Raw genomic sequence first — 230,686 nt, forward strand, 5'->3', positions numbered from 1 at the left:
AACAAAAACAATGTAAGGGTCTTTGCTCCATGTGCGCCGAGCACCAGTGACTGCTCAATGTCGGCCGTTTTCGAGGGGCCTGCTATGAAGGTTCCGAATTCATAAGGCGCCTCGCCGGCGATACGCTCGTAGGCATCGTGCATCGTGGGCACAATCGCGTCGGCGTGAACGATCAGGGCAAGGTGTTCGCAGATAAAGGGAAGCGCGCGATCGCCCAGGCGGGTGTCGGTAATCCATACCGCTCCATTTTCAGCTACGGCGAAATGCCCTTTTAGAAGGGCAAGCGTTACACTTTCCAATTGATGCGGATCGTTTTCCAGGACGGCAAGGGGATGATCGTTGGCCAACTCCTGAACGAGATTGATCGTTCGTGCGGGTGGTGGAAATTGCTTTGAAACGTATGCGGCAATAGCGTCCCAGCTGTTTACCGGCACAACCTGGCCCCCGATGGCTTGCAGCACGGTGACGAATTTGTGAACCCTTTCATCCGGTAGGCCTGACGTTGTGGATTGGGTTGCTGCCGGCAGCGACACCAGGGGCGGTTGATTTTTTTTGATGTTGGCCAATATCTGTTCGCGACTGCTCATGACTTCTTTTTGTTTTTGCGATACCATTCGCCAAATGATTCCTTGGGTGCCTGCGGCATTTCGCGTTGTTTATACCAAGGGTTTAACGAATTATTGACCATGAAGGGAAGGTATCGGGAGAACCAACGCCCGATGGCGCCGGAGAACCGGTATAGTCCGGGACTGGAAAGCACAAAGGCCATGCCCTTCATCCCGGTCTTCTTTGTTTCGCTGACGTAGCCATTCTTTGCCAGCACCTGGCGCCATTTATAGAGCTGGTCGTGGATGTCGATTTTTACGGGGCAGACGTTCGAGCACGATCCGCACAGCGTGGAGGCAAAGGGAAGATCTGCATTTTTTTTCATGTCCAAACCCGGTGCGAGGATAGAGCCAATGGGACCCGCGATGGCGTAGTGATAGCTGTGGCCACCACTGCGGCGATACACGGGGCACGTGTTCATGCAGGCGCCGCAGCGGATGCATTTCAGGGCGTTCCTGAAATCCTCGCTGCCCAGCCGCTCGCTACGACCATTGTCGACCAGCACGATATGCATGTGTTGGCCAGGTCTGGGTTTGCGGAAGTGACTGGAATAGGTGGTGATGGGTTGACCGGTGGCGCTGCGGGCCAACAGTCGGAGAAACACACCGAGGTGTTTTCGTTGCGGAATAATTTTTTCGATGCCCATACAGGCAATGTGCACATCGGCCAGTTGCACACCCAAGTCGGCGTTGCCTTCGTTTGTGCAGACTACGATCTCTCCGGTTTCGGCCACGGCGAAGTTCACCCCCGTGATGGCCACGGGGCTGGTCATGAAACGTTCGCGAAGATGCACACGCGCGGCGGCAGCAAGAAACTGCGGGTCGCTGTTACCTTCGGGGGTTCCCAGGTGTTTGTGAAAGAGTTGGCCGATCTCTTCTTTCTTCCAGTGGATACAAGGCAACACGATGTGGCTGGGGGGCTCGCCGGCCAATTGCACGATGCGCTCGCCTAGGTCGGTGTCTACCACGTCGATGCCTTGTGCGGCCAGGTAGTCATTGAGATGACATTCTTCGGTGAGCATGGATTTGCTCTTGACAACCCGCGTGATGCCGGTTTTCTGAATGATGCCGTGCACAATGCGGTTGTGTTCTTCGGCATCGGCTGCCCAATGCACCGTGACGCCGTTTTGTTGGGCTTGTTTCTCGAACGTCTCGAGGTAGTGGTGCAGGTTGCTCAGCACGTTGTGTTTGATCTGGGATGCGGTTTCGCGCAGGTGTTCCCAGTCGGGTATTTGCCATGCCGCCTTGTCGCGCTTTTGGCGGATGAACCAAAGGGTTTTGTCGTGCCAATCCACACGGGCTTCGTCTTTGTTGAAGGTGTCGGCCAGGGCGGCGTGGTCCTTTGTTTTGGGTTCCGCGGTTGCTTCCATCACTTATCCGGCGTTTAATATTTCGGCGATGTGTATCACTTTGGTGGTGCTGTGTTGACGGCGCAAGATGCCTTCCAGGTGCATGAGGCACGACATGTCGCCGCCGGTGATGTAGGCTGCGCCATGATGCAGGTGGTCGGCCACGCGGTCTTTTCCCATTTTTACCGACACCGCTTCTTCGCCCACACAGAACGTTCCTCCGAAACCACAACATTCGTCGGCGCGGTCGAGGGAAATGAGTTCCAGTCCTTGCACGAGACGAAGCAGGTGCTGTGGCTTGGAAAATCCCGGCGCGACGAGCTCCGACATTTGCGAAGTGTGCAGGCCGCGCTGTCCATGACAACTTTGGTGGAGGCCAACTTTGTGTGGGAAGCGGGCGGGCAATTTGTCGATCTTCAGCACGTCGGTCAAAAACTCTGTGAGCTCCAGGATGCGGCTGCGGATGTGCGCGGCTTCCGCTTCGTGTTTTTCGACGTGGAGATGATCTTTAATGTGGAGGGTGCAGCTGCCCGAAGGGGAGACGATATAATCGTAGCCGGAGAAATTTTCAACAAACAGATCGTTACAGTTTGCGGCGAGATCTTCGAAACCCGAATTGGCCATGGGCTGGCCGCAGCAGGTTTGTTTTTCAGGATAGTGAACTTCTACGCCGAGTTTTTCGAGTAACTGCAGCGTGGCAATGCCTACCTGCGGATAGAACTGGTCCACGTAGCACGGTATAAAAATGGCGACCTTCATTTCAGTTCGTATTTTTCAACGGTAGCGGTAAGGCTACCTTGGGGTAAGTATAGGAGTTATTTGCAAAGTTTGCATCCTTTACGATCCTTTTCTATGGCGTTTTGATAGTTTTTTTGAGATGTGTCTTCCCGGTGGGATTGTATTAAAAAATATTTAGGGATTCGGACACAACGGCGATGGTGAGTTGGATTGGGGTGAGGTGTTCGGCCAGGGATAGGAGTGGAAAGCCCGGAGTGCGGTGGGAATAGGACGTGTGATTTGTTGGCGGGACGCCAGCAAATGGATAGTCGGGTTTCAGTGTGGTTGGGAATAAGGGATGGGCGGACTTGTAACGGATAGCCCGGCCCGAGGCCTCCGAGGGGGCCGCCCGGTGATTTTAGTTTATGCTGTGATCCTGGTCGATGTGCAGGGCTACAGCAGCGGTTCCAATATTTTGAGTACGTTTTTGGCGACGATCTTGTGGCCTTCCACGTTGGGGTGGATGCCGTCGGGGTTGTTGAGCTTTTCGTTGCCCGCCACATCCTGCAGCAGGAAGGGGATGAGCGCTGCCTTGTTTTTCTTGGCCAGGTCGGGGAAGATCTTCTGGAATTTGGTGGTGTAGTCGGGGCCCATGTTGGGGGGCACCATCATGCCGGCCACGATGATCTTGACGGCGGGATTTTTCGCCTTCATTTTGTCGATGATGGCCTGCAGATTTTTTTCGGTTTGGTCCAGGGGCAGACCACGCAATCCATCGTTTGCACCAAGTTCCAGCACCAGGATGTCGACAGGTTGACGCAGCACCCAATCCAGGCGGGCCAGTCCACCGGCGGAGGTTTCGCCGCTGAGACCGGCGTTGATCACTTTTACGGCTTTGCCATCGGCGGTTAGTTTCCTTTGAATGAGGGCCGGGAAAGCGTCGTCGACGGACAATCCGTTACCAGCGGTAAGGCTGTCGCCATAAAAAAGAATTACTTTGGCGGGCGGAGGGGCCGTAAAGAAGGCCATCACTAAAATAATCAACATCTTTTTTACGACCATATCTTCGAACTCCGTTGTGTTTACGTTTAAACTGAAACAATTTTACGGTAATAACGCTTTAGTTTCATTATTGATACAACAAAAATCATGTCAACCATTCTTCAGGCAGAGCATTTAACAAAAACATACCGGTCGGCCGACAAGCAACTGACGGTGCTGGACGATGTGTCGTTTTCGGTGAACCAGGGAAATTCACTGGCCATTATCGGTCCCTCGGGGAGCGGCAAAACCACGTTGCTGGGATTGTGCGCAGGGCTGGACACACCTTCGTCGGGCGCGATTTCGGTGATGGGTTTCAAACTCAACGCCATGAGCGAGGACGACCGGGCCTATTTGAGGAACCAGTATGTGGGCTTTGTCTTCCAGAATTTTCAATTGCTGTCCACCCTGACGGCCCTGGAGAACGTGATGGTGCCGCTGGAACTCCGCGGCGTACGCGACGTGGCCTCCAAGGCCCGGGAGTTGTTGGGCAGGGTTGGGTTGGCCGACCGCTCGCATCACTATCCCTCGCAGCTTTCGGGTGGCGAGCAACAACGCGTGGCGATTGCCCGGGCATTTATTACCGACCCCAAGATTTTGTTTGCCGACGAGCCCACCGGCAACCTGGATGAAGAGAACGCCCATTCGGTGACGGAACTATTATTTGGCATGAACAAAGAGAACGCCACAACCTTGGTGCTGGTGACCCACAACCTCGAACTTGCCCAACGCACGCAGCGCATCTTGCGCATGCGGGGTGGAAAGTTGGTGGAGGAGATCCACCAAATGGAAACCGTCTGACTTCGCCGCTATGATCGAATATATTATCAAACTGAAACGCGAAACGCGTTCCATCTTTAAGGACCGCTGGGTTTGGCGGATGGCCTGGCGCGATGCCCGCCACAATTTTTCGCGGCTCATGCTCTTTGCTGCTTCATTAGTGACGGGTATCGCAGCCGTGGTGGCTTTGGATTCGTTCAACCACACCTTGCAAAGTGACATCGACCGCAATGCCAAAGAACTCGTCGGCGCCGACCTGGTTGTGAACGGCGACAAGAAATTTGACAGCAAGATCATCGCCGCGTTCGATTCTACAAAACTGGAACAAGCCAACGAAGCCGATATGGCGTCGATGGTTTTATTTTTGAACAACGGGCAGTCCCGGTTGATCCGGCTTGTGGCGTTGTCGGGACCCTTTCCTTTTTACGGTCAAATAAAAACCAAGCCGGCGAACATCTACGAGAAGATGAAGGAGGGTAACTTTGCCATGATGGACGAGACGCTGGCCAGTCAATATGAGGTGAGCTCGGGAGACTCGATCCGCATCGGTCAAAGTACATTGGAGGTAGCAGGCGTTGTAACGGAAATCCCCGGTGGAGGCGGCATCATGGCGTCGTTTACGCCGTCGGTGTATATCTCGATGAAGGCACTGGACTCTACCAAGCTGGTGCAATACGGCAGCCGTGTGAATTACAAACGCTTTTTCAAAACCGGCAGCGACGCACAGACGGAGGCCATGATAAAACAACTCGACCCCGTCATAAAACGGGCGGGCTATTCCTATGAGACTGTGGAGCGAAGAAAGGAGGGATTGGGCAGAGGTTTTCTTTCCATCTACCGTTTCTTTTCACTGCTGGCGTTTGTCGCGTTGGTGTTGGGCTGCATTGGGGTGGCCAGTTCGGTGCATATCTATGCGCGCGAGAAACGTGAGGAAGTGGCGGTGTTGCGTTGCGTGGGATCTTCGGGGTGGCAGGCATTCAATATTTATTTCATTCAGATCTTTGTGCTGGGCATTTTGGCCAGCATCGCCGGTGCGGCCATTGGGGTGGGTATTCAACAGGTGTTGCCGTATTTCCTAAAAGGATTTATTCCATTTGAGGTAGGCTTCTCGTTGTCGTGGTCTTCGTTGTTGATGGGGTTGGTCATTGGCACGTTGGTGTCGGTGTTGTTTTCGATCCTGCCGTTGATATCGGTGCGTTTTGTGCCACCCCTTACCGTGTTGCGTTCCGGACCGGAGACTGCGGGAAGATTTTCGAAGACACGCATTGTCACACTGATCCTCATCGCGCTCTTTCCCATGGGCTTTGCCGCCTATCAAACCAAAAACGTGTTGACTGGATTGTTCTTCTTTCTGGGACTTGTGTTGGCCTTGGCGTGTCTTGCCTTGGTGGCCGCCGGGTTGTTATATGCCGTGCGGAAATTTTTCCCTTCCCGCGCCGGGTTCATCGTGCGGCATTCTTTGTCGAGCTTATTCCGCCCCAACAACCAAACGCGCGTGCTGATGGTCACGATAGGGCTAGGCGCTTTTATCATTTCGATCCTTAATATTGTCGAGGAAAGTATGCTGGGGCAGGTGGAGTTTACGGGACAAGAAAATCAGTCAAACACCATTCTCTTTGATATACAACCCGCGCAAAAGGAAGGCGTGCTAAAATTGATGGAGGACAACAAGTTGAAAGTAAATCAAGTAGTTCCCATCATCACATGTCGCCTGAACGAATTGAAGGGCAAACCGACGGACATCCTGCAGACCGACACCACCGACAAAATCCCCAATTGGGCGCTGACGCGTGAATATCGTGTGACCTATCGCGATAGCCTGACCCATTCGGAAGAATTGCTGAAAGGAGAGCTGCAACACAAAAAAGATGGTAAAGACTCTGTTTGGGTAACCATTTCGGAAGGCATGGAAGAATCACTGGATGTGAAGTTGAACGATTCGCTGGTGTTCGACGTGCAGGGCGTGCTCGTGAAGGTGCGCATTGCCGGCATACGAAAAGTGGATTGGCCAAAAGATCCACCCAACTTCATTTTCGTGTTTCCCAAAGGCGTGTTGGAGAATGCGCCACAGATCTTTGTAACGGCGACGCGCATCGACGAACAACAGCAAGCTAACGCGTTTCAGCAGCAGTTGGTGACACAATATCCCAATGTTTCGTTGATCGATCTGCGGCTTATTCTGAGCACGGTGAATGGATTATTCGATAAGCTTGGGTTGGTCATTCGTTTCCTGGCATTGTTCAGCATCATCACCGGACTCATTGTGCTGGCCGGGGCCGTCATCAACAGCAAGTTTTTGCGCATCCGCGAAAATGTGTTGCTGCGCACCATTGGCGCGCGCACCTGGCAGATCACGAAGATCACCTTGATCGAATACGCCTGGCTCGGGTTGTTTTCTGCCCTGACGGGGATGATCTTGTCGTTGGGCGGCGGATGGCTGCTGACCAAATTCTTCTTCGAGATCACCTTTGCATTCGATGCCGCGGAGTTGGGGATCATTGCGTTTGGCGTGGTCGTGCTGACGGTGTTGATCGGGTGGTTCAATTCGCGGGAAGTGATCAGTACGCCTCCCTTGCAGGTCTTGCGGAAGGAAGGCTGATTTTAGCCACAAGCCGCTGAGATCCAAGGAGGACGTGAAGTTTTGGCCGGTCTTTGATGACGGGGCGGTTAGAATCTTCGGGTTTAACTGTTAGCTTTGTGGCCCTAAATTGTAATGTCTTGAACTACCTGTCTGCCGAGCAAATTGCCAAAACGTATAATGACCGTTGGTTATTTAAAGAAGTGACTTTGGGCATATCCCAGGGCGAAAAGCTGGCCCTGGTGGGGAATAACGGCGTTGGGAAATCCACTTTGTTGAAAATTCTGACCGGAGAGGTACAAACCGATGCCGGAAAAGTCGGCATTCGGGATGGCATACGCCTAGGGTTTCTCACCCAACAGCCCTCAGTTGACGGAAATCTTACCGTAAAAGACGTTCTCTTTAGCGACGACAACGAAGTTGCCAAGGTTGTAAAAGAATATGAAGATTGTCTTCACCACCCCGACACGTCAGGCGATCGCATGCAGGCCGTGTTGGAGCGAATGGAGGAGTTGAACGCTTGGGACTATGAAAACAAGGTCCACGAGATCATCGAGAAGTTGGGAGTGCCCGACATCGATAAAAAGTTTGGCGAACTTTCCGGTGGACAAAAGAAAAGAATATTTCTCGCCCAACTCCTGTTGCTGGAGCCTGACCTTATCATCATGGACGAGCCCACCAACCACCTTGACCTGACGGCCATTGAATGGTTGGAGAACTATTTGTCGGGTCAAAATATCACCCTCATCATGGTGACCCACGACCGCTACTTCCTCGACAACGTGGCCACGGAGATCATCGAACTGGACCGTGGACAACTTTTCCGCTATAAAGGCAAATACGCTTACTTCCTAGAGAAAAAAGCAGAACGCGAGGAGATCCTGAAAGTGGAGGTGACTAAAGCGCGAAACCTGTTGAAGAAAGAGTTGGAATGGATGCGCCGTCAACCGCGTGCCCGGGGTACGAAAGCAAAGTATCGCGTGGATGCGTATTATGAACTGGAGAAAAAAGCATCTCAAGACCTGAAGAAAGACAGGCTGGAGCTCGACATGAAGGAAGCCCGTCAGGGTGGAAAAATTCTCGAGGTAGAGCATATCTCTAAAAAATATGGCATGTTGCCGATCGTGAACGATTTCTCATATGTGTTCAAAAAGAACGATCGCATTGGTGTTGTGGGCAAGAATGGGATCGGCAAGTCGACATTTCTCGACATGCTCGTTGGCAAAGCGAAACCGGACACCGGCGAAGTAATGCCTGGTCTTACTACGAAATTTGGATATTTCACGCAGGAATCTATCGCACTCAATCCAGCCAATCGCTTGATCGAAGAGGTGAAAGAGATCGCGGAGTTCATTACGCTAGCCGATGGCTCGCAAGTGTCGGCCTCTAAATTCCTCGACATATTTTTGTTTCCTCCGGAAAAGCAATACAACTACATCAGCAAACTGAGCGGGGGAGAGAAGAAGCGGTTGCAATTGTTGAAATTGTTGGTGACCAATCCCAACTTCCTCATCCTCGATGAACCCACGAACGATTTTGACATCGACACCCTCAACGTGTTGGAAGATTTCCTAGAGAAATTTTCGGGATGCCTCTTGCTGGTGAGCCACGACCGTTATTTTATGGATCATCTCGTTGACCAGCTTTTTGTTTTTGAAGGCGACGGAAACATCCGCCTCTTCAATGGCAACTATTCCGACTATCGCGACTGGCTCGATGATCAACAGGCCGCCCCAGAAATGAAACCTGCAAAAGTCGCAGCGCCTGCGGAGCCCGTTTCTGCTCCGGTAAAAAAGAAACTCAGCTACAAGGAAAAGCAAGAGTTTGATGCCCTTCAGCAGGAGATCACCGCGTTGGAAAAAAGAAAAGCCGAATTGGACGGTCATCTCAACGCAGGCAGCAACGATCATCAGCAATTGATCATGTGGGGCGAGGAACTTCAAAAGACCATCGACAACCTGGAAGCTAAGACGCTGCGGTGGCTTGAGCTTTCTGAGCTGATGGAATAATCTCAGTCGGTAGTACTCAATACTAAAGACTCAGGACTCACGACGGTTTTTTGCGGTTAAGTTTTTCTGAATTAAGTTTACTTAACTGCCAAGACTATGAAAGCCTGCGCCACGACGTTCACTTTTATTCTTTGTGTTCTCCAAGCCGAAGCACAACCTGGTCCTTATACATATCCTGCTGCTGCGTTGAAGTTCACTAAAGTTCAGATCGCATCAGAGAGCTTTGAATCCGCGGAGGTATTCGATGTAAACGGAGATGCACACCCCGACATCGTCTCCGGAAGCTATTGGTACAAGGGGCCCGACTTTAAATTCAAATATTTTATTGGTGACGTTCGCCGGGAGGGAGAATACTACGACGACTTCTCCACCATTCCATACGACGTGAACGAGGACGGAAAAATAGATTTCATCACCGGCGGATGGTGGGGTAATAACATCCGTTGGCGGGAAAATCCGGGGAACGAGGGTCCCTGGCCTGAACACGTCATCGCCACAACGGGTAACGTGGAGACCACGCGCGCATGGGACGTAGATGGCGATGGCAAACTGGAGATTGTTCCCAACACACCCGGTAAGCCCCTGTTCTACTATCAGAAGGAAAGCGGACAACCTGCTTTCACGGCTCACAAAGTGATAGACCAACACGGTCATGGCCTCGGCTTTGGCGATGTGAATGGCGACGGGCACGGCGATTTTATTGTCAGCACCGGTTGGGTTGAAGCGCCGGCCACATCAGCGGGTAGCTGGACGTTTCATGCCGAGTTTGACATCGGCCAGGGCAGTGTGCCCATCATCGTCACCGACGTGAACAAAGATGGACTAACCGATTTTATTGTTGGCCACGCCCACGACTACGGGCTGGTTTGGTACGAACAGAAAATGGAGAAACGAGCCCGCCGATGGATCCGACACACCATTGATCTCCTGCACTCACAATTTCACGCGATGCTTTGGACAGACCTTGACAACGATGGCCGCAGCGAACTTATTACAGGTAAACGCTATCGCGCGCATAACGAAAAAGATCCCGGCTCTTTCGATGATATCGGATTGTACTACTTTACCTGGAATGGAGAAAGTTTCACCAAGCAAGTCGTCTCATACGGCCCATTGGGACAAGGAAAGGGAACCGGAATTTATTTTGCAGTGGCCGATGTGGATGGAAATGCCTGGAAAGATATTGTAGTGGCTGGTAAAGACGGGCTGTTTGTGTTTTACAATCATGGATGGGAATAATCTACATTACGGTTGGGCGTTCCTGATCTTACTATTCTTCTTGCCGTATAAAAAATAAATAGCCAACCCGATCAACAGCCAAACGACCAGCCTGATCCAGGTGTCACGGGGAAGGGATATCATCATGGCCACACATGTAATGATGCCCAATATCGGCACAACAGGAACCCAAGGGGTGCGGAACGCGCGGGGCAGGTCCGGCTGTCGGTATCGCAGGATGATCACCCCCAAACATACCATGATGAACGCCAGCAACGTTCCAATGCTCGTCATTTCACCCACGACACGGATGGGAACGAAGCCAGCAAACAGACTAATGAAAAGTCCAAGAAGCATGTTGCCCTTATAGGGCGTTTGAAATTTAGGATGAACATGCGAAAAAAGGTTGGGCAAAAGACCATCGCGGCTCATGGAAAAGAACACACGCGACTGCCCCAGGAGGTCGACAAGGATCACGGAAGTATACCCAATGATGATGGCCAGGATGATGGCCTGTGCCATCCACCCGTACGGCGTTTTTTCGATAGCGATGGCGACAGGCGCTGCGCTGTCTTTAAACTCGGTGTAGTGTGCGAGTCCCGTCATCACAAAGCTGAATACACCAAAGAGCAAAGTGCAGATGATCAGCGAGCCGATGATGCCGATGGGCATGTTACGTTGCGGATTTTTTGCTTCTTGCGCCATGGTGGCCACAATGTCGAAACCGATAAAAACAAAGAACACGACGCCGGCGCCCCGGAAGATGCCGCTCACCCCAAATTCGCCGAACGTGCCGGTGTTTGCCGGAATGTAAGGAACAAAATTGTTGGGGTTGATGTAGTTCCAACCCAGAGCGATAAAAACGATCACCACGCCGATCTTCAGGGAAACGACGATGATGTTATATAAAGCCGATCCTTTTGTACCCCGGATAATAAGCGCCGTGATGAAGACGACGATGAGCACGGCGGGAATATTGATCCACCCTGTAACGACACTCCCGTCCGGAAGGGTCACCGTTTCGAAGGGAGAATGGAGCAGTTGCGCGGGTAGATAGATGTTGTATTTGCTTAGAAACCGAACCAGGTATTGCGACCAACTGATGGCCACGGTCGCGGCACCCACGGAATATTCCAATACAAGGTCCCAGCCGATGATCCATGCGAAAAATTCTCCGAGCGTCGCATACGCATAGGTGTAGGCGCTTCCTGCCACGGGCACCATAGACGCAAACTCCGCGTAACACAAGGCGCTGAAAGCGCAACCTATAGCGGCAATGATGAATGATAGCGTAACGGCAGGTCCGGCGTGATTGGCAGCGGCAATGCCCGTGAGGGAGAAAAGACCAGCACCTATGATCACCCCAATCCCAATGGCGATGAGGTTGATGGCCCCCAGACTTCTTTTCAGGGTTTGTGTACCCGTTTCGGCGGCTTCACGCTGGAGGGCTTCTATGGATTTCCGGATCATGCTAAATGACGTTCGCGGCAAAAATAGTCTATAAAACCGATAGACTTATAATTTTTTTTCATTTTGAATGACAGCGTGCGCAAGTGACGGTGTATGGAAGAATGACAATATTTTGCCTGGCGTGGGGAGGACGGTACTATTTTTTGTTTTTTCTATATTACTCCCTAAATCCTTCTGAATCATGAAGCCTTACTTGTTAATTCTTTTTATGTCTATGACCCTTTATGCTTTCGGCCAGAAAACCATTTCCTTATACGAGGGCCAGATCCCCAACAGCAAACCCAGTGCAGACAAAGAAAAAACCTCGATCCATGACGGGATCACCGTGGTCGATCAGATATCCAAACCCACCCTCAGCATTTATCTGCCCAGTGAAAAATCCGCGACAGGTGCGGCCGTTATTATTTATCCAGGCGGCGGATACTGGGTCAACGCGATAGCCCATGAAGGCGTGGACGTAGCAAAGAAGTTGAATAACATGGGCATTGCTGCCTTCGTCCTTAAGTACAGAATCCCAAGCGATGAAACGATGGAGAATCGCGAAATCGGCCCACTGCAGGATGCACAGCAAGCCATCCTCACGGTTCGGCAGCGTGCACAGGAATGGAAGATCGACCCAAAGCGAATCGGCATCATGGGCTTTTCCGCCGGAGGTCACCTGGCGTCAACGGCAGGTACACACTATACGAGCCCTGTCATTGACAATCCAACCAAAACCAGCTTGCGGCCGGATTTTATGATCTTGGTTTACCCCGTGATCAGCTTCCAGGACAGCATTTGTCACAAGGGATCGCGGGAGCAGCTTATTGGAAAGACGCCTTCCCAGGAAAAAATCAATTGGTATTCCAACGAGTTGCAAGTGACCCCTGACACACCACCCACGTTCCTTGTTCACGCTAGTGACGATGACGTGGTGAAGCCGGAGAACAGCATTGTTTTCTATGAGCACCTTATTCGCCACAAAGTACCGGCCGAATTGCACGTCTACCAAAATGGTGGCCACGGCTTTGGACTCGTCAATAAGACCACCGACGATGTGTGGCTTGATCGCTGCAAAGCATGGCTGTCCGCCAACGGTTGGTTAAAGCAAGTATCTGCAAAATGAACATTCAACACCTGTTATGGAAATCGTAATTACAGACGGTTACACCCTCAATCCCGGTGATCTAGATTGGGGTGAGATACAAGCGTTGGGAAACGTGCACTATCACGACCGAACGGCACCAGAGGACATAACGGACCGATGCCGCCATGCCGAAATCATCGTAACGAATAAAACGCCGATAAACACCCAGATCGTTCAGCAAGCAACTAAACTGAAGCTGATCGCCGTAACGGCTACAGGGTACAACATAATTGACGTTGCCGCTGCACAGGCCAAAGGGATTGCCGTCTGCAACGTGCCAGCTTACGGTACTGATTCTGTGGCGCAACATGCCATAGCGTTAATGCTGGAGCTCACTAATCACGTTGGTGAGAACAGTCTCAGCGTACGCCAGGGCGAGTGGTCCATGGCGAAGGATTGGTGTTACTCGGTCAGTCCATTGATTGAACTCAGCGGGAAGGTTTTCGGGATAGTAGGCTTTGGAAGAATCGGTCAGCGCACGGCCGCTATAGCGGAGGCTTTTGGCATGAAGGTTATTTTCTACAGTCCATCAAAAAAATCATTACCTGTGAAGCAAGTATCACTGGAAGCGCTTTTCCGCGAAAGCGATTTCATATCCCTGCATTGCCCGCTAACGCCAGACAACGTTGGCTCTGTGAACAAGGGCTTGCTTTCGCTCATGAAACCGACGGCGTTTTTGATCAATACCTCACGCGGCCAACTCATCAATGAAATGGATCTGGCCGCAGCATTGACACAAGGAACGTTAAAAGGAGCGGCACTCGACGTACTGAGCCAGGAGCCTCCACCACCGGGTCATCCGCTGACGGGCTTGAAGCAATGTATCATCACACCGCATACGGCCTGGCTCAGTGTGGAGGCACGGAGGAGAATATTGACTACCACCATTGAAAATATAAAGAGCTTTCTCGCGGGCTCACCGAGAAACCTCGTGACCGGGCGATAAGACTACGCTTCAGATACAAGTTATCTTAAAGAACAAGAGACAAGAGGTATACCATAAGCAAAGTTGTAAGACCCATGCCAACCGTAGCCACCGTGTAAACTTTCAGCATGGGCTCCATCGCCACACCACCGAATCGCGAGATCACCCAGAAGTAGGCATCGTTGGCATGCGAGATCATCATAGACCCACCACCCATTGCCAGCACGCACAAGAGTTTACCGTTTTCGGTGTCCATGCCCAATGCCGGAAGCAGCGGAAAAATAAGAGAAGCCGCTGTAAGAATAGCCACCGTGGAGGAACCTTGTGCGGTCTTTAATAAAAATGTCAGCAAAAACGGAAACAAAATGCCGAGGTGCTGGAGCGGAAGTACGTCGCTGAAATGATCGCCGATCTTTGTGGCCGCGAGCACATGGCCAAAGGCTCCGCCAGCACCGATGATTACTAAAATGCCACCAGATTTCTCCACGGCTTCGCGCAGTATGACGGAAACAGTCTCCCGATCGCGATTTCCTTTTCCGATAAAACAAAGTACGATGCCAATGACCAGGGCGATAGAAGGATCACCAACAAACGCGAGGGCTTGAGCGAACGACGAAGTTTGGGTCGGCTTCACCAAAAAAGATTTCAAGCCGATCAGAAATATGGGGACCAGCAAGGGGAGAAGCGATGAAAGGACGTTGTAGTGCTTTGCCGGGATTTTGGCTTCAACGCTTTCAGTCTCTTCGGAAAATGCGGCTGACTTTCCTGCGTATACCGCCCATCCATAGCCAACAAGCATGGCGGGCAAGGCAACGAGGACTCCAAAAAGCAATACTCTCCCAAAATCGACGCCGATGATTCCGGCGGCGGCGGCCGCGCCAGGGTGAGGCGGGATGAGGCAATGCACAGCGTATAGTCCAGTGGCCAGACATACCGAGACCGACGCTGCAGCAAGGCCGGCTTTGCGTGCCAGTGAGTTGCCGAGACCGCTCAGCACGATGAATCCGGAATCGCAAAAGATGGGCATGCCCACAATGAACCCCGTTATGCTCATCGCGAATGCAGCATGACGAGCGCCGACCCTCTTCAAAATGAAGTTTGCTATGGCGGTGGTCCTCCCCGTGCGCTCCAGTATGATCCCCAGGGTGGTTCCCAGCACGATGATAAAGCCCAGCGATTTCATGACCTGGCCAAAACCATCTTTCATGATGCCGAGCACCTCCGTTGCGGGGAGTTGCGCGCCAATACCCAGGAGAACAGAAACCAGGGAAAGCGCAAAGAAAGGATGGACCTTAAGTCTGGTGGTGAGATATACAATAAGGGCAATACCACTCAGCAGGAGTGCGAGCTGAATGTAGAATGGATGGATCATAGCGGATGTACAGGTTACCTAAAAATAAGATTGAAACCGCACTTTTGCCTTATCCGCTGTTTTTTTTATCCTGGAAATAAAGAACTCCGGCTGGAATTTTCTGCCGGAGTTCTGGGAAGATCAGGCATATCGCCAGATATAGCCTTTGGTCTGGTGATGAATGCCACGCGCCACCAGGATGATCTCCTTCTGGCCGCAGCCTGTTTTCTGTGAAGCCTCACGGATGCTTTCGTAATGTCCCATTAGCTTGCCTTTTATGGAGTACTGCTTCACCGGCAGACGGCGCGTATAGCCACCGTAGTTTTTCCATTTCGAGCGGTCTGCCGTTTTTAGATAAGAATCGGCGCGCTCACGGATGAATACCCGCTGACTCTTCTCGCTTTTGGTGACCAGCTTCAGGTTCTTGACACAGTTGTTATAGCCGTCGCCATCTTTGTTGATGACGTACATGCCGTCGTCTTCGTAATTTATTTCACGTACAAAAGTGCTGTAAATCACGCGTCGGGTGTTGAAATAAAATTGATACCCTTCCTTGGATAACGACACGCGTAGATCGATCATGGGTTCGCCGGTCTTGATGTTTCGATTCTTGGCAATCGACTGGCTGAGGATTCTTCCGGCTACAAACTGTTGATTCAGCCGGGGATGTGGAATTACCCTATCGAGTGATTTGATTCTTCCCATATTGGATGCTTTATAAAAGCCTTCGAACCCGGGAATGTCTTTCCACCGTTCACCTTTAATGCTAACGAGGGATTTGTCTTGGAAGGAATACTTTAACTTTGCCATAATAAAATAATTGTTAAAACTGGTTATAGGAATGAATTGAGGCACTGAGGTTTCTAAATCCGCAGATGAAATAGCGAAGCCGATAGCCATCGCCTGCGGGGAAGGAGATAGTGGATTTTTCTCATAAGCAGGTTGGATTAGCGTCGGGACTTTCGGGCTCTATCGCTTGAGGTTCATCGTGGACGGCCAACGAATTGACCTGGCCGATCCATTGATAGTTTACGTCGCGCTGCTTTTTCTTTCTTCCCTGGAGAATTACTTCGGACATAATCTCGGATTCGATCTTGCTGACCAGACCCACCTTGCTGTATAAACTCAGGGTGCGTCGCGCGACGGATGTATTGATCTTTGTCTCCCACCGCAGGTCTGACACGAGTTGCTGAACGGTGAACGGCGCCTTAAATTGAATGATGCTCCGCAAACAAAGGAGACGTAGCGGCGTGATGGGGATGCCATTACTGTTTAGGATTTCTTTTACAATAAGCAGGTTTTTCATAGGTTGGTTATTAGGCATTTCTATTGGTTGTGCAGCGATTATTCTTGTTTATCCAGCCAAACCTCGGGGTAAAAGGCTTTAAGATCTTTGCATATTTTTTTCGCCAGCCACACATCGGTTGTACTTTCATAACTCACCAGGTAATAGCCGTTCCGTTTTCCAAGTTTCGACACGGCGTGTCCTCGAATCAGTTGCTCGGCGACCAGTTTGTCTGCATTGTTTTCGAATCGAAAGGCGCCGATAATGACGTGATAGACCGAGACGCCTTCAGTGCCTTTCCGGGCTTCCTCTATCGCAGAGGCGTCAGATAATCCCGAGACTGGGACGGATAGTGATGGCGAATTTTTTGAGGATGCCGATGTACTGCGGGAAACAGAATCGGCGCGGACGCGTCTTGCGCTATCGATGGCAACGCCGGTCGCTGGATGCCCTCCAGGAATGGGCAAACTCAATCGGATCAGGACTAGCCCCACGACAATGAGCGGAATGGCTACCCGAATAAATTTCAAGGGGCGAGAAGAATCTCTAAAATTCTTTTTTGCCCCCGCAAAAGCAGTTGAACCGTGAGGCGCTTCTTTTAACGTTTTAGAACCATCGTGAGTGATCTCAGAATGCTCCGTGCACGATGACGATGATAAAGCCTCATTGCTGTCATCACACTCGCTGGCTTCCTCAATATTCGCATTCAATTTCTCTTGTTCTTCTTCTTTCGGATCGCTTAAGTGGGGTACTTCACCATTGTCATCTCTCTTCTTAGGTTGTTCCGGCAGTTCGCTGAGGGCATGGGCGTTGGATAGGGCCAAAAAACGCGCATATTCTTTTTCGTTGAGCAGTTCCAATCGGTTATCCACATAGCAGAAAATACCCAACTCCTTTATTTCAAACCTTCCGCCGCTGCGAAGACCGTTTTGTATGTCTTCGATGAATCCATGAATCGTCGCTTGGGACTCCTCTTCCGACAACATTTCAATTTTTGTGAGATATGAGGAAAGTATACCATCGTCATATTTTATGAATTGATTGAAGAACAGAGATTGGGAAAAATCCTGTTGTTTGATGATTGCTCCCAACGTTGGCAGATTTACCCTGTTGTTATGCTTCAGCAGAGATAGAATAGCACGCGTAATCATTGAATATTTTTTTGTCAATCTTTCTCAAATCGAGCGCCAAAGAAAATCTTTGAATTTTCACTCTAATCGAATAGCCTTTTTGGGAAAACGACGAAATATCGTTGGCCCAACGAAATTGCTACCGGTCATAGCCGTTGTAATGGCGGCGCGAGTATGCTCTTGCGGGTCATGGAAATACCTCGTCGTCGAGCGTTGAATGAAGCCAATAACATTGTCATCTTAGTCTCGTGTGATTTCTATTTCGGTTCGCTCATTGCCTTTAAACTGCTCGCTTTGCTTTCCATAGATCGGTTTCTTGTCGCCCCATGGTTTTATTTGAATGCGCTGAGTGTCGATGCGCTGGCTGCGCAGGTATTCACGGATCAACTCCCCACGCATCTGCGATAGTTTCTTTCCCGAGCCGGACGTGGGCACTGCTTTTGATAAATCGAAAAAATCTCCCTTGTTTCCGCGTGCCATCAGCTTTCGCTTATCGCCGAAGTAGGTATGCACGTGGATGATGATCTTGTACTTTTTGTTTTCATTCATCATCTCCGTGAGCCGGTTCAATTCCTCTGCCGATTCTGGCGAGAAAATGGCGGCTTGATCAGGAAACGTCACGTTCAGATTAGCGATGTCGCCCTTCTTGAGCCGCTCCAATTCAAAAGATATTTCCTTAGGAGAGTTTTGCTTTTCAAGGTCAGACGCATCGAATTTCCGGATGACCTTGCGATAACCGAAAATGTCGGCGACAAACGTGATGTTGTCGATGTTGTGAATAATTTCTTTTAAACTCGACGGAGTGTTTGTTTGATAAACACCGACCATCGTTGCCGATTGCTTATCCAGAGCTCTGACCGTTCCGTTCACGGGTTTTTGATCGATCCAGCGAAAAGCTTTCAGAACGATGCTTGAGGCATCTTTCGACATTTGCAACGAAGAAGGATTTTTTAGGGAATCCTGCGCAGGCGTTGGCTTTGCCGCGATATTTAAGCGCTCTCGCGTACTGGGGTCGACGTCCTGAGCATGATCACGATCCTCCAAGGACGAGAGAGAGGGCACGCCGAATGTGCCGTGATATACCCAGGTCTTTCGCAGGTCCTGCCGGCTCTGCAGCTCCACCGCCATGCCATAGGCCTCTTCGCGTACCAATGTTTTTAGCACGTAGACATAAAATAGTTGTCGCTTGTAATTGAAGGCATACTGCGCAGTATAATGCCATTGAGCCGCGGCTTGTTCAATTAACCTATGGGCATTCGCTTCAACGGAAAACGCACCAATCACAACGTAGTAAGGCATATTGTCCTCGATGGGATCTTCGTGTGTGGCGGCTTTAACGGATGATGTGTGGCCCTCGAGTAGTGCGACAGAACACAAAAAGCTTGAAAGGAGCAGGTGCATAAAGACGGATATGCACTTTATTTTGTATTTCATGATATGGAAATTTGATTGCATTGAGGGATTTTGAACGACTGTGTAAGCGCGATGTGTAAGCTGCGTCCGCCACCAACGTCATTAAAGATGATTCTGAAGAGTTTTTGATCGATGAGCATAACTACAACGTTTGACGCGCATAACGCGGCCCGCCACGCAGAAACTCACTGTCTAGGAGAATAGAGAATAAATTTTTTGAGACGGGGTCAGTCTTTAAAATGACATTCTTTTTTGCGGAATGCTCTGCCGCCGACATGGGTGAGTCCTCGTTGCGGATGATCACAATCAAAACTTCGTCAGCTGGCAATTCTTTTACATTTATCTCAGGTTGATTTATAGCAGACTGATGCTTGTAAAAAAGACCGGTCATCAGGTCGCCATCGCGCCCCTGTTGGATGGATTGCGTAATCAGCGATTTTTTCAGTGCAAATTCACAATGTCTTTTTTGCGTGCAAAGAGTTTTGGATAAAGCAAAATAGATGGGTTGATTCGTGCGGGTATGAAGTAGGTAATAGAGCAGTTCGCGGCCGCGCGCATCGTGCGTTAGAAAGCCTCTCAAGTCCAATTGTTCTTCTGCGTTTGGGAGGTTGGATTGAATAAGAAAGGCTTTTCCTTCGATTACCTTTTCTGAATAGACGATAATTTTATGCTCCTTAGAAGAGGCTAATGATCCTCCGTCTTGGGTGCGTTTCTTTAACGGAGGATTTCCCTGGGCGAGGATCTGGCCCAGCAAACAAAAATAAAATAGCAGTGATCTCATTAATATTTTTTTGAAGTTTGAATCACTCCTGCCAACTACCGGGCCAATTTGAATCTTGAAATTTGAACTGATTTCGAAGGTTTAAAAACGAGAGCCGACGAAATTCCGAAAGACCGACGAAATATCGTCGGCAGGTAGCCGGCCAAGGAGGCGTCGGTAAAAAGTAGAGAAAGCCGTTTCGCTACATTTTGTATATTTTTAAGCGACCCTGTTATACATGTTTGTTGAACTTGACCTTTTCTTTCATGAAAAGCGGTATAAGACATATGATGAGGAGACCGGTGATGGCCATTATTTATTTTTGCACGCTCACCAACGTCCTTTATACAGTTTTAACAAGGGAAAGTCATTGGGTGCCGGTCATGGGGTTGTGGTTAATAGTGACCATCGCGCTTCTCTTCTTACTGTATCGCGGACTTCAGAAAAATGTGGGAATTCAAAGGACACTCGCGCGCCGCGACAGAACAATCATTCTGCAGAGAAATGAATTGGAAACACTTGCCAAAAGGGTGAGGAGGACCTTTATAGAATTGCGTGAAATGCAATCACAGCTCATACAGGCCGAAAAGATGGCCGCACTGGCGCAACTCACAGCGGGTATTGCACACGAGCTGAACAATCCCATCAATTTCATTATGGGCGGCGTGCAGGGATTGAAAACACAACTGGATTTTGTCAGCGCTAACGAGGAGATGAAACAAAAGCTGGAAAACATCCCTGCCATAGCCGAGATGCTGGGAGATATGGAGTTATTTGCCAATGCCATTGAAGCCGGCGCTGTTCGTTCGGCCAAGATCGTGGAAGAGTTGGTTAATTTCTCTTTTCAAGACAATCAATATCTGTCGTATGTGAATCTTCGTAGCTATCTCGATTCCGTGCTAATATTGTTAGGTGGCCACCTTGGCGATCGGATAAAAGTTTATAAGAATTTTGGGACAATTCCGATGGTTGAATGCAATATTGGCGAGATCAACCAGGTATTTGTGAACGTCCTTATGAATGCCATCCAGGCCATTCAAGACGTAGGCGATATCACTGTGACTACTTGCGTTCAAAAATCAGGTTTTGTCAACGTGATCATCCGCGACTCTGGTTGCGGAATCCCGGACGCTATAGCGGAAAGAATATTCGATCCGTTCTTTACTACCAGGGAAGTGGGCAAGGGTACGGGGCTCGGATTGTACATTTCCTACAAGATCATTCAAAACCATCACGGCCATATCTTCTTTAACAGCGAACCAGGCAAGGGAACGGAATTTACAATAAGCATTCCGGTCACCCGGGATGAAAGACATCCAGGAATTATCGATTCAGATAAAGATCTACGGAATCTTTTCCAATGCCCCCGCTGGCGTCCGAAATGCTGAGACGCACGCGGTACCAGTCTTGATGCCGCAGTTGTTCTTTTCTGGAAATCTCAAGTGTGAAGCTTTTTGTACCCTGAACCATTTTGGTTTGAATAATCTTTTTTCTGTGATGGAGTTCGATCTCCCAACAATACCATTGATTGGGCATGCTGCCTTCTTCTTCGTCCTCGCCATATCCAAACACTTCAATGCGCTTGTCCTTAACATCGGGAATGAAAATCCAGACAGCCGGTTTTTTGTCTTTGTGGATAGGCAGGGGTTTCGAAGGCTCGGGCCGCGGAGACGTTATCAACGGGACGGGGTTTTGCGAGGAACGGTGAATCGATTCTTTGCCATTCAGAACTAATCCTGGCAGAAGACTCACCATATAATAACAAATTGCTTTGAATTGCATCGGCAGAAGATTTAGTCGTCGCATGTTACAGGACGTTACTGCAAGAGAAATGCAGTCTCTTCAGGCTTTCGGTATTAACGGTGTAGCTGGATAATTTTTCGGTGAAACAAATCTAGTCTACCCGTTGACCGGCTGGAAAGAAAAATAAAAAATAATTGTATGAAAACTTAAACTGCAAAATCTTTTCAGTGAGGCATTTGATATTGCATAGAAATTACGGATTCCTCCACGGCATCTTATCATCCTAGCATAACAGGGAAGGGAGGAACCGTAATTTTTCTGCAAAAGGATACAGGCGCTTTAGCCGAGGTTAAACAGTCTAGCTCTAGAGGGTCAGCTAAACTGAGATCGAAGCTAAGCGCTTGTATTCTTTTTATATTTTCTACCCTTCATACTTTTCGATACTGTACTACCGCTCTTTTGCATAGCGGGAGACAGTGGTATGCCAACGCATAGCCACTCTTGTGGCCCAGCCGACTAAATATAGTCGGGCCAACGATATTTCGTTGGCTCATGGGGTGTCACACCCCGAATCCACGTTAATTTCGCGGTTTCTTTATGGCATGCAATTAGAACGGGGTTCAGAAAAATTTAAAACTTTATGACCATTGCAAAACACATCAACCTGCTGGAAAGACTCGACGATCTGATCCGTAAGAAAGCTACGGGGACTCCCGACGACCTGGCCAAAAGACTGAACGTCTCAACCCGTACCATCTACAATTATCTTCACGATCTGAGAAGCATGGGGGCGCCGGTGGCCTACGACTATCGTTTACAAAGCTACTATTATAAAGTGGATAGCTCGATTATTAAGGAGCGAATGAAATTTAGTTATTGACGCGTTAATGAAAGCTATGCCAAAGAAGATCATCATTCTTCTGGTGCTTATCATTTCTGCGCTTCTGATCTGTATGTTTCCCTGAACGTTTCCCAATAGCCTGAGGGCTGGGGAAACGTGCATGGGAAAAGGCCAGTGCGGAAACGTATTTCGTTATCCACGGAAGCAATCGTGCTGGTCCCTCTGGGAAAAACATTCCGTTCCCGTTATTGAAGCTGGAAAAGCAGATCATGCGTGTGCAGTCCCTACTTTCCTACGCGCTATCGTAAACATTTGTGTAATCAATTTATATGGTGCAAAGATGTCAATTGTTTCCGGTGACCTCCGTAGAGCATTGGGCCGGGCTGCGACAACAATTTCATCGATATCTCGCGCAGGAATTGGTGGCAACACGAACATTGCGCCTGGACTTGGAAGCCGAGAAAGCCTTTACATTTATTTCTGTCGCTCATCATTGGCCCGATTTCAAATTTCATGGGATTTGGCAATTAAGTCCATGTGGCGACCATCTAAAATTTCAGAGCAATTGCGGAAGCGGAACGTTAACTGTAGAAGTGAAAGAACAGGAGTTGCGGATCGACTACTCCATTTTTTTCGAGCACGAGGATCGCTACGAAGTTGGAATTCGATTTTTGACGATAAGCAAAGGGGCGTGCGATCTGGTGATGTCAATCACAAAACCCAGAAGAATGCCGATCAGTTATTTTGAAAATAAACTAACTCAGCTCGATGAAGGTCTGGAAAGATTGAGACGGATTTTAGAGGGTTAGTCGCGGTGACGAGGACTGGGCCCACGATACTTTAAATGTTTCCCAGCACTGCAAGAGCCTTGCAGTACGGAGAGATACTTTAGCCTAATGAAGAAAGTCATTTTGGTTTTTACGATCGCGCTTCTTTTTGTAGCGGTGGAATTGAAGGCCCAGCTCAACCAATATGCGCAATACTATGTTGCGCCGGTATGGCTCAATCCCGCACATGTTGGGCTTGTCGACGAGGTGGAGATTACGGCACAATACCGAGAATCAAAACTGAGTGGGTATCAATTTCCTTCCTTGTCTGCAGCATATCCGTTTTTTAATAAGACAACGCGTCTAAAACAAGGGGGATTCGGTATGGGATTGGCACAGGAGCAATTCGGACCGGATAAGATTTATGTCGTCACACAATGGGTAGGGGGTTTTTCTTACAATGTTCCCATCACCGCACATCATTTTATCAGCGCCGGCTTGCAAAGTGGATTGGTGAACCGGAAAGTAGATCCCACCAAAGTGACCACCGACAATCAATATCTTTTTGGATCGTTTGATCCGGGGCGGCCGCCCGGAGAAAACTTTGTGAATACCAGCACCAATATTGTAATAATCAACAGCGGCTTTTCGTGGTCTATGACCGACGAATTAGACAGACAAAAAGCCTATCTGGGCATAGCCTTTTTTGGAATGAATACACCGCGCGCTAAGCTTCTGCAAGACGCCGCGCGTGATCGCGTGCTCTATAGCGTCTCGGGCGCCGTCCAGGTTCCCGTGCGGGGTACGGCTTTCACATGGCTGCCGAATTTTCGTTGGATCATCCGGGGGAATTTGTCATTTGCCAACATCGGTCAGCGCTGGCATTACACGTTTGGGGCTGGCAGCCCGTCGTTCATCGGTCTCGGGCTTTGGTATAACACGAACAAAATTGCCGTTTCCAATCTTGAGTATGGAACAAACCGTTTCCTTCTGGCGCTGGCCTACAATGGCAGTCTCACGAAAAATGCGCCGATACCTGCCGTCAGTAGCGCTTGGGAGGTGGCATTTACCTGGAGGATCAAAAGAAATACATTGGGCAAACACACAACTATAGTAGAAACACCACCATTGCAAGACGTTCCGAGGCCGCAGGAGCCCGCAACGGTTCAAGCGAGCCCGAAAGAAGCCCCGCAAGCACCAGTCGTTCCGCGTGAAGAACCGATGCCGATTACACAGCCTAAGGAGCAAGATCTCTCGATGGCGGCCACTCCAATAGTAAAAGACAGTTCCCTGACAAAGGAAGAGAAAAATCTCTTAGAACGGAAAGTTGGATTTGCCTTGAACAGCTATGCTGTTGGCAAGGAGGGTCAGGAATTTTTGGACAGCCTGGCGCAAATCCTGAAAGCACATCCGGAAGTGCGCATTAGAATCACGGGGCATACGTGTACCATCGGATCAAGGAGAGCCAACTTCACAGTATCACACAAGCGGGCAGAAAGTGTCAAGGCAATTCTACTAAGGAAAGGAGTGCCTCCCGGTCAACTCGTGGCGGTTGGCATGGATTTCCAACGTCCCTTGAACGCGAATCAGACCGAAGCTCAGCGGGCTAAAAATCGCAGAGTGGAGTTTGAACTTCTGGAGAATTAGCGTGCAATATTTTGTGAGTTTTATGTTGCTAACGAGGAAAAAAATGATGTATATTCAGTGAGCCCGTTGAAAAGCATCCATAGGTTTTTTTGAAAAAATTGATCATGTATAAACCCTTATCTGAGCTAACGGGTGGAAACGTACACACCCAATTCACGGAGAAAGTAATACGGTCTCCCTTGCCCGTGGTCGTGGAATTTTTTAAGAACAATAGCGGGACATCCTTTTTAGTAGACTCCATCCTCGCCGAATTTGTAGAGCCCTTACAGGAGAAGGCGGTATTCTATAAAGTGAACATAGACAAACATCAGCTCTTTAACGAACTGTATCACCTCAATGATCTTCCATCCGTTTTGCTGTTTAGAAAAGGCTCTATACGCGGCTATCTGGCTGGGCCCTTTTCGCGGACCAAGTTCATCTCCAACATTATCAATAACCTGGATGAATAAGAAAAGGCCATGCGGCCGTGGCGAGCCGGTGTTACAGGAAGTAAGGCCTTTGAGTATAAACCTTGTTATTCAGAAAGTCAAAGAGTACAAATCCAATGGCAGCCTCATGTGTATTGCCCAATATGCTCGGGGATGTGCTGATTTCGTACGAATAGTTGACAAAAAATTTTGAGAACGTAAAACCCAGAAGCGCGGCGATCGATCCAGACGATCGGTACGTGCCGCCCAACCAAATCTCTTTATCGTAGCGAAATTTAGTCGAGGCATCCCAATAATAGGCGTCACCTTGCTTGCGCGCGAGTCCGGTGGCATAGAGCTGGAAACGCTGACTTAAATTCATGTTGAAACCTAGCTGGGCCGTCTGAATATTGCTGTAGGTTACGGGAAGTGTAGAGAGGTTCAGCTTTTGACCGGCCAACGAGAAATAAGCATAGCCAACGTAGAAGTGCTCTCCATACAAGGAAAAGCCTGCATTGAGATCAAGATTGTTTTGTTGCGACAGTCCACCGAGCAGGCCCTTGTAAACAGGGTCGTCAATGTTCCGTGGAATCAACTTGTTGGGATCTAATCGAAGCGCCTGATACATCACCTGCGTTCCAAGCGATGCATATAAGGATCTGCTGAGCGGCAGGTGGTAGGCATAGCCGGCGCTGGCGGATGTGCCGGAATAGGGTCCGTACGAATCCTGCATAACAAAAAGTGAAACCCCTTTTTTTGCATGACCGGCAAACGTAGCGTCATCGGTCTCGTAGAGCTTTGACTTGTTGCGCAGTGCGTCCAGGTTGATATTGAGCCCCGCGTAATTGCTTTTCGGACCGTCGGGTAATTTTGCCAAACTCTGACGTGTTCCGATCTTCAGGTCCAGGTAGTTTTCGATGCCGCTAAAGGCTGGATTGAATGTGTACGGTACCGTATAATTTTGCACAAGTTGAAAGGGCAATTGGGCGTGCACCATACAGGCGACACCGAGTAATGCCGATGTTAAAAGAATGGTTCTCATGAGAGGGTCATTGATGAAGCAGTGTTATAAAACCTTTATTTACTTGTTGTCCATTGTTTAATTTTATGATATAGATGTAGGTTCCTGAAGGAAGCAATTTGCCATTGCTGGATCCGTCCCATTCCGATTCGGGAGTGTAATGTGAGGAGGAGAAAACTTTTTTCCCAGACGTATCGAACACCTCTACAGAGTGGTTGGGATAGTTTTCCAAGTTGAGAATGTTCCAGGTTGGATTGTAGGTGTCACCATCGGGGGTAAAGAGTGTGGGGATATCCAGCGCGGGCCCTGGAGCTTCGTCAAATTTCACCTCGACAATGTTAGAGTAAGACCGGAGTGCTCCTTTGTATGAAAAGACCTTGTAGTAGTAGGTCGTTCCAAGGGTGACATTGCTATCGCTATAGCTGTTGCCGGTAACGCTGGAGATCGGTGTAAACGCATTCATGCCGTTTTCCGATCGCTCTATACCAAAGCCTTCTTCATCGTTCGAAACATCAGTCCACGTTAACACGATAGCGGTCTTTCCTTGTGCTTTGGCGACGAGATCCAGCGGGGCAATTGGAGGGATCATCGCGGGATCGATGGGTGGCGTTGCTGAAGCGATGTTGGAATTTTCGGAAGTTTCATCTGCACGAAAGGTGATAACGCGGTAATAGTAGATTTGCCCGGATGTCAATCCGCCTTCCTCGTATGTTTGGATGTTTGGCCCGGTGCGTATAAGCTCTGAAAAGTTGACTCCGTCTGTCGATCGTTCAATGATGTAACCCTCTTCGTTAATGCTGTTATCGTCCCAGGTAAGGTGAATGGAAGAGAATGAGGTTGCGGTAGCCGTTAAATTTGTAGGTGGGTCAGGATGTTTTGAAGCGGATTCGTAGAAAACGATATCGCCGTTCGTTCCATTGAAAACGAAAAGATCTTCATCGCCGTCGTCGTCGATGTCGACCAGGTCGAGACCAATATTTTTCAGCGTCTTTTGACCGTATGTGGTTGTGAAATGGAACGGATCGATAAGGGGATCTTTGAAATACGGTGTGATGCCTACCGGCGTATTTTCGAAGAAGAGCAAATGTCCGTCATCCAATCCAAAAAAGATATCTAAGTCGCCGTCAGCGTCGAAATCGGAAGATTCAATGAACGAGCGTTGAGCCGGCTTAGGCAGATATGAGAGGTGGAACGGATTGTAGGCACCGGTGGTGTATGCGGGGTTTTTGAGACCTGTGTTGATAAGGTCGTATACGATGTTGGAACCCGGGCTATAGGCGCTCACCAAGCAATCCAGATAGCTGTCCTTATTGAGATCCATCATTTCCGGTTTCATGAAATCTTGTGGCGACGGTGTGACGAGTCCAAAGGGACTATAGTCACTTGCCTGGATCGCGGACCTGAACTTAAATATCAGCGAGTTGCCTATGTTTTCACGCCACAGAAACTTTTTTTTCACGGGATCTCCACCGATCATATCCACATCACCATCATAGTCGATGTCGGCGAGGTCTAAATAAGGAACGGCATAGTTGTAGGTTTTTACACTCTTAAAAGCAGGAGCCTTTGCCGTTCCCTTGTTTTCAAGAACGTATGTGATGTTGCTGGTGAGGTCCGATACGATGGCATCCTGGTCGCCATCGGCGTCCATATCCGCAAAAGCGCCGCAAATCTGATCGCCGGCGAAAAGCTGGAGCCCATACGGATTGGCTACCGGTGTCTTGAACTGTGCAGCAACGGGCAAGGTCACGAAGAACAATCCGAATTCCAAAAAGTGAGTGAGTTTAAGGCGCATGGATTATTGTTTTAATTTTTCGAGATTCAGATCGTGGTTGTGATAGAAAGCGGGGCATGGTATGAAGCGTCCCTTTTTAGGCTGTCGCTTTAATCGGTTGATCTCGTATTTGATGGAGATCTCGTGCGCGCCGCCGGCGCCAGAACCGAGTTTCGAAACGGTGATATCGTAACTATACATAATATCGAACTTGGAAAGCTTGAACCCGAGATTGGCAATGATGGCATCCTGACTCACGTTGTCGGCAACATCTTGATGTATGGGAATGCCTCGATACCACAAGCCAAAGACAACGGGTTCGATCATGAGGTAGGTGCCGATATCGAGTTGATCAAATCGGCCTTGACTTCTGTAGTTGAAAGACGGCAGCAGGTCGGCTGTGCGTCCGCGCATTCCCAGGTTCTTGATGCGAAAGCTCATGCCACCGTGTATGCTCCATTTTAGCGGCAGCCGTGTCACACCGTCGACTAGCGAACGATTGGGATCGTTCAGATGGTTTGCCGAACCCCCAATCCACATTTTTGAATTATAAATGAGCAACCCAGCCCCAAAATCGAAATACGTTTTCGGGTCGGGCGTGAAGATGATACCGGACGGCGTCTGTGTGCCATCGAGATTGAGCTGATCGTAGAATAACAACTTGTTAAAATCGATAGACCGCCGTCCTAACCCGAAGCTAAGCCCCGGCGAGATCACCCATCCGCTTTTTGTGCTGATCTTATAAGAATACAGGAGGTTGATTACGTTCGATTTGAGGGAGGCTGTTCCTGCCTGATCGCTCATGAACAGAACGCCAACACCACTTCTTAACTCAGGCAACATCATGTCGAATGAGAATGCCGCTGTTTTGAAACCAGCACCCACACCGGGCCATTGGTTGCGATAGTTGCTAATGAACCGGTAGCTGGGAGTGGACCCCGCAAATGCCGGATTGAGAAACAGCGGTGCGGAATAATACTGTGAGAAAGCTGGGTCTTGCGCCCATACCCAACACGTTAGCAATGTACCAAAGATTAAAAGCCAAGTCTTTTTCATTATCGTATTAAATTAATGTCGCCTACCCGGGTCACCGTCTGCCCATTTTCTTGTCGCGTGGTAAGTTTATACACATAGACATCGGGTGGACAGGGCTGGCCGTTGTAGTAGCCATCCCATCCATGTGAAGTATCAGAAGTCTCAAAGACCAGTTGACCCCAGCGATTGAAAATTTGAAGATTGTAATCGCGCAAGCCGCGGGTAAGAGGTAAGAAAAGGCTGTTTTGATCGGCTCTGCCATTGCCGGGTCCGAGACCGCTAGGCACGAACGCATTTGGTAAGTAGATATCACCCCCGTAAAGGGCCTGTATGCCCGTAGCCAGTTTGAAGGTGTCGGCGCACGTGGTGTTGTTGGCATAGGCAATCAGGGATATTCCAAAAATCCCTTCTTTCGCATATTCATGCGTTGGCTGAAATTCGGTTGATGTCGTTTGGTCGCCGAAATCCCACAGATAGTCCGTGGCGCCGAGGCTTTGATTTATGAGATAGACTTTACCGGGAATGTACACCACCAGGGGCTTGGCCGAGAAGTATGCCAACGGCTTCTCTTTCACCTCGATAATGAGATTTTTCTGATTGACAGCGACCAGTCCGTCGGTGGCATCTTTGGCTGAAAGCTTTACTGTGTAAACGCCTGGTTTTTCGAACAAATGCGAGGGATTGATGGCATACGAAGGTGCTTCACCAACTCCGAAGTCCCATTCGTAGGATGAGGGATCGACGTATTGAGACTTGTTTGTGAAATTGACCAGCAGGGGAGCACAACCCATCGCGGGGTCGTAGTCAAAGTCTATAATGGGCTGGTGCGGCAGGACCGTGGCTTGTAGGGAATCCTTGAATACACAGGTTCCCTGCGCAGCCGTGAGCTTTGCCCAGAACGTTCCCGGCTTTGCGTAGTCGTGATGCACGGAGAGGTCCTGTAATGTTACTTCGCGCGAGCCATCGCCGAAGCTCCAGGTATAGGTCCAGTCGGGATCAAAATTCAAGTGTGTAAAGTCATACCCTGCATCCGGGAACTCCGGCGGCGTGCTGGGCGACACGCTGAAATTGGGATTGATGGATTTTTGCTGGGGCACCACTAGATTCTGCGTAACCACAGGACTTTGGCAGGTAGCAAAATTGACTGCCTGCAACGATACCTCTACCTGCTGATCGGCCCCAACCATTCGTGGATATTGAACCGATAGGGTTGCCAGACCGTTGTTTGGCACGGACTGTGAAACACCATTGAGCTTTATCGACCACTGGTAGTCGGCATAGCCTTTGTATACGGCTTCCAGTGTGAAACCTATGTCACTACAGGTGAGCAATGAAATGTCGCTGGAGAAATCACCAATTGGCTCGGGATTTACGCGTACTTTCATAGCCGTTTGATACTGACACCCGGTAAGTAGCATGACGGTGAGTGAAACATCATAATCCTCGTAAGTCGTGCCGGAATGGTTGCCGAGTGCCCCCGGTGTGGGGGTGTATAGACTTTGCGTTGGACCGTTAAGTTGATCAATGACATTGCCGTTCTTGTCGGTCAGTTCCCATAAATAATTTATAGGATGCAGCGCTTGCGTATTGGGTGCCGCCTGAAAGAATACCGAATTTAAGGGAGCACAATTGGGATCGAAAGGATTATAGTTGGAGTTGATGCTAACGACCGCTCCCCCTGGATATACTGTTATCGTTTGGTCGGCCGAAACAACGGAGCAATTGTCATCGCTGACGGCCGTGAGTCGAACCTTGAAATACCGGATGAGGGATGTCGTGTTATCGAATTGCAATGTGGCCGGCGGGTAGGGGAAAGGTGGGTTGACCTGATCGTTTTCTACGTGGTAACCCAGGCCATTTTGTTCATCCACTTCCCATACAAATTCCTTTATGCTGCTGCCGGCCGGTAATGCCGGGGTAGTATTTGCAAAATCGACCGAGGAACTTCCGCAGAGCAGACCCGAAGGATACGTAAAGGACGGTTGCGGCAACGGAGCTACTTTGATGTCTTTCGCGATCATGACCGGCTCGCATCCTCCGTTGGTTGATACGCGATATGCTACTGTGTGCGTCCCTACCGTGAAAAGCTTGTCGACCGGGTCGTTCGCAAAAAAAGCTTTGTCCTCCACGAACGTTACCCCATCGTAGTCAAAGTCCCAGGAATATTTGACCATGCTCACCGGAAATGATGTGGTTAGCGTGGCCGATGGCACAAGGTGTGTTTTTACTCCATTGCAAACCGTGGCCCCTGTAAAATCTATAACGGGCTGGTTGGCCATGGTGATCTTGATCTCGCTGCGCGATTCGCAAGTGGTCACTTGGTCTTTCAGGATGAGCCGTATCGTGTATTCACCCTCCGTCAAGGTTATTTGACTCAAGCCCGTTGCCGGATCCACGAAGTAGGGCAGTTGACTGGTCGAGAAATCACCTGGACTCCCCATCGGGACGTTCGGGTAGCTGGCAACCGTTGTGGTAACACCTCCTATTTTCTTATCCATTTCCCAACGCCAAAGCGGGATAGCTCCGACTGTGCCTGGCGGAGGCGTGGGGATGGTGGAGACATCCTCGAAGGTGAAGGTGCGCGGGTTGTTGTCGCAGAACTTGTTCAATTGAGCGGGATCCAAAACGTTCCCGTTGTCATCGGTTGTTTCCATTTCGGCAACCACCGGTTCGATCACTTCGATGATATCATCGTATGCGACAATACAATCCCCCAGTGCATTCACATCTTTGACGCGAAGGCGGACCAATTTCAACCCTGATTTCGGGAAGCTGAATTGTTGCTTTGTGAGACCTGCGGCGAATGCTGTGCCGTCGTTTTGAAAAGGGTAGCGATTGAGAATGGGGGACGAGTCTGTTGGACCGTCATAGATGACCCATTGATAGGCAAAATAAGAACCGCCATAACCCGGTGCCGGCGGGGGGATAGGTGGCGTGAGATCTTTGGCGTAAACATTTTCGCCAATACAAAACTGTCTTTGTAAGGGGCCGGTGAATCCCTGTCCGTGGATGTCGAAATCGGGATTGGGAGATGGCACAACGAACACGGGGGCATGCGTAATAACGGGCATGCTATCCCCAGTGGGGTTAACCGGATTAAGTGCGCCATCGGACAGTACGGCATCATAGGGATTACAAGTGTTCCAATTGCTCATCTTCATCCAGAACGTAGATCCAATGGGGGCGCCTTGCGTGATGGTGATCGGCAAACTGTTTGTGTAGGGACCGCTTACGGGATATTTTGGCTTGCCGCCAAGGCTGGGATTTTTATAAGGGAAGGTTACCGAACTGCCATTGACCTTTATTTTTGATGAAGGTATCGGGGCTGCAGGCGGAGCCCAGGGCGGAGGCGCAACGCCATAGTCAAATTCGACCCAGCGCGCCGGGAGGTTAGTGCGTGATAATATCGGATTAGGATTACAGTTAAATCGCGAGACATCAGAAAAAACAAATGTGCCGTTGAATGAGTCGCAAATCCGGATGTAGGCGAGGGTAATTTGGACGTTGTCCTTGTCCCAAACCTCGGCATCGAATGTTAATTTGGTCGAGCCGATCGGTGTGCAGGGATTGATTGCCTGCAACGTTACCGTGTAAGCACATTCGGGTACGGCCGTCCTATATCGGTGTGCAATGTCTTCGAAATACTCGAAGGCTCCGGTTGTTGGATTTGTGAAGTAAGACGTGGACGACTGCACGATATGTTCTCCCGGAGGAGGAAAACTGCCATCTCCCCAGTCTACATAATATTCCGTGTCGCCAGGAGTGGCATTGGTAAATTGTGCGCGAACAACGTATCGATAGGGAATACATTGGGGGACTGTGGTTATCCTTTGTCCCCCCGCGCCCAACGATTTACATTGTGACCATGCCTCTCCAGCGATGAGGGTCACCAGGCACAAGATCAAGCAGAGGCAATAGCTAATTTTTGCTTTCATACCGAAAAGGGTTCAATCATTGACAAAGCCCTTTGACAAACCCGGTGCCATTAAAAAATGCCCTTTAAGACTTAGAAACACACATTTTAAAACGGGTGCCAACGATATTTCGTCGGTTCGTCGTTTTTTCGTTGGCTAAGCGGTCGCATTCTTTTTGTCTGTAAAAAGTAACCAGACTCGTCACCCGGATTTTTTTTGGATCGCTTGTTGGTTTGGGAGGAGGTATAAAAGAAGGGAAGAGACAATAGTCCATAAACTGATGATCCTGGGCCATTGAACGCGGTGGTCAATGGACCTTTCACGAAGTCGATTGAATAAAAAAAATTAACCAGGTTGGAGGGCCTTGAGAGGATGAAGCGCAGGCTTGAAGGATTTGGTTGACATCGTGGTGCGTAGTGTTTGATGAGGCGCAGCACGATGTTGTAGATACTATGGGGTCATGAGCATTTTTTCGGCGACCCGGCAATGCGAGATCGGTTGCTATCTATTCGATCAATGGACAAGCATGGCAGGTTGACACCGAAATGACTCAAGCTTATCAACCAGGTTTGACCCTGGTTAAATCCTTTAGATTTGAGTTTTGTATGACCGATTTATGTCGACAGAATACTGCTTTTCGTCTTGTCTAAGAGTTCCGGCATCGTTATTTTTTGAATCTCCGTCAAAAAATGACAATCCTCCGGTAATTTGCGCCGTTAGAGTACATAAAATTAATTGGAGCCCTTATATTTTATGGAAAAGAATACGAAGCCTGCGGAGGAAGTGGTGCGCACGCACCGACCCGATGGCCGTCCAGGTGTGGTCTTGTTGAAGCAGGAGTATGATTTTTTATGTTCGTTCATCCTTTCCAGTGTCGAAAAATCGGATAACATTACGTTGAACGATTTGCTTGAAAAGGCCCGTGTCACCCTCGATGGAAAATGGAGCGGCGACCTGTCTTGGAAGATCCTCCAGGTAAAAATGGATCTGGAAGCCCACCGCCTCCTCGAAGTGATGGTGGCGACACGCAAGCGCCATGCCTACACCCTCAAATTGACCCGCCAGGGTCTTTCCAGAATCCGCTATGAGAATCAAGTGGCCGAGTGGGCCGAGAAAGATTGAGCGCATTACAAGTTCTCCAAGAACTTTTTAAATTTTGGAGTGTCGTAATTCGTCGTGCCTGTTTCCTTGCTCACAATTTTTCCTTCGCTGTTGATCACTAGCGTGGTCGGAATGGAGGGAACCTGCAGTTGTTCGGGAAGATATCCTGAGGGCACATACACGGGGAATGCATAGCCTTTTTCCTTTGTAAAGTTCACCACTTTTGTAAAGTTCTCCCTTTTGTCTAACGACAGCATAACAAAGACGATTTTATCGTTGTCCTTTACCTTTTTATAGAGCTCGTCAATGCCCGGCATCTCTACACGGCAGGGGCCGCACCACGTGGCCCACATGTTCAGAAAGATCGTCTTGCCTTTAAACTGATTGAAGTCGATCACATGACCTTCCAGGTCCTTTATGTTGAAATTATAATCGAAGGTTTTCATGACCGCTGGTGGGGCCGCTGCGGCGTCCAGGATGCCCGTTTTCATGAGGGCAGAGCTCGTAAAGTAGGAGACGCCGGAAAGAGCCCCCGTTATACGCAATACGACAAATACGATCGCAAACATGGCCCAGGGGCGCAAATGCCTCCAAATGGCGTGGATTAAGGCAGTGTTAAACGGGGTTTTCATCTTGCGCGCGCCAGGAAAGGGTTACCAAATCTCCATATTTTAATTAATTTCGAAAGATAATCTCGTTTAAGATCATGACAAAAACCGCTTTGGTCAAGTTTCTCATGTTGTTTCTTTTCGCTTCGTCGGCCTACGGACAAAAAGTGAAATACAAGGATATCTGGGGGCTTTTAAGCACCAAGCAGTATGAAGCAGCGGAACCGTTCCTGAAAAATTATCTAAAGGAGAACGCCGACAATCCCAATGCCCTGTTGTATATGGGTATTATTTTCCAGGAAAAATCAGGTAAAGACGATGTGCTGAAGCAAACGCGGCGAGCTATTTCGGACATGGATTCCGCTATCCTGTATTACGATAAGGCTTATAAAACCATCACGGAAAAAGAAGTAAAACGCAACGATGAATACTACCAGGCCTACAACCGGCGCGACTTGCGTACGGGCGAGTTTGGCGTGAAGCTTTCCGATATCCAGTTCGACCTGGAAAAGAAAATGGAAGGGCTGCGCGAACGCATCGATCGCGTGAAGATGGTCAAATACTATTTCAATCTGGCCGACAGTCTCTATAAAAAAACCAACGCGCTATACCGGACCCTCCAGGCCAGTGCGCCGGATGAAAAGGCGTTTTATCTGCGGGCAAACGAGAACACGGTGGCGAGTGTTGTTGCCCTGGGGGTTCGCTATGATTCCTGTCTGAAAGCGTTTAACAATTATAAGTCGAGTGCGGTCACCATCGGTCGAACAGGATACAATCAAACGCTATCCGAACGCGAAATCGTGGATATGAAAAAAGACGGGGCTTCGCCAGCTAATTTTTATCAGGACGATTTGCAGGTGTGGGACTATCGTAAATTTGCCGATAAGGCGAAACTCTCTATTGAGAAAGAGATCATTCCCATGCGCCAGCATTTGGTCTCCTATGATATCGAGATCAACAAACTTCGTGAAAAGCTCAACAAGGATTCTGTTTCCGTCCGAAGCGATCTCACATCTTTGATCGATAAGCTTTTGATGGAGCAACTTAAAAAATATGATCCGGAGCCTTTGCCGATGGAAGTATTCTCTCTGAAGATATCCGATCTCGAATACCGGTCGGCGTTGCTGGAGAATAAGACTGTTCGCGATTCCAGCGATCTCCAGTTTCGCCTGGCCTTGCTGACAAAGGAATTGAAATATGTTACGCGTCTGGATAGTATGGCGGCCAGGCTCTCCACAGAAGATGTCGATCAAAAAGCCGAGAACTATGAACTGTTTATAAAAAATACGTATAACAGCACCGTTGTGTTGAAGAGCTTTGTGAAAGCCTTGAAGGAGTATTCAGAGCGTGAGAAATTGAAAAAGCAAGCGCAGGTTACGCAGACAAAAGATGCGCTTCAATGGATCGTTATCGGCGCCGACTCTATCCCGGTCGTACCCGCGGTGGCGAATGCACGGTTCAAGCCCCTGATCATCCTGGAAGAAAAATTCACTTCGGGATTGCAGTACGCCGACTCGCTGAACCCAACCGGATATTTTTATACGATCCGTCCTTCGCGGATACCGGATGTGAAAGTGACATTTCCTGTGGACAAACCGAATTTTAAACTCTCACGGGTAAGCTCATCCAAAGCATTGACGTATTCGGATGCTGCCGGGCAGATTTATTTTGTGTTGATCTATACAGAGCGTCCGGCCAAGGATGGTAAACATGCGGCAACGCTGGCCAAGATCTATCGATCGGATGGATTGGCGTGGAGCATGAACTATCAGTTGGGGTATGTTCCCAAGGAAATTCAGTTTAAGCCCGATGGGGGTGAACTCACCATCAAAGGCGATACACAACAAAACACAATCGATAAGAATGGGAAGTTGGTGAAGTAGGCGTGATTAGCCTACTAGTTTTCTCCAGTCGGTGAAGCGCATGTCGATGCGTGTCTTCATCTTTTCGTAGTTCTCCCAACTGTCGGTCACGTGGTAAATGGAGGGCAGCGTTTTTACCAGGATCTCATCATAGTCGCTGCGGTACAGACCGCCGCCATAATAGTAGTAGGTGAACATGTTGCCCTGGCGATTGAAAAGTTCAAAGCCCAGATAGCCGTCCCAGATCTCGCTGAGGATGGTGCACGAAATTTCCCGGCGTTTGAAACGGAAGATCTGATTGGAGGCTTCATCTTCAAAATACTCTGAATAAAGTCCCGTGTCAATGATCCATCCTAAATACATGCCAATGTGAACATAGGCTTGTTCGATGGGTAATGAATCGGGGAAGTTTCCAAGAAAGTGACTCTTCGCGTTATCGTAGATGGTCTTTTGGATATCCGCTTTTCTTTCCATATAACAATGTTAAACCTCCAGGTGCAGTTAAACAAATAAAAGTATCATTTTATATCTCAATGAAAGAACAAGTAACCCACAAAAATAGCGGCTACTATCCCTCCCAGGTCAGCGATCAGACCGGCGGTTAACGCATAGCGTGTTTTTCGCACATTTACGGAGCCAAAATACACAGCCAGAATATAGAATGTGGTTTCGGCGCATCCCCGGAAAATGCTGCTCAGGTTGGCGACGAAAGAATCGGGGCCGAAGGTTTTGGATATTTCGATCATCATGCCCCGTGCGCTTTGACCGCTCATGGGTTTGAGGAACGCCACGGGCAATGCTTGCACAAAGTCGGTGTTTAATCCAACCGAACCGACCGTCCAGGCGATGCCTTTAATAATGTACTCCAGCGCACCCGATGTCCGGAAGATGCCGATCGCGACGAGCATAGCGATGAGAAAGGGAATGATCTTCACAGAAGTTTCAAAGCCTTCCTTCGCACCTTCTACAAAGGTTTCGAAAAGCGGTATTTTCCTCCGGATGCCAAGGGCCAGGAAGGATATGATCACCGTGATGATGATCACACTGGTGATGAGCGTGGACTGGCGTTGCAGCTCGTCTTGCGAGAGCGTTGTGAAGTACCATACAGAAAGTACAACCACGCTGCAAAGGCCGACGATGTAGCCGAGCAATACCTTGTCCAGCAGTTTTATTTTTTGACGTGCGCAGAGGTAAATCAATCCTACCAGTGTGGAGCAGAAGGTGGCGATCAGGGTTGGGATGAAGATGCTCGTCGGGTTGAGGGAACCCAGCGTAGTGCGATCGGCAATGATGGCGAGGGGGATGACCGTGAGTCCCGAAGTGTTGAGCACCAGGAACATGATCTGTGCATTGGAAGCGGTGTCTGGGCTCGGATTGATCTCTTGCAATTCCTTCATCGCCTTGAGTCCCAGCGGCGTAGCGGCGTTGTCGAGGCCGAGCATGTTGGCGCTGAAATTCATGATGATGGAACCGGTGGCTGGGTGATCTTTGGGGATTTCCGGAAATAGTCTTGAAAAGAATGGACCCACCACTCGGGATAGGATGGGCACTATGCCCCCGCGTTCGCCGATCTTCATCAGCCCAAGCCAAAGGGACATCACGCCGGTGAGTGAAATAGAAATCTCAAACCCGGTTTTTGCCATGGCGAAGGTCGATTGCAAAAGTGCGGGGAAGACCTCCACATCCTGGAAGACGATCAATTTGAAAACGGCCACAACAAAAGCTAAAAGGAAAAAAGAAACCCAGATGTAGTTTAAGATCATGGCGGCGTATTTTCAATTCAACAAGGTACGACGATCACACGGTGTTAAGCAAATGCAGGGTGTGGCAGGCTACCAGGCCTGCCGTTTCCGTACGAAGCCGGCTGGGGCCGAGGCTCGCTTTGCGGAAGCCTTGTTGCAGGGCAAGGGCCAATTCCTCCTTCGAAAAATCGCCCTCGGGGCCAATCAGTACCACATAGTCTTGATGGGGTGTGGCCATTTGGTACAGGTGTAGCGGATTGTCAGGGTCCACATAGGCGATGAACTTCCCAGTTGCCTTGACGTGGGCAATGAACTCGGGTAAAGGCACGACACCGGTGAGTTTGGGGAGTGTGGCCTTCACGGACTGCTTCATTGCGCTCACACAAAGTTTCTCGAGTCGTTCAAGTTTTATGTGTATGCGTTCGGTGTGGTCGCATTCAGTGATCGTGATGGCGTCGATGCCGATCTCGACGGACTTTTCCACGAACCACTCCAACCGGTCTGCATTCTTCGTTGGGGAGATGGCGATGTGGATGGAGAAGTCTCGCGTCGGTGCAGCTTGCTTTTCGGTGACTTCGAAGGTGCACCGCTGGGGATCGGGGTGCGTGATGACGGCAGTGTAGAAGAAGCCTTTGCCGTCGGTCAGGTGGAGCGTATCGCCCTGTTTTTTTCGCAGCACTTTTGTGCAGTGTCTGGACTCGTCGGGGTCGAGGTAATGGATACCCTCGGGGAGGCGTGGTTGGTAAAAGAGATTCAAGCGGTCACGCGTAGAGTTTGTGAAGGTCGTTCACCAGGTTCACGTATTCCGTCATCGCTTGCTCTTTGGACTTGCCCTTCAATTCTTCCCACGCATCGAATTTGGCAATGGCTTTGAAGTCAAACCCGCCGGGGCGGTCGCCAGTGGCGTCGCCCTCTGTGGCTTGTTTGAACAGTCCATAGAGCCGGAGCAACTCTTCGTTGGTGGGTCTTTTCGTGAACGTCTTAGAGCGCTCTACCGCGGCGTCGAATTGTTGTTGGTCCATGGATGATTTTTTTAAAGTGAACGTATTTAAAATGAAAAACCGCTACGGCCAAGGTATTCGTTGGCCGTAGCGGTTTGTATGGCGTGACTATCGTTTTGTAATCTCGGTATACGGCCGCAGCGTTGCGCCGGTATAGATCTGACGGGGTCTGCCGATAGGCTCTTTGTTCTCACGCATTTCCTTCCATTGGGCGATCCATCCGGGGAGGCGTCCCATGGCAAACATGACGGTGAACATATCCACCGGTATGCCAAGGGCGCGATAGATGATGCCCGAGTAGAAGTCTACGTTGGGATAGAGCTTTCTTTCTACGAAGTAAGGATCTTTCAGGGCGGCTTCTTCAAGCTTCTGAGCGATCTCCAACACGGGGTCGTTCACGCCGAGTTTTTTCAAAACATCGTCGGCGGCCTTCTTGATGATCTTGGCACGCGGATCGAAATTTTTATACACGCGGTGTCCGAAGCCCATAAGGCGGAAGCCGCTGTTTTTGTCTTTGGCTTTGTTGATCCACTTTTCCGTGTCGCCGCCGTCTTTCTTGATGTTTTCGAGCATGACGATCACTTCCTGGTTGGCGCCGCCGTGCAGGGGCCCCCACAGGGCGTTGATACCGGCGGAGATGGACGAATAAATGCTAGCTTTGGATGAGCCGACGATACGCACCGTAGAGGTAGAGCAGTTTTGCTCGTGGTCTGCGTGGAGGATCAGCAATTTATCCAGCGCGTCTGCTATGACGGGGTCCACTTCAAAGTCTTCGGCGGGAAGGGCGAACACCATTTTGAGGAAACGTGAGCAATAGTCCAGTTTGTTGTCGGGGTAATTCACCGGGTGACCGACGGCATTTTTATAGGCCCAGGCGGCAAAGGTGGGCATTTTGGCCAGGGACCGTACGATGCTCAGATAAACGCCTTCAGCGGAACGGTTGGGGTCCAGCGACTCGGGATAGAATGCGGTTTGTGAGCAAAACAGCGACGCCAGCACGCCCATGGGATGGGCTGTGGAGGGGAAGCCGTCGAGGATCTTCTTGATATCCTCGTGTACCAGGGTATGTGTTTTAATGTCGTGGCTGAATTTGTTGTACTGCTGTTGGTTGGGCAGCTCGCCAAAGATGAGCAAATGAGCTACCTCCAGGAAGTTGGATTTTTCGGCCAGCTCTTCGATGGAATATCCACGGTAGCGCAGTATCCCCTTGTCGCCGTCCAGGAAGGTGATGGCGCTCTTGGTGGCGCCTGTATTTTTGTAGCCCAGGTCCAGGGTGATAGTCCCCGTTTTCTCTAGCAGGTCGCTAATATCAATACCAACCTCGTTCTCCGTTCCCTCTACAAGGGGCAGCACATATGACTTTCCGTCAATGATCAATTCAGCAGTTTTAGACATGTTCTAATGGATTTTTAACACAAGTTTTAAATATACAGGGTTCGGTCATGTTTGGGAAAAGAATGCATTAAAAAATATCGATTTATCAATTATTGCCCAGGATCAAGGGCATCCCGTCGCCACCGGAACCGATGACGATCACCTTGGCGTTGGGCGATTTCGACAACTCCAAGGTGGCCTCGATGCCTCTCATTTTTAAGAGATTGTTTGTCAAGCTATTGTTAATGATGTTGTTGGCTCGCGATTCGCCCTCGGCCGCGATGCGTTTCCGTTCGGCCTCGCTTTTTTCTTTGTCGAGGCGGAACTGATAGGCCAGCGCTTCTTGTTCCTGCTGGAGTTTATTTTCGATGGCGCCCTTGATCTGCTCGGGCAGTAAGATGGAGCGGATCAGTACAGCCGGTGCATTCACAAAATTGAGCTGCAGGATCTTTTCCGTCTCCGTGCGGATGGCGGTCTCCACCTCGGCTCTTTTGGTGGAGTAAATCTCTTCGGCCGTGTAGCGGCCCATAACCTGGCGAACGGTGGAGCGCACCTCCGGAATGACCAATACATTCACATAGTTTTTGGTGAATTTCTCCTGGATAAAGCCTATTTTATCCGGCATAGGATTGTAGCGCACCGTGACGTCCACGTGGATAGACAAACCGCTCTTGTCCAGCACATCCATGTTCTCATCGGATGACATTTCGTTAACACTGTATACATACAGATCATTCCAGGGCGCCTTCGTGTGGAAACCCTGCTCGATCACATTGTCTTTGTCAAGACCTTTGCCGAACTTATAGAAGACGATGGCCCGTTCGGAGGGGCCGATCGTATAAAATATACTGGAGGAAATGCTCATCAGCACGATCAGTAAGATGACACCGATGACGATGTAAACGACGTTTTTTCGATTATTCATGGGGATAAAGGTTAAGGTTGGAGTCCTGTGGTTGGGGGGTATGGCAGTACTCAAAACTACGAATAAATTGTGCCATGACAGCATACAACGCCATCGCTAATTATTTTGACCGGATCGGAAAGAATGTAAAAGGAATGCATTAAATTAACTAGTTAACTTTGGTTATTTAGAAGACATGGTGAGGTTTTTTTTCATCCTGCTGATTTGCTTTTTATGCCAGGCCACCACGCTTCGTTCCCAGCCCGCCTTGGACAGCCTCAAACGAGCGTTGAAGGATGCAAAAAATGACAGCGATCGCGCGGATGTGCTGAACAGCCTTTCGGCCTATATCTATGACACCGACGTGAACGAAGGATTCCGCTATGCTTCCCAGGCCAATCACCTCGCACGCAACGCACACTACGACAACGGTCAAAAGCGGGCGCTCACGCTGATGGGCTATAAGTTTACCGTGTCCGGGCAATTTCAAACCGCCCTTCGTTTTTATAAGCAAGCCCAAAATGTCAATGAGGAAGAGGATAGCCAGTTGGCGTATAGCTTTGTGATGACGGGCAACGTTTACCGCTCCATTGCCCAATACGATTCAGCGCTTCTCCTTTACCAAAGAGCGCTCAACGTGCTCGACAAAAATTCAAACGACGTTTACCTGGCGTATACCTACAAGAGCATGGCCCGGCTGTTTGTTATCCAATGGAAAAATGCAGAGGCGGAAGAGTATTTCAAAAAAGCGATGGAGATCTACGAGCGTCGAAACGATGAACGCGGAAAGGCCGAGGTTTGGTTCGCTTTCGCGGATGTGTATAAGAACCAGAACCGCTATGACCTCGTCAATGAAAATCTTGAAAAAGGATGCGCATTGGCAAACAAAGCGAAAAGTGAATACCTGATGCTCTTTTGCTACAAGAGCCAGGGCGATGTCTTTTATCGCCGGGGTGAATATTTGAAGTCGTTGGAAGTATTGTTCAAGGCATTGGAGATCCTGAAAATAAAAGAGCAGCCACCTTTGCTGGCCTCTGTATACAATCAGTTGGGAGAGATCTATGAAGAATTAGGGCAACACGATGTGGCGTTGAAATATTATCTGGAAGCATTGCGCATCATGGAGCCCAGTGGAGTGAAATACGAAGTGGCAAAACTTTACAGTGAGATCGGGTGGATCTATAAAAACCAATTGAACTATGCACAAGCCCATGCCTACATGGACAAGTCGCTGAAAATGCGCGAGGAGATTCACGACGACCATGGCATCTCCAATAGCTATAATGTGCTGGGTGTATTGTATTACCAAGAAAAGAAATACGACAAAGCCCTGGAGCTCTTGCAAAAGTCGCTGGCCATTCGCGAGCGCATTCACCACGAGGAAGGCGTGTCGGCTTGCATTTTTAATATTGCGCTTGTCTATGAGGCACAGGGGCAATACGACCGTGCCCTGGCCTACCAGTTGCGGGCCTTGGTGATCGATGAGAAGGCAGGGAACAAACAAGGATTGAGCATCTCCTACAACCAGGTGGGCCAGCTCTACGGAAAAGCAGGCCGTTACAAGGAGGCGGAAGAATACCTGGAGAAGGCGCGGGTGCTGGCTACCAGCACCGGGTCAAAGATCCTGCTCATGAACAATCTTTTGTATTTCTCCGTGCTCTTTGAGTCCCGCAAGGACTATAAAAAGGCGCTCGACTATCAAAAGCGCTATCAGCAAATGCACGACTCGGTCTATAGCGAGAGCAATGCCCTGAAACTGGCCGAGATGCAGGCGCTCTACCAAACTGAGCAAAAGAACCAGGAGATCGCGTTCCTCAACCAGCATAAGGAAAATCAGAACAGTAAGATCGAGCTGCAGCGGTCGCACATCGAGCAGCAGAACATCATCATCTTTTCCGGCCTGGCGGGGGTTATCCTGATTTCCATATTGGCGTATAAATCTTATCAGTATGCCACCCGCATCCGCAAGGCAAACTTCGAAATGGTGGAGAAGAAGGAGGAGATCATGGCGCAGTCGGAAGAGTTGATCGAGGCCAATCAAACCATCGCGCAGATCAACCGAACCCTTGAGGGAAAAATCGAGGAGAGAACCTCGGCCTTGCGCCAGGCCTACAAAGAGCTGGACACGTTTTTTTACCGTTCGTCACACGATTTCCGGCGGCCGCTGACCACGTTCATGGGCTTGGCCGAGGTGGCCAAGATCACCGTAAAGGACACCAACGCCCTGGAGCTGTTTGCCAAGGTGAAAGAGACGGCCAGCAACCTCGATAAAATGCTGGTCAAACTGCAATCCATCAGCGATGTGGGCGCACAGCAATTGGTGTATAAGGAGGTCTTTATCAAAGAGATCGTCAACAATGTTTGCGATAGCTTTTCGGAGGAACTTCGCGGCCGGGGCATTCACGTGCAAACCGATGCCGAATTAAAACAATCGTTCTTTTCGTATCCGGCCATGGTAAAGATCATTGTCGAAAACCTCATCGAAAACGCCATCTTCTTTAGTGGCCTGGATCAACCGTTCATCTATGTGCGGGCGTTCGACGAGGGAGGGGAAGTTGTGTTGGAAGTGGAAGACAACGGTCAGGGCATCGAGAAACAATATGAGGAGCGCATTTTTGAAATGTATTTCCGTGGCAACGAGCGGTCAAAGGGCAATGGGCTCGGATTGTATATTGTAAAAAAGGCCGTGGAAAAACTCAATGGCAAGATCGAAGTTCGAAGCGGGTGGGGGCAAGGTTCCGTTTTTCGCGTCACTTTTCCGACCGATCAACAACACGCTGATATTCTCTCCTAGTTGCAAGGATTAGCGGGGAATTCTTTCTAGCTTTAAGAAGCCCATTTTTTAAGCATGCGTAGAGTGTCTGTCTGTGTTGTCTTAGGCTGGTTCATCCCTGTGTTGATCTATGCCCAAACCCCAAGGATAGACAGTCTCCAAAAAGTTCTCGAACAAACGCAAAGCCCCGCACAACGCTGTGATGCCCTGCATGCCCTTGCTGCTGAAAGCTGGGACTATGATTTTGAGAAAGCCTATGGCTACGCCCAGGAAGCATGGGTGCTGGCCCGTCAGAATCAATATGGTAAAGGAGAGGTTCAGGCACTTACCGACATTGGCCTGTATCATTACTTCACGGGTAACTACCCGCAGGCGACAGCGCGCTACCGGGAAGCACTTCGACGTTGTGGCACCCATCGCTACGGCGATTTTCCAGGCTATACCATGACGCGCCTGGCCAACCTCTACAGGGTGCAGGCCCAGTTCGATTCTGCTGACTATTATTACAAACGCGCAATGACAGCGTTGAAGGACCAGCCCGGCCCAGCGCGCTCTTCGGTGTATTATAACCGTGGCTTGATGGCATTGAATCTCTCCGAGTTCGATTCGGCCTTATTGTATTTCCGGCAATCGGCGAAGCTGCGGGGCAAAGACAAGGACATCTCAAATCTCATGGAGTCATGGCAGGGGATCGGTCAGGCTTACAAGGGCAGGACCCTGCTCGATTCGGCGCGGCTGTATTACGATAGCGCCTACAGCATGGCGCTGAAATATAAAAACCCCGAACAGCAGATGTTTTTTCACATCAACACAGGCGAGTTGTTGTTTGCACAAGGCGATTTCAATACAGCCATACGCCACTTTTCCCAGGCATTGGAAATGCTGAAGCGCCATCCTTTCCGGCGATACTATGCGCTGGTGTTAAGCCGCATCGCCCAGGTATATACCGCGCGGGGTGACTACAAGCACGCGATCGAACATTTGCTCGACGCCCTGCGCATACAAGAGAAATTGAATAACAAACAAGAAGTGGGTCGCTTGTACGGCTCCATGGCCTGGGTATACACCAACCAGAAGAACGATTCGTTGGGGAGCGACTATGCCCAACGCTCGCTCAAGATCATGGAGGATATCCACGACCGTGCAGGCATTGCCTACGCACACAACGCACTCGGCTATATACAGTTCACAAGATCCCGCTACCCGGAAGCCCTCCAACATTATGAAATTGCGCTGCAGTTGCGCAAGGAGATCAAATCACCACAGCTCTATTCTTCCACTACCTTTAACATTGCCAGGGTATATGAAAAGGAGGGTAACTATGCCAAGGCACGGGTCTATCTGGTACAGGCCCTGGCGTTGGATAAAGCAAACCGGGATCGCGACGCCCTGATCAGGACCTACAACACACTCGGCGAATTGTCTATCAAAACAAAGCAACAGGCCGACGCCGAGACCTATCTGAAGGAAGGCCGCGCCCTGGCCATAGAACTTGGTGCAGCGCTGGAGTTGAGAAACAATGATAAGCTCTTTGCGGACTATTACCGGTCCAGGGGCGACTATCCGCGAGCCCTGACTTACTACGATAGCTACATGTCACGCAATGATTCGATCTTCACACAGCAGGGCGCAGCCAAGATCGCGGAGATGAGTGCATTCTATGAGCTGGAGAAAAAGGAAAGCGAGATCCAACAACTGAATCAAAAAAATGAATTGAGCCAGAATGAGATCCAGCTTCAAAAAACACAGATCAGCTTGCAGCGGTCGTACCTCACGTTTTCCATTGGAGGGCTGTTGTTGCTGGGGCTCATGGCCTACATGTTCTATCTCAACGCGCAACTGAAGAGCAAGGCCAACAGGGACCTGAAGCGTCTCAACACCGAGATCAAAGAACAAAAGGAAGAAATACAAGCCCAGTCGGAGGAATTGACGGAGGCCAACAGCTCGCTGGTGATGCTCAACAACGAGTTGATCGAAAAAACGGAAGAAGTGCAGGCACAAGCCGAAGAGCTGCGCGAAACCAACGAGATGATCACGGAGATAAACCGTGACCTCGACGATATTGTGACCAAGCGCACCTCCCAGCTACAAGAAGCCTTCAAGGAGTTGGACACGTTCTTCTACCGTTCGTCGCACGACTTCCGGCGTCCGCTCACCACGTTTATGGGCCTGGCCGAAGTGGCCAAGATCACGTTAAAAGATCCCGCCGCTTTGGAGTTGTTTGCCAAAGTGAACGAAACCGCTTTTAGCCTCGACAAAATGCTGATCAAGCTCCAATCCATCAGTGACGTGGGCGCACAACAATTGATCTTTCGCGAAGTGTGGGTGAAGGAAATATTCGACAGCGTCTGCGATTCCTTCCGCGAAGATATTCAAAAGCATCGCATCAAAGTCCGGGCGCAAGTGGACTTGAAGACCCCGTTTATATCCTATCCCATCATGGTGCGCATCATCCTGGAAAACCTGGTGGAGAATGCCATTCATTTTTGCCTGACCGAAGATCCTTATATCTACTTGAGGGCGCGCCAGGAGGGTGAACATCTGATCATGGAACTGGAAGACAACGGCCAAGGCATACCGGCGGCCTATACGGAAAAAGTATTTGATATGTACTTCCGTGCCAATGAGCGATCGAAAGGCAACGGGCTGGGTTTGTACATTGTAAAGAAAGCCGTCGGCAAACTGAACGGCCACCTGGACTTGGTGACGCGGGTAGGGAAGGGGTCGCGTTTCATTATCACTCTTCCTATGAATCGCAGTGCGATCAATAATTATTAGTGCTCCGCCCTGACGTCGAAGCACTAATTATATCACACCAGTTTCGCCGTTTCGGGATCCCAGTTAACAATCTTCTTTTCAAAAACACTTTTGTTACACGCCAGTGCCGGCCCGGCGGCGCGCATGCCGAACAAGGCATCTTCCTTGATGGGCGCTTTCTCTCGGATACCTTTGTAGAAATTCATGTGATGGTCGTAGTTGGCGCTATAACGCTCGGGAGCCTTGTAGGTGGTGCCCGGGTTGATCATCTCGGGAGTGCCGGCGGGGTACTTGGCCTTGTACCATTTTTCATATTCTTTTTGCTGTGCCTCCGTGAAGGTGTTGAACGAATCCCATCCCCCATAGCCCGGGGCTTTTGGTGTCTTGTTCAACGTTACGGTCACTTCGCTCCAGCCCATGGTGATTACGCCGTCCGTGCCGATGATGCGGAGGCGTTCGCCGTCGCGGCTGCCATCGGCAAAGTTTACGCGGACCTGGAGGTTGAACGCGGGATGCTTGTCGCTGGCGGGATAATCGCACAGACCCAGGATCACATCGGGAACGTCGCGGCCGTCTTTCCAGTAGCGCAGGCCGCCGGTGGCATAGATGCGATTGGGGCCTTTGGAACTGGTAACGGTGTGGAGGCCGGAGAACAAATGCACGAACAGATCGCCCGCGATGCCGGTGCCATAGTCCTGATAATTTCTCCAGCGGAAAAAGCGCATGGGATCGTAGGGGACCTTGGGTGCGTCGCCTAGGAAGCGGTCCCAATCCACGGTTCCTGCGTTCGCGTCCGTGGGGATAGAGTACTGCCAGGCGCCGCCGCCGCCCTGGCGATCCATCCAGGTCTCCACCAGGACCAACTCGCCGATCACGCCGGATTCAAAGATCTCGCGTGTTTTTTGCGTGGCGATGGAGCTCACGCGTTGGCTTCCGATCTGCATCACCTTGCCGGTTTTCTTTTGGGTGGCGATCACTTCCGCGCCTTCTTCAAGCTTGTGCACCATCGGCTTTTCGCAATACACATGTTTGCCTTTGTTCATGGCATCGATGGAGATGTGATCATGCCAATGGTCTGACGTCGCGACGATCACCGCGTCAATGTCCTGGCGTTCCAGTATTTCTCTGTAGTCCTTGGTCGTGAAAAGGTCTTTCCCATAAAGCTCCTTGGCGCGGTCCAGCCGGCCGGTGTAAAGATCGCAGGCTGCGACCAGTTTCACGCCGGGTATCATTGACGACGTTTCCCAGTTGTTGAACCCCATGATGCCCATGCCGATCACCGCCACGTTGACCTGGTCGTTGGGAGAGAAATTTTTATTGTGTCGCTCCGGTGCCGCCAGGGGAATGACCTGGTTTGGCGATGCTTTCAACATAGAAGGTACACTCGTGACAATAGCTCCACCGATAGCCTTTTTAATAAAATTTCTTCTCGATTTTTGTAAGGGGGTAGACATACATTTTAAGATTGGTAAGACAGTGGGGAAGTTACACTTTTTGACAAAAAAAGGAACCCCAATTGCTGTGAGCGGATGAGCGGTGTGAATGGTTTTTAAACGCGTTAAACCCATCGTTCTCCAATTGAAAATCGAAATTATAAGCCATATCTTGCCCGCACACACAAGCACACTTTGTGTGGCACTGAACGGCGCTGGAACATCGTCCGGTTTCTTGAAGGGCAAGACAGGCAGGGTAAAAGAGATATAAAAAAACTAGACCATGAATTTTAATTTTTTCAGAAACAAGAGCGTCGCCATAGACCTCGGCAATAACAATACGGTAGTAAGCGATACCCAGAAAGTGCTTTTAGCGCAGCCATCTTACATCGTCTTCGACAACGAGACGAATGCCGTCAAAGCCGTCGGCAACAAGGCCTATAGCATGTTCGAAAAGAGCCATGAAGAACTGCGGCCCGTAAAACCTTTGCGCGGCGGTGTCATTGCCGACTATGACTCTGCCAGCAAAATGATCCGCGAGATGCTGGCCCAGGCCTCCATGCAATCTTCGTTTCTCGGCGGCTACGACCACATGATCGCCGGCATTCCCTATTACACTACCGAAGTAGAACGCCGCGCGCTCCGCGATGCGTTGGGACAATTCAATTCGCGACATTCCTACATGGTATACGAACCGCTGGCGGCCGCCCTGGGCATCGGCCTGAACATCCGTGAACCCGATGGGAAGATGCTCATCGACATCGGCGGGGGCATCACCGAGATCGTCGTGATCTCTTTGTCGGGAGTGGCTGCTTTCCAATCCCTCAAGGTGGCTGGCGATACGTTCGATGAACAGATCCAGGATCACTTCCGCAGGGCCTACAACATGGCCATTGGTCTCAAAACTGCCGAGCAGATCAAGATCAACGTGGGTGCGGCCATCGATAAAATTCCGGATGTGCCTCAACCCATGATGGTGCGTGGCAAAGACCTTATCGAGGGCCTTCCCGTAACCCGTGCCATCAACCACAGCGAAGTGGCGTTTGTGCTTGAAAAATCCGTGGGCGCCATCGAGCACTGTGTGGTGCAGACGCTGGAAACGTGTCCTCCCGAATTGGCTGCCGACATCTATCACAACGGCATCCATATTAGCGGCGGCAGCGCCATGTTGCGCGGCCTGAGAGAACGGTTCGAAGCCAAATTGAAGCTCCCGGTGCACGTCGATCCGCAAGCACTACTCTCCGTGAGCAAGGGGATCGCACAAACCTTGAAGGATACCAAAAAGTATCAAGGCATTTTGCTGCAATAAAAAATTCCGGTAGGGCGACCGATGGTCTCGCAAAAAAGCAGTCATCGGCCATAGACCAGCCTAAAAGGAGCGTTCTGCTAAAGAGCGCTCTTTTTTTGTGCGCTGCCGTTCTTTTAGTTTTTACTTCCGGTACACCGGGGAATAAGAGTATACGGTATAAGGAAGGATAAGCCGGGCCACGATCTTGGCCACCACCGAGGCGACAACGATCGGAACAAAGAGTGTATAATTTCCCGTCACGGCACACAGCAGAAAGATCGAGGTGAGGGGTGCGTGTATGCTTCCGCTCAGCAAGGCCGCCATGCCGATGACGATGAAATTGACAGGTACAACGCCGGCATGAAAATAGGTATTCAACAGGGAAGCCATCAAAAAGCCGAGGAAGGCGCCCATGAACAGGCTGGGAGCAAATACACCACCGTCACCGCCTGCGCTCAACGTAAGCGAGGTCACCACGGGTTTGATCATCAGCACCAAGGCAAGGCTTAGCAACGCCTGCGTGGTAACGGGTGAGTTCTCCATGGCATTGATGGAGGAGTATCCTTCACCATACAAATTGGGGAACATGAAAATAAAGACTGAAATGACCGCCGACACCAACAGGATCTTTACGAAGGTATTTTCAATGATCTGTGAAAAGTCTTTTACCCACACAATGGATCGCGTCAGCAACGTCGAAAAGACTCCCGCAAGTACACCGAGCAGGACAAAATAGGGCATAGCGAACGTATTCCAGTGCGTTACTGTCAAGCGGAACACAGGTTCGTCGCCTAAGCCAAGGTTCACAGCATAGGCCGTGAAGGCCGCCGCCCCAGTGCTCAGCAGGTGACGTTTGTTTATCTTCTGTGCGAACACTTCCATAGCAAACACAACGCCTGCCAGGGGCGCATTGAACAGCGCCGTGATCCCGGCGGCGATGCCCGCACAGATCAACTCGTTCTTATACCGTTTCAACCAGGTGGTTTTTTGACTGGATAGAGAACCAACGGTAGCGGTAGCCACCACGGTAGACACTTCGATGCCTGTAGAGCCTCCAAAGATCACCGTTAGAAAGCCATTAAAATAATGCGAAGGAATTTTGTACGCAGGTAAATATTTTGTCCGGGCCGATAAACAGTCCATGGCCTCGCGCATGCCTTTGTTGACCGTGTTCCGGAAAAGGAAGTGACGCAGGAGCAGAATGGCAATAAAGCCCGCAAAGGGCAAGGCAATGATCAGGGCGTTGTGTTCCAGGAAGCGGTCGTACAGTTGTCCCTCATAATGCTCCGTCACCAGCTTTAAGGTATCCGTGAGCAAGGCCGACAGCACGCCGATCGTCACCGACGCCAATACGAGGGCCGGGATACGCTTCAGTTTCTTAAATTTCAGGGAATACTCTCTTCGCATGCAATATTAAAAAATGGCTTTCAGCGCAAAGGCAGGGGTCGCAAAAATACAAAACGAAGCGCGTCCTGTCAGGATTTGCCGTCAGAAATTCAAAAAAAATAGGTGCGGAATGGGTCGCGGAGAGTGCTCGGGGCTTACCGGCTTCTTGGTCTGCGGTAATATGCCTTGCGTTTCCGGTTATAGAGCTTCCGGTCGGAGTTCTCGAACAGGGTCACAGGCAAATAATACTGCAAAGTGATGTTGGTGATAAAATAACCATCCTTTTTATCCGGATTTCCCCGGATGCCATCGGTGTCATTGGTGTTCACAGGGCCGAGCTCTCCCCGTCGATCAGACAACGCCCGCGAAAGGTCACTTTTCAAGGTGGCTGGGGCAGGGTATTTCCGCGCGCTTACGTCGTCCAGGTAATCGGTGAACGTGATGCGATATCCGGCTTCCACCAGGATATTGAAGAAGGGGTTCAACTTTACACGGGCTCCCAGGCCGAGGGGTATAACCGGCTGGATGCGGCTATACTTGACACCTTCCGTTTGCAAGGGCTGGAGTGCATAGGAATGGCCTTGGTAATTGGCCTTGGGGTTGAAGTATAGAAGGCCGATCCCGACGAAAGCATGAAAGTTAAGCGTAGACCGCTGATAGAAACGCAGGCCCATAGGGCTCAGGTTAATCGCCCCTAAGGCGCTGAATTCTATGCAATTGGCTGTGAACGAGAGGTTGCGCAGCTTCCGGCTGTCGTTTGCTTTTTTATCGTCGCCCGACAATTGGAACCAGGTGAGTTCTGCCCGCGCGCTGATACGGCTGTTGAGGTAGTACTCTGCGCCAAGGGCGATATTGGGCTTTAGTTTGCCAAATTCACCTGGGTTTACCATTTCCCCATAGTAGTTAGCAGTGCCCGAACCAATGCTCACCAGGAAGTTTCGATCCTGGCGCAGTAAGTTGAAGCTTTGGGAATACCCCAGTAAGGGCATTCCTATAACACTGATTAGGGTGAGGGTAGCTAACCTTTTCATAGGGGTATAAATGCAAAACGTAAGATAAGCAATTTTGTTTATTGGGCGAAGGTCATCAGGCCAAAACCTCCTTGACCCGCTGCGCCGCGTCTTTTAGAACAATGGCCGAAAACACTTTCAGGCCCGATTGTTCGATGATCTTTGCTCCTTCTTCGGCGTTCGTTCCCTGCAATCTTACGATAATAGGCACATGGATATCGCCTATCTTTTTATACGCTTCGACCACACCATTGGCAACCCGGTCGCAACGCACGATGCCGCCAAAGATGTTGATGAGGATAGCTTTCACATTGGGGTCTTTCAGGATGATCCGGAAGCCTGCTTCTACGGTTTCGGCGTTTGCTCCACCTCCCACGTCCAGGAAGTTAGCGGGCTCGCCGCCGGATAATTTGATGATGTCCATGGTCGCCATGGCCAGGCCGGCGCCGTTCACCATGCAGCCCACGTTACCGTCGAGCTTCACATAGTTGAGGCCGGCTTTGCCTGCTTCCACTTCCAACGGATCTTCTTCGGTGATATCTCTTAGTTCCGCCAGGTCCTTGTGACGATATAAGGCATTGTCGTCCAGGTTCACCTTGGCATCGACGGCCAGGATGCGGTTATCGGAGGTTTTCAAGAGGGGGTTGATCTCGAACATGGAGGCATCCAGGCCCAGGTAGGCGTTGTAGAGGGAGCCAATGAATTTCACACCCTCTTTGAAGGCATTGCCTTCCCAGCCCAGGGCAAAAGCGATCTTGCGGGCCTGGAAAGCCTGCAAGCCAATGGCCGGGTCAATCCATTCTTTGATGATCTTCTCCGGGTGGGTTTCGGCTACTTCCTCGATGTTCATACCCCCTTCGGTGGAGGCCATGATCACGGGACAAGCCTTGGAGCGATCCAGCAGGATGCTCATATAATATTCCTTTGGCTCGCTTTCGCCGGGGTAGTATACGTCTTCGGCGATGAGCACTTTATTTACTTTTTTGCCTTCCGGCCCGGTTTGATGGGTCACCAGGGTGCCGCCCAAAATGGCTTTTACTTTATCGGGCACTTCCGTGATGTTTTTGGCAAGCACCACGCCATGAGAACCCGTTTCCTTTACTTTTCCTTTTCCACGGCCACCGGCATGTATCTGGGACTTCACCACAAACCATTTCGTACCGGTTTCGGCCTGCAACTCTTTGGCTGCCTGAATAGCGCTATCCGGTGTGTCGGCCACGATGCCGCGTTGAATGGTTACCCCGTATTTCTTGAGAATCTCCTTGCCCTGATATTCGTGGATGTTCATGAATTTTTTGTTTTGGGCGAAACTAGCTTATTTACAGCTGTATTTCAAAACAAAAACATACAAATCGAGGATGCTTCGGGCCACGAATATTGAAAAGTCATATGGCGCCCTGCCGGTATTGAGGGGGATCGACCTGCAGATCGGCAAGGGAGAGGTGGTCACCATCGTTGGCGCTTCCGGCGCCGGCAAAAGCACCTTACTTCACATCCTCGGCACGTTGGACACACCCGACAAGGGCAAAGTGTTCATCCAGGACAAGGATGTCTTCAGCCAGTCGGCGCGGAACCTCGCAGCCTTTCGAAACAAGTCTATCGGCTTTGTGTTCCAATTTCACAACCTGCTACCGGAATTCACGGCACTGGAGAATGTGATCATTCCCGGCCTCATCGGTGGACGCTCCGATCGGGAAGTGAAAGAAAGGGGCCTGTCGCTCCTGGATCGGTTGGGCTTGCACGAACGCATGCATCACAAACCGTCGGAGCTCTCCGGAGGCGAACAACAACGCGTTGCTGTGGCCCGCGCCATGATCAATGCACCCGACCTCATCCTGGCCGACGAACCCAGCGGAAACCTCGACTCGCACAATGCTATCGAGTTGCATAATTTGTTTTTCAAGTTGAGGACGGAAATCGGGCAGACCTTTGTGATCGTTACCCACAACGAGTCGTTGGCTACTATGGCCGACCGGAAAATTGAATTAAAAGATGGCCGCATCAAGGCCGCGTGAAATAGAAAAAATAGAAAGAAAGAAGACCCCACTCATCTCTTCACCATTCGTGGTCTTCTTCCTGGCTCCCCTCAAAATCGTTCTGCAAGCCGTATAACACAATGACAATACAAAGGTAGGTGGGCGTGGCTCCACGCACCTGGCATTGTAGGGGCTTTTGGCAATCGTGTAAGAATGGGGGAGGTTACGATCGATATGGACTTCGCGTCAGAAATTTGCTGTTCGCAAGGGACTAATCTTACGCACCCCTTTCGAAAAAAAGAGCTTTGCAGACTGCAAGTGAATGTCATTCCTTAGATTGTCTGAAGGCTGATATTCAATGTCTTAGCAAGTAAAGAGCAAGATCGTGAGGGGGCACCGCGTCGGTTATTCTTACAACACAGCGGAAACCGGGAACTTCATAAAAGAATGCATTTTTAGCAGCGAATTCATCGATAATTGCAGGAAGGCAACATCAATGCAGGTGCACCTCAGACACGGCATCTTCCACTTCCACCAGTCCTTTCGCTTGTATCTGAAGGAGTTTTACTTTCCTCAACTCATTTACCAACACGGGATCATACTTGGCGACGACGCGGATATAGTTCTCCGTGAAGCCGTGCATCATGCCCTCTTCCACATCGTTCTCGAAAAGCACGGTGGCTTCGCGCTCCAGGTTTTCTTCATAGAATTTCCGGCGCTTTTTATCCGAAAGAATGTGCAACATCTTCGAGCGCTCTGCACGCACGTGGGCCGGCACTTTTCCAGACATGGAAGCTGCGGGTGTGTTTTCTCTTTCGGAGTACGTGAATACGTGGAGGTACGATATGTTCAGTTCGTTCAGGAATTGATAGGTCTCCAGAAAATCTTCGTCGGTCTCGCCGGGAAATCCAACGATCACGTCAACGCCGATGCAGCAGTGAGGCATGCGCGACTTGATGGTGTTCACGCGGTCGTGGTAAAGCTCGCGCAGGTAGCGGCGCTTCATCAACTTCAATACTTTATTGGAACCGGATTGCAACGGAATATGGAAGTGCGGAACAAATCGCTGCGACTGCGACACAAAAGCGATGATCTCGTCGGTGAGCAAATTCGGTTCAATGGAAGAGATCCGGAAGCGGTCGATGCCTTCTACCTGGTCCAGTGCTTTGATGAGATCAACAAATCGTTCCACACGTTTTCCTTCCTGGAGTCCGAAGTCGCCCGTGTTCACCCCGGTGAGTACGATCTCCCGCACTTCGGTGGTGGCGATCTCTTCGGCGGTTTTCACGATGTTAGCGATGCTGTCGCTGCGGCTGTTGCCGCGGGCCAGGGGGATGGTGCAAAAGGTGCACGAGTAGTCGCATCCGTCCTGTACTTTTAAGAAAGTGCGGGTACGGTCGTGGAGTGAGTAGGAGGTGTTGAACCGGTTGGCTTTTTCAATATCGGAAGCAAACACCTGGGCTTGTGGTTGACGGACAAAGCCGTCCAGCAATTCCACCAGCCTGAATTTTTCGGCGGCTCCCAGCACAGCATCCACGCCGGGTATTTCGGCAATTTCTTTGGGCTTCAATTGGGCATAGCACCCGATAATGGCCACATAGGCATCGGGCGATATGCTGCGGGCCTCGCGCACGATCTTATGGCATTTTTTGTCGGCGTTCTCTGTGACGGAGCAGGTGTTGATGATGAAAATGTCGGGCGTGTCGGTGAAATCGACCTTTTTATGGCCTTTTTCCTCAAATAAACGCGAGATCGTGGAGGTCTCCGAGTAGTTGAGTTTGCATCCCAGCGTGTAAAAAGCCACTTTTTTCATCGTGGGCGCAAATTTAACAAATCCATCCGTTTTGTGACGCATGCTCTGGCCTTAGGCCTCATCCTAAACCAACGAAAGTCAGCTTTTCACGAAGACGCAGCACAAAGCCGGCGGTGATAATTGATTTGTCCGAGGTGATAGCCCAAGTGCGCCGACAGGTGAATAAGGAAAAAGGACGTGGTCATGGCGTAGTCGAAAACGGGTGCGGGATAGTCTTTTTCAAGCAGGTTCGGATCCAGCCTTTCTAAGGTCGTGGCAACGGCCTGGCGGGTGCGTTGGATCTCGGCGAGCAGATCGTGGCGTGAGACATTTTTGGCGGAGAATTCAAGATCGCGGTTGCGTTTATAGTCCGTGCCGCCCAGCACGGCACCGATATAGTGTTGCAGGTTGCCACAAAGGTGGAGGCAAAGATTGCCACCGGGGTTTTTGATGGCGCCATCGATGTTCCAGATGGATTCTTCCGTGGGATATTGGCTTATCTCGGCTTCCATTTTGGCGATGTCGCGGTCGAAGATTTTGTGGAGGGATTGGAGAAAGGGAATCATAGGGGAGGTGATTAAATTCATTTTTAAACTGCAGAGACGCAAAGTTGACGCAGAGAGCTTAGCGTTTTTTCTTTGCGCCTTTGCGGTTTAAGTTATACGGAGAGCAAATAGGCTTCCAGTTGCTTTATCTTATTCTCAAGCACAGCGTCCACTTTCGCAAAGTCTTCCTTCGATTTCAGAGGAGCATGAACGCTGACATAGAATTTTATCTTCGGCTCCGTTCCCGAAGGCCGTACCGAAAGCTTGCTGCCATCTTGCAAATAGAATTGTAGTACATCCGATGCAGGGAAATCGAGTGTTGACGTTTGACCGCTGAGAAGATTTTTTTCTTTCAGCGTTTTGTAGTCCAGCAGGCGTTCCACTTTGCTGCCCGCAATTTCTGCAGGAGGGTTGCCCCTGAATTTTTCCATCATGGCCTTGATCTCCTGTTCGCCTTGCTGGCCTTTCTTTGTCACGTTCACGAGCGCTTCCTTGTAGTAGCCAAAGCTCACGTACATATCGATCAGCCAGTCATACACCGACTTGCCTTCGTCCGTTGCACTCGCCGCCATCGCAGCAAAAAAGGCGCAGGCCGATACGGCGTCTTTGTCGCGCACGAAGTCGCCCACCATGTAGCCATAGCTTTCTTCGCCGGCCGCAATAAAGCGTTGTTTTCCTTCCAGCTTGCCCATGAGCTCGGCGATGTATTTGAAACCGGTCAGTGTGTTGTAGCACGCGATGCCCAAGTCCTTCGCCATGGTGTCCACCAGTTCGCTGGTCACGATGGTCTTGGCGATGTAGGCGTTCTTTTTGTCTTTTTGATTTTTGAGGATGAAATACATCATGAGGCAGAACGCCTGGTTGCCGTTCAGCAAGATGAATTCGCCGTCGGTTTTGCGCACGCCGATGCCCACGCGGTCAGTGTCGGGGTCGGTGGCCATCACCATGGTGGCGTTGGCTGCCTTTCCTTTCTTGATGACCATTTCCATGGCTGATTTTTCTTCGGGGTTGGGCGAGGGCACCGTGGGGAAATTGCCGTCGGGCACTTTCTGCTCATCCACCAATTGAATGTTGGTGAAACCGATCTGGCGCAAACATTCCGGCACCATGGTGATGCCCGCACCGTGGAGGCTGGTGTACACCAACGGGATGTCGCGATGACGCGCAATGACCTCCGGGTTCGGGATAAGTTTTTTCACCTCTTCATAATAGGCCTTCTCCACTTCCGGTCCGATGGTATGGATGCGCGCGGCATCGGCTACAAAGCGCACTTGCCCGAAGGAGGTGATGGCATTGACTTCCTGGATGATGTTCTTGTCGTGGGGCGGCACAACCTGCGCGCCACCGGTCCAATAGGCTTTATAGCCGTTATATTCCTTCGGATTGTGTGAAGCCGTGATCACAATGCCCGACTGGCAATTCAAATACCGGATGGCAAACGACAGCAGCGGGGTAGGGCGCAATTCGGCAAACAAGTATACATCCACCCCGTTGGCGGAGAGTACGGCGGCGGCGGTTTCGGCAAAGAAACGGCTGTTGTTCCGGCTGTCGTGGGCGATGGCCACGGTGATCTTCTTGCCGGTGAAATTCTTGTTCAGGTAGTTGGCCAGGCCCTGGGTGGCGACACCTACCGTGTATTTGTTCATGCAGTTGGAACCTGCACCCATGATGCCACGCAGGCCGCCGGTACCAAATTCCAGGTCCTTATAAAAATTATCGATCAGCTCTTTCGGATCGGGCTTGGCGAGGAGGGCTTTCACTTCGGCCTTGGTGGCGTCGTCGATGGCGGGACTGTCCAGCCAGGTTTGTGCTTTCGCGCGCACGCGTTCAAGAAGGTCGTTCATGGTTGTGTTTTTGCTAAAGGGTAATACGCCCAAAAGTAGGTAAATTCTTAAACCCGCCCAGCGCTTTTAGGTTTAAGAATTCTACCACCACACCGAGATTTCTAGAGATTGCCGCGCAACGCCTGCTCGCGTTCGATGGCTTCAAAGAGGGCCTTGAAATTTCCCTTGCCAAACGATTTGGCCCCGTTGCGCTCAATGATCTCGAAGAACACCGTGGGCCGGTCTTGCAAAGGCTTGGTAAAGATCTGCAGCAGGTAGCCCTCCTCGTCGCGGTCGATGAGGATGTTGAGCTTTTTCAATTCGTCCAGGTCCTCCTGTATGGTGCCCACCCGCGCCATCACATCAGTATAATATTGCTCGGGCACATACAAAAATTCCACGCCCCGGCGTCGCAGTTCGCCGACGGTGTAGATGATGTCGTCGGTGGCGATGGCGATGTGTTGCACGCCCGCGCTGTTGTAGAAGTCGAGGTATTCTTCGATCTGCGATTTCTTCTTGCCTTGGGCGGGTTCGTTGATGGGAAATTTCACATAGCCGTTGCCGTTGGAGACCACCTTCGACATGAGGGCGCTGTATTCGGTGGAAATGTCTTCGTCATCGAATGTGATGAGCAGCTTGAAGCCCATCACGTCCTCATAGAATTTTACCCACTTGTTCATTTCGCCCAGCCCGACGTTGCCCACACAGTGGTCGATGTAGAGCAAGCCGATGGGCTCGGTCTGCACGAGATTTTTACGGGGCTTGTAACCCGGCAGGAACGGGCCTTTGTAATTTTTCCGTTCCACAAAAGTGTGCACGGTCTCCCCATAGGTTTTGATGGAGGAGATCACCACTTCACCAAACTCGTCTTTCAGCACCGTGGGTTCCCGGTCGGGTTGGGCGCCGCGTTGCGTGGTTTCATAAAACGATTTGCGCGCGTCGTCTACCCAGAGGGCCAGCACTTTCACGCCGTCGCCATGCGTGCGCACGTGATCGGAAATGTAGGAATCTTTTACCAGCGACGTGGTGAGCACGAGCCGGATCTTGTTTTGCTGCAGCACATAGGAGGCGCGGTCGCGGACGCCCGTCTCGGGGCCAGCATAGGCAACCAGTTGAAAGCCCATGCAGTGTTGGTAGAATAAGGTGGCTTGCTTGGCGTTGCCCACATACAGTTCGATATGGTCGGTGCCCAGCAGGGGAAGAAAGTCTTCGTTCATGGTTGTCTTTTTTAACGCCTGATTTTTTTCTTGGCCAATGCTTTCGCTCGCGCGGAATCTTCATCGACGGCCAATTTTTATCCTAAAGTTAGCGCATCGGGTGCAATCGTTTGGGATATGCGAAGGACATTCTGTGGTCCGTAGTTTTGAGAACGATTATTCGGCGACCGCCGCCGAAAAGGGCCAGGTGACCAAATTTTATGTGTGACCGTTGGAGCTGTCCCACAAGCTTTGTCAAAGATAGGACCGTTACTTCACTGGCAATCGCTTGGATGGGCGAGCGGCGAGGGACAACCCTTTTTCGGTTAACGCCGCAAAGCGCCGGGACCGCCGCGTTCGGTGCGGTGCAATATAACGTGAGCAGTCTGGTTAAAATCCATTTTTCTAATTCGCCGAATTCTGTAATCTTTGCCAAAAATAACCCTGGTATGAACACCACCGCACTCGATAAGGCCCTTCAGGAAATTGTAAAGAAAAGAGAAGAGCTGGCAAAGATCGACTACAACAATCCCAAATACGACGATCTGGAAGAACAGCTCCACGACCTGGAAGATGCCTTCCAGGACGAATACGGCGACTTCCTGGAAGACGCCCTCCAAACCGTGCACGATGAATATTGCCCCGACAACGATGTGCTGATGCCCATCGCCTACCTCGGCCAGGGTGTGCCTGTGGAGGTGGACAAGCTTCCCGGAAAAGACACGCGCCTCGTGCTGTCACCCGCACCCACGCGCATCATCCTGGCGCTTGGAAAAGACAAGCAACAAGTGGTTTGGACGGTCGATAAGAAATAGACTTGAAATGATCCGGCAGAACCGGTAAAGAAAATAGGAGAGGTTCCCGGCTTTTAGCGGGAACCTAATTTTTTGCGTACGCGATCCAGCACCTCAAAGGCGATCTTACGGGCCTTTGCCTCACCTTCCGACAGCTTGGCTTCCAGGGCATCGATGTTGCTCATATAGTAGTTGAATGCCTCACGTTCTTTCTTGAATTTCTCCACGATCAGCTCAAACAGCGCCTGCTTGGCGTGGCCATAACCAAAGTTGCCGGCCAGGTATTTTTGGCGCAGGTCTTCGGTTTGCTCGGGTGTGCCCAGCAATTTGTAGATGGCAAACACATTGTCGCCGTCGGGATTCTTGGGCGCTTCCATGGGCGTGCTGTCGGTCTTGATGGTCTTGATCACTTTGAGCAACTCTTTGTCGGGCAGAAAAATGTCGATGATGTTGCCATACGACTTGCTCATCTTCTGGCCATCCGTGCCGGGAATGGTCATCACGCTTTCCTCGATCTTGGCTTCGGGAAGCACAAAGGTTTCGCCAAAGGTGTTGTTGAAGTTGGAGGCCACGTCGCGCGCGATTTCCAGGTGCTGGCGTTGGTCCTTGCCCACGGGCACAAAGTTGGCATCATACAAAATAATGTCCGCCGCCATCAGCACAGGGTAGGTGAAGATCCCGGCGTTTACGTCCGAGAGTTTTTCGGCCTTGTCTTTAAACGATGTGGCATTGGCCAGCATCGGATAGGGCGTGAGACAGCTCAGGTACCACGTCAGTTCACACACTTCGGGAATGCGCGACTGGCGATACAGATAGTTCTTCTCCGTATCAAAACCAAAGGCCAGCCAAGCGGCCGCCACGGCGCGCACATTGGCCACGCGGGTTTCGGTGTCTTTGACGGTGGTGAGTGAATGCAGGTCCGCAATAAAGAAAAAGGAGTCGTTGCCGGGCTTTCGTGAAAGTTCAATGGCGGGAATGATGGCCCCCAATAAATTGCCTAAATGAGGACGTCCGCTGCTTTGAATACCCGTTAAAATTCTGGCCATAGTTTTGCAAAGAAAATAAAATAAAGCTGAACTGAATTAGTTTTAACTTTGCCCTTCTAAAAAATCGAAAACATGCGGGTATCCTTCGCCATTTTTTTCATGTTCCTCGCCGTCGCGGCTTCCGGTCAAATGGTCAAATTGGTCCAATTCCGCGAGGAAATCTTCGACTTTGGTGCTGTAAAAGAGGAGGGTGGTGAGGTCTCGCACGAGTTTTTGTTCACCAACGCCGCCGGCCGGCCCATCAAGATCCTGTCGGTGCAGGCTTCGTGTGGATGCACCACGCCGGCGTGGTCCAAAGAACCCGTTGCCCCCGGCAAAACCGGCTTCATCCAGGCCAGCTTCAACCCGAAGGGACGTCCCGGCTATTTCAATAAATCGCTCACCGTCACTACCGACGCCGATTCCAACCCCATCATCCTCCAGATCAAAGGACAGGTGGCCACCGAAGTGGGAGCACCCAACTCTGAGTTCCAGGCCGCCAACGGAAGCTGGAAACTGAAGTCGGGCTCGTTCAACATGGGTAAGGTATTCGTGAAGGACGAGTTCACTGTGCGCGACTTCCCGTTCATAAACGGAGGCACGAAAGACATCACTTACTCCGGCAAATATGTGGGACCAGCCTATATCAAGGTGGATGTTCAACCCAAAACCGTTGCTCCCGGTGGCAAAGGCAACGTAAAGATCAGCTATAACGGCAAAATGAAAGGCCAATACGGTTTTCAGTCCGACAACGTCGAGATATTCACCGACGACGAACAGAACATCACCAAATCGTTCTCCATCTACGCCACGCTCGAAGATGAGTTTGGCGAACTCAAACCCGAAGACCTGGCCAAAGCGCCTCAACTCCGACTGCAAACCACCAACCTCGACTTTGGTCGCGTGCAACCCAACGCCGCCACCGAGCGCGAAGTGCAGTTGTTCAATGCAGGCAAAAAGGAGCTGGCCATCAAGTCCGTGCAGGGCAACTGCACGTGCATCACCGCGTCGGCAAAAAAGACCACCCTCAAGCCCGGCGAGAGCAGCACGATACGCATATCGTTCAACCCCCTCGACCGCAAGGGCACGCAACAAAAGTCTGTGACCATCTATTCCAATGATCCACAGAATCCTGTACAGCGCATCCTTTTCTCGGCCTACGTCGAGGATTGATTGCTGGTCCTTAGTAGCCAGTAGTCAGTAGTCAATACTGACTACTAATAAAAAGCAGGAATGCCCGTGATCTGATTGCCCAAAATGAGCAGGTGAATATCATGCGTGCCTTCATAGGTCACCACCGATTCCAGGTTCATCATGTGGCGCATCATCGGGTACTCGCCCGTAATGCCCATACCACCGTGTATCTGACGCGCTTCGCGGGCGATTTCCAACGCGGTGTGCACGCTGTTGCGTTTGGCCATCGAGATCTGTGGTGTCGTAGCTTTGCCTTCGTTCATGAGCACACCCAACCGCCAGTTCAGCAACTGGGCCTTGGTGATCTCGGTCAACATCTCCGCTAACTTTTTCTGTACCAACTGGAAGGAAGCGATGGGCTTGCCAAACTGTATCCGTTCGGCGGCATAGCGCCGCGCCGATTCATAACAATCCATGGCTGCGCCAATCGCGCCCCACGCAATGCCAAAGCGCGCAGAGTCGAGGCACATCATCGGGGCGCCCAACCCATTCTTGCCGGGCAATAAGTTTTCTTTGGGCACCTTCACGTTGTCGAACACCAGCTCACCCGTTGTGCTGGCCCGCAGCGACCATTTGCCGTGGGTTTCGGGGGTTGTAAAGCCCGGCATGCCACGCTCCACAACAAGACCGTGTATTCTTCCTTCTTCATTCTTTGCCCACACCACGGCCACGTCGGCGCGCGGTGAGTTGGAGATCCACATCTTGGCGCCGTTCAGCAGGTAATGGTCACCCATGTCTTTAAAATTGGTCACCATGCCCGACGGGTTCGAGCCGTGATCGGGCTCGGTCAACCCAAAGCAGCCCAGCCACTCACCCGAAGCCAGCTTCGGCAGATATTTTTTGCGTTGCGCTTCCGATCCGAATTTGTAAATGGGATACATCACCAGCGACCCCTGAACAGAAGCGGTCGACCGCATGCCCGAATCGCCGCGCTCAATCTCCTGCATAATGATGCCATACGAAATATAGTCAAGACCACCTCCGCCATATTCGTGGGGTATGGTTGGGCCAAAGGCGCCGATCTCACCAAATTTGCGGACGATCTCGTAAGGAAAATGGGCACGCTGCGCCCAATCCTCGATGTAGGGGGAGATCTCCCGCTTCACAAAATCGCGGATGGAACTGCGGATCAGTTTGTGCTCTTCAGTCAATAGATCGTCAACCGCGTAAAAATCAGGGTGTTCATACAGATCCTGCTTCAACGACTTCTTGGTTTGGGATGCTTCAAGGGCGCTAATGGACATATACAGTGGCGTTTAGTGAAAGAATGAGTGCGCGGACACAAACGTTGATACGGCATAAACGATCGCGATGTTTGGCGGCCCCCTCGTCGCTTCGGTCGGGCCTGCCGGTACCGAAGCGGTGACCAGCCCTTTGTTGAGCGTACCCAAGGAGTACGTTCGGGTCGGGCTATCCGTTCCAAGTCCGTCCGGCGCCTAGGCCAACGCACTTCGGGCTTTCCACTACTATCCCTGGCCGGGACGCCTTAGGGTGAGATCGTTATCCCACAAAATGGTTTAAAGCCGCGAAGGGGTTCGCTCCGTATTACTTTGTGTTTTAACTTTCGGACAAATTTACACAAGTAATTTACATTCTTATCCTCTTGACCAATGGCCGATAACGCGGTGGACCCTACGCTCCTGGAACAATTGAAGAAACTACAGGCCAAATACAACGTCATGGGCCAGGACCTTTCGTCCTACCTCGACGGCCTCCTCTATTCCGACTACCTCACGTATTGGGACTATATTCACCTCGACACCCTCCTAAGCCTGCAATCCCCCAAAACCCACTTCCCCGACGAAAAAGTATTCATCGTCTACCACCAGATCACCGAACTCTATTTCAACCTGGTGCTGTGGGAACTGGAACAGATGGCCAATCATGAGCACCCCGACGAAGCCTTTTTTGTGGCCCGCCTCGGGCGCGTCAACCGCTATTTCCACCAGCTCAAAGATTCGTTTTCCATCATGGTGGAGGGCATGGAAAAAGACCAATTCCTGAAATTCCGCATGTCGTTGCTGCCCGCCAGCGGGTTTCAATCGGCCCAATACCGGCTCATCGAAATTTGCAGCACCGACATGATCAACCTCGTCAACATCGCCGAGCGCGAGGCCGTGAACGAATACAGCGACATCGACGTGCAGTTGGAAAAACTCTATTGGCGCAGCGGAGCCACGGAGCTGGCCACGGGCAAAAAAACGCTCACCCTCCAGCAGTTCGAAGAAAAATACATGGCCTGGTTCAAGGCCACCGGCATGCGCTACCGCGACAAGAACATCCGCAAACGCTACCTCAAATACTTCCCCCAAAGCGCGCCCGTCATCGCCGCCCTGCGCGAGTTCGACATGCTGGCCAATGTGCTCTGGCCCCTGGCCCACCTCAAGGCTGCCGGCCACTATCTCAACAAAAACGCCGAAGACATCAAGGCCACCGGGGGCACCAATTGGCAGAAATTCCTCCCCCCGCGTTTCCAAAAAATCATGTTTTTCCCCGAATTATGGTCGCCCACCGAAAAAGAAGAATGGGGAAAAGCCGCTTTCATGGCCAACCCCATGGAGCTCATCCATAAACACTGAAATTATTACTACCTTTGTCAGGGACTAACGTGCTGGCATTGAGAATTTTTACCTCCATAATCCTCCTCTTTGCGAGCGCGAGCTGCCTTTGCGCCCAAGGTGTCACGCGTCAGACCTATCACGACAAGGAGCGCCACCATCTCAAGGAAGTCTACCAGGTAAAAGATACCGTCCGCAACGTCCTCCACGGCCTGTACATTTCCTATTACCTCAACGGCAAGATCGAGTCTAAGGGACAGTTCGCTAACAACGAAACGTCTGGTGTCTGGGAGTTCTATTATGAGACCGGCAACCTGCGCATGCGCGGCATCCTCTTCAAAGGCGCCAACTACGGCTTGTGGGAATACTTCTTCGAAAGCGGCCACAAAAGCATGGAAGGCATCATCTATGGCAAAAACCGCGAAGGCGAATGGCGCACCTATTACGAGACCGGCCAGGCGAAAGACGTGGGCGAATACAAGGACGGCAAACACACGGGCCACTGGAAAACTTTTTTTGAAGACGGCTCCCTCAAAGGCGAGATCGACTACACCGAAGATTTTGGCCGCTACACCGAATACTACCACTCCGGCAAGATCTATGGCGAAGGCCCGCGCACGGGCACGAAAAACGTAGGACTCTGGCGCTACTACGCCGAAGACGGCACCTTGCAAAACGAGGGCGAATTCGAAAACGGCAAAAAAAGCGGAACCTGGACCAGTTATTATCCCTCCGGAAAAATAATGTCGCGTGGCGCCTTCCGCGCCGACGAACCCGACGGTGCCTGGGAATACCTGTATGAAGACGGCGCGGTGCGCTCGCAGGGTGAATTCGAGAACGGGAAAAAAGAAGGCTATTGGAAATCGCTCAACTCCACGGGCAAACTCAAAAGTGAAGTCACCTACAACGCCGGCACCGGCGAATACCGGGAATATTACCCCAGCGGCAAATTGAAAGTGAAGGGCAACATCGTCGAAGAAAAACGCCAGGGCAAATGGGAGTTCTTCTACGAAGACGGCAAGAAGGAGGGCCTCTGCGAATACGACAAAGGCAAAGGCACCTACTACGGCTATTACGCCAACGGCAACCTCCAAACCAAAGGCACCCTGGAAGAAGACCTGAAAACCGGAACCTGGGAGATCTACGAGAACGACGGCAAACTCTCGGGCTACTACCGCCCGTTCTACGACGACCGCAACCTCAGCAAAGAGATCACCACCCTGGCGAATAAGGGCACCCACACCAAGCGGGAAGCCTATGCGCCCCGTCGGTTCACCTATTTCGATTCACGTTTCAACGAGTTCCAAGGCGTCATCTTCGGCACCAACCCCGTGTGGTTGGCCACGGGACGGCTACCGCTCGGCATCGAATTTTATATCCAGGAACGCATCGGCCACGAGTTCGAGTTCATCGGCATTCGCAGTCCGTTCTTTGTGATGGACCAGAACATCACCCCGGGCAAGCGGTTCGAGCGGGGGTATAGCATTGCCATCAAACAGAAATTTTATAACGCGCTAAAGGCGGGCATGTGGTACTTCGGGCAGGAGATCCGGTTCACCAACCTGGGCCACTTTGTAAACCAAAAACAAGTGAACAGTCAAAACCCCGACGACATCTTCACCTTCAACGCCGTGGAGCAACGGATCGAGTGGGGGGCACTGCTGGGCTACCGGCTCATGAAGCGGAACAACGCCAAGGGATTTACCATCGATGCCTTCATCTCCGGCGACATCGGCTACCGGAGCTTTGATGTCGATCCTAATTTTGCGTCCTATTTCGAGGACCTGAAGCAATCGAAATTTTCACGTACGGTGCATGTGGGGTTGAATTTGGGGAATGTGTTTTCGTTTCGTTGAGGAGGAAATCATTTGAACCGCAGAGGAACCTCACCACTTCGGCCGTATCCCCGGAGCAAATGGAAACTCTAAACTCTCATAATATTTCAAAGTACCCTCCGGCTTCTCCAGTCCCACAGGCAACGGCATCTTCGAAAAACTTTGAAAATACAACACGCAAGCATTGCGCCACCACACGGCCTCCTGGTGCTGAATGGCCAGCAAGTTTTTTACATGCTGAAATTGCTCCTCATCAACCTGATGCTCCACGGCATTCCACTGCCGTTGCATCCACGCAGCAGAATCCGCGCCGTTATAATAGGCGTGACATAACGCATCCCACAATGACTCACCCGATCGCATTTTATAACTCCAGGGCAAATGATGAAACCACAAAAGGTATTTGTCCGGGCAATGGGCCAGCGGGCTGTACAGATCCTGTACCTCTTTTGCGTATTGTGAAAGCGCATCGCTGCCCGACGCGGTTCGGTCAAATCCAACGCCAAGGCTATCGGCCTGGTGGTAGTAAACGGAAGTCCAGTCGGCACGGGGTTTGTCTTTGATCCAGGGGCCCGGGCCATAGTGATGGCTATAGCCCATGATGTGATGCAGCCCCAGCGGCGTCATATACTGCACGACGATCTCACGCGAGGCCAGCATCATCGTTTTTATGGGCGCGATCACAGCCGGTTGATTTGAAAACGTCATCCGGATCCATTCGTCCGCCAGGGCTTCCGACGACAATTCATGATCCCAGGCCAGGCGTCCATAGACGTACCAATTGGCCTGTGCAAACGGATGGCCACACCAGTTGCGATCATTGCCGATGTTGGCCACGCCTGCAATAGCGGTGAGGTTGTGATGATCCAGAGAACCATCCACCACTTTTGAAACCAGCGAGCCCTTTCCTTTGGCATAGGTGTCGGCATCGAGGCATTCTTTGAACAGTGGTGCCATGTACACCAGGTGCGTGGCGAAGCCGAGGTATTCTTGTGTTAATTGAAACTCCACCATCAGCGGCGTGTTGGGCATGGCGCCAAAGAGCGGATGAAAAGGTTCGCGCGGTTGGAAGTCGATGGGACCATTCTTCACCTGGACCAGAGCATTGCTTTTGAATTTTCCATCGAGTGGTTTGAATTCCGTGTAGGCTTGCTTTGCGCGATCTTCAGCCACTTCATTGCTGTAGACAAAGGCGCGCCACATCACAATGCCCTCGTGTGGCGCGAGGATGTCGGCAAAGAGATTGGCACCGTCGGCGTGGGTGCGGTTGTAGTTCTGGGGACCGGGTTGGCCTTCCGAGTTCGCTTTGATACAGAAGCCGCCAAAGTCGGGGATGTAAGTGTAGATCTCGTCGATCTTTTTCTTCCACCAGTTTTTAACATCAGGGTCTAACGGGTCGGCTGTGCGCAATCCGCCGATCTCCACCGGGGCGCTGAAACGGGCGGTGAGATAGACCTTGATGCCATAGGGGCGGAACAAATTGGCCAACACAGCCACTTTCTTTAAATAGGGTTCCGTCAATATTTGAGCATTGGCATTGACGTTGGTGAGCACCGTTCCATTGATGCCGACAGAGGCATTGGCGCGGGCATAATCGCTGTAGCGCGGATCGATATAATCCGGAAGCTTGTGCCAATCCCAGAGCGAAAAACCCGCGTAGCCGCGTTCGACCGTGCGATCGAGATTATCCCAATGATTTAAAATACGCCGTTTGATCTTTGGTGCACTGACCACGGAAAGGGATTGAAGACTTTGTTGTGTCTGCAACAGGCGTATAAAGTGGAATGTGCCATAAAGAACACCTACATCCGTATTGGCCGCGATCACGATACCCGGCTTTCCTTTCACCGATGTGTTCGTGATCAGGAACCCTTCGTCGCCCAGTGTCTCCAGCGTTGTCTCCAGATGTAAAGCGGCAATGAGTGGTGAATGCTTTGGCGTTCCCAGAAGAAGGGTCCCTGGGCCTGGAGTTTTCCCGGCGATCAATTTTGTTCCCAACAATCCGGCCACGGCTTGTTCCAGTTCTTTTTGCGCTAAGGTCAGCGTGGGGGAATCTTTTTCAATCACCAAGGTCTGCAACGTGGCTTTGTATTTTTTTGCTACGGAAGCATCTTCGATCAATCGATAGGATAACCACAACCGATAGCCATCATCGGCCACCACGGGAGCGGCCGGGCCGGCGAATACGATCACCAAAAAACAAAGGCGTAAGAAAGCAGACCAGGAACGTGTCATAATGCAGGCTGGGGACGGGTTAGACTTTTTTTCGAAGCGACGACTCGCGCACGATCAGGTCGTGGCGCAGCACGATGGTGTTGAGGCTGCCGCCTTCTTTATTATCGAGTTTCCGGATCAACGTAGCGGCAGCCAGCTCGCCCATTTCCTGGCCGGGATAATTCAGCGTGGTAAGGTTCGGCTCGATCACTTTCGAGAGCGGGTCGTTGTTAAAACCCGTCACGGCGATCTGTTCCGGGATCTTTATGCCGGCTTGCTTCAACGTGGCGATGCAACTCACCGCCGTGGTGTCGTTGGCGCAGAAAATGCCGTCGGGCAGTTGGGGGAGTGCGAGTATGCGTTGCGTGATCTCTACACCGGCTTGCTCGGTTAGGCTAGAAAAGAAAACCAGTTGCTCGTCGTAGGGCAGCACGGCGTCCATGAGCGCGTGTTTGAAACCACGGAGGCGCTCGCTATACACGTTGCGCTTGATGTCGGCCGTGATGTGGGCCATGCGGCGGCATCCTTGCTGGATCATGTGTTGCGTCACTTCATAGGCCGCCTTGTAGTTGTCGATGATGATGCTGGTGCACTGCGGATGTTCGAACACGCGGTCGAAGAAAATGAGCGGTATGCCTTTGTTGAGAAAAAGATCGAAGTGTGAAATGGTTTCCGTGTCGTAGGCCAGCGACACCAACAAGCCGTCCACGCGGCTGTTGTAGAGGGTCTTCACGTTGGTCATCTCTTTGTCCTTGGATTCGATGGACTGGCTGATGATGAGGTTGTAGCCGGCAGCGTTAGCCACTTTTTCCATACCCGAGATCACCGACGCCATGAAGTAGCTGTTGAGCCGGGGCACGATCACACCAATGGTATTGCTGCGGCTGCGACGCAAGTTGCTGGCGAAATGGTTTTGCTGATACCCCATTTCCTTGGCCTTGTCGAAGATGCGCTTGCGGGTGTCTTTGCGGATGGCGGGATGATCTTTCAGCCCGCGGCTCACCGTGGCCGGCGACAGGTTCAAGGCCTCTGCAATGTCATATATCGTGATCTCCTTTTGGCTCATAGGGGGGTCTTCTTTCTCAAAGAAAGTTATGGAATGCAAAATACAATGCAACCGCCTTTTATATGACGCCTGATTTACCGGCTATCGTGTCGCAATACGCCAGGACAAATTTCTCCCACCATACCCAGCATGAAGTCTCCCAACGGTGCGAAAAAGAGTCATAAATATATAATCGGTTGCATTACAATAATGAGCAATTTACGGATAATTACAGCCATATGCATAATGAATTTGCAATCGGTTGCGTAATTTTGAAGCTTTCGCTGACCTTAGTCATCTCATTGTCCTTTTCGCTGCCGAATTAGTTGATACCACCATCGTGAGAAAGCGGGGCGGTTAAATGTATTTTACAATGCTACAGCCCGCGCCCTAAGCCGGGCGAGCATCCATATCAACCCCACGAGCGCATACGCTCCCCACACGATGATTAGTATAAAATTCACCGGCATAGTGCTGGTCTCTGATGGCCCGACCAATCCCAGTAACGACAATCCTATGCCGCCGCCCAGAAAGTAAGCCGTAGTGCTAAGACTGGAAGCCACGCCGTGATTTTCTTCTGCCACCTGTTGCACGGTCATCACCATCAGGCTGGGGATGCAGATGGCCATGCCAATGCCCGAGATGCAAAGCATGGAAAGCAACAGGAAGGGAAACGCACCGTTCCACCGGAAAAAGATAAACAACGCCACTGCGCCCATCACCATGCTCATCATACCCAGGATGCCGATGTGGTGGAGGCTTAGTTTGTTTAACAACAATCCCAGTACATATTTCGACACTATCATCGACAAGATGGTAAACGGGAAAAGCAACATGCCCGCGTGCGCAGCATTGTAATGCAGCGTGTCTTGCAATACCAATGAAATGATAAAAAGATAACTGTTAAAGAACGCACCCAACAGGGCAAACACACCCACTGCCAGCGCGGTGCTGCGATTCAATAAGATATCGAATGGAAGCAGGGGATTTTGAGAAGTGAGAGAACGCCGCATAAATCCATACGCAGTGGCCGCCAGCAGCACCACCAACCCAGCCGACCAAATGGGATGGGCAATGAATGAGGGTAAGGTATGGATCAGGTACGAGAGCAACAGGATCGCCCCGGTCAGTAACGACGCCGAGAGAATGTCGGGCGTGCGTTGTGTTTCGTGTTTTGAGTCGGGCTCGATGAAGCGATAGCCCAGCCACAGCGTGGACGCGATCACGGGCACATTAATGAAGAACACCCACTGCCAGCCCGCCCACGTGGCGACCATACCCCCGACGGACATTCCAAAGCCGGAGCCAATCGCGGCAAACGCACTGAAGATGCCCATGGCCCGGCCACGTTCCGAGGGCTCCCGGAACGTGAACGAAATGATCGACAACGCCGAGGGCATAATGAACGCCGCACCGATGCCTTGGATCATCCGGCACGTGATGAGCGCTGTAAAAGTCGTCGCACATCCGGCGCCCAGTGAAGTGAGCAGGAAAATCGCGGCGCCCAAGAGAAACATGCGTTTCCGTCCATAGCTATCCGCCAATTTTCCACCCAAGATCAGAAATCCTCCATACGGAATAAGATAAAGGGTTTGTAGCCATTGCGCGTTTTGCACCGAAAGCCCGAGTGCTTGCTGGATGATGGGCGCTGCCAGGTTGACGATAGCAATATCCAAGGCCTCGAAAAAAACAGCCGTAGAAGCCAGGGTAAGGATGAGAGTTTTACGCAGGAACATGGTAATTTTGTGTGATTTTGTTCCAACAAGATTAATGGGCTTTAAAATGAAATAATAGTAAACGTGAAAAATTGGAACAAGTGACTTAATATTTGTTATTTTATAGAACAAATGCACTTTTTAAATATGCCAACAGACCTCTCCAAAGAACAAACAGAAACCGTGCGTCTGGATAAAAAAGATTACGAGATCCTGCGCCTTCTCCAGGCCGACGCCAAGCTCACCGTACGCGAGATCGCCACGCGTGTGCATTTAAGTCCCACGCCCGTGCACGAACGGATCAAGCGCATGGAGAACCAGGGCGTGATCCGCCAGTATGTTACGTTGCTGGACAGTCATCTGGTGAACAAGGGTATCAAGGTCATTTGTTATGTGTCTCTCCGGGAACACACGCGTAGGGCGGGAAAGATCTTTATCGACTCTATTTTGAAATTCAAGGAAGTGATCGAGTGTTACAACGTCTCGGGCGAGTTTGATTTTCAGCTCAAGATCGTAGCCGAAAGCATGGCCAGCTATCATACTTTCTATGTAAACTCCCTTAGCGAAATCAAAGGAATAGGTCAAACGAAAAGTGTGTTCGTCATGGACACTATCAAGGAGACGCACCAGATCCTTTGAATTGATTTCGTCCACGCGAAGCTTGACATAGCTGAATTGTTGGTGAAGAACACCAACAAAGGCGATGAGTTCTTTGAATTTGAATTTCGCCCATGCAAGTTTGATGCGTGTTGGTGAGGAACACTAACAAAGGCGACGGATTTCTTTGCGTTGACTTTGCTTGCCTGCCCGCCGAAGCATTTTAAATTTCCTCTACTTATCTTTGTCACCAAATCAATGAAGGATAAATACCTTCCCTATGAAAACAGTAGAACTCTCCCTTCGCCCCGAAGAGGCCTTTGACGAAAATACTTTCCCCGGCATCCTGTACCAGAAGCTGGGCTTAAAAAATGACGGCAGCGTATTCGTAATTCCAACAAAGCGCTCTATCGACGCCCGGTCACGACAGGTCGTCGTCCGGTTTCAGTGCGATATTGTTTCCCCTGCGGAGTTTAAGCCCCCGGTCTCCTACGTGAAAGATTTGCCCGACGTGCGCGGGAAAGACACCGTTGTCGTCGTCGGGAGTGGCCCGGCGGGATTGTTTGCTGCTTTGCGGCTCGTGGAGTTGGGTATGCGACCCGTGGTGTTGGAGCGTGGAAAAGATGTGCAGGCCCGGCGTCGGGATCTGGCGGCGATCAACAAAGAACAAACGGTCAATCCGGAATCCAACTATTGTTTTGGCGAAGGAGGTGCGGGGACATACTCGGATGGCAAGTTGTACACGCGTTCAAAGAAGCGGGGAGATGTTCGAAGGATACTGGAGATCTTGGTCGCACACGGTGCAAAGGAAGAGATTTTATACGATGCCCATCCCCACATCGGCACCAACAAATTGCCGGTGTTGGTGGCCGCTTTGCGCGACAGCATTCGCGAGGCGGGTGGTGAAGTGTTGTTCAACACGCGAATGACCGACCTGATCCTGGAGGGCGACACAATTCGCGGCGTGATCACACAAACCGGCGAGGCTATAAAGGGCGCTGCGGTCATTCTCGCGACGGGTCACTCCGCACGCGACATCTTTGAATTGCTTCATCGCAAGAATATTCTCATCGAAGCAAAGCCTTTTGCCTTAGGCGTGCGGGTGGAGCATCAGCAGGATCTGATCGATCGCGTTCAGTACCATTGTGTGGATGATCGCGGACCCTATCTGCCGGCGTCGTCCTATGCCTTGGTGCACCAGGCTAACGTGGGTGGTCGCGAACGCGGTGTGTTCTCCTTCTGCATGTGCCCCGGGGGCTTCATCGTTCCGGCGGCGACGGCGCCTGGAGAGGTGGTGGTGAATGGCATGAGTCCCTCGCGACGCGACTCGAAATTTGCAAACTCGGGCATTGTGGTGGCCGTGGAGGAAGGTGACTTTCGTGAATTCCAACAACATGGGCCGTTGGCCGGGTTGTATTTTCAAGCTTCGGTGGAACGGCAGGCGTGCATTGCAGGAGGAAACACACAGCAAGCCCCGGCCCAACGGCTCGTGGACTTTGTGGAGGGGAAAGTGTCGGCATCGTTACTGGAAACGTCGTATCAACCGGGTCTGACCGCGGCCGACATGAGCGAAGTCTTGCCCTCTTTTATTTTTAAAGCGCTTCAGGATGGGTTCCGGAACTTTGGCGGTAAAATGAAGGGTTATCTCACTAACGACGCCCAGGTGGTGGGAGTGGAGAGCCGGACCTCGTCGCCGGTGAAGATTCCCCGCGACAAAGAAACGTTGGAACATCCGCAGGTGCAGGGACTTTTTCCCTGCGGCGAAGGAGCAGGCTATGCCGGCGGCATTGTGTCGGCTGCCATGGATGGCGAACGATGTGCCGAGGCCGTTGTTAGAAAAGTGAAGCGAACGTAAAATCTTCCAGAAAGTCATGAGCAAGAAAACTGTGATCATCGGCGCCACCCCAAACCAAGGACGATATGCCTACCTCGCCGCGGGCATGCTAACCGAATATGACCACGAGATCGTGCCGATGGGCATAAAAACGGGAGAGGTGTTCAACAAACCGATCCTCGATCTCCGGGCGAAACCAAATGTGGAAGGCGTGGATACGGTGACACTTTACATTGGCCCCCGTCACCAGCCGGAGTGGTACGACTACATCCTGAGCCTGAAACCCAAGCGCATCATTTTCAATCCCGGCACGGAGAACGAAGAATTCGAGCAACGCGCCGAGGCGGAGGGTGTGGAAGCCCTGCAGGCCTGCACGCTGGTATTGCTCCGGTCGCATCAATTCTGATAAGACAAAAAAAAGAAACCCCGGGCCCAAACTTCCGGGGTTCTTTCTAACCTAAAACAAGAATAACTCAATTTTTTAAAGGCCCCGCAAAAATACCCTTCCGCCCATGCTCAGGTGGGCAGAAGGGATAGAGGGGGCCTTATTCAGCCAACTATGAAAATGAGATAGACAAACAATAGACAAGATTAAGCCGCTCATTTACCTTGCTAAGATCGCATGATTCACACCCGATGGGGTATAAAGGATGTTTCAATGAATGACAGGAATGTTTCACACCTACGGGAATCAGGGATAAAAACTATCCTTTTGTGATCTCGGACGGTAGTTTTCCAAAATGTTCACGGAAAGTTTTGGTGAAATAGGATGGATTCTCAAAGCCCACCTGGAAGGCGACCTCCGAAACATTTCCCACGCCTTGCCGCAGCAAATCGGCCGCGCGCTCGAGGCGATAGGTGCGCAGGAATTCGTTGGCAGACTGATTCGTAAGGGCGGTGATCTTGCGATAGAGTTGCACACGACTCAAGCCCATCTCGCGCGACAAGTCCTCCACCCCAAACCTGGAGTTTGGTAAATGTTGCTCCACGGTGGCCCGCAAACGTTCGAGAAATTTTTCATCGGCCGACGTGGCCTTCACCGTCTTGTAGAGCGACCGTCCATTCTGGGTATATTTTTGACGGAGCACACGGCGTTGCTCGATGAGGTTGTTGGCGCGGATCGTCAGCTCTTTGAGATCGAAGGGTTTGGTGAGGTATTCGTCGGCGCCCGTCTCCAGGCCTTGAAGGCGGGAGTCGCTGCCGGCTTTGGCGGTCAATAGGATGATGGGAATGTGATTGGTCAGTTCCGAAGTTTTCAGGCGCCGGCACACTTCAAGACCGTCCATGCCGGGCATCATCCAGTCGCTGATGATGAGGTCTGGAATTTCGCTCATTGCTGTTTTTACTCCGGTTTCGCCATCGGCAGCATCCAGGATGCGAAAGCGGTCTGTGAAAGCGGAGCGGATAAAGGCGCGCAATTCCAGGTTGTCTTCGATGATGAGCAACAGCGGGTGGAGTTGGTTTGGGTCGGAGCCATTGCCGGAAGCGGACGGAACTTCGTGATGTTCTCTTTGCACGGGCTCCGCCTCGCCCGGCGCAGCCGTGATCTCCGCCGGGGAATAGAACGACTTGGTCACGGGCAACAGGATGGTAAATGTCGAGCCTTTGCCGGGGGTGCTTTCCACCCTGATCTCGCCTTTGTGTGTTTTCACCAGCTCGCGCGTCAACGCCAGGCCCAGGCCGGTGCCCTCTACCGACGACGTTTCGTGCACGCGGTAAAAGCGCTCGAAGATCCGGGTGAGTTGGTCCGGTGCAATGCCCTTGCCCGTGTCGGTCACCGACAACGCGATATACCCTCCTTTTGAAGTGACCGTCACCACAATTTTTCCGCCCTGTGCCGTGTACTTGATCGCATTGGAGAGCAGGTTGTTCACCATCTTTTCCAGGAACGAGACATCGGCATAACCGTGGAGGGGTTCGGGGGGAATGTCAACGGTCAGGTCCAAGTGCTGTTGCTGCGCCATGGAGTGAAAAGCTTCCGCAAATATTTTCAAGTAATAGGCGATGTCCACTTCGCTCACCTGCAAAGGCAGGTTGCCGGCTTCGATGCGCGACAAGTCCAGCATCTGGTTTACGAGGTTGAGCAGCGACTTTCCGTTGTTGCGGATCGTGACCAGGTCTTGCGTGGGCGTACCGTTGGATTCGGCGAGCAGTCTTTCCGTAGGACCGAGGATAAGGGAGAGGGGCGTGCGAAATTCGTGGGAGATGTTGGCGAAGAATTTCGACTTGAAGTCGTCCAGCTCTTTTAACTTCTGAACCTCGATATGACCCAGCTGCAGTTCGGTCTTCCAACGTTCGCGCTGGATAACAAATTTGCGGGCGAGCCACAACAGGAAGGCGGCTACCAGCACATAGAACGTGTAGGCATACCACGTTTTCCACCACGGTGGATGAATGATGAGGGTGAGCGCTCTGCCGGTCTCGTCCCACAGGCCATCATTGTTGGCGGCTTTTACACGCAGTGTGTAGGTGCCGGGATCCAGGTTGGTGTAGGTGGCCGAACGGTTGGTGGCCCCCGTCGTGATCCATTGGTTGTCGAGGCCCTCCAGCATATAGGCATAGACATTTTTGGAAGGATTGGTGAAGTCGAGCGCAGCAAATTCGAACGTGAGATAGTTTTGGTCGTGCTGAAAGGACAGCACCGTGGTTTCCGTCAGACTTTTCGCCAGAGTGAGCGTGTCTTTTCTCACAGCGCCGACGTGCACCTCTTTGTTGTCGAGTTTTAGAGAGGTGATCACGACCGGTGGCTTGGCCGGGTTCAGGGTGATCCGTTGGGGGTCGAGCAAGGTGAGTCCGTTCACGCCACCAAAGGCCAGGTGTCCGGTGCGGGTTTGGGTGGAGGCGTTGAAGTTGTATTCGTCGCTCTGCAGGCCGTCGCTCGAGCGAAATTGAATGATGGCCTGGGCGCCAGGGTCAAAACGGAAAAGGCCTTGGTTGGTCGTGATCCACAAACGTCCCTGTGTATCCTCGCCAATGGCATTGATCAGTTGCGCCGCCAGGAGTTTCTCTTCCCGGAACACAAAAGATCCGTCCGTAGCCTCGTTCACGTAGAGGCCATGCTCCGTGCCGACGTACAGCTTACCGTTGCGGCTTTGAAAAAGCGTGATGACCTTACCTTGCAGAAATCTTTTGAAGCCTTTGCCCTCCACGAGGTTGAGGCCGTTGGCCGTGGCCAGCCACAGGTTTTGTCCGCGGTCTTTGAAAATGGTGTTGACGCGGTTGTGGCTGAGCGATGTCGGGTCCTTTTCATCGTTCAGATAATGAATGACCGACCCAGGCTGACCAAATTTTTCGCGGGTGATGATCTTGTTCGCACCGCCGCCGACCGTGACCACCCAGAGGTCGCCGTTCTTTTCCTCCACGGCGGCTTTTACGGTCCCATTCGATAAGGTATTGGCATCGCCCCGGGAGTCATAGTGCACAATGTCGTTTGTTTTTTGCAGACACCCGGCGGCCTGGAGAGGAATGCCTACGAGGCCGTCGTGGTCGGTGCCGATCCACAGTCGTGTGGCGCCCGGGTAGAAACTATTGATGAGGTCTACTGATTTGCTTAATGTGGGCGGGAAAGGATCATACTTTTTGAACGCCAGGTTGCCAGCGTCGTTCAAGACGGCAGTGTGCATGCCCGCGCCATAGGCCCCGACGAAAAGTGTTTCGGTCTCCCCACACGGAAGGCTGGTGATGGCGGTGATGAAATTGGATGGCGTGCCGATGTCGTCGTTGGAATAGTTGATAAAGTTGTCGTGGCCTTTGCGCAGTTTGCTCATGCCACCAACCCACGTGCCCACCCAGAGATTTTGAGAGCGATCCAACAACAGTGAGAAGACCAGGTCGTTGGCCAGCGACGAAGCGTCGACCCCGGCGTGATTGGAAAATGAATAGCTGCCCGTCCGGGGATTGAAATGAACAAGCCCCGCGCCATAACAAGCAACCCAAACCGACTCATCCGACTCAAACAACAGCGACGATACGCGCTGCAGGGGTTGTTCGCCGCGTGCCAGAGGAACGTGGCGGACTTGGTTTAGGTTGGCGTCCAGCTCCACCAGGCCTTTCTGCGTCCCCAACCAATAGTGATCTTTCTGAGGCACAATCCTCCACACGTCGTTTGCCGTGAGCAACGTGGAATCGTTTTGGGCGAACGACGGGCGACGAAATTTTTTATCCGGGGAAAAGAGAAACAGCCCGCCGCCGCGTGTTCCCACCAGCAGGCCGTCGCCGTGTGGAATAATGTGCAGGATATTGTTATAACCAAGGTTCTGTTTCGTGCCGTTGATATAGGGGGTGAGCACGTGGGTGGTCATGTCGAAGTGAAAGATCCCCTGGCCCGAGGTCCCGAGCCAAAGCCCTTTGCCATCGGGCGCCAACACCAGTGTGCGCACCGTTGCCGATCCGTCGCCGACCTGGTAGGCTTCGAAGGCATCGAGCGTGGGGTTGTAGCAGGAGATACCGCCTTCATGGCCGATCCACAAGCGTCCGTCGGGTGCTTCTACGATGGTCCACACAAAATTGCCGCCGATGCTATGGAGGGTGTCTTGGGGATCTTTGCGAAAGATCTTGAACGTGTAGCCGTCAAATCGGTTGAGGCCGTCTTCGGTGCCGATCCACAGAAATCCCTGGCGGTCCTGTAACAGGCTTACTACGGTACTTTGGGAGAGTCCCTGGGGAAGGGAATAGTTGTCGAAGCGCAGCTTTTGGGCAAGCGTGGAAAAGGGAAGACTGAGCAGCAACATCAGCGTCCATACGCCTACGCGTCGTCCCGGTGCAACGAGCATCAACCTGGCAATCCGATCCATCATGGCTCCCAAAAAAAGTTAGTGCGGGCAGATCACGTAAGTTAATGAACATTGGCCAATGCGCAAGGCGTTGTGTGTGAAGGTTTCAGGGAGGACACGGGAGGGTGTTTTGAATTTTACTCGCTACCTTACGACCATGGACATCAAACAATTCAAAGTGAAACCCGGTAGCGAAGTGAACCTTAAAAGCTACCCCACCGGCTATGATGGCAAGGAATTGAACAAGGAGCGCGCCGGCGTGCTGCTGGAAGAGAGCCGCAAGCAATTGGCGGAAGTGCAGGATAAATTATATGCCCAGAATCGCTACAGCGTGCTGATCATTTTGCAGGCCATGGACGCCGCAGGCAAAGACAGCGCCGTGAAGCACATCATGTCGGGCTTCAATCCGTTGGGCGTGCAGGTGCACAGTTTCAAGACCCCTACAAAAACGGAGCTGGACCATAACTATTTGTGGCGCCACAACCTGGCTTTGCCGCCCCGGGGAGAAATTGCCATTCACAACCGCTCACATTATGAGAACGTGCTGGTCACGCGGGTACACCCGGAATATATCCTGAACGAAAATATCCCAGGCATCGACAGCGTGGACAAAATCAAGAAGTCGTTTTGGGAAGACCGCCTGGAACAGATCAATGCTTTTGAAAAAAGCCTGGCCGAGAACGGCACGGTGATCCTCAAGTTCTTCCTGCACCTCTCCAAGAAAGAACAAAGGAAGCGGTTCCTCGAACGCATCGACGATCCCTCCAAAAACTGGAAGTTTGAAATGGGCGATATCCGCGAACGCGGGTACTGGGATGACTATCAGCGTTATTACGAGGAAGCGATCGGTGCCACATCCAAAAAACATGCACCCTGGTTCATCATTCCGGCCGATGACAAATGGTATACACGACTGGCCATTGCCACGATCATCCACGATCAGTTCGAAGACCTCAGCATTCACTATCCGACCTTGACCGACACTGAAAAAGCAGACCTCCAAAAGGCGCGTGCCCAACTGGTTAACGAAGCTTGAAAAGGCGTGACCGAACGATCAAAATATAAGTGGATTTTGTTCTGGTTGCAGGAGGCAAAATGCATTGTTATCTGAGGTAAAAACGTTATTTTTGAAGGTTCTAATAATACATCATGAGTGAAGTAAAAGACAAAGTACCCGCTGATTACTCAGCCAATAATATTCAGGTTTTAGAAGGTTTGGAGGCGGTGCGAAAAAGACCCGCCATGTACATTGGAGATGTGGGCGTGAAAGGGCTTCATCACCTGGTTTGGGAGGTGGTAGACAACTCGATCGATGAAGCGCTGGGCGGCTATTGCGACGATATTAAAGTGTTCGTTCTGGAGGACAATTCCATACAGGTTGACGACAACGGCCGGGGCATTCCCACCGATATGCACGAGAAGGAGAAGCGTTCGGCCCTGGAAGTGGTTATGACGGTTCTTCACGCCGGTGGTAAATTCGATAAGAATACGTACAAGGTTTCTGGCGGTTTGCATGGCGTGGGTGTTTCCTGCGTGAACGCATTGTCCGAAATGCTGCACGTGACGGTATATCGCGACGGCAAGATGTTTGAGCAGGAATACGAGCGAGGCGGCCCCAAATACCCTGTGCGGGTAGTAAGTGATTCGGATCGCCGCGGCACTACGGTGCGTTTCTTGCCCGATAAACAGATCTTCCCCATCACGGAATACAACTACGAAACCATTGCCACCCGCTTGCGCGAGCTTTCGTTCCTCAACCCGGGTATCCGTATCACGCTGACCGATTTGCGTGATAAAGACGAACAAGGCGTGGCGAAGAACGATGTGTTCTTTTCTGAAGGTGGTCTGCGCGAGTTTGTGGAATACATTGACTCGACCCGCGAAAAGCTTATTGCCCAGCCCATTTACATCGAGAGCGATAAGGGCGAGATCCCCATTCAGGTGGCTATGAGCTATAACACCAGCTACACCGAAAACCTGGTGTCATATGTGAACAACATCAACACGCACGAGGGAGGTACCCACGTGGCCGGCTTCCGCCGTGCGCTTACCCGCACGTTGAAGGCCTATGCCGACAAGTCGGGTCTGCTGGAAAAAGTAAAGCTCGATATCAGCGGTGACGACTTCCGCGAGGGACTGACGTCCGTTATCTCGGTAAAAGTGGCTGAACCTCAATTCGAAGGCCAAACCAAGACCAAGCTCGGCAACTCCGACGTGATGGGCGCGGTAGACGCGGCGGTGGGAGAGGTGCTCCAGTATTATCTGGAAGAACATCCCCGCGAAGCCAAACTGATCGTCAACAAAGTAATTCTCGCAGCTCAGGCACGTCATGCGGCGCGCAAAGCCCGTGAAATGGTGCAGCGTAAGAACGTGTTATCTGGCACGGGCCTTCCCGGCAAGCTGGCCGACTGTTCCAGCACAGACCCCAGCATCTGCGAATTGTACCTCGTGGAGGGTGATTCCGCCGGCGGCTCGGCTAAGCAAGGCCGTAACCGGAATTATCAGGCCATCCTGCCCCTGCGCGGTAAGATCTTGAACGTGGAGAAGGCGCAAGAGCACCGCATCTACGACAATGAGGAAATCAAGAACATGATCACCGCCCTCGGCGTTACCTTCGGGACCCCCGAAGACGAGAAGGGCCTGAACATGAACAAGCTGCGCTACCACAAGATCATCATCATGACCGATGCTGACGTGGATGGCAGCCACATCCGGACCCTGATTCTGACGTTCTTTTTCCGGTATATGAAGGACCTGATCGAGAACGGCTACGTGTATATCGCATTACCCCCCCTGTACCTCGTCAAGAAAGGCCGCGAAGAACGGTATTGCTGGACCGAGGAAGAACGCGAGGCGATTGTGAAAGAGCTGGCCGCCGGCGGCAAAGAAGATTCCGTAGGCGTGCAACGCTACAAAGGTTTGGGTGAAATGAACCCCGAACAGTTGTGGAGCACCACGATGGACCCTTCCAAGCGGTCGCTCAAGCAAGTGAGCATTGAATCTGCCGCCGAAGCCGACCACTTATTCTCCATGCTCATGGGCGATGAAGTGGCACCGCGCAGAGAATTCATTGAGAAAAATGCGAAGTACGCCCGCGTTGATATTTAAGCAACACTTTTTTAGCGGAATTTGATTTTATGGAGGATTCGATCGTAACGACCGAAAGGATCGTACAGCAAATAGAGGAGAGTAACTACATCAGCCGCGACCTGAGCTGGCTGAAGTTCAACTATCGTGTGCTCGACCAGGCCAGGCACACCGACCGCAGCATTTTCGACCGGTTGAAGTTCCTGTCCATCACGGCCTCCAACCTCGATGAGTTTTGCACGATCCGCCTCGGAAGCCTTTACAACTACATTGATTATGGCAAAGAGCGTTTCGACTACAACGGCCTGCGGGAAGAGCCTTTCCGCAGACTGTTGTTGTTGGAAACACAGCGCTTTTATAAAGACCAGAATGAATACTACGTCGAACACCTGAAGCCATACTTTGCACAAAATGGTTTTGTGATCGCGCCCTACCGCGAATTGTCGGTGGAAGACACACAACGGGTGAACGACTATTTCAGCAAGACCATCTTTCCCATGCTCACGCCGATGGTCTTCGACAGCTACCACACCTTCCCGCTGCTGATGAACAACAGGCTGCTGTTTGGCGTGGTCACCAAAAGCCCCAACGAAAACCAGACCCAGCAACGGGTCTCGTTCATGCAGGTGCCCCAGAACCTCCCGCGCTTTTATGAGCTGGAAGGGGATGGGCTCATCAAGTTTGTACCCATCGAAGAGATCATCCGGAATAATGTTCACCACCTCTTCCGCAACGTAGAGATCGTGAGCACCAACCTGTTTCGTATCAATCGCAACGGCGACTTCACCTTGGAGGAAAGCGAAGACATCGAGTCCAATTTTCTCGAGGACCTGAAGCGCAAATTAAAAACCCGCCGCTCCGGCCGTGTCGTAAGACTGGAAGTGGAGGCGGGTGCCGACCCCTGGATGATCCGCATGCTGAAGATCCAGTGGGACCTCGACGAGCATAATATTTTCTATGCGCCACACGAAAGCATGGTCGAGTTCTCGGGATTGCTCCAGATCATCGGGCATAAAGAATTTAAAGCCAAGCGCGTCCATCCGCCGGACCCCATCAAGCCCCTGAACTTTCCCGAGCACGGCTCGCGCGATTTGTTCGAGGTATTGAAAGAGCGCGACATCCTGCTGCACCACCCCTACAACTCCATGGAGCCGGTGCTGGACCTGTTGGAGAAAGCCGCCGACGACCCGTATGTGCTCTCCATCAAAATTACGATTTACCGGGTGGCCCGCGATTCGCGGATCACATCGGCCCTGTTGCGCGCTGCTGAAAATGGCAAACACGTGGCCGTATTATTCGAAGTGAAAGCCCGCTTCGACGAGGAGAATAACCTGCGCGAAGCCCAACGCCTGCAAAAGGCCGGTTGCTTTGTGATCTATGGCGTGGGCAACCTGAAGACCCACACCAAGTTGTTGCTCATCGTCCGCAAAGAAGGTGAAGACAAGGTCTATCGCTATGTCCATCTCTCCAGCGGCAACTACAATGAAGCGACGTCGCGCTTTTATGTAGACATCGGCCTGCTCACCACCAAGGAGGTATACGCCAACGATGTGTCCGAATTCTTCAACGTTATCACCGGCCACTCACAGCCGTCGACCTACCGGAACCTTATCACCTCACCCCGCGATATGCGCATTCAATTGTGCAACCTGGTGAAGCGCGAGGCCGAGAATGCACGTAATGGCATTCAGTCGGGTATTGTCATCAAGCTGAACTCCTTCCAGGACAAAGAGCTTATCGATGAATTATACGAAGCGTCCAAGGCAGGCGTGCCGATTAAACTGATCGTACGCGGCATGTGCTGTCTTCGTCCTGGCCGCAAAGGGCTCAGCGAAAATATCCAGGTAGTCTCTATCGTAGGGGAATATCTCGAACATTCCCGCATCTATTATTTTCACAACGACAACAATCCCAAAGTCTACATCGGCAGTGCCGACGCCATGGTGCGCAGCTTTGACCGCCGGATCGAATCGCTGTTTTTACTGGATGAAGAAATCCTCAAAAAACAAGCCGTCAACAACCTGCGCTTCAACCTCAAGGACAACATCAACGCCTACGTCATGCAGGAAGACGGAACCTACGTGAAAAAAGAACTGGACGGCCAGCCGCCCTTTAATATTCACAAAGAATTCTATCACATCACGAAGGAAATTGTGATGGGAGCGAAGTTGTTTTAAAAATTCATGTTTTCTTTATCGACGCTGATCTGTTGATGGGATACCAACAAAGTGATGGTGTGCGCTTTGATTAAATATAACAATTGTCTGAGCAAGGCGCCGATGCCCTCATTAGACAAAGTGCCACGCTGATTTTCCTTGTGTAAATAAATTATTCGATGCTGATGGGTGTGATGGACGATCGGTCCCGCCGCCGACTGATTAGTCGATTCCTTAACACCACCCACTACTGACTACTGGCTCCTGGATTCTGACTCCTGACTACCTATCGATATTCATAATACTGCGGACACTCCGGATTCTTATGCACCCCCCGGATCCGCGTCCGATACGTGATCATAAATTCGTGTGTACCGTTGGAGAAATTGTTCAGGTCCGAGCGGGTCCAGTCATAAGAATAGCCGAAGTGAAATTTCTCGCTCAGCTTCAGGTCGATGAAGGTGATCAACGCGTCACCCAGGCGGTAAGAGACGCCGGCGCTGAAAACGTCATAGAAAATAAAGGCGTTGTTGATATCCAAACTGAGCGGCTGGTTTTCCTGCGCGCGTACGAGGATGGAGGGATTGATCTTTACTTTGTTGAAGCGATCGAGCGGCAATACAACGCCGCTTCGGATGTAGTAATAGCGCGCTTCTTTGATCTGTCCCAGGATTCCCTCTACGGAGTTGGCGATCTTGTTATTGAGGATGAACGGCACGGAAAAGCCGACAAAGAAATTCTTCTTGCTGTAGTAAAGCCCTGCGCCGAAGTTGGGTTTCACTACGTTCAAGATGTTGTAGAACGAGGCGTCGCCTGTGGTTTGCAGGTCGAGCTTGCTGTAGTCGGCGCCTAACAGGTTAATGCCGGCCTGCAATCCCATCGACAATGTGGCGTCGTGAAAATGGATCTTGTAGGCGTAGCTGGCGTAGATGTGCTCGTTCTTGTAGCTACCGATCTCGTCGTGATTCACCAACAGACCGACCCCCACCTTATTTTTCATCAGGGCCGTGTGGCCGCTGATGCTATAGGTTTTCGGGGCGCCGGGAAAGTTGACCCATTGGTTGCGGTACATCGCCGTAAGATTCAACTGCACCTGGGCACCGGCATAGGCCGGGTTGATCACCAGTTCGTTGAAATAATACTGCGTGAACACCGGGTATTGTTGCCCATAGGACCACGTTACCATGGCCAACGCAATGATAAAAGTTAAAAAAGTTCTCTTGAGAGAGGTGCTCATGAGTTCAAAAAGTTAATTAACAAGTTCTAAATATCCAGCCATAGGCTTCGAGCCATCGCGTTTGTCAATGATATAGTAATAGGTTCCACCGGGCAGGTTCGTGCCCATCAGGCTGATGCCTTTGTTGGACTGGCCGTCGAAGAAGATCTGTGAGTTGTCATAGCCTTCTGCTTCGTACACCAGCGTGCCGGCGCGGTTGAAGATCTTCACCAGGTTGTTCTCGAAATTGTCGATACAGCCGATGTAGAAGATGTCGTTGGCACCATCGCCGTTCCGCGACACACCGTTGAAGGGACGGATGTCGGTTTTCACCGATACGTCTTTGGTGGTGGCGCATCCCAGTAACGAAGTCACTGTAACGGAATAGGTCCCTGCATCCACGTTCGTCACGATCGGGCCGGTCTGGAATACCGTGTTGCCTTGGGTCCATTCGATCTTGTCGATTTCCACCGTGTTGGTGATAAAGAGCGACAAGCTACCGTCAGGTACGGGTTGTGTGCCGTCTATCGGGGCCGTACAGTGGGTGGCGACAATGCTGAAATCAAATTCAGGATACACAGGCAGGGCAATGATCTCCTCGCTCACGAGCGGCGATTTACAGCCGGTGACGCGGCTGGTAGCCGTCGCCGAATAAATGCCAACGGCAAGGCTGTCATACTCGTCGCCCACAAAATCAGGTGAGGCTTTCTCTGCCTGACCGATGTACCAGTCGAAGATATACTCACTGACGTTTTTGTTTACCGAGACCGATAACGCTCCATTCTCTTCCCCCACAACACAACTGGTCACCTGCGACAAGATTTCGATCTGAGGCATAGGAATGGCCACTGGGCTGTAGTTGATCTCGATGGTGGCGGTGTTTGTACAGCCGGTTATTCTGTCTTTTGCCAATACGGTGTAGACTGTATTATCAGGAGCGATCTTCGCCTTCAAGCCATCGACTTGGGCACCTTGATAGAAGCCACCGGGCAGGGCCACGGGAGGAAGACCTTCGAACCAATAGAAGTCGTAGTTGACGAAATCACCGTTCACGGAAGCAGATGCCACCCCGTTCGGAATGGTCGGATCACAGTTCGTTACCGGCATTAATGCTTCAGCCGAAACCGGAGGGTATACACGCTCATCGTTGAACGGTACATCTGTGCCAATCATACAAAGCGGTTGGTTTGTTGCAGGGTCGGTGGTTGGATCAAGGTTGTAAGTTGCTACCACCGATATTGGTTTGTTCAGGTCGAGAACGGTCAACGTGATTTCCTTTTTATTAAGAATCGTCACATTGTCGACTGTCCAGTTAAAGGTGAAGTCGTTTTGATTGATGGCAAGCGGAACGCCGGTGACGTCATCGTAGCCGCCAAATGTCACAGCCGCCAGCGCCTTGGGGTTGTCTGCAACCGGGTCGAGCGCGATGCAATTTACAAGCGGCGTGGAAGAAGCATCGATGTAGATTGGATTCTTCGACGACTGAACTACGTAAGTATCCTGCGCGACACAATCTGTGCTGCTGTTGGTCGCCACGACATGATAACCTTTTGGGGCAAGGGAAGCCGACGTTATACCCGTTACTTCGTCCGTGTTGGAAATGACGCCCGCAACGCCGACCTCATACCATTCATAGCTGTAGCCTGTAGTGCTCGTGCCAGAAGCCAGCACCTTCAGGGAGCCCGTCGTGCGGCCCACGCAGTGGATCTCGTTTTGGAATGCAATCAACGTTACGTCCACCGTATTTTTGGTTTTATCGAGAATATCAAAACTGGCTGTTACATCGCAACTGCTGGCCACATCGGTGGCCATAACATAGTAGCTGCCCGCTGCCAAATTAACGCGGTCCCAATCATTCGGATCGACGTCCGGAACCACCGTGCCATTGTCCTGACGCCAATCGAAAGTGTAAGCGGCAAAAGGCGAGGTCACTGTGTTGGTGCCCGCTTGGATCCGTTGAAAAGCGGCTGTACCCTCAGCCTGGGGGGTGTTGCTTCCATTCGCAATACAATGCAACACATCCGTGGTAGTCAAGTCGCCATTGGCCATGTCCACCGATACCAGCATGGGCTTGTTGCCGACCGTAAAGGTTCGTGTGGTAGAGCAGCCGATGTTGGCAGGTGCTGAGGTATTGTATTTTACCGTTACGGTGTAATCACCCGGTACTAAGTTGGCGATGTCCTTGGTGAAGGCGCCATTGGACCAGTCATAGGTGTATTCCGAAGGCGTTCCCACCAGCCCGAGTGTGATGGCGCCGTTTCCGGTCAACGTGGTGCTGGTTTTGCAGAACGTGTTGGTCGAGGTATTGGCCGCGGTGAGGTCGCCGTCGATAACGGGATCGGTTGTCACTTGTTTCAATACAACCGTTCTAGCAGCACGGCAGCCTGCTGTGGCTCCTCCCTTGGCTACTGCCACTATGGTATACGCCTGCGGTCCGAGAGGCGTCGGGGGCGTTGCATATTGGTTGCTGGCGTCGCCCGCTAGAGTGGCTATGCCGGAACCGGATTTGGGATCGACACTGCCCGGATATAGGAATACGTCGTAGTTGGCCTGACCTCCAGTGAGGCCCACCAGTTCCACGACAGCTTCACCATTGATTTGGGTTGGATCGCAATTGGTTATGTCGGTTTGAGAAACGTAGTTAAGCTTGTGTGAGGCCACAAATTCCAGGTCAAACTGTTCCTCTTGCTTGCAGCCGTTGTCAAGGTTCGTTACCTGCACGGTATAGTTGCCTTGCGCGATGTTATCTTTTTTCGAAGACGTTGCTGTGTTGAAGATATCGGTCGTCAGTGGCGTACCGGTCGCCGTTCCACCGTCAAACCAAGCGAAGTCATACCCGTTGGTGTTGGCTGTGGAAACTCCCGCCTGTAAATACCCGGTGGGTGATGTACAGTCGGTGGGTTGCTTGAAGTCGGTCAATGCAATGGCGAAGGGAACGACGGTGTTCGCGACGGCGATGGTCCTGGCGGGTGTGGCGCATTTCCGGGTTTTGTGAATGGCCTTTACGGTGTAGGTTCCATCGGGGATACCCGATAAGAGGTTTGTTTTATTGGCCGGAAAGTCGGACGCCGCCTTTTCGGACGAGCCGTTATACCAGTAGAAATCATAATCGGAGGGCAGGTCGGGAGAAACGGTTTTTACTTCGATTCCACCGTTCGTGGGAACGCACTGCGAGTTGGCAATCGGGTCAATTACCAGCAACTTTACAGGCACTACGCCGTCGGCGATTAGCACGTGCTTGGCGGCCGTACAGCCGGAGGCCGTGTTTCTTACTTTTATGGTGTAATACCCAGAGGCCACGCCACTCAAAATGTTCTGCTTTGCGTTAGCGATGGGGTTCGCGGTGCTCTGACCGGTATACCATTGATATGTAAAGTCGGCGATATTACCCACAGGCGTTACCGAAGCCGCTCCGGTGAGTGCGGTCACGTCGCAGGAGATCTGATCTGCTGTGGCCGCGACGGTGATGCTTGGAGGCGTGGTCTGGATGATGCTCACGGTCTTGGGCGCCGATGCACACTTGGTTGAGTTCTTCGTGGCTACGACGGTGTAGGATCCCTGCGTCAGGTTGGTCCAGGTATCGCCGGTGAAATCGGGCGAGGGCTTTACTGCACTGCCAAGGTACCACGAAAATGTATACCCCGCTGTCACACCATCGGCCAACGCTGAGGCTTTGCCAGTGGTAGCGGCCGTACACAAGGCGTCTTGCTTGCTGGCGGCGACCACGGGCTTCACACTATTGTCGGGAAGATTATACGAATCGAATTGCTGGCAGCCCGTGGCTTTCTCGATCACCAACACCGAGTACGTAATGGCGACCAAACCGGCGATGTTATGGCTGTTTCCGATTTTTGGATCCGTCAAGACATCCGTGCCTTGATACCAGTCATAAGAGTATTTGTTGCTACCGGGATTAACGGGATTGCCACTGCCGTCTAGAACAACGGCGTCAAGGTGACCATTCGGGTTGTCCTTGCAATTGGTGAGGCCACTGATGAGGTCGATGCGAATGCTGAATTTGCTAGCGATATTATCTATGATTACCGGCACTGTGTCGGAACTACATTTGGCTGTTTTGTGAATAGCGTAAACCATATAATTTCCGCCCGGAATGCCGGTGTATTTGGCTCCCTTGTAATCAGCCGATGAGATCGGCTTGGCCGTGGTTCCAATGGACCAATAAAAATCATAGTCGGTGTCGTTCTCCACCCCGCCCGTCATCACGTACGCCCGGGCTGCACCGTTGTTGGGTGAGGTGGGGGAGCACGTAATGTTGTCTTGTACTTTGATGGCTGTAAGCTTCACCGGCTTTGGATTGATGGGCGCCTGAATAATATTGTTCCCATAATCGCACTCAATAAAATTGGTGTTGGGTAATTTTATCGGAGTGGGCACGGTCGTGCCACCGTCGTTCAAAACGATATAGAGTGTGAAGAAGGAACCGGGGCCGGTTACGCTCAGGTTCGTCAGCGTTTGTTCTGCGCCTACTGTAAGGTTGTTCAACGTCACCTTGGTGGTGCCCAACTTATTAGCGTTTGCCTTGGTCGGGTCGTTGTCATAGAAAGAGATCGGCACATCGCCGCTCAAACCGTTGTCGCCCTTGTTCTTGATCTTGAACGATACTGTAAAGGTCAACGACGGACACGTGGGCTGATCAACCGACAGCGAATTATCGACAAAGGCCAAATCGGGCGAAGCATATTTCGGACAACCCAGCGAGTTGAGGAAAGGCGATTGGTTGAGGAAGCTGTTCAGTGGCCGGTTCTTTCCGGTAGTACACACATTCTCCGAAAAAGCGAGATGGTGTTTCTGCTGAACCTTGGGAATCGTCAGGTTGTCGTTCACGTTCACGTTGAAGTAACCGTGCTGGTTCCATACCCGTCGCGCAGGCACCCAGGGCTCGCCACCCGAACGGAATACGCGCACCTGGGAGAACTCGGCCTGGTTAATATCACAGAAATTTTTGCGATCAGAATCCAAATAGTTAGGGTCGTTGGGATCGATGATACCCCCATTTTGAACGAAGTCGATCGTACGACAAGTCACACACAATTCAGTCGAACCGTCAGCATCTACGTCAGCCACCACGGGATATTCGCGGTTAGTACGCGACACACAGGGTTGCTGTGTAAAAACCGAGCCGTCGGTACCGTCAAGGATGTAGATGAATTTTTCATCGCGGTATACGATCTCGGATTTTCCGTCGCCATTAAAGTCAAAAAGCGTACAGCCTGTGTTTCCCGAGGTTTCTTCGAATACAGTTATTTTAGGCCACAGCGGAACCAGTTTGGTGGCGTTGGCTGGATCATCTTTCAAGGCATACAAATATTTGCCCGATACATAGGCCAGGTTGGGTTTTCCATCGCCGTCAAGATCGGCAATGTTCACGCGACCCGTGCCTTGGTGCCATCCGTTTTTATAATAGTCGGAAGTGGAGGGAGGACACGCTTGAATGGTTACGTTGCCGGCCATGGGATCGGAGTAGGTCTTCACCGTGCCCGTCACCAAGTCCCAGAAGAAGATGGTTGTGTTTCCGTTGTTGGTGTCTTTTCCAGAAGCAACTACGTCCAACGAGCCGTCGACGTTCACGTCGGCGACACTGGTAGCATCGATGTCAACCCTTTTGCCATAGTTGGTGATAACCATTTCCTGGTTTATCGTACCCGCTGCGATGTTGACGCTGAAGATAACGCCACCACAGACTAACTCGAGGTTGTCATCTTTTACAACATCGGTGGGTTTATGGGCGGTTTTGGTGGCGTCGCTCAACACGTCCACAGCCACAGGTCCACCGTTGAAGCTGGACCAACTTCCGCCTGGCGCTACTATGGCGGCCCCGGTTTGGGCATTGTAGATCGCGTTGCGGGCATAGATCTCTTCCTTTCCATCGCCGTTGAAGTCTGCGATCCCGATGGTACCAGGATCGCCTGGAAGTTTGGTTACCCAAAGTTGATTGAGGTTACAGTCAAAAGCATATAGACTCCAATCGGTACCGAGAATGAAGATTTCACCGCAGCCGCCGTTGCCATTGTTCAGGTTGGCGATGGCTATGTCTTCATAGGCAGGCGTAAAACTCACTGATAATTGTTTCTTGATTTTATTTACCCCCACTGTCGCTGGCGGCGTCACGGTAGCCTTACCGTCCAGAATAAATATCTTTTTCGAAAACTTGTTCACCGTCATCATCTCCGGCACTTTGTCGCCGTCGATGTCTCCTACTACGGCCCGTCCCAGGTGGTTAGCGGTACCGTCGGGCGAAGCCGATTCCAAGGACAGGGTAAATGCCGGGAATTGTGAAGGTTTCACTTCGCAAAGCAGGTCATTGCCCACATAGCCACCGGTGCAGACCACCTGGTTGGCACAATCCTTGTCGAAGCAGTCGATGAAACCGTCGCCGTCATCGTCCAGGCCATTGGCACAGATCTCCTGGGCGTGCGAAACTGTTGCGCATAAGCTTAAGCACAAGGCAAACAAATAGACGTACCTTTTCATAGGTTAGAAGAGTTATAACAAGCCAAATACTATTGCCGCTAAAGTGGCGGTTTACAATATGTGAATTTCAATTCAATCGATATCGTAACATTACGTGTAAGATTTTAGTAACGGTTCATCTAACCCGACCCCCTGACAAAAAAAGTACCAATCTCTCAAAACCGCATTTAAAGCCCATCCAAGACTATCTCAATAGGGTAATACTTCCCGATCTGGGCATACTTTCTTCCCCCTCGCAACGTATGATATAGTAGTAAACACCGTCGGGCAGCCGCTTTCCGTTGAAAGTGCCGTCCCAATTGTTCTGATAAGGTTTCGAATTATACACTTTCACACCCTTGTCATCGTAAATCGTGACCTCACACTGGGGGTATTCATCGATCTTTCCCACCATCCAAAAAGGACTGACAGCGTCACCGTTGGGGGAGAAAAAATTGCCCGGCAGGAGCTTATTTACGATGGCTTCACCCCTCACTTTCAACTGCACCGTGGCAGAGCCACTGCAACCGTTACCCCCCTTACCCGTCACGGTGTAGGTGGTGGAAGCAAGCGGTGTAGCTACCGGGTTGGCAATCGAGGGATCGGAAAGCGTTTCAGTCGGCGTCCAGCTAAAATCCAGCAGACCTTCGGCAGTTAACTGGGCGCTTGCCCCTTCATCTATTTCTTCCGGTGTTGCGGTGGCTGTAACGGTAGGGGCAGGCAGGCCACCGATGGCTTGCTCCGCTTTCAACTTACAGCCGTTGGTGGCTACCACGTCCACAGTATAATCGCCCGCCTCGTGCACGGTTATGGTGGCGCTGGTTTCCCCCGTACTCCATAAATACGAAGTGAACGTGTCGTTCACCCCCAGTACCAGGCTGGACTCGGGACATACATCAAATGTATTCTCTGCATTGGTAATAAAAAGGTCCGGTGCGGCGGTGATCGTGATGGGCTTGGAGGCCGACGCGGGGCAGGCATTGCCGGTGTAGGCCACGGTAAGCTTTACGGTGAATCCTGCGGCGGTGGTAAAAACGTGCTTGGGATTTTTGTCACTCGATGTTTTTGTGTCGCCAAAGTCCCAGGCATAGATAACCGGGGCTGCGGGATCGGACGTGGATTGATCCGTAAAACTCACTTCTTCGCCCTTGCAGGCTGAGGCCGGCAACGTGAAGTTGACAACCGGCGGCGCCACCACCGTTATGACGGCCGACGCAGATTGTGCCACCGGGCAACTGGGGTTGGCCGACGTGGCAGTATAATAATATTCACCACTCACGTTTTTGCTCAGTGTGGTGGAAGTAGCGCCGGGAAGCAGGCCCGCCGTTTTCTCATACCATTGAATGGTAAAATCCGTAGGCACAGTCACCGCGGGGTATACCGAAAGTGTCTTGGCGCTGGGAAGACAGATCAGGGCTGAGCCCGAATAGGACACTTTGAAATCCGGAATGTCCACGGCTTTCACTAAGATGGGATCAATGCGGGCCACGCACCCGCTGGCGGCCTTGGTGTTCAAGGTGTAGACGCCCGCATTTTGTAGCTGGAAGTTTGCTACTGGGGTGGGGTTAACCCCAGAACCCGTATAGTTTTCAGGACCGGTCCATTCATAGCTAAAGCCGGCACCAAGATCGTTGTTCACCACCAAGTTCATCGTGTTGCCGATGCACACCGGCCCATTGGACTGGGGATCAGGATTACCCGCAACGGCACTTGCCGAAATGGTGACCTTCACCACGTTGCTGGTTGTCTTACAACTTCCTCCCTCCGAAGTAGCGGTCACGCTGTAGTCGCCCGTGACGGTAGGAGAGAATTGATAAGTACCCGGCGTTGTCGTACTGGTAGTGGCATTGAGCCACTCGAATGTGGTAGCCCCACCGTTGGTGGAGGTCAGTGTGAGCGGGAAACCGGAGCACACATTCAAAGGACCCTCAGGAGTAACCTTCGGGATCATGCACGCATGGTTACGGAAGATCGACACTTTGGACGCCGGTATGTTCAGATTGTTGTCGTCGATGCTGGTGAAGGCAATGTCGGGTTTGCCATCGCCGTCTACGTCGCCAATCGCGACGTGGCGATTAATGTAGTCGGTGGCTTTGAGAAGTGTCGTAAAGGAAAGGTTACCCGGTGTGCTGGTATTGTTCAGAATGGTGAGCGATTTTTTCGTGATCGACGGGGCAACGATGTCCGCCTTTCCATCGCCATCCAGGTCACCGAAGTCGATGCCCCAGGGGTTGGTGTCGGTTAAGAAAGTTTTGAGCGATCCAAACGATAAAGTTCCTGAAGTACTGGTGTTCAGGAAGATCCCGAGGTTGGAAGAAGGCGAGAGTTGGGTAAACGCGATGTCCGATCTGCCATCGCCATCCAGGTCGCCGATCTTTAAGTTTTTCACCGTGTTTCCCACGGGTAGCGTAAGGGCGGGCGACATCGTCACCGCACCAGGCGCGCTGTTGTTTTGAATGACGTAGAGATCGGTGTTCGTAATAAATTGGTTGGTCACGATCTCCGGCAGAAAGTCGCCGTTGAGATCTTCTACCGCCAGACCGTCCGTGCTTTTCCAATCGGGTAGCGGGATCGTGATGGGGGTCGCGGAGAAAGAAAGCGTGGTGATGTTGGGTGTGGTGTTCACCAGCACGATCACACTATTGGTGGCCTGCGAGGTCAGGATCACTTCCGGTTTACCGTCCAGGTCCAGGTCGGCGATCTCGATGCGGTTGGGTGTTTTGCCGGTGAGGGGAATCTGGGTTTTTGCAAAGCTGATCGCTCCGGGCCCGATGCTGGTGTTGCGCAGGAAGAAAACATTGTCGCCGGTGCCTTTTTCGGTGGCCACGATGTCGGGCTTGCCGTCGCCATTCAGGTCGCCGCATTTCACCTGGAGGGAGCGGGTGCCCAGCGAGATGTTGAACGTACCGGACATGTTGAGCGAGCCGGGAGTGGAGGAGTTCGACAATACCAGCAGGAACGAGTTGTTGTCGCGCGCTGCGGCAATATCGGGTTTGCTGTCGCCGTCGAAGTCACACATGCAAAGGTCATAGAGACCTTGTGCTACGGGTACGCCCGCAGGGTAGTCCGTTTGCGAGCCGAAGTTAGCGGGGTCAATGCCCGCCGCGCCTCCAAACGACAAAAAGAAGGGTTCACGATAATAGCCGGTCAGACCAGTGACGCCGCTAAAGCGGGTTACGGAAATATCCTGATAGGTAGCGCCCGAGGGAACCTTGACTTCCAGCAGTTGATCAGTGGCCTGTAGGATCGCCGCCGGGGTGGCGCCAAAAAACACCACCAGTTTCGTGGCGTCGTTGCCAAAAAAGCTTCCTTTCAGCTGCACGATGTCGTCCATGCTGCCTTTCACTTTGCTGATATCCTTGATTTCCGGCCGCTGGGCAAAGGCGGCGGGCATGATCACGAGGAAGACGATCAGCAAACCAACGATTTTTGTAAACAAGCTAAGAACTCGCTTCATGGTGTCATAAATGCATTCTATCCTTTAAAATGTAACCCCGCGCCCATCCCAATCCTGCTATTTCGTCGTCACAATGAGCACACGGGCCTCTTTCAGTTTGGTATACGTCTTCAGGTTCCGCACTTCCTCGTGGGCCTCCGAGGCTTTTGTGGTTTCCAATACGTGCACATAATACTTTTTATCCGCAGGGTTGTAGAAGATCTCGGCGTTGAACTTGTCGCCGATGAGCTTGCGCTTATAGCCGTCGGCCGCCGTAAAGTCGTTGAACATCCGGATAACTACGTAGTATTTTTTCTTCGCTTCCTCGGTGGTCTGGTTGATGGCATTCGGATCTTCTGTCGATTCCTGGAAGCGCGCCGTGTGTTTCTCGTTGGGTGATTTCACCAGGGTCGAGCGCAGCACGGGGGCAACACGTTTGAACTTCTTAGGCTTGCCCAACTTCAAACCGAGAATGACCTCGTGGCTTCCTTGCGAAAATCCATTCTGCGGCTGGTTGCCCGGCTCGTAGGAATAGCCGATGAGAAAACGCGAGGTGTTGATGCCGAGGTTGCCCGTGAAGCCATAGGGTAGCTTGTATGAACCGCCGATCCAAAAGTGTTGCGAGAGGTTCAGCTTCCCCAGAAATTCAAACTGGCTGTTGCCAAATTTCGAATACTTATAGTTGAAATAAAACTCCAGGGGCGCAATGGCTTCTTGTGTTTTCACGCTGCGCTTCAGGCCGCCTTTGCTTTTGCTCACAATGCGGCTTTCCACCTTGCGTTTGTAATAGATGGAAACAAACACGTTGTCGGAAGGCGAAACGGTGGTGCTGTTAAAGCTGGCGTCGCTGTTGAACTTGGAGGGAAACATCTGCGGCAATGCGATCCCCACGTTGAGGCCGGAGCCCGAACGATAGAGGAGCCCGAAACCAGCCGCCGGTTGAAAATTATTGGCCAGGTAATTGGCAATGGCCGGATCGTTGGGGTCGCTCACCTTCGTCATGTCGATGGTGTTGGAAATGGCCCCGCCCGAAAGTCCCAAAAAGAGCCAGTTTTTTTGCCCCATGGGAATTCCATAGGCATAGGTTAGCGAGAAATCCGTGGTGTTCAGCAACCCTCTTTTGTAGGAGGATATTTTGCCGCCCACGCCTGCGCGCGATTCGTTCATCATGGAGGTGACCGAGAGGGCACCGATGGTGGGCGCACCCTCCACGTTGGTCCATTGTTGGCGGTAAAGGGCGTAAATCTGCGTGTATTCCGTCAAGGCTTCGGCTGGATTGTACAGAAAGGGATTGACGTAAAAACTGTTATAGACAGGGTAGTTTTGTGCGAATACAGAAGTACCGCACAAAAAGAGCAAGCCAAAACAACAGTTAAAAAAATTGCGCATTCACTTCTTTATATGGGCAGAGGCGTAAAAGTCACTCCAAAAAACGAACCGAGCATCCCATGCCAGCCAAAAAAATAGTTATTCATGCATCTCAACCGGCTTCCGTAAGCGGTCGATTCACCGTAAACTCACGAATATACAACGTTTTTTGCTTTTATTGACAGCCTATCTTCTTTAACTTATGGGCTTTGCATTATTTTTGTACTGATTTTTTTAACTACCTGAAATCCAAGTCTAAAGTGAAAGCTTTTTTTTCGAGTGCACTGTTGGTTCTTTTTTGTACGGTCCCTGTCTTTTCGCAGATCCTGGTAGGCCCCGAGATCGGGGGTAATTATTCCTGGACGTCATTTGGCGACAAAGACCTGAAGGATGTCTACAACGTGTCGCCTGTTTTCGGTTTTCACGCGGGCGGCCACCTGGCGTTCCTGGTGCGCAAGCGTTTTTTTCTCCATGCGTCCCTTTTGTATTCCACCAAAGGCAGAGTGCTGAAAGGCGACCCCAAAGGCGCTGATTTCGATGCTGAATTTAAAAATACTTCGAGGTACAACTATATTGACATGCCCATCAGCTACACGGTCGATTTCAAAGGCAAGATCGGTAAGGGAAAAGAGTTCAAATATTTTCTTGGCATTGGTCCCAACGTCAGCTATTGGCTCGGCGGTAAAGGCACGGTCTATAACAGCGAATTGAAAGAAAATAATTTTTCAGAACAGAAATACAAGATCGTATTCAACAAGGACCCCGCCACGCAGGGTTTGGATGAGATGAATGTGCAAAACCCGAATCGTTTACAACTTGGACTGAACCTGGTCGCCGGAGCGGTCTTTGAACCGGGATTGCGCCAGCGCCTCATGGTCACCATCCGCTATGAGTTGGGACACACTTACCTCGCAAAAAGCAACGGTACATTTACACAGACCTATTTTCAAGACCCGCTTCAATCGCGCAATCAAGGGTTCCGTATTTCTGTCGCGTACCTGTATGATTTGAAGACCGAAAACCGCAAGCGCGGCAAGAGCACGATCGACCGGAAAAACCCCGGCAAGATGAGAAAGCGCTAGTTAAAGGCGCTATTTAGAATTCGATCTTTTTCTGAGAGACATTTTTCTCATAGAGATACATCATGATGCCATCCTTCAAACCCACTTCGGGAACGAGAATAGACGATGCATTGGCCCACTCCATCACTTGAATGTAGATGCGGCTGGCGGGAATGATCACATCGGCGCGGTCGGGGTTCATCTGCAGTTTGTAGATGCGTTCCTCCAATGAAAAACCCTCGATCATGTCACGGATGTCTTTTACTTTTTGACGCGAGATGGTTTTGCCGGGCTTCATCTTGGCCAACTCGAAGATCTTGCTGATGTTACCCCCCGTACCTACGGCAGTCACCTTGCCAAACGATTTCTTGATGTGCTCCTTCACCCAGTGCTCCATGTCTTCCCACATCACCGGCGAGTCGTTGCGTTCCAGCACGCGCACCGAACCGATCTTGAACGAACGGGTCTTGATCTTTTTGCCTTTCACATAGAGGTTCAACTCCGTGCTACCACCGCCCACATCGATGTGCAGATACGTCTTCTCGGTGAGGAACGAATGTATGGCGCGGTTGATGAGCTCGGCCTCGCGGTTCCCGTCGATGATGTGGATCATCACGCCCAACTCGTTGGCCACCTGGTGCACAAGCTCAGCGCCATTCTCCGATTCGCGCATGGCCGACGTCGCACAAAACATATAATCGTCCACTTCGTATAAGTCCACCAGCAGCTTGAAGGCCGTCATCAGCTTCTTGAACTTGCCAATGCTCTTGTCGCTGATACGGCCGGTAGTGAACACGTCGTGACCAAGACGGAGCGGGAAGCGCACATACTCCAGCTTCTTGAAAAGCAGGGTGGGGGAACTGTCCAATACCGTGGATACCTGAAAACGGATGGCGTTGGAACCAATGTCGATGGCTGCTAGTTTCATTATCAGCTCAAAATTAAGCTATTGGCTTTTTATTTTAAGCACTTATTGTTTTTCTTTGCACTGCTTATCCAGAAAGACTGAGGGAACGGGCCCGAAGAAGTCTTAGCATCCTATTCCGAAATCGAAACCGGAATGTTGTGCTAAATCCCATTCCATCCGCCAGCTGGCAGATGGGAAAAGATAAGTAAACCCACTCCACGGGCTCTCTGGATAGCACAACAAACTATGAAGGAGGGCTTTATGAACATCGAAGACATTCTGAAAGAACGCATCATGGTCCTGGATGGCGCCATGGGCACCATGATCCAACGACACAAGCTGGAGGAGAAAGACTTTCGCAACGAACAGCTCAAGGATCACCCGCATCCCCTCAAGGGCAACAACGATTTGCTCAGCATCACGCGTCCCGACATCATCAAAGACATTCACCGCCAGTATTTTGAAGCGGGCTCCGATATCGTCGAAACCAATACCTTCGGCAGCACGTGGGTGGCCCAGGCTGACTATCACCTGGAATTCCTGGTCTATGAGATCAACTACCAGTCGGCCCGCATTGCCAAGGAAGTGGCGGTGGAGTTCACGCAAAAAGAACCACACAAGCCGCGCTTTGTGGCCGGCTCCATGGGCCCCACCACCAAGCTGGCGTCTATGTCGCCCGATGTGAACAACCCCGGCTACCGCGCCATCACCTTCGACCAACTGGCCGCTGCCTTCAAGGAACAAGCCAAAGGATTGATGGATGGCGGCGTGGACCTGTTGTTGCTGGAGACCATAACCGACACCCTCAACGTGAAGGCTGCGTTGTTTGCCATCCAGGAACTATTTGAAGAGATGGGCCGTAAGATCCCCGTCATGGTCTCCGGCACCATCACCGATGCCAGCGGCAGGATATTGTCGGGCCAAACGGCCGATGCTTTCCTCATCTCGGTATCGCACGTGCCCTTGCTCAGCATCGGGCTAAACTGCGCCATGGGGGCGGCCGCCTTGCGTCCTTACCTGCAGGTTTTGGATGAGAAAGCTCCTTTCTTCGTCAGCGCATATCCCAACGCAGGTCTGCCAAACGAGTTCGGGCACTATGACCAAACGCCCGAGGAGATGGCCGCCGAAGTGGAAGAATACCTCAAAGAAGGATTGGTGAACATCGTAGGCGGCTGCTGTGGCTCCACACCGGATCACATCCGCAGCATCGCCACCATCGCCGCGCGCTATACACCACGGAAAAAGGAAAGCCTGAAAGAGGCCAGCTAACCGGAAGATTTGATCAACAGAGATAGAACAATACGAATCCTTATACGAAACGCTGTAAAGCACAGCCCTTTTAAGACGCCACACAGGCCCACGAAATTTTAGAACATGTCTATGGATTATCAATTGAAGTTAAGTGGCCTGGAGGCCATCGAGATCACCCCCGAATCGAACTTCGTTAACATCGGCGAGCGTACCAACGTGACGGGCTCCGCGCGGTTCCTGAAACTTATCAAGGAAGACAAGTTTGATGAAGCGTTGGAAGTGGCCCTGGACCAGGTACGCGGCGGCGCACAAGTGATCGACGTGAACATGGACGAAGGCATGCTGGACTCACAGGCCGCCATGGTAAGGTATCTAAACCTCATGGCCTCGGAGCCCGAGATCTCGCGCGTGCCCGTCATGATCGACTCCTCGAAGTGGGAAGTGATCGAAGCCGGTCTCAAGTGCATTCAAGGCAAAGGCATTGTCAATTCCATCAGTATGAAGGCCGGCATCCCGGAATTTGTACGCCAGGCCAAGCTGGTGAAACGTTATGGCGCGGCCGTTGTCGTGATGGCCTTCGACGAAGACGGCCAGGCCGACACCTACGATCGAAGGATCACCATTTGCAAGCGCGCCTACGACATTTTGGTAAACGAAGTGGGCTTCCCGCCTCAAGACATCATCTTCGACCCCAACATTTTCCCGGTGGCCACCGGCATCGAAGAGCACCGGAACTATGCACTAGACTTTTTCAAGGCCACCAAGTGGATCCGCCAAAATCTTCCCCATGCCCACGTCAGTGGCGGGGTAAGTAACGTGTCGTTCAGTTTCCGGGGCAACCAGAAAGTGCGCGAGGCGATGCACTCGGCCTTCCTCTATCACGCCATCCAAAACGGTATGGATATGGGCATCGTGAACCCTACCATGCTCGAGATCTATAGCGACATCGACGCGAATTTGCTGGAGCGGGTAGAAGACGTGCTGCTGAACCGCCGCGAAGACGCCACCGAACGTCTCCTGGAATTTGCCGAAACCTTCAAGGGCGCCACCAAGGAAAAGAAAGCCGACGACGAATGGCGTTCAGGCACCGTGGAAGAACGCCTCACACACGCCCTCGTGAAAGGCATCATCGATTTTATCGATCAGGATACGGAAGAAGCACGCGTGAAATACGGGCGTCCGCTCTTTGTGATCGAAGGGCCGCTCATGTCGGGCATGAACGTGGTGGGCGACTTGTTTGGCGCGGGCAAAATGTTTTTGCCCCAGGTAGTGAAGAGCGCTCGGGTAATGAAAAAGTCAGTAGCCTATCTCACGCCGTTCCTCGAAGAAGAAAAAAGACTCAGCGGCACAACACACCAGGCCGCGGCAAAAATATTGATGGCCACCGTGAAGGGCGACGTCCACGACATCGGCAAGAACATTGTCGGGGTAGTGCTGGCCTGTAACAACTACGACGTGGTCGACCTCGGGGTGATGGTGCCACCGGAAAAGATCATCGAAGCGGCAAAGCGCGAGAAGGTCGACATCATCGGTCTCAGTGGCCTCATCACGCCATCGCTGGACGAAATGGTGCACGTGGCAAAAGAGATGCAACGCGAAAAATTTCTAATGCCCTTGCTGATAGGAGGGGCGACCACGTCGCGCATTCACACGGCCGTGAAGATCGATCCCGTTTACGATGGCCCCGTGGTGCACGTGCTCGACGCGTCGCGGTCCGTGCCCGTAGCCAGCGAACTCATCAGCACACAAACCCGCGAAAGCTCCAAGGCCCGCTTCAAACAAGAGTATGTCACGCTGCGCGCCGACCATGAGAAACGAAAAGAGGCCAAGAACTACATTCCCCTGGCCGAAGCCCGGAAGAACAAGTCCAACATCAATTGGGCGGAAGTGAAATACGTGAAGCCCACGTTCACCGGAAGAAAGGAGATCATCAACTATCCCCTGGAAGAGATCCGGAAGTATATCGATTGGACGCCCTTCTTCCAAACGTGGATGCTGGCCGGTCGTTACCCCGGTATTTTAAAGGACTCCGTCGTCGGCGTGGAGGCGCAAAAGCTCTTCAATGATGCCAACGCCATGTTGGACGATCTCATCAAAAATAAAACACTGCAGGCCAGCGGTGTCATTGCCATCTATCCGGCTGTGAACACCGGCGACGATGTTGATCTGTTTGAAGAGGGTCAGGACAAACCGTTTGCCACCTTCCACTTCCTGCGTCAGCAGAACAAGAAAGCGGCAAACCTTCCCAACTTCTGTCTCGCCGACTTCATTTCGCCCGAGCGCGGCAAAGACTACTTCGGTATGTTTGCCGTCACCGCAGGGTTGGGCTTGGATGAGTGGATCGCCCAACACAAGGCAGACCTCGACGATTATGCCGAGATCATGGCCAAAGCCCTTGCCGACCGCCTCGCCGAAGCTTTCGCCGAAGCGTTGCACGAAAACGTGAGAAAGGTACTGTGGGGCTATGCGTCGAACGAGCACCTTACGAATGAGCAATTGATCGACGAAGCCTACGAAGGCATCCGACCGGCACCAGGCTATCCTGCGTGTCCCGATCATACGGAGAAACGTCTGCTGTTCGATTTGCTGCAAGCCGAAAAAGTGGGCATCAACCTGACGGAATCCTATGCCATGTATCCCGGTGCGGCGGTGAGCGGTTTCTATTTTGCGAATCCGCATTCCAAATATTTTGGGTTGGGCAAGATCGAGAAAGACCAGGTGGAGGACTATGCCAAACGCAAGAACATGTCTGTAGAACAAATTGAAAAATGGCTGGCGCCTAACCTGAGCTACGACATTTAACGGTGGACGACAACAGAAAGAAACCTATCCACGCATCACCAAACATTAACCCTTTCTCCTAATTAACCCGCGATGAAAGTTACCGAACATCTTGCCAACGCAAACGGCAAAACCTTATTCACCATCGAAATTCTTCCCCCGCTGAAAGGCGAGAACATCAAGAATCTTTTCAAGAACATCGATCCGTTGATGGAGTTCAAGCCGCCGTTCATCGACGTGACGTATCATCGCGAGGAATATGTCTACAAGAAAAAAGAGAACGGCCTGTTGGAGAAACGCTCCACCCGCAAGCGTCCTGGCACGGTAGGCATATGCGCCGCCATACAAAACCACTATAAAGTCGACACCGTTCCCCACATCATCTGTGGAGGCTTCAGCCGCGAAGAGACCGAGAACGCGCTCATCGACCTCGACTTCCTGGACATCGACAACGTGCTCGTGCTCCAGGGCGATCCCATCAAGACCGAGTCCCGCTTCGTGCCCGACCCCGATGGCTACATGTATGCGTCGGAATTGCTGCAGCAAGTGGTGAAGATGAACCAGGGCATCTACCTCGACGACGAACTGCTGCATGCCGCACCCACCGACTTCTGCATCGGCGTGGCCGGTTATCCGGAAAAACACTACATGGCTCCCAACCTGAAGAACGACCTTCGGTACCTGAAACTGAAAGTCGATCTCGGCGCGAAATACGTTGTGACCCAAATGTTTTTCGACAACGAAAAATATTTTGCCTTTGTGGACAAGTGTCGCGAGGCAGGCATCAACGTGCCGATTATTCCCGGCATCAAGCCGCTCACCACGAAATCGCAGTTGAACATTCTCAGCAAAACCTTTCACATTGACATACCGGAAGCGTTGGCCGATGCGGTGGAAGATTGTAAAGACAACCAAGCCGTAAAAGAGGTGGGCATCGAGTGGACGGTGCAACAATCGAAGGAGTTGATGAAAAAAGGTGTGCCAACACTTCATTTTTACACGATGGGCAAATCTGACCCTATCTACAGGATAGCAAAAGAGCTATTTTAGCGTATCTTTGGCGCTTGTTTTTAGGAGGCTTTTACATGAAGACGATTCTGCCTTGCGCAATAGCCATCGCGCTCTTGCTAGCAGTCGGCCAGGCACACGCCCAGCCGCAGAAAATCGATTCCCTTCTAAAAGTACTCCCCCTGAATCCGGGGGGTGAAGCCCGCATCGACATTCTGAACAAGCTTGCGTTCTCCTACACGCAGCTGTCCGTTACCGAAGCCGAGAAATTTGTTTCGGAGGCCATACGCCTCGCACAAGCGCAGCGCTACGACAAAGGATTGGCCGAAGGCTACAAAATTCTCGGCAGCATTTTTTTCCAGCGTGGCGAGCACGAGAAGGCCATCGAATATTCCTATAGCGCGCTGAAGATCTACGATGCGTTAAAAGACAAGAGCGGGCAGTCGAAGGTGCTCAACAACATCGCCCTCATCTTTATGGCCCGCAAGGATTTTACGCGCGTCTATGAACTCACCATGCGCTCGCTCCGGCTCAAACGCGAGATCGGCGACAGCGCCGGCGTAGCCACGTCCACGTTGGCCCTCGGCGAATACTACACCAACGAAAAAAACTACGCCACCGCGCTGCGCTTCTGCAAGGAAGCTTTGCAACGCTACCAGGAAATGAAGGACGATTGGGGCACCAGCTACGCCCTGCTGCAGATTGGGAACGTCTATGCACGCCAGCGAAACTATCCCTTCGCCTCTGCCAACTATTACGACGCCATTCGCTATGCCGTAATGGCCCGCGACAACGCGCAATTGATCGCCGGCTACAAACAATTGGGACGGCTTTTCCTCACCTTGCAACAGTTCGATTCATCGTATGCCTATTTGCGCAAGGCCCTGCTGCTGGCCCGCAAAGCCGCCAGCAAGAGCAACGAGATGGAAACACAAAAGATCTTCGCCGACTACTTCACGGCCACCGGCCACCTCGACTCGGCCCTGCGCTACACCAACAGCGCCAATCAACTGGAACACGAGATCTTCGACGCACTCAAGTCCCAACAGATTTCATCCCTCCAGATGGTCTATGACTTCGAACACAAGGAACAAGAGTTGCTCTATCAGCGTCAGCAAATACGACGGCAATATGTGGCCATCATCGGCGTCAGCCTCATCCTCATCCTGTCCATCATCTTTGGCTTCAAGCTCTTCAATCTCAACAAGACCAACCGCCTGGCCAAGGAGAGCTTGCTAAAACTCAACGCCGACATCAATAAGATCAACGCCAACCTCGAGACCATGGTGCAGGAACGCACCGAAGAGATCAAACAACAAAACCAAAAGCTGATCGAATACGCCTTCTTCACCGCCCACGAAGTGAGAGGTCCCCTCGCGCGAATACTCGGACTGGTAGAATTGGCAAAACTAAAAGAACTCCACCACGACCGCGAAGAAATCCTCATGCGCCTCGAAAACGCCGCCAACGAACTGGACGACGTTATCCGCACCATCAACCGGAAATTGGAAAACAACCGAAAACTTTAACGCCGCATTTCCTTGCGCCTTGGTGCTTTTGGTTTAGAACATTGCCGGCAATCTCTCCATTATAATCGAAAAAAAACAATTGAAATGGCCACGAGAAGGGAAGCCATTTCAATTGTTTATGTTTAGCGCTTAAAACTAATTCACACCTACGCCGTTCCCATTGCGTGACAATTGAGCGATGCGTACGGTCCCCACCACGTTCGACTCGCGGTTTTTTATTTTATGACCGGTAGCCTTCTCCCAATTGTTGATCACCGTGAGGATATCGATGAGTGCGGCGCGTTGAGCCGGCGAGGCAGCGGGGCCTCCGTTGGTGGTCTGGCTTTCGATGACCGTTCGGATCCAGGTGTCGGGCGCCGTTAGCTCGAAGGAGCCGAATTCGATGTTTCGCAGAAGGGTAGCCGCGGACGGCGCCATATCGAATAGGGCTTGCGCCTTGCTGTGCGCCTCGATGCCCACCTTCTTGCCGATATTGACCAGCCGCTCGGAGGCGGTGTTGCCCTGGCATCCTAGAAAATTTACCAAAGGGCTGTTGTACGCAATGATAAAATAGAGCCACGACACGAAGCCCACCGATGCATATTCTTCTCTCGACAAGTTCATAAACCGGTAATTATTCAGTGTGAGGTTGCCAGCACTTCCGCGCCGTGAGAGCATCATTTCCCGGATTTTTGTAGCCAGGTCGATAATGCGCTGGTAGTCGGTCGAGTTTGCCCCGCTGGTGTTTTGCGCGTTGATGTAGGCCTGCCATAGTTCGCCCAGGAACTGTTCAAACAGCGGGATAAAGTCCTTGTTGGATGCCTTTGCTTTAAAATAGGGTGCAATGCCGCTGTCGAGGTTGTTGGTGTTTTCGAAGGCCAGGTCGATGCCAAACATTCTGAAATAGGCATTGCGGCGGGCCGATTCTGCATTGGGCCTGACGTTGCTGGTGATGTTCCGGTAACTGGTATTGGAGAGGGTTTTATAGAACAGATTTTCTGTGTTCATGATCCACTGCATGGCGTTTTGATGCATCACCACATCGGGGCTTGCCACACCCAGGGTTTCATCGTGCTGGTAGAGATAGATAAGCCTTTCGATAATTTGTGCGATGCGCGTGTTCTCGATCAGGTAGGCGTAAATGATATGATACGGCGGTGCATCATCGCGATTGAACACCTGAATCGTATTGCTGGCATCGACGGGGAAATTAATCGGTCCGTTCGTGATGTCAGACCAGTGCTTTTGAATGGCCTTGTCGATCACGATAGGATCTTCATAGAAAACAAAAGTTTCCTGGACCTCTAACGCATAGGAATTTGTATAAGGAATGGGAGGCAATGGGGTGGGTGGCACCGGTGGTGTGCTGTTCATTCCCGGTAAGCCCAGAGGAGGAGGCACAACGATGGCTGCAAAATCGCTGCGAATAGAAGGATATGAACGGTTAACCCTAACGCTTTCGGTGTTAGTGGTATAAATAAGGTGATCTATAAATTCCATACAGTCAGGATTTTTAATTTTTTAGTTGGTCGATTTTCTATTGTTGCCTTCCGGGTTGATGGTTACTTCTTCCTTTCTACTGAAGCCGTCGCAAGCCCGGTTGCTGCACCGGGCGCTCCGGTTGCTGGGGGAGTATACTTCTTTTCGGGTTTGATATAGTGACTGCGTGTTTGCTCATACGTCAGGTTTGCTTTGTCGTAAGCTGCGCAGTCGGAATGGTCTACACCCGAGCTTGAATTGTATCGCTCAAGCGATAGCGCTTTCAAGTATCGTTCCCGGAGACCGACGGCTTCTTCTTTACTTTTCAAGAGCAAGATCATCAGTTTGCCATCCCCCTTGCCCTTGGCGGCATTTATCTCTTTTTCGATGTCGGTTATGGATTGATTGACCAGGTTGATGTCATCCTCAAGTTCTTTCATTTTTGTGCTCATGGTGAATAGCTTTATGTTGTTATGCTTTTAATTTTCGCCGGTGGTTGTCCCCAGGTTCCTCATCCAGAGTTCAAGCCGCTTGTATTCCTCCTGCGGCGCTTCATCCATTGTGGCGATGCGATAGCCCGCCAACGCCAGCAACTTTAAACACTCCTGATGAATCCACGCGTGTGACTGCAGCATTGCGCCGGAAGTGGCTTGAAATTTCTCCAGTCGCTCTGGACTCACGTGAACCGGATTGACCAGATCAACCAATGACCGGCCGCCAAAAGCGTCATAGCGCGTAGTCAGGCAGATATCGACGACCCTAGGCAAGACGCGCTGGCAAGCCCGGATCATGCGGGTGGAGGTATAGTTATAACGATCGATGGGATAATCTTGCTTAAAGGCTTCCTCCAGCTCATCCCACGGTCCGCGGCCATAGAAGGTGCGACAACATTCGATGTTGAGGAGTACGCGCAGATAGGAGATGGGATGCGGGTCACCTTCGTGATAAGCAAAGACGCTTTCGGGCGATCCGGCCACCACATTGTGCAGGGAGGCTACGGCCCCATAGCCCGTGTGAACAAAGGCAAAATTGTCGGCAGCAATTTCACTGGCCCAACCGGCGTAGGCCGCGGCAACCAAGGGATTATAGGGATGAAGTTGTTGCTGCAATTGCGTGGCCAATGCGTTGTTCCAGTTCAATATGTGAGCAACCTGGTGCCCGGTTTCGTGTATCGTGGCCGTGGGGCGAAATAAATTGTGAAAGGTGATCTTGATCGCTGCCACGGGACTGATGCTGCCATCCCACAAACGCAGACCGCTCTTCAAAATGCTGGCGCCCAAACCCCGGTCGAGATACGTAAAGCAGGGCGGCACTTCTTTGCCGAGGACAGGCAGTATGCCCTCCATGCTCCGGGTGCAAAGAACATCGCACGCGCGAAGGAGGGTGGCAATGGCGTTGTTGGTCCGACTGTTGAGGGCGTCCGTAAAAAAGTGTACGGTGGTTTCGGTGTTGATGTATTGCTGGCGGAGGCTCAACAACGAACGGCGGAGGCGGTCGTGGTCGGCGTCGGTTTGAAGTTGCACCTCGAGTTGCTGGCCAAAACTCTTGATGCGGTCGATCGAGGCGGTCAGGCTTTGGATGATCAGGTTGCGCACGTCCCGGTTCACACCGTTCCAGGCCGCCGCCGAAGCTAGGTTTTCGAGACGGGCCAGGCGCGCGGCAGCCTGCATCCAATGACTGCATTGGTTTTTGATCTGATCGACGGCGTTTGTCTTTGTGGTCACCATCTTATATAAAGTTTTTGCCGGCCAGTATGGTCAGGGTTGGGGTGGGCAACGACGGCATGCTGATGCCACCCAGGTTGGTGATCGATCCTTCGCCCCGCAGCAGCGAGATCACGGCCCGGATCTGGGCCATACCCGCCACGTTCTTCCAGGTGATGCGCACCGTCACTCCATCGTCGGGTTGGGCCAGGGCGTCGCTGAATTCTTTGGCGCGTGTTTTGAAAAATGTTTTGACGCCTTCAAACGCCTTGCCCAACAGCCTTTGCGTGACCTTCTCAATGATCTTCTCCATGGCCATCTTCTTGAAGCCGCCGAGAAATTCCTCGCTGTCCGGCACATGACGCAAATACAATTCGGGCACAGCCTCATGCACAATTTTCACTTTCGACCGGATGTTTTTCAACAGGGCTTTGTTGAGTTTGCTCTTCAGCGCCTTGCGAAGCGATTCGGATGCGCCGATCCAATCCTGGCGGTTCAGTTTCTCTACCACGTCGTTGCTGCCGGCTTCGCTAAAGAAGAAGTTTAACACGACTTCTGATTTTACAAAATTGAATACCGCCTGTATGTCGCTGGAGCGCGCCGCTACCTGGGCTTCTCTCTGCACGCCAACCCCTGCACGGCGCAGGCGGCGATGGACTCTCGGTCGCCGCACGACGGCTCCGGGCATTTCCATGTAAAAGAAACGCTGGCCGATCGTGATCTTTTCCCGCGAGGTGGTAAACTCCGGCGCAACATCTTTGCCGATCCCCGGATCGTTCAACAATGCCGTGGCGGCTTGCACCGACAAGGGGTGAAGTTGCACGGCTGCGCTCTTGTCGGCCGTGCCTAAACCGGGTGCACGATCGTATAGGCTGATCTTGTTGAGGGTGGTGCCGGGTATGGCTTCATAGACGTGAACCCGCACGTTGATGGGCTGCGCCAGGTCCTGTCCCATGGTGTCTTTTACAAAATCTTTTAGCGACACATCGCCAAAAGTTTTTATCCCTTCGGCCAGTGCGGCGGTAAGTGTTACCGGATAAACGCGGGAGAACCGTTTGTGCGATTTGCGTCTGCGCCTCCGAGGCATCAGTACCCATACGCCGGGCTCGCGCGTGGGTTGTATTGATTTCCTGATGTAGGTGCCCGGAAAATTATTAGCGACGGCTTTGCTAAAGGCCGGCAACACATGCTCGGCCAGTTGATCGATGGCTTCCGAGTCGGACATGCCGTCCAATTGTTGGAGTATGCCTTCGTCTTCCGTGCCCAGGGTGCGGATGGTTTCCTCGACGGTGTTGGCAATGGCCTCGTAGGCAAGCGACTCGTTATTTTGGTCAGCTGTTTCGAAACCCAGGGCTTTAAAACCCAGATCAACGATGGAGGCCGACAACGGTTTGGCAATATTGGCCGGCACATATTTGCCAACCAGCTTGCCCAGCAGTCCGGCCAGAAAATTGATGACGCGCTTTCGTCCCACCAACGATAGCGCTACTTTGATGGCAGGATATAATGCGGGAAGAAATTGTTCCAAGGCGGGCTGAACGTCTTCGCCCCGGCGCAGTTGGTCAACAAATTGTTGGCGTGCTTCATCGAGGGAGGGTGCGTTTTCGTAGGCGGGATCTTCGTGCTCGCCTTCTTCAATATAGTCGTTCACAAATTGTTCGCTCTCCACTTCGTCGTTGGCGAACACCAGGTTGGCCATACGGAGATCGAATTCGTAGGAGAGTTGTTCAAAATCCTCGCCGGCAAACATTTCGTTGCTGTTGTTCAGCGCGCCGTCTTGCGTGGGGACTTCGAGTTTTAGAAATTTCTTGGCCAGGTCCCGGGCATAAGGCTGAAGGGGTTGTGGCAGCTTGCCAACGAGTGTATTCAGTACTTTGTTGAGCAACGGTTTGATAAGACCTTTCAGTTTGTTCAACGCCAGGTTTATCGGGTTGAGCTTGTTCACCAACTTTGCGCCCGCTTTTACGGCGCTCTTTACTTTATTGACCAGTCCGCCCAGAAATTGCTCCTGTGCGGGAGAGAGTTGTTCAGTGTATTCAAACTCCATCTCATTTACAAACCGCTCGATGTTTTCAGCCGACAGCCCCTCAAACTCACGCGACGACACGGCCTGGCTGGCACGGTCGATCACGGCATCGACTTCGCGAAGCAGGGGGGCGATGTATTCTGACGTGCGTTGCTTCAGGTACGGATAGTGATTGCCATGGGACCCCTCATAACTGAAACGGGCGATAACCGATTCTTCGATCTCTCCCGCCATGGCCATTAACGACTCTTTGAAATCTTCGTGATTCAATTCAGCCAACAGTTCCACAAAAGCTTCGGCTTTGGGTTGATTGAGCGAAATGGAGTCTTCGGCATTGTATGTGGCTGAGAACGGACTTTCGAACTCGGATGATGAAGAATAGAATTCCGGGGTTGGACTCGTTTCTTCGGGTCGTTCCATCAACAGGGATTCATCTGAGAAGGGCGTTTCGTAGTCTCCGGAAGATACAACGTAATCATTGGTACTTTTCATGATTTCACGTTTTGATGATTTGCTGGGATAAAATTGGCCGGATGCCTCACCGTTATCAATCACCCTTTAGGGTGAAATTCACCTTAAAGGGTGATTGAGGTTATGAGACCGCACATGGTAATTTTGATTCAGGAAAAAACAAAAGCCCTCAACTATGAACGACTATTCCATTGAAAATTATGAAACACCCTTTCGGGACATGCAGCTCCCGGGCGAGGAGGATGATAAAAATTTTGGAAGATACCGCACAGCCGAGCATACGGTCTATCCCGGAGAACAACACGAGTCGCAGGAAGCCCCTGGACACGATGAATTTGAACAAGACTTCTCCGACCATTTCACAAGCGACATGGAGGCCGATATGGGTTTGGATGAAGCGGCATACGACCAGGAATTTTTTGCCGATGAAATTCCGACGCTCTATCCCTATGAAAAAGGATACTCTCCGTATGCGCTACAAGCAAAAAAACAATGGAAACGCGGCACGAACGATTTGCGGCCGGAAGCCTGGCGTGGAAAGATCTTTGGGTTGGTGGTGCACACAACGGGAGGAAGTCTTCCCGGAAAGGCGGTAGGGAAAAATGTATACCCTACCATCGCCGCCATCGATACCTATTTTAATTCGTATGGCTGTCATTATATTAATGGGTGGAAAGGTATTGCAGGAGGAGATCTGGTGCAGGTGGCAAACGAAGACAAGCTGGCCTGGGGGGTGGGCTTTGGCGATCAATTGAAGTCGATCAAGGCGAAACGGTTTGAGGCCGATCTGCCCGCTATACTCGTTAAGCTCTGGAAGGCGCGCTGGCCGGGCTATACGGACCCCGTGGGATTGGCGCCCGTCACCAATGTGAACTTGTGCTACGTGCACATGGAATGCTTGCCGGTGGTTTACTATGTGAACAATAAGACCATTATCGACACACAACATCCGCCCATGCGCAAGGGGCTCCGGTTCACAAAAGCACAGCACGATTCCATTGCGGTAGTAGCTTACGATATCGCGATACGCAACAACTGGCCGATGGACACAAAATGGTGGCGAACGCCGCGGTTCCTGGGACACGAAGACCTGACGCCCATAAACCGCAAAGATCCCAATGGTGGCTGGGATCCGGGAGGACTTCGTGTGCAGCCTTATATCGATTGGGAGTATATCTACAGCCAGATCGAGCTTATTCACAGCAAAGGCGTTGGTGCGATATTGAGTTCGCCAATCGCGGTGGCGTCGGAAGTGGCCGGTGCCATCAAGACACACTCGGCATTATTTCAGGGAGTGGCCACGGGAACCCCGTCGACACCTCCTGCGCCCGATGTGCCGCCGAATGCACCTTTGCCTGTGCCCCAAACATCTTGGGGCGACGCGGTGCGATCGAACCGGTACTATGGCGATAAACTGGGATGGAGCAAGTACTCCTATCAGATCAACGATTTCCTGCTGCCGTATGTCGGTCTCCAAAATGTGAGTCTTTCCGAGGAGAAATTTGCAGAGGCGGTGTATTACTGGCAAAAGCAAAAAGGGTTTGCGGCAAAGGACTGCGATGGTATTATTGGCCCGAATACTTGGCGTGTGATGAGTGCGTTGATCCCCGGTGTAACCGCCACGCCACCCAAGCCAACTCCGACAACACCGGCAAACTGGGTCACCACGCTGACACCCCTGCTGGAAAAATACCGCGGCGACATTCCCCTGTACTTTCTTTTGGGCTGGATTTCCATTGAGTCCGGCGGCCGGATCGAAGTGACTACCCACCTCGACGAGCGTGGATATTTTCAGATCCACCCCGACGAATCGAAAATGTTGAAGATCGTCGATCACAAGCGACTTTCCACCGACCGGGAGTTCTCCATTCAAGGCGGCATTCAGTTGGTGAACTACTTGCGGAGAATATCGGAAGGTGTTGCCAATACTTTGGGCTTTCAAAAAGACTCGTCGCTCTACTGGCACGTGGTAAAGCTTCATCATTGGTTGCCGCTGGGTGTTAAATCTATCGTGCAGGAAATGGTGAGCCAATCGTTCAAGCCCACCAACTGGACGGCGTTCAGGGAGTTTGTGGTGGCCAATAGCGAGAAGATCAAACAAAGAATAAAGGCAGGCAACGCCAAACACCTGGTGTGGGATCCCATGCAAGGGATCAACAATGTAGAAAAGCTGTTCAAGGAAGCCAACCGCATCGTACCCCAATCGGTGACGAACGAAGTGCTTTCGGATGATGAATTGGAAGACTTCGATTTCTCTTCCGAAACATACTATGAGACCGATAAGGCGATGGACGAGTTTGAATCGGAGAGTTACTATTATCAGGGAGAAGACTATTAGAAACTAATCGGTATGGTCGAAGAACGCCTGGTTGTAATAACTGACCAGCGCGGCGGTGTTCTTTACGCCGATCTTTTTAAGAATGCTCTTCCGGTGCGAGCGCACGGTTTCGAAGCTGATGAATAGTCGTTCGGAGATGTCTTTATTGGTGAGCCCCTGCATGATGAGGCTCAACACTTCCACTTCGCGCGACGAGAGCTTTTCCTGGTACACGGAGGTCTCATACCGCACCTGTTTTCGCAGTTTGTGAAGGGCGAGTTGGGGGTCATCCAATTTGGCTTCGATGAAGATATCGGTGGAGAGTACGTGCGATTTGAGGGTGGTGAGCACTTCGGCGATCTTTTTAATCAGTTCAAGATCGTCGCAGCACGGCTTGCCCGAGAGGCAGAAGAAATCGACTTTCTCTACCAGGCGGTTCTCTTTGTCCAGGAAGTTTACAAAAAGGCGAATAGCCATCGTCGGGGGTACATAGGCACACCGTAACAATCTTTCATACCAACAACGAAAGAGAAGGGGCGTTCTCAGAAAGCGCACCGACTATTTCCCTTCGCTACTGTAGCTTACCTTCCGGCCGGTCAGAACACACCGTGTTGTGGCCGGAAGTGATTCTCTGCACATAAAACACAAAAGCTCATCGTTGACATAACACGCTGGAGACGTGACGATAAGTGTGAGATCGAAAGTAGGAAAAAGCGCATAGAACGCGGGACACATTTGTTGCAGATACAGGTAAATTTCGCTCACAGCGCCGAAAATCAGTGATTCTATAGTCGAGCGCTTCTCGTTTCCAAACCTCCCACCGCTCACCCGTGCTCGAAGCCACCTTCTCAAAGGCGGCAAAGAATAATTTCATGGCCTTTCAAACTGCAATCCCATTGCAGTGGGCCGCTCTAATTTGTGTCCCAAAGATCGTCGCGTACGGTCATTGATTCTTCACTTTTAAAAGCCGCACATTATGAAACTTCATTTGTTTGTCGTCATGGCCGTGGTCATTTCGTTGCCGGTGTATGCGCAATCCACCGCCTCCATTCCAACTTCGTCCCAAACGCCGGTCTTTGCGAAAGCGCAGGAGGCCGAAATCGGCATCGTATTCGCCGGCGATTCGAAAAATGACGAGTATCGCTTCAATGTCGACGGGATATTTGGGGAAACCTATAAAGACAGTCGCCCCATAAACGACTATTTTGGTCTGGGGACGGGTGATACCGCCACGTTGAAAAAGCGCGTGAAGGAAATCAAACTTTTTGTAAAAAGCCCTCCCTTTGGAAACAAGGCCGCTCACCTGGTGATTCCCGAAGGATTTGACCGCTTTCTTATCCTGACGAGGGACCGGACATTAAAAAATGGACAGTTCTTTGTGGCCAAGTGGTCGGATAAATTGCCGAGTGAAGACACAAATCCCTACGACCAATGGTTTAGTCGCGACAGCGCCATACATAAATTGCCCGCCCCAGTTGTCACTATAAAGTTCGGAGGCCGGGAGTTTACAGCGGACGGACTGAGGCCGGCGAACTATAACGCCGACAGTTTTTTGACGTTCTCCACACAATTGCTGAATCCGTCTGCTCTATCAAATTTACAATTGGAGTATGAAGCACTCGAGGTGAAGTTTCTGCATCACAACACCTCCCTTGTCCGCCGGCTCCGTTCCAAAGGAAAATTGGCTACGTTGCTATTCTGGCCGGCGGGTTTCAGAATGGAGGAAGGCTCCCTGATCGTGATCAATATGGCATACTCCTATAAACAAAATGGTAAAGTGGTCGACTCAGGACTGGTATCCAGGAGTGTAAAATTTTGAGCGCCCATCCACCATTTCTCTGTCCGCCATCGAACGTATTCGTTCGATTCCATACGCGTTAAGTTTTCTGATCCTCCAAAACAGCCCAAATAGGCCACCCCACAGGTGGCACTTTCATTGTGGCGTTGGTCTCAAACCTAATCGCGCCATGCTCAAAAACTACATCCTCACTACCCTCCGGAACATCTCCCGTCGCAAAGGCTTTTCCATCCTCAACGTGCTGGGCCTCTCCATTGGCCTGGCGGCAAGTTTGCTCATCATGCAATACGTGAAAGACGAATTCAGCTACGACGATTTTCACGCCAACAAAGAAAACATCTATCGCGTACAATACGACCGCTACCGCGACAACGAGCTCGTGTTGCAGTGCGCCACAACATTTCCGAAAGTGGCACCGGCACTGCTGGCGGACTATCCTGAAGTGCAAAAGGCCTGTCGCTTGTATTTGCGTTATGGCGGAGGAGTGATTCGCTATGACGACATCCAAATGAAAGAGGACAACCTCTTCACGGCCGATCAGAGCTTCTTCGATATTTTTTCCTATCCCTTGTTGAAAGGCGATCGTGCAACGGCGTTGAAGGAGCCCAACACGGCGGTGGTGGAGGAAGAAACCGCACGCAAATATTTCGGCGATGCCGATCCGCTCGGCAAGCGCATAAAGTTTGGCAACCGGGAAGAGTATGAGATCACCGGTGTGATCCGCTCGCCTGAAAATTCGCACCTCAAATTTTCATTCCTGCTTTCCTATCCCACGTTGGTGAAACTCTTCGGCAACGATGTGGAGCAAGCCTGGGGTTGGTACGATTTCTATACCTACATTCAATTGAGCCCTGGCGCAGACCCCAAAGCGCTTGAAGGCAAGTTCCCCGCGTTCATCAAAAAATACGGTGCAGAAGGAGACGACAAGAGAATCAAGTTTTCCCTCCAGCCCCTCACCGACATTCACCTGAACTCCGACCTCCTCCAGGAGGCTCGCGTCAATGGCAACGGCCGCTCGGTATATTTTCTCTCCATCATCGCCTTCTTCATCCTCGTCATCGCCTGGGTGAACTACATCAACCTGGCTACGGCGCGGGCTGTGGAGCGTGCGAAGGAAGTGGGCGTGCGCAAAGCGATTGGGGCGGGACGCGTGCAACTGATGGGGCAGTTCATCGCCGAGGCGTTGATCGTAAACTTCGGTGCGGTAGTCACGGCAGTGGCCTTGATGAGCGCCACCATTCCGTTGTTCAATGCCCTTTCGGGAAAAGTGTTGACGACGAGCATCCTGACCGATCCAACCTTGTGGTACACCGCCACGGTATTGTTCCTGGCGGGCTCGGCGTTGTCGGGATTGTATCCGGCCTTTGTGTTGTCGTCCTATCAACCGGCGCGCGTGTTGAAAGGATCCATGAAGGGAACACACGAAGGCTTGTTGCTGCGAAAGATGCTTGTGGTGATGCAGTTTGTTGCTTCGGTGGCATTGATCGCCGGAACGCTCATCGTATACCGTCAATTGCAGTTCATGCAAAATCGCGACCTGGGTGTGGACATCGACCAGGTGCTGGTCATCAACGCGCCAGGTGTGACCGATAGCAGCACCTATGTTTCGCAGCTTCGCTCGTTTAAGAGTGAAGTACAGCGTCACCCGAATGTACAGTCATTCACCGCTTCGTCGGAAGTGCCCGGCAACCTCATCTATTGGACCAACGGCGGCAAGCGCATCGGCGGCGACCAGGAGTTGCCGAGCATCGTCATGTATCGCATGGGCATCGACCCCGATTTTTTCAACACCTACAAAAATAAAGTACTCGCCGGCCGCGTCTTCTCCGAGGATTTCACAGCCGACACCAGCAACGTGATCCTCAACCGAAAGGCCATCGAAGTGCTGGGCTTCAACACGCCCGAAAATGCCGTGGGAGGTCAGGTCAGGATCGGCGGCGATACGCTCACGGTGGTGGGTGTGGTGGAGAACTATCACCAGGAAGGATTGAAAAGCAACTTTCGTCAAACCGCGTTCCACTTGTTGCCCGCAAACCATTCTTACTACAGCGTGAAGGTCGAAGCCAAAGACCTCGAACAAACGCTGGCCTACATCAGAGAAAAATACAACCAACAATTCCCTGAAAATCCCTTCGACTATTTCTTCCTCGACACCTTCTTTCAACGCCAATATCAAACCGACCGCCAGTTCGGCCAGGTCTTTGGTTTCTTTGCATTGCTGGCCATCTTCGTAGCCTCGCTGGGCTTGTTTGGTCTGGCATCGTTCACGGCCAGCCAACGCACCAAGGAGATCGGCATTCGCAAAGTGCTGGGCTCCACCGTACCCAATATTTTCCTGTTGCTGTCCAAAGATTTTCTAAAGCTGGTCATCATCGCCAACATCATCGCCATACCGTTGGTGGTATACTTCATGAATAAGTGGTTGCATACCTTTGCTTTCCGGATAGATATCAGCTATTGGATATTTCTGGTCTCGGCCGTGCTCACACTTTTCATTGCTTTGATCACGGTGAGCTTTCAGTCCATTCGCGCGGCTATGGCAAATCCGGTGAAGTCGCTGCGGTATGAATGAAATTGAAAATAGACATCACGATATAAGAAAGGGCGTCCGTTCGGGCGCCCTTTCTTCGTTAAAGGAGAAAATAGCATATTAATTTTGGAAATAATTTTAATCAAACTGCAATTGATTTGCAGCAGGTCATTATTTCTTGGATGGTCTGTTTGTTTAAAATTACTTCCTCTATTGTCGGCATCAGCTTTCAAGAGATCTCTTGCTGTTTATCGAATAGTGCCAACGTTTCGCCTTAACTTTAAAGCAAGAATAATCGATGCAAATAGATGAATGCGCTAACAAGAAACAATTTCTTGATGGATTGGCCATTGGCCTATGTTGGGATAACCAGAAACTGGCTCTCCGTCGATGAAGCCTTAAGGGAAATTTCGCCCGAGGAACTTGGTAAATTAAATAGCGAGAGGATTGCGTCCCTATACACCGCCAGCGAAAAATCGAAGGAGTCCTTTCTTGTCGTCATGAAAGAGATTGCAGCTATAAGTGACGATGCCCTTCGCGCGAGTCTTCGGATATGGGGTATAGCCTATCTTGACGACATCCTGAAATCCTTCAAAACAATTAGCAACAAATTAAAAGCCGTGGCAGATGTCTGGGCGATGGTTGACTATCCCGAAGAATGGAAACCCTTTATATACTATATGCCTGTTTCACCCGGAACAGATACCCGTATGGATCTTTTATATAAGAAGTGTACCGAGTTTTTAAAAACGGAAAGACTAAAACTTCGCGTGTGAATATTATACCAACCGTGTAGGAGCGGAGGCATGGGATAGGAGCCTGGAGGTGAAATCGAAAAGATACGCATGCACACGCGCACACCACTATCCTAATCATCGTTCGCTTATCGTGTCAGCTAAAAAGCTTCGGGCACACACTTCACACACCACCTCCTTCACACGTTTCCAGCGAGCACTCGTCGCAAATTTGTTGACGGGTGTAGCAATTACGGACAGTTCCGTTTACATTGGTTTCCGGTATGGAACTGGAACACGAGCGTGATATATGGGGTGACTTCAAGAAAGGCGACTGGCATGCATATACATTGCTCTATGACACGTACTATAAACGGCTGAATAATTATGGCTATAAATTCACCCGTGATGTGGCACTGATCGAAGATGCCATCCAGGATCTCTTTGTAAAACTATGGACCAACCGCGAAACGTTGGGGGAGCCCTCGTCAGTGAAGAATTATCTCTACAAAGCCCTTCGCCACGCTTTGTTTCGAAAGATCAAATCGCAACGCAAGTTCACTTTAGCGCCCGCGGAGAACTATGACTATACGTTCGAGCTGTCGTGGCATGACCACCTGGTGGTGGATGAAGACGAACGCGAATTGCAACGCATTATAAAAGAGGTCACCGGGAAGCTTCCCGCGCGGCAGCAGGAGATCGTATACATGCGCTTTTATGAAGGGCTCTCCTATGAAGAGATCGCCGAGATCATGTCCATCAACATCAATTCGGTGTACAAACTCTGGTATAAGACGGTCGACAATCTGAAAGACGCCTTGCGTCACCTGCTTTGCGTTTTGTTGGTCTATTGCGTTTCCAGGACCGGTACAGAAGGATAAGGTTTTCCAACCGGGCCATCCTCCCCACAATCCCCACTATTCGTTTTTTAGCCCCTCTGACAATGATTTTGTTAAAAATGACCCCCATGTTAAAAAATAATTAACATACGAGGGATAATCGCGGGGGGTGCAGGTATAATAGTACTGTAAAAGCAAATGCCGACACCATGCGCGTACAGGACTATTCTCATTATGCACTAACCGACTTCCTGGAAGACGACTTCTTTATCCGTTGGGTCATCGCCCCCGACACGCAGGCCAACATTTTCTGGGAAGCCTTCTTGTTGCATTATCCGGAGAAGAGAGAGGTCGTGAGCGAGGCGACGTCCATCATCGGTACGTACCGCAGGTTGGAGACGTTCACGAACGAGTCGCGCAAGGATGTCGTGTGGGATAAGATCCGTTCCGAGATTCAGCAAAACCACGTGCCCGCGCAAAAGCAGGCAACCGTCATTCCTATGTACATGAAGGCGGCCGCCGCGATCGTATTGCTGGCCGTGTTTGGCGGTGTGCTTTGGTTGATGAAAGATCACCGTAACCTGGTGACCACGGCACACAACGAGATCACCAAAGTGATCTTGCCCGATCATTCCGTGGTCATGCTCAACGGCAACTCCACACTGCGCTATGAAAGCGATTGGCCGGCAGACGAACCCCGCGAAGTGTGGATCGATGGAGAGGCTTTCTTCAAGGTGAAACACATCAACCGCGATACGCTTCACATCGACCCGGCGCATCGTTTCATTGTGCACAGCAACAACCTCGACATCGAAGTGTTGGGCACATCGTTCAACGTGCAACAGCGCGAAGAAAAGACAAACGTCACGCTGATCACCGGCAAGGTGAAAGTGCAATTCACCGGCACGCCCTCGGTACATGCGCCCGACGTGATCATGCTGCCCGGCGACTTTGTGGAGTATGGATCACAGAAATTATTAGCCCGTAAAAAATTATCGCATCCGCAGCGCGCCACCAGTTGGATGAAGCAGGAGCTTCTGTTCACCAACCCCGCGCTCAAAGATATTGTGAAGACCCTGCAAGAGGACTATGGCTACACCGTAGAGGTGAAAGATCCGGCCCTCCTGGAGTTGCGCATCGAAGGGGAGATCAGCGTTTCCAGTGTCGAGGAATTGCTGTCGACCGTGTCGGTGACATTGGGTATTCGTATTGAAGAGGACCATAAACACATTACTATGTCAAGAAGATAAATAATCGCAGCTTTTTCATCCAAACCTAACTAAACCTTATGAACAGATTCGACTACACTTCATTCCTGAAGCGGTGGCTGATGGTGCTCGTCCTCCTGAGCGCCCCCGTGCTACGCGGCCTGGGCCAGTACTATGCTTCAGCCGGCAACGCCATCCGCTCCGCGCAGGCCGCCGCCGGATCAAACCCCACCACGGAGTCAACCACCGTGTCGCTCAAAGACGCGCTGCATGACTTGAAGAAACGTTTCCATTTACGCTTTGCATACCGCGAGGGCCTGCTGGATGGCAAAACGGTTTCTGCCACCTGGCTTCACCAGGAGCAGGCTCCGGAAGTTATCCTCGAAAAAATGCTCGCCTCCTGCATGTTGGGATATAAACAGATCAACAAAAAACAATTCACCATCTTCTCTACCGCCACCACCGACCGTACCACCGGCAATGGGGTAACGAGTGGAACGCCTTCCGAAAACCTGGCAGCGACAGAAACCGCCGCACAGGAGCAGGCGGTTGCTACGGCCATCTCGGGAACCGTAACTTCCCAAGACGACGGCATGGCCCTCCCCGGCGTGAATGTGATCATTAAAGGAACAACAACCGGCACCACCACCGATGCGAACGGCCACTTCACGCTGAACGCACCCGACGAGGGCGCTATCCTCATCTTTTCATTCATCGGCTTCCAAACCACGGAGGTGCCGTTCAGTGCCGGTCAAACGGTGGTGGACGTGGTGCTGCCCGTGGAGCTGAAATCCCTTAGCGAAGTGGTGGTGACCGCCCTCGGTATCGAGAAGGAGCGGAGCGCGCTGGCCTATTCGGTAACGGAAGTGAAAGGCGAAGAATTTACACAAGCTCGTGAAAACAACGTAGCCAATGCACTCACCGGAAAGATCGCCGGCGTAAATGCTACGGGTCTTTCCACCGGCCCCGGCGGTTCAAGCCGCATCGTTATTCGCGGTAACGGATCGCTCACCGGCGCCAACCAACCGCTTTATGTAGTGAACGGTATGCCCATCGACAACACGACACCCGGTGGTAGTGCTACCACGAACGGTGGCGCGGGCAACGTGGACCGCGGTGATGGTATCGGCGGCATCAACCCCGACGACATCGAGTCCATCAGCGTGTTGAAAGGAGGAACGGCCGCCGCCCTCTACGGATCGCGTGCAGCCAACGGTGTAATTGTGATCACCACCAAGAAGGGCAGGGCCCAACGCGGTATCGGTGTGGAATACAATGGCACGTTCACGACCGAGCGAGTGTCGGTCTATCCCGACTGGCAATACGAATACGGCCAGGGCGACAATGGCGTGAAACCCATGACCCTGGCAGATGCCGTGACGACAGGCCGCCGTTCATTCGGAGCCAAGATCGACGGCACGGACTTCGTTGCCGTGGACGGCCTCACCCATCCCTACAATGCACAACGCAATAACGTCCGGAATTTTTATCAGACCGGAACATCGCTCACGAACACGCTGGCTTTCACCGGTGGGAGTGATGTGTTGAACTATCGTCTTTCGATGTCGGACCTGAACAGCCGCAGCATCTTGCCGAATTCTACGTACAACCGGAAGACCGCCAACCTCAGCATCAATTCGAAACTGGGCGAGCGCATCACGGTGGACGCTACCATTCAATACAACCTGGAGAAAGCGCACAACCGTCCCACGGCCGGTGATGCGTTGGGCAATCCCAACTGGACGCCCTACATGATGGCCAACACCGCCGACATCCGGTGGATCAAACCCGGCTATGATGCCAACGGAAACGAGATTGCGTGGAACGATGCGCCCATTGCTTCGAACGCCTACTTTGTGGCCAACAAGTACCAGGAAGACGACATAAAGAATCGTTTCATCGGCCAGGCCGCCGTATCCTATAAGATTTCAAGGAATCTTTCGCTGAAAGGCGTGGTGAGCCGTGACTTTTATAATTACAACTATAACTACATCGTCCCCAGTGGAACATTGTATGTGCCGCTCGGTCAGCTCAATAATTACAAGACCGATGTGGCCGAGACCAACGGCATGCTGTCGCTGAACTACAACGCCCAGATCAAGGACTTCAGCATCACCGCCTTTGTGGCCGGCAATCAGCGTCGCTATGACTACAAGCAGTTGAACATTGCGGGAAGCAACTTCACCATTCCCTACTTCTACAGCACGACGAACCTCGCGACGCAATCCACCACACCTTTGACGCAACGCACGGGCATCAACTCCATCTTTGGTTCTGCCGACTTTGGTTACAAAGACATGGCGTTTATTACCGTAACGGGCCGCCAGGATTGGTTCTCCACGCTGAGTCCGAAAAACAATACCATCTTCTATCCTTCGATCGGTGGAAGCTTCGTGTTGTCGGAAGCGTTGAACATGCCGAACACCATCGACTTTGCCAAGGTGCGTGCATCGTGGGCGCAGGTGGGCGGTGCAACGCCTGACCCGTATGCGATCAACCTCACCTATAGCATGGTGCCCAGCTCGGGCCAACCCCTGCAGAACGTGACGATGGACCCGACCACGCAAACCAACATCATCACCAACCCCAACCTGAAGCCACTCACCTCGACCACCTATGAGGCGGGCTTTGAATTGCAGTTCTTCCGCAACCGCATTGGATTGGACGTGACGTATTACGACCGCAAAACAACGGACGACATCGTGAAGACCGCCATCACGCCTACATCGGGATATAACAGCGTGATCCTGAACGTAGGGGAGCTGAGCAACAAGGGCATCGAGGTACTGCTCACCGGCTCGCCTGTCAAAAACACGGGCTTCACCTGGAACGTGAGCTACAACGTGGCCTACAACAAGAACAAGGTGGTGCGTCTGGCCGACGGCCTGGATCAAATCCAGATGGCTTCTTCGGTGAATGGCTGGGCCTACATCAATAACATTGTTGGACAGCCCTTCGGAACTATTGTGGGCACTCGCACACAAACGGATGCTAACGGCAACATCGTCTTCAACAAGACTTCCGGTCTTCCGGTAGCCACAGGGTTGCAGAACCTGGGACAAGGCGTGCCGCCGCTCACCATGGGTCTTACCAACGAGTTCCGCTACAAGAACTTTTCGCTGAACATTTTGATCGATGGCAAATACGGCAACAAGATCTTCTCCCTCATGGAAGTGTATGCCACGCGCTTGGGCAAAATGAAGAGCACACTGCCGGGTCGTGAAAACGGGCTCGACGTGTCGGGCGTAGACCAGGAAGGCAACCCGTACTCGCGCACGGTTCCGGTGACGGGCCTGCGGGTGTATTACGATAACTACAAGATCTACTCCGACAAGTTTATCCACGATGGCAGCTTTGTGAAACTCCGCCAGATCATCTTCAGCTACAACATCCCGGTGAAGAACCTGAAAGTGTTGAAGCTGCAGTCGGCCAGCATCTCGTTTGTGGCGCGCAACCTGCTGACGCTTTATAAGAGCACCGACAACTTCGATCCCGAGCAAGGCTATACCAACAGCTCCGCCCAAGGTTTCGAATCGTTCGGTTTGCCGCGCACCCGCAGCTATGGTATGAACCTGATGCTAAAATTCTAAGCATACATTAAAGCGAAACGAAAATGAAAAAATATAATCACCCCCTTTCTTTTGGCAGTCTGCTGCTGGCCGCCTGCCTGGTTTGCTCCTCGTGCGACAAGGGATTTGAAGAAATGAACACCAACCCCGACGCATCCCCCGCGGTGACGCCCGGGTACATGTTCACCAAGGCGCAGTACGACGGAGCCTCCGACTTGCTCGTCCTGCTCATGGGCACCATGCAATACACCACCAGCTACAACGACGTGGCCGGCTTTGGATCCAAGTATGTGACCAGTCAGAATACGCAAGCCTATGGTTTGTTCACGACCGCCTATCCGAAAGAGATCAACGAGATCGGCGAAGTGATCCGCGCGGTTCAGGACGATCCCACCAAGGTGAACTTGCTGTCCGCTGCCCGCGTGTGGCGCGTCTATTGTTTTAGCCGACTCACCGACATGTACGGTGACATTCCGTATTCCGAAGCCGCCCTCGGCTATGTGAACTCCGTCTACAAACCCAAATACGATGCGCAGGAGTCCATCTATGCCGATATGCTGAAGGAGCTGGACGAAGCCGGGTCCAGCTTCGACGCTTCCAAGCCCAATTTCGGTAACGCCGACCTCTTGTATAACGGCGACGTTACGAAGTGGAAGAAGTTCACCTATTCACTCATGCTCCGCCTGGCGATGCGCACGACCAAGGTCCCCAACGCCGGTGCAGAACAGTGGGCGAAGAAAGCGATCGCCGCCGGTGTGATCCGCGACGATGCCGATGTCGCCGACATCAGCTACCTCAACACGGGCCAGGTGATCAACCAAAATCCGCTGTCCTACAACCTGCTGAACTCCGACTACATCCGCGCCGACGGCGTGAGCAACACCGAAGGAGGAAAGTATCAGGAGTCGTTCATCAATTTCCTGAAGACCAACAACGACCCACGCCTGCCGGTGTTGTCGATCGTGTATGTGAACAAATTGCCCGACACCACGGTGGCGGTACAGAAAGGCATGCCGGCCACTTTCAGCGCCAAGCCCGCCGATTTTGTGACCTACTCCGAACCCAACCCCAAGACCATCCTGAAACTGGATGCCCCCCTGGCCATTCTCACCAACGTGGAAACCAGTTTTCTCTTAGCCGAGGCCGCGCTGAAAGGATGGTATGCTACCGAAACGGCCAGCGATCTCTATAGCAACGGCATCCGCGCCGCCATGCGTCAGTGGGCCTTGTTTGGTGCAGGGGGTGTCATCCCCGACGCTAAGATTGAAAAATATGTGAGCGATCACGCCCTCAACACGGCGGGAACCGACGACGAGCAGATGGAACAGATCTATACGCAATTCTGGGTGGGTGTTTTCCCCAACGCTGTGGAAGTGTTCAGCACCTATCGCCGCACGGGCTACCCGGCGCTGATCCCGAACAACTACGCAGGCAACGCCACCGGTGGGCAGATCTTTCGCCGCATGCTCTATCCGAACACCGAACAGAACCTTAACGCACAAAACTACAACGATGCATTGACTCGCCAGGGTAAAGACGATTTCATGACACGGATGTGGTGGGATGCGCAATGAAACGGTTAGTGAAACATGGTTAGCTTTTAGTTTGGTTTAAATTTCATAGTTAGTTAGCCCCGCGGCTTCCTTATCTCACAAGGAAGCGCGGGGATTTTTTTTGGCTTGCTTGCTGTGGGAAAAGTTGGTTAAATTCACCCCCTGTGGCCCCCCCTACAAATCAAAATCACACCTATGCCAGCCATCCTCGAAGTAACCAACCTCACGAAGACCTACCCAAACGGGGTGAATGCCGTGAAAGGCATTTCCTTTTCGGTGAACAAAGGCGAAGTATTTGGAATTCTCGGTCCCAACGGCGCCGGCAAAACCACCACCCTCGAGATGATCGAGGGCCTGCGCCCCATCACGTCGGGCACGGTTTTGCTCGACGGCATTAAGACCGAAGAACAACCTTACCTGATCAAACAGCGCATCGGCATCCAGCTTCAGTCGTCGGCATTCTTTCAGAACCTGAAGCTCACGGAACTGCTGCAAATGTTTGCCGACCTCTATGGGGCCAAGATCGACACCGCCCAACTGCTGGCCGACGTGGGCCTGCAAGACAAGGCCGGCTTCCTGGTCAAGAATCTTTCCGGCGGCCAGAAGCAACGGTTTTCCATCGCCACCACCCTGGTGAACAAACCTGTGATGATCTTCCTCGACGAGCCCACCACCGGCCTCGATCCACAGGCGCGAAGAAACCTGTGGGAACTGATTGCCCAAATCAAAAACCGCGGGACCACCGTCATCCTCACGACCCACTACATGGAAGAAGCCTCCTTCCTCTGCAACCGGGTGGCCATCATGGACGACGGAAGGATCGTCGCCCTCGACACGCCCGATCAACTCATCAAGCAACTGCTGGCCAAAGGCTTCGTGCCCCACACCGAAGTTCCCCCCGCCACACTGGAAGACGTATTCATCGACCTCACCGGCAAAACCCTCCGCGACTAACATGAACCAGAACACCCGCTCATTCCTGGCCCTGACAAAAGCCTCCCTGAAAATGTATTATCGCAACAAAGGGGCGATCATTTTCACGTTGCTCATCCCCGTAGCCTTGTTGTCGATGTTTGGCTTTCTGTCTTCCGGCCGCGGTCCGCGCATCCAGGTGGGCCTCACCAACAAGGCTACCACCGAAATGGCACAACAATTTGTAGCGGCGCTCAAAAGCGTCGAAGCCTTCAACATACGCGAGGCCACCGAAACCGACGCCGCTACGGAACTCGGCAAAGGCGACATCGATCTCCAGGTGATCATTCCAGAAAACTTTGGCAAGACCGAAGAAGGTAAACCCACAGCCAGCACCATCCAGACCCGTTTCAACAAAGGCAAACCCCAAAGCGGTCACATGGCCAACATGGTGATCGTCCAGATCGTGACCGGCCTCGACAAGAAGGTGACCAACGCACCCACCGTGCTCGACGTGAAGAGCGAGGGCGTGGCCGTGAACAACCTCGGCTATTTTGATTTCATCCTCCCCGGCATCTTGTCCATGAGCATCATGCAGCTGGGCATCTTTGGTGTCGCGTTCAGCTTTGTGGCCATGAAGGCCAGCGGCGCGCTGCGCAGGATCCAGGCCACACCGGTGAAGCCGGTTTACTTTGTGTTTGCACAGGCCACGGTCAGGCTGTTGGTCACCTTGTCGACGGCTGTTATCTTATTGGTTTTTGGAACCTACTTTTTCGGGTTTCACATGATGGGCAGCTATGTGAATTTTTTTCTGGTCTGCATCTTCGGCATCCTGATCTTTCTGGGAATCGGTTTTGCCATCGCCGGCTGGGCCCGCGACGAAACCCAGGTCGCCCCGGTGGCCAACCTAATCCAACTCCCGTTGCTGTTGCTGTCGGGGATATTCTTCTCGCGCGATGGGTTTCCCACCTGGCTTAAAACCATCACCGACTATTCGCCACTCACGTATGTCAGTCATGCCCTTCGCAAAATAGCAAATGAAGGCGCGGGGTTGACTGAACTTCCCATGGATATGATTGGTATGGGCGTGTGGTTGATAATCGTGTATGCTGTGGCGGTGAAGTTGTTTCGGTGGGAGTGAGGCTGTGGCGGCCCCCCTCAGAGGCTTCGGGGCCGGGCTTTCCGTTTCAAGTCCGTCCGCGCTTGAGCCAACGCACTTCGGGCTTTCCACTACAATCCCTGGCCGGGTGTCCTCTTATAAACTCTTGAGATGATTCGAGCGGTGATTTATCTTTTCAATCTGCTGCTGATAGCAGTTATTATCCAAAGGGTAATTGCCATTGACAATGACAAAGCCCACCTTATCTTTTTATTTTATTACCCTGCGCTATTGTTGCTTAATTTATTGATCGGCGTTGTTTTAAAAATAGCAAAACGGGAGAGCTACCGGGATTTCTGGCAACTTTGTATTTGGATGGGGTGTTTGTTTATTCCGACATATCTTATTTTGATTTCGCTATAATTGCGATAACGCCTGCACTATGGGTATTTATCTCGAAAATTCTCAGCTCATAACCTATCTAAGATTAGGAAAAAGAATTGAGCAATGGCTTGGAACAACAAAGGAACAGGAGGAAACGATTATCAAATGGTTATCAATTGAGTTACAAAAAGATGGATCCTACGGGGTTACGTATCTTGAGGTATTCGATGAGGGAAACGAAGATTTCCTGGATATTTATGAGTTTAGCGCGCCTGATCCTGATTTGGAATTTGGAGAAAGTGATTCCTTTGCAACCTGCGAAGAGGCTTTGGAGTTTTCCCGTCAAAAATACGGTTGCCGTGATGACAAATTTGTAACCGCGGGACAAATTCAAGAAGAATATCGACTATATCTATTGTCGCGAAATGAATAACAAAGTCATAGGTAGAAATTCAGGCAAAGCAAATACGATTTATTCATCGCTTCTACGGTGACGATTCATAAGTAAAGTAATTTGACGTTGCTGCCTCACCCGCTAGACACCCTGACCTCCTTCTTGCTTTCCCGACGCCCGCAACCATCGCTTCAACTCCTCGTGTTCCGCGGGCGCCAGGTAAGCAAATGTCTTTTTATACTCCTTCCTGAAAAGCCTTCTGCTGAAACTCATTTTCTCCAGGATAATCTTGCAATACTCCAACATACTTTTCTTCAGGTCCTTCCTCCTCATGCTTTTTTCAATTTATCCGAAAACTGTTTTCTTATGTCAAATTTTCCTGTGGAGCACACGCACCTATCGTTTAATCCAGCCATCATCTCCAGCAAACTTTTCCAGATCTGACGGTTGCAAAACCAACTCCGGTATGGGCCGGTAGGCGGGATCTTGTTTCAAGGCCTCAGAGACCCTCCGGTTTGATGCGTTTGCAGCTTTCATTTGCGTGGTGTCCGACGGCATGTAGTACACAATCCTTTCAACATCAACCATGTAAAGCAGCGCCAGGCACATGGGGCATGGTTTGCTGCTCGTGTAGAGCACACTTCCTTCCAGTGTTGTGGCGCCCGAATAGTTACACGCCGCTTTCACGGCTTCCATTTCCCCGTGTGCCGAGGGATCGATGAGTTGTGCCGACCTGTCGCGCCCTTCGCCAATAACCTTCCCGTCTTTCACCACCAGGCTTGTTGGAGGCGCGTCATTTGCTGCATCCGTGAACGCAGCACTCATGTTCAAAACCTTTTTCATAAAAGCATAGTCCTCTGCGGTGGCGTTGGCTTTCAATTTTGCCATGCGCTGTTGCCGTCGCCTTTGCTGCTCCATCCGACTCGCTGCGTTGTGGTTGACATACGCACCCATAATAAGCAACGTCAGGAGCAAAAGAAATTTCGGTAGCGTCGTCATAACCAGACGTCACCCACCGATTCCGGTTGATAGGTAACTTTTAAGATTTGGAAATTCCCATGTCCGCCCGGCACCTTCCACGACACAATATCACCGGCCTGCATGCCCAGCAATGCTGTGCCGATGCTGGAAAATACAGAGACTTTCCGCGCGCGATGGTCGGCGTCCTGGGGGTAGGTGATGGTGAGCTCAGCTTCGCGCCGGTTTGAAAGATCTTTCAGCAGCACCCTGGAGTTCATGGTGACAACGTTTTCCGGAATCTGTTCCGGCAACACACGTTCAGCATCCCTGAGCGCGCGAAACAATTGCGCTATTACCTCGGGCATCTTGTTGGTTTCGGTTGAGAAGCCAATCAATCCGGTGAGTCGCTGATAATCATTATCGGTAACCATAATTTTCTTTTCCATGACCATTCGATTTAAATACACCGTTGCAGTATCCATGCCAGACAAACACACCTCTGGCGCCTCCCTTTCCGTGGTGCCGGCGAGCCAGGCCGGCCAAAAACTACTCACTGGGGAGAATCTCTCCACCTGCGGTCTGCATCGGAAATGGAACGATTTGCTGCATTTAATCCTTCAGTCTTTATACCTTTAATGCATCGAATCCCCAAACTGAAAGATGAATACTACTGACATAAAACTGAAAGAAAGGGTCAAAGAGCTGAAATGTCTTTACGACTTATCCAAAATCGCATGGGAGGCCGATAACGATCTGAATGCTATCCTCACCAAGACACTCGCCATTCTTCCGCAGGCCATGCAGTATCCCGACGTAGCCGAAGTCTGCATTGTCGCAAACAAAGTAAACTACGCCACCAAAGGATTTTCAAAATGTCGCCGTCCGATGACGACGACGCTCGGAATGGGTAAAAAGAAATACGGAACGATACAGATCGGATACCGGGCTCCCTTAAAAAGCCACCCGGCAAAATATGCCTTCCTCGCCGAGGAAAAGAACCTGGTCAGGATCGTGGCGCGGGAATTGTCGCTGTTCATTAAACGGGCCTCTATCGAGGAGGAAAAGCAGAAATTGGAGATGCAACTGCAGCACTCCGAGCGGCTCGCTTTTGTTGGGGAGCTGTCGGCCGGTATTGCGCACGAATTGAACGAGCCCCTGGGAAGGATATTGGGGTTTGCCCAATTGATAAAAAAGACCGGGGCCTTGGATGAACAAAATGAAAGCGACATCGAACGGATCATCAAGGCTTCGCTCTATACGCGCGAGATCATCAAGAAGCTGATGATCTTCTCCCGGCAGATGCCGCGCCAGATCAATAGCGTGAACCTCAATACAATCGTGTCCAATATTCTTTACTTTATCGATATCCGTTTTCAAAGCCGGGGGATAAAAATTGTGGAGAAGCTTGATCCCCACCTTCCGCTGATCCAAGCCGATGAGGTGCAGATGAGCCAGGTGCTGGTCAACCTCATCACGAATGCGATTCATGCCATGACGCGCGGCGGCCAGCTCACGGTGACGACCGAACGCAAAACGAACCAGGTTAGCCTGACCGTCAAGGATACGGGCACCGGGATGTCGCCGGAGGTCAGAAAGAAGATCTTTGAACCCTTCTACTCCACCAAGCCGGTGGGGCAAGGCACCGGCTTGGGGCTTTCCGTGGTGCTGGGGATCGTGGAGGATCACAAGGGAAAAATACTCGTGAGCAGCACGGCCGGCAAAGGTTCAAAATTTCAGGTGTTGCTTCCGCTAAAACAGAATGGTAAATGACATGAAGAAAGAAGAATTTGTTGCGATCAACGTATTGGTGGTGGATGATTCACCGGAAAGTGTGGAACTCATCAAACGCAACCTGCAGTCGAAGGGCTATGCCATCTATACGGCGCACAATGTTCAATCGGCCATCAAGCTTTTGGGAAGCGTGGCGTTTGACCTGTTGATCACCGATCTGCAAATGCCGGGAGGAAATGGAATCGAATTGGTGCGCCATACGTCGGAAAATTACAAAGGCATCGGCATTCTTGTGATCACGGGTTTCCCCTCCATTCAGGGAGCAGTTGAATCCATCAAGATCGGCGCGGAAGAATACCTCGTGAAGTCGTTTACCGACGAGGAATTGTTTACAGCCGTGGAAAGGGTTTTGCACAAGATGCACAAGCAAGCCAGGGCATCCTCCAAACCGGCGATGCAAAACTTCGGGATCATCGGACATTCCGAGGGGATGAAGAAAGTTTATAACACCATCAACAAGGCTAAACCCACGCGTGCCACCGTCCTGATTCAAGGCGAAAGCGGCACGGGAAAAGAATTGGTTGCGCGTGCCTTGCACTATGGCGGCCAGGCTTCGGCTGCCCCATTTGTGCCGGTGAACTGTGGCGGGATCCCGGACGCGCTCCTGGAGAGCGAACTCTTTGGCTATGTGAAAGGGGCCTTTACGGGCGCCACCGAAACCCGGGCCGGCTTCTTCCAAACCGCCGACGGCGGCACCATCTTTTTGGATGAGATCAGCAACACGAGTCTGGCCATGCAGGCAAAACTATTGCGCGTGCTCCAGGAGAAGGAATTCTACATGGTGGGATCAAAAAAGACCCTCAAAGTGAACGTGCGGGTAGTGGCCGCGACCAACGTTGACCTGATGCAGTTGGTGAAGAAAGGACTGTTTCGCGAGGACCTTTACTATCGCCTGAATATTATTTCCATCGACCTGCCCCCGCTGCGCGAAAGAGGCGACGATCTGCTCGAGCTCATGGATTTCTTCCTGTCGAAATATGTTCATGAGCTAGGGAAACCACCTATGAAATTTACGCCGAAAGCGCTCCGGGCCATGCAAGCCTATGCGTGGCCGGGAAACGTCCGGGAACTTCAGAATCTTATCCACCGCGTGGTGATCCTGGCCGAGGACAACAGCATTGACATTCCCGACCTGCCCGAATCGTTTCGCTTTTCGGGGGTCAGAACAAAGGGACTTGACCGGCCCCTGGAAGATGTTGAACGCGAGTACATCCAGGATGCCTTGGCGGCTCACAAAAATAATATTTCAAAAACGGCCATCGTGCTGGGGATCGATCGGAAGACCCTCCGGGATAAGCTGAAGAAGTACAAACTGTCTGTTTAGTGGTACAAAAAGTACCACTGGTTCAAATTTGACCACTTCTTTCGGGGCAATTCGCCCCACACTTCCTTGTTTCGCCGACAATTCATGGTACGGCTTTTGGGTAGCACCTCCATAAAGCACCTTATGCTTTCTGCTGAATGTCTCGAAACGCTACTTCACCATGCACTGCGGGAGCTTTGTCCGGATTGCGTTCATGTGGAGGGCTGTTCTTATCGAAGGACTACGAAAAAAATAATCGTCCAGTGTGAGTTGTATGTGGGCGTTGGGCAAACGGGAGTCGAGCACGCTAGTCCGGATGTTTCGCAAGGGCTTTGCAGGAGCTGTACCAAGGCAAATGTATGTCGGTTGCCCGGGCGGCACCTGGGGGTGTTCCATTGTGAGGACTACACATAAACAGGCACGATCCATGACGGAAATTATAAACCACTTGCTCGGGAAAACGAAACCCAAACTCAAAGAAGGACGATGGAAGGCTTTCAACCGCCACGCGGTCCTGATCGCGGAAGGTTGCTACGTCCACAACCTGAAACATGGGCCATGGCGCGAATATTATGATACCGGCGAATTGATGCTGGAGGAGTGTTACGAGAACGGACTGCCCCACGGCCGGTATGCTTCGTATCATCCTTGCGGCGCACTGGTGAGCGAAGGCGTCTACGTGCAGGGCAGGCGTGAAGGGTATTTTAAGATCTACGATAAAGCAGGGAAGCATATAAAGTCCCTTCTTTTTATAAATAACGATTTAATAAACGAAGTTCATGTCCATAGCCACGAAAAAGCAGAAGGAAGAGACGGGAGTTGACTATATGTTAATTGCCATTATTGCGGTATATTGGTTGACCACCTTGCTGCACGGGACCCTGTTCTATGAATGACACCACTATTCTCTGGATCGCTTTCAACCTTTTTGTGCTGGCGATGTTGGCCCTCGACCTGGGTGTATTTCATCGCAAATCGCACGACGTCACCCCCAAAGAAGCGCTCACCTGGACGGCGGTGTGGGTGACGCTGGCGCTGCTTTTCAACGTCTTTCTGTATTACTATTTCGACAAAGAGACCGCGGTCCAATTTTTCACCGGATACCTGATTGAAAAGTCGCTCAGCGTTGACAACATCTTTGTCATCATCATGATCTTTTCATACTTCAATGTTCCCACCGCCTATCAACATAAGGTATTATTCTGGGGCATACTGGGTGCGTTGGTCATGCGGGTGATCTTTATTCTGTCGGGTGTGGAACTCATCCATCGGTTCCATTGGCTTATTTACATTTTTGGAGGCTTCCTGGTGATCACCGGGATTCGCATGCTGGTCGCCGGGGATGCCAAATTAGAGCCCGAAAAAAATCCTTTGGTCAAGCTGGCCCGCAAACTATTTCCTTTCACACCAACCTTTGAAGGAGACCGGTTCTTTGTGAGACGTGATGCCAAGCGGTGGGCCACGCCATTGTTCCTGGTGGTGATCCTCATCGAGGCAACGGACCTTATTTTTGCAGTCGATTCCATACCGGCCATCATCGCCATCTCCGACGATCCTTTTATTGTGTATACGTCCAACGTGTTCGCTATCCTCGGATTGCGTTCACTATACTTTGCGCTCTCGGGAATAGAAAAATATTTTGAGTATCTAAAATACGGTCTTTCGGCCATCCTTATCTTTGTAGGGGTTAAAATGAGCATCACCGATCTTTACAAGATCCCGATCAATTGGTCACTCATTGTCATTGTCGCGATACTTGCCGTGGCCATGTTGGCGTCTGTATGGGCGCAGAAGAAAAAACCTGACGCCGCATAAGTAAACCTTAAAAAAAATATCCGGTCCTTTGATGCTAAACAGGTATCCTGGAGATATCGTATATTGCGAAACGCTAATTTCCACAAATCTATCCCGTCTCGCCGATGGCTTTTAGACTGCTCTTTTGCTGTTTCCTGTGCGGTGTAATGATCGACGCCCGCGCGCAATCCGATCTGATCACCGAGAGCATTTTTGGTTACTTTGCTTCATCCAACAGGCTTCTCGAATATGAGAACATCACCGTCGATTGGAAGATGGACGGTCCCACCCAGGTCCAGTTCAACGAAGGACTCAACAACCTTTTTGAAAACAATCCAAACCAGGCCGAAGTCAATTTCAGCAACGTGATCGCCAAGGATTCTTTGTTGTGGCAAGCCTATTACTACCGGGGGATCTGCTATAAACAACTCGAAAAAAGAAAAAAAGCGCGAAGCGACCTGAAACGCGCCATGCAACAACACGGCCCCTTCTTTGAAGGCTACATGGAAATGGGCAAGGTGGAGCAATTGGAACTCAATGCGACTGAGGCACAAAAGAACTTTAACAAGGGAGAGCGATTGGCGCCATCAAAGGCGGTGATCTATTACCTGCAAGGCAACCTCGCGCTGGACATGACGCAGCGCAAAGAGGCCTTAAAGGACTACGCCACCTGTTTACAATACGATAGCCTTTTTTCCGACGCCCGCATCCACCTGGGACTGATCAAGATCGCGACCGAAGGCAAATCGGACGTGGCGCTCCCGTATTTGAACAAAGTGTTGCAATACGATTCGCTGAACCGTCATGCGTTGTTGTTCCGGAGCCTGCTCTCCGCCGATACCCGTCAAAACCTGGCCGATCTCAACAAGGCCGTACAGGTAGACCCGGCGAACATCACGGTGCGCTATCTCCGCGGCCTGGCATTCACCCAACAAGGCAACTACGACCGCGCCTTTCCTGATTTCAACAAAGTGATCGAAGGAACCTTCGAAAGCGATAATAATTTTGAAGGACGGCAAACCTGGATCGACAAGAAGATCGATATCCAAAATGCCGGGTCCTACACGGTGCGGCGCGTATACGGACTGCCGGATAAAGAGGCCGAAAAAATAAAGAAAGCCTTTTGTCTCCTGGTGCTCGGCTCGGATGCCGAAGCCCTGGCCACATTGGAGCAGACGAAATTGAAAAATTATGAACCGCTGTGTCTGTTCCTCCGTGGTGTGGCCAGCGAACACATGGGAAAACATATCGATGCCCTGGAGTTTTACAACCTCGCGCTGGCCCGCGACAACGAGATCCTGGATGCCCATAAAAAACGCGGCATCTATGAACAGGAGATGAAGGAGTGGGACAAATCCATCGCCGATTTCACCGACGTGCTGCGCCTGAGTCCGGAGACGTTTATTGCCTACAAATGGAGAGGTGTTTCCCACTACAACCTGGGCAAATACGAAAAAGCCATCGCAGACTACACGCAGTATCTCAAGCGCGACACCACCGACCTCGAAACCATTGGCTACCGGGCCGTGGCCTACGAACAAACCGGCCAATACCTGGAGTCGTGCGTCGACTACGCCGACTCCCAAAACAGACACGTGCTCGACCTGAACAAACTCGACGGTGCCCTGGATTCACTGCTCAGCCTAAAGGATACAGCGAAAGCCTATTACTATGCCGACCGGATCACGAAGAACGTCCGCTACTTCACGGAAGGCTACGTGATAAAATTCAGGGTCATGATGAAGAAGGGGGACTGGGACGGTATCGAAAAAGAAGTGTATGTGGCGGCAAACAATTTCCGCCAGGGCTTGAACAAGAAAGATCATTCCTATGTCCTCACCGTGGCCGGCGCCACCTCTACGCGGAACAAGCGATATGATGAAGCCATCAACATGCTCACGGAAGCTATCAAGGTTGATAAGGAAAATGCATGGGCATTGTTGGAGCGCGGAAAGACCTGGCAAGCAATGGGCAAGAAAAGCAAAGCGTCTTCGGATTGGAAGAAGGCGATGGCGCTGGGGCATCCAGAGGCGGGCGGGTTATTGAGTGGGATAGGGGATTGAACTGACAAAAAAAATTATGAGGATTATTTTCTTAGCGTTGATTTTAAGCTTGTCCTTTTCATGCCAAAGGAAGGAGGGTAAAGATTCCATAATCCGCTATCAAGAAGGACGCCAACTACTGACTTTAAATAATACGAGTTTAGAGGGTGAAAGAATTGAGACTCCGGTTGTGGGAAAAATATCTCTCGACTCTATCTCGGTAGGACAGGAGTTGCTCGTAAAGATTTTTATCCAGGACCCCAAACTATACATCGCAAATGCATTTGTTAATTGCGAGCCAATAGAAAATCCAACAGTCGATACGACAACTTACAAAGTGAGTGGATGTTCAACAGGGCTGGTGGTTCAAAACGATACTATTTATATCGGATTCAGACCCACGGTGATTGGCACGAAGAAATTTCCAGAGATAACGGTGTTGACCAGAGACCCATCGAGGGTGTTTAGAACTTTTGTGTATTCTTTCGAATACAAGGTTGTTGATGGAATAAGTAAGAATATTTCTGAAATTAAGGATGTGGAATAACAGTAAAGCAAATATGGCAATTAGTGGAGAACTTTCGCATCAAAGCAGTTTGCGAATGGAATGCGAGATCCTCTGTGATGAAAAATTTACGAGGTGACAACACAATCATGGGAGAGTACCATCGGATATGAAATTTGAAATAATCCCCTACAAGGCTTTTGGTAAAATTTTGTTGGGCATGTCCAAAGAGGAAGTCCGTTCGCTCATCCGATCACCGGTTACCGAATTCTATAGGAATGAGTTTTCTATAACCCCAACGGATTCTTTTGAAGAATTGGGGTTGTTCGTAAGCTATGACGAGCAATTGAAATGTGAGGCGTTTGAGATAAGGACGCCATCCGAACCAATTTTTCAGGGTGTAAATCTTTTAGCCGGCACGTATGAATCCCTCAGAAATTGGATTTCCGAGATGGACAAAGAGATCGTTGAAGACAATACGGGGCTTACGTCATTTAAATTTGGCTTTGGGTTATATGCCCCGGATAAAAATGAAGATCCTCTTCAGAATTGTGAAGGGGTAATTGTTTTTCGGGAGGGATACTATGATGTCCTGTATCAGGCGAATGCATTAGCAAGAGAAACAGGAAATGCTCAACGGCCGTGGATCACGGACAAGGAATATGGAGTGATTGGAATCATCGTACTCGTTGTAACGGCGATTGCGCTGGTTGTTCTCGTATTCTTGGGTTGGCGAGAAGACGAGTTGATTAAGGAAATGAAGACCAGGCCAATCGTATATACTTACCTGGAATATGGTGACGGAAAGGTGACATCGTCGTACGCATCAAATGATCTTGAGTGTCTGAAACAAATGAAAGCGGAGTGCGATTCCTTTAAAGTGGGTGTACCCAAAATCGCGCTAAATTGTACCGAACGTCGCATTGGCATAGATGAACCCGTGCATCTGTTGGAAAGTGAGGACGACAGCGAGTATGGCAACGAATATGCACATATTGCTTTGTTCTATGTCAGTCAGAAACGCTTTCCTCGCTATTATGTTGGATATGTCGTAAAAAGCACGATTCACGAGAAGCCGTTTCAGCCTCAGGTCAAAAGCAACAACTGAATAGGATTCGCGTTTGCGCGAGTGAGACAGAACGATCCGCCCGAACCATACCACAACCGGACACTCCATTCTTTTTTCCAAAATACCCCTGTAACTTTTTACCCGTCCTTCGGTACTCATCAGTATCGAACTAACCCTTGCCATGATAAAAAACTATCTCACCTCCGTCTTCCGCTACGTTTCCAAGAACAAGGCTTTCACGCTCATCAACATCTCCGGCCTGGCCATTGGCATGATCGCGTGTATGCTCATCGTCCAGTTCGTCATCCACGAATTCAGCTATGACACATTTCTCGACCACAAGGACCAGATCTTCCGCGTACAACTTGACCGCTATAACAAAGGCGAGATATCCACGCGGTGGGCGTCCGGATGTGCCGGCATTGGCCCGGATTTGAAGGCGGAGTTCCCCGAGGTGAAGTACTATACCCGGATGCGGTGGGGCAATGCCATGCTGTCGCACGGCGACGTGTTCTTCAAGGAAGACAATGTGAAGTTCGCCACTGAGGATTTCTTTAAAATATTCTCCATCAAAATGCTGCAAGGCGACCGGGAGACGGCCTTGAAAGAACCCTATAAAATGGTCATGTCCCAGTCGTTGGCCAAGAAGTATTTTGGCAGCGAAAACCCGATGGGTAAGGTGATCCGCAACAACGGCAAGACCGACTATGAGATCACCGGCATCTTCGAAGACCTGCCCGACAATTCGCACATGGCGATCGACGGCTTGTTCTCTTTTGCCACGTACCAGGCCATGAACAATAACGACCCCATGACCACCTGGATGTGGGACGGGTTCACAACGTATATCATGCTGGACGACAAAGCCGATCCCAAAACCTTCGAGTCCAAGATACCAGCCCTGGTGGAAAAGAAAGTCGGCAAGGAATTGAAAGATGGCAACGAGGACATGGTCTTCCACCTGCAGCCGGTCTCCTCCATTCACCTCGATTCGGATTTCATTGGCGAGTTCAAGGCGAATGGCAACCGGCAGTCGGTCTATTTTCTTTCGGTGGTGGCCATCCTCATTTTGTTTATTGCCTGGATCAACTACATCAACCTGTCCACTGCCAAGGCCATCGAACGGGCGCGCGAAGTGGGCGTGCGCAAGGTGATGGGAAGTTTTCGTTCGCAGTTGATCCAGCAGTTCATGTTGGAGGCATTGGTGCTCAATGCCACGGCGGTGGGCATCGCCGTGGGGTTCGTGTTGTTGCTCACGCCCTGGTTCAGCGAACTGACGGGGCGACCGCTGGGCTATGCGCTGTTTCAGCAAAGCGCGTTCTGGCTTGGGATAGGAGGGCTGATCTTGGGTGGCGCATTGCTCTCGGGGTTATACCCGGCCTTTGTGCTGTCGTCCTACAAGCCCGTCGAAGTATTAAAAGGAAGGTTTAAGAATACGAGTCGTGGCGTGTATTTCCGCAAGGGCATGGTGATCACACAATTTGTGGCCTCCATCACGCTCATTGTCGGTACGTTCACAGTCTACCGGCAACTGCGGTATATGCAAGAACAGAAGCTTGGGGTGAACATCGACCAAACGCTCGTCCTGAACTCGCCCAGCGTGACGGACTCCACCTATCAGCAAAAGTTCCAGGTGTTCAAGCAGGCGCTTTTACAATACCCCGAAGTTTCCTTTGTCACGGCATCGACCGCGGTGCCTGGTTCGCGACCGGGATGGAACGCGGGGGGTATCCGCCGGTTGAGCCAGCGCGAGGACGAAGCCAATCAATATCGTGTCATCATGATGGACCACGATTTCATCAAAGCCTATGGGCTGGAGATGGTCACCGGCCGGCCCTTTTCGGGCGACGTCGTGAACGAGAACGAGTCCGTGATCCTCAACGAATCGGCCGTACACCTCATGGGCTTTAGCAAGCCGGAAGAAGCCCTGAATGATCACATCTTTTTTTGGGGCGACACCTTTAAGATCGTGGGCGTGGTAAAGAACTATCACCAGGAGTCGCTCAAGAAAGCATTCGATCCCCTGGTCTTTCGCTATGACAAATCCCCTGGCGGAACCTACTCCATCAAGTTCAATACCGCCAATGTGAAAACCTCGATGGCGAACTTCGAAGAACAATGGAAGGCCGTGTTCCCCGGCAACCCCTTCATCAGTTTCTTCCTCGACGATCACTACAATCAGCAATACAAATCCGACCAGCAATTCGGTCGCATCTTCGGCATCTTCTCCACACTCGCGATCTTCATCGCCTGCCTCGGTCTGTTTGGCTTGTCGTCGCTCACCGCCCTCCAGCGCACCAAGGAGATCGGCGTGCGCAAAGTGCTGGGCGCCTCCATTCCCGGCATCCTGGGCCTGATGAGCCGCGACTACCTCTGGCTCATGGCCATCGCCATCACCCTGGCCGTGCCGTTGGCCTGGTGGACCATGCACACTTGGCTCCTCAACTTTGCCCAGCGCATCGACCTAACCTGGTGGATCTTCGCGCTCCCCAGCGCAGCCGTGGTGCTGATCGCCCTTCTCACCGTGAGCATCCATACGTTAAAAGCGGCCCGGACCAATCCGGTGAAATCGTTGCGTTACGAATAGGGGGGACAAAAAAAGACGCAAAGCGTTAGCAATGCGTCTTGATACTTATGGTGTAGAATTCAGTAGCCAGTAGTCAGTAGCCAGTAGTCAGAATTTAGACTTGATATCTTGGGTGTCGCTTTTGGATTTGGTCTCTGAATCCTTGCTTCCGGATCCTCGCTCGAGGATTTCTAATCCCAGGCGCTGAATTCTGGCTACTGACTACTGGCTACTGAATTCCAACTCCCAAATTCAGGCTCCTGGCTCCTGATTATTTCCCTTCCATTTTGGTCAACCCCTTCGACGATTCCAATTTCGCTTCCGGAGTGTACCTCACTTCGATCTTATCACTTCCCTTTCCCTTCGTATACTGATACCAGATCGGTTTAGCAGATGTGCGGTTGCCATCGGTGATCATTGTGTAGGAAACGGTCCATGAACCATCCTCGGGAATTTTGCCGAAGTCTTTTTCGAACGCCAAGCGTACGGAAACGGGCACTTCATCGGTCTGAATCTTTTCCGTCTTCTTCACTTGCGCCATCACCGAAACGCCAAAGGCGGCGGCGAAGATGAGGGTGAGCATTAATTTTTTCATGGTCTGATTGTTTTGGTTTAACCGTAAGTATATACGGCTGTCGTTGAAGGAAGGCTACGCAATTATGTCACGTAACGCGGTGGATTTTTTTAAAGATGTTTTCACCGGGATAGAATGCGATAGACTAGGGTGAGTGGTTCTATTTTGTACTTTTAGGTGTTGCACAACAAAATCAATTACATGAACGGAAAATGGAAATTATGGCCCATCCTAGGTTTGCTGGCTTGTACCGCAAACCCTAGGCCGGCGCCGGCGTCGCTGCCCATAGAAGGTACGTGGCAACTGCTCTCATCGGCCTACATCAAGAAGGATACGACGATCCGTAACGATGCCCCGGGCACGCGCATGATCAAGATCCTCAACGGGTCGCACTTTGCGTTCCTGCTGCACGAGGTCCGCACACCGGGCGATACACTCGCGCCCCGCACGTTTTCGGCTGGGGGTGGATCGTATACGCTGGTGAATGATCACTACACCGAACACCTGGAGTATTGCAGCGCCCGCGACTATGAAGGCAAAGATTTCGAATTCACCGTGGCGCTTCATGGCGACACGCTGATCCAATCCGGCGTCGAGAAGTTGAAGGAGTACGGTATCGGCGAAGAAGACTTGCCGTTGGTGGAGAAGTATCTCCGGGTTAATCCTTAGAAGCTTTTGGAACAGAAGGTTTTGCGGCCTTCGGAGTTTTGGGTGTCTTGCCGGTGACGGCCGCGACGATCTTACTCTCTTTGTTATCGGTGTCATCGCCCAGCAACATGCCCCAGGGCTTGAGACTTTCCACGCGATCGAAGATGACCTTGAGCACAGCAATGCCCGGGATGGCCAGGAACATACCGCTGATGCCACAGAGTGCGCCACCAATGATCACGCCGACAATGGTGACCAGCGCGTTGATGCGCACGCGGTTGCCCACGATCAACGGCATCATAAAATTATTGTCGATGAATTGAACGATGGCCAGAATAACCGCTACCCAAACCACATCGCTGAGATTCTCGGAGGTGATCAGCGTAATGAGCATACAAAACACATTGGCCACCAGCATGCCGATGTAGGGAACGAGGTTCAGCAAAGCTCCGACCAAGGCCAGGAAGATGGGATACTTGATGCCCAGGATCAGAAAGCCGACCGAGTTCAACGCAAACACCAGGGTCATGTCCATGAGCAAGCCGAGAATGTAATGCTGACCGATGGTGCGCGATTCGTGCAGGATCTCGTTGACATTTTCTTCTTTCGTAGACTCGAACACCGACACGATGAACCGTTTGATGAGGTCCTTATAGAACAATAAAAGAAACGTATACACGGGCAAGAACACCACATACGACAGCGCCTCGGTGATGTTCACCACCGTTTGTCCGACAATGCCCGCCCCTGAGTCTTTCATGTTCTCTGCCGTGTCTTTGAGATATTGATTTTGTTTCCCCGTGCTGATGTGGAAGGTGGTGTTGATCCAACCCTGCAGTGAGTGGATGAGTGAATTCAGCCGCGTCTTGATGGCGTCGCTGTCTTCCAGGAAGTTGGCCACCTGGGTGGAGAGCAGGTAGATGATGCCCGCAATAAGGGCCAGCGATATAAAGATGGCCAGGATGATGGCGGGGACCTTCGGAAAGCGGATGCGCTGCAAAAAATTGGTGACCGGCAATAGCAATGTCGCCAGCAGGATGGCAAAGAACAGCGGCACCAAAATGCCCTGTCCGATGTAGAGGGCCGCACCCAGCAAGGCCAGGCTGATCAGGTTGAGGCTAAGCTTTTTGTAGAACGGTTCCGTTTGTGAAGTCATTGGGTCAAGTTAAAGAAAAGGCAGCAGTTTTTAGGAAGTCCGGTGTGTTTTTAGACTGGCGTCATTTGCCGGTCACACAAAAAATGTTTTCGTGAAGGCGGCGAGACTAACAACAGAATGAAACGAATGTTACCTTTCGCCCTTAGTGAAATTGCGTATTTGTTTATCCGTATGAAATTCAACGCCCTTTGCTCCGATATCGATGGCACCTTGCTGGACAGCCACCGGGCCTTATCGGTTCGCACGATCGCGGCCATCCACCGGCTGCCCGCTTCCGTACCCGTCATCCTGGCTTCCTCGCGCATGCCCGCCGCCATGCGTCATTTACAGGTTGAGTTGGGAAGACCTCACGAGCCCCTCATTTGTTTCAACGGCGGCTATGTGCTGTGGGAACGCAACGGAACAGAGGCTCCGGAGGTGTGGACGTCGATCTATATTCCGCTCTCCATTTGTCAACATATCGTGACGCTGGCAAAGTCTACGCCATTGCACGTCAGCCTTTTTGAAAGCGATCATTGGTATGCCGCAGGAGAAGACTCCTGGACCTTGCGCGAAGCAGGGATCACGAAAGTGCGCCCTACCTTCAAAGCGCTGGACCGTGTTTTGAAGGATTGGGAGGAACAAAGAAAGGGTGCTCACAAGATCATGTGCATGGGGCCCGAAGCCGATATCGAGACGATGTACCACACCCTCACCGAAACTTTTCCCGACGACCTGCACGTATACCGCTCCAAGTCCACCTACCTGGAACTGGCGCCCAAATCCATCTCAAAGGCCACCGGCCTGGCACTGGTCATGCACAAGCTGAACATCGATATGCAAACCGTCATTGCCTTTGGCGATAACTACAACGACATTGAAATGCTGCAGGCGGTAGGATGGGGGGTGGCCGTCGCCAACGCACGCGACGAAGTGAAGGCCGTGGCCCGCGAGATTGCCCCGACTCATAAAGCCGACGGCGTGGCCATCACGGTGGAAAAATATTTTTAGTACAAAAGCACTACACGGTTGGGGTGTGAATTCCTCACCGGCGCGCCATGATAAAAATGTTATACTTGGGTAAATCCGTCATTTTCACGCGCTTTCACGGGAAATAAGCCTTTCAAAAGTTGGCCTGATTTTTTGATGTTTCTGGGTCAGATACAAATTTTGATCTTTTATGAAATTCAAAAAACTGAGTGCTTTTGCATTCTTTATTTTCCTGCTGGTCACCATCACCAGCTGTCAGGTCATCGGCGACATCTTTGGAGCGGGCGTGTACACGGGCATCTTCATTGTGATCGTTATCATTGTCCTCATCTTCATTCTCCTCTCCAAAGTATTCCGCAAACCTTAGCCTCCGTAAACTTCAGGACTTTGCCGAAAGGTCCAATTCATAGCGTTGCTCGATCACGGGCTTGCCAAAGGTCGTGGAGGGGATCTCCTGGGTGAGCTTGAAGCCATAGCGATCATATAAAGCGGCGGCGGCCAGCAGGCCACGCGTTGTCATGAGATAGCATGACGTGTAGCCTTTTTCTTTTAGAAATTCCATAAACAATTCCATGAGCAGTTTCCCAAGCCCGATGCCGCGATAGTTGGGGTGGATCACAAAATAACGCAACTGCGCCGCCGTGCCGCGGTCGACCAGCAACAGAAAACCGATGATGCGGCCTTCGTGCTCGCAGACCCAAGCGCGCTCGCGTTCGGGGTTGTAGTGTTGGTAGAATTCGTACAAGCCTTGCGCCACGTAGGTCTCGAAAAGGATGCCGAACCCGTGCTCGCGCCCATAAAAATGTCCATGCATATAAATGACATAGCCGATGTCGCCGGCCTTCAGTTCGGTGCGGATGGTGATTTGTTCGAGTGTAACTTTTGTGGGCATCCTACAAGTTATAAAAACCTCTGAATCTTTCTTTTTTCGGTGTTTTTATATTTTTTCCGGGTCCTGAAAAAAAAATTGAGGAGGCCATGGGGGTATCTCGCGGGGCGGTTGTCTAAGCTGCATATGAAACAAATGAACCGTATGAAAACCCCAATCAGATCCCTTGCATTTGCCCTCCTGTCCACACTGAGCATAGCAGCTTTCGGACAGGACAACGAGACCACGACCAACCGCGATAGCGAGATCCAAACCGTATTCAAAACCAGCGGAAAAGCCTCCGGCGGCTATGGTGCCCTCACCAACAAATTCACCCAAATCGGCGGCGACTTTGCAAACCTGGCCGGTGTCTATGGCGGATGGTATGTGAACCACAAATTTCTGCTGGGTCTTAGTGCCGCTGCGGCCACCAACAACATTCCTGTACCCGACCGCTACAGTGTAGATCCCCTTCGCAACATGAGCTATGAATATGGCCAGTTTGGGTTGATTACCGAATATGTAGTAGGTTCCAATAAACCCGTGCACTTGGCTTTCAACCTCTTCTCCGGCGCAGGTTTCACCGTCCAGTACGAACGCCACAACTGGGAACACAACGACTTTGATCACCACGACAACCACGACGAGAACTGGTTCTTTGTCGCCGAGCCCGGCGTGCAGGTGGAGGTGAATCTTTTTAAATGGATGCGCTTTAGTCCTGGCGTATCGTATCGTGCAGCTTTTGGCAGCGATGCGGTGGGGCTGAGGGACAGTGATCTTAGCAATATCTCTTATAATGCTACGTTGAAGTTTGGAAGATTTTGAGAAGTCAGTAGCCAGTAGTCAGTAGTAGTGATCAGCCATCAGGGGATAGTATCTGTATTCTTTGATGGGGTAGTTGATGAGATCGTTTAGTGATTTTTTTATAAACCAACCCTACCGTTAGCGCAGGATGTACGTTAAAATTCTGGCAAGAGAGAAGGCTGTCTCGTGAGAGCGGCCTTTCTTTATTTATTCCAGGCTTGGGGTGCTGAGATGTCGCCTCACGTCCACGTCGGTTGCTACTCATGGGCATTCCTGACCGATTACCCTAAAAATCAATGGTTGTGTTTCAATGCGTGGGGTGATTGTTCAGCTTTCCTCAATTTCTTTATTATCTTTCGATTCATAATTCTCCTCGATATGAAGAAATTTCTCCTGCCAGCCCTGGCTGCGTTCCTCGTGCTAACTGCGTTTACCTCCATGCAAAAAAAGAAAGTCGTATTCTTTGGCGATTCGATCACCGAAGCGGGCGCCAAGCCCGGTGGGTATATAGTGAAGATCGGCGAGCGTGCTACGGCCGAGAAGCTGGCCGATCAATACGACCTGGTGGGGGCTGGCATTGGCGGCAATAAAGTATATGATCTTTACCTGCGCATGGACGACGATGTGCTGGCAAAAAATCCGGACATCGTTTTTATCTATATCGGCGTGAACGACGTCTGGCATAAACGCTCCTATGGCACCGGCACTGACCCCGACAAGTTTGAGAAGTTCTATACGGCCATCATCAAAAAACTGCAAGCCAGGAACATCAAGATCGTGTTGGTGACACCCGCCGTGGTGGGCGAGCGCCCCGACGCCAGCAACGAACTCGATGGCGATCTGAATTTCTACAGCAACATCGTGCGCAACCTCGCCAAGAAGAACAGCCTGCCCCTGGTGGATTTGCGCCAGGCTTTTCTGGACTATAGCAAGCAAAACAATCCCGACAACAAAGACTCCGGCATACTCACCACCGACCGCGTGCACCTGAACGAAAAGGGCAATCAGTTGGTGGCCGATGAGATGTGGAAGGTGCTGAAGACCCTCTAACCGCCCACTGTGATCACACTGTTCTCTTTTCAGTTTGCCTATGTGCAACTGGCGCTCGTATGCCTGGTGGCAATTTTCATCGGCATGTCTAAAACCGGTGTGCACGGCGCGGGCATGCTGGCGGTGCCGTTGCTGGCTACCATCTTTGGCGGGCAGCATTCCAGCGGCGTGCTACTGCCCATCCTGGTCCTGGCCGATGTGATGGGCGTTTGGTACTATCACCGGCACGCGTCCTGGGAGCACTTGAAATTGCTGTTCCCCTGGGCGGCGCTGGGCGTAGTGTTGGGCACGGTGATCGGCAGTTATATCGACGATAAAATGTTCAGGATCATCATGGCCACTGTCATTGTCGGCAGTGTGATCGTGATGCTGTGGTTGGAGCGTGGACACAAAGAAGCCGTGCCTCACAACAAAGCATTCGGCGTGACAACGGGAGTGCTGGGCGGCTTCACGTCCATGGTGGGCAACCTGGCCGGCACCGTGATGGCCGTGTACTTTTTGTCGATGCGCCTCCCGAAGAATACGTTCATTGGCACCACCGCTTGGTTCTTTATGGTGACCAATTGGTTCAAGGTACCCTTCCATGTGTTCGCCTGGCACACCATTACCTGGAACACCTTCCTGCTCGACCTGCTCACCCTGCCCTTCATCCTGCTGGGCGCGGTTGCCGGTATCTGGATCGTGAAGAAACTATCCGAAAAAGCCTACCGCTGGTTCATCATTGCTATGACGCTGGTGGCTGCCATCGTGATGATATTGCGGTAATGCCGGTTGCCCTTTCAATAACGAATTTCTTTTTTTTGTCACTTTAATTTGAACCTTCCCGTTAAATACTGTATTTAACACGTATGGATAAAGCTTTTATCAGCAAACTGTATATCACGCACCAGGCCTGCCCCACGTGCCCGGCGCCGGTGGAGGTATCGAAATTTTTTGAGGACCTGTTGGGTGCGCTGTTTGCCGATTTCACGCAATTGGCCCACTTGTCGGAAGATCAGTTTGAGGCATTGCTGGAAACATTACAGATCGAATTGGTGCGCATTCTGCGTCATAATCCTACGCGGGGCGTAGTGGATGCGCCGCAGTTGGCCGAGGATTTTTTTCAATCCCTTCCGGTGATCTATGACAAGCTGCAGGAAGACGTCACCGCCATGTTCGAAGGAGACCCGGCGGCCAAAAGTCGCAATGAAGTCGTGCGCAGCTACCCGGGATTTTACGCCATCGCGGCCTATCGCATGGCCCATCATCTCCACACATTGGGTGTGCCGGGCATACCCCGCATCATCACCGAACATGCCCACGGCAAAACAGGAATAGACATTCACCCTGCCGCCAAGATCGGCGAACATTTCTGCATCGACCATGGCACCGGTGTCGTGATCGGTGAAACTTCTGTCATCGGCAACCATGTAAAGCTCTATCAAGGCGTCACGTTGGGTGCGCTCAGTGTCAACAAAGAAGATGCGGAGAAGAAACGGCACCCCACGCTGGAAGACCGGGTGGTGATTTATGCCGGGGCCACGATCCTGGGCGGCGAGACCGTCATTGGCCACGACAGTGTGGTGGGTGGAAACGTGTGGCTCACGCGCAGTGTTGCGCCGCATTCAAAAGTATATTACCAGGCAAAAATGTATAACGGCGATACGCACGAGATGGACCTTGTTATTTTCAAGGGCGATCAGTAACCCCGTATCCTTCAGCAACCATGAAACTTTCAGAATTGATCGGCAACACCCCGCTGGTGGAACTTCAACGCATTCCCGTGAAGAAGGGCGTGACACTCTATGGCAAATTGGAAGGCAACAACCCCGGGGGCAGTGTGAAAGACCGCGCCGCCTATGGCATGATCACCGCCGCTTTGCAACGCGGCGACATCAAACCCGGCGACAAACTGGTGGAAGCTACCAGCGGCAACACCGGCATCGCCCTGGCCATGATCGCCAGCATCATGGGCGTGGAGATGACGCTCATCATGCCCGACAATTCCACGCGCGAACGCGTGCTGTCCATGGAAGCGTATGGAGCAAAAGTTATTCTTACACCGTCCGCGCGCACGATCGAATACTCGCGTGAACTGGCCGAAAAAATGGCTGCGAACGAAGGCTATCGCATGCTGGACCAGTTTGCCAACGCCGACAACTATGGCATGCACTACAAGACCACCGGCCCCGAAATATGGCGCGACACCGGAGGAAAGATCACGCACTTTGTGTCGGCCATGGGAACCACCGGCACCATCATGGGCGTGTCGCGCTATTTGAAAGAGCAAAATCCTTCCATACAAATTGTGGGGACACAACCTACAGACGGTTCATGCATCCCAGGCATACGCCGATGGTCGCCGGAATTTCTCCCGAAAATTTTTGAGCCGAAGCGAGTGGATCGCGTGCTCGACGTGAGCGAAGCCGATGCCCGGCACTTCACCCGGCGAATGGCAAAAGAAGAGGGAATACTGGCCGGCATGAGCAGCGGCGGAGCCCTGAGCGCAGCGATGAAGATAGCGTCAGAGATCGAATCCGGGGTGATTGTCTTTATTGTTTGTGATCGCGGCGACCGTTATCTGAGCTCCGATCTGTTCGGATGAGCGAATGTCGAATCACGGGGATTCAGGTCCCGCGTTTTATATCGTGATAGTTCTCTGCAGGGTCGTTTCTACCCAACACTATTTTTGCAAGACCATGACGTCATTCATCAGGAATGGAGTTCCATCGCCGGCAATGATGTTGTAGACCTTTTGGACGCCTCCTGCATATTCTTTTTTGCTGATCACGGTGAATGGTTCGTAGTCCCCTGAAGCCTTGTTAAGACAAAGCACCGTATCGTTCTCCCTCACATCTCCCATTTTAGTAGTGCCCGTATGTGTTTGTACGGGATGGTTTGGTGTGGCTTCCAGCGTGCGGGTGGAGAGGACGATTTCGGAACCAAGCGGCGTCATGCGCTTGTCGGCGCGTTGCAATACGAGTTGGGTGATGGCGTAGTTCTTGGCCTCGTGCTCCACCAGCGTGTTCACTTTGATAACGGACGTGGCCTTGGTGAGCGGGTTCACCGTGAGCACTTCGTCGCCGCGTTTTAGCGAAGCCAGGGTTTTGCGGGTGCCGTTGGCCAGGGTCACTTGCTGATCGCCGGGAAAGCAGATGTCGTTGCCATACGTGGCCGATTCTTTCGACAGATCTTTGCCCTGGTTCTGGGCCTTATACAATTGGTAGCCCACTTCTTTCGACAACACATAGGAAAGCTTGAGCACGAAGTTTTGTTCCAGTTTATCGATGGCGTGGATGTCTTCGAAATATTTCTCCCACACTTTGGCATCGGCGGTGAAGTTGGGGAGACAGGCTTTGTACTGCGTGCCCTTTTCGTTGGTGTAGAAGATGACGAGTCCCAATTCCTGCATGCCTTCCTTGGCCAGCAGCTTGTAGAGGTCCATACGTTTTTTCAGACCGTCGTCGCCCGTGATGAAATAGGGTTTGCGCAATTCGTAACGGTCCAGGATGTAGGTGTTCTCGAACTTTACATACGTTTCGTTGTCGAGGTCTTTGATCACAAACGTCTTGGCCTTTTCATATTCGGCCATGGTCAAGGGCCGCGGCTTTACCACGTCCTGTGCTTTCAGACCGATGGCTAAAACAAACATGCACGCTAAGGCGATGGCAAACTTCCTATTCATAGATAGTATTTAAACAGTGGATATACGGATGTAATCGAGTCAATGGTAAAATCAAAAATGAAAATACAGCGTTAGCGGACTACGACAATTGTTTGAAAGCTTCTTCAAAGGCTTTCATCTCGTCCATGCGGCCAATGCTGATGCGGCACCACTCTTTGTTGTTGAATTTCCAGAAGCGCACGCCTACGCCGCGTTTTGTCATCTCGTCCACAAAGCGTTGTCCTTCCATATTGATGGGAAACATCACAAAATTGGTTACCGACGGAATGTAGGTGTAGCCTTCTTTTTTCAGGACGCTGTACAGATATTCTTTCGACTCCAATGTCTTCTTCAATGCGCCTTGCAGATATTCCGTATCGTCGTAGGTAGCGAGCGCTGCGCTGGCCGATAGGGCAGAGAGGGCACCGAAGGGTACCGTGTAGGGCAATAGATTCTTTAACATTTCGGTTTGGCCAACGAAGTAACCGATGCGCATGCCGGCCAGTGCGTGCAGCTTGGAGAAGGTGCGGGCGACGATCACATTCTGACCTTTTCGTACACAGTCGATCAGCGTCATGCCCTTGGGATCGGAAAGATAGTTGATGTAGGCTTCGTCGATAATGACCGGCACTTTTGGCGACACGCGTTCACAAAACGCCCGCATCTTTTCGGCATCCACATAGGTGCCTGTGGGATTGTTGGGATTGCAAATGTATACCAGCTTCGTATCCTTGTCGATGGCCTTCTCCATGGCGTCGAGGTCGTATTTGTAGTCGGCCGTGAGCGGCACCTTCACCCACTTGGCGCCAAAATTCTTTTCGGCTTCGTCCGGCAGATATTCATAGGCCGGATCGCCACATATAATCGATCCTCCGTTTTTTGCAAAAAAGACGGCCGACGCTTGCAACAGGGGAGTGGACCCGGTGCCCACCATGATCTGTTCCGGCTTGACGTTTTCTGCCGCGGCGATCTTGCCAACCAACTGCTCGACCACCTGGATTGGATATTGGTAGCTGGTGGCCATGGCATCTGTCATCGCTTTCTTTGCTTTCTCGGATGGTCCGAATGGATTTTCATTGGCAAACAGGCGTGCCTTCAGGTTCGGGAAGTCTTGCGCCATGCGTTGTTCAATATTGTGCTGGGAAGTTGAACGAAGGGTCACAAGGGGAGTGGCCGACGCGGTGTTGAAAATACCGTCTGGAAGCGTAAGGGCGCCAGTCGTGACGAGAGCACTGGTCTTTAACCAATTTCGTCTGTTCATTGAAGTTGCCATGGTGGGTGGGTTTAGGGTACTGTATTTTACGGTATAGGGTTTATTAGGGTTCCGTTCATCCGCCTTCTTTGGTGGAGGCTGGGTATTGAAGGCGTTGTTCGGTGAAGCGGGCATGCACGTCGGCCACCGCCTTGCGTGCCGATTCGAAGGCACCGGCCATCCAGGCGTTCAAATAGGTGGTGTGCTCGCCGGCAAAGTATACCCGTTTGTCGGGTTTGATAAACGCCTTGTACAAGGTTTGACGGGTGTCGCCGGAATACAAAGCCCAGCCGCCGAGGCTATAGGGCGTGAGGTGCCAGCTCACGGAAAATGAATGCTCAAACTCGGTTTTGTATTGGGGGTGAATAAGACTTCCCTTCTCCAGGGCCAGTTGCTCCCTTTCCTTCAGCGACAGGGTCCCTACCTTTTTCGCTTTCTCATTGAAATTGTAATAGCCGATCAGCACGCCTTTCTTTCCGAGGTAGTCGTTGGAGGGATAAAAGATTTGGGTGAGGTCGTTGTTGGTGTGCGTGATGCCGCCAAAGATCTGCTCGTCTTCTTCCCAAAACCGCCGTTTGAATTGCAGGCCGATCTTCCCCGTTTGGATGTAGGGCACGAAGTCGATGGCGCGGCTCACGTCGGAAGAAAAATTATGGTCAAGGTTGCTCAATATGGGCAGGGGTAGCGTGCAGATGCAGGCTTCGGCTTCGATTTCCTGGGGCGCTCCTTTGAGTGTGTATTTCACGCGCACCGTGTTCTCCAGGTTTTGGATGGACGACACCACGGCCCCGGTGCGGATCATGCCGGGCAACTTCTTTTCGAGCGCACGCGCAATGTTGTCCATACCGCCCTTGGCCTGGAACATGGTCATCTGCAGCTCATAGGTGTACTCGGCCACATTATAAAAGTCGGGCGACAGCAAGCCGGATTGAAGAAGGTCGGCCAGTGTATGCGGGTCGGCGATCTTACCCGGTTTGTCGCCGGCGCCGGGGGCCTCAACGTATCCCCTGCGCGCAGACGCTTTGTAGAGCTTGTCGGCATCCAGGCCGCCTTCGGCCCGCAGGTATTCTATGATCTTGGTTACGTCTTCGGTGGTCAGCGCTGCGTCGAGCTTGTGCTGATCGATGGCTTTGGCCAGCATCTCGGTCACATAACCACGCATGTCGTTGTGCACTTCGCGGATGCGGATCTTTTTATTGGAAAGCGCGCCCTGGCCTTCGCTGAAGTGATAGGCACCTTCATTCACATTGTTATAGATCTCGATGGGCACCCCCAACTCGCGGCAGTACTGCAGCGTGAGTTGATGATGGTGGGGGATACGGGACGGGCCTGCGTTGAAGTAGAGGCCCTCATCGAGCTGCGCCGTTTGAGTAGGATTGACGGTCTCTGTATGCGTCGACCCCTTGCGTATACTCCAACACCGGCCTCCTGTGCGCTCGCGTGCTTCCAAAACCGTGCAGCGATAGCCAAGCTTCGTGAGCTCATAGGCCGTGGTCATGCCGGCCAACCCTGCCCCCAGAATGATAACACTTTTCCCCTGACCGCTTCCCGGAAGCGAGAAAGCATGCGCCGGCGCTGCCGGCAACATTTCGAGCGCCATCATGGCTGCATACATGCCTCCACTGAGGGCACCACTTTGTCTTAGAAATGTTCTTCGTGAAAGCGTTTTCACCCTGCAAGAATGGTTAGGATCCTTATGCTATCGAACATAGCACAAGTTTTCATAAAAAGAAAGCAGGATTGTCTCAAGGACCCTTCACGCTGTCACCCATAAAGCGACCGCCATCGTTTGAAGCGTTTTAATAACCCCCCGAATTGAAAAATAATTCGACCCAAAAATAACCACCCTGAGCCCTAGGACTGGAACGCAAGACTAACTACCAAATATTGACTACTGGCTACTGACTACTGGCTGCTGACTCCCGACTCCTTACTTTCTCAATTTCTGAACGTCCTCAAGATGAGCCTCCACCACCGGCAAATACTTAAGCGCAAACGCCCGCACCTCAAGATCGTGCGATTGCGCCGCCTTCTTGAATTTTTTCACATCGCGTTTGTGATCAATGATCATCATTTTGATAAACTTCTTATCGAACGAATTGCCTTCTTCCCCTTGCAGGTCGGCCAGTGCTTTTTGTTGATTCTCGTCAGGCGTGTCGGGCAACGTAATATGTTTGGCCGCGGCCAGGGCGCGAAGGTCTGTCAGCATCTTACTTTGATCGCGGACCATCAGGCTACCGTAATCTTTAATGGCATCGACTGCGCTTTTCTGTTGTGCTGTTTTTCCTTCTTCAAAATCCATGATGCGCGACTCGGCGGTCTTGATCAAAAAGGTCTCTACCACCTGGTCGATGGGCGTGTCGTCCAGGTCGGCCAGGAGATCGCTCATGGTGACTTCCTGGGCTTGGGGGACGACGTGCACAGGAGCAGGTTTTTCAAGCGAGGCTTCTCGCACGATCACGATGTCGGCGGAAGGGGAAGTCTCCTGGGAAGGGGTCTGTTGGGGAGGGGTCATGTCTTCTGCGCCCGAAAAGATGTAGGCCAGCCCGGCGAGGATCAGCAAGTTCAGAAAAAGGAGAAAATTCTTCATGACGTTACACGAGGACGTGTTTTTAGTTTCACCTTGATGGATATAAAGAACGTGCCATTTTTTAATGCCCATCCCAAGCCCAAGGATCCACGGGAGAGGGCGAGTTGCCAACGTGTGAAATCACCGAAAACCGGGTGGAAATACAGGCAACGACTTGTGGACTTCTTACACAGCCGGGCACGTTTCTCCTCAGGGAAACCGGCAGTTCCGTGGGCCTGGAGCCTCCCATGGCCCATCGAAGGATGGAACGGTAATGGCCATTCCAGAGGAAGAAGCCATACCGGCTTTGCGTTAGGAACGTTAAAATTTTAAGCCTTATGAAAACGACAAAAGAAAGTATCGCCCTGAAAGACGACGGTCTGAAGGACATGCCGCAGACACAGATCGACACCCGCATGGCAAAGGCTAAACCGGTTAAGTTAGGATGGTCGAGCGAAGAAGTGGAAAACATCACGCACGCCCTGAACGATCTGTTGGTCAACTACAGTGTGCACTATCAAAAGCTGAGGAACTATCACTGGAACGTGAAAGGCTCGGACTTTTTCGATCTGCACATCGAGTTCGAACAGCAATACAAAGAAGCCCAGGACCACATCGATGACATTGCCGAACGCATCCGCGTCTTTTCCAAGACGCCTGTCAGCACGATGGGTGAATACCTTGAACAGTCGGAGATCAAGGAGACTACGTCACAACTCTCATCCGAGATCATGGTGCGGGAACTCATCGCCGACTACACGATCTTGCTGGGCTATATGTTTGCCGTAATCGAGATCGCTTCCGCGCAACACGACGCGGGCACGGAAGAAATGGTGAAGGTTTTCATCCACCAGATCGAAAAACATCATTGGATGCTGTCGGCTTTCCTGGCGAAGTAAAAAAACAACGGAGTTTTTTGCCGAACTTATCAAACTAGGCGAGGCCGCATAGTAGCAGCCTCGCCTAAATTTGATATCTTGAAGGTCCCTAAGTATACAGGATCTTTTGACATGACGGTATCGGCTGAAAACATTTTGCTCCTCGGATCGCTTTTGCTATTTCTTAGCATCATTGCGAGCAAAACCTCTTTTAAGCTGGGCATCCCCACGCTCATCCTCTTCCTGGTGGTGGGCATGTTGGCCGGGTCGGATGGTTTAGGGGGGATCTATTTCAACGACCCCAAGATCGCGCAGTTGCTGGGCGTGATGGCGTTGACGTTCATTCTTTTTTCCGGCGGACTGGAAACAAAGTGGGAGAGCATCCAGCCCATTATCTGGCAGGGGGTTTCGGTCTCCACGTTAGGCGTACTCATCACCGCCATGTCTGTCGGTGTATTCTCTTCTTATTTATTGGGGTATTCCTGGCAGGAAGGCATGTTGCTGGGAGCCATCGTATCGTCTACGGATGCCGCGGCGGTGTTCTCCATTTTGCGTTCGCGCAGTGTAGGCCTCAAAGGCAACCTTCGCCCCATGCTGGAATTGGAGAGCGGCAGCAACGACCCGATGGCATATTTTCTCACCGTTAGTTTTGTCTACCTGATCTCCGAACCCGATGCCACGATCATCTCGTTAGTGCCAAAGTTCTTTAAAGGGATGATCCTGGGTGCTGTGGCGGGCTATGCTTTCGGCAAGATCATGATCTGGATCGTGAACCGCATCAAGCTCGACGTCGACGGCCTGTATCCTGTACTCATCCTTTCAATGGTATTTTTTACATTCTCCTTCACCGACGTGGTGGGAGGGAACGGATTTTTGGCGGTCTACATTTCTGCCGTTATCCTGGGTAACAGCAGTTTCCTGCATAAGAAAAGCCTTATCAAATTTTATGACGGCCAGGCGTGGCTGATGCAAATCGTCATGTTCATTACGCTGGGGCTACTGGTCTATCCTTCGGAGATCGTGCCGGTCATTGGCCCGGGCGTACTCATTGCGTTATTCCTTATTTTTATTGCCCGTCCGGCGGCTATTTTCATATCGTTATCTTTTTCGAACGGTTTGAACGCACGAAAAAAACTATTCCTTTCCTGGGTGGGCCTGCGGGGTGCCGTGCCTATTATTTTTGCAACGTATCCGTTACTGGCCGGAATCGAGTCGGCCCGCACGATCTTTAACCTGGTGTTTTTTATCTCTGTATCGTCGGTCCTGCTGCAGGGCACCACGCTCCCCATGGTGGCCCGCTGGCTTCGGGTGAGCGTTCCTGAAAAACTAAAGCGCAAGTTCCCGCTCGACATCGAGTTGAAAGACAACTCCAAATCAGAACTGGTAGAGCTCGACATCCCCGAAAATTCCCCCGCCGTCGGCAAGCTCGTCATGAAACTCGATCTTCCGAAAACAGCGCTCATCGTGCTCATTCACCGCGACGGCAAATACATCACGGCCAACGGCGACACTGAAATTCGTCCCCGGGACCACCTCTTGGTGATGGCGGATAATAAATCTACGGTGGAGAAAGTATTCGAGAGCTTTAATCTAAGCCCGACGCATTGAACAACATCCCGGTGATTAGCCGGGGATAACGTCGCAGAGAAATTAAATAGGGTTGATAAAAATACGAATGCCATTTCTTCCCCGTTATAAAGCTGATTTCTTGTTGTGAAGCATAGGGATTGAACCGTGCGTGACGGAGGCATTCACCAGGAGGATTAGGATGGTGTGGTTTCATCGCGAATCTTTAAAACCTGTTTATGATAAGAAACAACTTCCTACTGGCCTGCCGCAGTCTGTTCAGGAACAAGTCCCACACGTTGATCCATATCCTGGGTTTGTCGATTGGCATGACCGTCGGGCTGCTGATCCTGGCCTATGTCCGGTTTGAATTCAGCTATGACAATTTTCATGTTCACGCAGACCGTACCTACCGCATCGCCACGAAGGTGACGCTCCAAGAAGAGGTGATCGCCGAAGAAACCAACACCTATGACGGCATCCGCAATGCGGTACAGGCAGATCTTCCTGATGTGCAAGCCGCCACGTCTATCTATGGCTTCGACTCCGACCAGTTGTTCATTCGCTATGAAGGGAGTGATAAAAAGATAACCCCCCTGGAGTCGTTCAAAGGCTTTAACACAGACGCTCATTTTTTTGAAGTATTTTCTTTTCCCTTGCTCCACGGTGATCCCGGGCAGGTGCTCGCACACGAATACTCGGCCGTGATTTCCGAAACCCTGGCCCGCCGCTACTTTGACAACGATGCGCTCGGAAAAGTGTTGGTGACCAACGATGGCGAAGCACAATACCGCTATGTCATCACGGGCATCGCCAAAGACACGCCGCCCAACGCCCATTTCTCGTTCGACTTGTTGTTGCGCGCCGCCGACCCCAACCTAACCCAAAAAGATAATTCGTTCTGGACCTGGGGTGGACAACTATACGCCGTATTAAGCGACCACGTCAAACCTGAAAATGTGGCAGCTCAACTCAATCACCTGGCGCGTGAAAAGAACGGGCTGAAAGTGAACCAGGATGACTATGGCCAGGTGAGCACCTTCCAACTGCAACCTTTGCGCGACATCCACCTCTTCTCGCACCTGCAATACGAGCTCGAAGCGAATGGCAGCGGCGTATGGGTTTACGTCCTGGCATTGCTGGCACTGGTCATCCTGGCCCTGGCGTGGGTGAACTATATTAACCTGTCGACCGCCATCGCGGCAGAGAAGATCCGCGCGGTGGGCATCCGCAAAGTGATGGGTGCTTCGCGGACAAGTTTGTGGATGCAAGTGTTCACCGAAGCTGCCCTCTACAACCTGGTCTCCATTTTTGTGGCCATCACCGCGGTGATGATCGTGTTTCCCTACTTCGCTGCATTTGTAGGCATGCCCCGGGCGCTTGGCGGATGGGTGGATGGAAACGTGGTGATGTTGCTCGCGGTCCTCGCGATGGTGAGCACGCTGGTTTCGGGTGGATATCCAGCCTATGTCATCGCTTCCTATTATCCCGTGCGGGCCTTGAAGGGCAAGAGCGAGCGGGGGAGTGTGACGCTGAGAAAATTTCTCGTGGTGTTTCAATTTTCCCTGGCGCTGATATTGATCGTGGTTACCGTGGTAGCCAACCGCCAGTTGTCTTTTATGCACTCGCGCGAACTGGGGATCAACATGGACCAGGTGTTGATCATCAAGGCCCTGAATTTTGACAAAGAGACGTGGTCCGATTCCGCCGGGGGATACGTCGTAGACGAAATGTATTTGCAAAAAGCAGAAGCCTTTAAGCAGACCCTTCGTCAATCGGCGCTGGTGGCGAGTGCGGCCACGCTCTCGCATTTGCCCGGACAGACCGTGAACTGGGGCACCGAGTTCAAGGCCACGGCCATCGATCCGGACAAAGCCTATCGGCTCAAGGCCGTGGGCGTGGACTATGATTTTGTAAAAACGCTGGGTCTCCACCTGCTGGCAGGACGCAACTTTTCGGTTGACATCCCGGCCGACCGGGGCAACGAAGGCCGGCGTGCCGTACTCCTGAACGAAGCGGCCGTACACCGGCTGGGCTTCAAAGATGCGGCGTCGGCTGTTCACGGTCACATTCAAACCTACTGGGGAGCCGACTATGAGATCATCGGTGTGGTAAATTCCTATCACCAACTTTCGCTGAAAGAAAACCTCGAACCCCTGTATTTCATACTCCAGCCCAGGGCATTATCGTACTACGCATTGCAACTGCAAACGGGTGACATGACCGCGGCCATTGCCGGCGTGGCGCAGGTGTGGCACCGGCATTTCCCGGACTACCCGTTCCAGTATTTTTTCCTCGATAATTTCTATGACAAACAATATCAATACGACAAGCGATTCAGCGATGTGATGCTTTTCTTTTCAGGATTGGCGGTTTTTATAGCCGGCATGGGCTTGTTTGGACTGACCGCCTTTGCCGTCGTGCAACGCACAAAAGAGATCGGCATCCGCAAGGTACTGGGCGCGTCGGCCCTCAACCTGATCCAACTCTTCACCCGCAACTTTATCGGGCTGATCGTGATCTCCTATGCAGCCGCCACCCCTTTGCTATATTGGGGTGTGCAGCGGTGGCTGGAAAACTATGCGTTCCGGTTGGAGCTAAAACCATGGTTCTTTATAGCACCCCTGGCCATCATGCTGCTGTTCGCCCTCGCGGTGATGAGTCTCCAGGTAATCAAAGTATCCCTAAGAAACCCCGTGGACAGCCTGCGACACGAATAGACGTCAATACCGAGGAGATTGTCTAACCCCTTCGCGCCTTACGTTGCGCCTTTGCGTCTCTGCGGTTCAATATGATTTTCTAACGCGCCTGGGGGTATATCCATACCCCCTTCACTACAACTTTTCAACAACTCAATACATCCTCACTTTAGCGTCACAGAAAAAATCAATCCCTGTCGTAACTTACAGAAAGCATGAACCCTCAACCCCTTCATCCCAATGCTGCACAACTATCTGAAAGTAGCCGGGCGCAACATTATTAAGCGCAAGCTGTATTCTTTTATCAACGCGTTCGGTCTCAGCATCGGCATTGCGTTTTGCGTGCTCATCTGCCTCTATATCCGCGACGAAAAGAGCTTCGACCAGTTTCACGCCCACAAGGACCATATTTTACGCCTCGAAGAAAAGAGCTACAATCGCTGGGAAAAAGATCCAACAAATCTCTATCAACGCTCAGCCTACCTGCCAGCCGGCCTTCTACCCGCCGTGCTCGACGAGATCCCGGAAGTGGAGTGTGGCACCCGTTTCACATCAGGCTCCGGCGTCATGCGTTACCAGGACAAGATCTTTACCGAACAACTCAACTATATCGACCCGGGGTTCTTTAAAGTCTTTTCCTTCACCCTGCGCGAAGGCAACCCCGACAAACTATTTCAAACCCCGGACGAGATCGTGTTGACCCCCGCCGTAGCCAAGAAATATTTCGGAGACGAAAGCCCCTTGGGAAAGACCATTTCGATGGACAACAACGGGGAGAAAACACTAACGGTGACCGGCGTCATCGAGGCGCCTCCCGCAAATTCCAGCATCAATTTCTCCGTGTTGATGCCCATCACGCAACAACCATTTTTCGACAAGAACAAAGACCAATGGGGGAATTTTTCATTTCCGATCTTTATCCGCCTCAACGACCAGGCCAAGCTAGCCGATCTTCCTCCTAAACTGGAGCGGGTGGTCCAGAAATACATGGGCGACCGTCTGGAAAAGTGGCGCAAGCAGGGAAACGTTTCCCCGGATATAAAAATATTCGAGCTGCAATTTTCTGTTCTCACCGACATCCATATGAACACGGCCGTGTCGTGGGACAAGGTGAGTGATCCGCAATATTCGCTCATCCTCGGCGGCATCGCTTTGCTCATCCTCGTCATCGCCTGCATCAACTATGTTTCCCTGGCGCTCACCACCTCTACGGCGCGGCGCACCGAGGTGGGCGTGCGCAAAGTTGTGGGGGCACAGAAAAAACAACTCGTCTACCAGTTTGGGTTGGAGTCTCTGATGCTGGCTTTTGTTTCGATGCTCCTGGGGCTGGGCCTCGTGTTTCTGTTCTTGCCGGCGTTCAATGAATTTACGGGTAAAAACATCCGGATTGGGTTGGACGATGCAAGCCTTTTGCTGGGCGCGAGCACCTCCATCACACTCGTCGTGGGCGTGTTGGCGGGAAGTTACCCGGCGCTTTTCCTTTCCGGCTTCCGGCCGGCGCAAGTGTTGAAAGGAAGCTTCACGGCCAGGCTGCAGGCAGGCTTCACACGGCCCCTGGTGGTGCTCCAGTTTGCCTTGTCGGCTTTTCTCATCATCAGTTCGGTGATCATGTACCGGCAAATGCAGTATGTCACCACCAAGGATCTCGGCTACAACAAAGATCAACTCCTGGTCATCCCCACCCAAACCAGTTGGAGCGAAGAGGCCAACAAAATGGTGGAGCGCTTCCGCACCCGCCTGCAACAGGAACCGTCGGTGGTGTCGGTGGCCGGAACGAGCATTTCGTTTAACCAGGGATGGTCGCACTATGGCTACAAGGTGAACGGCGAACACAAAGCGGCGTATGTCTATGCCGTTGACCCCTACTATCTCCATACCCTGGGTGTAGAGATGGCCATGGGAAGAAATTTTGATGCCCGCATTCCCGCCGATACCAGCGCTGTGATTGTCAATGAAGCGCTGGTGCGCGACATGCAATGGTCAGATCCGCTAAACGAATATTTGAACTGGAAAGAGGACACCGTGGGGCTGGGGGCGAAAGTCATTGGCGTGGTAAAAGACTATCACTTCCTTTCGCTGGAAAAGGACATCGAGCCGCTTTTTCTCTCCATGGATAAAAAGAACGTCGGCTACCTGGGTACCATGCTGGTGAAAGTGAACGCCACCAACCTCCCGGCTACTGTTGAAAAACTGCGCGGCGCCTGGAAGGAACTTTCACCCGACAAACCGTTCGACTATACCTTCCTGGATGAGGACGTGGCCCGCCAATATGAAAGTTACCGGCGTTGGATGGGCATCATGGGATTGTCTACGGCGTTTGCCATTCTCATTGCTTGTTTGGGACTGTTTGGATTGTCCGGTATAAACGCGGTGAATCGCACCAAGGAGATCGGTATTCGCAAAGTGATGGGAGCGACCCTTGCGCATATTTTTGTACTGCTGAATCGTCAGTATCTGACACTCGCTGTGATTGCGTTTGTGGGCGCCATTCCTGCCGCATGGTACGTGATGACGCATTGGTGGCTGGCAGATTTCAAATTCCGGATTGAATTGGGATGGGAATTGTTTGCCGTCGGCATGCTCATCGGCGTGGCCGTGGCACTGCTCACGGTGAGCTATCACGCCGTAAAAGCCGCCATGACCAATCCGGCCGAAACCCTGAAATACGAGTAGGACAAACGCAAAAAAGGATGCGTTGCGGGAACCGCAGGCTTAGGATGGTCGCCCTCAACGGATTGCAATGCAGGAAAGCGCGATTCCCGATAGAAATAGAGATAAAGGTCTGAAATTTGGAGACGTCCAACTTTTAAATTGAAGGGACAATTGCTACATTTAGAATACCTAACATTTTAAAAGAGAAACTATGAAAAGAAATTTTTACCGGGGATTGCTGCTGTTGGTAGGGTTTCCATTGGTTTTCGGCGCCTGTAACAAGGACGACGATCCGGCACCGGATCCGCTCGTGGGCACATGGAAACGCGACGTGTATAGATTGAAGGACTTGCCTGCTAATTTTTCGAATTACGAGGATTTCCCTTTCGATACCTACTACTACGGCTCGGCAGAAGCAGGGCTGACCTTAACGATCACCAACGATAAAAACTACACGCGCAAATTCGATCTTTATCTCAATCCGGATGTTTCGGAAGGCGGAACCTGGACAAAGGAAGGAACGAAGTTGACCTTAAAGTCTACGGACACCAATTTCGGCGAAGAAGAATTTACGATCGAGGGCGATATAACCTCCTCGTCTGTGTCGATGGTGCTTTCGCAGGCGGCGACCTTCTCGTTGCTTCCGAATGCCGTAAGCGACACCTTGACCACGGCCTGGGCCAACGCACATCCTGAAACCGTAACGCCCTATCAGCAAAGCGTGGATGTCACCGTGGAGTTGGTTTTTGATAAAGTAACAACGCCTTAATAAAGGACGATCGATTGTCATTGAAAGCCGTGAAGAAATTCACGGCTTTTTTATTTATCGGAAGTTCAGAACCGGCTCTGCGCCCATTTCGCTACGGTCTCCCCAATGGCCAGCGACGACGTGGCGGCGGGGGAGGGGGCGTTGCAAACGTTGATCACCTGTTTGTCTTCCAGGATCAGGAAGTCGTCCAATAGCCCACCCGTTCGGTCGCACGCCTGGGCCCGCACGCCGGCGCCACCTTCGATGAGGTCTTCTTCGCGAATTTCGGGCATCAATTTTTGCAGCGCCTTGGTGAAAGCTGCTTTGGAATAGGATCGTTGCATTTCGCCCAGGCCTGTGCGCCAGTATTTGGCAACGATCTTCCGGAATCCAGGCCACGCCAGTGTTTCGGCAAGCTCCGAAAAATTGATGGTCGATTTTTTATACCCTTCCCGGGCAAACGCCAGCACCGCGTTCGGCCCGCACTCTACACCGCCTCCCACCATCGTGGTGAAGTGCACGCCCAAAAAAGGGAAATTCGGGTCGGGCACCGGGTAGATGAGGGTCTTCACCAGGTACTCTTTTTCTTTTTTTAGCTTGTAATATTCTCCCCGGAAAGGAATGATCTTCACGTCCACATTCGGCGATGTGAGTTTCGCGATCTTGTCGGAATAGAGCCCCGCGCAGTTCACCATCAGCTTGCCCGTGTAGCTGGCCTTTTGTGTGACGACCACCACTTTGTCGCTGGCCATCTGGACATCGAGCACTTTTTCACCCAGGCGCAGTTCGCCGCCCCGTTGCTGGAAAACGCTGGCGTATTTTTCGGCCACGACGCGATAGTCGACAATGCCCGTTTGGGGCACATGTATGCCCGCAATGCCGGCCACGTGGGGTTCGTAGTGTTTCAGTTCGTTGGCATTCAACATCTTCAGGTTAGTCAACCCGTTCTGCTGCCCACGGTCGAAGATATTTTTCAGGTAGGGGAGTTCGGTTTCGCTGGTGGCCACGATGACCTTGCCGCAAAGCTCGAACGGAATTTCGTGTTGACGGCAAAAGTCGATGAGCAAGTGGTAGCCGCGGATACAATTCGTGGCCTTCAGGCTGCCGGGTTTATAATAAATGCCCGAGTGGATCACATTGCTGTTGTTACCGGTCTGGTGGTTGGCCACCGCGGTTTCTTTTTCGATGACCACCACCTTCAAAGCGGGCGATCCTTGCTTGAGTTGCAAGGCCGTGGCCAGGCCGACGGCTCCGCCACCTACAATGATAACGTCGTATTGCACGTACTTTTTTTTTGCGAAGCTAAGGATAAATTCAATGGTGGTAAAATCCCACCGCTCAGGCCTTGATGGGGATGATGCGTACCGTGAGCGTTGGGTCCACCACCACAAAATGATTTTCAGGAATAAGCGTCCACGTGGCGTCGTCGGTTAGTTTTTCGGACACCACCAGCACGGCGTGGTCGTCGTCTTCCGGGGCCACCATCTGGCTGATGCCGTCTTCCACCACATAGCGGCTGCCTTCGGAGTGGTATAGGGTGAGCGGTGGCTCGCCGGGACTGGTGTTGTAGCGCGTGCCCACGGTGAACAGCCCGTTGGTCACGACCATGTTCAGATAGGCTGCTTCGTCGATACCGTTCTCGGCCATGAGTTTCTTCAAGGTCATGAACGTGTGCTCGAAGGCGTCGATGACGGCCTCGGGGCCGATGGTTTTGTGGTGTTCGAACAGGTAGTTCAGGAAGTAGGCAAAGATGTGTTCGGAGTCCGTTTGCCCTTTGATCCAGTTATACAACTCGTCGTTCAGGGGCTCGCGGAGCTTTCGTTTGATGCGCGTAAAGTTTTCCACGCCACCGTTGTGCATCATGAGCAGATTTTTGTACTGGAACGGATGGCAGTTGGATTCCGACACTTCGCCCACGCTGGCCGCCCGCACGTGCGCCACAAAACAGTGCGCGCGGATTTTGGGGGCGAGGTTGCGCAGGTTTCGGTTGCTCCAGGCTGGGCTCACCGACACAAACGTAACGGGTTCGGCATAGACTTCGGGAACATACCAGCCAATACCAAATCCGTCGCCGTTGAGCGGCTCTTCCAGTTCGCGGGCGTTGATGCTTTGGTTGACGAGAGAATTTTTGGGTTGATACAGCAGCTTGTCAATGACAATGGGCGTGCCCAGGTAGGCCATGAGTCGACACATAATTTTTTCAAGGTGTTATGGTAGGAAAAGATACGGTTTTACCGCCAATAAAAAATCAGGGCCGTTTCCGTGTAGCGTTCCCGCGGTTTGCTAACTTAGCTTATCCGTGGCCGGTTTGGGTCGGAACAAATACGCGGGAATACGCCTGTGCCCGGGAAGAAAAAAGCCCTTGAAAAGCATAAAAACGTCGAACTGATGACAATCCTTACCCGATGTCAGAAAAGCGCTAAATTGAACACATTTTGCGTTCGAAGCGGGTATATTTTTGCATGCTCTTCAAAGAAACAGTATAATTACCGATCATGAGAAAAGTCCCTTTTATTGTGCTTTTTCTGGCTGTAAGTTTTCTTCCGGCTTTTTCACAGAATTACAAAATGCACTCGGTCTTCGTCTATAGCTTCACCCGCTATGTGCAGTGGCCGGATGCCTACAACCAGGGCGACTTTGAGATCTTGGTACTGGGCGATTCCCCCATCATCGCCGAATTGAAAGCACTGGCCTCTGCCAAAAAGGTAGGCGACCGCAACATCAAGGTCACCAAGATCAAGAGCCCAGCCGAAATCAAAAAATGCAACATGTTGTTTGTTCCCGCCGACCACGCCGCCCAGATCACTGAGGTGATGGACAAGGTCAACACACAGCCCATCCTCATCGTGACCGAAGAGCAAGGTCTTGGCGCCAAGGGAAGCAATATTAATTTTATTGTGAAAGACGGTAAACTGGCGTTCGAACTCAACCAGGCCACCGTGAACAGACAAGGACTCAAGGTCAGCAACGAATTGACCCGCCTCGCGATATTGATCTAACTCAACTTATGGAAGAAACACAAAAGAAGAAGTCACGACTTCGACTCACCATCGGGAATAAAATACTCGCTGGTTTTCTAGCATTGATAGCCCTGTTTATTGTTATCGTAGTGATCGTTATCTGGAAAGGCGATGTCATCGATAACGTTGTGAATAGCTCCAGTAAAAATTACCGACCATCCCAGTCCGCCATCAAGGACTTCGGCACCATGGTCATCCGCTCCAAGATGCTCGTGACCAACTGGGTTTACCTGCAAACCAACGCCGACGACAAGAATGCTTTGCGCCAGTTGCAAGACTACGATTACCCGGCCCTCAAACAAAAGATCACCGAGCTGAAAAGCACCTGGGAAAGCGACAGCCAAAAGATGTGGATGGACACCATCTTCCTCAAGTTCGACACGCTGCTCAATGTGCAGAAAGAGTCGATCATGGCCAACCTCCAGTCCTTTGAAAACTACGAAGATCCACTCACCAAGCTGCTGGCGGAAGACGCCATCGAAAGCCAGGTGATCCCCCGCACCACCGACCTGCTCGCCCGCATCAACCGCGTGGCCGCCAAGCAAGACCAGGTGACAGCCCTGTCGGATAGCGACATTAAAGATTCGATCAAGAGCCTGCGAAACTACACGCTCTTCCTCGGTACCAGCATTATCATCCTCGGGTTGTTCAGCGCGTTCTTCCTGCGCCGTGCCATCACCAAGCCCGTCAACTTCCTAAAGAATGTGGTGGTGAAACTCGGAAAAGGCGAGTTGGTGGAAGAGAAGCAAACCAATTTCAGCAACGACGAGATCGGGGACATGGCTATCGCCATGGACAACCTGGTGACCGGTCTGAAAGCCACCAGCCTCTTCGCAGAAAATATCGGTAACGGAAATTATCAGACCGAATTCAAACCCCTTAGCGAGCACGACGTGCTGGGCAACGCGCTGATCAACATGCGCAACAACCTCTCGAAGGTGGCCGAAGACGATAAGAAACGCAACTGGGCAACAGAAGGTATGGCCAAGTTTGGCGAGATCCTTCGCACCAACACCAACGACCTCGGCAAACTCTCCGACGAAATTGTGGGCAACCTGGTGAAGTACCTCAAAGCCAACCAAGGCGCCCTCTACATCATCGACGATGCCGACGAAAACGAAGAGGCAACGATGTCGATGAAAGCATGCTATGCCTGGGATAAAAAGAAATACCTCAACCACAAGATCTACCGCGGCGAAGGCCTGGCCGGTCAGGCGTGGCAGGAAGGCGACATGGTCTATCTGACCGAAGTGCCGCAAAACTATATCAAGATCGTTTCCGGCTTGGGCGACGCCAATCCTACCAGCGTGCTCATCGTGCCGCTGAAAGTGAACGATCAGATCTTCGGTGTTGTGGAGATTGCTTCCTTCAACATCTTCCATGATTTTGAAATGGAATTCGTACAAAAGATTGCCGAGACCATCGCGTCCACGATCTCGACCGTGAAGATCAATGCCCGCACACAGCGCCTCCTCGAAGAATCGCAGGAGATGACCGAGCAGATGCGTGCCCAGGAAGAAGAGATGCGCCAGAACATGGAAGAACTCCAGGCCACCCAGGAGGAAATGCAGCGCAGCCAGGCAGAGACCGACAGCACGTTATCGGCCATCCACGGATCACTGTCCGTAGCCGACTACAGCATCGACGGCGCCCTCACCAAGGTGAACAGCAACTTCCTCGATTTGTTTGGCTATACGCAAGACGACGTGATGGGCGAACACCACCGGATCTTCGCCACCAAGGAAGACAAGAACAGCGACGAGTACCGTCAGTTCTGGAAAGACCTGGCCGCCGGCTATCCGAAGAAGGGAACCTTCAGACGGATGAATCGCAAAGGGGAGATCATCAACGTACGCTCCAGCTTCTCGTCCATCAAGAACCGTTCGGGTGAAGTGGTGAAAGTGATGGAGATCACCTACGAATTGAGATAGAACGAAAGTGTATTCACCATAAAAAGAAAACCCCGCAGCATCTTGCGGGGTTTTTCTTTTTATGAAAGTTTTGTATCGCGTGGAATTAGAATTCGGTCATCAGTTCAAAAGGAGCCTCAGCCGAATCCATCACCTTTCCTTCTTCACACTTGAGTACACGCGCCGGGAATTTTTTTATAAGCCCGTAGCTGTGCGTGGCCATTAGTACGGCCGTACCGGTCTTGTTGATCTGTTGAAAGATCTTCATGATGCCGCCCGAAACTTCCGGGTCGAGATTTCCCGTGGGCTCGTCGGCCAACAGAATTTGAGGCTCGTTCAGCAGGGCCCGGGCAATCACAACGCGTTGTTGCTCGCCGCCGGAAAGCTGGTGTGGCATTTTCTTTTCCACGGATCCCAGTCCAACCTGCATCAGTACTTCCGATGATCGTGCACGCATTTTCACATTGTCGCGCCAACCGGTGGCCTTCATCACAAACATGAGGTTCTCGCCGACACTCCTGTCGTTGAAGAGCTGAAAGTCCTGGAAGATGATGCCGAGCCTGCGCCGCAGCAACGGGATCTCGCCGGGTTTGATGCCGCGAATGTTGAAATTGCAGACATCGATGTCACCCAACCGCAGGGGCAGATCGGCATACAGTGTTTTGAGCAATGACGATTTGCCGGAGCCCGTGCGGCCGACCAGGTAAACAAACTCACCCTTTTCTATATTAAAAGAGATATTGCCCAGCACCGTATGATGGTCCTGGAAAATGCTGGCGTCGAGCACGCGCACGACCGGGTCGGTAGAGAACATTTCGGTATCCACTTAGTTGTAACGTATGGTGGCGGCGATTTATTTCAATAAGCTCCGCCGGGGCAAAGGCTTAGCCGTTGCCCTTCTTATAGTCGGCCAGGAATTTTGCCAGGCCGGCATCGGTGAGCGGATGTTTCAACAGGCCGGTGATCACATTCAGCGGGCAGGTCACGACGTCGGCACCCAACTCGGCGCATTGCAGCAAGTGGATGGTGTGACGAATCGATGCCGCGAGGATCTGTGTTTCAAAGCCGTAGTTGTTATAGATGTTCACGATCTGGGCGATTAGCTCCATACCGTCTTGTCCCACATCGTCGAGACGGCCGATGAAAGGCGACATATAGGTGGCACCGGCTTTGGCGGCAAGGATGGCCTGACCTGCGGAGAACACCAGGGTGCAATTGGTCTTGATGCCGTCGCTGCTGAATTTCTTGATGGCTTTCACGCCGTCTTTGATCATCGGGACCTTTACCACAATCTTATCGTCGATCTTGGCCAGTTCGCGACCTTCTTTGATGATGTTGTCAAAATCCGTGGAGATAACTTCGGCGCTAACGTTGTCGTCTACGATCTTGCAAATGGCCTTGTAGTGGGCGCGGATATTTTCTGTGCCGGTGATGCCTTCCTTGGCCATCAGGCTGGGGTTGGTCGTTACGCCGTCCAGGACGCCGAGGTCATAGGCTTCTTTGATTTCGTTCAGATTTGCGGTGTCGATGAAAAATTTCATGTGTATTTATGGTTTTTTACAGTTCGTTACGGCCGCCACAGGTCGGGGGTGGCAAACCGTCTTTACGCCTAAAGGTAAGCATGATTTAAGAAATCTGCCGAAAAAAACCGTGTAAAGGCTGGATTGGGGTGGGGAGAAAAAAATGGCAAACCGAACATCGCACCGCTACAACCGCCTACCCTTGCTCCCTTCCGGTCCTGGGGGAGTTCAGCAGGAGCTGGTCGTGCCGATTTGCCGGTGCAAAGATACGACGCGCTGGACGTAATTGACAAACAGACTCTACAAAAATCCAGCGAAGGCGGCTATCCTACTAGTCCTGAGAGATATAAATTAAATTCCATGGCGCTGGCCTCCTCAAAACCATCCACTTTCAGATCTTCCAGGATGTCCTCACCGAATTCAAGTTCCCGCCGCTCCACCTTTCCGGAGGGAAGCAACGTGAGTTCCGTCCCTTTCCAGAGGATGGGATTGACCTTCACGAGAATGATCATCTCGTCGAATTCTTTCCGGAAATACTGGTGGACGATATTGCTGTCTTTGCCCATTTAGCGTTTCTTTAAACCATGGTTCGACTGGACTTGCCCGAACATTTTCATACGGATCGCCTATCGGTCCGGCGGCTAAGGTACGAAGATGCAGAGGAAATTTTTTACGCCTACGCCAGCAAGCCCGAAGCTACCCGCTACATTTCCTGGCCCACGCACGAATCGCTCGCCGACACAAAATCCTTTCTCCGCTACGCCGTGGCCGCATGGGACGCCGGGACGGATTATTCCTTCTCTGTCCGCTTGAAAGAAAGCAACCGCCTCATCGGCAGCTTTGGGGTGATCAATGAAGACGGGAAGTTGCAGTTCGGCTACATCTTCAGTCCGTCGCAATGGGGCAGGGGCTATGCCACCGAGGTGTGCCGCGCCATGATGATGTTGCTCCGTGATCAGTATGGTGTCTACCGCATTCAAAGCTTTGTCGATGCCGAAAATGTAGCCTCCGCCCGGGTGCTCGAAAAAAGCGGGCTGGTGGAAGAGGCGCGGCTGCCAAATTGGTTCCGATTTGTCAACCAGCGCTACAAAGTGAAAGACTGTATCCATTACAGATTGCCGATGGACTTGCGTTGAAAAGAAATCATTTTTTAGGCATTTCAATCGATTGTAGTCAAATAAATGCTACATTCAGGATCACCAAAACCACCTATGCGCGCTGTGTATGTTTGTTAACGCACACACCGATTTGCCCAAAGACCCAACCTCCGGCACTACCGGAAAAGGGCAGATCCTGGACGATCACTACCTGTGGCAAAATTTCCGCAAGGACAACGAGCTGGCTTTTTCCATGCTCTACAATAAATACACCCCCAAGCTTTTTAATTATGGCATGCACTATTGCGCCGACCGCGACCTGGTGTTGGACTGCCTGCAAGAATTATTCTCGTCTTTCTGGGCAAAGCGCAAAACCCTGCCCGATGTATACTCGATCAGTTCCTATCTCTTCAAATCCTTCCGCCGGCTGCTGTTGAAAAAGCTGAATTGGCGCAGGCGGTTCCTGATTTCACTGGACACAAATTCACGTCACAGCTTCGAGATCACACTGCCCTTCGAACACACCCTCGAGCAACAGGAACTGGAAACCGAGCGCAGCGAGATGCTAAAGCGCAACTTGCAAAAGCTTACCCGCCGCCAACGCGAAGCGCTCTTCCTGAAATTCTACAACGACCTGAACTATGCCGACATCGCTTCCATCATGGAACTGCAGGTGGATTCGGTATACAACATCATCTCCAAAGCTTTGGACAGCCTCCGGCAGGAAATGAAGCACTGATCACAGGGAAGCTGTCCGCACCGCTTCAAAGGAATTTTGCTCATCCCAGGCTAGCACAAGCCTGTTCACTTTCTCGTCGGCGCCCCTTTTGAAAACCAGCGACATGTTATAGAACGCGTTGGCATCGAACGTGTCTTTCGCTTTCCAGATCACCTCCATGGTGGGCGTAATCGGCATGGTCATGTAGAGCGTTTCGCCGCGGTTGGTGATTTCGATGATCATGCTGGTGAATTCTTTTCCATACAATTCGTTGACCAATCTTTCGATGCCGCCGGTGCAATCCAATTTGTATTTGCCCGTATAGGACTGCAATACCTTCTCTGTTACCTTACCCGGTTTTGCCTGACGGATGTGGATGTCGAAATCCATTTTTGCGAGGGCACTGCTGCGGTCGATAGTACGGGTGACTTGTTTTTGTTCTTCGTGCGTGAGGTCGTTATAGATACCATCGGTTTTGTTTCGCTCCTCGCCATCGAAATAGAGTTGTGTCACCATCTCGTGGTAGCCGCGTTTAGAAACTTTGTAGTGAATATGGCGTGCCCGCGAGGCGTACAGGCCCGGAACAACGGTTTTGAAAGAAAAGCGGCCTTCGGCATTCGTGATGGCCTGCCCCCAGCCTTGAAAGTTCGGGTCATGTTCGCCTTTGGTGTTGAATTCATGATTGTACTTTCCAAAATGATTCGCTTGCCACGTCTCCACGATCGCACCTTCCACAGGTTTGCAGTCGTCATCCAATATTCTTCCGGATACTTCCAGCAGTTCGCCTTTTGCTGTTCCGCTTTGGCCGGTCACCTGCGTGAGGTCAACGTCGTGGTCCAACTGGCTACGCGATTTCATAGGTGGAAATGGCCCCAGCTCCAGGGCCGGAGTAGTTTCGCAAGTGTCGGGGTCAGTGGCCTTTCCGATCGCAGAGAGGCCTGCCATGGATCCGGTGGCCACGCCTAGTCCGAGGCGCAACCAATGGCGCCGGTTGAATTTGGTTGGGGTTTTCATAGGGGTTTTTGATGGTTGGTCTAAGCTACCCAAGGGGTCCCACAATTCATAGACTTTCGATGAAAGCTGGGCCGAGAGAGCGGTTAAATAGACCGCGATGTGGTATTTTTAGTGAACACAAAACCCTCTCGTTATGGAACAAATAAACACGTACACCAAAGCCTTCACGGATTGGATCATCGTCTTCGGTCCCAAAGTGTTGGGCGCCTTGATCGTTTTTATTGTTGGTCTTTACATTACCAACTGGCTCTCGCGGCTCGTCTGGAAGTCCATGAATCGCCGCAACTTCGACGTGTCGCTGCAATCATTCCTCAGCAGCCTGATCAGCGTGGGCTTGAAGATTCTGTTGCTGGTCACGGTCGCCGGCATGTTGGGCATTCAAACCACTTCCTTTGTGGCCTTGATCGGTGCACTGGGACTTGCAGTAGGCCTGGCGTTGCAAGGCTCGCTGGCCAACTTCGCGGGCGGTGTCCTCATCCTCGTGTTCAAGCCCTTCAAGGTAGGTGACGTCATCGAAACCCTGGGGCAAACCGGCGTGGTGCAGGAGATCCAGATCTTCAACACCATTTTGCTTACGGGCGAAAACAAGACCGTGATCCTCGCCAACGGAGCGGTCTCCAATGGAACCATCGTCAACCATTCCAAACACGGAACTCTCCGGGTGGACATCACCCTGGGCATTGCGCCTGATAACGATATGCAAAAGGTGCGGCAGGTGGTGGAGAACACGATGATTGCCAATCCTCATGTTCTAAAGGATCCTAAACCAACGGTCAACATCCTCAAAGTCGCCGACGGCATGGTGACACTCGCGGTGAGGCCCTATGCGGAAACCGGTCATTATTGGGACGTGTACTTTGAATTACAGGAAACGCTGAAGACGGCGTTTGAGAAGAACGCTATAGCGCCGCCCTTGCATACCTATGTGGTGGTGAACAAAAACCAGGCAGCCTAATCTGCGTCCAATTCCTCCAGGATGGCGGCCAGGGCATCGAAGTCTTTCAACCCGGGTCTGATCTCGGCGCTGCCATTCAGGGCGATGCCTTTCATGATGGGATCGTGGAGGGCGCGCTCCAGGTCTTCCTTGGTCTCTATAGAAAGTAGCGAAGGGTATGGAGAAGCCACGGCCGTGTCATGGCGCTGAAGCAGGTAGGACGGCTGCAGGGAGGCCTGTGTTGGTACGTCGCCCGGATCAACGCGGAGAATGAATGACAGGGGAAGGGTTTCGAACAATTTCAGTTCGGCAGGGGACAGCTCTACATAATCGGGTTTGTAATCTTCCAGGATCCGCTCCAGGTCCTCCTTCCGGCGAAGGCCATAGATCTCGGCCACCATCGAAGGTCCGGTCACCCACCCGCGGATTTCCTGGTAAAGCTTGGGTTCCATGTAGTGCGGTGTTCCCTCGACAACCGAAAATCCCAACAGGTCCACACCCATTCCCGCAAAATAGCGGGCATCGCTCAGGTTGGTGATGTTTCCGGCTTTTACTAACGTTTTAAGCGGCATAGTTTTAATACTGGATAAAAAATAACTTTGTACCCAATTACGTTCAAAGGTGTGCCGGGATTAAAGAAAAACCAATTATCGGTGAAGCATTTTTTAAGATTCTTATGCGCCCTGGTGGGGTTGGCGGCCGTTTCCTGTTCTTCCGATGAGGTGCGCAAGACCGATGCCGGCATAGACTTTTATCCCCTTCAAAAAGGCCGCTACCAGATCTATGACGTGAACCAGATCAAATACACGCTGGGCGTGCCCGAAACCCTCGCCTACGAATTGAAGATCTTGGTGACGGACTCCTTTGCCGTCCAGGAAGGTTATTCTTATGTCACGTATCGCTACAAACGCACCGGGGGAGAAACCGACTGGACCTACCTGGACACGTGGTCGTCGACGGTGAACGACCGGCAAGCCGTCCAGAGTGAAGCCAATACATCTTATCTAAAACTCAAATTTCCGTTGAAAGAAGGCGCCACCTGGAACGGCAACCTCTATAACAATGGCACAGCCGAAGACTATCTGCTCCAGGATGTCGACCAATCCCAAACGTTCAATCAAAAAGCATTCGACAACTGCGTCACGGTGAAGCAAAGCGACAACGAAGATCTCATTGTCTTCCTGGACAAGCGAAAAGAGGTCTATGCAAAAAACGTTGGCTTGGTCTACAAGGAAACCACGCAGCTCCATTATTGCACCGACACCAACGAGGGTTGTCTCGGACAACAGGTCGTGAACGAAGGGATCATCTACACGCAAACCATAAAAGCATATGGCTTGGAATAGGTTGATCGTTTTGCTGGGGTTTATTTTCATTTCCTCGGTGGCCACCGCCCAGGTGAATCGCTACATGGTATTCTTTAAAGACAAAGCCGGCACATCCTACAGCACCAGTGCACCTAAAGCCTTTCTTTCTCAACGCGCCGTTGATCGCCGGATCCAACAAGACATTGCCATTACCGAACAGGATTTTCCCGTGAATGCCGGCTATGTTCAAAGCGTCGCAGCAACCGGAGCATCCGTATTTTTCCCCACGCGTTGGATGAATGGTGTGCTGGTGCAATGCGATGTTTCCGTGTTGACCGCTGTGCAGGCGCTGTCCTTTGTAGACCACGTTGAATGGGTTGCCCCCAATGCGAGGTTGGCCAACGGTCGCAAAAAGAACAACAAGGCAGTGAAAGCCCAGGAAGCGCCGGCCAAGACCCAGGCGCAACTCCAGTTAATTGGTCTTGACGAAATGCAGGAAGCCGGCTACAAAGGCGAGAACATGCTGGTAGCGATTTTCGACGGCGGCTTTCCCGGTGTGAACACCGCTACGCCTTTTCACCACCTGATCCAGGAGAACCGCATCGACTTGCTCGCTTCGCATGATTTTGTGGGCAACACCGACAATGTGTTTCAATACGACGAACACGGCACCGAAGTATTCTCCGTCATCGCCGCCAACCAGGACGGCGTGTTCACGGGCGGGTCTTATGAAGCAAACTACCAGCTCTACGTCACGGAAGATACCGACAGCGAATATCGCATCGAAGAATACAACTGGCTCTTTGCCGCCGAGCGCGCGGATAGCGCGGGCGTTGACATCGTCAACTCTTCATTAGGCTATTACGACTTCGACGACGCCACCATGAACTATGCTAAGAACGCCATGGATGGAAAGACCACGGTGATCTCGCGGGCAGCGCAATGGGCGGCAGACCGGGGCATGGTCATCGTGTGCAGCGCAGGCAACGAAGGCGCCACGGCCTGGCAGATCATTACCGCCCCGGCCGACGCCAAAGATGTGTTGGCCGTAGCCAGCGTCACCAGCGGTGGCGCGCGTTCCGCCTCCAGTTCGATCGGCCCTTCGGCCGATGGCCGGATAAAGCCGGATGTGGCAGCCATGGGGGTGAGCACGAGCATCATCCGTCCCGACGGCACTACCAGCATAGCGACGGGCACGTCGTTGTCGGCGCCCCTCATCACCAGCCTTGCCGCCGGCGTGTGGGAGCGGTACCCGAAACTGAGCAACAAGGAAGTGATCGATGTCATCCGCAAATCCGCCTCCCAGGCCAAGAATCCGGACAATCTTTTAGGTTACGGCATCCCTAATTTCAGAGCGGTGGTGAACTACATTGAGCAGATGCCTCAAGAGGACACGTTCGATGTATATCCCAATCCCGTCAACCACGATACATTGACCATTCGCCCGTTCGATCCCAACCAGGTGGCCACCTGTCGGCTGGAGCTTTTGTCGGCCCAAGGGGCCGTCGTGTTTCAAGGCGAAACCACGTTCTCGTGGCTGAACCGTGCCTACACCGTCAACCTCGCCCCGGTATCGTCGGGATATTATGTTCTGCGGGTTACATGGGGCGATAAACGATTCACCTATAAGCTCATAAAAATATAAGCCCCTCGGGTGCCGATCGCGCGTAGAAGATAGAACTTTACGCTTATTTTTGCGGCAGAACAACGCACCATGCAAACTCCGGTAATCGCTCCCTCCATACTCGCCGCCGACTTCGGCAACCTTGAACGCGAGGTGAAAATGATCAACGACAGCCAGGCCGACTGGATTCACGTGGACATTATGGACGGGGTCTTTGTCCCCAACTTTTCCATGGGATTGCCGGTGGTCGAAGCCGTGAAGCGCCACGCCAAGAAACCCCTGGATGTTCACCTGATGATCGTGAATCCCGACCATTACCTGGCTGCCTTTTGCAAGGCCGGCGCGCATAGCATTTCCGTGCACGTGGAGGCTTGCCCGCATTTGCACAGCACGATCCAGCAGATCAAGGCGTTGGGTTGCAAAGCTGGCGTGGCCATCAATCCGCATACCCCGGTGGTGCAGTTGGAGAACATCATTGCCGACATCGACCTGGTTTGTGTCATGTCGGTGAATCCCGGTTTCGGGGGGCAGAAATTCATCGAGCACACCTATCGCAAGGTGGAGAAGCTCAAAAAGATGATCCTCGATGCCAACGCGAGCGCCCTCATCGAAATAGACGGCGGTGTGAACCAGCAAAATGCGAAGCCTCTGCTGGATGCGGGCGCCGATGTGCTGGTGGCCGGAAACTTCGTATTCAGCGCGGCGAATCCCATAGACGTGATCGCCCGGCTGAAGGCCACACATTAATTTTACCGCCCGCGAAGGATGTAAAAACTTTCACGGAACATTCTGCGTATCTTCGGCAAGATTCTTGTTTTCCTCTATCAAATTTCCGTATGAAGAAGCCTTTTGCGATCATTCTGCTGGCCACCCTGTTTTCCTGTCAGCAAAGTGTAACCCGCGTGGCCCCCGACACCCAAATCGATCTCAGCGGCCGCTGGAACGATTCCGATTCCCGGCTGGTAGCCGACAAGATGATCTCCGAGCTCATGGCGTCGGAACGATTCAAGGAATACGCCAAAGAAAAAGGACGAAAGCCCGCCATCGTCGTGGGCCTCATCCGCAACAAAACCAGCGAGCACATCGACTCCGATACCTACATCAAGAAACTGGAAGTAGCCATCTACAACTCCAATGTGGCCGAGGTGGTGGAGTCGGAAGAATTTCGTGACAAGCTACGCCTGGAGCGCGCCCAGCAACAAGACTTTGCCGACCCGGCCACCGTGGCCCAATGGGGCAAGGAGATCGGCGCCAACCTCATGCTCTTTGGAGAAATGACCTCGGAGACGGACACCAGCAACAAAAAGCGCGTCGTCAACTACATCACGACGCTCTACCTCACCGACATCGAGACGGGCAAGCGGGTGTGGTACGGACAGCAGGAGATCAAGAAATTTGTGAAGAACGGATGAACACCGCGAAGTCGTTACGGCTTGCCTTTTCCTTTTTCGCGCTGGTCACCTTGCAGGCGTGCGCCACCTACTATCAGCAACACCTCGACTTCAATTATGAATTCGAACACGGCGACTTGCAGCAGGCGCTCAACGCGCTGAAGGGCAGCGAGGCCGAAAGCAAATCAAGGTTTCTCTTCTTTGCCAATAAAGGTTTGCTCCTCTCGGTTCTTGGAGACTACGAAGAGAGCAATGCTTTTCTGGAAAAAGCTTTTCTTTTTGGAGAAGACTATCGCATCAACTATTTCAACGAAGGGGTTTCCTATTTCACCAATCCCAATTTCACCGTCTATCGCGGCGAGGACCACGAACATCTGATGGTGTTGTATTTCAAAGCGATCAACTACTTGAAAATGAATCAACCGCAGGATGCGCTGGTGGAGTGCCGCCGGCTCAACATCCGGTTGAACCAGCTCACGGATAAATATTCTTCGCCACACAAGTTGCAACGCGACGCCTTCATCCATGCGCTGATGGGCATCATCTATCAATCGACCAAAGACTACAACAACGCTTTCATTGCCTATCGCAATGCCTTGGATGTGTATGAGAATGAGTATGCAAAAATGTTTCACATGACCGTTCCCGAGCAATTGCAAAAGGACCTGGTGAACACAGCCTATTGGACCGGCTTTATGGATGAGTTTGAAAACTATAAGACCAAATTCGGCATGCAGGACTACACACCAGTTCAACCCGACGCCGAGCTGGTATTTTTCTGGCACAACGGACTGGCTCCTGTAAAGACAGAATGGGGCATCAACTTTGTGATTGCGCCCGGCCCGGGCAACACGATGTTGTTCACCAACGAGTCCATGGGCATGGTTTTTTCATTTCCGGTGGAAGAAGAAAACGATCGCCGGGGTCTGGCCGCCTTGCAGATCTATCGTGTGGTGTTCCCGCGCTATGTGGAGCGCCCCCTGTATTTTCAAACCGCCAACCTGGAAACCAATGGCACCGAATATCCGCTGCAACTGGCCGAAGACGTGAGCAAGGTCGCCTTCCAAAGCCTGCGGCAGCGCATGCTGCAAGAGTTCGCCAAAGGATTGCTGCGGGCCGCCCTGAAAAAAGTGACCGAACAAAGTCTGCGCAAAAAAGATGAGGGCCTGGGCGCTTTGCTGGGCGTGGTGAACGCGGCCACCGAAAAAGCCGACACGCGCAACTGGCAAACCCTTCCGCACAGCATTTTTTATTCGCGGATCCCGCTGGTGGCCGATGAGAAAAATGAAGTGAAGCTAAAACTGCTGCCGGGCGAGGGGAGTGGCACGGACTATTCGTTCACCTACCAGCCCCAAAAAGGAAGGACACTATTTCACACGTTCTCGTCGTTAGAGTCGTTGGCGCCGAGCTATAGTTTTTAGGATGAAACCGGATGAAATTCATAGGGCGTTCCGACGCGATGACGCGCAGGACACAGCACTTCGCCGACATTCCGGTTCCAAATTTCGCCCCGCACGGCCCGGCAATAGGATGATTCCGGAATTTGAGTTACCTTTAAAACCCAATGGCCAGATTATGAACGGCTTACATTTTTTAACTTTGGAAGCATAAACCGGTTTTTTCTGAGACGTTTTACAGCAATAGTGGCGCTTGTTGTCGTTTGCCTGGCTACCCTGCCGGAAAAGGCGTTGGCGCAATACGAAAGTGAAAGCGATGCATCGATCCCCCTGGAAAATTTCTACATCAAACGTCAGGGCGTCGGCACGCTGCGCAAGATCCTGAGCAAGGTCACCTTTGGCCTGAGCACGGGGTATGGTAGCACCACGTTCAAGCACGACCTGAGCGGCTATGGCATCTTGCAAAACCCGGATTCCATGCCCAAACTCTTCAAGCCCGCCAGTGTCGGGGCCGGTTACACCAATTGGGTGAACAAGATGACCGCCACGGGCAACACCGTGCAACCCGGGTCGTTCCAGGTGAACTCCGACACCACCAAGCTGGGGTTTAAAAGCAAATCGTTTAGTATCCCCATCAAGGCCACGCTCCACGTGGAGTTCGATCGCTACCGGATCGGCGGAGGATATTCCATCGAATACATGAACATGGGCACGTTCAAGCCCACGAGCTATGGCGACAAGATCAATTCGTTTAACACGGACTTCTCCAGCTTTTTCCTGAAGAAATATTTCGGGATGATCGGTGGCGCCGTGTATCGCTACTACGAATACCTGCTGGTGGTCGATGCCAATATCGGCGGCTACAGCATGGGCAAGAACTTCGACAAGAGCCTGATCCAGAAAGGGGTCTACATGAACGTCGGCGTAGCCGTAGAGCGTGAGATGTCGGAGTATTTCCGCGTCTTTGTGCGCCCGTCATACGAGGTGAAGAGCTATAAGATGAACGTTCCCGAAGGGGGTGATGCCATCACGCATAAGTTCAACGCGTTCTACATCAACGTGGGAGCCACCTATCGCATTCCCGAGTTGCGCCGGTGTTTTCTGAAGAGCTGCCACGCGCAGATGAATCACGCGCATGGCAACCGCGAGTATCGCAGCCGCAGGCATCCCATCTACAAAAAACAAGACCCGCACTACGGCGAAAACTATCCGAATCTCATCAAGTACAAGGGGCGAAACAAGAAGAAGTTGAACCCGTATTGAGGCCTCACAGACCAACCCAAACCAATAGTCTTGGAGCGGAAAAACCGTTGGAAAAAACACGATAAACTATTTGTGATTAGCCCTGAATAAACAGTGAATTTTATTATCTTGCACAGCTTTAAAAAGAGCCCCTTTTGAGCTAAAAACAAAGATTTTACATGGCAGAAGAGAGTGGTGGCCTACCCCCGGAAAGGCAAAGTATAATTCCCATCAACATTGAAGATGAAATGCGCGGCGCGTACATCGACTATTCGATGTCCGTTATCATTTCACGCGCATTGCCCGACGTTCGCGACGGCTTGAAACCCGTGCACCGCAGGGTGCTCTATGGGATGCAGGAATTGGGTGTGAACTACAACAAACCCTACAAAAAATCCGCCCGTATCGTAGGGGAGGTTTTGGGTAAGTATCACCCACACGGTGACTCCTCGGTATACGACACCATGGTGCGTATGGCCCAGGATTGGTCACTGCGCTACACCCTGGTGGACGGTCAAGGGAACTTCGGTTCCATCGACGGCGACTTCCCCGCTGCCATGCGTTACACGGAAGCCCGCCTCAAACGCATTGCCGAGGAATTGCTGGCCGACATCAACAAAGATACGGTCGACTTCCAATCCAACTTCGACGACTCGCTTACCGAGCCTACCGTGCTGCCCGGCAAGTTCCCGAACCTGCTGGTGAACGGTTCGTCCGGTATTGCTGTGGGCATGGCCACCAACATGGCCCCCCACAACCTCACGGAAGTCATCAACGGCACGATGGCCTACATCGATAACAACGAGATCTCCATACCGGAGCTCATGCAGTATATCACCGCTCCCGATTTCCCGACGGGTGCCATCATCTACGGTCACTCCGGCATTCAGGAAGCTTACCTGACGGGTCGCGGTCGTATTGTGGTACGGTCCAAAGCCGAGATCGTCACATCGCCTACCGGCAAAGACCAGATCGTGGTGACCGAGATCCCCTACATGGTGAACAAGGCCATGATGATCGAGAAAACGGCCGCCCTCATCAACGAGAAGAAGATCGAAGGCATCTCCGACCTTCGCGACGAATCCGATCGCGAAGGATACCGTGTGGTATACGATCTGAAACGGGATGCTATTCCCAACATCGTTCTCAATAACCTTTTCAAATACACGCAACTCCAGTCTGCTTTCAGCGTGAACAACGTCGCCCTCGTAAAGGGACGCCCGATGACGCTGAACCTGAAAGACCTCATCAAATATTTCGTAGAACACCGTCACGAAGTGGTGGTGCGCCGCACGAAATTCGAGTTGGCCGAAGCAGAGAAACGCGCCCACATCCTTGAAGGCTACCTCATCGCCCTCGACAACCTGGACGAAGTGATCTCCCTGATCCGTAATTCCAAAGATCCGGAAGCAGCACGCGAAGGATTGATCACACGTTTCAGCCTCAGCGAAATTCAGGCGAAAGCCATCCTCGACATGCGCTTGCAACGCCTCACCGGCCTGGAGCGCGACAAGATCCTGGAAGAATACAAAGAAGTGAAAGCGCTCATCGACCGCTTGAACGAGATCCTCAACAGCGAGCCTTTGCGGATGCAGATCATCAAAGACGAGCTGACCGAATTGAAAGAGCGCTACGGCGATGCGCGTCGCACGCAAGTGGTGATCAACGAAGACGACATTTCGTTCGAGGACATGATCCCCAATGAAGAAATGCTCATCACCATTTCCAACCAGGGCTACATCAAACGTACGTCACTGTCGGAGTATCGCACGCAGGGTAGGGGTGGCGTTGGATCGCGCGGTGCCGCTACCAAGGAAGATGATTTTACCGAACACTTGTTCATCGCGCAAGCGCATAATTACCTGCTCATTTTTACCGACATGGGCAAAGTGTATTGGAAAAAAGCCTACGAAATTCCGGAAGGCACCAAGACGTCGAAGGGACGAGCCGTACAAAACCTCATCAACATAGAGCCGGGCGACATGGTGCGCGCGGTCATCAATGTGAAAAATCTCACGGACGAGGAATACATCAACAACAACTTTGTAATTCTTTGCACGGAAAACGGGACCATTAAAAAGACCTCGCTCGAGGCCTATTCCAGACCTCGCCAGGGCGGTATCACGGCCATCTCCATCCACGAAGGTGACCGTCTTTTAAATGCCTCATTGACAAATGGAAAGAATCACATTATTATAGCGAAAAGTGAGGGCAAGGCCGTGCACTTCAACGAAAACGATGTGCGCCCCATGGGCCGGACGGCTGCCGGGGTGAGAGCGGTCACGTTGGAGTCGGCCACCGACAAAGTGATCGGCATGGTTTGTATAAGCCGGGAAGATGCTAATTTGCTGGTGGTTTCCGAGAACGGCTACGGCAAGCGCTCCCTCATCGACGACTATCGCATCACGAAACGCGGTGGGAAGGGCGTGAAGACCCTCAACATCACGGACAAAACTGGCAAGCTTGTTGCCATCAAGGAAGTGGGAGATGATGATGAACTGATGATCATCAACCGTTCGGGCATCACCATACGCATCAAAGTAGGCGAGCTCCGCATTATGGGCCGCGCCACGCAAGGTGTGAGGTTGATCAAGCTCAACGAAGATGATCGCATCTCTTCGGTCGAGAAAATTCAAAAGATCGAGGAGGTCGCTTCAGCGGGAGAAACGGGTTTGGATGAAACCACACCTGATGCCCCAACATTGGAAGACACACCACCACCCCCTAATGAATAAATAGTACCATAAACCCTACGTTAAAAATGAAACGAATAACACTCTTACTGTTAATGCTGGCGACCGCATCGGTGTTTGCACAAAAGCCTGTGAAACCCAACCTTAACAAAGTGCTGTCCTCCTTCAAAGAGGGCAAACTGGACGAAGCTAAAACGATGGTCGACGCGGCAACCACCTATGAAAAAACCATGAGCGACCCCAAGACCTTCTATTATAAAGGTCTCGTGTATGCTGCGTTGGATACCACTTCCAACGAAGCTTTCAAAGCCCTCGACCCCAATGCTTTTGAAACCGCGCTCGAAGCCTTCAAAAAAGGCGATGAAATGAATGGCAAAGGAAAGGAATTCTTCGTTCAGGAAGCCAACGGACTTCCCGTGTTGAAGACGCAACAGATCGCGGTTTGGGCCAATGGTTATCTGAACAAGGGAGCCACCCTCTACCAGGAAGAAGACCTGGAAGGCGCTCTGAAGAATTTCGAGAAAGTACAAAAGATCACCCCGAACGATACCACGGCCTATTTCTATGCCGGCTTTGTGTCCAACGCCATGGAGAACTACGACAAGGCTGAAGCCAACTTCAAAAAATACATGGAGTTGGGTGGCAAATCGTCGGATGCCTATTCGGTGATCATCAACATCAACAGCGGTCCCCGCGAGAACAAGGAAGAAGCCCTGAAGCTCGTGCGCGAAGCCAAGGCCAAGTTCCCCAAGAACACGGACTTCCCTAAAGTAGAGATCGGTTTGCTCATCGACTTGAAGCGCATCGACGAAGCCAAGTCGGGACTGGAAGCCGCCGTGGCGAAGGAACCCAACAACAAGATCCTCCATTTCTATTTGGGCTATGCCAACGCCAACCTGAACAACAATGCCGAGGCAAAGAAAAACTATGAAGAAGCCTTGCGCATCGATCCCAAATATTTCGAAGCTTCTTTCTATCTCTCAAAGCTGATGTATACCGATGCAGCAAACCTGAAGAAAGAAATGTCCAGCCTCGGTATCTCTGCGGCCGATCGCAAGAAGAAGTTCGAGATCGACAAAGTGTTGGTAGATAAATTGAAACTTGCTCTTCCGTATTGGGAGAACACCGAAAAACTCAACCCTTCCGACCAGGAAGTGTTGGACGTGCTCTACTCCATCTACCGCGACCTCGGCATGGAAGATCAGACCAAGCGCATCGAAAAACGCTACAAAGAACTTGGTCTCGAGAACTAAGCGACGCAACGTTTTTAAAATATAAAAAGAGAGCCGGTGAATACCGGCTCTCTTTTTTGTTTCGTAGCTGATGTTGTTAGCCGCTAGTGCAAGGGAGGAAAGTCCAGCACCACATCTTCTTCGCCATAGGGAAATCCTACGCAGGTGAGCACCCGGCCCGCGTTCAGTTCTTTGTCGAGCAGCACTTCGTTATACGAAAGCCAGACCTTTCCCTGCAGGCAGGTGGCCGAACACGTTCCGCATTTGCCGGCCTCACAACTGTAGGGCAACACGATGCCGGCGCGTTTTGCGGTTTCCAAAATCGTGAGTGGATATTGCACGGTCAGTGTGTATTCTTTTTTCTCGTAGTGAATCGTGACGCGATGAGGCGTCTGGTCGGGGGGCAGTTCTTTCACTACGGGTTTGATCGTACTGAAATTTTCCTTGCGGATGTTGGCCGGTGGCACGCCCTCGGTGAGCAAGGTGATGGCGATCATCTGCATGTAGTCGTGTGGGCCGCAGAGATAGAACAGCGAGGTGTCGGGTGCTTCGGGAAGATGTTCCTGTAAATATTGCTGCAGCATGAGTTTGCTCACGCGGGCCTTCATCAGGTTTTGTGCTGAGCTGAACAGGTAGGTTACGGTGAAATGCGGGAACGTTTGCTCCAGTGCTAAAAGCTCCCGGTGGAAAATCGTTTGGTCTGCTCCGCGATTGCTGTAGAGCAGAAATACTTTGCGTGAGGGATGATCGTGCAGCAGGGTTTTGATCAGTGGAAGGATGGGAACGATGCCGCTCCCGGCCGCCAGGAAGAAATAGCGGTGATAGCCATCGATGTATTCGGGAAGCGTGAAGAAGCCTGAGGCCCCGATGGTGAGCAACGAATCGCCCACGGTGCAGCGGTCGAACAGGAAGCGCGAGAACTCGCCGTTGTCGATGCGCTTCACGGTGATGGTGAGCGGTTCACCCAAATAGGGATTGGACGAGATGGAGTAGGAGCGACGTTCCTCCTTGCCGGGTTTGGGGAAGACGAGTGTGAGGAACTGTCCGGGCAGATAGGGGAGTGGCCCGTCGGGATGGAGCACGAATGATTTGGTGTTGGGGGTTTCCAGCCGTATTTCGGATATGGTCAATGTGATATAGGGAAAATGCGCCATGTAGGGATTTATGTTAACGGTAGGCAAGATAAACCGGGAATGCCATACCTTTTCGCAACATTCGCAAACCGTTTTCATTGCGCAACACCCTGGAAAGGGAATATTTTCATTGGAATTTGGGTTTTGCTGAAAAATTTTAATTTACATTTGCGACCATTCGCAAAGGTCTTTGACGGCATAGAAATGAACATAACGTTCACGAAATCTAGGAGAATATCAGGAGTGGTTTTTGAGGCCGTTTTGATGGCGTGTATCATCGGCTATTTGCGCACGGGCACTCGCCTGACACCTCCTAAATCTGATCATTTGCTATCGTTTAGCCCGATTTCATCCAAGGCTATCGTGATGCGCAAGGCCGCAGACGTTGGAGCAAGAGTGGTATCCTTCACGAAAGGAACGCTCAGTGCAGGGGATGTTTTTGCCCAGCCTGTAGAATTTTTCAACACCGCCATCACCGGACGCCAAGCATTTTTCTCCAGCGCTTTTCAGTGCAACATCTTCTATGTGTTCATCACAGCTAACGCTCCTTAGGGAAGCCCGTTTTCTTTTTTTCTGAGAGTTCTTTTCAGAATGTTTCAAATAACTTTTTATTACACGATATTACGCTTTCATATCATTTGAATATGAACTTAAACCATGCTTGCAGCCGCCTTAACTTTTAAAGATTTACTAAATCCCGAGATGATTATCCAATATGGAGGACTCGTTCTCCTGCTCGTCATCATCTTTGCAGAAACCGGATTATTCTTTGGTTTTTTTCTGCCCGGAGATTCCCTTCTTTTTGCCGCAGGCTTGCTTTGCGAATCAAAATACTTAAGCACACCTGTTGTCGTTTTAATTCCATTGCTTATTTTGGCGGCCGTCCTGGGCTCGACCGTGGGCTATGGATTTGGGCGATGGGCCAAACACTACTTGGAGCGGCGCAAAGAGAATTTTTTCTACAAGAAGAAATACATCGAAATGACGGAGACCTTCTACCAGAAGTATGGTATGATGGCTTTCGTTTTAGGTAGATTCCTCCCCATCGTCAGAACCTTTGTGACCATACTGGCCGGCATGTCCCGTATCGATTTCAAAAAGTTCTGGATCTACAATTTGTTGGGTGCGTCGGCCTGGATCCTGACCATGGTTTTGGCTGGATACTTGTTGGGTAACGCTTTCCCGGGACTCATCGACCACCTGGAGATCATCGTCGTCGCCATGATCCTCGTGTCGGCGATTCCAGTGATCACGGCATTTTTTCGGGCACAACGAAAAATGCTGAAAGAGAAAATGAAGTAAGATATTTGGAGATAGATGTGAAGACCGAAAGGTGAAGTAGGACGGTGCAGAAAGAAAAAAATAAAAAAAAACAGCTCGCCCCTGTGACTTTTCCGGGGGCAGGCGATTATAGATTTGCTTTGTTACCGGGCAAGTCTAAGCATTGAACGTGTTTCTTTACTTAAACTTTAATAAAACTTGTAAACCTTTAACTTATGAAAACTCAGAATTCCAATTCATTAGCAGACAGCGTAAGATCCGGATTTGCCGCGGTTATAATCCCCGTAGAACTCACCCTGGCGTATCTGTTCTACTTCTTTGTGCTGGGTGCGGAAGAAAACTTCGATGCCAGCCATCACCCCATCAACTATTTGGGTACTGTTCACGAAGGTGGTCCGGCCATCGTACCCATCCTGATCTCTCTTTTGATGATGACGCTTACGTTTGCTATTGAACGTCTCCTCACGATCTCTAAAGCAAAAGGAAAAGGCAGCGTGCGCGGTTTTGTTCAAAAGATCAGAACGCTTCTCGCTACCGGTAATATCAAACAAGCTATCGACGAGTGCGACAAACAAAAAGGTTCTGTTGCCAACGTGGTGAAAGCAGGTCTTTCCAAATACAGCGCCCTGCAAAACGACAGCACGTTGGATGCCGAACAAAAAGTATTGTTGATCCAGAAGGACATCGAAGAAACCACGCAGCTTGAAATGCCCATGTTGGAAAAGAACCTGGTGATCATCGCGACCATCGCTTCTATCGCCACACTGATGGGTCTGTTGGGTACAGTATTGGGTATGATCAACGCATTCGCGGCCATGGCGCAAGCCGGTGCACCGGATGCTGTGAAACTGGCCAGCGGTATCTCTGAAGCCCTTATCAATACAGCTTTGGGTATCGGTACTTCCGCTATCGCGATCGTATTCTATAACTACTTTACTTCTGCTATCGATGCATTGACATACGGTATCGATGAAACCAGCTATAGCATCGTTCAAAACTTTACGGCTAAAACTAAAGCTTAATTTTTATGGGAAAAGTAAAAGTACATAGAGCATCTCCGTCCCTGGACATGACGCCTATGGTTGACTTGGCCTTCCTGTTGGTTACATTCTTCATGCTCACCACAAAGTTTGCACCCGAAGAACCTGTAGCAGTAGACATGCCCTCTTCGATCTCGGAGATCAAATTGCCGGAGGTAAACATCCTGACAATTACCATCTCCACAGACGGCATCGTATTCTTTAATATGGATGGCAAGTACAACCGCCAGGAGCTGTTGGGCAAGATCGGTGCGAAATACGGAATTCCGTTCGATGACCAGGACAAGGAAAAGTTTTCCCTGCTCCCCAGCTTCGGGATACCGATTCAAGGCATGAAGCAATTCCTGGCCCTGAGCCCAGAGGAACGTAAGACGGTGAATCAAACGGGTATCCCCGCCGATTCATTGAACAATCAACTGGCAGATTGGGTTGTTTTTGCACGGACCACGAACCCCGGACTGCGCATCGCCATTAAAGGCGACCGCGAATCCAACTACCCGATCGTGGAGAAGGTTATCAATACCTTGATTGACAACCGCGTGACCCGGTTCAACCTGATCACGAACATGGAAAAAGGCCCTATTAAACTCTAACCGCATACAACTATGTCAGAAGTAAGTCAGCAGGGCGGCGGTGGTGGTAAAAAAGACGGTAAAGTCAGAAGTAAGAAGTCGTCGACCAAAATCGACATGACACCCATGGTGGATCTTGCTTTCTTGTTGCTCACTTTCTTTATGCTTACGACCACCTTCAACAAGCCCCAAACCATGGAGATCACCATGCCGGACAAACCGAAGCCGGATGATGTGGTACCAGAAGTGAACGAGCGAAAGGTGCTTACCCTCGTGTTGGGTGAGAATGATAAAGTCTATTGGTACAAAGGGATCACCGATCCCAAGATCGAAGTGTCCAACTTCTCCGCCGATGGTATTCGAAAAGTGTTGTTGACGCAAAATGCTCAGACCAAGGATATGATCGTCCTCATCAAGGCTTTGGAGAAATCCAAATACAAGAACATGGTCGATATCCTGGACGAGATGAACATCACCGATATGAAGCGCTATGCGATCGTAAAAGTGACCGACGTCGATAAGGATCTTGTAAAAGAATCAAATTTATGAAAGCAGAACAATTAACCGTACAACCCTTGTGGGAAGACGTAGTGTTCGAAAACCGGAACAAGGAATACGGAGCGTATTTTATCCGTAGAAACTATTCCAAACACGTCATCTTCGCCCTCATCGGTATGCTTTTGGTTCTGGGTTTCGTGCTGGCCTATCCGACCATTGCAGAATGGATCAAAGGACAGCAGGACGTAGAACCTGTAGTCCTCAAAACGACGAAATACACGGACTTGGCGGCACCCCCGCCGATTCAGGAAAACACACCTCCTCCGCCGAAGTTGGACATTCCCCCTCCGGTGAAGACCATCATCAAATTCCTTCCCCCGAAAGTGACGGAGAAGGAAGTGCAGGAAGAGGAAATGCCTACCATCGAGGAGATCAAGGAAAATGATACCGGACCGACTGAACAGGAAGGTACAGGCGAAGTGGTGTTCGATGAACCCGTAGCCGAAGTGGCCAAACCCGCCGTGGAAGAAGACGTGATCTTCACCGTGGTAGAACAGCCCGCCGAATTCGAAGGTGGTCTCCAAGCCATGTCGAAATTCGTGAGCAAGAACCTGAAGTATCCTGCGGTAGCCCGCCGGATGGGAATCGAAGGTTCCGTGTTCGTGAGCTTCGTGGTAGATAAGTCAGGTAACATCAGCGACGTGCAGGTGATCAAGGGTGTGAGCGCAGAATGCGACAAAGAAGCCGCCCGTGTGGTTTCGATCATGCCGCCCTGGAAGCCTGGTAAGCAAAACGGTAAGGCGGTTAAATCCCGCTTCGTATTGCCTATCAAATTCAAACTGTCGACTTAATCAATATGAGACCCCGACCGGATGACTACAGGTCCGCTGCCCCTTTCGAGACTGCAATGAAGTTGCTCGGAATGACCATGGCAGTTGTGTATGTGGCGCTCGGTGTTGCGGTAGCTTGGCGGGCGGACAAAATGTTCAACATCCCGCCAAGCTATACGCTTCTTCTGGGTAGTATAATGATCGCTTATGGATTGTTCAGAGGATACGGTGTTTACCGCAAATACTTTAAACATTAGCGAATGAGGATCGCCGTATTTGTTTTTGTGATCACCTTTATAGTAAGCGGCTGCGGAAAACGCGCCATCGACTATCGGGTGGACACCCCTACGGCAGGACACATCAAAATTGCGGTAGACGAGTCGCTCAAACCCCTGATGGAGGCCGAGATCGACGCCTTTGAGGGCCTTTACAAAGATGCCCACATCGACGCCATCTACACCTCCGAGGACGAGGCCATACAGCTGGTGTTGAAAGACACGGCTCGCATTGCCATTGTTACCCGGAAAATCAGGAAAGAGGAGCAGAGTGTGCTGGACACGCAGCGGCTGGTACCCAACCAGGTATCGATCGCTAAAGATGGCCTGGCCCTGATCGTCCATAAAAACAATCCTGACAGTCTTTTCAGCCTGGATGAACTTAAGGCCATACTGGAGGGCAAGACCACCGATTGGAAGCAGCTGAACCCCAAAGGTAAATCGGCCAAGATCGAAGTGGTTTTCGACCATCCAAATTCGGGCATTATCCGGCATTTGCGCGATTCCCTGGGGGATTTCGGAAACCTGCCGGCCAATTGCTTTGGCGTGAACACCAACGAGGCGGTGGTGGATTATGTGTCAAAAAAAGAAAATGCCATCGGATTGATCGGGGTGAGTTGGATCAGCGACAACGACGATTCCACGGCCAATCAGTTCCTGGGACAAATAAAAGTGGCGGGAGTGAAGCGGGGAGAAGGCGAGTATTACGAGCCCTACCAAGCTTACATCGCCCAAAAAGTTTACCCCCTTTCACGAGAGATATTTATGGTTAGCCGCGAAACCAAGGCAAGACTTGGCAGCGGATTTGTAGCGTTTGTGGCTAGCGAGAAAGGGCAGCGAGTGGTATTAAAATTAGGCCTGGTACCCATGACGATGCCCATTCGCATTGTAGAAGTAAAACGTGAACCTATTCATTAATTTTAGAAGTATGAAAAAGAGATTTGAATTCGCAAATAGCGCAAGCCTCAAGCCCTTCCTGCTGGCCATTGCCCTGTTGGTTTCTGTTGTGGCCCGTGCCCAACAAGACCCCGAAGTCACTAAGGCCCTGAGACTCATTGAGTTGGATAAGCAGGGAGCTGCTGTAGCATCGCTCCAGAAGGCTGTATCCACCAGTGCCACCCCCGCCGTTTTGTACTATTACCTGGGCTATGCCCAGATCAAGAACGGCGAGCGCGAAAAAGCCAAGGAAACCTTCACCAAAGGCATTGGCGCCGATGAGAAACAACCCCTCAATTATGTAGGAAAAGGCCTCATCGCCCTCCAGGAAAAGCAAGCCACGGACGCTAAAGCCCTCTTTGACAAGGCATTGACCATGACCAAGTCGAAGGATGCCGTGGTGCTCCGCGCCGTAGCCGAAGCCTACCTGGGCAGCAGCCAAACGGCCAAGGAAGCTATGCCCTTGTTGGAAAAAGCCAAAAAGCTTGACGAGACCAGCTCCGAAACGGAGGTTCTGATCGGCGATGCATTTCTGGCCGTCAACAACGGCGGTTCCGCGGTGAGTGCCTACGAACGCGCTGCCAAGCTTGACCCTAAAAGCGCTAAGCCCCACTATAAGATCGGTTTGGTGTACCTGCGCTCGCAAAACGTGCCGGTAGCCGAAGAAGCCTTTAACAAGGCGATCAGCATCGATCCCGACTACGCGCTGGCCTACAAGGAATTGGGCGAATTGTATTACCTCGCCAAAGATGGTCCGAAGGCTGTGAAAGCTTATGAAAAGTATTTGGAGCACACCGAGAAAGCCGATGCGGCCCAATTGCGTTATGCCTTCTTCTTGTTCATGGCTAAAGACTTTGCGAAAGCCAACACCATATTTGCCAAGCTTGTAGAGAAGCCCGACGCCACGCCGACCACGGTGAAGTACTATGCTTATTCACAGTTTGAGGCAAAAGAGCTGGAGAAAAGCCAGCAGACATTTGAAAAGTACTTTGCCATGCCCAACGTGAAAGCAGAAGCTTCCGACTTTGCGTATTTCGGCAATTTGTTGATGGAGTTGAAGAAGGATTCACTGGCCGTGTTGAACTTCACGAAAAGTCTTGAGCTGGAGCCGAAGCAGATGGAGATTCGCCAAAAGCAAAGTGACTTGCTCATGAAGAACAAGAAATATGCAGACGCTGTGCCCGCGTTGAAAGCCCTGATGGGACTGCGTGCAAAACCGCTTTCGGCCGACTATTACAACATTGGTCGTGCCTATTATTTCACGGATCAGTTTCCCCAAGCCGATACAGCTTTCACGAAGCTGATCGAAATGCAGCCCAACATGACAATAGGCTACCTCTGGGAAGGCAGAACCAAGGCAAACCTGGACCCTGAAACGGAAACCGGTCTGGCCAAGCCTTATTATGAATCTTTGATCGAAAAGTCGATTGCTACGCCTGACAAATCGAAAAAGGACCTTATCGAGGCTTACTCATACCTGGGTTACTACTACTTCCTGAAAGCGGATCGTAAACAAGCCAGGACATTCTTCGACAAGGTGCTCGCCCTGGATCCGAATGATCAGAAGGCGCTGACGGCCATCGAGGAACTGAAGAAACAGCCCTAACCGATTATGAATTTTCTGAAAGCTACTGACGAAAGAAAGGTGGCTGGAGTGATAAAGACATTAGAATTGGCCGGGGAGCCAGCAGGGCAACAACGTGCATCCATGCGTTAAAGTTAAAGGTTGCGCATGACCCACAATCATAGTTGCCCTGCCCTGGCCATTTTAAGAGTTGCAAGTATATTAAATCTGATCGGTTAATGTATCCCGATCGACACCAAATTTCATAGAAAGAGGCCCGTTTAGGGCCTTTTTTCGTTGTATCGGACCATTTTTGCCGCAGTCCGCGGGACATCATTTTGAACTCAAGAGGTTCAAAGTCGACGGGAGAGCATACCCTTGATTTTCTTTGCGTTGACTTTTGCTGCTTGCCCGCCGAAGCTTCAGCGAAGGAGGGCCCGACGAAGCTTCAGCGAAGATGGGTTCAACCCCCACACCCGCACTCACACTCCACGCCATCCCAAAAACCGTCGCGTACCCCCACCGGTAACACGCGCGACAAACCGCCTATCATCACGGCTTTTTAGAATCATTCTTAACTGAAAAAGAGCCCTCCACATCAATCGTATGCGTAAGATCGGAGTAGCATTTTTTATGGTTTGAAATGCATATAACAGTGAAGAAAGCAATACTTTTACCACGGAAAATAAAACCTATGGACGATAAAGGTCTTATTCAATACGCACCCATTGCCTTAATGTTTGTGGTCGCCGCCGGATTTGTCGGAACCACCATGGTAGCCACCCACCTTCTGGGCCCCAAACGCAAAACCAAGATCAAGCAAGACTCCTTCGAATGTGGCATTGAGCCGCAGGGCAATGCGCGGGTTCCGTTCAATATCAAGTACTTCCTGGTGGCCATTCTTTTTGTACTTTTTGATGTCGAAGTGATCTTTATGTATCCCTGGGCTGTTAACTTTAATGAGTTGGGCTTGGCCGGATTTGTAGAGATGGTCCTGTTCATCAGCACGTTGCTGATCGGCTTCTACTACATCATCAAGAAAGGCGCGCTGAAGTGGGAGGATTGAAAATCATTCAAGATGCAAACAGAAACAAGTAACATAAAGATGGTGCAGGCGCCGGAAGGCGTGGAGGGTGCTGGCTTTTTTGCAACCAGCCTGGAGAAAGTGGTGGGCATGGCCCGCAAGAATTCGATCTGGCCGTTGCCGTTTGCCACCTCGTGCTGCGGCATCGAGTTTATGGCCACCATGGGCGCGCACTACGACCTGGCCCGCTTCGGGTCGGAGCGTTTGAGCTTCTCGCCCCGCCAGGCCGACCTGTTGATGGTGATGGGAACCATTGCCAAAAAGATGGGGCCGGTTTTGCGCCAGGTGTACGAACAAATGGCCGAACCCCGGTGGGTGCTTTCGGTGGGTGCTTGCGCGAGCAGCGGTGGTATTTTTGATACCTACAGCGTGTTGCAGGGCATCGACAGAATTATTCCTGTAGATGTGTACGTGCCCGGCTGTCCCCCCCGTCCGGAGCAGATCATCGACGGTGTGATGAAGATCCAGCGGTTGGTTGAAACGGAATCCTTGCGCAGAAGAGATTCTGCCGAATATAAAGCCATGTTGAACCAATATGGAATAGAATAATGGAAGGAACAGGCCTAGAGAAAACCATCGGCATACTGAATCAAAAATATGAAGGGGAGGTGCTTCACGCAGCGATGCTGTATGATTTTCCCACCATCACCCTGAAGAAGGATAAGATCATCGAGATCATCAAGTTCCTGAAAGAACATCCCGATACGCGCTATCACTACCTCACCACCTTGTGTGGCATTCATTTTCCGGAACTGAATCAGATTGCCGTCATGTATCAACTTCACAACATGATGAGCGGCGAACGTGTGCGGCTGAAGATCTACTTGCCGGCTGAGAAGCCGGAGGTGCCTACGCTCACCACGGTGTTTGCAGGCGCGAACTGGATGGAGCGCGAGACCTACGATTTCTTTGGTGTGATCTTCACAGGCCACCCCGACCTGCGCCGCATTCTCAACGTGGAGGACATGATCATGTTCCCCTTGCGCAAGGAATTCCCGCTGGAAGACCAGGTGCGCGAAGACAAGAACGATACTATGTTTGGACGATAATATCCTATGGAAGAAGTTAAACAAGCCGATCAAGCATACCACCAGGAAGAAGAAAAACAGTATTCATATCTGAACCTCGGGCCCACGCACCCGGCGACCCACGGTATTTTTCAGAACGTACTGAAAATGGACGGCGAGATCATCGTGGACGCAGAGCCAACCATCGGGTATATTCACCGCGCGTTCGAGAAGCTCTCCGAGCGCCGGCCATTCAACCAGATCACACCCATCACCGACCGCATGAACTATTGCTCGGCCCCCATCAACAACATGGGCTGGCACATGACGGTGGAGAAACTCATCCAGGCAGAAATTCCCAAGCGCGTGCAATACATGCGCGTGATCATTATGGAGCTTGCGCGCATTACGGATCACCTGATCTGTAACGCTGTGATCGGTGTGGATACGGGAGCGTTGACAGGCTTTGTGTACATGTTCCAGCAACGCGAGCTGGTGTATGAAATTTATGAAGAGATCTGCGGTGCGCGGCTCACGTCGAACATCGGCCGGATAGGAGGGTTTGAGCGCGACTTTTCGCCAAAGGCGTGGGAGAAGATCCATCGCTTTTTGAAAGAGTTTCCGAAAGTGTTGAAGGAGTTTGAAAACCTGCTGGAACGCAATCGGATCTTTATGGACCGCACCATCGGTGTGGGCGGCATCACGGGCGAGCGGGCGCTGGAGTTCAGTTTCTCCGGTCCGAACCTGCGGGCTGCGGGGGTGGACTACGATGTGCGTGTAGCCAGACCGTATTCATCCTACGAAGATTTTGATTTTACGATCCCGATCGGAACCAATGGCGACGTATACGATCGCTTCATGGTGCGCCAGGGTGAGATGTGGCAGAGCCTGAGCATTATCGAGCAGGCGATCAAGAACCTGCCCGACGGACCTTTCCACGGAAAGGTGCCCGATTTCTATTTACCCCCCAAAGAAGAAGTTTATAACAACATGGAAGCGCTCATCTATCACTTCAAGATCGTGATGGGTGAAACGGATGTTCCGAAAGGTGAGGTATACCACTGTGTGGAAGGCGGCAACGGCGAGTTGGGCTTCTACCTCATCAGCGACGGCGGACGAACGCCTTTCCGGTTGCACATGCGCCGGCCGTGTTTTATTTATTATCAAGCCTACCCGGAGATGATCAAAGGCTCCATGTTGTCGGACGCGATCCTGACCATGAGTAGCATGAATGTGATTGCCGGCGAACTGGATGCCTGAAAGAACGGAAAAGATGGAAGAGATAAAATTTTCGGAGAAGTCACTCGCGTTGGTGAACAAGATCATCAAGCGCTATCCTGAAGGACGGCAGAAGTCGGCCTTGTTGCCCATTTTGCACGTGGCCCAAGCGGAGTTTGACGGCTGGTTGAGTCCCGCCGTGATGGACCTGGTGGCGTCTGTCTTGAAGATCAAGCCCATTGAAGTGTATGAAGTGGCCTCGTTCTACTCCATGTACAACCTGGAGCCTGTGGGCAAATGCCTGATCGAAGTTTGCCAGACCGGCCCATGCTGGCTGCGCGGCTCGGATGACATCGTTGAGCATTTGCAGAACAAGCTGAATATTAAAGTGGGAGAGACCACGGCCGATGGCATGTTTACCTTGAAGACGGTGGAGTGCCTGGGCTCTTGTGGTACGGCACCCATGCTGCAGTGTGGTGCGAAGTTTCATGAGAATTTGACGACGGAGAAGGTTGATGCGTTGGTGGAAGACCTTCGCGCAACGAATGCACGGAGTAGTTATATGCGATAAGTCATTTTGCATGACGGCGGTGTGATGCTGTTGTTGTGGGGGGTGACTTTGCGGTGTGCCGGCCAGGGATAGGAGTGGAAAGCCCGGAGTGCGGTGGGGATGCTGAGTGTGCGTTGTTGGTGGGACACCAACAACTGGGCATGGGGGTCCTTGGAATCGAGGGAGCAAAGGGTGGACGGACTTGGAACGGATAGCCCGACCCGAGGTACGAGGGGGGCCGCCGGATAATTTTGAATAATACGTCGCGCTTCCTTTGGGGAGACGATAACAAAGAATATAACGATCAAACGGTAATCATGGGTAAGAAGTTATTAACGGCAAACATTAATATCCCCGGGATAGAAACTTTTGATGTCTATCGGAAGAATGGTGGGTATGCTTCGGTGGAGAAGGCGTTGAAGACGATGACGCCTGATGAGGTGACGGAGGAAGTGAAGAAGTCGGGTTTGCGTGGACGCGGCGGTGCGGGGTTTCCGGCCGGTATGAAGTGGAGCTTTTTGGATCGCAAGTCGGAGAAGCCCCGCTACCTGGTGTGCAACGCCGATGAGAGCGAGCCGGGTACGTTCAAGGATCGTTATCTGATGGAGAAGATCCCTCACTTGTTGATCGAAGGGATGATCACGGGCAGCTACGCGTTGGGTGCACGGACGTCGTATATCTACATTCGCGGCGAGTACATGTACATCGTACGCATCCTGGAGAAGGCCATTGAAGAAGCCTACGCTGCAGGATTTTTAGGACAGAATATTTTGGGAACACCCTACTCGCTGGACTTGTATGTTCACCCGGGTGCAGGGGCCTATATCTGCGGTGAAGAAACCGCATTGTTGGAATCGCTCGAAGGCAAGCGCGGCAACCCGCGGTTGAAGCCTCCGTTCCCGGCTGTGGCAGGCTTGTATGCTGCGCCCACGGTGGTGAACAACGTGGAGACGATTGCTGCCGTAGTGCCGATCGTGAACGGTGGCGGCGACGAGTATGCGAAAATCGGCATCGGCAAGAGCACCGGCACAAAACTGATCTCGGCCAGCGGCCACATTAACAAGCCTGGCATTTACGAAATCGACCTGGGCTTGCCCGTAGAAGAATTTATTTACAGCGACGAATATTGCGGCGGCATTTGGAAAGGAAGAAAGATGAAGGCTGTTGTGGCCGGAGGTTCGTCCGTACCCATTCTGCCTGCCGACCTGATCTTGAAGACAGCAAAAGGTGAGCAACGCCTCATGACCTACGAGTCGCTTGCCGATGGTGGTTTTGTGAGTGGCACCATGTTGGGCTCGGGTGGTTTTATCGTCTATGACGAGACAGCCTGCATCGTGCGCAACCTGTGGACGTTTGCCCGCTTCTATCACCACGAGTCGTGCGGACAGTGCAGCCCTTGTCGCGAGGGAACGGGATGGATGGAGAAAGTGCTTCATCGCATCGAGCACGGTCACGGTCACATGAGCGACATTGATTTGTTGGTGGATGTGGCGAAGAAGATCGAGGGCAACACCATTTGCCCGTTGGGAGATGCCGCCGCCTGGCCTGTAGCCAGTGCGATACGTCACTTCCGCGAAGAGTTTGAATATCACGTGAAGTATCCCGAAAAGGTATCGAACCCGAAGCACTTTGAGCTGGAGCCGTTCCGCTCGGAGAAGAAGCTGGAAGCAGTAGGAGCGTAGTGTTAAAAATTGAGTATAGACAATTGTTATAATACGATAGTAACATGGCAAAAGTAACGATAGACGGTGTAGAGGTTGAGGTGGCCGATGGCACCACCATCCTGAATGCAGCGCGGCAGATCGGTGGCGAAGTGGTGCCCCCCGCGATGTGTTACTACTCCACTTTGAAAGATAGCGGTGGAAAGTGCCGGGTGTGCCTGGTGAAAGTGACGCAGGGTTCCGCGAAAGATCCCCGCCCGATGCCCAAGCTGGTGGCCAGCTGCCGCACGCCCGTGATGGATGGCATGGTGGTGCAGAACATCACCTCGCCCGAAGTGTTGGAAGCCCGCAAAGGCGTGGTAGAATTCCTTTTGCTGAACCACCCGCTGGACTGCCCCGTTTGCGACCAGGCCGGAGAATGTGATCTCCAAAATTTGGCCTACGAGCACGGCGCCGCCAAGACTCGCTACGAAGAAGACCGCCGCACGTTTGAGAAGATCGACATCGGCGACAAGATAAAGCTGCACATGACGCGGTGCATCCTCTGCTACCGCTGCACGTATGTTGCCGACCAACTGACGCCTGAGCGCGTGCACGGCGTTTTGGGCCGTGGCGACCATTCGGAGATCAGCACCTACATCGAGAAGGCCGTGGACAACGACTTCTCCGGAAACATGATCGATGTGTGCCCCGTGGGCGCCTTGACCGACAAAACGTTCCGCTTCAAGAGCCGTGTGTGGTTCACCAATCCCCAGGATGCGCACCGCGACTGCCCCAAGTGCAGCGGCAAGGTAGTGTTGTGGATGAAAGGCGAAGAAGTATTGCGTGTTTCGGCCCGCAAAGACCAATATGGTGAGGTGAAAGAGTACATTTGCAACGAATGCCGCTACGATCACAAGAACGTGAAGGACTGGACGGTGGAAGGCCCTCGCCACATCGACCGTCACTCGGTGATCGCCCAAGGCCATTACGAGCGCGCCGACCTGATCACCCTGAAGAAGGAGATCGAACGGCAGATCGAATTTGAAAAAGGAAAACCATTGCCTGAACCTAATCCATCGCTGACCGCATGATCTCGTTCTTTATATATAAAGCAATTTTGGTGGTGGGCATCTTTGCCATCACGCTCTTTGTGGCCGCGTATTCCACGTATGCCGAGCGCAAGGTGGCTGCCTTTCTGCAGGATCGCGTGGGCCCGGACCGCGCGGGACCTTTCGGTATGTTCCAGCCGCTGGCCGACGGATTGAAGTTCATGATGAAGGAAGAGATCATCCCGGATTTTGCCAACAAGTTCCTGTTCATCCTCGGGCCGTCCATCGCCATGATGACGGCGTTGATGGCCGGTGTGGTGATTCCGTGGGGCAACTCGCTGGTGATCGATGGTAAGGAATATTTTCTGCAGATCGCCGATCTGAATGTCGGCATCCTGTATGTGTTTGCCGTGGTGTCGATCGGTGTGTATGGCATCATGATCGGGGGATGGGCATCGAACAATAAGTTTTCGTTGCTGGGTGCCATCCGGGCTTCGGCGCAGATGATCAGCTATGAAATTGCGATGGGGTTGTCCATCATCGCGCTCATCATCACCACCGGTACGTTGAGCTTGCGCGAGATCAGCTTGCTGCAGACCGGCGGTGTGGGCGGACATTGGAATTTTTGGAATGTGGTGTATCAGCCCGTGGGCTTTATCATCTTTTTGATTTGTGCTTTCGCAGAAACAAACCGCACACCGTTTGACTTGCCGGAATGCGAGACGGAATTGGTGGGAGGCTATCACACGGAATATAGCAGTATGAAACTGGCGTTGTATCTCTTTGCGGAGTACATCAACATGTTCATTTCGTCGGCCGTGATCTCGACGTTGTATTTTGGTGGGTTCAACTTCCCGTTCATGAACGACCTGGGGTTGGATCAGAATACGATCACGATCCTGGGGACGCTGTTCTTCTTTGCGAAGATCACGTTCTTTATTTTCTTCTTTATGTGGATCCGGTGGACCATTCCACGTTTCCGCTACGACCAGTTGATGAACCTGGGCTGGAAGGCGTTGATACCGCTGGCGGTGATCAACATCTTTATCACCGGGCTGGTCATCATTATTAAGACACATTATCTAAATTAAATAAGACGACATGCAAGCCTTAACCAACCGGTCTAAAGTTGTTGTCAAGAAGCAGATGAATTTCTGGGAGCGGATCTATTTGCCGGCTATCCTGGGAGGCATTGTCATCACGATAAAACATTTGTTCCGTAAGAGCTCTACCGTGAAGTATCCCGAGACCAAGCGCGAGATCAGCCAGATCTGGCGTGGCCAGCACGTGTTGAAGCGCGACGAGCAGGGCGCCGAGCGTTGTACGGCTTGCGGACTTTGTGCTGTGGCCTGCCCGGCCGAAGCGATCACGATGGTGGCCGCTGAGCGTGCGAAGGGAGAAGAGAAATTATATCGCGAGGAGAAGTATGCTTCGACTTACGAGATCAACATGCTGCGCTGCATTTTCTGTGGACTTTGTGAAGAAGCGTGTCCGAAGGAGGCGATCTTTTTGACGGACCGTATTCTTCCGACAGATTATGGCCGGGGAGAATTTGTGTTTGGAAAGGATAAGCTGGTGGAACCGGTCGATGCGCGCGTGGATGTGACGGTGCGTCAGACGGCCGCTGTGCTGGAATTCAAAAAGCATAAACAATACAGTCATAACAAATAACATCAAGCCGCAGTGACACTTAACCTTTTCTATTTTCTTTCCTTTGTCGCCATCTTCGCCTCCTTGCTGGTGGTGTTTTCGAAAAGCCCGGTGCACAGCGTACTGTACCTCATCGTGGCTTTCTTTGCCATTGGCGGCCACTACCTTTTGCTGAACGCGGAGTTTCTCTTTATCGTCCACATCATTGTGTATGCCGGCGCCATCATGGTGTTGTTCCTCTATGTGATCATGCTGTTGAACCTGAACGAGGAAAGTGAGCCGCACAAAAGCAACCTCTTAAAATTTGCCGCCGCAATCGCCGGTGGTTTGTTGTTGCTCATTTTGGTGGCTTCGTTCAAAGGCGCGGAACAACTGCCCGCTGCGGTCACGCAACACGACGTAGGCTATGTGAAGAAGCTGGGCCACGTGTTGTTTACCGAGTATTTGCTTCCTTTTGAAATTACTTCCGTGTTGTTGCTGGCCGCTATGGTGGGCGCCGTGATGTTGGGTAAACCCGAAAAGTATAACAAAGGATAAGGCGCCGAGAATTTTTAATGAATACGAAATAAAGTATACATGATCCCAATAGACTACTACCTCTGGCTCAGTGCCGTCCTGTTCACCATTGGTGTGCTGGGCGTGTTGTACCGCCGGAACGCCATCATTGTTTTTATGTGCATTGAACTGATGCTGAATGCCGTGAACCTGGTGATGGTGGCGTTTTCCAATTATATGAACGACGCGGCAGGGCAGGTGTTCGTGTTTTTTATCATGGCCGTGGCCGCCGCCGAGGTAGCCGTGGGGCTGGCCATTCTCATCATGATGTATCGCATCACAAAGACCACGGATATTAATATTTTGAATCGCTTAAAATGGTAGGGATGAATTTTCTGATAACCCTTATTCCTGTTTCACCCCTCCTGGGCTTTCTCATCATCGCCCTCAACTACAAAAAGATGATCCACGGGGTGGCGTCTTTTATCGCTTGTGGCATGGTGTTCATTTCGTTCATCCTGGCCGTGGTGGTGTTCTTGCAATTGCTTTTCTTACCCGAAGATCAACGCGCATTCTCGGTGACCGTGTTTGACTGGATCCACACCGCCGGCTTCTCGGCCGATATCAGTTTCCTGGTGGACCCGCTGTCGTCGCTCTTTCTGTTGATTATCACGGGGGTCGGATTTTTGATCCACCTGTATTCCATCGGCTATATGCACGACGATGCGGGCTACAACAAGTTCTTCTCTTATTTGAACCTGTTTGTGTTCTTCATGCTCCTGCTGGTGATGGGTTCGAACTATTTGTTGATGTTCGTAGGCTGGGAAGGTGTTGGACTTTGCTCGTACCTGCTGATCGGCTTCTGGTTTAAGAACACCGACTATAACAAAGCCGCGAACAAGGCCTTTATCATGAACCGCATTGGTGACCTTGGTTTGTTGATCGGGATCATCCTGATCTTTGTGAACTTTGGTAGCATAAACTATCACGAGGTCTTAGCCAAAGCTGCCGATGTTGACCCTTCGACCATCTCGCTGATCACCATTCTGCTCTTTATTGGAGCGATGGGTAAGAGCGCACAAATTCCTTTGTATACTTGGTTGCCCGACGCTATGGCGGGTCCCACGCCGGTGTCGGCGCTGATCCACGCCGCTACCATGGTGACGGCGGGTATCTATATGGTGGCCCGAAACAATGTATTGTATTCGATGTCGCCCGCAGCCTTACAGCTGGTTTTGATCGTAGGTCTCGCGACTGCGCTTTTCGCCGCCACGATCGCGGTAGCTCAAAACGATATTAAGAAAGTACTGGCCTACTCAACGGTGAGTCAGCTGGGATTGATCTTCGTAGCGTTGGGGGTGGGTGCCTATTCCAGCGGCATCTTCCACATGGCCACACACGCTTTCTTTAAAGCCTTGTTGTTCCTCGGCGCGGGCAGCGTGATTCACGCGTTGAGCGGCGAACAGGATATTCGCAGAATGGGGGGATTGAAGAAACATCTGCCCATCACTTACCTGACGTTCCTGGTGGGCGTACTCGCTATTTCGGGGATACCGCCCTTTGCTGGTTTCTTTTCGAAAGATGAAATTCTGGCGAATGCTTTTGCGCAAAGCCCGGTGGCCTATGGTGTTGCCTTGCTGGCCTCCTTGCTTACTTCGTTCTACATGTTCAGATTGTTCTTCCTGACGTTCCTGGGGACGCCCCGGGCAAGCCATGAGGTAATGCACCATATTCATGAATCGCCCAAGAGCATAACGGTGCCGTTGATCGTACTGGCTGGGCTGTCGCTGGTGGGAGGGTTTATGAACGTTCCCGAGGTGTTGGGAGGATCGGCATGGTTGAATGAATTCCTGTCGCCGGTGTTCGCGCCCTCGCACGGTATACTCGAGCTTCATCACCTGGAGCACAGCACGGAATTGGTGCTGATGGGCGTGGTCGTTACATTGACGGTGGTGCTGATCGGCATTGCCTATTCCACATACGTGAAGAAAAGCGACGTGCCGGCTGCTGAAGGAACACTCAGCGGTGTGCATAACGTCGTGTACCACAAATATTATATCGACGAGCTCTACGACGCTATCGTGGTGAAACCCTTGTTCTGGCTCTCGAAGCAATTTGACGGCGTGGTGGAACGCCTGGGCATCGACGGTATTGTGAATGCGCTTGGCGGTGTGGTGGTGAAAGGAAGTCAGGTGTTCCGTTTGTTACAGAACGGCAGCATCGGGTTCTACATTTTCGCTATGGCGATCAGCATAATATTGATGTTAACCTTTTTCGTGATATGGTAGGGCGCGTTGCGACCTGCTCAACCTTTTGACGTGAGATAAAATTATGATGTTATTGTTTATACTTCTCTGGCCTTTGCTCGCATCGCTGGTGCTGTTTGCCTTCAAGCCGAAACAGGCCTGGGTGATCGCCTTCATTGCCACCCTGGTGGAGCTGGTGGCCTCGCTGGTGCTGGTGATCGGCTTTGATAAGAACGCCTCTGCTACGGCCGCCATAGACCTGCCCTGGATCACTTCCCTGGGTGTGAACTTCGCCATTGGCGTGGATGGTATCAGCCTGTTGCTGGTGTTGCTCACGACCGTGCTGGTGCCTTTTATCGTTCTTTCCGCCGCAAAGCATACGTACTCGCCATCCTTCTACGGACTGGTCCTCATGATGCAGATGGCCCTCATCGGCGTGTTCACCGCGATGGACGGCTTCCTGTTCTATCTTTTCTGGGAGATCGCGCTGATCCCGATCTATTTCATTTGCTTGATCTGGGGTGGAGAAGATCGCGGACGCATCACGCTGAAGTTCTTTATCTACACGCTGGCTGGAAGCTTGTTCATGCTGGTAGCGTTGATCTACTTGTATTTCCAAACACCCGGTACACACAGCTTTGCCATTCAGGCCTTATATGAAGCCGGTCGCGCGTTGCCTCCCGGCGAACAAAGCCTGATCTTCTGGGGATTGTTTATTGCCTTTGCCATTAAAATGCCGGTGTTCCCTTTCCATACCTGGCAGCCCGACACCTACAGCGTTGCCCCCTCACAAGGCACGATGTTGCTTTCGGGCATCATGCTGAAGATGGGTTTGTACGGCGTGATCCGTTGGTTGATCCCGGTGGTTCCCGCCGGTGTGCAGGAGTGGGGAATGACGGCGGTGATCCTGTCGGTTATCGGCATTCTCTATGGATCATGCATCGCCATCGTTCAAAAAGATTTTAAACGCCTGATTGCCTATTCGTCCATCGCCCACGTGGGGTTGATCTCTGCGGGGATCTTCACGCTGAACAAGATCGGCGTGCAGGGCGCGCTCATCCAGATGTTGAGTCACGGCATCCTGGTGTTTGGCTTGTTCTATGGTATCGACATCATCGAAACGCGTGTGAAGACGCGCAATCTTTCGGGACTGGGTGGCATCCGGAATGTGGCCCCTAACTTTTCTGCGGTGTTTACCGTGGTGATGCTGGGCACGCTCGCGTTGCCGTTTACCAGTGGGTTCGTGGGAGAGTTTTTGCTGATCAATTCCGTCTTCCAATACAATGCCATCCTCGGTGTGGTGGGAGGGCTTACGATCATTCTCGGCGCGGTGTATATGCTGCGCAGTTTCCAGCAAGCCATGCTGGGCGAGACCAACGCCACGACGGCCGGCTTTGCCGATCTGAGCGGGCACGAGAAACTGGTGTTGTTTCCCATCGTGGTGCTGATCATTGTGATTGGTATCTATCCCGATCCGCTGCTGTCGATCTCCGAATCGGCCGTGTCGAATCTTTTGTTGATTGTTCAAGATTTTTCCGCTTCTGCAAAATAGTATGAATGCACTGTTAGTCATTTGTGGTCTGGGTTTCGTATCGCTCCTCGCGGAGATCGCCAACTTTAGAAAGTTGCTGACGGCGCTGGTTGTACTGGCGTTGGTAGCGGCCATCGTATTGGGTGTCCTCGACTGGGGTGCGCCCCGCGCATACTACCACGACATGGTGGTGTTCGACAATTTTTCGCTGGCGTTTACGGCGCTGCTGTGCACCATCACCTTAGCATGGTATGTCATGGCCCGCAGCTATTTCGAACATCAGTCGCACCAGTCGGATCGTTCGGCCCTCATGATCTTTGCGTTGGCCGGCGGCATCATCATGGTGTCGTTCAACAACATGGCGATGTTGTTTTTGGGTATCGAGATCTTGTCCATATCGCTCTATGTGTTGGCGGGAAGCAACAAGAGCAGCCTGTTCTCTAACGAGGCGGCGTTCAAATATTTCCTCATGGGATCGTTTGCCACCGGCTTTCTGCTGATGGGGATTGCGTTGGTCTATGGCGCTACCGGCTCTTTTGATATCACCAAGATCTTTGTTTTTGTACATGACCACAGCGCCACCATGCCGCGCTTTTTCCATGCCGGCCTCGTGCTGATCCTGATCGGTCTCACGTTCAAGATCTCTGCCGTACCCTTTCACTTCTGGGCACCGGATGTGTATGAAGGATCACCCACACCTGTCACAGCATTTATGTCGACGATGGTGAAGACAGCAGCGCTGGGTGCTTTTGTGAAAGTGTTTCAAACGTGTTTCACACCGGTGCAACCCGCGTTCCTGATCATTCTCCAGGTCATCATTGTGCTCACCCTCGTGGTGGCCAACGTGACGGCGGTGTATCAGGTGAGCGTGAAGCGCATCCTGGCTTATTCCAGCATTGGGCACGTGGGCTACATCTTGCTGGCCCTGGTGGCTTCGGACGGCAGTGCACTGGGTGTATTGTTCTATTACATGGTGGCTTACTCTGCCGCCTCCATTGCCGCCTTCACCGTATTGCAGGCAGTAGAACTTTCGTCGGGCAGCACGGGCGTTGACAGCTTCAATGGCTTGTATTATAAAAATCCTTTCCTCGCCGTGGTCATGACCATCGCCATGCTGTCGCTGGCAGGGATACCGCCGTTGGCTGGGTTCTTTGGTAAATATCTGGTGTTTGCCAAAGCGCTGGAGCACGGCTATGTCGCCATGGTGATCTTGGGTGTTGTAACATCACTTATCGGTATTTACTATTACTTCAAGGTGATCGTTGCCATGTATAAGAAGGAAACAAGTACCCCAACGCCTACACAATATTCCCCGGTGCTGCTGGTGTTGTTAACGCTGGTGATACTGGCCCTGGGCGTGTTCCCCGACCGCGTGATCAGTCTTTTGATCCCGTAACCACAAAATTTTTTCTCCGGTCTTTTCTGCTTCCCCATCGGGTTTCGATGGTTTGCGCTGCCTAACCGTGGGGTTGCCGGTCGCGTGCATTTTGGATTATTTCCCTAAAAAATTTATATTCAATCGATTGAATAAAAAAAGCCTATGGGAAAAGTAAAAGACATTTTGCAAAGCAAAGGACGGAACGTGTTTTCTGTTGACCCCGAAACGATGGTGTATAAAGCCATTGAACTGATGTGTGAAAAGAACATTGGTGGCCTCATGATCGTCGAGGGCGGAAGCCTCGTCGGCATATTTACGGAACGGGATTATGCGCGCAAACTCATCTTGAAAGGGAAGTCGTCCAAGGACACGCCCATCAAAGAGCTGATGACCCGCAAGCCCTTTACGGTGAACCCGGAAAACAGTATTGAAGAGTGCATGAGTTTGATGACGGCCAAACACATACGCCACTTGCCGGTGGAAGAAAACGGCGTGCTGATCGGGTTGATCTCTATCGGTGACGTGGTGAAGTTTGTGATCGAAGAACAGAAGAATATAATCGAACACCTGGAAGGCTATATCTCGCGTTAAGGATTGACCTGGGTTGGCATCGTTCAACCCAAACCGGCCCTACAAAAAAAGGCCACCTGATTTTCCTCAGGTGGCCCTTTTCTTTGATGCCTGATTTGAATTAGAGACGGAAGGTAACGCCGATGTTGGCGTCGCTCATATCGTCCCAGCCCACTTCCAAATACGCTCCGAAAGCATCGGTGAAAAAGTAACGACCGCCTACTTTCACGGGAACGGTGATATTGGTGTCGCTGTAGTCGTAGCCGCTGGTGTCGCCCGAAGTGGACCGCACTCTGAACCCGAGACCGGCACCGGCATAAACATCCAACGCTTTCACAGGAATGAGTTTGTTAAAGTGGTAGTAGCCCAATACAGCCATGTGAAAAGCAATGATCTTGAGTTTGTCATTGCCGTTGTTGTACTTGTAGGAGCCACCGGTGAAACCCAACTGACCTCCTATACCCACTTCGTCCATAATGCCGTGTTCGTATTTTGCATAAAACACGGGAGCCGCGGTGCGACTCCATCCACCATAGTTAACAGACTCTACGGGTTTGTTGGGCGCGCCCAAGCCGAAGGACAACAAGGATGCCGATGCACTGTAGGATCCACTGTTACGCGTTTTGTAAGGAGAGTTATAGAAAGCCTTACCACTTTGTGCCTGGAGAGCACCTGCGGATAACATTCCAGCCAAAACCAAAAAGACTATTTTTTTCATGCGGTTGTAAAGTTTATTTAAGTTCAAATTCATGCAATTTTTGTACCCCAAAGGTATTTGTATAACGGAAATAAATCAAAAGCGGTTAGGGCTACCCAAAGCCATTTTCGGCATCCTGGCCGATATTCAGACCGCTTCGGCTTGCCCCACCCTGGGGAAGAATGCCACGGCTACTAAACAACGGGTGGGCCGGGAGGTTTTTAGGCTTCGTCCAGGATCACCACCTTATTCATCACATCGCCCTGGCGGATAGCATCGATCACGTCGAGGCCTTCGTAGACCTTGCCGAATACGGTGTGGTTACGGTCCAGGTGTTTGGTGGTGTCGCGGGTGTGGCAGATGAAGAATTGAGAGCCCCCCGTGTTGCGGCCGGCGTGAGCCATGGAGATGACCCCGCGGTCGTGGTATTGGTTGTCGCCAGTGAGTTCACAATCAATCTTATAGCCTGGACCGCCGTTGCCAATGCCGTTGGGACAGCCGCCCTGGATCATGAAATTGGGGATGACACGGTGAAAAATGAGGCCGTTGTAGAAGCCCTTTTCGGCAAGGCTGATGAAGTTTTGAACCGTTTTCGGGGCGTCTTTTTCGAAGAATTTAAGCTTCAGGACACCCTTGTTTGTATGGATTTCTGCGACTTTCATGGGATTTGTATTTAGGCCGCAATTTAATAGGAGATATTCATTTTGATAGCCGAAATTTGAAAATGACAGCGGCGCCCTGACATGATAAAGTGTGTATCCCATAAGAAAGTGTACCAAACCCAGGCCCTGGCCGAAGAGGCCCTGATCGACGCCCGAACGCGCTTTCAATACCGGAAACATCAGGGGCCTGTAGCGGTTTATAAATGCGATGACTGTGGCTACTATCACCTCACGTCGCAGGGCGACATCAACCCGCGCCTGGCCAGCGATCTGGCGGCGGGAAAGATCGACCTGCAAAAAGAGGCTAACCACTGGCTCGATAAATTAAAGAAACGCTAACCCCGGCTTCATCTTTATGAAACGCATCCGCGAGATCCATACGGCGCCGTATTATCCCATTGCCGACCTGGTGACCTACACCGTGATGCCCTCGGGACACCTCGAGAACATTGACCCGTTCCTGTTTTTGAATCATCATGGCCACCAGGTCTATTCGCCGCACAACCATGGTTTGCCCTTTGGTCCGCATCCACACCGCGGCATGGAGACGGTGACCATCATCCTGGAAGGCGACATCCTGCACCGCGATTCCACCGGACACGAAAGTGTGATCGAAGCAGGTGGTGTGCAGTGGATGACGGCGGGCAAGGGTTTGTTGCATGCTGAAGTTTCCTCGGAAGAATTCAAACGCAACGGCGGGCCGCTCGAGATCCTGCAACTCTGGACCAATTTACCCGCGCGATTGAAAATGACAGAGCCTCAATACACCGGGCTGCAAAAAGATAAGATCCCTACCGTAGTGCTGGACGATGGCAAAGTGAGCGTGAATGTCATTGCCAGTGATTGGCAAAATATTCCGGCAGCTTTTTCAACGTTGGTGCCGTTGGCGTTGCGCACGGTTTTCTTCGCGCCGGGCGGGAAACTTTCGGTGGATGTGGCGCATGGGGAAAACGTTTTGTTTTATGTGATCCGCGGGGAGGTTGTGGTGAATGGCTCGCCTGCGCGGATGCATCAGTTGGTGGAGTTCGAACGCGATGGAACGGGCGTGACCGTGGAGGCGCAGACGAACTGTGTCGTTTTATTCGGACACGCCATGCCCCTGAATGAGCCTGTAGTGGCTGAGGGGCCTTTTGTGATGAATACGGCACAGGAGATCACCGAAGCTTATAAGGACTATCGGGATGGAAAGTTTGGTCGCTGGAAATAAATTTTCACCGCCTCACCTTCGCTAAAGCTACGACGAGCCCTCCTTTCGCTGAAGCTTCGGCAGGCAAAGTCAACGCAAAGATTTTTTTGCCTACTTAGTTCTTTCTGATAATACTAATTCTTCTGGCAACGTTTCGCGGTGCCATTTTACTTTTACGTGGTGCGTCATTTTGTCGTTCTTCAAGACAATACTATTGCCCGACTGCAAGACGCCGTCTATGGTGACCGTTGCGTCGTTGCCGTCTTGGATGAGTTCGATGCTGTAGTCGGTTTCTTCATACCGGTAGTGGATCGTGAATGAAGTCCATTCCTCCGGAACGCAGGGGATGAACGAGAGGTTCTCGCCTTCACGCTTCAAACCCAGGAACGATTCGATGATCAATTGATACATCCAACCGGCAGAACCCGTGTACCATGTCCATCCGCCACGACCGGTGTGGGGAGAAACGCCATAGACATCGGCGGCCATCACATAGGGTTCCACTTTGTAGGTGGCCACATCCTCTTCTGATTTGCCGTGTTGTATGGGGTTGATCATGTTGAGCAGCTCCCACGTGTGGGCGCGGTCGCCAAGTTTTGCGAAAGCCATGACCATCCAGATGGCGGCGTGGGTGTATTGGCCGCCATTTTCGCGGACGCCGGGCACGTAGCCTTTGATGTAGCCGGGATCCATCTCGCTCTTGTCGAACGGGGGCTCCAGCAATTGGATCAGCTTTTTGTTTTTGTTGATCAGGTATTGATCCACCGAGCGCATGGCGATCTGGGAACGCTCGGGTTGACCGGCGCCCGACAAGATGGACCAGCTTTGGGCGATGGAGTCGATCTTGCATTCGTCGTTCTGCGCGGAACCCAGCGGTGTGCCATCGTCGAAATAGGCGCGGCGATACCACTGACCATCCCAAGCGTTCTTCTGAATACACTTGCGCAACATCTCGGCATTTTGACGACACGCTTCTGCGAAATCGGTGTCGCCTTGCGATTCGGCCAGCGGGATGAAACGGTTCAGCACATCGAAGAGGAAGAACGCGAGCCACACACTTTCGCCCTTGCCGTGGATGCCCACCATGTTCATGCCGTCGTTCCAATCGCCCGAGCCGATGAAGGGCAGGCCGTGTTTGCCATAATGCAGTCCGTGTTGAATGGCGCGCTTGCCATGTTCGTAGATCGATGCGCGGCGCTCGGAGGTGATGGGGAGATCATAATACGATTCTTCCTGTGCATTGAGCTGTCTTCCTTCAATGAACGTGACCGAATCGCGCAGGATGGAGACGTCGCCCGTCGTGGCCACGTAGCGGCTGGTGACATAGGGCAGCCACAGGAAGTCGTCGGAGCAGAGCGTGCGCACGCCTCGACCCATGGGGGGATGCCACCAGTGTTGTGCGTCGCCTTCCAAAAATTGGCGCGATGCCGCTAGCAGGATCTGATCGCGGGTCAGATGCGGCTCGGCATGAAGCAACGCCAGCACATCTTGCAACTGATCGCGGAAACCAAACGCGCCACCCGACTGATAGAATCCACTGCGTCCCCAGAGACGGCAGGACAACACCTGGTAGACCAGCCAGCCGTTGGTCAATATGTTCAACGAGGTGTCGGGGGTTTCGATTTGAATAGCACTGAGCGTGTGGTTCCAGAATTCCTTCACTTTTTTCAGTTCGCTGGCGGCACCGTCGTTGATACGGAAGCGGCGGATGAGGTGTTCCACTTCCATACGATCCTTGCCGGCGCCCATGCTGAAGATCACTTCACGGGAGGCACCAGGCTCAAGATCGAAAGGCACTTGTAATGCTGTGCACGGATCGAGACCCGCGCCGTATTTACCAGAGAGTTTTGTGCGGCGCATAGCCTCAGGTCTCTTCAAAGAACCATTGCGACCAATAAATTCTGTGCGATCGGCCGTGAAAGTATAGTGCGCTTCGTCGACATCGAAGAAGGCTACACGATTGGGGAATTCCGTGTTGTAAGGATTTTTGATCAGCAGCGTTCCCGTGCGCGTTTCCAATTCCGAAACCATGTGCATGGCCGTACGCGGCCGCATGCTACCCAATACCCACTCGGCATAACCCGTGGCCGAAAGCTTGCGCGTTCTTCCTGAAGTATTGCGAATTTTTAGAACGACAAATTTTATGGACGCCTCTTGCGCCACATACGTAATGACTTCGGAAGCTATGCCATCATAGATATGCTCAAACACCGTATATCCAAATCCATGACGGGTGGTATACACGCCGGCATCGCCCGCAGGTTGTGGCATGGGCGACCAGAAAGCGCCCGTGTCTTCATCGCGCAAGTAATACGCTTCGCCACTGAGATCGCTCACCGGATCGTTGTGCCACGGGGTGAGCCGGAAGGCGTTGGCGTTTTCGGACCAGGTATAGGATGGACCATTCTCCGTAACCACCGTGCCGAAGTTGGGATTGCCAATGACGTTGATCCACGGAAGCGGCGTGGTTTTGTTGGCGCTGGAGTGGATGATATATTCTTTGCCATCGGCCGAGAATCCGCCGCGGCCATTGTAGAACTGCAGGTCGCTGCGCGCCGGTGATTTGTCGAGGACCGGTGCCTGGTGTGCCAGGAGCGTGGGCGTGATGACGGGGATGATCTGTTTGGTGGTGAGCCGTTTGTTGATCTGCTCTTCCAGTGAACCGCGGCTGTCGGAGAGAATGACGCGGGCTACGGCCTGCAGCAGGATGCGGTCTTCGGCCGACACTTGATCAACGGGACGCACAAAGATCCGGCCCGGCTTGTCGGCCGTGTTGGTGCCTACGCCGGCGGCGATGAGACCTTGGATCTGATCCTGGAGCAATTGCCGATAGCCACTCGGATCTTCGTTGAGGATGACGAGGTCGGCGGCCAACCCTTTGAGGTGCCAATAGGCTTGCGCTTGAATGAGTTGTTTCACCAACGTGATGTTGGCGCTGTCGGATACGTGAAGCAACACGATCGGCAGGTCGCCGGAGATGGAATACGCCCACAACGCCGACTGGCCCCGTTGATTTTTCAACAGCATGCTGGGACTGGCGCGCAACGCGGGGTTGGTGTAGATGACGGAGCTGGCCAACCGTCCATACAGCTCGGCTTCTTCTTCGGAGGCGTTGATCTGGCGGAGCACAACCTGGCTATGCGTCCACGATAACTCGAAGGCGCGGTCGCGGAGGTGGCGGTCCTGGTAGCGGTCGATCAATCCCTGGCCGCCTTCGCGCGAGTCGGCGATGCCCGTGATGATGTCGACCATGACGGTTTCTTCCGGTTCGAGGCTGAGACGGTATTGAACGGACACAATAGGGTCAAGCACCGATCCCTGGGAACCCGATAACGGTTCGGGATTGTCCATGATCTGCGGGTGTGCGACATTTCTGCCGCGGCCGATAAATTTATGCCGGTCGGTTTCATAGGACGTGGTGTGCGACTGCGCGGTGTTCACCTTCATGAGATGGAACATCCACGGCGGCCGCTCATCTTTTGATCGCGGGCGGCGGGTGCAGAGAATGGCGTGTTGATGAGAGAGGATTTCCGTCTGCACAAAAAGATTGCTAAACGCCGGGTGGGAGGCATCGGCAATGGAAAGTGCCAGCACCACCTCCGCATAGCTGGTGAGCTCCAGGCGCCGCTCGGTCTTGGAGCGGTTGGTGAGATGAATGCGCCGGATCTCGATGTCGTCTTCGGGCGACACGATGATCTCGGTATACGTTTCAATGTCTTCGTCGCGGCGGCGGTATTCGACCCGCCCCTGCGAGAACACGGCGGTGTAGGCTTCGGCTTCTTTGGTGGTGGGTTGATGCGTGTTGGACCAGAAGGTGTTGGTCTTGAGGTCGCGGATGTAGCAGAACGATCCCCACGCATCGGTAACCGTGTCTTCTCGCCAGCGCGTGACGGCTGTTTCTCTCCACCGGCTGTAGCCGCCACCGGCGTTTGTCATCATGACATGATAGCGTCCGTTGGAGAGCAACTGCACTTCCGGCGTTGGCGTATGCGGTGTGTTGATGACGCGGATTTGTGAGTGCAGCGTGATGGGCGTGATGTCTTCCATCTCGGTGGAAGCCGAATAGTAGCCCGTAGCTTTTGGCACCTGTTCCTGCAGCAACAGCAGCGCCGTCTGAAACTCGGCGTCGGCCTCGAATCTTTTTTGCATGGGTTGATCCAGCAGCAGGTAGGCCAATGAAAGCAAGCTCATGCCTTGATGGTGGGCCATGAACGTTTGGATGACCACGCGTGACTGACCGCGCGGCAACCGGGCCGGCGTGTAGTCGACGGCTTCGTAGAAACCGTATTTGCCTTCATAGCCTTCGTGCTGAAGGCGTCGCAGGTTGTGGTAGGCGGCAAGCGGGTCGATCATCAGCGCCATGACGGTGGCGTAGGGAGCAATGACCAGGTCCAGCCCTAGCCCGCGTTTGAAGCCCAGCCCCGGCACGCCAAAGGCGCGGTATTGATAGGTGAGGCTGGCATCGACAATGTTGTAGCACGATTCGGAGATGCCCCAGGGCACGTCTTGTTGTTTGCCGTATTCGATCTGCTTGGCAACGGTGCCCTTGCACGTCTCGTCCAGCAACGTGTTCTCGTAAGTGGGCATGACCAGCAGCGGCATGAGGTATTCGAACATGGAGCCGCTCCAGGAGAGCAGCACGGGAATGTTGTCGGCGCTGGTGAGGCGGCGACCGAGGGCAAACCAGCTTTCCTGTGGCAGCTTGCCTTGCGCAATGGCGACGAACACGCTGAGTCGCGCCTCGCTGGCCAGCAGGTCGTAGTAGCTGGCATCGCGGTGATTTTCGTCGGCATTGTAGCCGATGGCCAACAGGTGCTGCGACTTGTCGTAGAGGAATGCATAGTCCATGTCGGCAAAGGCATAGCACTGGCGGGCCAGGTCGTGGACGACAGCGATGCGCTCGCGGGCATGCTGGCTGGCCGTGACCAGGACTTTCTCACAGTCCTTGGCCCATTGCTGTTCTTCGGAGTTGCCATTGGCACGCAATTCGTCGAGCGCTTCTTTCCACTCTTTTGGACAGCCGGCCACTTGCACCAGCGTAGGGATCTTCTTCGGATTGTCGGCGCCGAATTTCTCCGGCATCGGGCCAAGCGCGGTCCACGGTGCGAGCAGCGCGATTTCTTGCAAGACACGGTTGACTTGTTCGTCGAAAGCATCCCACCAGGTTTGAAGCTCTGGATCCTCATCTTTGAGCAGCGCCGTGCGGATAGGTTGGCACTGCAACTTCAGCGCTTCGAAGTATGCCTTCACGGCCGCCAGGTTTGATGTGGCGATCCGGTTCTTTTGTTTCCATTCGTCCAGGAGTTGTGCGAGCGCCGCGTTCCGTGTTTTGTCAAGCTTCACAATGATGCGCAGCGTGTCGCAGAGTCCGTACCAGACGTGGTGTGAGAGGATAGACTTCCGGGGCAGCTCCAGCAGACCCTGGCGGAGGGTGAGCAAATGGCCCGCGAAGTTGCCGCTGTCGACGGTGGAGATGTAGCGCGGGTTGAGGGTGCGCAGCGACTGTGTGTCGTACCAGTTATAGAAATGCCCGAGGTAGCGGTCGAGTTTGTCGAGTGTTTGAAACGTGTTGGTCACGCGTTCGAGCACGTTGCCCGCGGTGATGTAGCCAAAGTCGAAGGCCGTGAGGTTGGCCAGCAAGGCCATGCCGATGTTGGTAGGCGACGTGCGATGGGCCACGACGGGGATGGGATATTGCTGGAGGTTGTCGGGTGGCAGCCAGTTGTCGTCGGCCGTCACGAATTTTTCAAAGAACGACCAGGTCTTGCGGGCGAGCTCGCGCAGGTAAAGTTTTTCTTCTTCGTTGATGGACGACCGCTTGGGCGGCATGGGCTTGCCCAGCCACGACACCAACGCCGGCGACACAAACCACACCGCGATGAGCGGCATGGCAATCCACAGCGCTTCCGGTTTATAATCCCACAAGAAGACCACGATCGCTGCAGCCGCCAATGGAGCGATCCACATCATGCGCAACGCATCGGCCAGACCTTCTTTACTTTTTTGGACAAAGCCCGACGGATTCCACTCTAATAGTTTTCGCCGGCTGATATTGATTCTCCACAACGTGCGCGCGATCGCGTCGAGGCTCATCCACGCCTCGTAGGGTAGACAAGCCAGTGTGAACAGCGCCTGCAGAATGTTTTTGTAAGTGGCGAGCAATGTGTTATGTGCGTGTTGGGCAAACGTGATCTCTTCCGACTTGCGCAAGCTGCTCCAAATGGACTGCAGAATAGGAGGGAGCATGACGAGCATAAAGACACTGATGGTCCAAAACCAAGCGTCGGGCATGATGGTCCAGCCCATCAGCAACAAACCCACCAAGGCGATGGGCACGATGCTGCGGCGGAGGTTGTCGAAGATCTTCCAGCGCGACAAGGCGGAGATGGAATTTTTTGTGAGCCCTTTTTTTGCGGCGGGCACAAACGGCAGAAACCAGTTGGCGATCTGCCAGTCGCCCCGGATCCACCGGTGGCGGCGCGTGGCGTCCATGCTATAGCGCGAAGGGTATTCTTCATAGAACTGAACATCACTGGCAAATCCGCAGCGGACATAGGAACCTTCCAGCAAGTCGTGGCTAAGAATGCGGTTTTCGGGAAAGCGGTTGCTCAACACCTTCTCGAAAGCGTCCACATTGTAGATGCCTTTTCCGATGAACGAACCTTCTTCAAACACATCCTGGTAAACGTCGGACGTGACGCGGGTGTAGGGGTCGATGCCCGAGTCGTTCTCGTGCATACGCGTGTAGCGCGACCGTGTGGCGCCGTGGAGGCTCACGGCAATGCGCGGTTGGATGATGCCATAGCCTTCGACGACGCGTCGCTTCTTTTCGTTATAGACGGCGTGATTCAACGGGTGGGCCATCAGACCCGCCAGTTTCCAGGCAGCATCGCGGGGCAGTTGCGTGTCGGTGTCGAGGGTGATGACGTATTTTACTTCCGGGAGGCTGCGCTCGTCGCCCACGATGCGGGCGAAGCGTTCGCGGCCCTGGCCTTTTAATAATTGGTTGAGTTCCGTGAGCTTGCCGCGCTTGCGCTCATAGCCCATCCAGGTCTTTTCGGCGGCGTTCCATTTGCGGGGGCGGTGGAAGAGAAAGAAAGTGTTGGGATTGCTGGCGGTGTATTTTAGGTTGAGGGCAATGATGCTTTTCTCTGCAAAATCCAGTAGCAGCTTGTCGTCGGGCATCACTTCCACCGGGGCATCTTTGAAATCGGTGAGCAAAGCAAACATGAGGTTCGGATCGCGATTGGCCAGGAAGCGCACCTCCAGCTCTTCTACCAGTTTGGCCACCTGGCCTTGGTTGGCCAGCAGCGTGGGCACGACCACCAGTGTGCGGTGTTCGGGGGGAATTCCCGTCGAGAAGTCCATGCGCGGCAAGGGCTTTGGCGTGATCCATACGGTAGCCCACCAGTTGACCAGCGCCAACGCCAGGTGACTGCTTCCCAGCACGGCCAACACGGCCGTGACGATGAGCCACTCCCTGGACAAACCATCCAGCGCCGCCTTCTCGACAAATCCAAGGGCAACGAGGCCCGTTAAGAGTATGGCGAGCAACACGTAGAAGCGATAAGCATTCTTAGAAAAGAAACGCTCCAAGGCTTGCCCTGTATTCAACCTTACCTTCGACACATTCTCCGTAAGGAAAACACCAGCCCCGACTAAGTAGTAGCCCACATGACCTTTTCGCTTGTCGTCGGGTTCTTTGGAAGCGCTGCGCTTGGCGAGGTTGATCGCGGCGCGGGCCACTTCATATTCGGACAGCGTGCTGCGCTTGGCAATTTTCTCTACCGCATGCCGGTAATGATCGCGCGTGAGGAAATCCATTTTGGGATAGATACCGCCGTTGTCTTCGCGCAGCGTTTGTTCCACCACGCTCATGGTCTCCACAAACTCGCGCCAGTCCATCTTGGCCAGGAAGCGCAAGCTGTTGATGCTGTTGCTCATGGAAAGTTGGTCGGCCGCCTGGGTCTGGTTTTCGGCCAGCACCATGAGGTTGATGTTGGTGGATTGCTCGGACAGATGTTGCTCCAGCCACGTAAGCGGCAACGCAAGATCAAGACCTTTCCACTGCAACTTGCGCGTGAACTCCGCCACGAACGCGCTCACCATGGGCGGATTGGAGCGGGCCATGTCGGCGATGATGAGCACGAGGTCTTTCGGGTTTTCTTCGGCGGTCTGGATGACGCGGTCGCCCCAGAGTGCGGCCAGGTCGGCGTCGTTGCGGTCCAGCGCGATGCGGGCGGCCACGCGGCTGAGATTTTCCAGCAAGGCCAGGCGCAACATGATGGGGATGGCCCACAACTCACCGATGGTGAGGAAGGTCAGCTTCTGATAGGCGGCAATAAAGCTGCTGAGGCTGTAGATGTCCACGCGCCCGTCGCTGTGGGAGATGATCTGGATGGCGATGTCGTAGACGCGCGGGAAGCCCGCAGACGTACCGTTGGTGAGCCGCGGCAAACCCTTGCTATAGCCCTTGGGCAGATAGCGTTTGCCGATGCGGATCTGTTCTTCGATGAGGTAGAAGTTGTCGAGCAACCATTCGCCCGCGGGCGTGATGGCCTTCTTCTCGTGTACCGTGTCGTGTAGGAGGGACGTGACGTGGAAGAGGATGGCCTCGTTCTCGGCCAGCCGTTTCAGCAAAAGCTCCGGACCCTGGTTGGTGCCCAGGGCATGGGTTGCGGCCAGGTGTTGGGCGTGCTGCTCCATTTGCTCGGTGCTGTAGAGCTCCGAACGCAGGGGAGGTTTCTCATTTACATCCTCCCGGACAAAATTGTCTTTTTGAAAGCGCTGCAATAAGGGGGAAAGAATTTCATCAAGGGTTGCTTTCGCTTTCATGCGGATCTCTAAAGTTTAAAGTTTGACGGACATTCACGGCCACCAGTAAGACAAAAAGGATCGTATCGATTACGGTGCCAGTTGTTCTAGCCGAACATTTTGGTGAGCTCTTCCCAGAGAACGGGCTTCTCCAGGATGCGAAAAGAAGATGCGGATGTTTTGGGAACGTCCAGGGCACTGATAAGGTTCAGCTTCGTTTGCGGGTAGTTCACGAGGATAAACTCCGTTTTGCCCCAACCCAGGCCGTCAGGCAGGTTATTGTCTAAAAAAATATAATCCGGTTTTTGTTCTTCCAGCAATTTCATGCCTTCGGCAATGGTGTGCGCGACGTACACGTCGTATTTTTTCGGAGTAAAGAAATGTTTCATCAGGATGCCCAGGTCCTCCTCATCGTCGATGATCAATACTTTTTTGTTTCTCATAAGCCATTCTCCCGGCCGAAAGGATATAAAAATCCTACCAAAAAAAGGGTGGAAAAAAATGCTACACCAGGCGCCCGGGAGGACGGGGTGAGGAAGAATAGGGGCAAAACTGTGGAACTATTACCCCTGCAACCCCTTGTACAGAGGGCTGTTGACAGGGAATGGCGCGGGTTTTTGAGGCCGCCGGGAGGCCAGGAATGGCTTTGCGGGCCTGGAAACCGCAATTTTATTTGGCGGATTTTGCGATAGTTTACGGCCAACTTCTATATTTGCACTTCCTTTTTGAAAAAAGGCTGAGACTACACACTGGAGAGGTGGGTGAGTGGCTGAAACCAATAGTTTGCTAAACTGTCGTACGGGTTATTCTGTACCGGGGGTTCGAATCCCCCCCTCTCCGCAAGAATTGCAAGGCCGGGCCTGGCAGGTTGTATTTCCACCGGATTTTATGTTTGATTTTGAGAAGTTAGAAGTATACCAGATCGCCAAGGGGGTTGTGACCGATTCCCTGAAGATTATTTACTCCAACGCGGCGCTGGATACGTACATAAAAGAACAGTGGAAAAAGGCCAGCATGGACATCCTCCTGAACCTGGCGGAAGGCACGGGCCGCATGACCAATGCCGACAAAAAGCACTACATCACCATTTCCAGAAGCGCCGTCTTCGAATGCGTGACCATCCTGCAAATCCTCGGCGAGACCGGCGGCCTGCCCCTCACGGAAGCCCAAGGCCTCTACGAGCGCTACGAAAAGATCTCAAAGATGCTCCTGGGCATGTACCGGAGCCACGAGTAATAAAACTGGTCCGATAGCTCAACTGGATAGAGCATCAGCCTTCTAAGCTGACGGTTCGGGGTTCGAGTCCCTGTCGGATCACCAAAATTCATGTAAGTAACTAATTATCGGTTACTTACATGAATTTTACCACAAAACGTTTCCCACATAATTCGCGACTATTAGCCCAAAAGAAATAGCAGGTTCTACGACCTGCTTTTTTTGTAAATTCAAATTCTTACCCGCTTACATCATGTATGTAGTCGGGCAAGGAATCAACCGGGGTTAGTAATCCAGCCGGGATGAAGACCTCTTTCTACTCTCTTGTGCAAAATTAAACGACTCTCACATGTCAATAATGCAAAAATCCAAGAAAACTCTTATTGAGGTATTCGAAACTCTGATAGAGGGGAATTATGAGAATTGGCAAATAGGACGCATCTCCCTACAACAATATCTAGTAGCAAAGCACCACGACACTCTTCCCTATCCACACCACTTTTTTGAAACTACCACCGATGACGCCAATGGTCTGGTGAGGTATTTCAATGACAAAGGTGTTACAATACATAAAATAGACAAGATAAACTTACCCGGTGTTGTCTTCATACCTCCAAATGCCAGTTACGAAAATGAAGTACTATGACAGTTAAAGATTACGCTCTGTTGGCCTTAACCCTCGAACATCTCCCTTCACACGGGGATTTTTAATTTTATCGAAAAAATGAAAATGATAGATAATATCTTTTTTGCGGAAGTCGTTAAAAACTTTACATCCGAACAACATTTGACTATAACGGAATATCTTTGCGAAAATGGCTTCGCTAATATGGCTTCGCTAATATGGTCGATGAAACCAAAGCCGTGATTGCGTTGACGGACAACGGTAGAGCATTAAAAAAATCAGGCTCATTACTTGAATATAACACCCAGATATTAAATGAAAAAATCGCAAAGCTCGAACTGAAATCAAGAGAAAAGCAGACTCACAAACTTACTATTTGGGTTGCCGTAAGCACTATTGTTATGGCTATTCTAGCCTTAATTCAAATCGCCCAGATTATTTGTAAACTCTTCCCTCGCTGTTCTCTTTGAACTTAGATTAAACGTGAATAACCGTTCTCCCTTCCTCTTTCAAGCAAAGCCATCATCAACCGTTCCGCCATTGCAACGTTGCCATACTCGTTCTGATGGATGTGGTCGTTGCTCATGAATTTTAATGCCAACCATTGTCAACCTTCATTTTTATGATGTATTCATTCGTTGGTATGTCCCTTCGGTCGATCTTATTGAAAATTCGTAGCAAATCATCATATCCATTAGAATATTTAATCAACGGATCAGCTTTTGCAAAGTGATATAAATGCCACGTGTAGGGAAAAACGTCACACGCAAGCAGTTTCGAAGCTCGACTTTCAGTATCCCCCATGGACGGCATTAAAGTCACAAACGCGCTTCCGACAACCGCCATGGGAATACCTACAACTGACGTTAAGATCCTCAAAAAACGAGCTTTTTCATAAAACCATGAAAGACCAATCAACGGCCCATAAAATAGTACAATCCAAATTAAACTGATTGGGAAAAGCAGTAAACCAAACGTTATACTTACGAGCAGCCCCAATACAAATGTTGTGAGGATAGAAATGGGCACTATAATCCAAGCTACAATACCGTTTAGAACAGCAATGATTCTATTGGTAGTCATTTGACTTTTTTATGAAGATAACGATTTGGAGCGAATTTATGCGCTACTCTTTAAATCAGCCCCTTGTTCACGCAATAATCGTACAAGTCTGATCTTTTCTTGTGTGGTCAATGGTCTATTTGAATAGACAACCAATCGAATGTCTGTTGCCCCAACGATAGCGCCGGACAATCTTCTGATTGAACCCATCACTATTTTCAGTAAATGCAAAATCAGCAAACCATCTACCATCATTGTTGCCGGGATTGGTTGTGATTGTTTGTATTGTCTTGTTGACATAAATTTTTAAAGTGCTACCGTTGCTTGAATAACTGATTAGTTTGAAGGTGGTGTTATTGTCCGTAGGCGTTTGCATACGGTTGGTGGTTTGGAAAGGATCAGTTCTATAAAAAAGATTCTCCCAATGCAATATTAATATATATATTTAGTATCGAAACCGAACTATCGCCATGAGCACGAAAGAAGATATAGAAGGAGTCATTGAAGGCATCAAGTATAGATATGAAGATTTTTACAAAGTCGCTCAACTGTACTGCAACAATATTGCTGCAACTAATGGCAACCGCAGTGTAGGTCAGAAAATTGACCACCAGATATGTCATCGCTTGGCAATTAACACTATCTCGGTCTCACGTCTTCTGAATGATTACAAAACGGAGCACTTACTATTTCTTCCGATTGGCCTAATATTGCGTTGCATTATTTCCGATATCATCAACTATCATTATCTAAAGAATATCGGTATGGAGTTGGGAACACAATCATTGGAAAACGAAGACCTAGTTCTGCTGGCTGAGTTTGTTCAAGGCGTCAAAGAAATCCATTTACAAGAATTGGAAATGTTTCCAATCACGAGAACGCACCAGAAGACTTTAATGGGAGAATTTAAGGAACTATTTCCTGACGTTTTTGAAAGCGGGTCAGCTGAATTAAAAGTGAAAAATAAGAGCGAAATTAGGTCTCAAGATGACCATCAGTACTTCAAAAGTAACAAACTTTCTGATGGAAATTTTTTATCAGAGACAAAAAAAATCAAAGCAAGTAAATATTCTGAAGACAAAGAGTTGGTTGTCTTATTTAGATATTTTTCCCTTTTCCATCATTTCACAACAGCATCGACGATGTTTTATGGAAGCAAGTATAACAGGGCTAATAATATGAGCATACTCCTTAGAGTAATAAAGCAATCGTTGATAGCGATGAGCGATATAGTGACAGGCTTTGACAACAACACAGCTACCATAACGGAGCTTGATCATCAATTAAAGACTACCAACGATCTAATTGAGATCATAACAAATCACTTAAAAGAACCTGTTTAATTGGTTCATTTGTACTTCAATATTGCTGTTTAATTGGATTACGATCCAAAGCCAAAATGGACTTTTTTGGTCCCTGTCGGATCACTTAAAGAGACGATCAATTTTGATCGTCTCTTTTTTTGTTTCAATCCACATTACGCAGACTTTCATCGGTTGTTACTGAAGAACGCTTGAACAACTCTAATCACGCTTTCTACATCTTATAAGGCTGATACGAGGTTGTTGGCGGACGACACCCAACAATGAACGAACGTTATTTTCCGACAATTTTCTTTCGGTGTTCTATTCCCCAATCTGTCAGATTGCTGATTATGGTTTGTAGCGTATTGCCGTGTGCTGTAAGTTCATATTGAACCGATATGGGTTGTGTATCTAAAACGGTTCGTTTGACCAATTGATTGATTTCCAATTCCTTTAATTCTTTGCTCAACATTCTGTTGGAAAGTCCTTCTATATCATTCAGAATATCGGAAAATCGTCTTTTGCCGTAACAGCAAATAGACGTGATAATAGCAATCTTCCATTTCCCATTCAGCACGTCCATTGAATCTTGAACGGCTCTCACTCTTTTCTTTTGCTCCTGTTGAAACTCTTCTATTTTACACCCCATAATGTTACTCGGTTACACCGATGTTACTTTGTTGAACCGATGATACAGTTACTATTCAGTACAAAGTTACCAAAAATAACTTCCGTAATCTAGCTTTGTTGCTCACAATCAAAAATCAAAAAATGAGTAAACTGAAAAACAAGGTTGCCGTGATTACAGGCGGCAATAGCGGTATCGGGTTTGGTATTGCTGAAGCTTTTAAAAACGAAGGCGCAGTTGGTGCAATCGCCGGACGAAATGAGACTACACTGAACAGCGCTGTTGAAACCCTGGGGGGTAATTTTATAGGTGTAAAAGGAGACGTAACAAATCTTGATGACCTGGAGAACCTGTATAGGGCTACGGTTGATAAGTTCGGGAAGATAGACGCATTGGTCGTGAATGCAGGTGGCGTTGTGGACGGGATTCCTTTGATGGCGATAACCGATGCAACGGAAGAAGGTTACGACCGCTATATGGACCTGAATTTAAAAAGTGTGTATTTCACCGTAAAAAAGTCGCTTCCTTTTTTAAATGACGGCGCTTCCATTATACTGATCGCATCGAACGCCGCACATCGGGCAGCACCCGGAGCGACGATATATGCCGCGGCAAAAGCAGCCGTTATTTCATTGGGCAGAGGCTTATCGATTGATTTATTGTCAAGGAGAATAAGGGTGAATACAATTTCGCCTGGCTCAATTGATACGCCGGTTTTTGGAAAGATGGTACCGCAGGATCTGGTGGACCAGGTGAAGCAAATCTGGATAGATCTTACGCCGCTTGGCAGGCAAGGGACTCCGGCTGAGATCGGAAAAACGGCTGTATTTTTAGCTTCCGACGATTCATCATTCATCGTAGGCGCCGATATCTTAGCGGATGGCGGTATGGCTAATGCCTTCTCCGTGAAATAAAACTTATCAACAAACACTAGAAAATGATGAGTAAACTAAAAAACAAAGTAGCGATAGTTACGGGCGCTTCGAAAGGAATAGGTGCATCTATCGCAAAACACTTTGCCAAGGAAGGTGCAAAGGTTGTTGTAAACTATGCTTCAAGCAGAGAAGCCGCAGATAGCGTAGTTAAGGAGATAACCGACAATGGAGGCATAGCCATTTCGCTGCAGGGCGATGTATCGAAAGAAGCCGATGTGATCAGGCTCTTTGAAGAATCAAAGAAGGCTTTCGGCGCGTTGGATATTTTGGTAAACAACGCAGCCTTTCAAGGATACACACCTATTGAACAGGTATCAGCGGATACTTTTCATCAGCATTTCAACGTCAATGTTTTGGGTGCTATACTTGCTATCCAAGCATCTTTGAAGCTGTTTGGTGATAAGGGTGGCAATATCATCAATATCAGTTCGGGTGCAAGCAAAATGCCTCTTCCGGCAGCTTCGTTGTACTCTGCAACTAAAGCGGCATTAGATGCCATAACGATTTCTTTGTCGAAAGAACTGGGTGCAAAAAACATTCGTATCAATTCTATTTTGCCGGGTGCAACGGAAACAGAAGGTGCAAGTAGTGCGGGTGTCACCACCGGCAGTGAGTATGAAAAAATGTTTATTGCCAATACACCGCTTGGCCGTAGAGGTCAGCCCGAAGATATTGCGAAAGTTGCCGTATTTCTTGCTTCCGATGATGCAGCTTGGATTACGGGAGAGCAAATTTCCGTTTCGGGCGGTATGTATGGCTTTTAAATTCCTAAACCCGAAAAAATGAAAGGCAATGGGACGGAATTATTGGTTGACGGTGGTTTCACAACTACGCACTAGAATAATTGTTTCAAAAGTATAAGTTTTTTCAAATCCCTGCTTCTTCCGGAAACAGGGATTTTTTTTGTTGCTATAGTCGAGAGCCGAAGATGTCAAGAATGGATTCCATCGACCGGTTGTTTAGCAAAGTGGAGGGCAGCCACATAGTCCTCACGAAATATTTGAAGGTGGTCAAAAACCAGAAGTCCCGTGTCACCCCGATAACCAAAGCTAAACATGCGTTTCGCTGGAACTAAAGCTGAAAGCAGTACCGTCGCTGATACTGCGCTGTGTCTGTCTCGCAGCAATACTTATGTGGCGGCTCGTGTTTTGTCAGGGTCAAATAACTTCCACTTTCCCTCAGATACGACTTCTATAGTGCTGTCAACAAATTTAATCGCCGTTTGATCATCAATCATATAAGAGGGTACAAGTAGCGTCTTTGCCAACTTTTCCTGATTTGCTAAAGAATTATCGGGGAACTGCTCATGGTCAAGATGAGGATGTATGGCAAAATCGACCATTCCCAAACACTTATCACTATTCGGGGGTAAAGTATGATTGCCATAGGTAGTTCCAAAGCGTGTCATGATCATACTTCCGGCACTCAAACCCACATACACCATTTTGTGTAGCAGCGATGGTAACATTTCTGCCAGCCCGGATTGTTGCATCCAATAACAAAGATATTGACAGTCACCACCACCGACCAGCAGGGCATCGGTCTCTTGAAGCATGGGCACCCAAAGTTCTTTTTTTATGGTGGGTAGTGCTGTAAGCTCCAACACTCCCAAAGATTTCCAACCCGCTTCGCAAAAAGGATCACCTAACGTTCCGCAGATCACTCCCCTTATGATTTCAGCACCACCGCGTATGCCGTAAATAGCCGTAGGAACGAAGAGCGCTTTTGAGTCTTCAATGGGTTTGCCCAACAGGTCAACCAATGCGTTGCGGATGCTTTTGTTGCTGATACCAGCCGAGGTGAGGAGAAGTTTCATATTTATGCCTTCGTTATCATGACACAAATCTCGCCCACGAAAACATTGTCATCGCAGGCGTAATGCGACAACTGTAAGGCTAAATGCGACAAAACTCTACTCAAAATTGAAAGCAGACCGGCCAAAGGCAAGGGTGTTGTGTGCCCGTGCTAATTACAGAAGTCTGCGTTTCAATTTCTCTTTTCTATCCTCCGGTGGCACTTTGGTCATTGCCAAAATGAATTCAGCTAGTTTAACTTCGTCAACGGCAACTTGTCCAAGTGAAATATTTATTTGCTGCGGACCAAAGTCAACTAAATTTGAAAGTGATCTGGCAAATTTTTCTTTCTTGATTGACGGTAAGTAGTTCTTGTCCACTGTCAAAACAACAAATTTTTGCCCTAACAGATCAATGGAATATGCGCCTTTAATAATGTCCCAATTAATGAAGTCTGTATAGGTTGTCCGATCAAATACACCGAATTCGTTTATGATGATTTGTGGTCGTCTGTCAAGCAGATGATAGATTCCAATGGGATAACCAATGCCGAATAAACCAGCAATCCCATACCCAACCAAGGTGTCCGTCTGCATCGAAAGAATTACTCCACACATAACGAAGAATGAACAACGCAACATCAGTTTCGTTGCTTTCCACGGGGAGTTATAGAGTTTAATGTCCATTGATTAGAAGTGGAATCTGTCGTGGCGCATGGCTGACACTATTTGATAGATACACCTACTCCATCTATTTCACTATTGTCTTTTTCCGATAATGCATCCATTCACATAACAGGATGCCCGGATTCTCATCCTATTATGGCATTCTTTTGCTTGAGGATGAACTTCTGATTTCCGATACCTTTACGGCGCTAACAGGTTTTGATTCATTCCCGAACCTCTTTCGGACATAGGTTAGAATCGACGCGAGGGCATGATCGTCCAGATGACTGTGCTTTGGCATGAGTCCATTATAGGTCTTTCCTTTGACCACGATGTCCCCCTGAATTCCATTCAGTACAACACCGATCAGTTTTTCTTCGGACCCTGAGACCCACTCGGAATCGACCAATGGAGGGAAGCGGTTGTTGTCCCCTTTTCCATCGCCCTGATGGCATGCCATGCAATAGGTATTATACAGGATCCTGCCACTATAGGTGTCCCCCTCTTGCACCAAATCCTTGACCGGGTCGGGGTCCCTGATATAGCTTTGGGTCTTCTTTCGATTTTCCATGGCGGCCAATTCGGATGGCCCAAATTTGTCCTTGTCCCCTTTATACATGACCCTCCAGATCTTTCCTTGATTGGATTCGCTGATATAGAGGGACCCATCCGGGCCTGTTGAAAGTCCCATCGGCCGATAGACGGCATCGCTGGTATTCTTAACGATATCGACCCCGGCAAAGCCATCGGCAAAAACCTCCCATTCCCCAGTAGCATTACCGTTCTCATCAAAGGGCGCAAAACAGACTATGAAACCGGACATGGGGTAGGGTGCACGGTCCGTAGATCCATGAAAGGCAACAAAGACGCCGTTGTTATAGCGCTTTGGGAATTGGTTGCCCTGGTAGAACATAACATCCATGGGGGCCCAATGTCCTGGAAACCCGATAGCGGGCTCGTTGTATCCGCCAGCCTTGCCTACGATTTTGCCATCGCCGCCGTATCCGGGCTGCAAGACGTTTTTCTTTTGAAGTTGATCATAATAGGCATAGGGCCACCCATAATCGGACCCTTCTGTCACCTTCATAAGGGTCTCGGAGGGGAGCATGGCGGCCTGCCAATCTGTATAGAGGCCGGGAAAAATGGTATGGAAATTATCGATCCCGTTCCCTACGGCATACAGACTTTTGTCTTTAGGATTCCATTTCATCCCCACGATACTTCGGATACCGGTTGCGAATTTGGTCCCATCTTCTTGGGTCAGGTTGATCTTATTGGCATCGAACCGCCATATCCCCGCATGGTTCTCCAACTCAGGACAGGGGTCCAACCCTTTTCCGTTTGGTATTCCGACAGGTCCATACTTTTCCATGTCCTGGCATGCGTCAGAGGGGGCGCCAAAAGGCACGTACATATTTCCCTTGTCATCAAACGCAACGGGCTTTGTCGTATGCCAGTTCCTTGCTACGTTGGGATCCAGATCCGTCAGTACCACTTCGGGTTCACCTGGGGGGACCAATTCACCCGGGGTCATTTTGGTCCGGAAGATATGTTTTCGGGTACTGACATACAGGTAGCCATGATGTATCGTAATACCCGTGGCACCCTTGCCTTGATCCAGATAATTTCCGAAGCGGATAACGCTATCAGCCTTGCCGTCATGGTCGAGGTCCCGTATTCCAACGGTTCCTTTGCCATCGTCGGAATGCTGAAGCTGGGCATAGATATCACCATTGTCGTTCACGGCAATATGCCGGGTCTCACCAATACTGTCAACGACCACCAGCGCTTCGAAACCTCCGGGAAGAAATAGGCCACCGTCATCTTTATCAGCCATTGGCAAAGTTGTTCCCGATGGACTGGAACACTGCACGAATGCAAGTACTAAAAGCAAACTCAATGGCGCTTTGAAAATATTCGTCAACGGTTTCCTGAAATCTAAGTTCATATGCTTTCCGATGGAAATTCAAGTTGTATTACCTAAAGATAAATCGATGACTAGATATTTATAGTAAAATACTTGATTTCTGTCGGATCACTTCTTGGAAGTCAGATGAAATGGCTTGTCCTATTTTTATTGGTTGACAAATTTCAGGCAAGCCGGGCCGCGACGACATTAATCCCAAATGCCATTCTGCACCGTAAATATCACCGGCTGACCATCCGTCACCATAATGGTGTGCTCATGCTGTGCAACAAAACCACCTCTATTCCCGCGCAGCGTCCAGCCATCGGCTTGTGTGGCGGCAAGGGTTGACCGTGTTGAAATGAAGGTCTCGATCGCTACTACCGAATTCTTTTTGAAACGCGCCGTGTTATGCCGGTCGCAGTAGTTCGCGATCTCGTGGGGTTCTTCGTGCAAGCCGCGACCAATGCCGTGCCCGGTCAGATTTTTTATTACCGTGTAGCCAGCTTTTTTGGCCTCCGTCTCGATCAATCTTCCGATCTCCGATATTCTGACACCACCGGTGATTTGGCTGATCGCCTTTCTCAATATCGCTTTCGATGCTTCTACCAATTTGCCGTGGCCGTGGATATCTTCGCCCAATACAAACGAGCCGCCATTGTCGGCCCAATAGCCGTTTAGTTCTGCCGATACATCAATATTTATCAGGTCTCCTTCTTTCAGGATTTTATCCGCGGTGGGTATGCCGTGCGCAGCTTCCTCGTTAATACTGATGCAGGTATAGCCGGGAAAACCATAGGTTAGTTTTGGTGCCGAACGTGCGCCCAGCTGTGTCAGCAATTTGCCGCCATACTCGTCAAGCGCCTTTGTGGAGATGCCCGGTTTGGCAAATTCACGCATCTTTTTGAGGGTGATGGCAACAGCATCACTTGCCTGTTGCATTCCAATTCTTTCGTCTTTGGTCGTGATAGACATTTTAATTTTTTTTATCCCTATCAAAATTAACAATTAATCGATAGCGGTGCCCATCGCCCTTCTAACTTCTTTCCGGGTAACATGAACAGCGGGGGACACGTTATTATCACCATGCGGACACCCTATCCGGCTACAGATGGACTACTATGATGGAATTCGATTTACTCCTTAAAAATATTGCCCGGCACGTGCAACTCGATCAGACCGAGATCGATTTTTTCACCTCCTTGTTGGAAAAGAAAAAATTAAAAAAGAAGAAATTTTTACTGAAGTTCGGGGAGATCTGTAAAACTGAAAACTTCATCGTCAAGGGTTGTTTAAGAGTGTATGCCGTTGATGGGAATGGTTTTGAACATATCGTGATGTTCGGCATTGAAGACTGGTGGGTGAGCGACCTCTTCAGTTTGTGGACAAATTCTCCAACGACCTATTACATTGATGCGTTAGAGGACACTGAACTTCTGCAAATTTCTAAGGCAAACCTCGACGCGCTTTATGAACGGGTTCCCAAGTTTGAACGATTCTTTAGAATAATTCTTCAAAACGCTTACAGTGCTCAACAGCTTCGGATCAACCAGAATCTTTCTTATACAGCAGAGCAACGCTATCTTAACTTTGTTGAAAAATACCCGTCTTTTGCGCGGCGAATTCCTCAAAAACAAATATCCGCTTATCTCGGCATGACGCCCGTCTTCCTAAGTATGCTCCGGAAAAAGTTGAGTAAGAAGTGATTTCTTCAACTACTTTAATTTTTTTGACGTTGAATCTTCGTTTTTTTGTGCCCTGATAACAATTCAAAAGAAAAAAATGACACAAAAGATCTTCGCTACCCGTAACGACCTGACTGGTTTTATAACCCGCTTAACTCTCGGACTGGTGATGTTCCCACATGGGGCACAAAAAGTATTTGGCTGGTTTGGCGGCCCCGGGTTCACCGGTGAGATGAAGTTTTTTACTGAAACCTTGCGCATGCCCTGGCTACTGGCTTTCGCCGTGATCGTCATCGAATTTTTGGGGTCCATCTCCCTGATCATTGGCTTTGCGTCGAGGCTTTGGGCGGTTGCTATGATTTTCCTTTTTATAGGCATCATCTTCACAGGGCATGTTGACAATGGTTTTTTTATGAATTGGTATGGCGATCAAAAAGGAGAGGGGTATGAATATCATTTGCTGATCATCGGCTTGTCCCTCGCAACGCTCATCGGTGGGAGCGGAAAATATTCGGTTGATAGAATTTTGGTCGCGGATAAATAATTGCAAATGGAAAAAGTAACGCGTTTTTCGTTGATGATCGGTCTTCTGGCGGTTGGCTCCTGTGTTTCAAATCCCATGTCGGAAGAGGACAGGAACGAGCAAATCATTCAAACCTATTTCAATGAAGTCTGGAACAGGGGCCATGTTGATGTCCTCGACGAGCTGTTAAGCACAGCGTATATCAATCATACGCCATCGACCCCCAACCCTCCAAAGGGCGCCGTGGGACTAAAACCCATCGTGCTCGCTATTCGTAAAGGCTTCCCTGATCTGCATTATGAAATAAAAGAAATCATTGCCACGAAAGACAGAGTTGTGGCGCGTGTGGTCATGACGGGAACTCAAAGCGACACGTTATTCGGCATTCCCCCAACCGGCAAGCGTGTTGAAGTGAATCAAATCAATATTGAGAAAATTGAGAACGGTAGAATTGTAGAACATTGGAGAGTAACCGATGAACTGGCCATGATGAAACAGCTTGGTGTTGTCCAATGATAAGCTAATTCTGCGGTAGTAATTGTTTTGTATTGTTCTCCGAATTAACCAAACCGAAAGCCATTTTAGGAAAGAGCCTGTTGACCAGGTAGAGCAACTTCGTATCGCCAACACGAATGGTAAATTGATTCTTCTGAAGTCCTGCGATAAGTTTTTTTACCAATTCTTCAGGGGTCAATTTCTTATCGTTCCTGCTGGCGGTCATGTCTGTCGCCACCACCGGAGGTAAAAGCTCAAACACTTTCACCGAGCTGTTGAGAACCTCTAAATGTTTCCTGAGCGCCTCTGTGTAAAAACGCAGGGCCACTTTGGAAGCGGAATAGGTCGCTTCGATCACCGAAGGAACATAACTAAGAATGGAAGTGGTGTTGATAATGGCCCCTTCCTTT

The 230,686-nt window shown here is 51.4% G+C and carries 184 protein-coding genes, 2 tRNA genes, 1 other RNA gene, 1 pseudogene and 1 riboswitch (2 of these 189 cut by a window edge); of the genes and pseudogenes, 111 read left to right on the plus strand and 77 right to left on the minus strand.

Annotated elements, in window-relative coordinates; translation table 11 throughout:
• From D4L85_RS20330 to D4L85_RS20345, 4 genes are all read right to left on the minus strand, one after another.
• Window positions 1–587: the 5' portion of a LutC/YkgG family protein gene (locus D4L85_RS20330; protein ID WP_119758874.1), read on the minus strand. 13 nt of this gene lie to the left of the window's left edge; 587 of the gene's 600 nt are visible here — the first part of the coding sequence; its start codon is at window positions 585–587; its stop codon lies beyond the left edge, outside the window.
• Complete coding sequence (locus D4L85_RS20335; protein WP_119756029.1) at window positions 584–1,975, minus strand: lactate utilization protein B; 1,392 nt, start codon at window positions 1,973–1,975, stop codon at window positions 584–586. Before D4L85_RS20335 ends, D4L85_RS20330 begins: the two co-directional genes overlap by 4 nt.
• A gap of 3 nt (window positions 1,976–1,978) precedes the next feature.
• Complete coding sequence (locus D4L85_RS20340; protein WP_119756030.1) at window positions 1,979–2,713, minus strand: (Fe-S)-binding protein; 735 nt, start codon at window positions 2,711–2,713, stop codon at window positions 1,979–1,981.
• 411 nt (window positions 2,714–3,124) lie between these two features.
• Window positions 3,125–3,718: an arylesterase gene (locus D4L85_RS20345; protein WP_228450550.1), complete on the minus strand. Its 594-nt coding sequence runs from the start codon at window positions 3,716–3,718 to the stop codon at window positions 3,125–3,127.
• A gap of 102 nt (window positions 3,719–3,820) precedes the next feature.
• Here D4L85_RS20345 and D4L85_RS20350 point away from each other — a divergent pair, with 102 nt between their 5' ends.
• The 4 genes from D4L85_RS20350 to D4L85_RS20365 all read left to right on the plus strand — a co-directional run bounded on the left by D4L85_RS20350 (window position 3,821) and on the right by D4L85_RS20365 (window position 10,318).
• The gene (locus D4L85_RS20350) at window positions 3,821–4,513 is read left to right on the plus strand and encodes an ABC transporter ATP-binding protein (RefSeq protein WP_119756032.1); all 693 of its coding nucleotides are present in this window, start codon (window positions 3,821–3,823) and stop codon (window positions 4,511–4,513) included.
• Between the two features lie 10 nt (window positions 4,514–4,523).
• The gene (locus tag D4L85_RS20355) at window positions 4,524–7,091 is read left to right on the plus strand and encodes an ABC transporter permease (RefSeq protein ID WP_119756033.1); all 2,568 of its coding nucleotides are present in this window, start codon (window positions 4,524–4,526) and stop codon (window positions 7,089–7,091) included.
• Between the two features lie 119 nt (window positions 7,092–7,210).
• On the plus strand, window positions 7,211–9,079 hold the full coding sequence (locus D4L85_RS20360) for an ABC-F family ATP-binding cassette domain-containing protein (protein ID WP_119756034.1): 1,869 nt from the start codon (window positions 7,211–7,213) through the stop codon (window positions 9,077–9,079).
• A gap of 96 nt (window positions 9,080–9,175) precedes the next feature.
• Entirely contained in the window at window positions 9,176–10,318 is a 1,143-nt protein-coding gene (locus tag D4L85_RS20365; RefSeq protein ID WP_119756035.1) for an FG-GAP repeat domain-containing protein, read from the plus strand.
• A gap of 6 nt (window positions 10,319–10,324) precedes the next feature.
• On the opposite strand, the gene D4L85_RS20370 is transcribed toward D4L85_RS20365, so the two are convergent.
• Window positions 10,325–11,767 (minus strand): amino acid permease, encoded by a 1,443-nt coding sequence (locus D4L85_RS20370; RefSeq protein WP_119756036.1) that lies wholly within the window; start codon window positions 11,765–11,767, stop codon window positions 10,325–10,327.
• Between the two features lie 181 nt (window positions 11,768–11,948).
• Here D4L85_RS20370 and D4L85_RS20375 point away from each other — a divergent pair, with 181 nt between their 5' ends.
• Together D4L85_RS20375 and D4L85_RS20380 are read left to right on the plus strand one after the other, a co-directional pair.
• Window positions 11,949–12,872, plus strand: coding sequence for an alpha/beta hydrolase (locus tag D4L85_RS20375; RefSeq protein ID WP_119756037.1), 924 nt, complete (start codon window positions 11,949–11,951; stop codon window positions 12,870–12,872).
• 16 nt (window positions 12,873–12,888) lie between these two features.
• The gene (locus D4L85_RS20380; protein WP_119756038.1) at window positions 12,889–13,839 is read left to right on the plus strand and encodes a D-2-hydroxyacid dehydrogenase; all 951 of its coding nucleotides are present in this window, start codon (window positions 12,889–12,891) and stop codon (window positions 13,837–13,839) included.
• Between the two features lie 25 nt (window positions 13,840–13,864).
• Here D4L85_RS20380 and D4L85_RS20385 read toward each other — a convergent pair whose 3' ends face one another.
• The 6 genes from D4L85_RS20385 to D4L85_RS20410 all read right to left on the minus strand — a co-directional run bounded on the left by D4L85_RS20385 (window position 13,865) and on the right by D4L85_RS20410 (window position 19,778).
• Window positions 13,865–15,190 carry a GntP family permease gene (locus D4L85_RS20385; RefSeq protein ID WP_119756039.1) on the minus strand — a complete coding sequence of 442 codons (1,326 nt, stop codon included), beginning with the start codon at window positions 15,188–15,190 and terminating at the stop codon, window positions 13,865–13,867.
• Between the two features lie 120 nt (window positions 15,191–15,310).
• Entirely contained in the window at window positions 15,311–15,979 is a 669-nt protein-coding gene (locus D4L85_RS20390; protein WP_160143877.1) for an NUMOD4 domain-containing protein, read from the minus strand.
• Window positions 15,980–16,100: 121 nt separating this feature from the next.
• On the minus strand, window positions 16,101–16,475 hold the full coding sequence (locus D4L85_RS34475; protein WP_160143878.1) for a hypothetical protein: 375 nt from the start codon (window positions 16,473–16,475) through the stop codon (window positions 16,101–16,103).
• Between the two features lie 38 nt (window positions 16,476–16,513).
• Window positions 16,514–17,605, minus strand: coding sequence for an SPOR domain-containing protein (locus D4L85_RS20400; protein ID WP_119756042.1), 1,092 nt, complete (start codon window positions 17,603–17,605; stop codon window positions 16,514–16,516).
• A gap of 219 nt (window positions 17,606–17,824) precedes the next feature.
• The gene (locus D4L85_RS20405) at window positions 17,825–19,018 is read right to left on the minus strand and encodes an OmpA family protein (protein WP_160143879.1); all 1,194 of its coding nucleotides are present in this window, start codon (window positions 19,016–19,018) and stop codon (window positions 17,825–17,827) included.
• A 121-nt stretch (window positions 19,019–19,139) separates the two neighbouring features.
• Window positions 19,140–19,778, minus strand: coding sequence for a hypothetical protein (locus tag D4L85_RS20410; protein ID WP_160143880.1), 639 nt, complete (start codon window positions 19,776–19,778; stop codon window positions 19,140–19,142).
• A gap of 266 nt (window positions 19,779–20,044) precedes the next feature.
• Here D4L85_RS20410 and D4L85_RS20415 point away from each other — a divergent pair, with 266 nt between their 5' ends.
• The 5 genes from D4L85_RS20415 (at window position 20,045) to D4L85_RS20440 (ending at window position 25,204) form a co-directional block, all read left to right on the plus strand.
• The gene (locus tag D4L85_RS20415) at window positions 20,045–21,145 is read left to right on the plus strand and encodes a sensor histidine kinase (protein ID WP_160143881.1); all 1,101 of its coding nucleotides are present in this window, start codon (window positions 20,045–20,047) and stop codon (window positions 21,143–21,145) included.
• Between the two features lie 995 nt (window positions 21,146–22,140).
• The gene (locus D4L85_RS20425; RefSeq protein ID WP_119756047.1) at window positions 22,141–22,380 is read left to right on the plus strand and encodes an HTH domain-containing protein; all 240 of its coding nucleotides are present in this window, start codon (window positions 22,141–22,143) and stop codon (window positions 22,378–22,380) included.
• 290 nt (window positions 22,381–22,670) lie between these two features.
• Window positions 22,671–23,150 carry a hypothetical protein gene (locus D4L85_RS20430; RefSeq protein WP_119756048.1) on the plus strand — a complete coding sequence of 160 codons (480 nt, stop codon included), beginning with the start codon at window positions 22,671–22,673 and terminating at the stop codon, window positions 23,148–23,150.
• An 87-nt stretch (window positions 23,151–23,237) separates the two neighbouring features.
• Complete coding sequence (locus tag D4L85_RS20435; protein WP_119756049.1) at window positions 23,238–24,755, plus strand: PorP/SprF family type IX secretion system membrane protein; 1,518 nt, start codon at window positions 23,238–23,240, stop codon at window positions 24,753–24,755.
• 104 nt (window positions 24,756–24,859) lie between these two features.
• Window positions 24,860–25,204 (plus strand): thioredoxin family protein, encoded by a 345-nt coding sequence (locus tag D4L85_RS20440; protein ID WP_119756050.1) that lies wholly within the window; start codon window positions 24,860–24,862, stop codon window positions 25,202–25,204.
• A gap of 31 nt (window positions 25,205–25,235) precedes the next feature.
• Here the strand turns inward: D4L85_RS20440 and D4L85_RS20445 are convergent, their stop codons facing one another.
• Genes D4L85_RS20445 through D4L85_RS20460 form a run of 4 tightly spaced genes read right to left on the minus strand, consistent with a single transcriptional unit; the run spans window position 25,236 to window position 32,927 of the window.
• Window positions 25,236–26,204 carry a PorP/SprF family type IX secretion system membrane protein gene (locus D4L85_RS20445; RefSeq protein ID WP_119756051.1) on the minus strand — a complete coding sequence of 323 codons (969 nt, stop codon included), beginning with the start codon at window positions 26,202–26,204 and terminating at the stop codon, window positions 25,236–25,238.
• 7 nt (window positions 26,205–26,211) lie between these two features.
• Entirely contained in the window at window positions 26,212–27,978 is a 1,767-nt protein-coding gene (locus D4L85_RS20450) for a T9SS type B sorting domain-containing protein (protein ID WP_119756052.1), read from the minus strand.
• A gap of 3 nt (window positions 27,979–27,981) precedes the next feature.
• Window positions 27,982–29,013, minus strand: coding sequence for a PorP/SprF family type IX secretion system membrane protein (locus D4L85_RS20455; protein ID WP_119756053.1), 1,032 nt, complete (start codon window positions 29,011–29,013; stop codon window positions 27,982–27,984).
• Complete coding sequence (locus tag D4L85_RS20460; RefSeq protein ID WP_119756054.1) at window positions 29,013–32,927, minus strand: PKD domain-containing protein; 3,915 nt, start codon at window positions 32,925–32,927, stop codon at window positions 29,013–29,015. The genes D4L85_RS20455 and D4L85_RS20460 overlap by 1 nt, the downstream gene beginning before the upstream one ends.
• A 732-nt stretch (window positions 32,928–33,659) precedes the next feature.
• Here D4L85_RS20460 and D4L85_RS20465 point away from each other — a divergent pair.
• Entirely contained in the window at window positions 33,660–34,028 is a 369-nt protein-coding gene (locus D4L85_RS20465) for a DUF6958 family protein (protein WP_119756055.1), read from the plus strand.
• A gap of 5 nt (window positions 34,029–34,033) precedes the next feature.
• Here D4L85_RS20465 and D4L85_RS20470 read toward each other — a convergent pair whose 3' ends face one another.
• Window positions 34,034–34,498 (minus strand): TlpA family protein disulfide reductase, encoded by a 465-nt coding sequence (locus D4L85_RS20470; protein WP_160143882.1) that lies wholly within the window; start codon window positions 34,496–34,498, stop codon window positions 34,034–34,036.
• Between the two features lie 215 nt (window positions 34,499–34,713).
• Between D4L85_RS20470 and D4L85_RS20475 the strand changes: the two genes are divergently transcribed.
• A complete protein-coding gene (locus D4L85_RS20475; protein ID WP_119756057.1) occupies window positions 34,714–36,498 on the plus strand; it encodes a hypothetical protein in 1,785 nt (594 codons plus the stop codon).
• A 6-nt stretch (window positions 36,499–36,504) separates the two neighbouring features.
• Here the strand turns inward: D4L85_RS20475 and D4L85_RS20480 are convergent, their stop codons facing one another.
• The 6 genes from D4L85_RS20480 to D4L85_RS20505 all read right to left on the minus strand — a co-directional run bounded on the left by D4L85_RS20480 (window position 36,505) and on the right by D4L85_RS20505 (window position 41,519).
• Complete coding sequence (locus D4L85_RS20480; RefSeq protein WP_073140112.1) at window positions 36,505–36,951, minus strand: DUF7832 domain-containing protein; 447 nt, start codon at window positions 36,949–36,951, stop codon at window positions 36,505–36,507.
• A 56-nt stretch (window positions 36,952–37,007) separates the two neighbouring features.
• The gene (locus D4L85_RS20485; protein ID WP_119756058.1) at window positions 37,008–38,240 is read right to left on the minus strand and encodes a nucleoside recognition domain-containing protein; all 1,233 of its coding nucleotides are present in this window, start codon (window positions 38,238–38,240) and stop codon (window positions 37,008–37,010) included.
• A gap of 34 nt (window positions 38,241–38,274) precedes the next feature.
• Window positions 38,275–38,976: a 16S rRNA (uracil(1498)-N(3))-methyltransferase gene (locus D4L85_RS20490; protein ID WP_119756059.1), complete on the minus strand. Its 702-nt coding sequence runs from the start codon at window positions 38,974–38,976 to the stop codon at window positions 38,275–38,277.
• A 4-nt stretch (window positions 38,977–38,980) separates the two neighbouring features.
• Window positions 38,981–39,241 (minus strand): acyl-CoA-binding protein, encoded by a 261-nt coding sequence (locus tag D4L85_RS20495; protein ID WP_119756060.1) that lies wholly within the window; start codon window positions 39,239–39,241, stop codon window positions 38,981–38,983.
• Window positions 39,242–39,328: 87 nt separating this feature from the next.
• Window positions 39,329–40,615 (minus strand): citrate synthase, encoded by a 1,287-nt coding sequence (locus tag D4L85_RS20500; RefSeq protein ID WP_119756061.1) that lies wholly within the window; start codon window positions 40,613–40,615, stop codon window positions 39,329–39,331.
• Window positions 40,616–40,700: 85 nt separating this feature from the next.
• The gene (locus D4L85_RS20505; RefSeq protein WP_119756062.1) at window positions 40,701–41,519 is read right to left on the minus strand and encodes a prohibitin family protein; all 819 of its coding nucleotides are present in this window, start codon (window positions 41,517–41,519) and stop codon (window positions 40,701–40,703) included.
• A gap of 175 nt (window positions 41,520–41,694) precedes the next feature.
• Here D4L85_RS20505 and D4L85_RS20510 point away from each other — a divergent pair, with 175 nt between their 5' ends.
• Both D4L85_RS20510 and D4L85_RS20515 read left to right on the plus strand, forming a co-directional pair.
• On the plus strand, window positions 41,695–44,292 hold the full coding sequence (locus tag D4L85_RS20510) for a tetratricopeptide repeat protein (protein ID WP_119756063.1): 2,598 nt from the start codon (window positions 41,695–41,697) through the stop codon (window positions 44,290–44,292).
• Window positions 44,293–44,346: 54 nt separating this feature from the next.
• A complete protein-coding gene (locus D4L85_RS20515) occupies window positions 44,347–47,049 on the plus strand; it encodes a tetratricopeptide repeat protein (RefSeq protein ID WP_119756064.1) in 2,703 nt (900 codons plus the stop codon).
• A gap of 32 nt (window positions 47,050–47,081) precedes the next feature.
• Here D4L85_RS20515 and D4L85_RS20520 read toward each other — a convergent pair whose 3' ends face one another.
• On the minus strand, window positions 47,082–48,482 hold the full coding sequence (locus D4L85_RS20520) for a Gfo/Idh/MocA family protein (RefSeq protein ID WP_119756065.1): 1,401 nt from the start codon (window positions 48,480–48,482) through the stop codon (window positions 47,082–47,084).
• 262 nt (window positions 48,483–48,744) lie between these two features.
• Between D4L85_RS20520 and mreB the strand changes: the two genes are divergently transcribed.
• Window positions 48,745–49,770 (plus strand): rod shape-determining protein, encoded by a 1,026-nt coding sequence (gene mreB, locus D4L85_RS20525; RefSeq protein ID WP_119756066.1) that lies wholly within the window; start codon window positions 48,745–48,747, stop codon window positions 49,768–49,770.
• A gap of 120 nt (window positions 49,771–49,890) precedes the next feature.
• On the opposite strand, the gene D4L85_RS20530 is transcribed toward mreB, so the two are convergent.
• The 3 genes from D4L85_RS20530 to sucC all read right to left on the minus strand — a co-directional run bounded on the left by D4L85_RS20530 (window position 49,891) and on the right by sucC (window position 53,433).
• Window positions 49,891–51,156 carry a chloride channel protein gene (locus tag D4L85_RS20530; protein WP_119756067.1) on the minus strand — a complete coding sequence of 422 codons (1,266 nt, stop codon included), beginning with the start codon at window positions 51,154–51,156 and terminating at the stop codon, window positions 49,891–49,893.
• 134 nt (window positions 51,157–51,290) lie between these two features.
• Window positions 51,291–52,166: a DUF6089 family protein gene (locus D4L85_RS20535; RefSeq protein WP_119756068.1), complete on the minus strand. Its 876-nt coding sequence runs from the start codon at window positions 52,164–52,166 to the stop codon at window positions 51,291–51,293.
• A 55-nt stretch (window positions 52,167–52,221) separates the two neighbouring features.
• Window positions 52,222–53,433 carry an ADP-forming succinate--CoA ligase subunit beta gene (gene sucC / locus D4L85_RS20540; protein WP_119756069.1) on the minus strand — a complete coding sequence of 404 codons (1,212 nt, stop codon included), beginning with the start codon at window positions 53,431–53,433 and terminating at the stop codon, window positions 52,222–52,224.
• Window positions 53,434–53,503: 70 nt separating this feature from the next.
• Here sucC and D4L85_RS20545 point away from each other — a divergent pair, with 70 nt between their 5' ends.
• Window positions 53,504–54,160 carry an ABC transporter ATP-binding protein gene (locus D4L85_RS20545; protein ID WP_119758875.1) on the plus strand — a complete coding sequence of 219 codons (657 nt, stop codon included), beginning with the start codon at window positions 53,504–53,506 and terminating at the stop codon, window positions 54,158–54,160.
• A 454-nt stretch (window positions 54,161–54,614) separates the two neighbouring features.
• On the opposite strand, the gene mtaB is transcribed toward D4L85_RS20545, so the two are convergent.
• From mtaB to hppD, 4 genes are all read right to left on the minus strand, one after another.
• A complete protein-coding gene (mtaB, locus tag D4L85_RS20550) occupies window positions 54,615–55,934 on the minus strand; it encodes a tRNA (N(6)-L-threonylcarbamoyladenosine(37)-C(2))-methylthiotransferase MtaB (RefSeq protein ID WP_119758876.1) in 1,320 nt (439 codons plus the stop codon).
• Window positions 55,935–56,020: 86 nt separating this feature from the next.
• Entirely contained in the window at window positions 56,021–56,479 is a 459-nt protein-coding gene (locus D4L85_RS20555) for a DinB family protein (protein ID WP_119756070.1), read from the minus strand.
• Between the two features lie 92 nt (window positions 56,480–56,571).
• Window positions 56,572–58,302 (minus strand): phospho-sugar mutase, encoded by a 1,731-nt coding sequence (locus D4L85_RS20560; RefSeq protein WP_119756071.1) that lies wholly within the window; start codon window positions 58,300–58,302, stop codon window positions 56,572–56,574.
• Window positions 58,303–58,403: 101 nt separating this feature from the next.
• Window positions 58,404–59,498: a 4-hydroxyphenylpyruvate dioxygenase gene (hppD, locus tag D4L85_RS20565; RefSeq protein ID WP_119756072.1), complete on the minus strand. Its 1,095-nt coding sequence runs from the start codon at window positions 59,496–59,498 to the stop codon at window positions 58,404–58,406.
• Window positions 59,499–59,926: 428 nt separating this feature from the next.
• Between hppD and D4L85_RS20570 the strand changes: the two genes are divergently transcribed.
• Window positions 59,927–60,292, plus strand: a complete 366-nt coding sequence (locus tag D4L85_RS20570; protein WP_119758877.1) for a hypothetical protein — start codon at window positions 59,927–59,929, stop codon at window positions 60,290–60,292.
• Between the two features lie 53 nt (window positions 60,293–60,345).
• Here the strand turns inward: D4L85_RS20570 and trpS are convergent, their stop codons facing one another.
• Window positions 60,346–61,317, minus strand: coding sequence for a tryptophan--tRNA ligase (gene trpS, locus D4L85_RS20575; protein ID WP_119756073.1), 972 nt, complete (start codon window positions 61,315–61,317; stop codon window positions 60,346–60,348).
• Window positions 61,318–61,389: 72 nt separating this feature from the next.
• Here trpS and D4L85_RS20580 point away from each other — a divergent pair, with 72 nt between their 5' ends.
• Entirely contained in the window at window positions 61,390–62,469 is a 1,080-nt protein-coding gene (locus D4L85_RS20580) for a DUF1573 domain-containing protein (RefSeq protein ID WP_119756074.1), read from the plus strand.
• Between the two features lie 44 nt (window positions 62,470–62,513).
• On the opposite strand, the gene D4L85_RS20585 is transcribed toward D4L85_RS20580, so the two are convergent.
• A complete protein-coding gene (locus D4L85_RS20585) occupies window positions 62,514–63,734 on the minus strand; it encodes an acyl-CoA dehydrogenase family protein (RefSeq protein WP_119756075.1) in 1,221 nt (406 codons plus the stop codon).
• Between the two features lie 366 nt (window positions 63,735–64,100).
• On the opposite strand from D4L85_RS20585, the gene D4L85_RS20590 reads away from it, so the two are divergent.
• Together D4L85_RS20590 and D4L85_RS20595 are read left to right on the plus strand one after the other, a co-directional pair.
• Window positions 64,101–65,069, plus strand: a complete 969-nt coding sequence (locus D4L85_RS20590) for a tryptophan 2,3-dioxygenase family protein (RefSeq protein ID WP_119756076.1) — start codon at window positions 64,101–64,103, stop codon at window positions 65,067–65,069.
• 14 nt (window positions 65,070–65,083) lie between these two features.
• The gene (locus D4L85_RS20595; RefSeq protein WP_119756077.1) at window positions 65,084–66,904 is read left to right on the plus strand and encodes a toxin-antitoxin system YwqK family antitoxin; all 1,821 of its coding nucleotides are present in this window, start codon (window positions 65,084–65,086) and stop codon (window positions 66,902–66,904) included.
• Between the two features lie 30 nt (window positions 66,905–66,934).
• Here D4L85_RS20595 and D4L85_RS20600 read toward each other — a convergent pair whose 3' ends face one another.
• The 3 genes from D4L85_RS20600 to D4L85_RS20610 all read right to left on the minus strand — a co-directional run bounded on the left by D4L85_RS20600 (window position 66,935) and on the right by D4L85_RS20610 (window position 71,878).
• Window positions 66,935–69,076, minus strand: a complete 2,142-nt coding sequence (locus D4L85_RS20600; protein WP_335621968.1) for an alpha-glucuronidase family glycosyl hydrolase — start codon at window positions 69,074–69,076, stop codon at window positions 66,935–66,937.
• 61 nt (window positions 69,077–69,137) lie between these two features.
• Window positions 69,138–70,163, minus strand: a complete 1,026-nt coding sequence (locus D4L85_RS20605) for a LacI family DNA-binding transcriptional regulator (protein ID WP_119756079.1) — start codon at window positions 70,161–70,163, stop codon at window positions 69,138–69,140.
• A 347-nt stretch (window positions 70,164–70,510) separates the two neighbouring features.
• Window positions 70,511–71,878 (minus strand): MFS transporter, encoded by a 1,368-nt coding sequence (locus tag D4L85_RS20610; RefSeq protein WP_119756080.1) that lies wholly within the window; start codon window positions 71,876–71,878, stop codon window positions 70,511–70,513.
• 126 nt (window positions 71,879–72,004) lie between these two features.
• Here D4L85_RS20610 and D4L85_RS20615 point away from each other — a divergent pair, with 126 nt between their 5' ends.
• The 3 genes from D4L85_RS20615 (at window position 72,005) to D4L85_RS20625 (ending at window position 74,694) form a co-directional block, all read left to right on the plus strand.
• Entirely contained in the window at window positions 72,005–72,496 is a 492-nt protein-coding gene (locus D4L85_RS20615) for an Lrp/AsnC family transcriptional regulator (protein WP_119756081.1), read from the plus strand.
• Between the two features lie 238 nt (window positions 72,497–72,734).
• Window positions 72,735–74,309, plus strand: coding sequence for an NAD(P)/FAD-dependent oxidoreductase (locus tag D4L85_RS20620; RefSeq protein WP_119756082.1), 1,575 nt, complete (start codon window positions 72,735–72,737; stop codon window positions 74,307–74,309).
• A gap of 16 nt (window positions 74,310–74,325) precedes the next feature.
• The gene (locus D4L85_RS20625; protein WP_119756083.1) at window positions 74,326–74,694 is read left to right on the plus strand and encodes a CoA-binding protein; all 369 of its coding nucleotides are present in this window, start codon (window positions 74,326–74,328) and stop codon (window positions 74,692–74,694) included.
• Window positions 74,695–74,992: 298 nt separating this feature from the next.
• On the opposite strand, the gene D4L85_RS20630 is transcribed toward D4L85_RS20625, so the two are convergent.
• The gene (locus D4L85_RS20630; RefSeq protein ID WP_119756084.1) at window positions 74,993–79,084 is read right to left on the minus strand and encodes a two-component regulator propeller domain-containing protein; all 4,092 of its coding nucleotides are present in this window, start codon (window positions 79,082–79,084) and stop codon (window positions 74,993–74,995) included.
• 133 nt (window positions 79,085–79,217) lie between these two features.
• On the opposite strand from D4L85_RS20630, the gene D4L85_RS20635 reads away from it, so the two are divergent.
• From D4L85_RS20635 to ppk1, 3 genes are all read left to right on the plus strand, one after another.
• Window positions 79,218–80,096, plus strand: a complete 879-nt coding sequence (locus D4L85_RS20635) for a polyphosphate kinase 2 family protein (protein WP_119756085.1) — start codon at window positions 79,218–79,220, stop codon at window positions 80,094–80,096.
• A 113-nt stretch (window positions 80,097–80,209) separates the two neighbouring features.
• Window positions 80,210–82,168: a DNA topoisomerase (ATP-hydrolyzing) subunit B gene (gyrB, locus tag D4L85_RS20640; RefSeq protein WP_119756086.1), complete on the plus strand. Its 1,959-nt coding sequence runs from the start codon at window positions 80,210–80,212 to the stop codon at window positions 82,166–82,168.
• 29 nt (window positions 82,169–82,197) lie between these two features.
• Window positions 82,198–84,324, plus strand: coding sequence for a polyphosphate kinase 1 (gene ppk1 / locus D4L85_RS20645; protein WP_119756087.1), 2,127 nt, complete (start codon window positions 82,198–82,200; stop codon window positions 84,322–84,324).
• Between the two features lie 265 nt (window positions 84,325–84,589).
• Here the strand turns inward: ppk1 and D4L85_RS20650 are convergent, their stop codons facing one another.
• The 4 genes from D4L85_RS20650 to D4L85_RS20665 form a co-directional block, all read right to left on the minus strand.
• Window positions 84,590–85,540 carry a PorP/SprF family type IX secretion system membrane protein gene (locus tag D4L85_RS20650; protein ID WP_119756088.1) on the minus strand — a complete coding sequence of 317 codons (951 nt, stop codon included), beginning with the start codon at window positions 85,538–85,540 and terminating at the stop codon, window positions 84,590–84,592.
• Between the two features lie 12 nt (window positions 85,541–85,552).
• A complete protein-coding gene (locus D4L85_RS20655; protein ID WP_119756089.1) occupies window positions 85,553–92,011 on the minus strand; it encodes a T9SS type B sorting domain-containing protein in 6,459 nt (2,152 codons plus the stop codon).
• A 184-nt stretch (window positions 92,012–92,195) separates the two neighbouring features.
• Window positions 92,196–95,447: an FG-GAP-like repeat-containing protein gene (locus D4L85_RS20660; protein ID WP_119756090.1), complete on the minus strand. Its 3,252-nt coding sequence runs from the start codon at window positions 95,445–95,447 to the stop codon at window positions 92,196–92,198.
• A gap of 57 nt (window positions 95,448–95,504) precedes the next feature.
• The gene (locus tag D4L85_RS20665; protein ID WP_119756091.1) at window positions 95,505–96,815 is read right to left on the minus strand and encodes a PorP/SprF family type IX secretion system membrane protein; all 1,311 of its coding nucleotides are present in this window, start codon (window positions 96,813–96,815) and stop codon (window positions 95,505–95,507) included.
• Between the two features lie 239 nt (window positions 96,816–97,054).
• Here D4L85_RS20665 and D4L85_RS20670 point away from each other — a divergent pair, with 239 nt between their 5' ends.
• Entirely contained in the window at window positions 97,055–97,876 is an 822-nt protein-coding gene (locus D4L85_RS20670) for an outer membrane beta-barrel protein (RefSeq protein ID WP_160143883.1), read from the plus strand.
• A 13-nt stretch (window positions 97,877–97,889) separates the two neighbouring features.
• Here D4L85_RS20670 and D4L85_RS20675 read toward each other — a convergent pair whose 3' ends face one another.
• Window positions 97,890–98,783, minus strand: a complete 894-nt coding sequence (locus D4L85_RS20675) for a Ppx/GppA phosphatase family protein (RefSeq protein ID WP_119756093.1) — start codon at window positions 98,781–98,783, stop codon at window positions 97,890–97,892.
• 61 nt (window positions 98,784–98,844) lie between these two features.
• Window positions 98,845–98,970, plus strand: a riboswitch (SAM riboswitch).
• Between the two features lie 38 nt (window positions 98,971–99,008).
• On the opposite strand from D4L85_RS20675, the pseudogene metH reads away from it, so the two are divergent.
• From metH to D4L85_RS20695, 3 genes and pseudogenes are all read left to right on the plus strand, one after another.
• Window positions 99,009–102,815: pseudogene (gene metH / locus D4L85_RS20685) on the plus strand (methionine synthase).
• Window positions 102,816–102,887: 72 nt separating this feature from the next.
• Window positions 102,888–103,844: a methylenetetrahydrofolate reductase [NAD(P)H] gene (metF, locus tag D4L85_RS20690; protein ID WP_119756095.1), complete on the plus strand. Its 957-nt coding sequence runs from the start codon at window positions 102,888–102,890 to the stop codon at window positions 103,842–103,844.
• Between the two features lie 35 nt (window positions 103,845–103,879).
• Window positions 103,880–105,331 (plus strand): tetratricopeptide repeat protein, encoded by a 1,452-nt coding sequence (locus D4L85_RS20695; protein ID WP_119756096.1) that lies wholly within the window; start codon window positions 103,880–103,882, stop codon window positions 105,329–105,331.
• Window positions 105,332–105,466: 135 nt separating this feature from the next.
• Here the strand turns inward: D4L85_RS20695 and D4L85_RS20700 are convergent, their stop codons facing one another.
• From D4L85_RS20700 to D4L85_RS20715, 4 genes are all read right to left on the minus strand, one after another.
• Complete coding sequence (locus D4L85_RS20700; RefSeq protein WP_160143884.1) at window positions 105,467–106,810, minus strand: hypothetical protein; 1,344 nt, start codon at window positions 106,808–106,810, stop codon at window positions 105,467–105,469.
• Window positions 106,811–106,872: 62 nt separating this feature from the next.
• The gene (locus tag D4L85_RS20705) at window positions 106,873–107,241 is read right to left on the minus strand and encodes a hypothetical protein (RefSeq protein ID WP_119756098.1); all 369 of its coding nucleotides are present in this window, start codon (window positions 107,239–107,241) and stop codon (window positions 106,873–106,875) included.
• Window positions 107,242–107,268: 27 nt separating this feature from the next.
• Complete coding sequence (locus D4L85_RS20710) at window positions 107,269–108,516, minus strand: hypothetical protein (protein WP_119756099.1); 1,248 nt, start codon at window positions 108,514–108,516, stop codon at window positions 107,269–107,271.
• Window position 108,517: 1 nt separating this feature from the next.
• Window positions 108,518–111,010 carry a hypothetical protein gene (locus D4L85_RS20715; RefSeq protein ID WP_119756100.1) on the minus strand — a complete coding sequence of 831 codons (2,493 nt, stop codon included), beginning with the start codon at window positions 111,008–111,010 and terminating at the stop codon, window positions 108,518–108,520.
• 154 nt (window positions 111,011–111,164) lie between these two features.
• Between D4L85_RS20715 and D4L85_RS20720 the strand changes: the two genes are divergently transcribed.
• Entirely contained in the window at window positions 111,165–113,327 is a 2,163-nt protein-coding gene (locus D4L85_RS20720; RefSeq protein ID WP_119756101.1) for an N-acetylmuramoyl-L-alanine amidase, read from the plus strand.
• A 3-nt stretch (window positions 113,328–113,330) separates the two neighbouring features.
• On the opposite strand, the gene D4L85_RS20725 is transcribed toward D4L85_RS20720, so the two are convergent.
• Window positions 113,331–113,783: a helix-turn-helix domain-containing protein gene (locus tag D4L85_RS20725; protein ID WP_119756102.1), complete on the minus strand. Its 453-nt coding sequence runs from the start codon at window positions 113,781–113,783 to the stop codon at window positions 113,331–113,333.
• 499 nt (window positions 113,784–114,282) lie between these two features.
• Here D4L85_RS20725 and D4L85_RS20730 point away from each other — a divergent pair, with 499 nt between their 5' ends.
• The 10 genes from D4L85_RS20730 (at window position 114,283) to D4L85_RS20780 (ending at window position 128,365) form a co-directional block, all read left to right on the plus strand.
• Complete coding sequence (locus D4L85_RS20730; protein WP_119756103.1) at window positions 114,283–115,125, plus strand: hypothetical protein; 843 nt, start codon at window positions 114,283–114,285, stop codon at window positions 115,123–115,125.
• Between the two features lie 148 nt (window positions 115,126–115,273).
• The gene (locus tag D4L85_RS20735; RefSeq protein ID WP_119756104.1) at window positions 115,274–117,676 is read left to right on the plus strand and encodes an ABC transporter permease; all 2,403 of its coding nucleotides are present in this window, start codon (window positions 115,274–115,276) and stop codon (window positions 117,674–117,676) included.
• Between the two features lie 266 nt (window positions 117,677–117,942).
• Window positions 117,943–118,410: a DUF2247 family protein gene (locus D4L85_RS20740; protein ID WP_119756105.1), complete on the plus strand. Its 468-nt coding sequence runs from the start codon at window positions 117,943–117,945 to the stop codon at window positions 118,408–118,410.
• Between the two features lie 242 nt (window positions 118,411–118,652).
• On the plus strand, window positions 118,653–119,249 hold the full coding sequence (locus D4L85_RS20745; protein ID WP_119756106.1) for an RNA polymerase sigma factor: 597 nt from the start codon (window positions 118,653–118,655) through the stop codon (window positions 119,247–119,249).
• Between the two features lie 167 nt (window positions 119,250–119,416).
• Window positions 119,417–120,457 (plus strand): FecR family protein, encoded by a 1,041-nt coding sequence (locus D4L85_RS20750; RefSeq protein ID WP_119756107.1) that lies wholly within the window; start codon window positions 119,417–119,419, stop codon window positions 120,455–120,457.
• A gap of 38 nt (window positions 120,458–120,495) precedes the next feature.
• The gene (locus D4L85_RS20755; RefSeq protein WP_228450556.1) at window positions 120,496–124,005 is read left to right on the plus strand and encodes a SusC/RagA family TonB-linked outer membrane protein; all 3,510 of its coding nucleotides are present in this window, start codon (window positions 120,496–120,498) and stop codon (window positions 124,003–124,005) included.
• A gap of 23 nt (window positions 124,006–124,028) precedes the next feature.
• The gene (locus D4L85_RS20760; protein ID WP_119756108.1) at window positions 124,029–125,558 is read left to right on the plus strand and encodes a SusD/RagB family nutrient-binding outer membrane lipoprotein; all 1,530 of its coding nucleotides are present in this window, start codon (window positions 124,029–124,031) and stop codon (window positions 125,556–125,558) included.
• 174 nt (window positions 125,559–125,732) lie between these two features.
• Window positions 125,733–126,491, plus strand: coding sequence for an ABC transporter ATP-binding protein (locus D4L85_RS20765; RefSeq protein WP_119756109.1), 759 nt, complete (start codon window positions 125,733–125,735; stop codon window positions 126,489–126,491).
• A 1-nt stretch (window position 126,492) separates the two neighbouring features.
• Window positions 126,493–127,590 (plus strand): ABC transporter permease, encoded by a 1,098-nt coding sequence (locus tag D4L85_RS20770; RefSeq protein ID WP_119756110.1) that lies wholly within the window; start codon window positions 126,493–126,495, stop codon window positions 127,588–127,590.
• Window positions 127,591–127,990: 400 nt separating this feature from the next.
• Window positions 127,991–128,365 (plus strand): hypothetical protein, encoded by a 375-nt coding sequence (locus D4L85_RS20780; RefSeq protein ID WP_119756112.1) that lies wholly within the window; start codon window positions 127,991–127,993, stop codon window positions 128,363–128,365.
• Window positions 128,366–128,467: 102 nt separating this feature from the next.
• Here D4L85_RS20780 and D4L85_RS20785 read toward each other — a convergent pair whose 3' ends face one another.
• The 3 genes from D4L85_RS20785 to rnk form a co-directional block, all read right to left on the minus strand.
• Complete coding sequence (locus tag D4L85_RS20785; protein ID WP_119756113.1) at window positions 128,468–128,659, minus strand: hypothetical protein; 192 nt, start codon at window positions 128,657–128,659, stop codon at window positions 128,468–128,470.
• Between the two features lie 63 nt (window positions 128,660–128,722).
• The gene (locus D4L85_RS20790) at window positions 128,723–129,325 is read right to left on the minus strand and encodes a nucleoside deaminase (RefSeq protein ID WP_119756114.1); all 603 of its coding nucleotides are present in this window, start codon (window positions 129,323–129,325) and stop codon (window positions 128,723–128,725) included.
• Entirely contained in the window at window positions 129,322–129,732 is a 411-nt protein-coding gene (rnk, locus tag D4L85_RS20795; protein WP_160143885.1) for a nucleoside diphosphate kinase regulator, read from the minus strand. The genes D4L85_RS20790 and rnk overlap by 4 nt, the downstream gene beginning before the upstream one ends.
• 214 nt (window positions 129,733–129,946) lie before the next feature.
• On the opposite strand from rnk, the gene D4L85_RS20800 reads away from it, so the two are divergent.
• From D4L85_RS20800 to D4L85_RS20835, 8 genes are all read left to right on the plus strand, one after another.
• Entirely contained in the window at window positions 129,947–131,056 is a 1,110-nt protein-coding gene (locus tag D4L85_RS20800; RefSeq protein WP_119756116.1) for a sensor histidine kinase, read from the plus strand.
• 1 nt (window position 131,057) lies between these two features.
• The gene (locus D4L85_RS20805) at window positions 131,058–132,401 is read left to right on the plus strand and encodes a sigma-54-dependent transcriptional regulator (RefSeq protein WP_119758880.1); all 1,344 of its coding nucleotides are present in this window, start codon (window positions 131,058–131,060) and stop codon (window positions 132,399–132,401) included.
• A 406-nt stretch (window positions 132,402–132,807) separates the two neighbouring features.
• Window positions 132,808–133,203, plus strand: coding sequence for a toxin-antitoxin system YwqK family antitoxin (locus D4L85_RS20810; protein WP_160143886.1), 396 nt, complete (start codon window positions 132,808–132,810; stop codon window positions 133,201–133,203).
• A 65-nt stretch (window positions 133,204–133,268) separates the two neighbouring features.
• Window positions 133,269–134,195: a TerC family protein gene (locus tag D4L85_RS20815; protein ID WP_119756118.1), complete on the plus strand. Its 927-nt coding sequence runs from the start codon at window positions 133,269–133,271 to the stop codon at window positions 134,193–134,195.
• Between the two features lie 104 nt (window positions 134,196–134,299).
• Window positions 134,300–136,237: a tetratricopeptide repeat protein gene (locus D4L85_RS20820; RefSeq protein ID WP_119756119.1), complete on the plus strand. Its 1,938-nt coding sequence runs from the start codon at window positions 134,300–134,302 to the stop codon at window positions 136,235–136,237.
• Between the two features lie 16 nt (window positions 136,238–136,253).
• On the plus strand, window positions 136,254–136,763 hold the full coding sequence (locus tag D4L85_RS20825) for a hypothetical protein (RefSeq protein ID WP_119756120.1): 510 nt from the start codon (window positions 136,254–136,256) through the stop codon (window positions 136,761–136,763).
• Between the two features lie 127 nt (window positions 136,764–136,890).
• Complete coding sequence (locus tag D4L85_RS20830) at window positions 136,891–137,829, plus strand: hypothetical protein (protein ID WP_160143887.1); 939 nt, start codon at window positions 136,891–136,893, stop codon at window positions 137,827–137,829.
• A 142-nt stretch (window positions 137,830–137,971) separates the two neighbouring features.
• Window positions 137,972–140,377, plus strand: a complete 2,406-nt coding sequence (locus tag D4L85_RS20835) for an ABC transporter permease (RefSeq protein WP_119756122.1) — start codon at window positions 137,972–137,974, stop codon at window positions 140,375–140,377.
• Window positions 140,378–140,627: 250 nt separating this feature from the next.
• Here D4L85_RS20835 and D4L85_RS20840 read toward each other — a convergent pair whose 3' ends face one another.
• A complete protein-coding gene (locus tag D4L85_RS20840; protein ID WP_119756123.1) occupies window positions 140,628–140,951 on the minus strand; it encodes a hypothetical protein in 324 nt (107 codons plus the stop codon).
• A gap of 180 nt (window positions 140,952–141,131) precedes the next feature.
• On the opposite strand from D4L85_RS20840, the gene D4L85_RS20845 reads away from it, so the two are divergent.
• Entirely contained in the window at window positions 141,132–141,599 is a 468-nt protein-coding gene (locus D4L85_RS20845; RefSeq protein ID WP_160143888.1) for a hypothetical protein, read from the plus strand.
• On the opposite strand, the gene D4L85_RS20850 is transcribed toward D4L85_RS20845, so the two are convergent.
• The gene (locus D4L85_RS20850; protein WP_119756125.1) at window positions 141,589–142,734 is read right to left on the minus strand and encodes an AI-2E family transporter; all 1,146 of its coding nucleotides are present in this window, start codon (window positions 142,732–142,734) and stop codon (window positions 141,589–141,591) included. The two genes, D4L85_RS20845 and D4L85_RS20850, sit on opposite strands and share 11 nt — an antisense overlap.
• 171 nt (window positions 142,735–142,905) lie before the next feature.
• Between D4L85_RS20850 and D4L85_RS20855 the strand changes: the two genes are divergently transcribed.
• The gene (locus D4L85_RS20855; protein ID WP_119756126.1) at window positions 142,906–143,724 is read left to right on the plus strand and encodes a Cof-type HAD-IIB family hydrolase; all 819 of its coding nucleotides are present in this window, start codon (window positions 142,906–142,908) and stop codon (window positions 143,722–143,724) included.
• Window positions 143,725–143,893: 169 nt separating this feature from the next.
• Complete coding sequence (locus D4L85_RS34645) at window positions 143,894–144,070, plus strand: hypothetical protein (protein WP_174236166.1); 177 nt, start codon at window positions 143,894–143,896, stop codon at window positions 144,068–144,070.
• A 12-nt stretch (window positions 144,071–144,082) separates the two neighbouring features.
• Here D4L85_RS34645 and D4L85_RS20860 read toward each other — a convergent pair whose 3' ends face one another.
• Entirely contained in the window at window positions 144,083–144,595 is a 513-nt protein-coding gene (locus tag D4L85_RS20860) for a GNAT family N-acetyltransferase (RefSeq protein ID WP_119756127.1), read from the minus strand.
• Window positions 144,596–144,736: 141 nt separating this feature from the next.
• Here D4L85_RS20860 and D4L85_RS20865 point away from each other — a divergent pair, with 141 nt between their 5' ends.
• From D4L85_RS20865 to cysM, 5 genes are all read left to right on the plus strand, one after another.
• The gene (locus D4L85_RS20865) at window positions 144,737–145,396 is read left to right on the plus strand and encodes a hypothetical protein (RefSeq protein WP_119758881.1); all 660 of its coding nucleotides are present in this window, start codon (window positions 144,737–144,739) and stop codon (window positions 145,394–145,396) included.
• Window positions 145,397–145,753: 357 nt separating this feature from the next.
• Complete coding sequence (locus D4L85_RS20870; RefSeq protein WP_119756128.1) at window positions 145,754–146,425, plus strand: SGNH/GDSL hydrolase family protein; 672 nt, start codon at window positions 145,754–145,756, stop codon at window positions 146,423–146,425.
• 9 nt (window positions 146,426–146,434) lie between these two features.
• Window positions 146,435–147,190, plus strand: coding sequence for a sulfite exporter TauE/SafE family protein (locus tag D4L85_RS20875; protein ID WP_119756129.1), 756 nt, complete (start codon window positions 146,435–146,437; stop codon window positions 147,188–147,190).
• A gap of 83 nt (window positions 147,191–147,273) precedes the next feature.
• Window positions 147,274–148,110, plus strand: a complete 837-nt coding sequence (locus D4L85_RS20880) for a serine O-acetyltransferase (protein ID WP_119756130.1) — start codon at window positions 147,274–147,276, stop codon at window positions 148,108–148,110.
• Window positions 148,111–148,130: 20 nt separating this feature from the next.
• Window positions 148,131–149,009 (plus strand): cysteine synthase CysM, encoded by an 879-nt coding sequence (gene cysM / locus D4L85_RS20885; protein ID WP_119756131.1) that lies wholly within the window; start codon window positions 148,131–148,133, stop codon window positions 149,007–149,009.
• A gap of 78 nt (window positions 149,010–149,087) precedes the next feature.
• Here the strand turns inward: cysM and D4L85_RS20890 are convergent, their stop codons facing one another.
• The 4 genes from D4L85_RS20890 to D4L85_RS20905 all read right to left on the minus strand — a co-directional run bounded on the left by D4L85_RS20890 (window position 149,088) and on the right by D4L85_RS20905 (window position 153,910).
• The gene (locus tag D4L85_RS20890) at window positions 149,088–150,089 is read right to left on the minus strand and encodes a Hint domain-containing protein (RefSeq protein ID WP_119756132.1); all 1,002 of its coding nucleotides are present in this window, start codon (window positions 150,087–150,089) and stop codon (window positions 149,088–149,090) included.
• Window positions 150,090–150,168: 79 nt separating this feature from the next.
• Entirely contained in the window at window positions 150,169–151,341 is a 1,173-nt protein-coding gene (locus tag D4L85_RS20895; protein ID WP_160143889.1) for a pyridoxal phosphate-dependent aminotransferase, read from the minus strand.
• A 55-nt stretch (window positions 151,342–151,396) separates the two neighbouring features.
• Window positions 151,397–152,992 (minus strand): flavin monoamine oxidase family protein, encoded by a 1,596-nt coding sequence (locus tag D4L85_RS20900; RefSeq protein ID WP_335621945.1) that lies wholly within the window; start codon window positions 152,990–152,992, stop codon window positions 151,397–151,399.
• A gap of 258 nt (window positions 152,993–153,250) precedes the next feature.
• Complete coding sequence (locus D4L85_RS20905; RefSeq protein ID WP_160143890.1) at window positions 153,251–153,910, minus strand: DUF4142 domain-containing protein; 660 nt, start codon at window positions 153,908–153,910, stop codon at window positions 153,251–153,253.
• A gap of 317 nt (window positions 153,911–154,227) precedes the next feature.
• Between D4L85_RS20905 and D4L85_RS20910 the strand changes: the two genes are divergently transcribed.
• The 5 genes from D4L85_RS20910 to D4L85_RS20930 all read left to right on the plus strand — a co-directional run bounded on the left by D4L85_RS20910 (window position 154,228) and on the right by D4L85_RS20930 (window position 162,453).
• Complete coding sequence (locus tag D4L85_RS20910) at window positions 154,228–154,788, plus strand: Dps family protein (protein WP_228450557.1); 561 nt, start codon at window positions 154,228–154,230, stop codon at window positions 154,786–154,788.
• A gap of 78 nt (window positions 154,789–154,866) precedes the next feature.
• Complete coding sequence (locus D4L85_RS20915) at window positions 154,867–156,375, plus strand: potassium/proton antiporter (RefSeq protein WP_335621946.1); 1,509 nt, start codon at window positions 154,867–154,869, stop codon at window positions 156,373–156,375.
• Between the two features lie 197 nt (window positions 156,376–156,572).
• Window positions 156,573–159,053, plus strand: coding sequence for an ABC transporter permease (locus D4L85_RS20920; protein ID WP_119756136.1), 2,481 nt, complete (start codon window positions 156,573–156,575; stop codon window positions 159,051–159,053).
• A gap of 219 nt (window positions 159,054–159,272) precedes the next feature.
• Window positions 159,273–161,705 (plus strand): ABC transporter permease, encoded by a 2,433-nt coding sequence (locus D4L85_RS20925; protein ID WP_119756137.1) that lies wholly within the window; start codon window positions 159,273–159,275, stop codon window positions 161,703–161,705.
• A 190-nt stretch (window positions 161,706–161,895) separates the two neighbouring features.
• On the plus strand, window positions 161,896–162,453 hold the full coding sequence (locus tag D4L85_RS20930; protein ID WP_119756138.1) for a hypothetical protein: 558 nt from the start codon (window positions 161,896–161,898) through the stop codon (window positions 162,451–162,453).
• A gap of 65 nt (window positions 162,454–162,518) precedes the next feature.
• Here D4L85_RS20930 and lhgO read toward each other — a convergent pair whose 3' ends face one another.
• Together lhgO and D4L85_RS20940 are read right to left on the minus strand one after the other, a co-directional pair.
• Complete coding sequence (gene lhgO, locus D4L85_RS20935; protein ID WP_119756139.1) at window positions 162,519–163,715, minus strand: L-2-hydroxyglutarate oxidase; 1,197 nt, start codon at window positions 163,713–163,715, stop codon at window positions 162,519–162,521.
• Window positions 163,716–163,770: 55 nt separating this feature from the next.
• Complete coding sequence (locus tag D4L85_RS20940) at window positions 163,771–164,625, minus strand: class II glutamine amidotransferase (protein WP_119756140.1); 855 nt, start codon at window positions 164,623–164,625, stop codon at window positions 163,771–163,773.
• A gap of 302 nt (window positions 164,626–164,927) precedes the next feature.
• Between D4L85_RS20940 and D4L85_RS20945 the strand changes: the two genes are divergently transcribed.
• Both D4L85_RS20945 and D4L85_RS20950 read left to right on the plus strand, forming a co-directional pair.
• Complete coding sequence (locus D4L85_RS20945) at window positions 164,928–165,431, plus strand: YfiR family protein (RefSeq protein WP_119756141.1); 504 nt, start codon at window positions 164,928–164,930, stop codon at window positions 165,429–165,431.
• 8 nt (window positions 165,432–165,439) lie between these two features.
• On the plus strand, window positions 165,440–167,383 hold the full coding sequence (locus tag D4L85_RS20950) for a GAF domain-containing protein (RefSeq protein ID WP_119756142.1): 1,944 nt from the start codon (window positions 165,440–165,442) through the stop codon (window positions 167,381–167,383).
• Between the two features lie 85 nt (window positions 167,384–167,468).
• Here the strand turns inward: D4L85_RS20950 and D4L85_RS20955 are convergent, their stop codons facing one another.
• The 4 genes from D4L85_RS20955 to D4L85_RS20970 all read right to left on the minus strand — a co-directional run bounded on the left by D4L85_RS20955 (window position 167,469) and on the right by D4L85_RS20970 (window position 169,448).
• Entirely contained in the window at window positions 167,469–168,176 is a 708-nt protein-coding gene (locus D4L85_RS20955; RefSeq protein ID WP_119758884.1) for a cell division ATP-binding protein FtsE, read from the minus strand.
• A gap of 70 nt (window positions 168,177–168,246) precedes the next feature.
• A complete protein-coding gene (fsa, locus tag D4L85_RS20960) occupies window positions 168,247–168,903 on the minus strand; it encodes a fructose-6-phosphate aldolase (protein ID WP_073140385.1) in 657 nt (218 codons plus the stop codon).
• A 141-nt stretch (window positions 168,904–169,044) separates the two neighbouring features.
• Window positions 169,045–169,139: signal recognition particle sRNA small type (ffs, locus tag D4L85_RS20965), an RNA gene on the minus strand.
• Window positions 169,140–169,205: 66 nt separating this feature from the next.
• Window positions 169,206–169,448, minus strand: a complete 243-nt coding sequence (locus D4L85_RS20970) for a hypothetical protein (RefSeq protein WP_119756143.1) — start codon at window positions 169,446–169,448, stop codon at window positions 169,206–169,208.
• An 18-nt stretch (window positions 169,449–169,466) separates the two neighbouring features.
• Between D4L85_RS20970 and D4L85_RS20975 the strand changes: the two genes are divergently transcribed.
• Both D4L85_RS20975 and D4L85_RS20980 read left to right on the plus strand, forming a co-directional pair.
• The gene (locus tag D4L85_RS20975) at window positions 169,467–170,018 is read left to right on the plus strand and encodes a GNAT family N-acetyltransferase (protein ID WP_119756144.1); all 552 of its coding nucleotides are present in this window, start codon (window positions 169,467–169,469) and stop codon (window positions 170,016–170,018) included.
• Between the two features lie 88 nt (window positions 170,019–170,106).
• On the plus strand, window positions 170,107–170,718 hold the full coding sequence (locus D4L85_RS20980; RefSeq protein WP_119756145.1) for an RNA polymerase sigma factor: 612 nt from the start codon (window positions 170,107–170,109) through the stop codon (window positions 170,716–170,718).
• Here the strand turns inward: D4L85_RS20980 and D4L85_RS20985 are convergent, their stop codons facing one another.
• The gene (locus D4L85_RS20985; protein ID WP_119756146.1) at window positions 170,719–171,711 is read right to left on the minus strand and encodes a dioxygenase family protein; all 993 of its coding nucleotides are present in this window, start codon (window positions 171,709–171,711) and stop codon (window positions 170,719–170,721) included.
• Between the two features lie 133 nt (window positions 171,712–171,844).
• Here D4L85_RS20985 and D4L85_RS20990 point away from each other — a divergent pair, with 133 nt between their 5' ends.
• The gene (locus D4L85_RS20990; protein ID WP_119756147.1) at window positions 171,845–172,666 is read left to right on the plus strand and encodes a mechanosensitive ion channel family protein; all 822 of its coding nucleotides are present in this window, start codon (window positions 171,845–171,847) and stop codon (window positions 172,664–172,666) included.
• Here the strand turns inward: D4L85_RS20990 and D4L85_RS20995 are convergent.
• Window positions 172,663–173,217, minus strand: coding sequence for a beta/alpha barrel domain-containing protein (locus D4L85_RS20995; RefSeq protein WP_119756148.1), 555 nt, complete (start codon window positions 173,215–173,217; stop codon window positions 172,663–172,665). The genes D4L85_RS20990 and D4L85_RS20995 overlap by 4 nt on opposite strands.
• A 27-nt stretch (window positions 173,218–173,244) precedes the next feature.
• Between D4L85_RS20995 and D4L85_RS21000 the strand changes: the two genes are divergently transcribed.
• The 8 genes from D4L85_RS21000 (at window position 173,245) to D4L85_RS21040 (ending at window position 183,552) form a co-directional block, all read left to right on the plus strand.
• The gene (locus tag D4L85_RS21000; protein WP_119756149.1) at window positions 173,245–173,991 is read left to right on the plus strand and encodes a hypothetical protein; all 747 of its coding nucleotides are present in this window, start codon (window positions 173,245–173,247) and stop codon (window positions 173,989–173,991) included.
• The gene (locus D4L85_RS21005; RefSeq protein ID WP_119756150.1) at window positions 173,978–175,597 is read left to right on the plus strand and encodes a S8 family peptidase; all 1,620 of its coding nucleotides are present in this window, start codon (window positions 173,978–173,980) and stop codon (window positions 175,595–175,597) included. Before D4L85_RS21000 ends, D4L85_RS21005 begins: the two co-directional genes overlap by 14 nt.
• A 69-nt stretch (window positions 175,598–175,666) precedes the next feature.
• Window positions 175,667–176,323: a ribulose-phosphate 3-epimerase gene (rpe, locus tag D4L85_RS21010; RefSeq protein ID WP_119756151.1), complete on the plus strand. Its 657-nt coding sequence runs from the start codon at window positions 175,667–175,669 to the stop codon at window positions 176,321–176,323.
• An 89-nt stretch (window positions 176,324–176,412) separates the two neighbouring features.
• Window positions 176,413–176,988 carry a penicillin-binding protein activator LpoB gene (locus D4L85_RS21015; protein ID WP_119756152.1) on the plus strand — a complete coding sequence of 192 codons (576 nt, stop codon included), beginning with the start codon at window positions 176,413–176,415 and terminating at the stop codon, window positions 176,986–176,988.
• Window positions 176,985–178,388, plus strand: a complete 1,404-nt coding sequence (locus D4L85_RS21020) for a COG3014 family protein (RefSeq protein WP_119756153.1) — start codon at window positions 176,985–176,987, stop codon at window positions 178,386–178,388. The genes D4L85_RS21015 and D4L85_RS21020 overlap by 4 nt, the downstream gene beginning before the upstream one ends.
• A 222-nt stretch (window positions 178,389–178,610) precedes the next feature.
• Complete coding sequence (locus D4L85_RS21030) at window positions 178,611–179,627, plus strand: hypothetical protein (RefSeq protein ID WP_119756155.1); 1,017 nt, start codon at window positions 178,611–178,613, stop codon at window positions 179,625–179,627.
• A 158-nt stretch (window positions 179,628–179,785) separates the two neighbouring features.
• A complete protein-coding gene (gyrA, locus tag D4L85_RS21035) occupies window positions 179,786–182,341 on the plus strand; it encodes a DNA gyrase subunit A (protein ID WP_119756156.1) in 2,556 nt (851 codons plus the stop codon).
• Window positions 182,342–182,367: 26 nt separating this feature from the next.
• The gene (locus D4L85_RS21040) at window positions 182,368–183,552 is read left to right on the plus strand and encodes a tetratricopeptide repeat protein (RefSeq protein ID WP_119756157.1); all 1,185 of its coding nucleotides are present in this window, start codon (window positions 182,368–182,370) and stop codon (window positions 183,550–183,552) included.
• Window positions 183,553–183,635: 83 nt separating this feature from the next.
• Here the strand turns inward: D4L85_RS21040 and D4L85_RS21045 are convergent, their stop codons facing one another.
• Complete coding sequence (locus D4L85_RS21045) at window positions 183,636–184,685, minus strand: ferredoxin--NADP reductase (RefSeq protein WP_119756158.1); 1,050 nt, start codon at window positions 184,683–184,685, stop codon at window positions 183,636–183,638.
• Between the two features lie 39 nt (window positions 184,686–184,724).
• Between D4L85_RS21045 and D4L85_RS21050 the strand changes: the two genes are divergently transcribed.
• The 23 genes from D4L85_RS21050 (at window position 184,725) to D4L85_RS21165 (ending at window position 206,102) form a co-directional block, all read left to right on the plus strand.
• Complete coding sequence (locus D4L85_RS21050; protein ID WP_160143891.1) at window positions 184,725–185,216, plus strand: hypothetical protein; 492 nt, start codon at window positions 184,725–184,727, stop codon at window positions 185,214–185,216.
• A gap of 150 nt (window positions 185,217–185,366) precedes the next feature.
• Window positions 185,367–185,966, plus strand: coding sequence for a DedA family protein (locus D4L85_RS21055; RefSeq protein WP_228450558.1), 600 nt, complete (start codon window positions 185,367–185,369; stop codon window positions 185,964–185,966).
• 194 nt (window positions 185,967–186,160) lie between these two features.
• Window positions 186,161–186,967: a MotA/TolQ/ExbB proton channel family protein gene (locus tag D4L85_RS21060; protein ID WP_119756161.1), complete on the plus strand. Its 807-nt coding sequence runs from the start codon at window positions 186,161–186,163 to the stop codon at window positions 186,965–186,967.
• Between the two features lie 5 nt (window positions 186,968–186,972).
• Entirely contained in the window at window positions 186,973–187,578 is a 606-nt protein-coding gene (locus D4L85_RS21065; RefSeq protein WP_119756162.1) for an ExbD/TolR family protein, read from the plus strand.
• A 12-nt stretch (window positions 187,579–187,590) separates the two neighbouring features.
• On the plus strand, window positions 187,591–188,106 hold the full coding sequence (locus D4L85_RS21070) for an ExbD/TolR family protein (protein WP_119756163.1): 516 nt from the start codon (window positions 187,591–187,593) through the stop codon (window positions 188,104–188,106).
• Complete coding sequence (locus tag D4L85_RS21075; protein ID WP_119756164.1) at window positions 188,103–188,906, plus strand: energy transducer TonB; 804 nt, start codon at window positions 188,103–188,105, stop codon at window positions 188,904–188,906. The genes D4L85_RS21070 and D4L85_RS21075 overlap by 4 nt, the downstream gene beginning before the upstream one ends.
• Before the next feature lie 239 nt (window positions 188,907–189,145).
• Window positions 189,146–190,078 (plus strand): PstS family phosphate ABC transporter substrate-binding protein, encoded by a 933-nt coding sequence (locus D4L85_RS21085; protein WP_119756166.1) that lies wholly within the window; start codon window positions 189,146–189,148, stop codon window positions 190,076–190,078.
• Window positions 190,079–190,088: 10 nt separating this feature from the next.
• A complete protein-coding gene (locus D4L85_RS21090) occupies window positions 190,089–191,702 on the plus strand; it encodes a tetratricopeptide repeat protein (protein ID WP_119756167.1) in 1,614 nt (537 codons plus the stop codon).
• A gap of 652 nt (window positions 191,703–192,354) precedes the next feature.
• Window positions 192,355–192,726 carry an NADH-quinone oxidoreductase subunit A gene (locus D4L85_RS21095; RefSeq protein ID WP_073140455.1) on the plus strand — a complete coding sequence of 124 codons (372 nt, stop codon included), beginning with the start codon at window positions 192,355–192,357 and terminating at the stop codon, window positions 192,724–192,726.
• 12 nt (window positions 192,727–192,738) lie between these two features.
• Window positions 192,739–193,293, plus strand: coding sequence for an NADH-quinone oxidoreductase subunit B (locus D4L85_RS21100; RefSeq protein ID WP_073140458.1), 555 nt, complete (start codon window positions 192,739–192,741; stop codon window positions 193,291–193,293).
• Window positions 193,293–193,793 carry an NADH-quinone oxidoreductase subunit C gene (locus D4L85_RS21105; protein ID WP_119756168.1) on the plus strand — a complete coding sequence of 167 codons (501 nt, stop codon included), beginning with the start codon at window positions 193,293–193,295 and terminating at the stop codon, window positions 193,791–193,793. Before D4L85_RS21100 ends, D4L85_RS21105 begins: the two co-directional genes overlap by 1 nt.
• A gap of 6 nt (window positions 193,794–193,799) precedes the next feature.
• Window positions 193,800–195,011, plus strand: coding sequence for an NADH dehydrogenase (quinone) subunit D (gene nuoD / locus D4L85_RS21110; RefSeq protein ID WP_119756169.1), 1,212 nt, complete (start codon window positions 193,800–193,802; stop codon window positions 195,009–195,011).
• 13 nt (window positions 195,012–195,024) lie between these two features.
• Window positions 195,025–195,540 (plus strand): NADH-quinone oxidoreductase subunit NuoE family protein, encoded by a 516-nt coding sequence (locus D4L85_RS21115; protein ID WP_119758885.1) that lies wholly within the window; start codon window positions 195,025–195,027, stop codon window positions 195,538–195,540.
• A 296-nt stretch (window positions 195,541–195,836) separates the two neighbouring features.
• Window positions 195,837–197,201: an NADH-quinone oxidoreductase subunit NuoF gene (gene nuoF, locus D4L85_RS21120; RefSeq protein WP_119756170.1), complete on the plus strand. Its 1,365-nt coding sequence runs from the start codon at window positions 195,837–195,839 to the stop codon at window positions 197,199–197,201.
• Window positions 197,202–197,245: 44 nt separating this feature from the next.
• Window positions 197,246–198,253: an NADH-quinone oxidoreductase subunit G gene (locus D4L85_RS21125; RefSeq protein ID WP_119756171.1), complete on the plus strand. Its 1,008-nt coding sequence runs from the start codon at window positions 197,246–197,248 to the stop codon at window positions 198,251–198,253.
• A complete protein-coding gene (gene nuoH, locus D4L85_RS21130; RefSeq protein ID WP_119756172.1) occupies window positions 198,250–199,302 on the plus strand; it encodes an NADH-quinone oxidoreductase subunit NuoH in 1,053 nt (350 codons plus the stop codon). The genes D4L85_RS21125 and nuoH overlap by 4 nt, the downstream gene beginning before the upstream one ends.
• 10 nt (window positions 199,303–199,312) lie before the next feature.
• The gene (locus tag D4L85_RS21135; protein ID WP_119756173.1) at window positions 199,313–199,882 is read left to right on the plus strand and encodes a NuoI/complex I 23 kDa subunit family protein; all 570 of its coding nucleotides are present in this window, start codon (window positions 199,313–199,315) and stop codon (window positions 199,880–199,882) included.
• A gap of 12 nt (window positions 199,883–199,894) precedes the next feature.
• Complete coding sequence (locus D4L85_RS21140) at window positions 199,895–200,398, plus strand: NADH-quinone oxidoreductase subunit J family protein (RefSeq protein ID WP_119756174.1); 504 nt, start codon at window positions 199,895–199,897, stop codon at window positions 200,396–200,398.
• Between the two features lie 39 nt (window positions 200,399–200,437).
• A complete protein-coding gene (gene nuoK / locus D4L85_RS21145; RefSeq protein WP_073140479.1) occupies window positions 200,438–200,740 on the plus strand; it encodes an NADH-quinone oxidoreductase subunit NuoK in 303 nt (100 codons plus the stop codon).
• Window positions 200,741–200,742: 2 nt separating this feature from the next.
• The gene (gene nuoL, locus D4L85_RS21150) at window positions 200,743–202,644 is read left to right on the plus strand and encodes an NADH-quinone oxidoreductase subunit L (RefSeq protein ID WP_119756175.1); all 1,902 of its coding nucleotides are present in this window, start codon (window positions 200,743–200,745) and stop codon (window positions 202,642–202,644) included.
• Between the two features lie 43 nt (window positions 202,645–202,687).
• Entirely contained in the window at window positions 202,688–204,154 is a 1,467-nt protein-coding gene (locus D4L85_RS21155; RefSeq protein WP_119756176.1) for a complex I subunit 4 family protein, read from the plus strand.
• Between the two features lies 1 nt (window position 204,155).
• Window positions 204,156–205,529 (plus strand): NADH-quinone oxidoreductase subunit N, encoded by a 1,374-nt coding sequence (locus D4L85_RS21160; protein WP_119756177.1) that lies wholly within the window; start codon window positions 204,156–204,158, stop codon window positions 205,527–205,529.
• Between the two features lie 144 nt (window positions 205,530–205,673).
• Window positions 205,674–206,102, plus strand: coding sequence for a CBS domain-containing protein (locus D4L85_RS21165; protein ID WP_119756178.1), 429 nt, complete (start codon window positions 205,674–205,676; stop codon window positions 206,100–206,102).
• A gap of 100 nt (window positions 206,103–206,202) precedes the next feature.
• Here the strand turns inward: D4L85_RS21165 and D4L85_RS21170 are convergent, their stop codons facing one another.
• Window positions 206,203–206,799, minus strand: coding sequence for a porin family protein (locus D4L85_RS21170; RefSeq protein ID WP_160143892.1), 597 nt, complete (start codon window positions 206,797–206,799; stop codon window positions 206,203–206,205).
• A gap of 200 nt (window positions 206,800–206,999) precedes the next feature.
• Window positions 207,000–207,440, minus strand: a complete 441-nt coding sequence (locus D4L85_RS21175) for a peptidylprolyl isomerase (protein WP_119756180.1) — start codon at window positions 207,438–207,440, stop codon at window positions 207,000–207,002.
• Between the two features lie 81 nt (window positions 207,441–207,521).
• Here D4L85_RS21175 and D4L85_RS21180 point away from each other — a divergent pair, with 81 nt between their 5' ends.
• Together D4L85_RS21180 and D4L85_RS21185 are read left to right on the plus strand one after the other, a co-directional pair.
• A complete protein-coding gene (locus D4L85_RS21180; protein WP_119756181.1) occupies window positions 207,522–207,779 on the plus strand; it encodes a hypothetical protein in 258 nt (85 codons plus the stop codon).
• 16 nt (window positions 207,780–207,795) lie between these two features.
• Window positions 207,796–208,647 (plus strand): pirin family protein, encoded by an 852-nt coding sequence (locus D4L85_RS21185; RefSeq protein WP_119756182.1) that lies wholly within the window; start codon window positions 207,796–207,798, stop codon window positions 208,645–208,647.
• A gap of 90 nt (window positions 208,648–208,737) precedes the next feature.
• Here D4L85_RS21185 and D4L85_RS21190 read toward each other — a convergent pair whose 3' ends face one another.
• Both D4L85_RS21190 and D4L85_RS21195 read right to left on the minus strand, forming a co-directional pair.
• A complete protein-coding gene (locus D4L85_RS21190; RefSeq protein ID WP_119756183.1) occupies window positions 208,738–217,461 on the minus strand; it encodes a glycoside hydrolase family 94 protein in 8,724 nt (2,907 codons plus the stop codon).
• 86 nt (window positions 217,462–217,547) lie between these two features.
• The gene (locus D4L85_RS21195) at window positions 217,548–217,883 is read right to left on the minus strand and encodes a response regulator (protein WP_119756184.1); all 336 of its coding nucleotides are present in this window, start codon (window positions 217,881–217,883) and stop codon (window positions 217,548–217,550) included.
• A 308-nt stretch (window positions 217,884–218,191) separates the two neighbouring features.
• Here D4L85_RS21195 and D4L85_RS21205 point away from each other — a divergent pair.
• From D4L85_RS21205 to D4L85_RS21225, 4 genes are all read left to right on the plus strand, one after another.
• Window positions 218,192–218,280: transfer RNA gene (locus D4L85_RS21205), tRNA-Ser, on the plus strand.
• A gap of 48 nt (window positions 218,281–218,328) precedes the next feature.
• A complete protein-coding gene (locus tag D4L85_RS21210; protein ID WP_073140511.1) occupies window positions 218,329–218,676 on the plus strand; it encodes a four helix bundle protein in 348 nt (115 codons plus the stop codon).
• Window positions 218,677–218,683: 7 nt separating this feature from the next.
• Window positions 218,684–218,760: transfer RNA gene (locus tag D4L85_RS21215), tRNA-Arg, on the plus strand.
• Window positions 218,761–219,498: 738 nt separating this feature from the next.
• Complete coding sequence (locus D4L85_RS21225) at window positions 219,499–219,750, plus strand: hypothetical protein (protein ID WP_119756187.1); 252 nt, start codon at window positions 219,499–219,501, stop codon at window positions 219,748–219,750.
• Window positions 219,751–219,871: 121 nt separating this feature from the next.
• Here the strand turns inward: D4L85_RS21225 and D4L85_RS21230 are convergent, their stop codons facing one another.
• Window positions 219,872–220,363, minus strand: coding sequence for a hypothetical protein (locus D4L85_RS21230; protein WP_119756188.1), 492 nt, complete (start codon window positions 220,361–220,363; stop codon window positions 219,872–219,874).
• Window positions 220,364–220,399: 36 nt separating this feature from the next.
• Window positions 220,400–220,642 carry a hypothetical protein gene (locus D4L85_RS21235; RefSeq protein ID WP_160143893.1) on the minus strand — a complete coding sequence of 81 codons (243 nt, stop codon included), beginning with the start codon at window positions 220,640–220,642 and terminating at the stop codon, window positions 220,400–220,402.
• Window positions 220,643–220,812: 170 nt separating this feature from the next.
• On the opposite strand from D4L85_RS21235, the gene D4L85_RS21240 reads away from it, so the two are divergent.
• Window positions 220,813–221,685: a hypothetical protein gene (locus D4L85_RS21240; protein ID WP_119756190.1), complete on the plus strand. Its 873-nt coding sequence runs from the start codon at window positions 220,813–220,815 to the stop codon at window positions 221,683–221,685.
• A 253-nt stretch (window positions 221,686–221,938) separates the two neighbouring features.
• On the opposite strand, the gene D4L85_RS21245 is transcribed toward D4L85_RS21240, so the two are convergent.
• A complete protein-coding gene (locus D4L85_RS21245; RefSeq protein ID WP_119756191.1) occupies window positions 221,939–222,295 on the minus strand; it encodes a winged helix-turn-helix transcriptional regulator in 357 nt (118 codons plus the stop codon).
• A gap of 122 nt (window positions 222,296–222,417) precedes the next feature.
• Between D4L85_RS21245 and D4L85_RS21250 the strand changes: the two genes are divergently transcribed.
• Complete coding sequence (locus D4L85_RS21250; RefSeq protein WP_119756192.1) at window positions 222,418–223,188, plus strand: SDR family oxidoreductase; 771 nt, start codon at window positions 222,418–222,420, stop codon at window positions 223,186–223,188.
• A 23-nt stretch (window positions 223,189–223,211) separates the two neighbouring features.
• The gene (locus D4L85_RS21255) at window positions 223,212–223,973 is read left to right on the plus strand and encodes an SDR family NAD(P)-dependent oxidoreductase (RefSeq protein ID WP_228450561.1); all 762 of its coding nucleotides are present in this window, start codon (window positions 223,212–223,214) and stop codon (window positions 223,971–223,973) included.
• A gap of 365 nt (window positions 223,974–224,338) precedes the next feature.
• Here the strand turns inward: D4L85_RS21255 and D4L85_RS21260 are convergent, their stop codons facing one another.
• The 4 genes from D4L85_RS21260 to map form a co-directional block, all read right to left on the minus strand.
• Window positions 224,339–225,025: a Type 1 glutamine amidotransferase-like domain-containing protein gene (locus tag D4L85_RS21260; protein WP_119756193.1), complete on the minus strand. Its 687-nt coding sequence runs from the start codon at window positions 225,023–225,025 to the stop codon at window positions 224,339–224,341.
• 153 nt (window positions 225,026–225,178) lie between these two features.
• The gene (locus D4L85_RS21265) at window positions 225,179–225,688 is read right to left on the minus strand and encodes an STM3941 family protein (RefSeq protein WP_119756194.1); all 510 of its coding nucleotides are present in this window, start codon (window positions 225,686–225,688) and stop codon (window positions 225,179–225,181) included.
• A 133-nt stretch (window positions 225,689–225,821) separates the two neighbouring features.
• Entirely contained in the window at window positions 225,822–227,615 is a 1,794-nt protein-coding gene (locus D4L85_RS21270; protein WP_119756195.1) for a PQQ-dependent sugar dehydrogenase, read from the minus strand.
• Between the two features lie 168 nt (window positions 227,616–227,783).
• Window positions 227,784–228,548, minus strand: a complete 765-nt coding sequence (gene map, locus D4L85_RS21275) for a type I methionyl aminopeptidase (RefSeq protein WP_119756196.1) — start codon at window positions 228,546–228,548, stop codon at window positions 227,784–227,786.
• Between the two features lie 230 nt (window positions 228,549–228,778).
• Here map and D4L85_RS21280 point away from each other — a divergent pair, with 230 nt between their 5' ends.
• From D4L85_RS21280 to D4L85_RS21290, 3 genes are all read left to right on the plus strand, one after another.
• A complete protein-coding gene (locus D4L85_RS21280; RefSeq protein ID WP_228450563.1) occupies window positions 228,779–229,279 on the plus strand; it encodes a Crp/Fnr family transcriptional regulator in 501 nt (166 codons plus the stop codon).
• 76 nt (window positions 229,280–229,355) lie between these two features.
• Window positions 229,356–229,802 carry a DoxX family protein gene (locus tag D4L85_RS21285; protein ID WP_119756197.1) on the plus strand — a complete coding sequence of 149 codons (447 nt, stop codon included), beginning with the start codon at window positions 229,356–229,358 and terminating at the stop codon, window positions 229,800–229,802.
• Window positions 229,803–229,808: 6 nt separating this feature from the next.
• On the plus strand, window positions 229,809–230,297 hold the full coding sequence (locus tag D4L85_RS21290; RefSeq protein WP_119756198.1) for an ester cyclase: 489 nt from the start codon (window positions 229,809–229,811) through the stop codon (window positions 230,295–230,297).
• A gap of 4 nt (window positions 230,298–230,301) precedes the next feature.
• Here the strand turns inward: D4L85_RS21290 and D4L85_RS21295 are convergent, their stop codons facing one another.
• Window positions 230,302–230,686, minus strand: partial view of an SDR family oxidoreductase gene (locus tag D4L85_RS21295; protein WP_119756199.1) — the 3' portion only. 389 nt of this gene lie beyond the right edge of the window; 385 of the gene's 774 nt are visible here — the last part of the coding sequence; its start codon lies beyond the right edge, outside the window; it ends in the stop codon at window positions 230,302–230,304.

Source organism: Chryseolinea soli (assembly GCF_003589925.1).
Taxonomy (GTDB): Bacteria; Bacteroidota; Bacteroidia; order Cytophagales; family Cyclobacteriaceae; genus Chryseolinea; species Chryseolinea soli.

Bases quoted from the DNA above. Each gene is read 5' to 3' on its own strand.
- D4L85_RS20335 (WP_119756029.1), bottom strand. From the start codon at position 1,975: ATGGAAGCAACCGCGGAACCCAAAACAAAGGACCACGCCGCCCTGGCC.
- D4L85_RS20340 (WP_119756030.1), bottom strand. From the start codon at position 2,713: ATGAAGGTCGCCATTTTTATACCGTGCTACGTGGACCAGTTCTATCCG.
- D4L85_RS20345 (WP_228450550.1), bottom strand. From the start codon at position 3,718: ATGTTGATTATTTTAGTGATGGCCTTCTTTACGGCCCCTCCGCCCGCC.
- D4L85_RS20350 (WP_119756032.1), top strand. From the start codon at position 3,821: ATGTCAACCATTCTTCAGGCAGAGCATTTAACAAAAACATACCGGTCG.
- D4L85_RS20355 (WP_119756033.1), top strand. From the start codon at position 4,524: ATGATCGAATATATTATCAAACTGAAACGCGAAACGCGTTCCATCTTT.
- D4L85_RS20365 (WP_119756035.1), top strand. From the start codon at position 9,176: ATGAAAGCCTGCGCCACGACGTTCACTTTTATTCTTTGTGTTCTCCAA.
- D4L85_RS20370 (WP_119756036.1), bottom strand. From the start codon at position 11,767: ATGATCCGGAAATCCATAGAAGCCCTCCAGCGTGAAGCCGCCGAAACG.
- D4L85_RS20375 (WP_119756037.1), top strand. From the start codon at position 11,949: ATGAAGCCTTACTTGTTAATTCTTTTTATGTCTATGACCCTTTATGCT.
- D4L85_RS20380 (WP_119756038.1), top strand. From the start codon at position 12,889: ATGGAAATCGTAATTACAGACGGTTACACCCTCAATCCCGGTGATCTA.
- D4L85_RS20385 (WP_119756039.1), bottom strand. From the start codon at position 15,190: ATGATCCATCCATTCTACATTCAGCTCGCACTCCTGCTGAGTGGTATT.
- D4L85_RS20390 (WP_160143877.1), bottom strand. From the start codon at position 15,979: ATGGCAAAGTTAAAGTATTCCTTCCAAGACAAATCCCTCGTTAGCATT.
- D4L85_RS34475 (WP_160143878.1), bottom strand. From the start codon at position 16,475: ATGAAAAACCTGCTTATTGTAAAAGAAATCCTAAACAGTAATGGCATC.
- D4L85_RS20400 (WP_119756042.1), bottom strand. From the start codon at position 17,605: ATGATTACGCGTGCTATTCTATCTCTGCTGAAGCATAACAACAGGGTA.
- D4L85_RS20405 (WP_160143879.1), bottom strand. From the start codon at position 19,018: ATGAAATACAAAATAAAGTGCATATCCGTCTTTATGCACCTGCTCCTT.
- D4L85_RS20410 (WP_160143880.1), bottom strand. From the start codon at position 19,778: ATGAGATCACTGCTATTTTATTTTTGTTTGCTGGGCCAGATCCTCGCC.
- D4L85_RS20415 (WP_160143881.1), top strand. From the start codon at position 20,045: ATGATGAGGAGACCGGTGATGGCCATTATTTATTTTTGCACGCTCACC.
- D4L85_RS20425 (WP_119756047.1), top strand. From the start codon at position 22,141: ATGACCATTGCAAAACACATCAACCTGCTGGAAAGACTCGACGATCTG.
- D4L85_RS20430 (WP_119756048.1), top strand. From the start codon at position 22,671: ATGGTGCAAAGATGTCAATTGTTTCCGGTGACCTCCGTAGAGCATTGG.
- D4L85_RS20435 (WP_119756049.1), top strand. From the start codon at position 23,238: ATGAAGAAAGTCATTTTGGTTTTTACGATCGCGCTTCTTTTTGTAGCG.
- D4L85_RS20440 (WP_119756050.1), top strand. From the start codon at position 24,860: ATGTATAAACCCTTATCTGAGCTAACGGGTGGAAACGTACACACCCAA.
- D4L85_RS20445 (WP_119756051.1), bottom strand. From the start codon at position 26,204: ATGAGAACCATTCTTTTAACATCGGCATTACTCGGTGTCGCCTGTATG.
- D4L85_RS20450 (WP_119756052.1), bottom strand. From the start codon at position 27,978: ATGCGCCTTAAACTCACTCACTTTTTGGAATTCGGATTGTTCTTCGTG.
- D4L85_RS20455 (WP_119756053.1), bottom strand. From the start codon at position 29,013: ATGAAAAAGACTTGGCTTTTAATCTTTGGTACATTGCTAACGTGTTGG.
- D4L85_RS20460 (WP_119756054.1), bottom strand. From the start codon at position 32,927: ATGAAAGCAAAAATTAGCTATTGCCTCTGCTTGATCTTGTGCCTGGTG.
- D4L85_RS20465 (WP_119756055.1), top strand. From the start codon at position 33,660: ATGGAAAAGAATACGAAGCCTGCGGAGGAAGTGGTGCGCACGCACCGA.
- D4L85_RS20470 (WP_160143882.1), bottom strand. From the start codon at position 34,498: ATGAAAACGGGCATCCTGGACGCCGCAGCGGCCCCACCAGCGGTCATG.
- D4L85_RS20475 (WP_119756057.1), top strand. From the start codon at position 34,714: ATGACAAAAACCGCTTTGGTCAAGTTTCTCATGTTGTTTCTTTTCGCT.
- D4L85_RS20480 (WP_073140112.1), bottom strand. From the start codon at position 36,951: ATGGAAAGAAAAGCGGATATCCAAAAGACCATCTACGATAACGCGAAG.
- D4L85_RS20485 (WP_119756058.1), bottom strand. From the start codon at position 38,240: ATGATCTTAAACTACATCTGGGTTTCTTTTTTCCTTTTAGCTTTTGTT.
- D4L85_RS20495 (WP_119756060.1), bottom strand. From the start codon at position 39,241: ATGGACCAACAACAATTCGACGCCGCGGTAGAGCGCTCTAAGACGTTC.
- D4L85_RS20500 (WP_119756061.1), bottom strand. From the start codon at position 40,615: ATGTCTAAAACTGCTGAATTGATCATTGACGGAAAGTCATATGTGCTG.
- D4L85_RS20505 (WP_119756062.1), bottom strand. From the start codon at position 41,519: ATGAATAATCGAAAAAACGTCGTTTACATCGTCATCGGTGTCATCTTA.
- D4L85_RS20510 (WP_119756063.1), top strand. From the start codon at position 41,695: ATGGTGAGGTTTTTTTTCATCCTGCTGATTTGCTTTTTATGCCAGGCC.
- D4L85_RS20515 (WP_119756064.1), top strand. From the start codon at position 44,347: ATGCGTAGAGTGTCTGTCTGTGTTGTCTTAGGCTGGTTCATCCCTGTG.
- D4L85_RS20520 (WP_119756065.1), bottom strand. From the start codon at position 48,482: ATGTCTACCCCCTTACAAAAATCGAGAAGAAATTTTATTAAAAAGGCT.
- mreB (WP_119756066.1), top strand. From the start codon at position 48,745: ATGAATTTTAATTTTTTCAGAAACAAGAGCGTCGCCATAGACCTCGGC.
- D4L85_RS20530 (WP_119756067.1), bottom strand. From the start codon at position 51,156: ATGCGAAGAGAGTATTCCCTGAAATTTAAGAAACTGAAGCGTATCCCG.
- D4L85_RS20535 (WP_119756068.1), bottom strand. From the start codon at position 52,166: ATGAAAAGGTTAGCTACCCTCACCCTAATCAGTGTTATAGGAATGCCC.
- sucC (WP_119756069.1), bottom strand. From the start codon at position 53,433: ATGAACATCCACGAATATCAGGGCAAGGAGATTCTCAAGAAATACGGG.
- D4L85_RS20545 (WP_119758875.1), top strand. From the start codon at position 53,504: ATGCTTCGGGCCACGAATATTGAAAAGTCATATGGCGCCCTGCCGGTA.
- mtaB (WP_119758876.1), bottom strand. From the start codon at position 55,934: ATGAAAAAAGTGGCTTTTTACACGCTGGGATGCAAACTCAACTACTCG.
- D4L85_RS20555 (WP_119756070.1), bottom strand. From the start codon at position 56,479: ATGATTCCCTTTCTCCAATCCCTCCACAAAATCTTCGACCGCGACATC.
- D4L85_RS20560 (WP_119756071.1), bottom strand. From the start codon at position 58,302: ATGAACGACCTTCTTGAACGCGTGCGCGCGAAAGCACAAACCTGGCTG.
- hppD (WP_119756072.1), bottom strand. From the start codon at position 59,498: ATGAACGAAGACTTTCTTCCCCTGCTGGGCACCGACCATATCGAACTG.
- D4L85_RS20570 (WP_119758877.1), top strand. From the start codon at position 59,927: ATGAACACCACCGCACTCGATAAGGCCCTTCAGGAAATTGTAAAGAAA.
- trpS (WP_119756073.1), bottom strand. From the start codon at position 61,317: ATGGCCAGAATTTTAACGGGTATTCAAAGCAGCGGACGTCCTCATTTA.
- D4L85_RS20580 (WP_119756074.1), top strand. From the start codon at position 61,390: ATGCGGGTATCCTTCGCCATTTTTTTCATGTTCCTCGCCGTCGCGGCT.
- D4L85_RS20585 (WP_119756075.1), bottom strand. From the start codon at position 63,734: ATGTCCATTAGCGCCCTTGAAGCATCCCAAACCAAGAAGTCGTTGAAG.
- D4L85_RS20590 (WP_119756076.1), top strand. From the start codon at position 64,101: ATGGCCGATAACGCGGTGGACCCTACGCTCCTGGAACAATTGAAGAAA.
- D4L85_RS20605 (WP_119756079.1), bottom strand. From the start codon at position 70,163: ATGAGCCAAAAGGAGATCACGATATATGACATTGCAGAGGCCTTGAAC.
- D4L85_RS20610 (WP_119756080.1), bottom strand. From the start codon at position 71,878: ATGTTCCTGCGTAAAACTCTCATCCTTACCCTGGCTTCTACGGCTGTT.
- D4L85_RS20615 (WP_119756081.1), top strand. From the start codon at position 72,005: ATGCCAACAGACCTCTCCAAAGAACAAACAGAAACCGTGCGTCTGGAT.
- D4L85_RS20620 (WP_119756082.1), top strand. From the start codon at position 72,735: ATGAAAACAGTAGAACTCTCCCTTCGCCCCGAAGAGGCCTTTGACGAA.
- D4L85_RS20625 (WP_119756083.1), top strand. From the start codon at position 74,326: ATGAGCAAGAAAACTGTGATCATCGGCGCCACCCCAAACCAAGGACGA.
- D4L85_RS20630 (WP_119756084.1), bottom strand. From the start codon at position 79,084: ATGATGGATCGGATTGCCAGGTTGATGCTCGTTGCACCGGGACGACGC.
- D4L85_RS20635 (WP_119756085.1), top strand. From the start codon at position 79,218: ATGGACATCAAACAATTCAAAGTGAAACCCGGTAGCGAAGTGAACCTT.
- gyrB (WP_119756086.1), top strand. From the start codon at position 80,210: ATGAGTGAAGTAAAAGACAAAGTACCCGCTGATTACTCAGCCAATAAT.
- ppk1 (WP_119756087.1), top strand. From the start codon at position 82,198: ATGGAGGATTCGATCGTAACGACCGAAAGGATCGTACAGCAAATAGAG.
- D4L85_RS20650 (WP_119756088.1), bottom strand. From the start codon at position 85,540: ATGAGCACCTCTCTCAAGAGAACTTTTTTAACTTTTATCATTGCGTTG.
- D4L85_RS20655 (WP_119756089.1), bottom strand. From the start codon at position 92,011: ATGAAAAGGTACGTCTATTTGTTTGCCTTGTGCTTAAGCTTATGCGCA.
- D4L85_RS20660 (WP_119756090.1), bottom strand. From the start codon at position 95,447: ATGAAGCGAGTTCTTAGCTTGTTTACAAAAATCGTTGGTTTGCTGATC.
- D4L85_RS20665 (WP_119756091.1), bottom strand. From the start codon at position 96,815: ATGCGCAATTTTTTTAACTGTTGTTTTGGCTTGCTCTTTTTGTGCGGT.
- D4L85_RS20675 (WP_119756093.1), bottom strand. From the start codon at position 98,783: ATGAAACTAGCAGCCATCGACATTGGTTCCAACGCCATCCGTTTTCAG.
- metF (WP_119756095.1), top strand. From the start codon at position 102,888: ATGAAAGTTACCGAACATCTTGCCAACGCAAACGGCAAAACCTTATTC.
- D4L85_RS20695 (WP_119756096.1), top strand. From the start codon at position 103,880: ATGAAGACGATTCTGCCTTGCGCAATAGCCATCGCGCTCTTGCTAGCA.
- D4L85_RS20700 (WP_160143884.1), bottom strand. From the start codon at position 106,810: ATGGAATTTATAGATCACCTTATTTATACCACTAACACCGAAAGCGTT.
- D4L85_RS20705 (WP_119756098.1), bottom strand. From the start codon at position 107,241: ATGAGCACAAAAATGAAAGAACTTGAGGATGACATCAACCTGGTCAAT.
- D4L85_RS20710 (WP_119756099.1), bottom strand. From the start codon at position 108,516: ATGGTGACCACAAAGACAAACGCCGTCGATCAGATCAAAAACCAATGC.
- D4L85_RS20715 (WP_119756100.1), bottom strand. From the start codon at position 111,010: ATGAAAAGTACCAATGATTACGTTGTATCTTCCGGAGACTACGAAACG.
- D4L85_RS20720 (WP_119756101.1), top strand. From the start codon at position 111,165: ATGAACGACTATTCCATTGAAAATTATGAAACACCCTTTCGGGACATG.
- D4L85_RS20725 (WP_119756102.1), bottom strand. From the start codon at position 113,783: ATGGCTATTCGCCTTTTTGTAAACTTCCTGGACAAAGAGAACCGCCTG.
- D4L85_RS20730 (WP_119756103.1), top strand. From the start codon at position 114,283: ATGAAACTTCATTTGTTTGTCGTCATGGCCGTGGTCATTTCGTTGCCG.
- D4L85_RS20735 (WP_119756104.1), top strand. From the start codon at position 115,274: ATGCTCAAAAACTACATCCTCACTACCCTCCGGAACATCTCCCGTCGC.
- D4L85_RS20740 (WP_119756105.1), top strand. From the start codon at position 117,943: ATGAATGCGCTAACAAGAAACAATTTCTTGATGGATTGGCCATTGGCC.
- D4L85_RS20745 (WP_119756106.1), top strand. From the start codon at position 118,653: ATGGAACTGGAACACGAGCGTGATATATGGGGTGACTTCAAGAAAGGC.
- D4L85_RS20750 (WP_119756107.1), top strand. From the start codon at position 119,417: ATGCGCGTACAGGACTATTCTCATTATGCACTAACCGACTTCCTGGAA.
- D4L85_RS20755 (WP_228450556.1), top strand. From the start codon at position 120,496: ATGAACAGATTCGACTACACTTCATTCCTGAAGCGGTGGCTGATGGTG.
- D4L85_RS20760 (WP_119756108.1), top strand. From the start codon at position 124,029: ATGAAAAAATATAATCACCCCCTTTCTTTTGGCAGTCTGCTGCTGGCC.
- D4L85_RS20765 (WP_119756109.1), top strand. From the start codon at position 125,733: ATGCCAGCCATCCTCGAAGTAACCAACCTCACGAAGACCTACCCAAAC.
- D4L85_RS20770 (WP_119756110.1), top strand. From the start codon at position 126,493: ATGAACCAGAACACCCGCTCATTCCTGGCCCTGACAAAAGCCTCCCTG.
- D4L85_RS20780 (WP_119756112.1), top strand. From the start codon at position 127,991: ATGGGTATTTATCTCGAAAATTCTCAGCTCATAACCTATCTAAGATTA.
- D4L85_RS20785 (WP_119756113.1), bottom strand. From the start codon at position 128,659: ATGAGGAGGAAGGACCTGAAGAAAAGTATGTTGGAGTATTGCAAGATT.
- D4L85_RS20790 (WP_119756114.1), bottom strand. From the start codon at position 129,325: ATGACGACGCTACCGAAATTTCTTTTGCTCCTGACGTTGCTTATTATG.
- rnk (WP_160143885.1), bottom strand. From the start codon at position 129,732: ATGGAAAAGAAAATTATGGTTACCGATAATGATTATCAGCGACTCACC.
- D4L85_RS20800 (WP_119756116.1), top strand. From the start codon at position 129,947: ATGAATACTACTGACATAAAACTGAAAGAAAGGGTCAAAGAGCTGAAA.
- D4L85_RS20805 (WP_119758880.1), top strand. From the start codon at position 131,058: ATGAAGAAAGAAGAATTTGTTGCGATCAACGTATTGGTGGTGGATGAT.
- D4L85_RS20810 (WP_160143886.1), top strand. From the start codon at position 132,808: ATGACGGAAATTATAAACCACTTGCTCGGGAAAACGAAACCCAAACTC.
- D4L85_RS20815 (WP_119756118.1), top strand. From the start codon at position 133,269: ATGAATGACACCACTATTCTCTGGATCGCTTTCAACCTTTTTGTGCTG.
- D4L85_RS20820 (WP_119756119.1), top strand. From the start codon at position 134,300: ATGGCTTTTAGACTGCTCTTTTGCTGTTTCCTGTGCGGTGTAATGATC.
- D4L85_RS20825 (WP_119756120.1), top strand. From the start codon at position 136,254: ATGAGGATTATTTTCTTAGCGTTGATTTTAAGCTTGTCCTTTTCATGC.
- D4L85_RS20830 (WP_160143887.1), top strand. From the start codon at position 136,891: ATGAAATTTGAAATAATCCCCTACAAGGCTTTTGGTAAAATTTTGTTG.
- D4L85_RS20835 (WP_119756122.1), top strand. From the start codon at position 137,972: ATGATAAAAAACTATCTCACCTCCGTCTTCCGCTACGTTTCCAAGAAC.
- D4L85_RS20840 (WP_119756123.1), bottom strand. From the start codon at position 140,951: ATGAAAAAATTAATGCTCACCCTCATCTTCGCCGCCGCCTTTGGCGTT.
- D4L85_RS20845 (WP_160143888.1), top strand. From the start codon at position 141,132: ATGAACGGAAAATGGAAATTATGGCCCATCCTAGGTTTGCTGGCTTGT.
- D4L85_RS20850 (WP_119756125.1), bottom strand. From the start codon at position 142,734: ATGACTTCACAAACGGAACCGTTCTACAAAAAGCTTAGCCTCAACCTG.
- D4L85_RS20855 (WP_119756126.1), top strand. From the start codon at position 142,906: ATGAAATTCAACGCCCTTTGCTCCGATATCGATGGCACCTTGCTGGAC.
- D4L85_RS34645 (WP_174236166.1), top strand. From the start codon at position 143,894: ATGAAATTCAAAAAACTGAGTGCTTTTGCATTCTTTATTTTCCTGCTG.
- D4L85_RS20860 (WP_119756127.1), bottom strand. From the start codon at position 144,595: ATGCCCACAAAAGTTACACTCGAACAAATCACCATCCGCACCGAACTG.
- D4L85_RS20865 (WP_119758881.1), top strand. From the start codon at position 144,737: ATGAAAACCCCAATCAGATCCCTTGCATTTGCCCTCCTGTCCACACTG.
- D4L85_RS20870 (WP_119756128.1), top strand. From the start codon at position 145,754: ATGAAGAAATTTCTCCTGCCAGCCCTGGCTGCGTTCCTCGTGCTAACT.
- D4L85_RS20880 (WP_119756130.1), top strand. From the start codon at position 147,274: ATGGATAAAGCTTTTATCAGCAAACTGTATATCACGCACCAGGCCTGC.
- cysM (WP_119756131.1), top strand. From the start codon at position 148,131: ATGAAACTTTCAGAATTGATCGGCAACACCCCGCTGGTGGAACTTCAA.
- D4L85_RS20890 (WP_119756132.1), bottom strand. From the start codon at position 150,089: ATGAATAGGAAGTTTGCCATCGCCTTAGCGTGCATGTTTGTTTTAGCC.
- D4L85_RS20895 (WP_160143889.1), bottom strand. From the start codon at position 151,341: ATGGCAACTTCAATGAACAGACGAAATTGGTTAAAGACCAGTGCTCTC.
- D4L85_RS20905 (WP_160143890.1), bottom strand. From the start codon at position 153,910: ATGAAGAATTTTCTCCTTTTTCTGAACTTGCTGATCCTCGCCGGGCTG.
- D4L85_RS20910 (WP_228450557.1), top strand. From the start codon at position 154,228: ATGAAAACGACAAAAGAAAGTATCGCCCTGAAAGACGACGGTCTGAAG.
- D4L85_RS20920 (WP_119756136.1), top strand. From the start codon at position 156,573: ATGATAAGAAACAACTTCCTACTGGCCTGCCGCAGTCTGTTCAGGAAC.
- D4L85_RS20925 (WP_119756137.1), top strand. From the start codon at position 159,273: ATGCTGCACAACTATCTGAAAGTAGCCGGGCGCAACATTATTAAGCGC.
- D4L85_RS20930 (WP_119756138.1), top strand. From the start codon at position 161,896: ATGAAAAGAAATTTTTACCGGGGATTGCTGCTGTTGGTAGGGTTTCCA.
- D4L85_RS20940 (WP_119756140.1), bottom strand. From the start codon at position 164,625: ATGTGTCGACTCATGGCCTACCTGGGCACGCCCATTGTCATTGACAAG.
- D4L85_RS20945 (WP_119756141.1), top strand. From the start codon at position 164,928: ATGAGAAAAGTCCCTTTTATTGTGCTTTTTCTGGCTGTAAGTTTTCTT.
- D4L85_RS20950 (WP_119756142.1), top strand. From the start codon at position 165,440: ATGGAAGAAACACAAAAGAAGAAGTCACGACTTCGACTCACCATCGGG.
- D4L85_RS20955 (WP_119758884.1), bottom strand. From the start codon at position 168,176: ATGTTCTCTACCGACCCGGTCGTGCGCGTGCTCGACGCCAGCATTTTC.
- fsa (WP_073140385.1), bottom strand. From the start codon at position 168,903: ATGAAATTTTTCATCGACACCGCAAATCTGAACGAAATCAAAGAAGCC.
- D4L85_RS20970 (WP_119756143.1), bottom strand. From the start codon at position 169,448: ATGGGCAAAGACAGCAATATCGTCCACCAGTATTTCCGGAAAGAATTC.
- D4L85_RS20975 (WP_119756144.1), top strand. From the start codon at position 169,467: ATGGTTCGACTGGACTTGCCCGAACATTTTCATACGGATCGCCTATCG.
- D4L85_RS20980 (WP_119756145.1), top strand. From the start codon at position 170,107: ATGTTTGTTAACGCACACACCGATTTGCCCAAAGACCCAACCTCCGGC.
- D4L85_RS20985 (WP_119756146.1), bottom strand. From the start codon at position 171,711: ATGAAAACCCCAACCAAATTCAACCGGCGCCATTGGTTGCGCCTCGGA.
- D4L85_RS20990 (WP_119756147.1), top strand. From the start codon at position 171,845: ATGGAACAAATAAACACGTACACCAAAGCCTTCACGGATTGGATCATC.
- D4L85_RS20995 (WP_119756148.1), bottom strand. From the start codon at position 173,217: ATGCCGCTTAAAACGTTAGTAAAAGCCGGAAACATCACCAACCTGAGC.
- D4L85_RS21005 (WP_119756150.1), top strand. From the start codon at position 173,978: ATGGCTTGGAATAGGTTGATCGTTTTGCTGGGGTTTATTTTCATTTCC.
- rpe (WP_119756151.1), top strand. From the start codon at position 175,667: ATGCAAACTCCGGTAATCGCTCCCTCCATACTCGCCGCCGACTTCGGC.
- D4L85_RS21015 (WP_119756152.1), top strand. From the start codon at position 176,413: ATGAAGAAGCCTTTTGCGATCATTCTGCTGGCCACCCTGTTTTCCTGT.
- D4L85_RS21020 (WP_119756153.1), top strand. From the start codon at position 176,985: ATGAACACCGCGAAGTCGTTACGGCTTGCCTTTTCCTTTTTCGCGCTG.
- gyrA (WP_119756156.1), top strand. From the start codon at position 179,786: ATGGCAGAAGAGAGTGGTGGCCTACCCCCGGAAAGGCAAAGTATAATT.
- D4L85_RS21040 (WP_119756157.1), top strand. From the start codon at position 182,368: ATGAAACGAATAACACTCTTACTGTTAATGCTGGCGACCGCATCGGTG.
- D4L85_RS21045 (WP_119756158.1), bottom strand. From the start codon at position 184,685: ATGGCGCATTTTCCCTATATCACATTGACCATATCCGAAATACGGCTG.
- D4L85_RS21050 (WP_160143891.1), top strand. From the start codon at position 184,725: ATGCCATACCTTTTCGCAACATTCGCAAACCGTTTTCATTGCGCAACA.
- D4L85_RS21055 (WP_228450558.1), top strand. From the start codon at position 185,367: ATGATTATCCAATATGGAGGACTCGTTCTCCTGCTCGTCATCATCTTT.
- D4L85_RS21060 (WP_119756161.1), top strand. From the start codon at position 186,161: ATGAAAACTCAGAATTCCAATTCATTAGCAGACAGCGTAAGATCCGGA.
- D4L85_RS21065 (WP_119756162.1), top strand. From the start codon at position 186,973: ATGGGAAAAGTAAAAGTACATAGAGCATCTCCGTCCCTGGACATGACG.
- D4L85_RS21070 (WP_119756163.1), top strand. From the start codon at position 187,591: ATGTCAGAAGTAAGTCAGCAGGGCGGCGGTGGTGGTAAAAAAGACGGT.
- D4L85_RS21075 (WP_119756164.1), top strand. From the start codon at position 188,103: ATGAAAGCAGAACAATTAACCGTACAACCCTTGTGGGAAGACGTAGTG.
- D4L85_RS21085 (WP_119756166.1), top strand. From the start codon at position 189,146: ATGAGGATCGCCGTATTTGTTTTTGTGATCACCTTTATAGTAAGCGGC.
- D4L85_RS21090 (WP_119756167.1), top strand. From the start codon at position 190,089: ATGAAAAAGAGATTTGAATTCGCAAATAGCGCAAGCCTCAAGCCCTTC.
- D4L85_RS21095 (WP_073140455.1), top strand. From the start codon at position 192,355: ATGGACGATAAAGGTCTTATTCAATACGCACCCATTGCCTTAATGTTT.
- D4L85_RS21100 (WP_073140458.1), top strand. From the start codon at position 192,739: ATGCAAACAGAAACAAGTAACATAAAGATGGTGCAGGCGCCGGAAGGC.
- D4L85_RS21105 (WP_119756168.1), top strand. From the start codon at position 193,293: ATGGAAGGAACAGGCCTAGAGAAAACCATCGGCATACTGAATCAAAAA.
- nuoD (WP_119756169.1), top strand. From the start codon at position 193,800: ATGGAAGAAGTTAAACAAGCCGATCAAGCATACCACCAGGAAGAAGAA.
- D4L85_RS21115 (WP_119758885.1), top strand. From the start codon at position 195,025: ATGGAAGAGATAAAATTTTCGGAGAAGTCACTCGCGTTGGTGAACAAG.
- nuoF (WP_119756170.1), top strand. From the start codon at position 195,837: ATGGGTAAGAAGTTATTAACGGCAAACATTAATATCCCCGGGATAGAA.
- D4L85_RS21125 (WP_119756171.1), top strand. From the start codon at position 197,246: ATGGCAAAAGTAACGATAGACGGTGTAGAGGTTGAGGTGGCCGATGGC.
- nuoH (WP_119756172.1), top strand. From the start codon at position 198,250: ATGATCTCGTTCTTTATATATAAAGCAATTTTGGTGGTGGGCATCTTT.
- D4L85_RS21135 (WP_119756173.1), top strand. From the start codon at position 199,313: ATGCAAGCCTTAACCAACCGGTCTAAAGTTGTTGTCAAGAAGCAGATG.
- nuoK (WP_073140479.1), top strand. From the start codon at position 200,438: ATGATCCCAATAGACTACTACCTCTGGCTCAGTGCCGTCCTGTTCACC.
- nuoL (WP_119756175.1), top strand. From the start codon at position 200,743: ATGAATTTTCTGATAACCCTTATTCCTGTTTCACCCCTCCTGGGCTTT.
- D4L85_RS21155 (WP_119756176.1), top strand. From the start codon at position 202,688: ATGATGTTATTGTTTATACTTCTCTGGCCTTTGCTCGCATCGCTGGTG.
- D4L85_RS21160 (WP_119756177.1), top strand. From the start codon at position 204,156: ATGAATGCACTGTTAGTCATTTGTGGTCTGGGTTTCGTATCGCTCCTC.
- D4L85_RS21165 (WP_119756178.1), top strand. From the start codon at position 205,674: ATGGGAAAAGTAAAAGACATTTTGCAAAGCAAAGGACGGAACGTGTTT.
- D4L85_RS21170 (WP_160143892.1), bottom strand. From the start codon at position 206,799: ATGAAAAAAATAGTCTTTTTGGTTTTGGCTGGAATGTTATCCGCAGGT.
- D4L85_RS21175 (WP_119756180.1), bottom strand. From the start codon at position 207,440: ATGAAAGTCGCAGAAATCCATACAAACAAGGGTGTCCTGAAGCTTAAA.
- D4L85_RS21180 (WP_119756181.1), top strand. From the start codon at position 207,522: ATGATAAAGTGTGTATCCCATAAGAAAGTGTACCAAACCCAGGCCCTG.
- D4L85_RS21185 (WP_119756182.1), top strand. From the start codon at position 207,796: ATGAAACGCATCCGCGAGATCCATACGGCGCCGTATTATCCCATTGCC.
- D4L85_RS21190 (WP_119756183.1), bottom strand. From the start codon at position 217,461: ATGAAAGCGAAAGCAACCCTTGATGAAATTCTTTCCCCCTTATTGCAG.
- D4L85_RS21195 (WP_119756184.1), bottom strand. From the start codon at position 217,883: ATGAGAAACAAAAAAGTATTGATCATCGACGATGAGGAGGACCTGGGC.
- D4L85_RS21210 (WP_073140511.1), top strand. From the start codon at position 218,329: ATGTTTGATTTTGAGAAGTTAGAAGTATACCAGATCGCCAAGGGGGTT.
- D4L85_RS21225 (WP_119756187.1), top strand. From the start codon at position 219,499: ATGGTCGATGAAACCAAAGCCGTGATTGCGTTGACGGACAACGGTAGA.
- D4L85_RS21230 (WP_119756188.1), bottom strand. From the start codon at position 220,363: ATGACTACCAATAGAATCATTGCTGTTCTAAACGGTATTGTAGCTTGG.
- D4L85_RS21235 (WP_160143893.1), bottom strand. From the start codon at position 220,642: ATGTCAACAAGACAATACAAACAATCACAACCAATCCCGGCAACAATG.
- D4L85_RS21240 (WP_119756190.1), top strand. From the start codon at position 220,813: ATGAGCACGAAAGAAGATATAGAAGGAGTCATTGAAGGCATCAAGTAT.
- D4L85_RS21245 (WP_119756191.1), bottom strand. From the start codon at position 222,295: ATGGGGTGTAAAATAGAAGAGTTTCAACAGGAGCAAAAGAAAAGAGTG.
- D4L85_RS21250 (WP_119756192.1), top strand. From the start codon at position 222,418: ATGAGTAAACTGAAAAACAAGGTTGCCGTGATTACAGGCGGCAATAGC.
- D4L85_RS21255 (WP_228450561.1), top strand. From the start codon at position 223,212: ATGATGAGTAAACTAAAAAACAAAGTAGCGATAGTTACGGGCGCTTCG.
- D4L85_RS21260 (WP_119756193.1), bottom strand. From the start codon at position 225,025: ATGAAACTTCTCCTCACCTCGGCTGGTATCAGCAACAAAAGCATCCGC.
- D4L85_RS21265 (WP_119756194.1), bottom strand. From the start codon at position 225,688: ATGGACATTAAACTCTATAACTCCCCGTGGAAAGCAACGAAACTGATG.
- D4L85_RS21270 (WP_119756195.1), bottom strand. From the start codon at position 227,615: ATGAACTTAGATTTCAGGAAACCGTTGACGAATATTTTCAAAGCGCCA.
- map (WP_119756196.1), bottom strand. From the start codon at position 228,548: ATGTCTATCACGACCAAAGACGAAAGAATTGGAATGCAACAGGCAAGT.
- D4L85_RS21285 (WP_119756197.1), top strand. From the start codon at position 229,356: ATGACACAAAAGATCTTCGCTACCCGTAACGACCTGACTGGTTTTATA.
- D4L85_RS21290 (WP_119756198.1), top strand. From the start codon at position 229,809: ATGGAAAAAGTAACGCGTTTTTCGTTGATGATCGGTCTTCTGGCGGTT.